Annotated in this window: 182 protein-coding genes, 1 tRNA gene and 2 riboswitches (1 of these 185 running past the window's edge); of the genes, 82 read left to right on the top strand and 101 right to left on the bottom strand. The window is 67.4% G+C overall.

Annotation, left to right across the window (positions count from 1 at the left end):
* The 5 genes from ACSFA0_RS20945 to ACSFA0_RS20925 form a co-directional block, all read left to right on the top strand.
* Positions 1-89, top strand: an 89-nt coding sequence (locus ACSFA0_RS20945) for an IS3 family transposase (RefSeq protein WP_435436046.1), incomplete at its 5' end; no start/stop codon positions are given.
* Between the two features lie 1,040 nt (positions 90-1,129).
* Positions 1,130-1,441: a helix-turn-helix transcriptional regulator gene (locus tag ACSFA0_RS20940; RefSeq protein ID WP_435452218.1), complete on the top strand. Its 312-nt coding sequence runs from the start codon at positions 1,130-1,132 to the stop codon at positions 1,439-1,441.
* 10 nt (positions 1,442-1,451) lie between these two features.
* A complete protein-coding gene (locus ACSFA0_RS20935) occupies positions 1,452-2,321 on the top strand; it encodes a phage antirepressor KilAC domain-containing protein (RefSeq protein WP_435452217.1) in 870 nt (289 codons plus the stop codon).
* Positions 2,321-3,115 (top strand): hypothetical protein, encoded by a 795-nt coding sequence (locus ACSFA0_RS20930; protein ID WP_435452216.1) that lies wholly within the window; start codon positions 2,321-2,323, stop codon positions 3,113-3,115. Before ACSFA0_RS20935 ends, ACSFA0_RS20930 begins: the two co-directional genes overlap by 1 nt.
* Before the next feature lie 2 nt (positions 3,116-3,117).
* Positions 3,118-3,816: a DUF6475 domain-containing protein gene (locus ACSFA0_RS20925; RefSeq protein WP_435452215.1), complete on the top strand. Its 699-nt coding sequence runs from the start codon at positions 3,118-3,120 to the stop codon at positions 3,814-3,816.
* Positions 3,817-4,470: 654 nt separating this feature from the next.
* Here ACSFA0_RS20925 and ACSFA0_RS20920 read toward each other — a convergent pair.
* Entirely contained in the window at positions 4,471-5,454 is a 984-nt protein-coding gene (locus ACSFA0_RS20920) for an IS5 family transposase (protein ID WP_435452214.1), read from the bottom strand.
* A 354-nt stretch (positions 5,455-5,808) separates the two neighbouring features.
* Here ACSFA0_RS20920 and ACSFA0_RS20915 point away from each other — a divergent pair, with 354 nt between their 5' ends.
* The gene (locus ACSFA0_RS20915) at positions 5,809-6,015 is read left to right on the top strand and encodes a hypothetical protein (protein WP_435452213.1); all 207 of its coding nucleotides are present in this window, start codon (positions 5,809-5,811) and stop codon (positions 6,013-6,015) included.
* A 16-nt stretch (positions 6,016-6,031) separates the two neighbouring features.
* Here ACSFA0_RS20915 and epsE read toward each other — a convergent pair whose 3' ends face one another.
* Both epsE and epsL read right to left on the bottom strand, forming a co-directional pair.
* Entirely contained in the window at positions 6,032-6,847 is an 816-nt protein-coding gene (gene epsE, locus ACSFA0_RS20910) for a polysaccharide export protein EpsE (RefSeq protein WP_435452212.1), read from the bottom strand.
* Between the two features lie 23 nt (positions 6,848-6,870).
* Positions 6,871-8,070: an XrtB/PEP-CTERM-associated polysaccharide biosynthesis outer membrane protein EpsL gene (epsL, locus tag ACSFA0_RS20905; RefSeq protein WP_435452211.1), complete on the bottom strand. Its 1,200-nt coding sequence runs from the start codon at positions 8,068-8,070 to the stop codon at positions 6,871-6,873.
* Between the two features lie 292 nt (positions 8,071-8,362).
* Here epsL and ACSFA0_RS20900 point away from each other — a divergent pair, with 292 nt between their 5' ends.
* Genes ACSFA0_RS20900 through ACSFA0_RS20875 form a run of 6 tightly spaced genes read left to right on the top strand, consistent with a single transcriptional unit; the run spans position 8,363 to position 14,900 of the window.
* The gene (locus ACSFA0_RS20900) at positions 8,363-9,037 is read left to right on the top strand and encodes a sugar transferase (RefSeq protein ID WP_435452210.1); all 675 of its coding nucleotides are present in this window, start codon (positions 8,363-8,365) and stop codon (positions 9,035-9,037) included.
* A gap of 37 nt (positions 9,038-9,074) precedes the next feature.
* A complete protein-coding gene (locus ACSFA0_RS20895) occupies positions 9,075-10,202 on the top strand; it encodes a glycosyltransferase family 4 protein (protein ID WP_435452209.1) in 1,128 nt (375 codons plus the stop codon).
* Entirely contained in the window at positions 10,202-11,551 is a 1,350-nt protein-coding gene (locus tag ACSFA0_RS20890) for a glycoside hydrolase family 16 protein (RefSeq protein WP_435452208.1), read from the top strand. The genes ACSFA0_RS20895 and ACSFA0_RS20890 overlap by 1 nt, the downstream gene beginning before the upstream one ends.
* Positions 11,548-12,855, top strand: coding sequence for a hypothetical protein (locus ACSFA0_RS20885; protein ID WP_435452207.1), 1,308 nt, complete (start codon positions 11,548-11,550; stop codon positions 12,853-12,855). Before ACSFA0_RS20890 ends, ACSFA0_RS20885 begins: the two co-directional genes overlap by 4 nt.
* A 13-nt stretch (positions 12,856-12,868) precedes the next feature.
* Positions 12,869-13,921, top strand: a complete 1,053-nt coding sequence (locus tag ACSFA0_RS20880) for a glycosyltransferase (RefSeq protein WP_435452206.1) — start codon at positions 12,869-12,871, stop codon at positions 13,919-13,921.
* A 46-nt stretch (positions 13,922-13,967) separates the two neighbouring features.
* A complete protein-coding gene (locus ACSFA0_RS20875; RefSeq protein WP_435452205.1) occupies positions 13,968-14,900 on the top strand; it encodes a hypothetical protein in 933 nt (310 codons plus the stop codon).
* A 64-nt stretch (positions 14,901-14,964) separates the two neighbouring features.
* On the opposite strand, the gene ACSFA0_RS20870 is transcribed toward ACSFA0_RS20875, so the two are convergent.
* The 7 genes from ACSFA0_RS20870 to ACSFA0_RS20840 all read right to left on the bottom strand — a co-directional run bounded on the left by ACSFA0_RS20870 (position 14,965) and on the right by ACSFA0_RS20840 (position 23,320).
* Complete coding sequence (locus ACSFA0_RS20870) at positions 14,965-16,194, bottom strand: lipopolysaccharide biosynthesis protein (RefSeq protein ID WP_435452204.1); 1,230 nt, start codon at positions 16,192-16,194, stop codon at positions 14,965-14,967.
* Between the two features lie 64 nt (positions 16,195-16,258).
* Positions 16,259-17,572 carry a Gfo/Idh/MocA family protein gene (locus tag ACSFA0_RS20865; RefSeq protein WP_435452203.1) on the bottom strand — a complete coding sequence of 438 codons (1,314 nt, stop codon included), beginning with the start codon at positions 17,570-17,572 and terminating at the stop codon, positions 16,259-16,261.
* Complete coding sequence (locus ACSFA0_RS20860; RefSeq protein WP_435452202.1) at positions 17,569-18,660, bottom strand: Gfo/Idh/MocA family protein; 1,092 nt, start codon at positions 18,658-18,660, stop codon at positions 17,569-17,571. Before ACSFA0_RS20860 ends, ACSFA0_RS20865 begins: the two co-directional genes overlap by 4 nt.
* Before the next feature lie 12 nt (positions 18,661-18,672).
* Positions 18,673-19,845 (bottom strand): glycosyltransferase family 4 protein, encoded by a 1,173-nt coding sequence (locus tag ACSFA0_RS20855; RefSeq protein WP_435452201.1) that lies wholly within the window; start codon positions 19,843-19,845, stop codon positions 18,673-18,675.
* Positions 19,846-19,940: 95 nt separating this feature from the next.
* A complete protein-coding gene (locus tag ACSFA0_RS20850) occupies positions 19,941-20,702 on the bottom strand; it encodes a CpsD/CapB family tyrosine-protein kinase (protein ID WP_435452200.1) in 762 nt (253 codons plus the stop codon).
* Positions 20,699-22,096, bottom strand: a complete 1,398-nt coding sequence (locus ACSFA0_RS20845; protein WP_435452199.1) for a GumC family protein — start codon at positions 22,094-22,096, stop codon at positions 20,699-20,701. The genes ACSFA0_RS20850 and ACSFA0_RS20845 overlap by 4 nt, the downstream gene beginning before the upstream one ends.
* Before the next feature lie 66 nt (positions 22,097-22,162).
* Positions 22,163-23,320 (bottom strand): glycosyltransferase family 2 protein, encoded by a 1,158-nt coding sequence (locus ACSFA0_RS20840; RefSeq protein ID WP_435452198.1) that lies wholly within the window; start codon positions 23,318-23,320, stop codon positions 22,163-22,165.
* 1,045 nt (positions 23,321-24,365) lie between these two features.
* Here ACSFA0_RS20840 and ACSFA0_RS20835 point away from each other — a divergent pair.
* Complete coding sequence (locus tag ACSFA0_RS20835; protein WP_435452197.1) at positions 24,366-24,578, top strand: hypothetical protein; 213 nt, start codon at positions 24,366-24,368, stop codon at positions 24,576-24,578.
* Between the two features lie 67 nt (positions 24,579-24,645).
* Here ACSFA0_RS20835 and ACSFA0_RS20830 read toward each other — a convergent pair whose 3' ends face one another.
* Together ACSFA0_RS20830 and ACSFA0_RS20825 are read right to left on the bottom strand one after the other, a co-directional pair.
* Positions 24,646-26,655, bottom strand: coding sequence for a hypothetical protein (locus ACSFA0_RS20830; protein ID WP_435452196.1), 2,010 nt, complete (start codon positions 26,653-26,655; stop codon positions 24,646-24,648).
* A 31-nt stretch (positions 26,656-26,686) separates the two neighbouring features.
* Positions 26,687-26,950 carry a hypothetical protein gene (locus tag ACSFA0_RS20825; RefSeq protein WP_435452195.1) on the bottom strand — a complete coding sequence of 88 codons (264 nt, stop codon included), beginning with the start codon at positions 26,948-26,950 and terminating at the stop codon, positions 26,687-26,689.
* A gap of 242 nt (positions 26,951-27,192) precedes the next feature.
* Here ACSFA0_RS20825 and ACSFA0_RS20820 point away from each other — a divergent pair, with 242 nt between their 5' ends.
* From ACSFA0_RS20820 to ACSFA0_RS20810, 3 genes are all read left to right on the top strand, one after another.
* Entirely contained in the window at positions 27,193-27,318 is a 126-nt protein-coding gene (locus ACSFA0_RS20820; protein ID WP_435452194.1) for a YHYH domain-containing protein, read from the top strand.
* 9 nt (positions 27,319-27,327) lie between these two features.
* Positions 27,328-27,534: a hypothetical protein gene (locus tag ACSFA0_RS20815; RefSeq protein WP_435452193.1), complete on the top strand. Its 207-nt coding sequence runs from the start codon at positions 27,328-27,330 to the stop codon at positions 27,532-27,534.
* Positions 27,535-27,805: 271 nt separating this feature from the next.
* Positions 27,806-28,228 (top strand): hypothetical protein, encoded by a 423-nt coding sequence (locus ACSFA0_RS20810; RefSeq protein WP_435452192.1) that lies wholly within the window; start codon positions 27,806-27,808, stop codon positions 28,226-28,228.
* Between the two features lie 70 nt (positions 28,229-28,298).
* Here the strand turns inward: ACSFA0_RS20810 and ACSFA0_RS20805 are convergent, their stop codons facing one another.
* Positions 28,299-29,198 carry a LysR family transcriptional regulator gene (locus ACSFA0_RS20805; RefSeq protein ID WP_435452191.1) on the bottom strand — a complete coding sequence of 300 codons (900 nt, stop codon included), beginning with the start codon at positions 29,196-29,198 and terminating at the stop codon, positions 28,299-28,301.
* 102 nt (positions 29,199-29,300) lie between these two features.
* On the opposite strand from ACSFA0_RS20805, the gene ACSFA0_RS20800 reads away from it, so the two are divergent.
* The 5 genes from ACSFA0_RS20800 (at position 29,301) to ACSFA0_RS20780 (ending at position 33,120) form a co-directional block, all read left to right on the top strand.
* Positions 29,301-30,173, top strand: a complete 873-nt coding sequence (locus tag ACSFA0_RS20800; RefSeq protein ID WP_435452190.1) for an aldo/keto reductase family oxidoreductase — start codon at positions 29,301-29,303, stop codon at positions 30,171-30,173.
* A gap of 108 nt (positions 30,174-30,281) precedes the next feature.
* Complete coding sequence (locus ACSFA0_RS20795; protein ID WP_435452189.1) at positions 30,282-30,917, top strand: TetR/AcrR family transcriptional regulator C-terminal domain-containing protein; 636 nt, start codon at positions 30,282-30,284, stop codon at positions 30,915-30,917.
* Positions 30,918-30,988: 71 nt separating this feature from the next.
* Positions 30,989-31,111: a hypothetical protein gene (locus ACSFA0_RS20790; protein WP_435452188.1), complete on the top strand. Its 123-nt coding sequence runs from the start codon at positions 30,989-30,991 to the stop codon at positions 31,109-31,111.
* A 153-nt stretch (positions 31,112-31,264) separates the two neighbouring features.
* Positions 31,265-31,435 (top strand): hypothetical protein, encoded by a 171-nt coding sequence (locus ACSFA0_RS20785; protein ID WP_435452187.1) that lies wholly within the window; start codon positions 31,265-31,267, stop codon positions 31,433-31,435.
* Between the two features lie 545 nt (positions 31,436-31,980).
* Entirely contained in the window at positions 31,981-33,120 is a 1,140-nt protein-coding gene (locus ACSFA0_RS20780) for a DSD1 family PLP-dependent enzyme (protein ID WP_435452186.1), read from the top strand.
* Between the two features lie 21 nt (positions 33,121-33,141).
* Here the strand turns inward: ACSFA0_RS20780 and lhpI are convergent, their stop codons facing one another.
* The 3 genes from lhpI to ACSFA0_RS20765 form a co-directional block, all read right to left on the bottom strand.
* Positions 33,142-34,095, bottom strand: a complete 954-nt coding sequence (gene lhpI / locus ACSFA0_RS20775) for a bifunctional Delta(1)-pyrroline-2-carboxylate/Delta(1)-piperideine-2-carboxylate reductase (RefSeq protein ID WP_435452185.1) — start codon at positions 34,093-34,095, stop codon at positions 33,142-33,144.
* Between the two features lie 155 nt (positions 34,096-34,250).
* Positions 34,251-37,718, bottom strand: coding sequence for a molybdopterin-dependent oxidoreductase (locus tag ACSFA0_RS20770; protein WP_435452184.1), 3,468 nt, complete (start codon positions 37,716-37,718; stop codon positions 34,251-34,253).
* 79 nt (positions 37,719-37,797) lie between these two features.
* Positions 37,798-39,285: a short-chain fatty acid transporter gene (locus tag ACSFA0_RS20765; RefSeq protein WP_435452183.1), complete on the bottom strand. Its 1,488-nt coding sequence runs from the start codon at positions 39,283-39,285 to the stop codon at positions 37,798-37,800.
* Positions 39,286-39,421: 136 nt separating this feature from the next.
* Between ACSFA0_RS20765 and ACSFA0_RS20760 the strand changes: the two genes are divergently transcribed.
* Entirely contained in the window at positions 39,422-40,375 is a 954-nt protein-coding gene (locus tag ACSFA0_RS20760; RefSeq protein WP_435452182.1) for a LysR family transcriptional regulator, read from the top strand.
* A gap of 12 nt (positions 40,376-40,387) precedes the next feature.
* Here the strand turns inward: ACSFA0_RS20760 and ACSFA0_RS20755 are convergent, their stop codons facing one another.
* From ACSFA0_RS20755 to ACSFA0_RS20725, 7 genes are all read right to left on the bottom strand, one after another.
* Positions 40,388-41,584 (bottom strand): YncE family protein, encoded by a 1,197-nt coding sequence (locus tag ACSFA0_RS20755; protein WP_435452181.1) that lies wholly within the window; start codon positions 41,582-41,584, stop codon positions 40,388-40,390.
* A 93-nt stretch (positions 41,585-41,677) separates the two neighbouring features.
* Positions 41,678-42,421, bottom strand: a complete 744-nt coding sequence (locus ACSFA0_RS20750; protein WP_435452180.1) for a lysophospholipid acyltransferase family protein — start codon at positions 42,419-42,421, stop codon at positions 41,678-41,680.
* A gap of 5 nt (positions 42,422-42,426) precedes the next feature.
* Positions 42,427-43,713, bottom strand: a complete 1,287-nt coding sequence (locus ACSFA0_RS20745) for a dihydroorotase (protein ID WP_435452179.1) — start codon at positions 43,711-43,713, stop codon at positions 42,427-42,429.
* A complete protein-coding gene (locus tag ACSFA0_RS20740) occupies positions 43,710-44,672 on the bottom strand; it encodes an aspartate carbamoyltransferase catalytic subunit (protein ID WP_262073561.1) in 963 nt (320 codons plus the stop codon). The genes ACSFA0_RS20745 and ACSFA0_RS20740 overlap by 4 nt, the downstream gene beginning before the upstream one ends.
* 1 nt (position 44,673) lies before the next feature.
* A complete protein-coding gene (pyrR, locus tag ACSFA0_RS20735) occupies positions 44,674-45,168 on the bottom strand; it encodes a bifunctional pyr operon transcriptional regulator/uracil phosphoribosyltransferase PyrR (RefSeq protein WP_435452178.1) in 495 nt (164 codons plus the stop codon).
* Positions 45,165-45,581, bottom strand: coding sequence for a Holliday junction resolvase RuvX (gene ruvX / locus ACSFA0_RS20730; RefSeq protein ID WP_435452177.1), 417 nt, complete (start codon positions 45,579-45,581; stop codon positions 45,165-45,167). Before ruvX ends, pyrR begins: the two co-directional genes overlap by 4 nt.
* Positions 45,582-45,592: 11 nt before the next feature.
* Positions 45,593-46,192, bottom strand: coding sequence for a YqgE/AlgH family protein (locus ACSFA0_RS20725; protein ID WP_435452176.1), 600 nt, complete (start codon positions 46,190-46,192; stop codon positions 45,593-45,595).
* Between ACSFA0_RS20725 and ACSFA0_RS20720 the strand changes: the two genes are divergently transcribed.
* Both ACSFA0_RS20720 and ACSFA0_RS20715 read left to right on the top strand, forming a co-directional pair.
* Positions 46,191-47,681: a cryptochrome/photolyase family protein gene (locus tag ACSFA0_RS20720; RefSeq protein WP_435452175.1), complete on the top strand. Its 1,491-nt coding sequence runs from the start codon at positions 46,191-46,193 to the stop codon at positions 47,679-47,681. The genes ACSFA0_RS20725 and ACSFA0_RS20720 overlap by 2 nt on opposite strands.
* 194 nt (positions 47,682-47,875) lie before the next feature.
* A complete protein-coding gene (locus ACSFA0_RS20715) occupies positions 47,876-48,961 on the top strand; it encodes a helix-turn-helix transcriptional regulator (RefSeq protein ID WP_435452174.1) in 1,086 nt (361 codons plus the stop codon).
* A 230-nt stretch (positions 48,962-49,191) separates the two neighbouring features.
* On the opposite strand, the gene ACSFA0_RS20710 is transcribed toward ACSFA0_RS20715, so the two are convergent.
* The 6 genes from ACSFA0_RS20710 to ACSFA0_RS20685 form a co-directional block, all read right to left on the bottom strand.
* A complete protein-coding gene (locus ACSFA0_RS20710) occupies positions 49,192-55,224 on the bottom strand; it encodes a hybrid sensor histidine kinase/response regulator (RefSeq protein WP_435452173.1) in 6,033 nt (2,010 codons plus the stop codon).
* A 26-nt stretch (positions 55,225-55,250) separates the two neighbouring features.
* Positions 55,251-57,599 carry a methyl-accepting chemotaxis protein gene (locus ACSFA0_RS20705; protein WP_435452172.1) on the bottom strand — a complete coding sequence of 783 codons (2,349 nt, stop codon included), beginning with the start codon at positions 57,597-57,599 and terminating at the stop codon, positions 55,251-55,253.
* A 39-nt stretch (positions 57,600-57,638) separates the two neighbouring features.
* On the bottom strand, positions 57,639-58,178 hold the full coding sequence (locus tag ACSFA0_RS20700) for a chemotaxis protein CheW (protein WP_435452171.1): 540 nt from the start codon (positions 58,176-58,178) through the stop codon (positions 57,639-57,641).
* Between the two features lie 16 nt (positions 58,179-58,194).
* On the bottom strand, positions 58,195-58,560 hold the full coding sequence (locus ACSFA0_RS20695; RefSeq protein WP_435452170.1) for a response regulator transcription factor: 366 nt from the start codon (positions 58,558-58,560) through the stop codon (positions 58,195-58,197).
* Positions 58,560-58,961: a response regulator gene (locus ACSFA0_RS20690; RefSeq protein ID WP_435452169.1), complete on the bottom strand. Its 402-nt coding sequence runs from the start codon at positions 58,959-58,961 to the stop codon at positions 58,560-58,562. The genes ACSFA0_RS20695 and ACSFA0_RS20690 overlap by 1 nt, the downstream gene beginning before the upstream one ends.
* Positions 58,962-59,045: 84 nt before the next feature.
* A complete protein-coding gene (locus tag ACSFA0_RS20685) occupies positions 59,046-59,216 on the bottom strand; it encodes a rubredoxin (RefSeq protein ID WP_262073550.1) in 171 nt (56 codons plus the stop codon).
* Between the two features lie 150 nt (positions 59,217-59,366).
* Between ACSFA0_RS20685 and thiD the strand changes: the two genes are divergently transcribed.
* From thiD to ACSFA0_RS20670, 3 genes are read left to right on the top strand one after another with little or no spacing between them, the layout of a single operon-like run.
* On the top strand, positions 59,367-60,290 hold the full coding sequence (thiD, locus tag ACSFA0_RS20680) for a bifunctional hydroxymethylpyrimidine kinase/phosphomethylpyrimidine kinase (RefSeq protein ID WP_435452168.1): 924 nt from the start codon (positions 59,367-59,369) through the stop codon (positions 60,288-60,290).
* 4 nt (positions 60,291-60,294) lie between these two features.
* Positions 60,295-61,578 carry a glutamate-1-semialdehyde 2,1-aminomutase gene (hemL, locus tag ACSFA0_RS20675; RefSeq protein ID WP_435452167.1) on the top strand — a complete coding sequence of 428 codons (1,284 nt, stop codon included), beginning with the start codon at positions 60,295-60,297 and terminating at the stop codon, positions 61,576-61,578.
* Between the two features lie 11 nt (positions 61,579-61,589).
* Entirely contained in the window at positions 61,590-62,051 is a 462-nt protein-coding gene (locus ACSFA0_RS20670) for a hypothetical protein (protein WP_435452166.1), read from the top strand.
* Positions 62,052-62,197: 146 nt separating this feature from the next.
* Here ACSFA0_RS20670 and purH read toward each other — a convergent pair whose 3' ends face one another.
* From purH to dusB, 3 genes are read right to left on the bottom strand one after another with little or no spacing between them, the layout of a single operon-like run.
* Complete coding sequence (gene purH, locus ACSFA0_RS20665) at positions 62,198-63,805, bottom strand: bifunctional phosphoribosylaminoimidazolecarboxamide formyltransferase/IMP cyclohydrolase (RefSeq protein WP_435452221.1); 1,608 nt, start codon at positions 63,803-63,805, stop codon at positions 62,198-62,200.
* 11 nt (positions 63,806-63,816) lie between these two features.
* Positions 63,817-64,053, bottom strand: a complete 237-nt coding sequence (locus ACSFA0_RS20660) for a Fis family transcriptional regulator (protein ID WP_435452165.1) — start codon at positions 64,051-64,053, stop codon at positions 63,817-63,819.
* Between the two features lie 15 nt (positions 64,054-64,068).
* Positions 64,069-65,139, bottom strand: a complete 1,071-nt coding sequence (dusB, locus tag ACSFA0_RS20655; RefSeq protein ID WP_435452164.1) for a tRNA dihydrouridine synthase DusB — start codon at positions 65,137-65,139, stop codon at positions 64,069-64,071.
* A gap of 174 nt (positions 65,140-65,313) precedes the next feature.
* On the opposite strand from dusB, the gene ACSFA0_RS20650 reads away from it, so the two are divergent.
* Entirely contained in the window at positions 65,314-65,784 is a 471-nt protein-coding gene (locus tag ACSFA0_RS20650) for a YqaA family protein (protein WP_286649253.1), read from the top strand.
* Positions 65,785-65,796: 12 nt separating this feature from the next.
* On the opposite strand, the gene ACSFA0_RS20645 is transcribed toward ACSFA0_RS20650, so the two are convergent.
* The 3 genes from ACSFA0_RS20645 to ACSFA0_RS20635 are packed head-to-tail and all read right to left on the bottom strand — an operon-like array spanning position 65,797 to position 68,510.
* On the bottom strand, positions 65,797-66,471 hold the full coding sequence (locus ACSFA0_RS20645; RefSeq protein ID WP_435452163.1) for a glutathione S-transferase: 675 nt from the start codon (positions 66,469-66,471) through the stop codon (positions 65,797-65,799).
* Positions 66,472-66,485: 14 nt separating this feature from the next.
* Positions 66,486-67,577 (bottom strand): redox-regulated ATPase YchF, encoded by a 1,092-nt coding sequence (ychF, locus tag ACSFA0_RS20640; RefSeq protein ID WP_435452162.1) that lies wholly within the window; start codon positions 67,575-67,577, stop codon positions 66,486-66,488.
* 51 nt (positions 67,578-67,628) lie between these two features.
* Positions 67,629-68,510 (bottom strand): MOSC domain-containing protein, encoded by an 882-nt coding sequence (locus ACSFA0_RS20635; protein ID WP_435452161.1) that lies wholly within the window; start codon positions 68,508-68,510, stop codon positions 67,629-67,631.
* Between the two features lie 76 nt (positions 68,511-68,586).
* Between ACSFA0_RS20635 and ACSFA0_RS20630 the strand changes: the two genes are divergently transcribed.
* The 4 genes from ACSFA0_RS20630 to ACSFA0_RS20615 all read left to right on the top strand — a co-directional run bounded on the left by ACSFA0_RS20630 (position 68,587) and on the right by ACSFA0_RS20615 (position 73,063).
* On the top strand, positions 68,587-69,714 hold the full coding sequence (locus ACSFA0_RS20630; RefSeq protein ID WP_435452160.1) for an FAD-dependent monooxygenase: 1,128 nt from the start codon (positions 68,587-68,589) through the stop codon (positions 69,712-69,714).
* Positions 69,715-69,716: 2 nt separating this feature from the next.
* Positions 69,717-70,424: a DsbC family protein gene (locus ACSFA0_RS20625; RefSeq protein WP_435452159.1), complete on the top strand. Its 708-nt coding sequence runs from the start codon at positions 69,717-69,719 to the stop codon at positions 70,422-70,424.
* Positions 70,424-72,214 carry a M61 family metallopeptidase gene (locus ACSFA0_RS20620; protein WP_435452158.1) on the top strand — a complete coding sequence of 597 codons (1,791 nt, stop codon included), beginning with the start codon at positions 70,424-70,426 and terminating at the stop codon, positions 72,212-72,214. The genes ACSFA0_RS20625 and ACSFA0_RS20620 overlap by 1 nt, the downstream gene beginning before the upstream one ends.
* Before the next feature lie 69 nt (positions 72,215-72,283).
* A complete protein-coding gene (locus tag ACSFA0_RS20615; protein WP_435452157.1) occupies positions 72,284-73,063 on the top strand; it encodes an enoyl-CoA hydratase in 780 nt (259 codons plus the stop codon).
* 32 nt (positions 73,064-73,095) lie between these two features.
* Here the strand turns inward: ACSFA0_RS20615 and ACSFA0_RS20610 are convergent, their stop codons facing one another.
* Both ACSFA0_RS20610 and ACSFA0_RS20605 read right to left on the bottom strand, forming a co-directional pair.
* Positions 73,096-74,268, bottom strand: coding sequence for a hypothetical protein (locus ACSFA0_RS20610; RefSeq protein WP_435452156.1), 1,173 nt, complete (start codon positions 74,266-74,268; stop codon positions 73,096-73,098).
* Entirely contained in the window at positions 74,265-74,891 is a 627-nt protein-coding gene (locus ACSFA0_RS20605) for a sigma-70 family RNA polymerase sigma factor (RefSeq protein WP_435452220.1), read from the bottom strand. The genes ACSFA0_RS20610 and ACSFA0_RS20605 overlap by 4 nt, the downstream gene beginning before the upstream one ends.
* A 202-nt stretch (positions 74,892-75,093) precedes the next feature.
* Between ACSFA0_RS20605 and ACSFA0_RS20600 the strand changes: the two genes are divergently transcribed.
* The 3 genes from ACSFA0_RS20600 (at position 75,094) to ACSFA0_RS20590 (ending at position 78,514) form a co-directional block, all read left to right on the top strand.
* Entirely contained in the window at positions 75,094-76,644 is a 1,551-nt protein-coding gene (locus ACSFA0_RS20600) for a vWA domain-containing protein (protein WP_435452155.1), read from the top strand.
* A gap of 36 nt (positions 76,645-76,680) precedes the next feature.
* Positions 76,681-76,757 (top strand) — tRNA-Met (locus ACSFA0_RS20595).
* A gap of 635 nt (positions 76,758-77,392) precedes the next feature.
* On the top strand, positions 77,393-78,514 hold the full coding sequence (locus ACSFA0_RS20590; RefSeq protein ID WP_435452154.1) for a hypothetical protein: 1,122 nt from the start codon (positions 77,393-77,395) through the stop codon (positions 78,512-78,514).
* A gap of 94 nt (positions 78,515-78,608) precedes the next feature.
* Here the strand turns inward: ACSFA0_RS20590 and ACSFA0_RS20585 are convergent, their stop codons facing one another.
* The 7 genes from ACSFA0_RS20585 to ruvB form a co-directional block, all read right to left on the bottom strand.
* Positions 78,609-79,856, bottom strand: a complete 1,248-nt coding sequence (locus ACSFA0_RS20585) for a glycosyltransferase (protein WP_435452153.1) — start codon at positions 79,854-79,856, stop codon at positions 78,609-78,611.
* Positions 79,853-80,728 (bottom strand): UDP-2,3-diacylglucosamine diphosphatase, encoded by an 876-nt coding sequence (locus ACSFA0_RS20580; RefSeq protein ID WP_435452152.1) that lies wholly within the window; start codon positions 80,726-80,728, stop codon positions 79,853-79,855. Before ACSFA0_RS20580 ends, ACSFA0_RS20585 begins: the two co-directional genes overlap by 4 nt.
* Positions 80,729-80,822: 94 nt before the next feature.
* Positions 80,823-81,599, bottom strand: coding sequence for a hypothetical protein (locus ACSFA0_RS20575; protein ID WP_435452151.1), 777 nt, complete (start codon positions 81,597-81,599; stop codon positions 80,823-80,825).
* An 18-nt stretch (positions 81,600-81,617) separates the two neighbouring features.
* Positions 81,618-81,806 (bottom strand): hypothetical protein, encoded by a 189-nt coding sequence (locus ACSFA0_RS20570; protein WP_435452150.1) that lies wholly within the window; start codon positions 81,804-81,806, stop codon positions 81,618-81,620.
* Between the two features lie 77 nt (positions 81,807-81,883).
* Complete coding sequence (gene dmeF / locus ACSFA0_RS20565) at positions 81,884-82,897, bottom strand: CDF family Co(II)/Ni(II) efflux transporter DmeF (RefSeq protein ID WP_435452149.1); 1,014 nt, start codon at positions 82,895-82,897, stop codon at positions 81,884-81,886.
* Between the two features lie 47 nt (positions 82,898-82,944).
* Complete coding sequence (locus ACSFA0_RS20560) at positions 82,945-84,564, bottom strand: rhomboid family intramembrane serine protease (protein WP_435452148.1); 1,620 nt, start codon at positions 84,562-84,564, stop codon at positions 82,945-82,947.
* Between the two features lie 117 nt (positions 84,565-84,681).
* Positions 84,682-85,737, bottom strand: coding sequence for a Holliday junction branch migration DNA helicase RuvB (gene ruvB, locus ACSFA0_RS20555; protein WP_435452147.1), 1,056 nt, complete (start codon positions 85,735-85,737; stop codon positions 84,682-84,684).
* Between the two features lie 118 nt (positions 85,738-85,855).
* Between ruvB and ACSFA0_RS20550 the strand changes: the two genes are divergently transcribed.
* From ACSFA0_RS20550 to ACSFA0_RS20525, 6 genes are read left to right on the top strand one after another with little or no spacing between them, the layout of a single operon-like run.
* Entirely contained in the window at positions 85,856-86,473 is a 618-nt protein-coding gene (locus ACSFA0_RS20550; RefSeq protein WP_435452146.1) for a CDP-alcohol phosphatidyltransferase family protein, read from the top strand.
* A 10-nt stretch (positions 86,474-86,483) separates the two neighbouring features.
* Positions 86,484-88,244, top strand: a complete 1,761-nt coding sequence (locus ACSFA0_RS20545) for a bifunctional alpha/beta hydrolase/class I SAM-dependent methyltransferase (protein ID WP_435452145.1) — start codon at positions 86,484-86,486, stop codon at positions 88,242-88,244.
* 1 nt (position 88,245) lies between these two features.
* Complete coding sequence (locus ACSFA0_RS20540) at positions 88,246-89,568, top strand: phosphatase PAP2/dual specificity phosphatase family protein (RefSeq protein WP_435452144.1); 1,323 nt, start codon at positions 88,246-88,248, stop codon at positions 89,566-89,568.
* Positions 89,565-90,008, top strand: a complete 444-nt coding sequence (locus ACSFA0_RS20535) for a hypothetical protein (protein WP_435452143.1) — start codon at positions 89,565-89,567, stop codon at positions 90,006-90,008. The genes ACSFA0_RS20540 and ACSFA0_RS20535 overlap by 4 nt, the downstream gene beginning before the upstream one ends.
* Before the next feature lie 37 nt (positions 90,009-90,045).
* Positions 90,046-90,720: a lysophospholipid acyltransferase family protein gene (locus ACSFA0_RS20530; RefSeq protein ID WP_435452142.1), complete on the top strand. Its 675-nt coding sequence runs from the start codon at positions 90,046-90,048 to the stop codon at positions 90,718-90,720.
* Positions 90,721-90,724: 4 nt separating this feature from the next.
* Positions 90,725-91,678 carry a phosphatidate cytidylyltransferase gene (locus tag ACSFA0_RS20525; protein ID WP_435452141.1) on the top strand — a complete coding sequence of 318 codons (954 nt, stop codon included), beginning with the start codon at positions 90,725-90,727 and terminating at the stop codon, positions 91,676-91,678.
* A 7-nt stretch (positions 91,679-91,685) separates the two neighbouring features.
* Here the strand turns inward: ACSFA0_RS20525 and ACSFA0_RS20520 are convergent, their stop codons facing one another.
* Together ACSFA0_RS20520 and ruvA are read right to left on the bottom strand one after the other, a co-directional pair.
* Positions 91,686-92,651, bottom strand: a complete 966-nt coding sequence (locus ACSFA0_RS20520; RefSeq protein WP_435452140.1) for a hypothetical protein — start codon at positions 92,649-92,651, stop codon at positions 91,686-91,688.
* Positions 92,652-92,677: 26 nt separating this feature from the next.
* Positions 92,678-93,250 carry a Holliday junction branch migration protein RuvA gene (gene ruvA, locus ACSFA0_RS20515; RefSeq protein ID WP_262073493.1) on the bottom strand — a complete coding sequence of 191 codons (573 nt, stop codon included), beginning with the start codon at positions 93,248-93,250 and terminating at the stop codon, positions 92,678-92,680.
* Positions 93,251-93,280: 30 nt separating this feature from the next.
* On the opposite strand from ruvA, the gene ACSFA0_RS20510 reads away from it, so the two are divergent.
* Positions 93,281-94,228, top strand: a complete 948-nt coding sequence (locus ACSFA0_RS20510; protein ID WP_435452139.1) for a PhoH family protein — start codon at positions 93,281-93,283, stop codon at positions 94,226-94,228.
* On the top strand, positions 94,228-94,686 hold the full coding sequence (gene ybeY, locus ACSFA0_RS20505) for an rRNA maturation RNase YbeY (RefSeq protein WP_435452138.1): 459 nt from the start codon (positions 94,228-94,230) through the stop codon (positions 94,684-94,686). Before ACSFA0_RS20510 ends, ybeY begins: the two co-directional genes overlap by 1 nt.
* Before the next feature lie 12 nt (positions 94,687-94,698).
* Here ybeY and dtd read toward each other — a convergent pair whose 3' ends face one another.
* Complete coding sequence (gene dtd / locus ACSFA0_RS20500; RefSeq protein ID WP_435452137.1) at positions 94,699-95,142, bottom strand: D-aminoacyl-tRNA deacylase; 444 nt, start codon at positions 95,140-95,142, stop codon at positions 94,699-94,701.
* Positions 95,139-96,071 carry a cation diffusion facilitator family transporter gene (locus tag ACSFA0_RS20495; RefSeq protein ID WP_435452136.1) on the bottom strand — a complete coding sequence of 311 codons (933 nt, stop codon included), beginning with the start codon at positions 96,069-96,071 and terminating at the stop codon, positions 95,139-95,141. Before ACSFA0_RS20495 ends, dtd begins: the two co-directional genes overlap by 4 nt.
* A gap of 125 nt (positions 96,072-96,196) precedes the next feature.
* Here ACSFA0_RS20495 and ACSFA0_RS20490 point away from each other — a divergent pair, with 125 nt between their 5' ends.
* Together ACSFA0_RS20490 and ACSFA0_RS20485 are read left to right on the top strand one after the other, a co-directional pair.
* Positions 96,197-96,673: a FecR family protein gene (locus tag ACSFA0_RS20490; protein ID WP_435452135.1), complete on the top strand. Its 477-nt coding sequence runs from the start codon at positions 96,197-96,199 to the stop codon at positions 96,671-96,673.
* The gene (locus ACSFA0_RS20485; protein WP_435452134.1) at positions 96,670-97,272 is read left to right on the top strand and encodes an OmpA family protein; all 603 of its coding nucleotides are present in this window, start codon (positions 96,670-96,672) and stop codon (positions 97,270-97,272) included. The genes ACSFA0_RS20490 and ACSFA0_RS20485 overlap by 4 nt, the downstream gene beginning before the upstream one ends.
* A 97-nt stretch (positions 97,273-97,369) precedes the next feature.
* On the opposite strand, the gene tyrS is transcribed toward ACSFA0_RS20485, so the two are convergent.
* Positions 97,370-98,602, bottom strand: a complete 1,233-nt coding sequence (gene tyrS / locus ACSFA0_RS20480; protein ID WP_435452133.1) for a tyrosine--tRNA ligase — start codon at positions 98,600-98,602, stop codon at positions 97,370-97,372.
* A gap of 159 nt (positions 98,603-98,761) precedes the next feature.
* On the opposite strand from tyrS, the gene ACSFA0_RS20475 reads away from it, so the two are divergent.
* Together ACSFA0_RS20475 and ACSFA0_RS20470 are read left to right on the top strand one after the other, a co-directional pair.
* Positions 98,762-100,117 carry a peptidoglycan DD-metalloendopeptidase family protein gene (locus ACSFA0_RS20475; RefSeq protein ID WP_435452132.1) on the top strand — a complete coding sequence of 452 codons (1,356 nt, stop codon included), beginning with the start codon at positions 98,762-98,764 and terminating at the stop codon, positions 100,115-100,117.
* Positions 100,118-100,163: 46 nt separating this feature from the next.
* Entirely contained in the window at positions 100,164-101,273 is a 1,110-nt protein-coding gene (locus ACSFA0_RS20470) for an anhydro-N-acetylmuramic acid kinase (protein WP_435452131.1), read from the top strand.
* A gap of 6 nt (positions 101,274-101,279) precedes the next feature.
* On the opposite strand, the gene mdtD is transcribed toward ACSFA0_RS20470, so the two are convergent.
* From mdtD to ACSFA0_RS20440, 6 genes are all read right to left on the bottom strand, one after another.
* Complete coding sequence (gene mdtD, locus ACSFA0_RS20465) at positions 101,280-102,713, bottom strand: multidrug transporter subunit MdtD (protein ID WP_435452130.1); 1,434 nt, start codon at positions 102,711-102,713, stop codon at positions 101,280-101,282.
* Between the two features lie 89 nt (positions 102,714-102,802).
* Entirely contained in the window at positions 102,803-103,174 is a 372-nt protein-coding gene (gene erpA, locus ACSFA0_RS20460) for an iron-sulfur cluster insertion protein ErpA (RefSeq protein ID WP_307688109.1), read from the bottom strand.
* Positions 103,175-103,386: 212 nt separating this feature from the next.
* Positions 103,387-103,779 (bottom strand): 30S ribosomal protein S9, encoded by a 393-nt coding sequence (rpsI, locus tag ACSFA0_RS20455; protein WP_435452129.1) that lies wholly within the window; start codon positions 103,777-103,779, stop codon positions 103,387-103,389.
* Positions 103,776-104,243, bottom strand: a complete 468-nt coding sequence (rplM, locus tag ACSFA0_RS20450; RefSeq protein ID WP_140843823.1) for a 50S ribosomal protein L13 — start codon at positions 104,241-104,243, stop codon at positions 103,776-103,778. The genes rpsI and rplM overlap by 4 nt, the downstream gene beginning before the upstream one ends.
* A gap of 239 nt (positions 104,244-104,482) precedes the next feature.
* Complete coding sequence (locus ACSFA0_RS20445) at positions 104,483-105,781, bottom strand: S1 family peptidase (protein WP_435452128.1); 1,299 nt, start codon at positions 105,779-105,781, stop codon at positions 104,483-104,485.
* Positions 105,778-106,374, bottom strand: a complete 597-nt coding sequence (locus ACSFA0_RS20440) for a hypothetical protein (protein ID WP_435452127.1) — start codon at positions 106,372-106,374, stop codon at positions 105,778-105,780. The genes ACSFA0_RS20445 and ACSFA0_RS20440 overlap by 4 nt, the downstream gene beginning before the upstream one ends.
* Before the next feature lie 128 nt (positions 106,375-106,502).
* On the opposite strand from ACSFA0_RS20440, the gene ACSFA0_RS20435 reads away from it, so the two are divergent.
* Positions 106,503-107,441: a 23S rRNA (adenine(2030)-N(6))-methyltransferase RlmJ gene (locus ACSFA0_RS20435; RefSeq protein WP_435452126.1), complete on the top strand. Its 939-nt coding sequence runs from the start codon at positions 106,503-106,505 to the stop codon at positions 107,439-107,441.
* A 3-nt stretch (positions 107,442-107,444) separates the two neighbouring features.
* Here ACSFA0_RS20435 and ACSFA0_RS20430 read toward each other — a convergent pair whose 3' ends face one another.
* Genes ACSFA0_RS20430 through ahcY form a run of 4 tightly spaced genes read right to left on the bottom strand, consistent with a single transcriptional unit; the run spans position 107,445 to position 111,212 of the window.
* Positions 107,445-108,155 carry a septal ring lytic transglycosylase RlpA family protein gene (locus tag ACSFA0_RS20430; RefSeq protein ID WP_435452125.1) on the bottom strand — a complete coding sequence of 237 codons (711 nt, stop codon included), beginning with the start codon at positions 108,153-108,155 and terminating at the stop codon, positions 107,445-107,447.
* Entirely contained in the window at positions 108,152-108,985 is an 834-nt protein-coding gene (metF, locus tag ACSFA0_RS20425) for a methylenetetrahydrofolate reductase [NAD(P)H] (protein ID WP_435452124.1), read from the bottom strand. The genes ACSFA0_RS20430 and metF overlap by 4 nt, the downstream gene beginning before the upstream one ends.
* Positions 108,963-109,763, bottom strand: coding sequence for a TlyA family RNA methyltransferase (locus tag ACSFA0_RS20420; protein ID WP_435452123.1), 801 nt, complete (start codon positions 109,761-109,763; stop codon positions 108,963-108,965). Before ACSFA0_RS20420 ends, metF begins: the two co-directional genes overlap by 23 nt.
* 9 nt (positions 109,764-109,772) lie before the next feature.
* Positions 109,773-111,212, bottom strand: coding sequence for an adenosylhomocysteinase (ahcY, locus tag ACSFA0_RS20415; RefSeq protein WP_435452122.1), 1,440 nt, complete (start codon positions 111,210-111,212; stop codon positions 109,773-109,775).
* Positions 111,213-111,287: 75 nt separating this feature from the next.
* A riboswitch (S-adenosyl-L-homocysteine riboswitch) is annotated at positions 111,288-111,354 on the bottom strand.
* Positions 111,355-111,503: 149 nt separating this feature from the next.
* Between ahcY and ACSFA0_RS20410 the strand changes: the two genes are divergently transcribed.
* The 5 genes from ACSFA0_RS20410 (at position 111,504) to ACSFA0_RS20390 (ending at position 119,221) form a co-directional block, all read left to right on the top strand.
* Entirely contained in the window at positions 111,504-112,907 is a 1,404-nt protein-coding gene (locus tag ACSFA0_RS20410; RefSeq protein WP_435452121.1) for a hypothetical protein, read from the top strand.
* Positions 112,908-113,029: 122 nt separating this feature from the next.
* A complete protein-coding gene (locus ACSFA0_RS20405; RefSeq protein WP_435452120.1) occupies positions 113,030-114,658 on the top strand; it encodes a peptide chain release factor 3 in 1,629 nt (542 codons plus the stop codon).
* 18 nt (positions 114,659-114,676) lie between these two features.
* Positions 114,677-116,434: an ArnT family glycosyltransferase gene (locus ACSFA0_RS20400; RefSeq protein ID WP_435452119.1), complete on the top strand. Its 1,758-nt coding sequence runs from the start codon at positions 114,677-114,679 to the stop codon at positions 116,432-116,434.
* Between the two features lie 16 nt (positions 116,435-116,450).
* Positions 116,451-117,656, top strand: a complete 1,206-nt coding sequence (locus ACSFA0_RS20395; protein ID WP_435452118.1) for an HAD-IIB family hydrolase — start codon at positions 116,451-116,453, stop codon at positions 117,654-117,656.
* Positions 117,657-117,778: 122 nt separating this feature from the next.
* Positions 117,779-119,221 carry an NAD-dependent succinate-semialdehyde dehydrogenase gene (locus ACSFA0_RS20390; protein ID WP_435452117.1) on the top strand — a complete coding sequence of 481 codons (1,443 nt, stop codon included), beginning with the start codon at positions 117,779-117,781 and terminating at the stop codon, positions 119,219-119,221.
* 55 nt (positions 119,222-119,276) lie between these two features.
* Here the strand turns inward: ACSFA0_RS20390 and ACSFA0_RS20385 are convergent, their stop codons facing one another.
* Positions 119,277-120,251, bottom strand: coding sequence for a tripartite tricarboxylate transporter substrate binding protein (locus ACSFA0_RS20385; RefSeq protein WP_435452116.1), 975 nt, complete (start codon positions 120,249-120,251; stop codon positions 119,277-119,279).
* Between the two features lie 83 nt (positions 120,252-120,334).
* Complete coding sequence (gene uvrA / locus ACSFA0_RS20380) at positions 120,335-126,100, bottom strand: excinuclease ABC subunit UvrA (protein WP_435452115.1); 5,766 nt, start codon at positions 126,098-126,100, stop codon at positions 120,335-120,337.
* A gap of 183 nt (positions 126,101-126,283) precedes the next feature.
* Between uvrA and ACSFA0_RS20375 the strand changes: the two genes are divergently transcribed.
* From ACSFA0_RS20375 to ACSFA0_RS20355, 5 genes are all read left to right on the top strand, one after another.
* Positions 126,284-127,396: an ABC transporter substrate-binding protein gene (locus ACSFA0_RS20375; RefSeq protein WP_435452114.1), complete on the top strand. Its 1,113-nt coding sequence runs from the start codon at positions 126,284-126,286 to the stop codon at positions 127,394-127,396.
* Between the two features lie 141 nt (positions 127,397-127,537).
* The gene (locus ACSFA0_RS20370) at positions 127,538-130,099 is read left to right on the top strand and encodes a type VI secretion system Vgr family protein (RefSeq protein ID WP_435452113.1); all 2,562 of its coding nucleotides are present in this window, start codon (positions 127,538-127,540) and stop codon (positions 130,097-130,099) included.
* A gap of 8 nt (positions 130,100-130,107) precedes the next feature.
* Positions 130,108-132,306, top strand: coding sequence for a glycoside hydrolase family 19 protein (locus ACSFA0_RS20365; protein ID WP_435452112.1), 2,199 nt, complete (start codon positions 130,108-130,110; stop codon positions 132,304-132,306).
* Entirely contained in the window at positions 132,299-132,922 is a 624-nt protein-coding gene (locus tag ACSFA0_RS20360; RefSeq protein WP_435452111.1) for a hypothetical protein, read from the top strand. Before ACSFA0_RS20365 ends, ACSFA0_RS20360 begins: the two co-directional genes overlap by 8 nt.
* Before the next feature lie 1,072 nt (positions 132,923-133,994).
* Positions 133,995-134,507: an FG-GAP repeat domain-containing protein gene (locus tag ACSFA0_RS20355; protein WP_435452110.1), complete on the top strand. Its 513-nt coding sequence runs from the start codon at positions 133,995-133,997 to the stop codon at positions 134,505-134,507.
* 46 nt (positions 134,508-134,553) lie between these two features.
* Here the strand turns inward: ACSFA0_RS20355 and ACSFA0_RS20350 are convergent, their stop codons facing one another.
* The 6 genes from ACSFA0_RS20350 to ACSFA0_RS20325 form a co-directional block, all read right to left on the bottom strand.
* Positions 134,554-134,703 carry a hypothetical protein gene (locus ACSFA0_RS20350; protein ID WP_435452109.1) on the bottom strand — a complete coding sequence of 50 codons (150 nt, stop codon included), beginning with the start codon at positions 134,701-134,703 and terminating at the stop codon, positions 134,554-134,556.
* 124 nt (positions 134,704-134,827) lie between these two features.
* Positions 134,828-136,522 carry an MFS transporter gene (locus tag ACSFA0_RS20345; RefSeq protein ID WP_435452108.1) on the bottom strand — a complete coding sequence of 565 codons (1,695 nt, stop codon included), beginning with the start codon at positions 136,520-136,522 and terminating at the stop codon, positions 134,828-134,830.
* A 151-nt stretch (positions 136,523-136,673) separates the two neighbouring features.
* On the bottom strand, positions 136,674-137,315 hold the full coding sequence (locus ACSFA0_RS20340; protein WP_435452107.1) for a 2-hydroxychromene-2-carboxylate isomerase: 642 nt from the start codon (positions 137,313-137,315) through the stop codon (positions 136,674-136,676).
* Entirely contained in the window at positions 137,312-137,587 is a 276-nt protein-coding gene (locus tag ACSFA0_RS20335; RefSeq protein ID WP_435452106.1) for a DUF1289 domain-containing protein, read from the bottom strand. Before ACSFA0_RS20335 ends, ACSFA0_RS20340 begins: the two co-directional genes overlap by 4 nt.
* 2 nt (positions 137,588-137,589) lie before the next feature.
* Positions 137,590-138,078: a YbaK/EbsC family protein gene (locus ACSFA0_RS20330; protein ID WP_435452105.1), complete on the bottom strand. Its 489-nt coding sequence runs from the start codon at positions 138,076-138,078 to the stop codon at positions 137,590-137,592.
* A gap of 48 nt (positions 138,079-138,126) precedes the next feature.
* On the bottom strand, positions 138,127-139,113 hold the full coding sequence (locus ACSFA0_RS20325; protein ID WP_435452104.1) for a LacI family DNA-binding transcriptional regulator: 987 nt from the start codon (positions 139,111-139,113) through the stop codon (positions 138,127-138,129).
* 262 nt (positions 139,114-139,375) lie between these two features.
* Between ACSFA0_RS20325 and ptsP the strand changes: the two genes are divergently transcribed.
* From ptsP to ACSFA0_RS20310, 3 genes are read left to right on the top strand one after another with little or no spacing between them, the layout of a single operon-like run.
* A complete protein-coding gene (gene ptsP, locus ACSFA0_RS20320; protein ID WP_435452103.1) occupies positions 139,376-141,931 on the top strand; it encodes a phosphoenolpyruvate--protein phosphotransferase in 2,556 nt (851 codons plus the stop codon).
* A gap of 15 nt (positions 141,932-141,946) precedes the next feature.
* Complete coding sequence (locus ACSFA0_RS20315; RefSeq protein WP_435452102.1) at positions 141,947-142,984, top strand: 1-phosphofructokinase family hexose kinase; 1,038 nt, start codon at positions 141,947-141,949, stop codon at positions 142,982-142,984.
* A gap of 24 nt (positions 142,985-143,008) precedes the next feature.
* Positions 143,009-144,820, top strand: a complete 1,812-nt coding sequence (locus ACSFA0_RS20310) for a PTS fructose-like transporter subunit IIB (RefSeq protein WP_435452101.1) — start codon at positions 143,009-143,011, stop codon at positions 144,818-144,820.
* On the opposite strand, the gene ACSFA0_RS20305 is transcribed toward ACSFA0_RS20310, so the two are convergent.
* Complete coding sequence (locus tag ACSFA0_RS20305; protein ID WP_435452100.1) at positions 144,821-145,747, bottom strand: hydroxymethylglutaryl-CoA lyase; 927 nt, start codon at positions 145,745-145,747, stop codon at positions 144,821-144,823.
* Positions 145,748-145,877: 130 nt separating this feature from the next.
* Positions 145,878-146,789 carry a transcriptional regulator CynR gene (gene cynR, locus ACSFA0_RS20300; RefSeq protein WP_435452099.1) on the bottom strand — a complete coding sequence of 304 codons (912 nt, stop codon included), beginning with the start codon at positions 146,787-146,789 and terminating at the stop codon, positions 145,878-145,880.
* A 147-nt stretch (positions 146,790-146,936) separates the two neighbouring features.
* Here cynR and ACSFA0_RS20295 point away from each other — a divergent pair, with 147 nt between their 5' ends.
* The 5 genes from ACSFA0_RS20295 (at position 146,937) to ACSFA0_RS20275 (ending at position 151,885) form a co-directional block, all read left to right on the top strand.
* Positions 146,937-148,085, top strand: coding sequence for a CaiB/BaiF CoA transferase family protein (locus ACSFA0_RS20295; protein ID WP_435452098.1), 1,149 nt, complete (start codon positions 146,937-146,939; stop codon positions 148,083-148,085).
* 34 nt (positions 148,086-148,119) lie between these two features.
* The gene (locus ACSFA0_RS20290; protein ID WP_435452097.1) at positions 148,120-149,028 is read left to right on the top strand and encodes a dioxygenase family protein; all 909 of its coding nucleotides are present in this window, start codon (positions 148,120-148,122) and stop codon (positions 149,026-149,028) included.
* Between the two features lie 14 nt (positions 149,029-149,042).
* Positions 149,043-149,849: a citryl-CoA lyase gene (locus ACSFA0_RS20285; protein WP_435452096.1), complete on the top strand. Its 807-nt coding sequence runs from the start codon at positions 149,043-149,045 to the stop codon at positions 149,847-149,849.
* Positions 149,846-150,808, top strand: a complete 963-nt coding sequence (locus ACSFA0_RS20280) for a Bug family tripartite tricarboxylate transporter substrate binding protein (RefSeq protein ID WP_435452095.1) — start codon at positions 149,846-149,848, stop codon at positions 150,806-150,808. The genes ACSFA0_RS20285 and ACSFA0_RS20280 overlap by 4 nt, the downstream gene beginning before the upstream one ends.
* Positions 150,809-150,919: 111 nt before the next feature.
* On the top strand, positions 150,920-151,885 hold the full coding sequence (locus tag ACSFA0_RS20275) for a Bug family tripartite tricarboxylate transporter substrate binding protein (RefSeq protein ID WP_435452094.1): 966 nt from the start codon (positions 150,920-150,922) through the stop codon (positions 151,883-151,885).
* Between the two features lie 39 nt (positions 151,886-151,924).
* Here the strand turns inward: ACSFA0_RS20275 and ACSFA0_RS20270 are convergent, their stop codons facing one another.
* Genes ACSFA0_RS20270 through ACSFA0_RS20250 form a run of 5 tightly spaced genes read right to left on the bottom strand, consistent with a single transcriptional unit; the run spans position 151,925 to position 156,544 of the window.
* Positions 151,925-153,094 carry an acyl-CoA dehydrogenase family protein gene (locus ACSFA0_RS20270; protein WP_435452093.1) on the bottom strand — a complete coding sequence of 390 codons (1,170 nt, stop codon included), beginning with the start codon at positions 153,092-153,094 and terminating at the stop codon, positions 151,925-151,927.
* A complete protein-coding gene (locus tag ACSFA0_RS20265; protein ID WP_435452092.1) occupies positions 153,091-154,329 on the bottom strand; it encodes a CaiB/BaiF CoA transferase family protein in 1,239 nt (412 codons plus the stop codon). The genes ACSFA0_RS20270 and ACSFA0_RS20265 overlap by 4 nt, the downstream gene beginning before the upstream one ends.
* Positions 154,326-155,339, bottom strand: a complete 1,014-nt coding sequence (locus ACSFA0_RS20260; protein ID WP_435452091.1) for a Bug family tripartite tricarboxylate transporter substrate binding protein — start codon at positions 155,337-155,339, stop codon at positions 154,326-154,328. Before ACSFA0_RS20260 ends, ACSFA0_RS20265 begins: the two co-directional genes overlap by 4 nt.
* 60 nt (positions 155,340-155,399) lie before the next feature.
* Entirely contained in the window at positions 155,400-155,798 is a 399-nt protein-coding gene (locus tag ACSFA0_RS20255) for a cupin domain-containing protein (RefSeq protein ID WP_435452090.1), read from the bottom strand.
* Positions 155,795-156,544 carry an IclR family transcriptional regulator gene (locus ACSFA0_RS20250; protein ID WP_435452089.1) on the bottom strand — a complete coding sequence of 250 codons (750 nt, stop codon included), beginning with the start codon at positions 156,542-156,544 and terminating at the stop codon, positions 155,795-155,797. The genes ACSFA0_RS20255 and ACSFA0_RS20250 overlap by 4 nt, the downstream gene beginning before the upstream one ends.
* A gap of 187 nt (positions 156,545-156,731) precedes the next feature.
* On the opposite strand from ACSFA0_RS20250, the gene ACSFA0_RS20245 reads away from it, so the two are divergent.
* Positions 156,732-157,382, top strand: a complete 651-nt coding sequence (locus tag ACSFA0_RS20245) for a hypothetical protein (protein ID WP_435452088.1) — start codon at positions 156,732-156,734, stop codon at positions 157,380-157,382.
* 135 nt (positions 157,383-157,517) lie between these two features.
* Here the strand turns inward: ACSFA0_RS20245 and ACSFA0_RS20240 are convergent, their stop codons facing one another.
* Genes ACSFA0_RS20240 through ACSFA0_RS20205 form a run of 8 tightly spaced genes read right to left on the bottom strand, consistent with a single transcriptional unit; the run spans position 157,518 to position 166,202 of the window.
* On the bottom strand, positions 157,518-159,512 hold the full coding sequence (locus tag ACSFA0_RS20240; protein ID WP_435452087.1) for an acetyl/propionyl/methylcrotonyl-CoA carboxylase subunit alpha: 1,995 nt from the start codon (positions 159,510-159,512) through the stop codon (positions 157,518-157,520).
* Entirely contained in the window at positions 159,505-160,179 is a 675-nt protein-coding gene (locus ACSFA0_RS20235) for a DUF4126 domain-containing protein (RefSeq protein WP_435452086.1), read from the bottom strand. The genes ACSFA0_RS20240 and ACSFA0_RS20235 overlap by 8 nt, the downstream gene beginning before the upstream one ends.
* Before the next feature lie 7 nt (positions 160,180-160,186).
* The gene (locus tag ACSFA0_RS20230; RefSeq protein WP_435452085.1) at positions 160,187-160,972 is read right to left on the bottom strand and encodes an enoyl-CoA hydratase/isomerase family protein; all 786 of its coding nucleotides are present in this window, start codon (positions 160,970-160,972) and stop codon (positions 160,187-160,189) included.
* 48 nt (positions 160,973-161,020) lie between these two features.
* Positions 161,021-161,410 carry a type II toxin-antitoxin system VapC family toxin gene (vapC, locus tag ACSFA0_RS20225; RefSeq protein WP_435452084.1) on the bottom strand — a complete coding sequence of 130 codons (390 nt, stop codon included), beginning with the start codon at positions 161,408-161,410 and terminating at the stop codon, positions 161,021-161,023.
* Positions 161,407-161,688, bottom strand: a complete 282-nt coding sequence (locus ACSFA0_RS20220) for a type II toxin-antitoxin system VapB family antitoxin (RefSeq protein WP_435452083.1) — start codon at positions 161,686-161,688, stop codon at positions 161,407-161,409. Before ACSFA0_RS20220 ends, vapC begins: the two co-directional genes overlap by 4 nt.
* Before the next feature lie 39 nt (positions 161,689-161,727).
* Positions 161,728-163,350 carry a carboxyl transferase domain-containing protein gene (locus ACSFA0_RS20215; protein WP_435452082.1) on the bottom strand — a complete coding sequence of 541 codons (1,623 nt, stop codon included), beginning with the start codon at positions 163,348-163,350 and terminating at the stop codon, positions 161,728-161,730.
* Positions 163,347-165,011: an AMP-binding protein gene (locus ACSFA0_RS20210; RefSeq protein ID WP_435452081.1), complete on the bottom strand. Its 1,665-nt coding sequence runs from the start codon at positions 165,009-165,011 to the stop codon at positions 163,347-163,349. Before ACSFA0_RS20210 ends, ACSFA0_RS20215 begins: the two co-directional genes overlap by 4 nt.
* A gap of 9 nt (positions 165,012-165,020) precedes the next feature.
* The gene (locus ACSFA0_RS20205) at positions 165,021-166,202 is read right to left on the bottom strand and encodes an isovaleryl-CoA dehydrogenase (protein WP_435452080.1); all 1,182 of its coding nucleotides are present in this window, start codon (positions 166,200-166,202) and stop codon (positions 165,021-165,023) included.
* Positions 166,203-166,333: 131 nt separating this feature from the next.
* Here ACSFA0_RS20205 and ACSFA0_RS20200 point away from each other — a divergent pair, with 131 nt between their 5' ends.
* Positions 166,334-167,359: an AraC family transcriptional regulator gene (locus ACSFA0_RS20200; RefSeq protein ID WP_435452079.1), complete on the top strand. Its 1,026-nt coding sequence runs from the start codon at positions 166,334-166,336 to the stop codon at positions 167,357-167,359.
* Between the two features lie 7 nt (positions 167,360-167,366).
* On the opposite strand, the gene ACSFA0_RS20195 is transcribed toward ACSFA0_RS20200, so the two are convergent.
* Positions 167,367-167,654, bottom strand: coding sequence for a hypothetical protein (locus ACSFA0_RS20195; protein WP_435452078.1), 288 nt, complete (start codon positions 167,652-167,654; stop codon positions 167,367-167,369).
* A gap of 130 nt (positions 167,655-167,784) precedes the next feature.
* Positions 167,785-168,630, bottom strand: a complete 846-nt coding sequence (locus tag ACSFA0_RS20190) for a PA4780 family RIO1-like protein kinase (protein WP_435452077.1) — start codon at positions 168,628-168,630, stop codon at positions 167,785-167,787.
* A gap of 111 nt (positions 168,631-168,741) precedes the next feature.
* Here ACSFA0_RS20190 and ACSFA0_RS20185 point away from each other — a divergent pair, with 111 nt between their 5' ends.
* Positions 168,742-169,413, top strand: coding sequence for a hypothetical protein (locus ACSFA0_RS20185; RefSeq protein ID WP_435452076.1), 672 nt, complete (start codon positions 168,742-168,744; stop codon positions 169,411-169,413).
* Between the two features lie 9 nt (positions 169,414-169,422).
* Here the strand turns inward: ACSFA0_RS20185 and ACSFA0_RS20180 are convergent, their stop codons facing one another.
* From ACSFA0_RS20180 to ACSFA0_RS20145, 8 genes are all read right to left on the bottom strand, one after another.
* A complete protein-coding gene (locus tag ACSFA0_RS20180) occupies positions 169,423-170,643 on the bottom strand; it encodes an MFS transporter (protein ID WP_435452075.1) in 1,221 nt (406 codons plus the stop codon).
* Between the two features lie 37 nt (positions 170,644-170,680).
* Positions 170,681-172,279 (bottom strand): MFS transporter, encoded by a 1,599-nt coding sequence (locus ACSFA0_RS20175; RefSeq protein ID WP_435452074.1) that lies wholly within the window; start codon positions 172,277-172,279, stop codon positions 170,681-170,683.
* Between the two features lie 89 nt (positions 172,280-172,368).
* Positions 172,369-173,043, bottom strand: a complete 675-nt coding sequence (locus ACSFA0_RS20170) for a glutathione S-transferase family protein (RefSeq protein WP_435452073.1) — start codon at positions 173,041-173,043, stop codon at positions 172,369-172,371.
* A 27-nt stretch (positions 173,044-173,070) separates the two neighbouring features.
* Entirely contained in the window at positions 173,071-174,066 is a 996-nt protein-coding gene (locus ACSFA0_RS20165) for a Bug family tripartite tricarboxylate transporter substrate binding protein (protein ID WP_435452072.1), read from the bottom strand.
* 41 nt (positions 174,067-174,107) lie between these two features.
* Positions 174,108-174,953, bottom strand: coding sequence for an SDR family NAD(P)-dependent oxidoreductase (locus tag ACSFA0_RS20160; RefSeq protein ID WP_435452071.1), 846 nt, complete (start codon positions 174,951-174,953; stop codon positions 174,108-174,110).
* Entirely contained in the window at positions 174,950-175,765 is an 816-nt protein-coding gene (locus ACSFA0_RS20155) for a DNA polymerase Y subunit UmuC family protein (protein ID WP_435452070.1), read from the bottom strand. The genes ACSFA0_RS20160 and ACSFA0_RS20155 overlap by 4 nt, the downstream gene beginning before the upstream one ends.
* Positions 175,766-175,775: 10 nt before the next feature.
* Complete coding sequence (locus ACSFA0_RS20150) at positions 175,776-176,585, bottom strand: citryl-CoA lyase (protein ID WP_435452069.1); 810 nt, start codon at positions 176,583-176,585, stop codon at positions 175,776-175,778.
* A complete protein-coding gene (locus ACSFA0_RS20145) occupies positions 176,582-178,108 on the bottom strand; it encodes a class I adenylate-forming enzyme family protein (RefSeq protein WP_435452068.1) in 1,527 nt (508 codons plus the stop codon). Before ACSFA0_RS20145 ends, ACSFA0_RS20150 begins: the two co-directional genes overlap by 4 nt.
* A gap of 170 nt (positions 178,109-178,278) precedes the next feature.
* Here ACSFA0_RS20145 and ACSFA0_RS20140 point away from each other — a divergent pair, with 170 nt between their 5' ends.
* On the top strand, positions 178,279-179,055 hold the full coding sequence (locus tag ACSFA0_RS20140) for an IclR family transcriptional regulator (RefSeq protein WP_435452067.1): 777 nt from the start codon (positions 178,279-178,281) through the stop codon (positions 179,053-179,055).
* Between the two features lie 238 nt (positions 179,056-179,293).
* Here ACSFA0_RS20140 and ACSFA0_RS20135 read toward each other — a convergent pair whose 3' ends face one another.
* The gene (locus tag ACSFA0_RS20135) at positions 179,294-179,932 is read right to left on the bottom strand and encodes a GntR family transcriptional regulator (RefSeq protein ID WP_435452066.1); all 639 of its coding nucleotides are present in this window, start codon (positions 179,930-179,932) and stop codon (positions 179,294-179,296) included.
* A gap of 190 nt (positions 179,933-180,122) precedes the next feature.
* On the opposite strand from ACSFA0_RS20135, the gene ACSFA0_RS20130 reads away from it, so the two are divergent.
* The 3 genes from ACSFA0_RS20130 to ACSFA0_RS20120 all read left to right on the top strand — a co-directional run bounded on the left by ACSFA0_RS20130 (position 180,123) and on the right by ACSFA0_RS20120 (position 183,588).
* Complete coding sequence (locus ACSFA0_RS20130; protein ID WP_435452065.1) at positions 180,123-181,580, top strand: aldehyde dehydrogenase; 1,458 nt, start codon at positions 180,123-180,125, stop codon at positions 181,578-181,580.
* A gap of 77 nt (positions 181,581-181,657) precedes the next feature.
* Positions 181,658-182,557 carry an NAD(P)-dependent oxidoreductase gene (locus tag ACSFA0_RS20125; protein ID WP_435452064.1) on the top strand — a complete coding sequence of 300 codons (900 nt, stop codon included), beginning with the start codon at positions 181,658-181,660 and terminating at the stop codon, positions 182,555-182,557.
* A 50-nt stretch (positions 182,558-182,607) separates the two neighbouring features.
* Complete coding sequence (locus ACSFA0_RS20120) at positions 182,608-183,588, top strand: tripartite tricarboxylate transporter substrate binding protein (protein WP_435452063.1); 981 nt, start codon at positions 182,608-182,610, stop codon at positions 183,586-183,588.
* Positions 183,589-183,606: 18 nt separating this feature from the next.
* Here ACSFA0_RS20120 and ACSFA0_RS20115 read toward each other — a convergent pair whose 3' ends face one another.
* Both ACSFA0_RS20115 and thiC read right to left on the bottom strand, forming a co-directional pair.
* Positions 183,607-184,302 carry an HAD family hydrolase gene (locus tag ACSFA0_RS20115; RefSeq protein ID WP_435452062.1) on the bottom strand — a complete coding sequence of 232 codons (696 nt, stop codon included), beginning with the start codon at positions 184,300-184,302 and terminating at the stop codon, positions 183,607-183,609.
* 31 nt (positions 184,303-184,333) lie between these two features.
* Positions 184,334-186,214, bottom strand: a complete 1,881-nt coding sequence (gene thiC / locus ACSFA0_RS20110; protein ID WP_435452061.1) for a phosphomethylpyrimidine synthase ThiC — start codon at positions 186,212-186,214, stop codon at positions 184,334-184,336.
* 75 nt (positions 186,215-186,289) lie between these two features.
* A riboswitch (TPP riboswitch) is annotated at positions 186,290-186,398 on the bottom strand.
* A 187-nt stretch (positions 186,399-186,585) separates the two neighbouring features.
* Here thiC and ACSFA0_RS20105 point away from each other — a divergent pair.
* The 5 genes from ACSFA0_RS20105 (at position 186,586) to eutC (ending at position 192,189) form a co-directional block, all read left to right on the top strand.
* Complete coding sequence (locus ACSFA0_RS20105; RefSeq protein WP_435452060.1) at positions 186,586-186,804, top strand: hypothetical protein; 219 nt, start codon at positions 186,586-186,588, stop codon at positions 186,802-186,804.
* A 20-nt stretch (positions 186,805-186,824) separates the two neighbouring features.
* Positions 186,825-189,038, top strand: a complete 2,214-nt coding sequence (locus ACSFA0_RS20100; RefSeq protein ID WP_435452059.1) for a phosphocholine-specific phospholipase C — start codon at positions 186,825-186,827, stop codon at positions 189,036-189,038.
* Positions 189,039-189,195: 157 nt separating this feature from the next.
* The gene (locus ACSFA0_RS20095; RefSeq protein WP_435452058.1) at positions 189,196-189,972 is read left to right on the top strand and encodes a DeoR/GlpR family DNA-binding transcription regulator; all 777 of its coding nucleotides are present in this window, start codon (positions 189,196-189,198) and stop codon (positions 189,970-189,972) included.
* 22 nt (positions 189,973-189,994) lie between these two features.
* Entirely contained in the window at positions 189,995-191,401 is a 1,407-nt protein-coding gene (locus ACSFA0_RS20090; RefSeq protein WP_435452057.1) for an ethanolamine ammonia-lyase subunit EutB, read from the top strand.
* Complete coding sequence (eutC, locus tag ACSFA0_RS20085; protein ID WP_435452056.1) at positions 191,398-192,189, top strand: ethanolamine ammonia-lyase subunit EutC; 792 nt, start codon at positions 191,398-191,400, stop codon at positions 192,187-192,189. The genes ACSFA0_RS20090 and eutC overlap by 4 nt, the downstream gene beginning before the upstream one ends.
* A 3-nt stretch (positions 192,190-192,192) precedes the next feature.
* Here eutC and ACSFA0_RS20080 read toward each other — a convergent pair whose 3' ends face one another.
* From ACSFA0_RS20080 to ACSFA0_RS20070, 3 genes are all read right to left on the bottom strand, one after another.
* Entirely contained in the window at positions 192,193-192,999 is an 807-nt protein-coding gene (locus ACSFA0_RS20080) for a DUF3047 domain-containing protein (RefSeq protein ID WP_435452055.1), read from the bottom strand.
* A gap of 126 nt (positions 193,000-193,125) precedes the next feature.
* Positions 193,126-193,554 carry a YchJ family protein gene (locus tag ACSFA0_RS20075; protein ID WP_435452054.1) on the bottom strand — a complete coding sequence of 143 codons (429 nt, stop codon included), beginning with the start codon at positions 193,552-193,554 and terminating at the stop codon, positions 193,126-193,128.
* Positions 193,555-193,614: 60 nt separating this feature from the next.
* On the bottom strand, positions 193,615-194,430 hold the full coding sequence (locus tag ACSFA0_RS20070; RefSeq protein WP_435452053.1) for an IclR family transcriptional regulator: 816 nt from the start codon (positions 194,428-194,430) through the stop codon (positions 193,615-193,617).
* Between the two features lie 101 nt (positions 194,431-194,531).
* Between ACSFA0_RS20070 and ACSFA0_RS20065 the strand changes: the two genes are divergently transcribed.
* Genes ACSFA0_RS20065 through ACSFA0_RS20050 form a run of 4 tightly spaced genes read left to right on the top strand, consistent with a single transcriptional unit; the run spans position 194,532 to position 198,692 of the window.
* The gene (locus tag ACSFA0_RS20065; RefSeq protein ID WP_435452052.1) at positions 194,532-195,524 is read left to right on the top strand and encodes a Bug family tripartite tricarboxylate transporter substrate binding protein; all 993 of its coding nucleotides are present in this window, start codon (positions 194,532-194,534) and stop codon (positions 195,522-195,524) included.
* Positions 195,525-195,558: 34 nt separating this feature from the next.
* Positions 195,559-197,067: a class I adenylate-forming enzyme family protein gene (locus ACSFA0_RS20060; RefSeq protein WP_435452051.1), complete on the top strand. Its 1,509-nt coding sequence runs from the start codon at positions 195,559-195,561 to the stop codon at positions 197,065-197,067.
* A gap of 30 nt (positions 197,068-197,097) precedes the next feature.
* Positions 197,098-197,883: a citryl-CoA lyase gene (locus tag ACSFA0_RS20055; RefSeq protein WP_435452050.1), complete on the top strand. Its 786-nt coding sequence runs from the start codon at positions 197,098-197,100 to the stop codon at positions 197,881-197,883.
* Positions 197,880-198,692 (top strand): SDR family NAD(P)-dependent oxidoreductase, encoded by an 813-nt coding sequence (locus ACSFA0_RS20050; RefSeq protein WP_435452049.1) that lies wholly within the window; start codon positions 197,880-197,882, stop codon positions 198,690-198,692. Before ACSFA0_RS20055 ends, ACSFA0_RS20050 begins: the two co-directional genes overlap by 4 nt.
* Positions 198,693-198,745: 53 nt before the next feature.
* On the opposite strand, the gene ACSFA0_RS20045 is transcribed toward ACSFA0_RS20050, so the two are convergent.
* From ACSFA0_RS20045 to ACSFA0_RS20035, 3 genes are all read right to left on the bottom strand, one after another.
* Positions 198,746-199,747 (bottom strand): Bug family tripartite tricarboxylate transporter substrate binding protein, encoded by a 1,002-nt coding sequence (locus tag ACSFA0_RS20045; protein ID WP_435452048.1) that lies wholly within the window; start codon positions 199,745-199,747, stop codon positions 198,746-198,748.
* Positions 199,748-200,015: 268 nt separating this feature from the next.
* Positions 200,016-201,146 (bottom strand): acyl-CoA dehydrogenase family protein, encoded by a 1,131-nt coding sequence (locus ACSFA0_RS20040; protein ID WP_435452047.1) that lies wholly within the window; start codon positions 201,144-201,146, stop codon positions 200,016-200,018.
* A gap of 38 nt (positions 201,147-201,184) precedes the next feature.
* Positions 201,185-202,376, bottom strand: partial view of a glutamate carboxypeptidase gene (locus ACSFA0_RS20035; RefSeq protein ID WP_435452046.1) — the 3' portion only. The gene runs 59 nt beyond the window's last position; 1,192 of the gene's 1,251 nt are visible here — the last part of the coding sequence; its start codon lies off the right edge, out of view; it ends in the stop codon at positions 201,185-201,187.

Raw genomic sequence — 202,376 nt, 5'->3', positions numbered from 1 at the left:
TCCGCTGGTACAACGAGAAGCGGATCAAGATCTCTCTCGGCTCCCTCAGCCCGATCGAATACCGGGTGAGCCTTGGACTTGCGGCATAAACCAGTCCAAGTTTTTATCCGCACCCCCTCGGCTAAGAACTCGGCGCAGATCGAGATCCGATTTGCATCAGGAACCTGTGGATGGCGCGCCAGCGAAGCCCGCCGGCCGCGCAGGCGTCTGTGCGTCCGCAGCAAAAGCAAAGGCCCGAAGGGGCCGAGGAGCCGGGATCGATATGCGCGATGGTCGACGTTTATTCGCTCGCAACGTCCATCGTCTCCGGTGCTTCCACTTCTAACGGCAAGAGCGGGGGTCACGGGCGCCCATTTCTGTGGAAACCCCGTTGGAAACCTCACCGTGGAAACCTCGCGTCAGGCCATCCACCGCAGTTCAACACTAAGGCGTGCGGGTCGCGGCTTGGAGAGTTTGATCATCACCAGGTTCGCGCAGGTATCGGTTGCCATTCCACTGCTACTGATCTGCGTTAGGCACGGCACGGCACATGAGCTCGCTCTGAAGATGCACTTTTTCTGACGACGATCTTAAGGACGTCTACTTTCCCTAGCAGTCCGAGTCTGTGTGAGGACTGAGCCATCCGGAAGAATGGTGACCTTCGTCGCTCCGAGTGGCAGAAACCGGACATCGGTCCAATCGCCAGGGTGAGGTGCGGGCTCGTAAAGGCCACGTCCTACACGCAGCACTCGCCCGGCTTTGATCAGCGTTCTGAGGCGGTCATCCACCGTCGTTTCAGACAATCGCAGCGCATCCAGTAGATCGACTCGAGACACCTGCAAACGCCTGCCACCTTTCCTATGTAGCAGACAAAGGGCATCCAGCACTGCAAGGCTTGTTGCGCCATGCGGCGCACGAATTTTGGCAGTGTTGCGCACCAGGAAATCTCAGAAATAGGAATGGGACGGGCGTGAGTAATAGTAGCGTCACTTCGTGTCATTTCAGCCCATCAAATCTCAGAAACGTACCCCCCGTAGGGTTTGGCCCCAGAGGCTTGATCCGGGACATTCACTCTGTGCGCACTATCACGCAATCGCACAGTAAGCAGCCGAAGGCCACGGCGGCGCACTTTGCCTCACAGGAATGACGAATGACCAAACACGCCCAACCCAAGGCCCCTAAGCGCCAAATCGTATTGCCCAGGGCGACAACGACGCTCAGCGCGGTTGCAATCCCGAGCTTTGACGATCTGCCGGACTCCGCACTGGTACGTCAATCGCAGCTGGTGCGCGATCCGAAGTATCCGACCCGCCCAACGCCGCTGCCTTTCAGCGCTGCAACTTTCTGGCGAATGGTGGGGAGCGGTGCTTTCCCTCGGCCCATGAAGCTGTCCTCTTCCATCACCTGTTGGCGAGTGAGCGACGTTCGCGCATGGATCAATTCGCGAACGGCGGCCGTTTAAGGGAGTGGCAATGCACACAGGCACCACCCAAAAAGAATGGCCCACCGTGGACAGTCCCGTGGTGGGCCACGCAGGCACGACGGGAAAAGTACTGAGCCCGGCAGACACCGAAAGCCAGCGCTTTGCGCCGGCATCGCGTGAAGCAGGCCAAGGCGAAATGTTGGCCGCACTCAATAGAAGGGTGCTTCGAGCGGATGTCAAGGCCACGCTTGTGATGAGCAGCCGCGAGATCGCGGATTTGGTCGAGAAGCGCCACGACAATGTCAAACGCACCATTGAGGATCTCGCTGGGCGCGGCTTGGTCCAACCTCAACTTGAGGATGGACAATTCTCCGATGTGATGGGCCGTGCTCGTACCGAATCGGTCTATCGGATCGGCAAGCGCGACAGCTACGTCATCGTCGCGCAGCTGTCGCCCGAGTTCACCGCGCGCCTCGTCGACCGCTGGCAGGAACTGGAGGTGGGCGCAGGCGCCGTTATCCCGCAAACCATGGCGCAGGCCCTGCGCCTCGCCGCAGAACAGGCCGAACAGATTGAGGCTCAGGCCGAGCAGCTCGCAGCCGCAGCACCCAAGGTTCAGTTCGTCGACGACTACGTGACGTCGACGGGCAACAAGGGATTTCGCGAGGTCTGCAAGGTGCTAAAGGCCAACGAGCGCGCATTCGGAAGTTGGCTCGAGAGCGCCGGCATCATGTACCGCCTGGCAGGCGAGCGCATGCCCTATGCCGATCACCTCAAAGCCGGCCGCTTAGTTGTGAAGGCCGGTACCGCTAAGGAAAGCGGCCATGCGTTCAACCAAGCCAGCTTCACGCCCAAGGGCGTGGCATGGATCGCGGGTAAGTGGGCGAAGCACCAGCTCTCCGGCGAGGAGACAGCGTAATGGCCGGCGATTGGATCAAGATGCGGGCAGGCCTTCAGACCCACCCAAAAGTTGTCCGCCTCACGTCTGCACTGAAAGCGGACAAATTGCGGGTGATTGGGGGATTGCATGCGGTCTGGTGTTTGTTCGACACGCACTCGGAAGACGGCGCGCTCGACGGATATACGTATGAAGTGATCGACGACGAGATCCGCTGGAAAGGCTTTTCCGCCGCCATGGATTCGGTCGGCTGGCTCTCCGCAATCGGCGACGGATCCTCCGCGCTGCCCGAGTTCGACGAGCACAACGGGCAGTCGGCAAAGCGGCGCGCCCAGGAGACGAAGCGCAAGCGCGACGAGCGCAAGGCTGCCGAAATAGCTGGAAAAGGCGACCGCAATCCGCCCGCATCGGATGCGGATAAACGTTTGGCTGAGGAGCGGTCCAGAGAAGAGAAGAGAAGAGAAGAACATTCCGTACCTATCGGTACGGGCGGCGCTGCCGCCAGCAAGCGCGACAGGACTCCCGCCGAACTAAGGAAATCCGAACTCTGGCGCGCGATTAAGGAGATGCTCGTCGAGTCCGGGGAGTCGAAAGACATGAAGGCGGCCGGCGCGATCGTCGCCAAGGCCATCGCTAAGTTCGACGAATCTACCGCCCTGGCCGCCGTCGAGGCCACGCTGCACAAGCGCCCGGCCGGCGTGATCGCCTATCTCGCGGCCGCTTGCCAGCAGGCAGTTGGCCAGCGCCTTAACAAACAGGAAACGTTGGAAGCCGGCAATCTGGCCGCTGCCGAGCGTTTCGCCATGGAGGATTGACTATGCAAGCATCGGACAAAAAGGAGTTCGCGCTGCTGATCGCAGCCGTCTACGCCTACCACCGGCAACCGTGCTCGGATGCCCTGATCGGCATGTACTGGCGTGGCTGCCAGCGGTGGGATTTCGGCCAGGTCCAGCAGTCGATTGACCGTCTCACGCACGACGCGGAGGCCGGCAGGTTCCCACCGAAGATCGGCGACCTGACCCGCGTGCTGGAGGGCACGCACACCGACCGCGCGCAGCTTGCGTGGGGCAAGGCGCTGCAGGCGATGCAGTCGGTCGGCGCGTATCAGGACGTGATCTTCGACGACCCGGCCACGCACGCGGCGATCGAGGACATTGGCGGATGGCCGAAGGTGTGCCGCACCGAAGCCAAGGAACTGAGCTACCTGCAGCGCCGCTTCTGTGAATCACACAAGGCCTACACCGGCCGCGGATCGTTCGTCTACGCGCGCATGCTTGGCGGTGATCGCTCGGGCGACGACACGTATGCGCAGAAGGGCCTGCCGCCGCCCAAGCCCGCGTTGGTCGGCGATCCGAAACTGTGCAAACTGGTCTACGAAGGCGGCAACGCCACGGGCAAGTCGAAGATCACCTTCGCGTCTTTCGGCGCGCTGCCCGCGGTGGCGCTGCCGCATCGCCAGGCCGGCAACGACGACGTGATCGACGCAAGGCCGCTCAACATCGAGGACGCACCATGAAGAGTACTTGATGCCGACACCAGGAAGATGGCCGCCGATCGCCGGACACCACCATCGTCAGTCGCGCTGCCGTATTGGTAGGGCGCTGATATCCGCAGCAACACGGTCGTGAGCCCTAAACGATTAGCAGCGATGCGCCGCGTCGACGCCACTAGGCCCGGCTCGCTTGCGGCACCTCCCGTACAACCCCGAGCACACCCCGGCGCGAGCGCCCGCGCACATCAGCGCCAGCTTGACCCGCTTGCATGTGAGATGTTCAGCAGCAGACTCCGGATTGACCAGGACTTCCGTGGTAACCGCCTTGGTAACCTCTCTTTCTGGTAACCAGCCGTGGACAACGCCGCGTGCCCGCTTTGGGCCTAGTCTCACGCGCCGCCCAAGCCGGGTGCCCCCTTACGCCTGTTCTGCAAGCAATTCGTCCACATTCAGACCTTAGCCGTGCGAGCTTTTGGCCTAGTGTTGACTACCCTGAGCCTGTCAACGCCCACTAATGAATGGGCGCTTCTAGGGATGGTCTGCATAACGCGTCAGCCATCGAGACTGATCTCGTAAGTTGACGGCGACGCTTCCAAGTGGCTCGATCAAGCAGGCGCGGCAGCGCTTCGCGAGCGTTTCGCCGCTCCGGCGAGCCCGATTTGCGCGTCGCAGACGCACTCATCCCCCAACCTGCATCAATCGCCCGCGCGCCATCCACAGGTTCGACAACGCGAACAGCGTGGCCATCTGTGCCGTGTTCTTCGCCAAGCCGCGATAGCGCACTTTCGTGAACCCGATTTGTTGCTTGATCACCCGGAAGGGATGCTCGACCTTGGCTCGGATGCCGGCCTTCATCTTCTCCACGCGTTCGGCCAGGGACTGCGGTTCGATGAACGGATTGAGAAGCCTGCGCTTGCCCGGGCGCATCGCCACATACCAGGTCGGCCCTGCGGCCTCCGCGCGCTTGTGCACGCCCTGGTAGCCAGAATCACCGAAGGCCGCGTGCTCCTTGCCGTGCAGCAGTGCCCCGGCGACGTTGATGTCACTCGCATTCGCCGCCGTTCCCACCACCGTGTGCACCAGCCCCGACGCGCTATCCACACCAATGTGGGCCTTCATGCCGAAGTACCACTGGTTGCCCTTCTTGGTCTGATGCATCTCGGGGTCGCGCTCACCTTGGGCGTTCTTGGTCGGACTGGGTGCCGCGATCAGCGTGGCGTTAACCGCCGTGCCGGTGCGCAGCAACAGACCCTTGGCTTGCAGGATGTCGTTGACCACGCGCAGCATGTCAACAGCTAGGTTGTGGGCCTCCAGCAGATGGCGAAACCGCAGGATCGTGCTCTCGTCGGGCAAGCGGCTCACGCCGTCACCCAGGCCCGCGAACTCCCCGTACAACGGCACATCGTGCAATGCTTCTTCCATGGCCGGGTCGCTCAACCCGAACCACTGCTGCAGATAGTGAATGCGCAGCATCGTTTCGATGGCAAGGGGCGGGCGTCCCGTCTTTGCTCGCGGACTGTGCGGCTCGACGATCTGTACCAGCGCACTCCAAGGCACCACCCGATCCATCTCGTCGAGGAACTCGCGCTTGCGCGTCTTCTTCATCGACAGGCTCAGGCCCAGCCCCAACTGATTCGGGGAAGATGCGCGTTTGGCAATCATGGCTTCAGATCATGCAAGGCATGGGCCAGGTTTGCAGACCATCCCTAGTTTGCGCTCACGGCCAGTGAGGCACGCGGGGCGCCTCGCGGCGGCATGCCCGCTATCAGCCGGCAATCAAGAGCCTGGCTAGCTCGACCGTTCTTATGGAATGCTGGGCCAACAGCTCGACGAGCTCCTCCCCCTCGACCACCTCCACGCTGAGCTTCTTGGCTTTCGCCTTGGCGTTCGCGTTAGATTTTTGATTCGTCAGCGCAGTTTGCGAGCAAGGCCCTAACGGCGCGCCCCGCGGGACGACCCGCGCGACAATATTCCGCTGCGCTCACCCCGGCGCGCGCAACCAAAGACGGAGACAAGATGACATTGTTTGAATTGGTCAGGCAGACGCTCGACAAGCTGCATGCGTCTTGCATTTTCGTTTACGGCAACGCCGCCACGGCCGACGCCGGAATCGCAGCGCGCCTGGCCTATCTAAGCCGAAGTTACGGCGACTTGCACAAGCAAGGCGGCCCGGCCATTCAATACGCGGACCCCGCGACCCGCTTCGCCTACGTATTCCGGTAGCCCCGCCAGCGCTCGACTAGAAGAGGCTTTCCCGAACGTAGATCACGTCGTTGGGTTGCAGCAGGTCGCCGAAGACCGGCCTCACCTCCTCGATGACGCCGCTCGCGTTCTTGCGATGCAGTCGCAGCCGGCTTTCGCTGCCCCGGGTCGTCGGACCGCCGCCGGTGGCCAGCGCCTGCATGACGGTCATCCCGCGTTCGATGCGGTAGGCGCCCGGCTTCTGCGCTTCTCCGTAGATGTAGAACATCGGCGCGCGCGGCACGAACAGGCTGTCGCCGGGCGCGACCTGGATGTTGTCGCTGCGTCGACCGTCGATGAAGAGCGAAGGAACATCGATCACCTTTCGGAACGGCTGGCCCTCGCGCGTGCCGGTGAGGATGACGACATCGTCTCCCGCCGCGGTGGCGCCTCCGGCCTTGGCGAGGATGTCGGTGATCCGGAGGCCCGAGGTCTCGAGAGGGAACTGTCCCGGCTTGCTCACTTGGCCCAGCACCGAGACCTGGCTGCCGCGCACCTGCACCAGGACGATGTTGACCTGCGGCTGCTTGACGAAGCCGCCCGTGAGCAGCGCGTCCGCGATCTTCTTTTCCGCCGCAGCGATGCTGAGTCCTCCCAGCTGGACCGACCCGATCAGCGGATAGCTGATGACGCCGGTCTCGGAGACCCGTGCCTCCACGTTTAGGTCGGGGTTCTGGAACACCTGAACGCGAATCGCGTCGCCTGCGCCGAGCAGCAGATCGGACGGTGATTGGGCCCACGCAGGCACGGCGCCCCACACGAAGGATGCAAGGATCGATGCGACGGTAAACCGGAAGATAAAGGAGAAGGTCATGGCGATGGCGGTGGGTCTGGCGTTCAAAACACGAGGCGGGCCGAGATGCTTGCGCCCGTGCTCTCGAATGCGAAGGCCGCGTAGTTGGACGTGTTCTTCATCCGCAGAAGCATGAGGGAAACGGTGGCCGAATTGAGCGCCTGCCACTCGACCCCGAAGGAGGCCAGCTGAAAGCTGTCGCTTCGCGCGGCTCCCGCGCCCGCCGCTAACGGCGACCCGCCGAAGCTGCGCTGGGCGTATTCGAAGGTGCCGAGGACACTGATGCGCGACGTGGCCTTCCAGCGCGGCTTGAGGATGACCCGGTCGGAGATCACGTAGTTGCTGATATCGCTCTGGTAGTTGATCAGTTCGCGGCGCAAGGCGGCGTTCAGGCTCGTCTTGCCGGTGATGTCCCACTGGACGCTGACGTCGGCCACGGGTCCGTCGAAGTCACGGCGGGAAAAGGCGTCCGGGTACTTGCGGCTCAGATGGCCCACGGTGCCGTACAGGGTGGTCTTCGCGGTGAGCACCCACGACGCCTGGAGCTCGTGCAGCTGGTCGTCGAAACGGCCGGTCCCGGCCGAGCCGAGATCCAGGCCGTTGTTGGACTCGCCATCGCCCTTCCTGAAGCGGTAGCTCACGGTCGAGCCGGACGGAAAGACATAACGCAAGCCGATGAAGACGCCTTGCGCTGACCGGTCGCCGTCGAGCACGCCCGGGACCTCGTTCGTGCGGCGAACCGAATCGAGCCCGGCCAGCATTCGAACGGCGGCGCCCAAGTCGGCTTCGCCTTCGACGCGCGTCGTCTTGTCCGTCCGCACGTTGCGGGTGGTGTAGGTGCGGTAGTCGGAGAAGCTGTTGAGCACCTGGTTGCGATCGGTGGTGATCGTTCCGCGGATGCGCGGGGTCAGGCTCCATTGCCACGCTGCGCCGTAGTTGAAGGCGTTGAAGCTCAAGTAGCCGAAGTTCTGGTAGTGGTAGTTGATGAGGCTCCCGCTCAACTGGAAGCGCTGGAGCGAGTATGTCTTGTCGAGCGACAGGGCCACCGACGTGACGCCGATCCGCTCGGAGAGCGTCGAGCTTCCGAGCGCGGTACGCGAATCGGCGCTGTCGGGCAGACGGAAAAGATTGCTGTCGAATTGCATGGCATAGCCGACAGACAGGTTGACGGTGTCGGCCGCATCAGCCCAGGCGGTGGTCATGCAGAGGCACGCCAAGGCCGGAATGAATACCAGAGGACGCATGCGGCTCGATGTAGTACTAAAGAATAAGGGCGCACATTAGCGCCACGCCCAGTGAAGCGTCAACCGGTGCGTGTCACTGTGAAACATTTGTAGCAAAAACGATACGAAGCGAGTTTTGTACAACTTATTGTTTCATTTCGCCCGCTGATGAAGGACAATTCTCACACGGCGCGGCTTGACCACGGTCAAGGCCACTTAACTCTGATGGCTTGAAGTTTGCTGTAAAACTTTCCACGTACTCAGACTTCCTTGCGTGTACCACGGTGTAGCTACCTGTTGAAAGGAAAGTGTTTTGGATGCCTCCAGTTTTGTTGCTGGTGTTGTGGACCGCCACCCTCCAGTTTCGCGCGCGGCACTGTTGGAGCATGCTTCGCTGAGGGTCAATCAACTCCTCGCCTTGCTGCTTCTGGCAGCGTTCAGTCCGACGCTTCTGGCCATCAGCGTGCTGCTCTGGCGAGCAAACGGAGCACCCCTCCTATTTGGCCATTACCGCGTCGGCAAGGACGGGAAGCTGTTCCAGTGCCTTAAATTCCGAACCATGCGGCGTGACGCCGACAAGATCTTGGCCGACCTGCTTCGCAGCGACGAAAGCTGTCGCGCAGAGTGGGCGCGGGATCAAAAGCTGGTCCACGATCCGAGAATCACGCGGATCGGACACTTCCTGCGAAAGACCAGCCTAGACGAGCTGCCGCAGTTGCTCAACGTGCTTCGTGGAGAGATGCGCCTGGTAGGCCCGAGACCCGTCACCGTGGTCGAGCTGAACCGTTACGGAAGCGTTCGCTGGCACTACGTCAGTGTGCCACCAGGCATCACTGGGCTCTGGCAGGTCAGCGGCCGCAACAACACGACCTATGCCGAGCGCGTCGCCTTAGACCGGCAATACGTGGAGTGCCGCTCCATGCTGGTCGACGCGAAGATTCTTCTAAAGACCATCCGTGTAGTGCTGCTCCGCGAAGGTGCCCGCTAGGGGTCGCGGAACTTAGTTGAACCCAGAGACTTACACGATGGAGGGCGACAGCCGGCACGTGGTGACACACGATCTGACGATTCTTCATGTCGTCGGACCGGTGACCGACGAGGTCTTCAGTTTTCTGGGCCCGGCCACTCGCAAGCTGGCGCGTTCGGGCCATCTCCAGTCGATCGTGGTGGTCGACATGCCGCAACTCCATCACAACGTCGAGCAACTGGACGAGGTCGCGCGGTTGATCCGGGTTCCCCGCTTCGCCAATCCGCTGAAGCAGTGGAACGCTCTCTTTTCGGCCTGTCGTGCCCAGATCCGAGGCGAGGCATTCGACGCGCTGCACGTGCACGGCCTGATCCCCTGCATCCTCGCGTCGGTCGCGCTGCGCTGGGCGTCGTTGCAGACGCCGATCCTCTACTCGCCGCACGGGTCGCGATCCATCGGCGCGTTGCGCCTGGCCGGACGACTGGCCATGCTGGCTGCGCACCCTGTCGTCCGACCTTTGAGGAGTTCGGCCATCGTCACCGTGCCCCGCGAGGCCCAGGCGCTCGACACCTCCTGGGGATCGACCGAACTGATCGAAAGCCCGGTAGACGACGTATTCTTCACGATCGCCCGTGCCGAAGCGCCGCGGCCGCTGATCGTGACCGGCGGCAGGCACAACAGCGCCCGCAGCGTCGAGGTCTTCTCGCAGCTCGCCGTCCTGCTGAGCGGGGAGGAGCTCGGGCTGGGCTTCCACTGGCTAGGGACCGTAAGCGAGGCGTCGCGCAAACGGCTCGCAGCCGCGGACGTCGACGTGCGGCCGATCGCGGACAGCCGGGGCTACGCCGATGCCCTGTCCCGGGGTTGGATGTACGTCGCGCCCTGGTCGACCCGGGGATTTCCTCTCTTCCTCGTGCAGGCGATGGCCGCCGGCCTGCCGTGCGTCGCGCTCGATTGCGAGCAGCACCGCGAAGTGATCAAGAACGGCGTCACCGGCTTTCTGTGTGCCTCGGAGCAAGAGATGGTGCGCTGGATTGCGGCCCTCGTCGACGATGCGGCACTGCGCAAGATGATCGGGACGGCGGCGCGGAACGTCGCGATCGCGCGCTTCGGCGAGGCGGAATTCGGCGAAAGGCTGCTGTCGGCATATCCGCTGCAGTCCATGCGAACCGGGCAGGACGTCTCGTGATGGCACAGGCATCGTTCACGCCGGCGCCACTTCGGCGCGCCTTCATGCTGGCGGGTGCCCTGCTGGCGCTCGCCTCTGCGGCCGCGACGCAGGAACGCGGGACGGGCCGGCGAATCGTGGCGATCGATGCCCCGGGCCGCAGCTACGCCGACTGGCGCGAGGAACAGCGGCCGCTGCCGCCGCGTGAAGCGAATGGCGCTTCTTCCAGCGCGCAAGGGTACGTCTGGGTTCAGACCCTCGACCCTGGCCAGCTCGAGCCGGGTGAATCGTACGTGCTGCGACTGCGGGCCGATCCGGGCTCTGCGCCGGGGTCGGTCTCGGTCATCTTCAGGTACCCCCAGGGCAACGAGAGCTTTCGGACATACCGCGCGGGCTGGGACGGCGAGACGTCCATGGCCGACGTCGAGCTGTCGTTCGTCGCGCCGGCGTTCAGTCGCATGGTTGAAGTGCAGCTCGCGAAACGCGGCCCTGAGGACCTCGACTTGCGCGCGATCGCCTTGCGCAAGCGGTCGACGCCGATCGTCCAAACCGAGCCCGTGCGCGGCAATGAAGCGTCCTTCGTGCCCAGGGGCTATCGGCTGGTGTTCAACGACGAGTTCGACGGCGCTGCGCTGAACCGATCGAAGTGGTTCACGCGCGGCATGAACGCCAACGAGTCGATCGACCACCTGAAGGATGAAGAGCAGCGCTACCGGGACAACCACAACCACGTCGTCTCTTCCGGCCGACTGCACCTGGTCGCGCGGCGCACCGGCGAAGGCGCTTACGAGTCCGGGATGATCCGATCGGACTGGACCGTGCGCTACGGCTACTTCGAAGCCCGCGTGAAGATGCCCGCGGGCCGCGGCGTCTTCCCGGCCTTCTGGCTGAGCCCGGACGTCGGCGCCGACGGCTCCCAGGGCTGGCCGCCGGAGCTCGACATCTTCGAATACGTGAACAACGGCGTGGAAGACACGAGCGACATGGTGCATACCGGCGTCATCGACCGGCCCGGCACGACCAGCCCGTTCGTCTACGCCGACCCGATGTTCAACCGGCAATGGTCGTACTGGAAGGCGCCCTTCGCCTTCGATCGGTCGTGGCACACCATCGGCGCGGAGTGGACCGAGGACTCGTTCTCGACCTTCGTCGACGGCAAGAAGATCGTCGAGCGGAGCTATCGCTGGCAGTTTGCCGACGGTCGCCTGGCGTCGAAGGCGCACGTCATCCTGAACCTGGCCATCGGCGGCGCGTGGGCCGGCCGGCACGGCATCGAGGACAGCAAGTTTCCGGCGAGCTTCGAGATCGACTGGGTGCGTGTCTACCAGTTGCCCCAGGCCACGATCGATCGCGCAGGGCCGCAGAAGTGAGCAACGCCGAAAACACATCGATCGCATCCAAGGCGCGTCGCGCGTTGTTGTACGCGCCGCTTGGCTTGTCGATCCTGCTGGCGAAGATCAGCCTGCCGCCGATCGCCGCCATCGGCCTGGGGCTCGGCTTGCCGCTAATCTTGCTCGGAACCGCGATCGCCATTCTGCTCGGAGCGTTCCGGCTGCACGTCAGACGGCTTTCGCTCTATTTGCTCCTGGTTATCTGGGCCTGCGGAATGCAGTTCTTCGGAAAAACGTTTTCCGTTCTCTCTTTGTGCTTTCTTCTGGCGATCCTCTTTCCCTACGTATTGGTGATCTCGGAAAAGCGGCGCCGCGTGGAGAAGACGACGGGCGTCCAAGAAGCATTCGCCCGAGTTGGCCTCGTGCTCGCCATCCTTGGAATAGTTCAATATGGGGCTCAATTCATATTGGGGCCAAAGGTTGCTTTCCCGATCGAGCATCTGGTTCCCAAGGGCTTTCTGATCGAATCTTTCAACTATCTGAATGCCATCGCCTACGGCTCGCCGATCTTCAAGAGCAACGGCGTATTTTTTCTAGAACCCTCTTTCTACAGTCAGTTCCTCGCCCTAGTGTTGCTGGTGGAACTTTCGGGAACGCTGCGCCTGACACGCATCATGATCGTGCTGACCGCGATGGCCTGCACTTTCTCCGGAACCGGCCTCCTCGTTCTCGGTGCCGGACTGGCGGCGCTCACGTTGATCCATCGACGATTCGCTCTCATCGGGATCGCGATATTGGCCGGCATTCTGATCCTGACGTTCGACGAAACGCTGGGTCTCACGCTTTTTCTCGAACGCAGTCGTGAGTTTTCTACTGTCGGGACGAGTGGGTTCGACCGATTCGTTTCATGGACATACATGCTGCAGGATCAATTCTGGAGCGACGACGCGAAGGTCTGGACGGGCAACGGAGCCGGCACCTTCGCGCAGCAAGCAGCGGTCGCACGTTACAGCGTGTGGGAATCCTCGTTTGCGAAGATGCTGTACGAGTATGGATTGCCCGGCCTCTTTCTTTACTTGTCCTTTCTCTTCTATTGCATCGTGTCGAGCACCGCATCGACCGCTGTCAAGGCAGGGCTCATGACTTGCATCTTCATGAATGGACCGTATTCGGAATTCAATGCGGGGATTTTCTTGACGCTGGCGTTGTGGTCGACGAGCGGGCATCCGGCGGTTGGAAAAGGCGAGACCGCACGCCCGTCGCACCCGAAGAAAAGCAAGAACGCCGACTCCGCGACGCTCGGTGTTGCTTGGTGGTCGAGTCGACGCTTGCCTCGTCACTGAATGCAGGATCAATATGGACAAGAAGAAAATGAGATGCGCTATCGTGCTTGGCGAGGGAAAATACGAAGACGAATTCGCGGGGTATTCCGGCGAGCCCGGACCACGGCTGGAATTCATCGAGATCGCAAAAGCGCTCGATGCCGACGTCATTTCCTACTGTTCGGCGGCAGCCTCGAGAGGAGCGCCATTTACCTCCCTTTTCGGGCGGTACAAGAAGGTCGGCTCGGCGATGAATGCGGCGATGCTCGCTGCGAATTACGACCGTCTCTACGTGACGGCGGAAGGGGTGGGCTTGCCGCTGGCGATCCTGCTGAAGGCTCGTCGATGGAAAGGCAAGATCGCGTGCGTGTTCCACAATATGTCCTGGCCTACCAAGAAACGCGTGATGGCGTGGCTCGGTCATGAAATGTTCTGTGCACTGATCACCGTCAATCGGCGTCAAGCCGAAATCCTGACCGCGGAATGTGGAATGCCGACTGCCAAAGTCATTCCGGTATTCAATTGGGTCGACGACAAATTCTTTTCACCACACCACGTGGCCAAATCTGTATCGATGCCATTCGTGATGGCTTGTGGCGCAGAGAATCGGGATTACGACACTTTGGCACGCGCCGCCGACCGGATCAAAGTCAATGTAGCGGTTTACGGGCATGGTTTTTTGGCAGAGAACAGAAAAGCCAAGAACTCATCGCCGAACCTGAACTATATGGCGCGTGTCTCCTATCCTGAGCTCCGCGATGCCTATTCGGCCTGCTCGATCGTCGTGGTCCCCTTGAACGACGTCGCTTATGCAGCCGGCGTGACAGGCATCGTGGAGGGCATGGCGGCCGGACGACCGATGATTGTCACCGCCTCGCGCGGAATCGAGGAATACATCGCCGCTTTCGACCCCGTCACGGTGGTGAGGCCAGGGGACGATCAAGGGATGGCGCTTGCAATCGATCGCTTGCAACACGACGAATCGATGCGGCAGCGTCTCGGTCAGCAAAATCGCTTGCTCGCCGAGGAAAAATGTTCCGTCGACAAATATGCAGCGATGGTCGCTGCTCGCATGGCTGCGATCTAGCCTTCGACTCGCACGCCGCACGAATCCCGGACCGAAAAGAGAATATATGGCTGCTTTTGGCCCATTGCGAAAGCTGCGGCGTTTCCTGCCGCTGACCTACAAGCAAATTCAACCCTCGCGGTCGGTCGACCTCGATCCCGCAGTCGAAATGCGGCCAGGCTATTTCCCGACCAATCCAAGCTTCGTGAAGGTCGCGCAAGGTCGACTTGCCTATGTCAGGGGGGTCAACTACATCGGGGGCTCGAGGGGAGCGGGTCCAAGCTTTACCGTGGGTGATTCGTATCACAGCATCGCCAGGTTCGTGTTGATGGAAAACGGGGCGACGGTCCGTACGTTCCTTCGGCTGGACGAAGCATTCGAAGGAGCGGAGGACATTCGTCTTTTTGCACATTCCGGCGAGCCGTGGTGCGTATATTCCCAGCCGGGGCCCGACGGTCGATGCACCATGGCGCTAGCGCGAATCGATCTTGAGTCGGAGACGGTCACTTCGGCGTTGCTCGCTTCCCCGTTCGGTTTCGATCAGGAAAAGAACTGGTCGCCGTTTTCACACGATGGCGCCATCCATCTTGTCTACAGCTTCAACCCTCTGATCATCCTGAAGGTCGATGAGACTGGCAGTCGTGTCGATTTCGTCGACCCCGAGGTGGCGAAGGTCGACACGGCCGCGTTCGAATTCCTCGATGGCGGATCGGGCGCCGGCGTATCCGTCGCGAACGAATACTTGTTCGCAGTGCATCGCCGCTCGGTGCGGCTCCCGGACATGCGAAGAATCTACGTTCACCGATTCGCGCGCCTTTCGGCTCGGTTGGACACGGTTCGTTGGGGTCCGTACTTCGTCATCGGAAAACCTGAAGTCCAGTTCGTCGCCGCGATCGAGATGAGCTCCAGCGGGGCTTGCGAAATGAGCTTTGGGCGCTCTGACCGGCACGCCTGCCTTGCAGAGCTGAGCGCCAAAACAGTGGCGCGATTGCTCCCCTAGTCGACGGTCGAGATCCGCCGACCCGTTCCACCGGACTGGGGCGAGATTCGATCGCCATCGGCGGCTAATTCTTGCGGCGGAGCACCCTCAGGGCCGTAACGCCGAGCATCAGGCCAATTGCCAGTTCGGCACAGGCGCGGGCAACGGCCGAGCCGAGCGCGCCGTACGTCGGAACCAGGACTATCTGTGCTCCCAATGTCACCAGCAGCGCGACAAAACTCGTGCGGATGAGCAGGGACGCCCGTCCGGCTTGAAGAATGATGAAGTTCGAGACGGAGAGCTGAAAGGCCATCAGGGTTGCCACGACGCAGAAGCATTGGGCCACAGGAATGGCGCCCCTGAATTCAGGCCCGAGAAAGCGTTCGATGATTGGACCGATCGCTAAACCCATGACGATCGATCCTGCAAACGTCGCTGCCGTGATGCATGACACGATCTTGATCGACAGCGACCAGTCCGGCGAAGTTCCTTGGACACGTCGGGCAACGACCGGGCTGAGCGCCGACGTCGCAGCCGGCACCAAGGCAGTCAGAACGATATTGACCTTTTCGGCCAAGCCATAAAACGCCGTTTGGTGCGGATTTGACAAAACGGATATCAAGATCGGCGTCGCTGTCGCATAGATTGCATAGGACGCGCGCTCGATAAAGTAAGGGAAGGCATCGCGAATTGCTTCGACCGCGCCTGCCCATCTCAAAGAAAGCTTCAAGTAATTGCGCCGGAGCAATATCCATCCGGCTAGGGTGGTGCTCGCACCGGCAGAGGTTTGCAGCACGGCGACCAGCCACATCTGATCCGACGACTGGATCAAGAACAGGACGAGAACCAGCTGTATAAACTGCGGCACCGCTTCCAGGAGCACTGCGACGACACCGCGTTGCAACCCCTGGAAATACCATCCGAACGTCATCCCATAGAAGAAAACCGCAATGGCTCCGGCTGCCACGGCGAGGGGCTGTCGACCTGCGAGTCCCAGCGCATACGTTCCCAGCAAAAAACAAGTAATTGCCAACGGAGCCAGCAACAACTTCGCGCTCAAGATGCTCGATACCGCTCTGCTCAGTTGTTCTGGCGTCTCGGCTCTCGCGGTGATATTAATGGCAAAGATGTAGAAGCCGAACTCCATCAGCAAAACAGCAGTCCAGACCGTCGAATTCCAAAGCACGTAATCGGCAAAACCGGATGGGCCGAGTGTCTTGGCCAGATAGGGTGCGACGAGGACGGGCGAAAGGAATCGCACGCCGTACTGCATCAGGTAGAGCAGCAGGTTTCGGCGAGCCAGATTGATGGGCATAGCTGGAATGTGAGCTCGAGCGATCCGCTTCGTTCTGGAGCAGGGCACACGCGCTCGTCGAAACTCACCGCTTGTGCAAGGTCGCGACCGTGCCGACCAGCAGGCGCTCGAACAGGCGCGGACGGTAGCTCGCTAGGTAGTCGCGCGGGCTGCGGCTCACGTCGTCCAGCGGGCCGATCGGCGCGAACGTGGTGGTGGGCACCTGCGCCATCCCCCCGGGGCCGGCGCCCTGGATCAGCAAGGTCAGTTCGTTGAGGTGGATGAGGAAGTCGGGCGGCATCGGCTGGGGGCGATCTTCCTGGATCGCACGGACCATCTCGGCAATGCCGAGCAGCTTGTCCTGGGCATAGATTTCCTTGCGGCGCAGCCAGCTCACGAATCGGTGCTTCAGCGAGCGCCCCACGCCCTTTTCGACCTCGACCGCATGGGACTTCCAGCGGCGCACCAGCGGCATCCTCCGTCCGCCGGCGCCAAAGAGCCGGCCGAGCAGGGGCTGGGTGCGCAGCGTGTAGGCCTTGCGCGCACTGAGGCTGACCCGCGAGAAGCGCTCCAGGTGGACGGGCGTCTGGTCGTGAAAAGCGTTGTCCGCCGAGATCTCGCCCTCCTCGCCGATGATGCGCATCCGATGGTCGCGCGGCGAGACCCACGTGCAGGTGATGCGCGCGGCGACGCCATTGGCGAAGTGAAGGCAGGCGACCGAAAAATCCGGCGTATCGGCGGGCGACAGCGGCGTGTCGGTCTTGTGCGCGACCAAGGCGTTCGAGAAGGCGGTCACCGAAAGCGCCGGCCCGAACATGGCGCAGATCCAGACCAGGTGGTAGCCGACGTGCTCCACGGTGCAACCTTCCTGGAACTCCTCGACGTAGGGGAATGGCGCCCCGGTGGGGCTCTGGACTTTCTCGAGCTGCATCAGGTGCGCCGGGTTGTCGTCGAGTTCGGCGTAGACCACCACGGGCTTGCCGATCGCGCCGTCGCGAACCGCCTTCCACAGGGTGCTCACCGCGTCGCAGTAGAGGTTGCACGGTGCACCGGTCAGGACCAGCCCCCGCTGCCGCGCCAGCGCGAAGAGCGCCTGGGTCTGGCCCAGGTCGGTGGTCGTCGGCTTCTCGGAGTACACATGCTTGCCGGCTTCCAGGGCGCGTCGGACGGTGTCGTAATGCGACCGGATGCTCGTGAGGTTGACGACGATCTCCACCTGCGGATCGGCGAGCAAGGCGTCGTAGCTCGGATACACCTCGAAGCCGTAGTGACGCGAGATCGTGCTCGACCGCGCCGTGTCGATGTCGAAGATGCCGCAGACCTCGAGCTCGGGATGTGCCCACTTCGTGCGCATGTAGATGTCGAACACGTACCCGCATCCGACGAACGCGATCTTCATGCGGAAGCACTCCTCGTATCTGGTGAATCATGGATGGCGGCGCGGATCAGGTCGATAGTCGACGCCACGGCGATGCTGTCGCTCCATGGCATGACGTCGCTCTCGATGGCGCCCCGTTCGATGCATGCGCGCACCTCGTCGGCCTCGTAGTGATAGCCATTGCCGGCGTATCGATGGTCGATGCGCGTGCCGTGCTGTCGGCTCGACCTTCCAATGCGCTGTGCCAGCTGGTGGACGAGCCCGTGCTGCCGAAATCGGTCGCGCCAGCCGAAGCCGGCCCGGTCCGCTCCACGCGGGAGTTCGTGCGCCACCTCTATGCCATGGGGCCGCACGATGGATCCGCGAAAACCGACCATCCCTTCGGTGCCCATCACGTGGAAGGCGTCGGGCGCCCAGGCGCGCACGCTCACGAAGAACGACCCGACGACGCCGCTTTCATAGCGCAACTGGAAGGCGGCGTCCTCATCGACGCCGGTGGCGCCGATGGTGCCCGTCGCCTGCACGAGCGTGGGTGGGCCGAACAGCCACTGGGCCATCGAGAGTGGATAGGCGCCAAGATGCGCCAGGGCGCCGCCCCCGAGGGCCGGGTCGAAGATGCCGCTGGCCCGATCGGGCACCTGCGAGATCCCGAAGTTGCCGGAGACCATTCGAACGGTGCCGACGCTCGACGTGGCCAATGCATCGCGCAGGGCCTGCGCTGCAGGCAGAAAGCGCGTCCACATCGCCTCCATCGCGAACACGCCGTGCGCGCGCGCCGCGTCGGCGATACGTCGGGCATCGGCTGCGTTCGAGGCGAACGGCTTTTCGATCAACACGGGATGACCGGCCTCGATGCACATCAGCGCATGGGCCGCGTGCTCGGACGGCGGCGTGGCGATGTAGATCGCATCCACGCCGCCCTGCCGGGCCGCTTCGGCGTACCCGCCGATGGCCCGCCCGATGCCCATGCCGGCGGCGAAGCGCTCAGCGTTCGCCTGCGAACGGGAGGCGATGAAGCTCGCCTGCGCATCGCGCGCCGCGGCGAGCCCAGTCACGAACTTGGCGGAGATGGCACCGGTGCCCAGGATGCCCCATCGAAAGCGGCTCATGTCGTGCACGAGTCAGGCGTGGGCCAGCATGGCGCGCGCATAGAGCTGATCCGTCTTCTCGGCGATCTGCTCCCATGTCGGAATCGACTTGCCGAGCGCCCGGACGTCGGATCCCATCCTGGAACGCAGGCCCGGGTCCTCGACCAGGCGGGTCAGGGCCACGGCGAGCGCATCGGGATCTTCCATCGGCACCAGGAAGCCGTGCTTCCCGTCTTCCACGAGTTCGGCGAAGAGCCCGATCCTCGAAGCGACGATGGGCCGGCCGATGGCCAGCGCCACCATCAACACGCCCGACGCATCGATCTCCCGGTACGGCATCGCCGTGATGTCCGAGGTCTCGAACATTTCCAGCACCTCGTCGTCATCGATGAATCGAAGGTCCCATCGGATCGAGTCCTCGACATCCAGCTGCCTCGCACGCGCGAAGAGCGGTTCGGTGTCCATCAGCGGCTTGCCGGCGATTCTCAGGCGGATCGCGGCGCGGGAGGGCATCGGGATTTTGGCCAGGGCCTCGATCAGGATGTCCGCGCCCTTGTAGTGCTTCAGATACCCGAAGAGCAGGACCGTGACCGGCTCGCCCACGGCCTTCGATGCAAGGGGCTTGATCGCGCCCGACATCTCCTTGCCGAGCAGGCCATGCTCGATGCGCACGACGTTCTTCGGGTCGACACCGTGCACGCCGAGCGCCGCACGCGCCTTCTCGGTGTGCACGATCAGACAGTCGAAGGACTTCATGATCTCGATCGAGCGCATGCCCTGGAGCCGGGACGAAGGGCTGTTGTTGAAGGGGGACGAATCGTGCACGGTCAACACCACCGGCGCGATGCGACGCAGCGCCGGGATGAAGAGCCGATCGATCACCGGCAGTGGCGTCCACTGGAAGTGGATGACGTCGGGCTTGTCCTTGCGTAGCCGCAGCCACAGCCCGACGAGCGAAACAATGTGCGACGCACCCTTCAGGGCCAGGAAGATCGATCGCGGCAGCGACTTCATGATCGCGGTCTGAAAGCCCGGATAGAAGACTTCCTCGACATAGGCGATGCCCTTGCCCGGTTCGCCTTCTTCGAGGAACTTGGTGTACAGCACCGCGTCGTGCCCGAGCGCACGCAGCCCTTCGACCAGCGCCCGGTCGTACGGCCAGGTGAAGCAGGACGGATCGATCACGGCGATCTTCTTGGTCGACATGCGAGGTCCGGGAATAGGCGGTTGAGAGATGAGGGTCGGCGTTGGATCGCGGGGGCGAGTCGGCGTCGACCGCGTCCGGCTCGATCGAACGCGCGTCAATGGATCGGTACCGCGAAGGTCGTGGTCCCGGCCTGCGCCAACGCATCGATGAGGCTCCGGAGTTCGGCCTTGGAGCCCTGCCCGATCCGCGATACCAGGAGCGCCATCCCCGTCTCGGCGGCGATCAGCTGGGCATCCGCTCCTGCCGACCAGGCCGGCGTATCCACCACGATGACATCCGCCCGCAGTGCCAGGCGCGAGACGACGGTCTTGAATCTCGTCGGCGACAGCATCTCCTGCCGGTCGGCGGCGGCCCCTGCCGGGATCAGCACGAGATCGTGGTCCATCAGGACCGGCATGCCTTCGTCGATGGCGATGCGTCCCGTGAGGGCCCGGGCAAGGCCGCCCTCGTTGCCCACGTTGAACAACGAATGCAGCCTTCCGTGCCGCATGTCGCCGTCGATGAGCACCGTGCGCGCGCCGACCTGCGCATAGGCGATGGCCAGGTTCGCGGCGAGCACGGTACGGCCCTCCCCTCGTTCCGCACCGACGACGGCGACCATCAGCGGCCCGGGCCGGTCCTTGTGCGCCAGGAACAGGCTGGTCCTGATCCGGTAGATCGCCGCGGCCATGGGGTGCCCCGGCTGCGTCGCGCACACGAGCTCCTGCGACAGGTCGCCGATTGGCCGGGGCTTCGCCGGGTGAAGGGGCGCGGGCGACTGGACCCGGCCGGTGGCCACGAGCAGCTCGTCGGTCGGCGCAGGCAGGTCGACGCCCGGCGGGCGGAACTGCGTGTCGGTTCGCAGTGGCTGGTTCATGTGGATTGCAGGCTCAGCGCCCGCGAGTTCGGCGGCGGTGCGCCGAAGCGGACGCGGGGCACGACCTGGAGGACCTGGACACCCATGGCCTCGAGATCGACGGGCCGGTAGATCCGGGGACGAAGCCGGTCGAGGCCGATCGACAGCAGGATTCCGACGAGCAGCCCGACCAGCGTGGCGAGCGGCAGCAGCACCGACGCACCGGGGCCGGCGCGATCTTCCGGCGGAAAGGCCTCGGTCAGCAGCTGCAGGTCCGCGCGCTGGCTGCCGGCCTCGAGGCCGGTCTCGGCGCTGCGCTGCAAGGCAGCCTCGTAGAGCTTGCGCTTCTGGAGGACGTCCTTGTCGAGCGACGACATCTCCACGCGCAGCGCGTTGAGCTCGATGACTTTCTGGCGCTGCTGCTCGCTGTCGCCGCGCAGGGCGGCCGCGCGGGACCTGGCGGCGGCGCTGTTGCTGTTGAGCGATGCGGCGACGTTGCGCGATTCGCGGGCCAGCGCCGAGCGCGCTTCCACCACCTGTTCGTTGGCCGTCTGCATGTCCGGGTGATTGACGCCCAGTCGCGCGGAAAGCTCGCGCACCCGAGCCTCCTTGCGCGCGAGATCGGCCGAAAGCGACTGCACCAGCGTGTTGTTGACCAGTTCGGTTGAAACGCTCGACCCGGCGCCTTGCCGCGCGCGCGACGAACTTTCGTAACTCAGATCTTGGTTGACGATCGCCTGCGAGCTCAAGGCCGCGAGGCGCGAGGTCTCGACGTCCATCCGGTCGTCGACGCTGGTGATCCCGTTCTGCCGCTGGAACGAGGCCAGCCGCTGCTCGGCTTCCTCGGTATCGCGCTTAAAAGCCAGTGCTTGGCCGCGGAAGTACTCGGCGTCCCGGCGGGCAGACGAGGTCCGCATGTCCTGGGCGTAGCGCATCATAGCCGCCGCGTAGGTGTTCGCGATCGCGGCTGCTTCGCGGTTGTCGCGGTGGGTCACGGTGATGTCGAGCACGTTGCTGGCCTGCCCGCCCGCGCGGACGTCGACCTCCTTCATCAGTCGGCGAGCGGCCCATGCGTCGAAGCCTGCCTCGTTGGGCTCGTGCGAGCGCAGCCAGAGCGCCTTGAGCCGGTCGGTCGATGCCGCAGGCAGTTGCTGGAGGACCTGACGCGCGATGCCTTCGCTGCGCGCGATGTTGGCGTAGGTGCCTAGGACGGCGGATTGCGCCATCGGCTCCTGCGTGGCGACGCCCGACACAGGGTTGATGCCTCGTGGGTCGACGATGACGGACGCCACCGCGCGGTAGTTGCCGGGCGCGACGAAGCGATAGGCCAGCGCCACGCCAAGCACGACGAGGACTGAAAGCACGAGCAGCCAGCGCCGGGCCTTCAGGATATAGAAAAGTTGACCGAATTCCATCGTGTGCTTGTCAAAAACGCGCGCGGCCCGTGGTCTGAGGTTCGCGAAGCAAAGGGCTCGACCGGTTCATTTGCGCAGCGACGCAGCCGGCGCCCAGGTCTGGAACCGTTCGCCTTGGAGCGACCGCCAGACGCCGATTCCGGTCCCGGCGAATGCGCTGAGGATGTCGTAGATCTGCGGAAACGGCCGAACGGGCCAGCGTGAACCGAACGCCCACACGACCACCGGACCAAGCGCGAGCAGCGCCGCGAGCAGCCACCAGCCGCCGATCGCGGCGCCCAACATGGCGAATATCAAGGCCGCCGCTAGCGAGAAGATCGAAAGCCAGCGCAGTAGTTTGTGCGAGACGTACTTGTAGACAGTGAGGGCATCCAGCCTTGCGATCCGGGGCCAGAGCAATCGATGCACGTTGAAGGCTTGGCATGCGATGCGAATCTTCCGCCGGAACTCCTCGGAAGAGACCGCCACGGTTTCCTCGAAGGCCTTCACGTCGAGCGCCTGCACCACGCGCGCGCCCTGGCACATCACCATCAGCGACAGGTAGAAGTCGTCGATGATGTGGTCGGGCGGCGGCCGATGAAGGCTTCGCCGCATGGCGAACAGGGACCCATCGGCACCGATCACGCCCCCGGTCGCAGACTCGAGTCGCTTGATGGCCTCCTCGATGCGCCAATAGAGCGAGCCCGACCGGGCCGTGACCGACGCATCCGCGTTCACGTACGTCAGGTTGCCGCAAACGCATCCCACGTCGGGATCGCCGAAATGCGCCTCGGCACGTTCGATGACGTCAGGCGCGAGCATCACATTGGCATCGGTGAAGATCAGGATGTCAGCTTGCGATTGGCGGACCAGCAAGTTCATGCCGTGCGTCTTGCCGTTCCGATTCTGCGATACGTGCAGGCTGATCTGCCCTGCGTACTGCTCGCAGATCGCCGCTGTCCGGTCGCTGGCGGCATCAACGTAGACCAGGATCTCGAGCGCGGGATGACGCTCGCGCAACGACAGGAGGTTCCGGATCTTGGCCTCGATGACGCGTTCCTCGTTGTAAGCACACGTGAAGACGGCGAAGGTCAGAGGCCGCGTCGAGGCAACGTCGACTACTCCCGCGCCGGGCCAGCCGACGCCGCGCCCAGCAAGCCATCGAAGCGACAGCGGAAAGGTCGTAAAAGGATGAAGCGCAAGCCACAGGAACGCGGCGGCTAGGCCAAGCATCAGTGCTGCCATTGCGGTACCAACGGGACCTCGGCCGTTTGCACTGTCAGTCTGCAATCGTGAGTCATCATGAAAATGGATGCGGAATCGATCATCGAGATTGAAGCGATGCGGTTTATCTTACCCAGCGCGACTCTAAATGTAAACTTTAGTTTCTTTTGCTTCACATGCCCACGCCGGCGGCTTAACCCGCGTCGTAGCTTACGCCGCCCCAGAGGACGACACTATCAAGCAGATTCCGTGCTCAACGTGTACATGTTGAGTTACATGCAACCCTGACCCGAAGAGGAAGTTGTTGAACTGTCGCAACGTTCGGGGCCGCGTCTGCCGTGGACTTATCGAGCATCGTAAACACTGTCGCTGAGGCTTCGGCTATGAGCGACGCCCGGCGAAGAGCGTGCAGCCCGGCAGCTTCGCCGTGCGTCGCTCGATGATCTTGCTCTGCTCATGCTTGCTCGATAGCGCCAGACAACGTGCGATCAAAGGGCGCTCCCGGCGACCTCACTCAGCCACCGTGCGGGGGAACAATCTGCTAGCCGGTGCAGCGAGAATCACTGCATGAGCGCGCGCTCCATGTTCGACCACGCAATGATGCCGCCCGCCGACTGGCCGGGTGCACTTCTGATTGGGCCGACGACGCCGTAATCTCGCATGCACGTTTTGCTGAGCCGACCACGTCGGCTCGTATGGCCTCACCAGGTGCTAATCATGCAACAGCTGGGGACACTGTACGTTTTGTCGGTACTTTTGTCGGTACTTTTAAATCGCTCGAGAAAGAATCCTAGCACTTACGAGTTCTGCAGCCAGATATTCGATTCCTGTCGAGGCACCATGAAAAAGTCCGGAAGCATCCTGCGATGTCCGGACTTTTGCATTTCTCCTTCTGAATAGCCGAGTGGCGAATTCGGCATAGGTTGGGCGAGCGCACAAGGCGGGGGTGCTCAGCGTTGAACACGCGGTACGACCGTTCAAACGCTCATGTGAACTACTGCGCAGGCGCCGCACAAATGAATACTTTGGTTAACCAAATGTCATCGGCGTAGCTAAACTTGATGACATGAGTTCGCCATCACCGCACGAGAAAGACTGGGATACCAACTTCGGCTGGTGGATCGACAAGCCTCAGAGAGAAGCCCGGCCCGCAACACGCTTTCGCACGCACGATGCGAACCCGCCAAGGCGCGACCGCGTTTGGGCCGAAGCGGCCCTGGTCGTCGGCCTGGTGCTCGCCCTGGTGCTGTCACTGATCTCCCTCGCAACGCGCTCCTAGGCGGACGGAGCGGCGACCGAGATCGGCCTCAACCGATGGGGCTGGATCACTCGACCCACCGCGTCGCTCAATTGATATTCGCCCCCGCCGCATGAAACGGCTTCCCCGGCAGTTCGTAGCCGCCGCCGTACTCGAAGGGCTCATCGTTCAACAGCTTGCACCCCTGCGGTGCCGGGCAGATGGTCCAGCCGCCCTTCGTACCGTAGGTCCACGCGATGATCGGTCCGTAGAGGTAGTTGCGCACGGTCTTGCCGCCATAGTCGGCCAGGGTCAGCACGTAGCTTTCGGTGCCGTGCGTGGCGCCGTCGTCGGTGGCGATGGGGTCGACGATGCGGCTGTCGGCCAGGGTCTTCACGATTCTTGCGCTGCCGTAGGCTGCGTCGAAACTCAGGAGCCGCACCTTGCGCTCGCCGCGTGAAGTCACCCAGTAGGAGCGGTCGTGCTTCAGGCCGAGCGGCCCGAACAACGCGGTGGTGTTGTTCCAGCCGCGCTCCTTCACATAGGTGATGTCGGTGGGGTTCTTGCCGACCTCGATCGCGAACTTCTCGACGATGTCGATGGGCTTGCCGACGGCCTTGCCGGCCTGGTCGAGGTAGCCGGTGCCGAGGTCGAACACGCGCAGCTTGCCTTCCTGCGTCGCGATGAAGGCGCGGTACGGCGCCGTGAGGCCCAGCTTGATGGCGGTGGGCCGCGTCGGCAGGTCAATCACTTTCACCACGGTCGGGACCTGCGCCGGTGCGACGCCGAAGGCGAAGGGCCACTGGTTCGGCGCGTCGCCGCGGTTGGCGATCATGGCGGCCCAGGCGGCCGGGTCCTGGCCCAGGTACTGGTCGCGGTAGTACTGGAACAGCGGGCGCAGGTCGATGAAGGCAGCGCGCTTCTCGTTCTTGCCGATCACCACCGCCATGCCGGTGCGCGCGACCGCGCGGCTGCGCTCGTCGCGGTCGTACCACCTGACGCGACTGTCGGCGTTGTCGATGCCGTTCGCCCAGAAGTCGCGCACGATCTCGTAGTCGTGGTGGCTCTTGCCCGTGCTCACGCTGATCTCGGTCGGTGCCTTCAGGGTGTCGGGCAGGTCGACGTAGCCGATCACCTTGGCGGCGATGTAGTTGCCCAGGCCGGGAAAGCCGTGGTACACGCGCCGGGCACTGCCCCAGTTGCGCTCCCAGGCGCCTTCCTTGGCGGGGTCGCACCACTGGCAGCCATCGGCCAGCGCCACCACCGCGACCTGGCCGCGCACCGCGGCCGTGTCCCAGACGGTGACGAGCGCGAATTCGCCGCTGTTGGTGACCGCGATGGCGGTCGGCACCTTGCCGTCGGCCAGCTTCACCTTCATGCGGTTGTGCGCCGTGTTGGAACCGACTCCCATCAGCCAGCCATTGGCGAAGACCGCGATCGAGTTGGTGCACCAGCCACTGCGGCCGTAGCACTTGCCCACCGCCACCGGCTTCTGGTCCATGGGCACGGTCTGGGCCGCGAACTCGATGTTCGCGTCGTTGGCACCGCCGTCCTTCGCGGGCCCGTTGTAGGTGGTCCACGAATGTTCGGGCTTCACGGCGACCACGTCGTGCGCGACGCCGAGCTGCTGCAGGCTCGCGACGCCGAAGTACGTCTTCCGGAAGAACGACGGCGCGGGCGACGTGTCGGGCACGTAGCCGACGTTGACGATCGACGAGCTGAAGTCGCCTGGCGCCTTCGACGGGGCACGGCCGATCTGCCAGGTGCCGCACCAACCGCCGGGCGCCACGCAGCTGCGGTTGCTCCAGCCGAGGCGGACCGAGATCGGGTCGTAGCTCTTGTCCGGCCGCTTGCCGTAGGTCACCGTCGCTGCCGGGGTGCCCAGCTCCGCGGCACTCGGCCCGTAGCGATAGGCGATGCCGGCATCGGTACCCATCGTCGCAGCCGTGGCGCGGTATCGGGCCGCATCGACACGGCCGTTCAGCAGCACGTCGCCGGGCATCGGGGCATCCACGGGACCGGTGCGCGCTGGAGACGCGGCCGCGGCCGACGTCGGGGCAAAGGCCGTGCCGACAGTGAGGCAGACCGCGAAGGAGGCGAGCGCTTTGATCATGGGCATGGCGCCGCAATTCTGCCCGGCGCCAATGCCCCTATCGCTTGTCGTCCTCCCCTTCGGCAACCTGTGACGCGTCGGTGCCCTGCCCGTCGCCGGACTCGCCGGCGCCCGGGTAGCCGCTGGCCTTGTGCTGCTCGCGGCCCATGCGGCTTCCCTCCGTGGGGTCGTCCTGCCCGATGGCGCGGTTCTGCTCGATGTTGCGACCGGAGGCGGCGCCGCGGTCGCCCGCGCGGGCCTCGTTCATGTCCTTGGTCGTGGTGGGTGCGGGCAGTGTGGTCTTGTTGGGGGTCGATGCCATGGTGTGTCCTTTGTCATCCCGTTGATAGGTTGACCTTGCACCGACCACAGGCGAGCGTCGAGCCGGAAGACACGGCGCTCGAACGTAGGCAGGGCGGCACTTTGGGCGCGCTCCGCAGCCCATCCTTTCAGACGAAAGCGCCAATATCAGGCACAAGTTGGCATCAACACGCGCATCCCCTTAGGAAACGTTTCAGTGACAGTCCCAGACTACCCGCACCCAATCCGGGTGAGGAGACTTCCATGAAGAAAACGATCCTGGCGCTTGCAGCCCTGGCCTTCAGCATCGGCGCCTTCGCGCATTCCGGCGGCACGGACAAGAACGGCTGTCATCACGATCGCAAGAACGGCACCTATCACTGCCATTGATGACACATCATGAATGCATCACTTGTCGCCTTGCTGCTCAGCGTATCCGGCACCGTCGGCGCTGCACCTGTTGAGACCTCGCTGCTCCCGCAACTCACCAGCTTGGCCGGTATCACCGCACCTTCCATCGAGGCCGCGAATCGCAAGGGAAGTCATCGCGTCGGCGGTTCCGGTCGAAGTGGCAAGGGTGGCCGTTACGCGGGCGGACGAAGCTGAGAAAAGTCCGAAAGCATCCTCCGATGTCCGGAATTTTGCATTTCTCCCTCTGGAGAGCCGCCATATTTCGTCTCTGACCCGACACGGGGAGGCTGTCGTGGGCTGACTCGTCTTTGCTTGATGGGAGCATCGCGCAAATGATCTTCGGCGCCCTCATCGAAAGGGATACGCTTCGCCAATAATGACCGCCTCGCCACCTGACTACTGCCTGTTCACTACGCAAGACGTTTGGTGGACTATTTGCATGCCGCGCCCAGACTGGGCCAGTTGGATGCAAGCTCTCGGAGCCATCGCTGCAATTTGCGCAGCGATCTACATCGCTCGTCGTGATCACCGAATCGCTGAACTGCGCATGATCGAGCACGAGAAGCGTATCCGCCAACTTGCCCTGCTCGCTTTGGAGAACATCGAGTTTGTTTGCGATGGGCCGCTTCCGTGGGCGGACGTAGCTGGTTCCAATTCGACTGCGGCCGGCATGATCGCACTGTTACTTCGCGACCTAGGCTCCCCACTAGCAAACGCACCGATCTGGACCATGCGAGACACTTCTCTCGCGAACGATACAGAAGCCGTCCGCTCGCAGCTAGTGAGAATTTCTTCTGCCGTTGAGACTGCCCCAAAGGGCGTCAAACCGCTGATGAAGTCCCTGGCTCAAAGTTGCAGAGACATCAAGCAGAAGTATCCGGCACCATGAAATGCTCACTTAACCCTCGGATGCCATTTCACGAATCCAACTCCATCGAAACTCCAATGCCTGTCGGCCCTCAGTGCCGCATCTCGCGCACGAAATCGACAAACGCCCGCAGCGGCGCCGGCAGGTTCTGTCGCCCTGAGAAATAAAGAAACGGCCCGGAGAAGCTGGGCCACCACGGTTCGAGCAGGGGTTCCAGTTCGCCGCGGTCGATGAACGGGCGCAGCCAATCCTCGAAGAGATAGACGATCCCGCTGCCGGCCAACGCGGCGTCAACGGCAAGGTCGGCGGTTGCGCCCAGGCCGACGATCAGCGGGCCCTTGGTGTCGACCTTGACCGATTCACCATCGCGCTCGAACTCCCACGCTGGCATGGCACCGCTCGAAAATCGTCCGCGCAGACAGTCGTGGCCGAGCAGCTCGCGCGGGTGCGCGAGGCGGCCGCGGCGATCGAGGTACGCGGGCGATGCGGCTGCGGCGAAGCGCTGCATGCGCGGGCCGATGGGCACGGCCACCATGTCCTGCTCGAGCCGTTCTTCGTAGCGAATGCCAGCGTCGGCGCCCTCGGCCAAGACGTCGACGAAGCGGTCTTCCGCGATCACCTCGAGGCAGATGTCCGGGTACTTCGCGAGGAAGGGCGGCACGATGCGCGGCAACACGAGCCGCGAGGCGCTCACCGGCACGTTGAGCCGCAGGCGGCCCGTAGGCCGGTCGCGAAAGCCGTTGACCACATCCAGCGCCGCGTGCACCTCGCCGAGCGCCGGCGCGAGCCGCTCCAGCAGGCGCGCCCCGGCATCCGTCGGCGCCACGCTGCGGGTGGTGCGGTGCAGCAGCCGAACACCCAGCCGGGTTTCGAGCCGGCGGACCGCATCGCTCAGGCGCGATGCACTGGTGCCGGCCACGCGCGCGGCATTGCGGAAGCCACCCTCGCGGGCGACGGCCAGGAAGGCGGTGAGGTCTGCCAAATCGTCCATGGACTGTCCTGATTTCTGCACAGCCTGTGCAGATTGCAATGGATTGTCGCGCAGCCCCTGCGCTCCTAGATTCGTGGCACACCACCTCTCGAAAGACACACCATGACCCGCACCGCATCCGCCGGCACCTACCGCCTGGGCACCCGCACCGTGAATCGCCTGGGCTACGGCGCCATGCAACTCGCCGGCCCCGGCGTGTTCGGCCCGCCGAAGGACACCGCCGCCGCGCTCGCCGTGCTGCGCGAAGCCGTCGCCCTCGGCGTCGACCACCTCGACACCAGCGACTTCTATGGACCGCACATCACCAACCAACTGATTCGCGAGGCATTGCATCCCTACCGCGACGACCCGGTCATCGTCACCAAGGTCGGCGCCACACGCGGCGACGACGCATCGTGGAAGCCCGCCTTCTCCGCGGCGGACCTGGAACGCGCGGTGCACGACAACCTGCGCAACCTCGGCCTTGACGTGCTCGAGGTCGTGAACCTGCGCGCGATGTTCGATGTGCACGGCCCGGCCGAAGGATCGATCGAAGCACCGCTGACCGCCCTGGCCGAACTGCAGCGCCGCGGCCTGATCCGGCACATCGGCCTGAGCAATGTCACGCCGACGCAGATCGAACAGGGCCGCAGCATCACGCCGATCGTCTGCGTGCAGAACCAGTACAACCTCGTGCATCGCGGCGACGACGCGCTGATCGCCCAATTGGCCGGCAGCGGCACGGCCTACGTGCCCTTCTTCCCGCTGGGTGGCTTCACGCCGCTGCAGTCGGGCGCGCTGAACGACGTGGCTGCGCGGCTGGGGGCGACGCCGATGCAGGTGGCGCTCGCCTGGCTGCTTCAACGGTCGCCGAACATCCTTCTCATTCCTGGTACGTCATCGGTCGTGCATCTCCGCGAGAACCTGGCGAGTGCGGCGCTCCAACTCAGCGATGAAGACCGGGCGGCCTTGAATGGCCTGTCAGAGCGTCGCTGAAGCGAACGCGGCTCGAAACCACCGAGCGGTGGGATTGACTTGACAGACTCGGCCCGCAATACTGAACACCATGGTATTGAATTGAAGAGCCGATGAAGAGACCACCCCATGCGAGTTAGAACGGAAGCCAAGCGAGATGCCATCCTGGAAGCCGCCTCGCAGGTCTTTCTCGAGTCCGGTTTCGAAGGTGCGTCGATGGCCGAAATCGCGGCCCGCGTGGGCGGCTCGAAGGCGACGCTGTACGGCTATTTCCCGTCGAAGGAGGAGCTGTTCGTCGAGGTCATCCACGACGCGGCCAAACGCCACGTCGAACGTATCTTCACGGCGCTGGAAAGCGACGGCGACGACCTGCCGCTGGCCCTGCAGCGTTTCGGCGAATGCACGCTGGCCGTGCTCTGCCAGGAATCGGCCATTCAGGCACGCCGCGCGATCATCGCGGAATCGGGCCGCAGCGACATCGGACGGCGCTTCTACGAAGGCGGACCGAAGAAGGGCACGATCGAGCTCGGCCGCTTCCTCGCGCTGCAGATGGACAAGGGCAAGCTGCGGCAAAGCGACCCGATCGTCGCGGCGCACCACCTGATGGCGCTGCTGGATTCGGAGACGATCACGCCGCGGCTCTTCGGCATCGAGAAGAAGCTGTCGAAGGCTCACATCCGCGAGGCCGTGGCGCGGGCGCTCGACACCTTCCTCGCCGGCTACCGGGCATCGGGCGCGCCACCTGGCGCCGCGCAACCGCGGTGAGGCGCCAACGTTCAGCGCGAATCGTCGTCGGCTGACACGGCAGGCCTCGGGCCGACCCGCAACATCGACGCATGACCCACTTCCTCGCCACCGTCCTCGCCGCCTTCGCAGCGGCGGCCATCTTCACGCTGTCGATTCCCACCGAGGCCGCCACGGTCGAGTGGGAACTGCCGTTCAGCACCAACGGCCGCTGACGAGACCGTCGAGCACCACGCCCACCGGAGCGCAGACGCTGCGCACCGGCAAAACTGTGGCGTGGGCGCACGACGATGCCAACTTTGCGTCTTCGCCTATTGCGAAGCAGCCGATGCCATGCAAGCGTGTCGGCATATTTTTTCGGAGTGACGATGGGCGTGCAACTGTATCTATCGGCCGGCTTGGCCGGCTTGGTCTGGCTGGTCTGGCTGGCCATCAATTACCAGGGGCGTGAATCGACCCGACTCGCACGCGAAGTCGACGAGCGACTGCGCAAGTCCGCTGAATTGCTCAGCACGATGCCGTCGACGCTTCGACGCTGAAATGGCCGTCGCGCCGGCCACCGTCCACGGCGTCATCAACGCCATCCGACGACCCCCTCGAGGTACTCGCTCGGCACCACCGGCGTTACCGGGCCGGCTCTGTTGACGCGCTCGAGCAAGCCGGTCAGGTCGCGCCTCGGCGCCGTCTGGCGGTAGCGCGGCGAAGGCCTTGTGCACTGGGCAGTACCGGGTTTGGAGTCCGTCGTTGAAGTGCGCTGCAAGCCAGGCATCTGCCTGGCGGGTCGACTGTAGGCAGGGGACCACGCCATCGGCCTGCCTTCTCCCGCAGGTCACACCAAGGACGAGCGCCTAGGCTGGAGCCTCACTCATTCAAGGCTCGGAGGCCATCATGAAAAGCATCATTCTCTGGCTGTGCGGCGTTCCTCTCGTCGCCATCATCGCCCTGAAGATCTTCGGCATCCTCTGAGCCGATCCGGTTGGGAAGATCCCTCCTCGCGGCGCCGCAAGGCGTCGTTCTACAGCGCCCTTCGGGGCGCTTTTTTTTTGGCCGCGACCCGTGCAGTGGAAGGCTCTAAAGTTCGGTGATGCCTTTCGACGCGCTCCATACCCTCGACACCCCCGCCGCCCTCATCGCGCTGCCGCGCATGCAACGCAACATCGCGCGCATGCAGCAGCAGGCCGACGCGCTGGGTGTGCGCTTCCGCCCGCATGTGAAGACCACCAAGTGCGCACCGGTGGCGGCCGCGCAGATCGCCGCCGGCGCGCGCGGCATCACCATCTCGACGCTGAAGGAAGCCGACCAGTTCTTCGCCGACGGCGTGACCGACATCCTCTATGCGGTCGGCATGGCCGCGCATCGTCTCGATCACGCCATGGCACTGCGCCGTCGCGGCTGCGACCTGAAGATCATCACCGACAGCCTCGACGGCGCGCGGGCCATCGCCGACTTCGGCCGTCGCCACGGCGAGGCCTTCGAGGTGCTGATCGAGATCGACACCGACGGCCACCGCTCGGGCATACGGCCCGAGGAAGACGCGCTCCTCGGCATCGGCCGCGTGCTGCACGACGGCGGCATGCGCCTGGGCGGCGTGCTGACCCATGCCGGGTCGAGCTACGAACTGAACACGCCCGCCGCGCTCGCCGCATTGGCCGAGCAGGAACGCGCCGGGTGCGTGCAGGCCGCCGAGCGCCTGCGCGCGGCCGGGCTGCCCTGCCCGGTGGTCAGCGTCGGCTCCACACCCACCGCGCTGGAGGCCACGCGCCTGGACGGCGTGACCGAATTGCGCGCCGGCGTGTACGTGTTCTTCGACCTGGTGATGCGCAACGTCGGCGTGTGCCGCACCGACGACATCGCGCTGAGCGTGCTCACCACCGTGATCGGCCACCAGGCCGAGAAGGGCTGGGCCATCGTCGACGCCGGCTGGATGGCGATGAGCCGCGACCGCGGCACAGCGCGCATGGGGCAGGACTTCGGCTACGGCCAGGTCTGCACGGTCGACGGCGCGGTACTACCGGGCTACCTGCTGTCGGGCGCGAACCAGGAACACGGCATCGTGTCGCGCGACGGTACGCCGGAGCCCGACGTCGCCACGCGCTTCCCGATCGGCACGCGCCTGCGCATCCTGCCGAACCACGCCTGCGCCACCGGCGCGCAGTTCCCCGAATACCACGCACTCGCCGAGGACGGCACGGTGCAGACCTGGGGCCGGTTTCACGGCTGGTGACGGTGCCGCACGACGCGGCGACTACGTCGTCGTCACCTCAACCTGTTCAAACACGAGCACGGCCGCGGCCAGGTCTTCCAGCGCCGTGCCCACCGACTTGAAGACGGTGCGGCCGTCGCCGTCGCGGCGACCCGGCACGCGCCCGCTGCACAGGTCGGCCAGCGTGCCGGCCACGTCGCCGGCCGCGAACACGCCACGCGACAGCGGGCCGAGCAGCTCGCCGCTCTTCTGCAGGGCCTCGGCGGTGTCGACCACCAGGCGCGCGCCGCCGCCGAAGCAGGCGTCGTCGGCCTCGCGCATCGCCGGCGTGAAGCTGCCGATCAGGTCGAGGTGGCTGTCGGCGCGCAGCCAGGCGCCGTGCACCACCGGTTCGGTGGCAAGCGTGGCGCAGCTGACGATGTCGGCCTCGGACGCGGCGGCGCGGAGGTCGCCCGCCGCCTCGGCCTCGATGCCGTCGGCGCGCAGCCGCTCGGCCAGCGCCTGCGCGCTGGCGGGGTGCCGGTCCCACACGGTCACGCGCTCGATCGGCCGCACGGCGAGGTAGGCCGCGGGCAGCAGGCTGCCGACGCGGCCGGCCCCCACCACCAGCAGGTGCCGCGCATCGGCGCGCGACAGGAAGGACGCGGCCAAGGCCGAGGCCGCCGCGGTGCGGCGCGAGGTGATCTCGTTGCCGTCGAGCTGCGCCAGCGGCACGCCGGTCTGCGCGTCGAACAGCAGGTAGGTCGAGTGCAGGCCCGGCAGCCCGCGCTGCGAGTTGCCCGGGAAGATGCCCACCGTCTTGATGCCCAGGTACGCGCCGGGCTGCCACGCCGGCATGATGAGCAGCGTGCCGGCCGCGTCGCCGGCCGCATCGGCCAGTGTGTGCGTGTGCCGCAGCGGCACCTCGCAGTCCGCCACGAACATGGCGCGCAGCGCGGGGATGAGGCGGTCGAATGGCAGGGCGTCGCGGGTGGTGGCGGCGTCGATGGTCTTCATGGTGTGCGTGTGTCTTTCGTCGTCGATGTGCTTAGAACATGTGAAGGAACCGTCGCGAGCGCCCCGAGGTTGCATCGAGGACCGGAGCCGCACTAGCGTGCGGTGAGGACCGCAGATGCGAGATCGGGGCGCGCAGCAGGTTCATTCGCATGTTCTCAGGCGTCGAGCACGATGTCTTCCAGGGGAACTGCCTGGCAGGTGAGGCAGGTGGCGGGGTCGTCGGGCTCGCAGCCGTGCAGGTGCCGCACGCGGCCGGCCAGCAGCCGCACCGCGCAGCTTTCGCACTGTCCGACGCGGCAGCCGCTGGGCATCACATGGCCCAGGGACTCGCCAAAGGTCAGGAGCGTACCGCTCGACGGCGACCAGCTCACCGGTGCGCCGCCCGAGCGCGCGAAGCGCACGGCGAAGCGCTGGTCGCCGTCGAGCGCGGGCGCCGCCGGCGAACGGAACACCTCGCTGAAGATGTCGAAGCGCGGCACGCCGCGGGCCACCAGCCCGGTGGTCAACGCCTCCATCATGGGCGCCGGCCCGCACAGGTAGAAGCGGGCGCGGCGCGCGATGAGCGCGTCGCTCACCACCGCGGCGTCGATGAGCGCCTGCGACGCGAAGTCGATGCCCGCGCGCTCGTGCGGCAGTGGCGCGCTGTAGTGGTCGACCACCCGCAGGCACGGCAGGCGGGCCGCATGCGCGGCGATGCGCTGGCGGAAGGCATGCGTCGCACTGTTCTGGTTGGCGCCGTAGAGCCAGATCTCCGGCGCCTGCGCGCCGTCGGGCAGCGACTCGAGCAGGCTGAGAAAGGGCGTGATGCCGATGCCGCCGGCCAGCAGCACCAAGGGCTGCGGCGACACGCGCGGTAGCACGAAGCCGCCCGAGGGCGCGCGCAGCGCCACGACATCGCCCACCCGCAGCGCGCGGTGCAGATGGCCCGACACCTGGCCCTCGTACGACGCGCCATCGGGCGCGCGGCCGCGCTGGTGGCGCACCGCGATGCGGTAGTGCGTGCGGTCGGGTTCGACCGCCGCGCCGGTGAGCGAGTAAGCCCGCGTCACCGCCGGTGCGCCCGGCTGCGGCTGCATCTGCAGCTCGATGTGCTGGCCCGGCCGGTAGTCCGGCAGCAGGCCGCCGTCGACCGCTTCGAAGGCGATGCCCAGCACGCCCTCGGCCTCGGCCTGCAGCGCGCTCACGCGGAACGGGCGCCAGCCGGCCCAGCGGCGCTGGCGCGCCTCGGTGGCCGGATCGCGTTCGATGTCGCACAGGAAGGACCGGTGCGGCACCGAGCCGCTGACCGGGTCGCTGGCATCGGCGGACACCAGCGCGTTGAAGTTGCTGCCCAGCACGCCGTCGACCGGCAGCCCTTCGCGGTCGAGTTCCGGGCAGGCCTGCCACCAGCCGAACTCGGCCACCACCACGTCGTCGGCCAGCGACGGTGTGAGCCGCGCGACGAAACGCGCTGCGCCGGTACGGGTGCGGATGCGCACCCAGTCGCCCTCGGCGATCTGCCGCGCTGCCGCCAACGCCGGGCTCAGTTCGACCACCGGGTCGGGCGCGCGCTTGCGCAGCGACACCAGGCTGCGGTGCTGGCTGTGGCAGTAGAGGCCGTTCTTGGCCGAGCTCAGCACCAGCGGGTAGCGGCCATCGCGCGTGCTCGCCGCGTCGCGCGGCGAATCCGCGGGTTCGACGAAGCGCGCGATCGGCGGCTGGCCGTGACGCAGCAGCCGCTCGGAGTACAGCTCGACGCGGCGGGTCTCGGTGTCGAAGCCGCGCGGCCGGCCCTGCGCATCGGGCAGCGCGTACTTGCGCTCGCGGGCATCGATGGTGCCGTCGACACCGGCCGGCTGCGCGCGCAGCTGGGCGACGCTGAGCCCGGCCGGCGCCAGCAGGTGGTTCCAGCCGGCCTCCAGGCTGCCGTCGAAGAAGTCGCCGCCCAGCCCCAAGCGCACCGCGAGGTCGAACACGATGTCGTTGTCGCTGCGCGATTCGCCGCGCGCCGACACCATCTGCTGGCGCAACTGCACGCGGGCCGCCGCCGCGTCGTCGATCTCGAAGCCGACGCGCAGGCCCTCGCGCTCCCAGGGCGTGTTGATGGGCAGCAGGATGTCGGCGTAGCGGGCGGCCGGCGTTTCGAAGAGGTCGCAGTGCACGTGGAATTCGAGCGCGCGCAGCGCGTCGTGCGCCATCGCGGTGTCGGCCTGCGACACCGGCAGGTTGGTGCCGAAGGCCACCATCGCGCGCACCTTGTAGGGCGTGCCTTCGAGGATGGCGCGGTAGGTGTCGCGCGCCGTCACCCAGCCGTGCGCGGGTGGGCCGAGCGGGCGTTCGGCCAAGCCGAGCGCCTTGGCGCGCTGCGCCTCGGGCAGCAGCGACAGCGGGTTGACGCTGCGCGTCGCCGGCGGGGTGCGCACCCGGTTGCCGCCCACGGTGTCGAAGCTGCCCGTCAGCGCATAGAGCGTGGCGACGGCGCGCTCGGACTGCGTGGCGTTGGTGTGCTGGCCGATGCCGGTCCATGCGTGGTAGGCCACGCGCCGGCCTTCGCCGAAGAGCGTAGCCGCGGCACGCAGCGGCGCCTCGGCCACGCCGGTGATGCGCGCCACCTCGGCCGGGCTGTAGGGGGCGCAGGCCTGCGCCAGCAATTCGAAGGCGGGGGCACATGGCAGCGACTGCGCACCGTGCGGTCCTTCAGCCCACGTCACGACCACTTCGCCGCGCAGGCGGAAGGACGCGGCACCCCGCGCATCGACCGGTGCGTCGGCACCGAAAGGGATCGGGCCACCGCGCGCGTCGTCCCACACCATGAAGCGGTCGGTGGCGGTGCCGGGCCACAGGTCGCGCTCGCGCAGGAAGAGGCCGTTGTCGCTGCGCACCAGCAGCGGCGCATTGGTCCATTCGCGCACGAAGGCGTGGTCGAAGCGGTTGTCGGCGATGAGCAGATGGATAAGGCCGAGCGCCAGCGCCGCGTCGGTGCCCGGCCGCACTTGCAGCCACACATCGGCCTGTCGTGCCAGCGCGGTCGGCCGCGGGTCGACCACCACCATCTTGCCGCCCCGCGCCCGGCCACGGCCGATGGCATGGGCCTGCGCCAGCCAGGTGTTGGCCGGGTTGTGGCCCCACAGCACGATGAGTTCGGCATTCGCGTAATCGGCCGGCGGCATGCCGCAGCCGAAGGTGAAGGCGTGCGCGAAGTCCTTGTGCCAGTTGCAGACCTCGGTGGCGTAGCAGATGTTGGGGCTGCCGAAGAGGCGAACGAAGCGCTCGATCCAGTCGATGCTGTCGCTCAGCGGCGTGCCGCTGGGCGTGGTCACGGCGAAGACCACCGACTCGGCACCGCTCTCGGCCTTGACGGCGGCCAGTCGCTGCGCGGTCTCGGCCAGCGCTTCGTCCCAACCGATGCGCACCCAGCCGGGGTCGGCATCGCCCTTGGGGCGGGTGCGGCGCATCGGGTATTGCAGGCGGTGCGGGCTCTCGACCAGTTCCGGGGCGGCGCGGCCCTTCATGCACATCGCCTGGCCGGTCGGGTGCGACGGGTCGGGCCGCACGGCGATCAGCCGGTCGTCGCGCACCTCGTTGAGCGTGCCGCAGCGCGAGCGGCACAGCGTGCAGTAACCCTGTTTTTGTTCGGTGACCATCGCGGTTGTCTCTCGTGTCACATGTGCGAGGCGCCGCCTCCGGCCGGTGCGTCCGACCGGCCGGTGCGGCCATCCGCCGTCAGGGGATCACCGGCGCGACATAGGTCAGCGTCTTGCCGAAGAGCCACAGCATGAACAGCACCAGCGGCGTGTGCACGATGAGCTGCAGGAAGGTGAAGCCCACGATGTCACGCGCCTTGAGCGACAGCACACCCAGCAGCGGCAGCATCCAGAAAGGGTTGATCAGGTTGGGCAGCGCCTCGGCCGCGTTGTAGACCTGCACGGCCCAGCCCAGGTGCACCTTCAGGTCGTTGGCGGCCTGCATGACATAGGGCGCTTCGATGATCCACTTGCCGCCGCCCGAGGGAATGAAGAAGCCGAGCAGCGCGGAGTACGCACCCATCACCACCGCGAATGTGTCGGTGGTGGAGATGGCGACGAAGCCATGCGCGATGCGGTCGGACAGCGTGATGCCGCCGGTGCCCTTGGCCGCGGTCAGCATCGCGGCGATGGCGCCGTACAGCGGGAACTGGATGATCACGCCCGAGGTCGCCGGCACCGCCTTGGTCACCGCATCGAGAAAGCTGCGCGGGCGCCAGTGCAGCAGCAAACCGATCATCAGGAACAGCAGGTTGTAGGTGTTGAGGCCCGAGATGGCGATCCACGGGCTCTTCGTCATGAACTCCTGCGCGAGCCAGCCGAAGCCCAGCGCGCACAGCAGCAGCGTGAGCAAGGGGCTGCGCTCGAACCACTCGCCGGGGCGGCGCGTGGCCGCATCGGCCTTGACGACCGGTGCTTCGGTCAGGTCGACGCCGAGGTCCTGCGCCGTCACCGAGCGCTCGGCACCCGGCGCGGACCACAGCGCCACCGCGATCGACACCACCATCAGCACCCCGGCCATCGCCATCGACTGCCACAGGAAGATGGTGTCGGTGAAGGGGATCACGCCGGTGATGTTCAGGATGCTCTTGGGCAGGCTGCTCGCGTTGGCCTGCAGCTGTGCGGCGGAAGAACTCAGGCCCAGCGCCCAGGTCGCGCCCATGCCCAGATAGGCGGCAGCGCCGGCGGCGCGGTAGTCCATGCGCAGCTCGGTCCGCCGGGCCAGTGCGCGCACATAGAGCGCACTGAAGATCAGGCTGATGCCCCAGTTGAAGAGCGACAGGATCATGCTGATTGTCGCCACGTAGGCGATGGCCTGGCGCGACGAGCCGGGGATGGCGGCGAACTTCTGGATCAGTCGCGCGGCCGGCGGCGACGTCGCCACGACATAGCCACCGATGGCCACCAGCGCCATCTGCATGGTGAAGACGATCAGGCTCCAGAAGCCGTCGCCGAAGGACTTGGCCACCACCTGCGGGCTGGAGCCGTTGACCAGCGCGGCCAAGGCCACCACCACGACGGCGAGCGCAGCGAACACGAAGGCATCGGGGAACCAGCGCTCGGCCCAGGCGGTGAAGCGCAGGCCGAGCCGCGTGAGCATGCCGTCCTCGCTGGGGCCGGGAACGAGACCGTCGCTCGGGGGTCGTGCCGCGACGGCGGCGGCGGATGGGGAAGATGTCGGTGGCATGGGGCTCTCCTGCGGCGAAAAACAAGAAGTGGCAATCGGGAGGCGCCCGGACGCGGCGGTCGGGCGGGGTCATGCTATCGAGCGTCATGCAGAATTCATAATCTCTATTTTTGATAATCTGATATAGAGCGCGCCTATGTCCATCACGCTCAAGCAGCTCCAGCATTTCGTGGCGGCCGCCCACACCGGCCAGGTCTCGCGCGCGGCGCTGCGCTGCTATGTGAGCCAGCCGTCGCTGACCACCTCGCTCAAGAACCTGGAGGCAACGCTGAAGGTGCCGCTCTTCACGCGGCACGCCGACGGCCTGCGGCTGACGGTGCAGGGCGAGGGCTTCCTGCGCCACGCCGAGCACATGCTCAGCACGCTCGACGCCGCGGTGGAAGAGACGCGCAACGCCGCGTCGTCGGTGACGGGCCATGTGCGCATCGCGATCACCGACACCGTCTCGGAATACCTGCTGCCCAAGGTGATCGCCACGATGCGGCGGCAGCTGCCGCTGATCGCCTTCGAGCCGGTCGAGCGCAACCGCATCGAGATCGAGCGCGGCCTGCGCAGCGGCGAGTTCGACCTGGCGGTAGTACTGGTGTCGAACCTCTCGACCGCGGCCGACATCCGGCGCGAGAACCTGCTGAAGTCGCCACGGCGGCTGTGGACCGCGCTGGACCATCCGCTGGTGCACAAGAAGTCGGTGTCGCTGCGCGAGATCGCCACCCTGCCCTACGTGCTGCTCGACATGGACGAGCACGTCGAGACGGTCGACCGCTACTGGAGCGCCCTGAAGCTCCAACCCAAGGTGGTGTTCCGCACCAAGTCGATCGAGGCGGTGCGCAGCCTGGTGGCGCAGAACGTGGGCGTGACGATCCTGTCCGACCTGGTGTTCCGCCCGTGGTCGCACGACGGCGGGCGCATCCGCCGCACGGTCACGTCGACCGCGGTGCCGTCGATGGACCTGGGCCTGGCCTACCGCCGCGGTGCCGTGCTGTCGGAGGCGACCACCGCCTTCGCCGATGCGCTGCGCCTGCTCGCCAAGACGCTCACGCGCGAGTCACAGCCGCGCGCGCTGGAAGAAGCGGGCGGCGAGCCGGCCTGACGGCTGCGGAGTTCAGTGCGTCACGCGCCCGCGCATGGCCGCCGGGTGCCCGGCGAGGCCGAAGGACTTGCCGGTGTCGACGATCGTGTCGCCCTCGACCCGCAGGATGCTCACGTCCTGGTCGATGAAGTTGCCCACGTAGAGGTACTTGCCGTCGGCGCTGAACACCGCGCCTTCAGGCAGGCCGCGCACCACGACCTCGTTGCTGCGCGTGACCTTCTTGCCATCGATCTTGAGCGCCACCACCGAGCCGTTGCGGTTGTGGAAGTACGCGCTCTTCGACGCATTGCTGCCGCGCAGGAGCACGGCCACCGCCAGCTTGCCGGTCGGGCTCACGGCCAGGCCTTCGGGGCCGTCGCCGACCACCACCTTGTCGATCACGCGTGGCGGCGTGGCTTCGAGGTCGATCACGCTCACCGTGTCGACCTGGCCGTCGGATGCGCCCGAATTGCCGTTGTCGGCCGTGAGCGCCAGCTTGCCGTCGGGCGTGACGTCGACGTTGTACGGCCACAGGCCAGCCGCGAGGTCGACCTTGTTGTACGTCACCTTCTCGCCATCGACGTCGAGCAGCGCGATCTTGTGGCTCGGGAACTTGGCCGCCAGCGCGCGGCGTCCGTCGGGCGTGAAGCGCACATGCGCGACCGACTCACCGATGACCACCGTGTCGATCAGCGTCACCTTCTGACCCGCGATGCGCAGCACGCTCACCGAGTTGTCGGCGCGGTTCGCCACCAGCGCCAGCGTGCCGGCCTTGTTGATCGACAGGCCCGAGGGCTGCCGGCCGATCGTCAGCGTGTCGATCAGCTTCGGGGGCGTGGCGGCGAGGTCGATGACGAAGACGCGGTTGTCGGGCACCTGCTTGCGCACGCCGTTCTCTTCCACCACGTTGAGCGAATTCGCGACCAGCGCCAGCCGCTCGTCGGCGGTGATGGCCAGGTTGGTTGGCGGGCCGGCGATGGTGTTGTCCAAGGCGAGCGTGCCGACCACCTTCGGCGCCAGCGGGTCGGTGCCGATGTCGATCACCTGCACGCTGTCGCGGCCGCGCGGCGCGAGCACCACGGCGCCGGCATCGGTCCACGACTGCTTCTCGTCGTTGGCGACCAGCATCAGCTGGCGCGACGCGCCGGGCGCAGGCATGCCGCTGCAGCCGGCGAGGAAGGTGGTGGCGGCGAGGGCCGCCAGGCCGAGGCGAAAGTGGGGGGTGCGCATGGGTGTTGTCTCCTGTTGTTGTGTCCGCGGTGTGGGCCGCGGGACGCATCGTAGCCGCGCCCTCGCAGCGGCGGCACAGGGTCGAACCAGCGCTCAGCGCATGAGGTCGCGCAGCGCGACCACGTCGGCGTGCAGCGACTGTGCCCAGGCCCGGCGGTCGCGGCCTTCAGGCGATTGCGACTCGCCGAAGCGCACCACCGCCAAGAGCGGCGGTGCCGTCAGCGTGCGCCACAGCGAACCGATCAGGCTGTCGTCGCCCACGTACAGCGGGGCGACACTGGTCTCGCCCGTGGCGGCGTCGGCGAAGCGCAGCGCGGCGGGAATCACGGGCGCGCAGGAGACGATGGCCGCCTGCAGCAGGTTGGCATGGAAGGGCAGCACGCCGCGGCCGTCGCTGGTGGTGCCTTCGGGGAACACCGCCACGATGTCGCCGTCGCGCAGGGCTTCGGCCATGTGATGCACCACGCGCAAGGCGTCACGCCGGCTCTCGCGTTCGATGAAGAGCGTGCCGGCGCCCACGGCCAGGGTGCCGACCACGGGCCAGTGGTGCACGCCGGCCTTGGAGACGAAGCGCACATGCCGCGCGGCATGAACGGCCACGATGTCGAGCCACGACAGGTGGTTGCACACCACCAGGGCCGGGCCTGCCGCGGGCGGTGTGCCCTGCACTTCCAGCCGCACGCCCATGACGGCGAGCATGCGCTCTGCCCAGCGCTGCACGCGCGCATCGCGCTCGGCCTGCGGCATGCCGTGGAAGTGCCGGCGGATGGTCCACCAGCCGCCGACCATGTGGGCGACGGCGCGCAGCAGCTTCCAGCAGGCGAGGAGCGAACGCATCTTCTTCAATCGGCGCCGACGGTCTCGTGCACCACGCGCCCGCCCACCAGCGTGAAGCGCGCGCGGCCCTGCATCGCGTAGCCGATGAAGGGCGTGTGCTTGCCCTGGCTGCGCAGCGCGTCGGCGTCGACCTGCCATTCGAGCGACGGATCGATCACGCACACGTCGGCGGCCGACCCGGCGGCCAGCGAACCGACGCCGGGCGCGCCGATCAGCTTCGCGGGTGCCGAGGTCACGGCCTGCAACGCCCGCACCAGGCCGGCACCGCTGCGCTCGCCCCATTGCAGCGCGAGCGGGAGCAGCAGCTCGAGGCCGGTAGCGCCCGGCTCGCTCTCCGCGAAGGGCAGCGTCTTGGCATCGGCGTCGACCGGCGTGTGGTCGGACACCAGCACGTCGATGGTGCCGTCGGCCAGCGCGGCCGACAGCGCGTCGCGGTCGCGCTGCTGGCGCAGCGGCGGGTTCAGGCGTGCGCGGCTGTCGAAGAAGCCGATGTCGGTGTCGGTCAGGTGCAGCGAGTTGATGCTGACGTCGCAGCTCACCGGCAGGCCGTCGGCCTTGGCGGCGCGCACCAGCGCGACGCCCGCCGCGCTCGACAGGCGGCACAGGTGCACGCGGGCGCCGGTGCTCTTCATCAGCTCGAAGATGGTGAAGAGCGCGATGGTCTCGGCCGCGACCGGCACGCCGGCCAGGCCCAGGCGCGTGGCGAGCGCGCCGCTGGCGGCCACGCCCTTGCCCAGGTCGCGGTCCTGCGGGCGCAGCCAGATCGTGTAGCCGAAGGTGGCGGCGTACGACAGCGCGCGCTGGAGCACCTGCGTGTTGGTCAGCGGCACGTCGGCCTGGCTGAAGCCGACGCAGCCCGCTTCGGTCAGCGCGACCATCTCGGTAAGCACCTCGCCGGCCAGGTTGCGCGTGACGGCGCCGAGCGGGAAGAGGCGCGCACGCTGCAGCTTCTCGGCGCGGAACTTGAGCATCTCGACCAGGCCTGGCTCGTCGAGCACCGGGTCGGTGTCGGGCGGACAGACCAGGCTGGTCACGCCGCCGGCCACCGCCGCGGCCATCTCGCTGTCGAGCATGCCTTCGTGCTCGTAGCCCGGCTCGCGCAGGCGCGCGGCCAGGTCGACCAGGCCGGGAGCGACGATGCAGCCCGCGGCGTCGAGCGTGCGCGCGGCTTGGAAGTCGCTCGGCGTGTTGCCGATGGCGAGGATCCTGCCGTCGGCGATGGCGACGTCGCCTTGCTGGTCGAGGCCGGACGCCGGGTCGACCACACGGCCGTTCGTGATGAGGATGTTCATGCTTCGTTGCCCGCCACGATGCTCATCACGGCCATGCGGACCGCGATGCCGAAGGTGACCTGCGGCAGGATCACGCTCTGCTTGCCGTCGACCACCGCCGAGTCGATCTCGACGCCGCGGTTGATCGGGCCCGGGTGCATCACGATGCAGTCGGGCTTGGCCAGCTGCAGCTTCTCGGGCGTGAGGCCGTAGGTCTTGAAGAACTCTTGAGACGACGGCAGCAGCGCGCCGCTCATGCGCTCGTTCTGCAGCCGCAGCATGATGACGACGTCGCAGTCCTTGATGCCTTCTTCGAGGGTGTGGCACACGCGCACGCCCATGCCGGCCATGTCGCCGGGCACCAGCGTCTTGGGGCCGACCACGCGCACCTCGGCACAGCCGAGCGTGGTGAGCGCATGGATGTCCGAGCGCGCCACGCGCGAATGCACCACGTCGCCGACGATCGCCACCGTGAGGTTCGCGAAGTCCTTCTTGTAGTGCCGGATGGTGAACATGTCGAGCAGCCCCTGCGTCGGGTGCGCATGGCGGCCGTCGCCGGCGTTCACCACATGCACATGCGGCGCCACATGCTGCGCGATCAGGTACGGCGCGCCCGACTCGCTGTGGCGCACGACGAAGATGTCGGCCGCCATGGCGGAGAGGTTGGCGATGGTGTCCAGCAGCGACTCGCCCTTGCTCGCCGACGAGCGCGCGATGTCGAGGTTGAGCACGTCGGCCGACAGCCGCTTGGCCGCGATCTCGAAGGTGGTGCGGGTGCGCGTCGAGTTCTCGAAGAACAGGTTGAACACGCTCTTGCCGCGCAGCAGCGGCACCTTCTTGACCTCGCGGTCGCTCACGCTGGTGAAGTTGGCGGCCGTGTCGAGGATGTGCGTGAGGATGCTTTTCGGCAGACCCTCGATCGACAGCAGGTGGATCAGCTCGCCGTGCTTGTTGAGTTGCGGATTGCGCTTGTAGAGCACCTCAGGCCTCCTTCACGTCGAAGCTGAAGGCGCCGCCCTCGCTGCGTGCGAGCGCGAGCGATTGCGTAGCGGGCAGCGTCAGTGTCGCGGCCGCGAAATCGGCCGCTACCGGCAGCTCGCGACCGCCGCGGTCGACCAGCACCGCCAGCCGCACGCACGCCGGCCGACCGAAGTCGAACAGCTCGTTGAGCACGGCGCGGATGGTGCGGCCGGTGTAGAGCACATCGTCGAGCAGCAGCACGTCGGCGCCGTTCACGTCGAAGGGCAGCGCGGTCTGCGCGCTCGACGACAGACCGCGGCGCGCGAAGTCGTCGCGGTGCATGGCCGACGAAATGATGCCCGGCGCGCCGGCCAGGCCCAGGTCTTTCTGCAGGCGCTCGACCAGCCAGGCGCCGCCGGAGGTGACTCCGACCAGGCGGGTGTCGGGCCGCATCAGCGCGGTCACGCCGCGCCGCAGGTCGCCGTACAGCGATTCGGCTTCAGGGATGGAACTCAAGGAAGGCTCCTCAGGAATTGCTCAAGGATGATGCAGGCCGATGCGGCGTCGGCGTCGCGGGCGCCAAACGACAGCGCCTCGGTCGTGCTGTAGCGCTCGTCGACCTCGTACACCGGCAGGTTGAAGCGGCCGCGCAACTGGCGTGCGAACTTCTGCGCGGCGCGGGTGTTGTCGTGGGCGGCGCCGTCGGGGTGGAAGGGCACGCCGATCACCAGCGCGTCGGGCTGCCACTCCTTGATGCGCACGGCCACCTGCACGAAGCGCGCGTCACCCTCGGCCTTGATGGTGGCTTGCGGCGACGCGGTGCCGAGCAGCCGGTTGCCGGTGGCGACGCCGGTGCGCTTCTGGCCGTAGTCGAAGGCCAGGAAGCTTTGGAAATGGGAAGGAACCGGGGCGGCAGCGCTGTCAGACATCGCGACAACGCTCACGCATGTCCGGCATCGGGCGACAGCTTCCACGCCTCCAGCCCCAGCAGCAGCAGCGCCTTGTCGTAGCGCTGCTCGACCGGCGTGTCGAAGATGACGGCCGGGTCGGCGCCGACGGTGAGCCAGCTGTTCTCGGCCAGTTCGCTTTCGAGCTGGCCTTCGCCCCAGGCCGAGTAGCCGAGCGACACCAGCACCTTGCGCGGGCCGGCGCCGGTGGCCATCGCTTCCAGCACGTCCTTCGAGGTGGTCATCTCGAGGCCGCCGGGGATCGTCATGGTCGAGGCGTAGACCGATTCCTCGGGCTTGTCGGCGTCGGCGAAGACCGGCTCGTGCAGCACGAAGCCGCGCTCGGTCTGCACCGGGCCGCCCTGGAACACCGGCGCATTGCCGAGCTCCGGGCGCGAGAGATGCAGCTCGATCTTCTCGAACAGCACCTTCAGGTTGATGTCGCTGGGCTTGTTGATGACGAGGCCGAGCGCGCCGCGCTCGCTGTGCTCGCAGAGGTAGACCACGCTGCGGTTGAAGGCCTGGTCTGCCAGCCCCGGCATCGCGATCAGGAAATGATGCGTGAGGTTCATCGGGGCAGAATCGGAAGACATGCCCCCGATTTTACTGGCCGTCGATAAAACCTACCCCAAGGGCCTGATGTGGTTCCGCCGGGACCTCCGCGTGGACGACAACGCGGCCCTGTGGCGAGCCCTGCGCACCTGCCGCGAGGTGGTCTGCGTGTTCGTCTTCGACAAGGCGATCCTCGACCCGCTGCCCGACACCGACCGGCGCGTGGAATTCATCCGCGAGTCGCTGGTCGCGCTCGACGCCGACCTTCGCGCGCTGGGCGGCGGGCTGATCGTGCGGCATGCCGTGGCCGAGGAGGAGATTCCCGAGCTGGCCCATGCGCTGGACGTGCAGGCCGTCTTCGCCAACCGCGATTACGAGCCCGCGGCCATCGAGCGCGACGCGACGGTCTTCGGCGCGCTGGCCAATGCCGGCATCACCTTCCACACCGCCAAGGACCAGGTGGTGTTTGAGCGCGACGAGGTGCTGACCAAGGTCGGCCAGCCCTACACGGTGTTCACGCCCTACAAGCGCGCCTGGCTGGCCAAGGTCGACGACTTCTTCCTCAAGCCCTACCCGTCGCGCGGCTACGCCGAGTCGCTGATCGCACCGCCCGCCCGCTACGACGCGCCGGTGCCCGCCCTGAAGGACCTCGGCTTCGAGACGACCAACCTCTCGACGCTGGAGATCCCGACCGGCGCGCAGGGCGGTGCGGCGCTGTTCGACGATTTCTTCGAGCGCATCGACCGCTACGACGCCGCGCGCAACTTCCCTGCGGTGCGCGGGCCGAGCTACCTGAGCGTGCACCTGCGCTTCGGCACGGTGTCGATCCGCCAGTTGGCGAGCGTGGCACACCAGTTGTCGCTGCAGGGGAATGCGGGTGCCGCGACCTGGCTGAGCGAGCTGATCTGGCGCGACTTCTACTTCCAGATCCTGGCGCACAACCCGCACCTGGCCGACGGCAAGAGCTTCCGGCCCGAGTACGACAAGATCATCTGGCACCACGGCAAGCATGCCGACCTGCTCTTCGACGCCTGGTGCCAGGGTCGCACCGGCTATCCGCTGATCGACGCCGCCATGCTGCAGATCAACCAGAGCGGCTACATGCACAACCGCCTGCGCATGGTGGTGGCGAGCTTCCTGTGCAAGGACCTGGGGCTGGACTGGCGCCGCGGCGAGGCCTACTTCGCGCAGCACCTCAACGACTTCGAGCTGTCGTCGAACAACGGCGGCTGGCAGTGGGCCAGCTCCAGCGGCTGCGACGCGCAGCCCTACTTCCGCATCTTCAACCCGGTGACGCAGAGCGAACGCTTCGACCCCGAGGGCAAGTTCATCCGGCGCTACCTGCCGCAGCTGGCCCCGCTGTCGAACAAGGTCATCCACGCGCCCTGGACCGCGTCACCGGTCGAGCTCGAAGCGGCCGGGCTGACGCTCGGCGAGCACTACCCCAAGCCGATCGTCGACCACGCCGAAGCGCGCGAGCGCACGCTGCAGCGCTACGGCGTGGTGCGCAAGGTGGCCGCGGGCCACTGACGGCTCCCGCTGGAAGTCGTCGTCATCACTTTGGATGATGCCGCCGCAGCGCACACCTGAGACGCTCCAAAGCCACTGCGCGATCCGGGACGCCGACGCCCATCTCCCCCGTTCGTGGGATTGACGGCAACGCGCCGGCGCGTAGGGTCCGTGCAGGGGAGTCGACCGAGCCAGGACAGCCTGCGGAGGTAGTCGTGTTCCAAGATCCCGTGCTCCATCGCACACTCGAAGCCACCCATCACCTGCGCGATGCCGTGCCTCCCTGGGCCGACGTGCTGGAGGGCGCCCGACAGTTGATCGGCGGCGACAGCGCCAGCTTCATCCTGTTCAGCCGCACCGGCGAACTGCTCGACTGCCAGCAGAGCGGCATCTCGGCGGCCGCCGAGCGGGACTACGTCGAGCACTACCACGCCCACGACATCGTCACGCCAGCGACGACGGGGGCCCCGGAGGGCACCTGGTTCGACACGACGGAACTGTTCAGCCCGCGCACGCTGTCCTCGCACCCCTACTACGTCGACTTCATGTGCCGGCACCGCATGCGACAGATGCTCACGCTGCTGGTGGAGCAGTCGCCGACACGCCATGGCGGCCTCACGGTGCAGCGTGCCGAGCCGCGCGAGACCGGCCGTCGGCAGCTCGCACAGGGCGCAAGCGCCGCGCTGGCCGCCGCCATCGGCGAAGCCGTGCACGCGCGCCGGGCCGCGACGGAGCATTGGTTCGCCGCCACCGAGTCGGCCTTCGACGGCTTCGAAGAGGCGCTCTGCCTGGTGAGCAGCAAGGGGGCCGTGCTGCGGCAGTCGCCGCGGGCCCAGGCGTGGTTCGCGCTGAACCAGGGCCTGCGTGTCCGCCATGGTCGGATGTGGCATGCCGCACCGGCCCTGCGCGAGGCGCTCTACGGCGCGCTGGCCAGCGCCGCCGAGCGCGAGCGCCGGCTCACCCTGACGCTGCCGGACGACGGCGAGGTGGCCGGCTGCCAGATCGACCTGGCACCCGCGGCGCGGATCGCGCGACTGGGCAACGAGCGCCTGCTGCTGCTGCGCGTGCGGCACGCGCCCGACTCGATCGAAGCGCGGCTGCGCACGCTCGGGCCGGCCTACGACCTCACGCCTGCCGAGCAGCGGGTGCTCGGCGCGCTGATCGCGGGCCAGTCGCCGTCGCAGCATGCGCAGGCGCACGGCGTGTCTATCCACACCGTGCGCAAGCAGATCGCGATGATCAAGGACAAGATGGGCTGCACCCGCCAAGTCGACCTGGTGCGCGCCGGCCTGCCGAATTGAACCCACCCCCGATGCGGCGCACTGCGTGTCGCCGCCACGTGCGCCGGCCGGAGTCCGGCGCCCTTCGGGGCCGTCCAAGTCTGCGCAGGCAGACTTGGAGCCGCGGCCCTCAGCCCCTCAAGGGGGCGCACCCGGCGGCCTGGCGGAGCCAGTTCCGCGGGCGCTCTGGACTTGGTCGCGCCGGTTTCATCGGCTGCTGAGTGCAGACCGGTATGAGCAGGCTCGGTCCGTCAGGTGGACGCGGGCGCTTCGACCTGCGCGTAGGTGCGCACCAGCCGCAGCAGTTCCTCTTCCGAGTAGGGCTTGCCCAGGTAGTGGTTCACGCCCAGTTGCGCCGCATGTTCGCGGTGCTTCTCGGCGATGCGCGAGGTGATCATGATGATCGGCAGATGCTTCAGCGCCTCGTCGGCGCGGATGTTGCGCGCCAGGTCGAAGCCGTCCATGCGCGGCATCTCGATGTCCGACAGCACCACCGCCGGCCGCTCGGTCTGCAGACGCTCCAAGGCCTGCAGGCCGTCGGCGGCGAGCGACACGCGGTAGCCCTCGCGCTGCAGCATGCGCTGCGTCACGCGGCGCACCGTGATCGAATCGTCGACCACCAGCACCAGCGGGGCTTCTTGCACCCCCACCGGCGCGGCGGCAGTCTGCGTCCCGTCCGGCCCCGCGGCGGCGGCGCTGCCCGCCTGCTGCATGGCCCGCGCCTGGTCGCCATGCACGGCCGCCAGCGCCACCGGGTTGTAGATGAGCGCCACCGCGCCAGAGGCGAGCACCGAGATGCCCGCCATGCCCGGCAGCCGCGACAGCTGCGGACCAAGGTTCTTGACCACGACTTCCTGGTTACCCAGCACTTCGTCCACGTGCAGCGCCACGCGCTGTGCCGCGCTGCGCACCACCACAATCGCGTGCGTCTTGCTGCCCGAGGCTTCGCTGCGGGCCGACGATTGAAGCAGCGCACCGGCCCAGTAGAAGGGCACCGGCTCGCCCGCGAAGAGGTACTGCTGACTGGCGTAGGCCACGTCGAGTTCGGCCGCGCTCACGCGCTGCACCAGCACGACCAGGTTGGACGGCACGCCGATCGACGTGTTGCCCGCGCGCAGCATCACGACGTGCGTCACCGCGGTGGTCAGCGGCAGCACCAGCTTGAAGGTGGTGCCCTGCCCCGGCGTGCTGTGCGTTTCGATGCGGCCGCCGAGCGCGGCCACATCGGCGCGCACCACGTCCATCCCGATGCCGCGGCCGGCCAGTTCCGACACCTGCTCGGCGGTCGAGAAGCCGGGCTTGAAGATCATCTCCGCCGCAGCGTCGGGCGACAGCACCTCGTCGTGGGTCGCCAGGCCCAGGGCGCGGGCGCGCTGCGCGATGCGGTCCAGGTTGAGACCACCGCCGTCGTCGCGGAAGCTGACGGAAACGTCATTGCCTTCCTGGTGCAGCTCGATGGCGATCAGGCCGCTGGGCTCCTTGCCGGCCTGCTCGCGCGCCGCGGCGCTCTCGATGCCGTGCGCCACGCTGTTGCGCAGCAGATGTTCGAACGACGGGGTCATGCGTTCCAGCACGCCGCGGTCCATCTCGATGGAGCCGCCGACGATGTCCAGGCGCACCTGCTTGCCGGTGTCCTTCGAGGCCTGGCGCACTACGCGGTAGAGGCGATCGGAAATGCCTTCGAACTCCACCATGCGCGTACGCAGCAGGCCGCGCTGCAGCTCGCGCGTCTGGCGCGCCTGGGCCGACAGGTCGTCTTCCGTGGCCTGCACCGTCTTCTGCAGCGTGCGCTGCACGGTGGCCACGTCGTTGACCGACTCGGCCATCATGCGAGTGAGTTCCTGCACGCGGGTGAAGCGGTCGAACTCGAGCGGGTCGAAGCCCTGCTGCGAGTCCTTGGCCTGCGCCAGGCGCGATTGCATCTGGCTTTCGGCCTGCACCTCGATGTCGCGCAGCTGCTGACGCAGGCGGTCGAGGTTGCCGGTCAGGTCGCCGAGCGAGCCGCGCAACTGGTTGAGCTCGGCCTCCAGCCGCGAGCGCGTGATGATCACCTCGCCGGCCTGGGCCACCAGGCGGTCGAGCAACTGCGTGCGGATGCGCACGGCCTGCTGCGAGGTGCCGCTGCGCAGCGGCATCAGCATCGACGGCAGCGGGATGGCCACCGAGCCGGTGCGCGCGACCGGCGCCTCAGCGGGCGATTCGTTGGCGGCGGTTGTCTCGGGGCCGGCAACGGGCGCCGCGGCGTCGGACACCGGCGCCACGAAGGGCTCGTCGGCCACCGGCGCCTCGGCGACGGCCAGGGCATCGGCCGCGCCGTCGCCGATGTCGCGCAGCCCATCGAAGGTGGTCTGAAGCGCGTCGAAGCGCGCGAGCAGCGCCTCCACGTCTGCGCGGTCGGCGCCATGGGCACCGATGGCCTCGATCTCGGACTCCATGCGGTGCGCGCGCTCGCCCAGGCGCATCGCGCCGGCCAGCCGGGCACTGCCCTTGAGCGTGTGCAGCGTGCGCAGCACCGAAGCCCGCGGCGCATCGCTCGCCGGGTCGGCTAGCCATGCGCGCAGCGCGCCGCCCAGCTTGGGCATCAGTTCGGCGGCCTCTTCCTCGAAGATCGGGAAAAGATCGACGTCGACCGAATCGGCCAGGTCGTAGGCGTCGTCGGAATCGTCGAGCGACACGTCGGCGCGTGCAGCGCCGGCGAAGCCCAGCGGCGCGGGGCCGCTGTCCGGCGCGTCGAGCGGCAACTGCGACGCAGCGACGTCGCGCAGGTCCTGCAGCGTCTCGTCGGAGGGTTCGCGCAGGAAGCCCGCGGCGAACTGGTGCAGCAGGTGGCGCACCTCGTCGGCCGCGGCCACCAGCACCCGCCCCTGCTCCGGCGTGCCGCGGCCCTGCCGGTGCAGGTGCTGGAGCGCGGTTTCGAACAGGCGTGCCATGCCCGACAGGCCCTGGAAGCCGACCGTGGCCGAGCTGCCGGCGAGCGAATGCGCCAGCGCGACGGTCGAGTCGCCGATGCGCACGTGCGGTTCGAGCGCCCATTCGCCGACGTCGATGGCGAGCTGACGCGACCATTCATCGGCTTCGTTGAGGTAGACGTTGTAGAGCGCGATGCCGATCCGCAGCGGGCCGATCGCCTTGACCGCGTCGTCGGCGCTGGGCGCGGCCAGTTCGAATTCGGGCTCGGGCTCGGGCTCGCGTTCCGGCGAGGCCGCCGGCGCTGGCGACGCGGCGACGGGCACCACCTCCGCCGTCGGCTCCTCCACCGCGTCGGGCACCCGCGTCGCTTCGGCCACCGGCGCAACGGCCGGTGCCACGACCTCGTCGAGGCGGTGTTCCGGCTCGGGTGGCGCGGCCAGCAGGCTAGCGAGCGCGTCGAGTTCTTCCTGCACGGCGTCGGGTTCGTCCGCGTCGGCGGGCGCCGGCTCGGGCGGCGCTGCGGGCGTCGAGAAGGACAGGTCGGGCAGCGGCGGCATCACCGCAGGCGCCGACGCGGTGCGTGGGGCGACCGGCGCTTCCAGCGGCGCAGCCTCGCTGATGTCGAAGTCCAGCGTCATCGTCGGCACGCGGAACTGATCGATGGATGCGTGTGCCGTCTCGAGAAAGTCGATGTCCTCGCCGCCCAGCGGCGGCGGCAATTCGGTCGCCGGGGTGTCGGCGCGCGGTTCGAAGTCGAGGAAATCGGTGGACGCGAAGTCGTCGTCCATCTCGCTGGTGCCACGCGCCACGGGTGCGTCGGCTGCGGGCAGCTCTGCCGCATCGATGGCCGGGAGCTCGGCCAGCAGGGCTTCCAAATCGGCGGGCATCGATGCCGGCTCGGGTGCAGGCGCCTCGACCACCGGCACCGGCGCCGGTGCGGGCGTCGGCTCCGCAGCGATGCGGCGGGCCGCGGCGGCCAGCGCATCGGGCGCGATGGCGGCCGGTGGCGGCAGCGGGTCACCGCTGCGCAAGGCCTCGGCCACGCGACTGAAGGCCGAAGGCTCCCAGTCGTGCGGCTGGCCGGCGGCAATCGCCTCGACCCAGGCGGAGAAGTCCTTCAGCGCGCGTTCGGTGGCGCTCAGCAGCTCGGGCGTGGCGGGGCGCTGGTCGGCCAGCCAGGTGTTCAGCACCTGCTCGAACGACCAGGCGGCGTCGCCGAAGGCCGTGAGGCCGACCATGCGCGAACTGCCCTTGAGCGTGTGGAAGGCGCGGCGCAGCACGGTGAGCTCGCCCACGTCGGTCGGGTCTTCCGCCAGCAGCGACACCGCGGCGTCGCCGTTCTCCAGCACCTCGCGGGCTTCGTCCAGGAAGATGTTCTGCAGGTCGTCTTCGTCGAGCTCGTTGACCTCGGTGTCGGGCAAGGCGGTCGGCCCGACGATCTTGGCGGTCCAGCTGTCCGCGGCGCGGCTGAATTCCTCGATCGGGGTGGGCGCCTTGCGCGTCGGCGCAGCGAGCGCGGCGAGCTTGGCGGCGATCTGCGCATCGACTTCCTCGACGCTGAGCACCGGCCCGACGGCAGGCGTCGCGGCAGCCGTGGCATCGAACGCAGCGGCATCCGCGGCGGCGGCCTCGGCGCTTCGGCCCATCAGCGGCTTGAGCTCGCCCACGTCGGCATCGAACACGAACAGGCGCTTGGCCAGCGCCGGCTGGTAGCCCAGCATGTCGATCAGGAAACCCAGCGCGCCCAGGTTGTTGCCGAGCGCGTCGAAGTCGCGGGCCTCGTCGGCGGGCGACGGGGTCTCCAGCAGGTGGTCGACGCTCTCGCGCATGCGCTGCACGGTCTGCGCGGCCTGGTCGAGGCCGAGCACCGAGAACACGCCGCGCATCTGCAGAAGCTGGCTCGGCACGGTGCGCAGGGCCGCGCGCTCGTTCGGGCGGCGGAAGAACTGGTCGAGCGATTTCTCGAGCTCGCCGAGGTGGGCGCGCAGCTCGTCGACCACGGTGCCCATGGACTGGCGGTCGCTGACCCGGCGGTACAGCTCCTCCATCCATGGCTCGAGGGGCTCGGCCTGACCGCCGTCGCGCACCCGGTCGATGCGACCGGCCAGTTGCACGGTGCGCGCGGTGAGCTGGCGGTCCTGCGGGTCCAGGTCTTCGAAGGCGGCCTCGAGGTAGAGCACCGCGGTCGCGACTTCGAGTCCGAGCTCGGTGCTCGGCGGCGTGCCCGAGCGCATCGACGCGTCGACCGCGTTGTTGAGCGCCTGCACCATCGGCAGGCTCGGTGGGTGCAGCTTCTGCAGCGATTCGCCCAGCTGGGCGAAGGTGTCGGCCACCTGGCGGGTGCGCGACACGTCGCCTGCCGACAGCGCGGACCACATCTCCTTGGCGGCCTCGATGCGCTTGCGTGCCTGGACCAGCACCAGCGGGTCGAAGCGCCCGAACTGCTCCACGCTGTAGTCGACGGTCGACTGGTCGTCGCCGATGCCCCAGGAAGCGCGCACCTGGCGCAGCGTGCCGACATCGTCGCGCGCGCCCGGTGCGGCCTGCGCGCAGAAGAACAGCAGGTCCTGCCCGAGCCGCTCGGACACCGTCGCGTCGCCGCGCGCGAGCGTGGCGTACTGCAGCAGAACGCGCGAGGACACGCGCTTGACGTAGACGTCGACCGGCAACAGCGCGGCGCCCAGCGCCTCGAAGAAGCCGGCGGCCAGCGTCCAGAAACTGACCACGCGCGGCACCGACGAGCCCCGGGCCAGGCCCAGGCAGAGTTCGTGCAGGCGCCGGGCGGCGCGGTCGTCGCCGCTCTTGACGATCTTGAGGACCTCGCGGTCGAGCTTGGAGCGCACCGCCGGGTCGTAGACCAGCGCGGCCTGCGTGGGCGAGGGCTTGATCTCGACCCAGCGCCAGCCGTGCGCCCAGAGATCGGCCGGATGCACGCGATCGCTGCTGGCCATCTCGAGCACGTCGCGGTACTGCGGGAACAGCCCGACCGACGAGACCTGCTTGCCGCCGAGCAGCGCATTCAGGTAGTCGGACACCGCGAAACCGGCGCGGTCGAGCTTCTGGACGGCCGCTTCGCTGCAGCCGGCCGGATGGTCGATGTAGCGCTGCACGGCGAACTCCATCGCCCCCACCACCAGCGCTGGCGCCTTGTGGCCGACCATCGTGAGCGCGCCCACGGTCTGGTGCAGTTGTTGGCGCGCCAGGCGCAGCGGACCGGTGTCGGGCTCGGCGGCGCCTTCGCGCGCGAAGCGGCGCAGCGCCTTGCCGGCACCGTCGAGCGTCTTCTGGACTTCGTCGATGACCCAGGCCAAGGGCCCGAGGTCCTGGGGGGCCGGCGACGGGCCGGGGTTCGAGGCGTTGGAAGGCACGGGCATCGGCAGCACGTTGGGCGCTCGGCGGGTCAGACGATCTTGAAGCGTGCGACCGACTGGCGCAGCTCTTCGGCCATGTGCGAGAGCTCCCGCACCTGCTGGGCCGTGGTGCGTGTGCCCTCCCCGGTCTGCTCGGTCACCGCGAAGATGTGCTGGATGTTGGCGGCCACCACGTTGGCGGAATCGGCCTCGCGGGAGGCGGACTGCGAAATCTGCTCGATCAGGTCGGCCAGGCGGCGCGACACGCGGTCGATCTCGGAGAGCGCGGTGCCGGCGTTGTCGGACAGCTTGGCCCCTTCGACCACGCCCTGCGTGGAGCGCTCCATGGCGCCCACGGCATCCTGCGTGTCGGTCTGAATCGCCTTCACCAGCGCCGAGATCTGGCGCGTCGCGTCGGCGGAGCGTTCGGCCAGTCGCTGCACTTCTTCGGCCACCACCGAGAAGCCGCGGCCGGCTTCACCGGCAGAGGCGGCCTGGATGGCGGCGTTCAGCGCCAGCACGTTGGTCTGTTCGGTGATGTCGGAAATCAGCTCGGTGATTTCGCCGATCTCCTGCGACGATTCACCCAGGCGCTTGATGCGCTTGGAGGTCTCCTGGATCTGGTCGCGGATGGCGTTCATGCCCCCGATGGCGTTCTGCACCGCCTGCAGGCCCGACGACGCGGCCTTGAGCGACTGGCGCGCCACCGTGGCCGATTCCTGCGCCTGCGAGGACACGCCGTTGATGCGCTCGGCCATGGTCAGCACCGACTGGCCGGTTTCGCGGATCTCGCGCAGCTGTTCGGTCGAAGCCGCCAGCAGTTCGGTCGAAGTGTTCTCCACCTGCGACGTGGTGTGCGCCACCCGGGTCGCCGTGTTCTGCACGTTGCCCACCAGCAGACGGAGCTCTTCCACCGTGTAGTTCACCGAGTCGGCAATGGCGCCGGTGATGTCTTCCGTCACGGTGGCTTCCTGGGTCAGGTCGCCTTCGGCCACCGTCTGCAGTTCGTTCATCAGGCGAAGAATGGCGGCCTGGTTGGCGCTGTTCACCCGGCTGGCTTCTTCGCTCAGACGCTCGGCCTCGATCCGCTCCTGCTCGGCGGCCAGGGCACGTTCGCGACCTTCGCGCACCTGCACGAAGCCGATGCCGCCGGCGAGCGCCAGCGCGGCCAGCGACAGCAGGAACAGCGTCGCGATGGTGCCGACGCCCAGGCCCGTGCGCTCGGACAGCTTGACCTGCAGTTCGCCCAGCGCCAGACGCAGCGGCTCGCTGTCGGCCAGGATGGTGGCCTGGCCTTCACGTGCAGTCACCAGGCCTTGCAGGTTGCCCAGGATGGCACCGGCCTGGGTACGCGTCTTTTCATAGGTCTTGAGGATGGCGTCGAGCTGTTGGCGGGCCTGCGCGTCGCGCGTGCCCGGCAGGCGCTGCTGGGTGTTGCCGTCGAGCAGGCCGCGCGCCACCTCCTGGAAGGTGTTCAGGTCCTTGCCCAGCAGGAACACGGCGTCGGGGCTCACGCCTTCGACGGTCAGGAATTCGTTGGCGGACTTGCCGATGCGCTGCGTCAGCATCACCAGCTGGCCCGCGGCCGCGATCTCGGGGATGGTCGCGTTCTGCTGCATCTTGATGGAGGCCACCGTCTCGGCCATCTCCAGCAGGTCGGACGACTGGCGGTTGATGTCGCGCAGCGCGGCGCCCACCTGCGTGAGGATCTGCTGCTGCGCGAGCACCGCCTTGGCGCTCTTGTCGGCACGCTCGACCAGCGGCGTGATCTTGGCGAGGTCGGCGTCGTACTGGCCGCCCACGCGCTCCAGGTTGAGCGCGTCGTCGCCGTTGGCCAGGCCCTGCACCCGGCGGGCCAGGTCGTCCGAGCTGTCGCGCACTTCGGCGAAGGCGGCCGCGTTGCCCACGAGGGCCTGCGACACCGACTTGGCCAGACGCTGCGACTGCATCAGCGACTGGCCGGTCGATGCCACCTGCTGCGCCAGTCGGTCGGCGCGCAGGATGGCGGAGCCCGCCACCAGCAGCAGCAGCAGCACGACCACCGCGAGCGCGATGGCGAAGATGCGCTGTTGCCGGGCGGGGCTGAACTTCGCCGGTGCGGGGCCGGCGCCGGCATCACCGCCGCCCGAAGCGGCGCTGGCGACGAACGGTGCGACGACAGGCGTCGTCGGTTCGTTCAGGGCCGGCGCAGTCGGTTCGTTCAGGGCCGGCGCGTCGAGGGCTGCACCGGTCGAGAAGGTTTCGTTCTCCGTACGCGGGAAGTGCACCGTTCGCTCCTCGGGAGGTTGCATGGTTTCGACGTTGTCCAGCGAGAGGGTGGAATCGCCATGCACGCGCATGTTCGGGTGGCCCTCGTTGGCGGGCAGGTACTTCTTCAACTTGTCGGCGATCGAACTCACGGTCGGTCCTTCACGTAGATGTCAACGCCCGGCCAGCCCTCAGGCGCCGATGCTCAGAAAACGGGGTTGCTGCGAGAGGAATTGCAGGTTGACTTCCTGCCACTGCTCCCCCGCCGCGTCGATGTAGGCATGTCCGAGCCAGGCCGGGGCATCGGCGGCCGGTGCACGGGAATCGGTGAAGGCCTCCACGCCGCGCAGGCCGACCAGACGGTCGATCAGCAGGGCGCAGTTCACTTCGAGAAGCTCGTTGAGCGCGACCAGCCGCGACTGGGCGCGAGCGCCATCGACGGCCGGCGCCGCAGCCGCCGGCGCCTGGCCGGTGGCGAAGGTCGACAGTTGCACCACGCCGTACAGGCCGCCGCGCAGGTTGGCCACGCCCAAGAACCAGGGCTCGGTGTAGGGCACGGGCTGCGGGGGCGTCCAGGGGAAGATCTCCCCGGCGTGGCCGAGGGGGAAAAGGTACTTCCCGTCACCGGCCTCCACGGCCAGCCACGAGGCGGACACGTCCGAGGTGCGCGCCGCTTGCAAACGAGAGGCGAGCCGGGACTGGAAAGCGCGGAGGGCGTCGCGGTTGGCCATGGGTGGCGGCAGCCGTTCAGGCGAGCGCGTTGATCTTGGCCATCAGCTCGGCCGCGTTGACCGGCTTGACGATGTAGTCGCGCGCGCCCTGGCGCATGCCCCAGACGCGGTCGGTCTCCTGGTTCTTGCTGGTGCACAGAATGATCGGCACGCTCGCGTACTGCGGGTTGCGGGCGATCGCGCGCGTCAACTGGAAGCCGTTCTGGCCCGGCATCACCACATCCATCAGGATCAGGTCGGGCTGCTCTTCCTCCAGTCGGCGCATGGCGTCGTCGGCGTTCTCCGCCGTCTTGACCGAGAAGCCGTTCTTCTGCAGCAGGTCGGTCAGGAACACCAGTTCGGTCTTCGAGTCGTCGACCACGAGTACTTTGTGGATAGCCATTACTGCACTTCTTTCTGCTGGACGATGCCGAACTGCTGCACGGCCTGCAGCAGCTGGTCTTTGGTGAAGGGCTTGGTCAGGTAGTCCTGGGAACCCACCATGCGGCCCCGCGCCTTGTCGAAGACACCGTCCTTGGAAGACAGCATCACGACCGGCACGTGGGAAAAGTCGACGTTGCGCTTGATGATGGCGCAGGTCTGATAGCCGTCGAGGCGCGGCATCAGGATGTCGCAGAAGATCAGGTGCGGGCGATGGTCGTTGACCTTGGACAATGCGTCGAAGCCGTCCTCGGCCAACAACACTTCGTGACCGCCCTGCTTGAGGAAGATTTCGGCACTGCGCCGAATGGTGTTGCTGTCGTCGATGACGAGCACCTTGTAACCAGACCCATTCGTGCTCATTGGCACACGCTCCTCGTAAGAGACAGACTTCCGTCGACCACCGCAGGTTCGGTCCCTGCGGCGGGTGTCACCCTATGCCATGCTTCAGATCTCGACCATCTCGAAGTCTTCCTTGCGCGCTCCGCACTCCGGACAAGTCCAGTTCATCGGAACGTCTGCCCAGGCCGTATTGGGCGCAATACCATCTTCAGGTACCCCCACCGCTTCGTCGTAGATCCACCCACAAATCAGGCACATCCAGGTTTTCGTATTCATCGCAGCTTAAAGTCCCTGTTCATAGAATGCAACGATTGTATCTAGACGTATCGTCCAATTGTGTGGCGACCGTCTCACATCTGCCACCATGGCACCGGCCTGGTACGGCGTTTGACAACTTACCTCTTACCCACGGAAGGCGCCTGCAGCATGGGTGATCTTAACGACCTGACCCCCGACGACATCGCCGCCGCGGAGGCTGAACTCAACCCGCCCTGCGTGCTGGTGTTCAACGCCAGCGACCCGAGCGGTGCCGGCGGATTGGCCGGCGACACGCTGGCCATGGCGTCAGTCGGCGCTCACATGCTGCCGGTCGTGACCGGTGCGTATGCGCGCGACACCGCCGAGATCTTCGACCACTTCGCCTTCGACGAGGAGGCCGTCGCCGAGCAGACGCGCGCCATCCTGGAAGACGTCCAGGTGCAGCTCATCAAGGTCGGCTTCGCCGGCTCGCCGGAGACCCTCAGCACCATCGCCGAGACCGCCACCGACTACCCCGACGTGCCGGTGGTGGCGTACATGCCCAACCTGTCGTGGTGGGACGAGAACCTGATCGAGCCCTACCTCGACGCCTTCCGCGAACTGGTGCTGCCGCAGACGACGGTGCTGGTGGGCAACCACAGCACGCTGTGGCGCTGGCTGCTGCCCGACTGGGCCGGCGACAAGCCGCCGACGGCGCGCGACATCGCCCGCGCCGCGGGCGAGCAGGGCACGCCCTACACGCTGGTCACCGGCATCGTGCTGCCCGACCAGTTCATCGACAACGTGCTCGCCTCGCCGCAGGCGGTGCTCGCCAGCGAGAAGTACGAGCGGCTCGAAGCCGTCTTCGCTGGCGCGGGCGACACGCTCTCGGCCGCGCTCGCCGCCCTGCTCGCCAGCGGCACCGACCTGGTCGCGGCCACCTCCGAAGCACTGAGCTACATGGACCGCTGCCTCGACGCGGGCTTCCGCCCGGGCATGGGCCACGTGCTGCCCGACCGACTGTTCTGGGCCCAGCCCGAGGACGACGACGAAGACGATGGCGCCGACGTGCCGCCCGACTTCGCCCTGCCACCCCACGACACCCGCCACTGATTTCATGACCATCGACAACAACCAACGCCTCTTCGAACGCGCCCGCGCCGTCATCCCCGGCGGCGTCAACTCGCCCGTGCGCGCCTTCAAGGCCGTGGGCGGCACGCCGCGCTTCATCACCCGCGCGCAGGGCGCCTATTTCTGGGATGCCAACGACCAACGCTACATCGACTACATCGGCTCCTGGGGACCGATGATCCTGGGCCACGGGCACCCGGCCGTGGTCGAGGCGGTGCAGAAGGCCGTGACCGAAGGCTTCTCGTACGGCGCGCCGACCGAGCGCGAAATCGAACTGGCCGAGGCCATCCTCGCGCTGGTGCCGTCGATGGAAATGGTGCGCCTGGTGAGCTCGGGCACCGAGGCCGCAATGAGCGCGCTGCGCCTGGCGCGCGGCGCCACCGGCCGTAAGTACATCATCAAGTTCGAAGGCTGCTACCACGGTCACGCCGACGCGCTGCTGGTCAAGGCCGGCTCCGGCCTGGCGACCTTCGGCCATCCGACCTCGGCCGGCGTGCCGCCCGAAGCGGTGCAGCACACGCTGGTGCTCGAGTACAACAACATCGCGCAGCTCGAGGAAGCCTTCGCACTCCACGGCCACGAGATGGCCTGCCTGATGATCGAAGCGATCGCCGGCAACATGAACTTCGTGCGCGCCACGCCCGCGTTCGCCAAGCGTTGCCGCGAGCTGTGCACGCAGCACGGCGCACTGCTGGTGTTCGACGAGGTGATGACGGGCTTTCGCGTCGGCCTGCACGGCGCGCAGGGCGTGCTGGGCATCACGCCCGACCTCACGGTGCTCGGCAAGGTCATCGGCGGCGGCATGCCGCTGGCGGCCTTCGGCGGGCCGCGCGCCATCATGGAACAGCTCGCACCCATCGGCGCGGTCTACCAGGCCGGCACGCTGTCGGGCAACCCGGTGGCCACCGCCTGCGGCCTGGCCACGCTCAAGGAGATCGCCAGGCCCGGTTTCTACGAAGCGCTGTCGGCCAAGACCCGCACGCTGGTCCAAGGGCTGAAGGCTGCCGCGGCGGCAGAAGGCGTGCCCTTCAGCGTCGACAGCGAAGGCGGCATGTTCGGCTTCTTCTTTTTCAACGAACTGCCACAGAACTACGCGACAGTCATGACCACGGACAACGCGACCTTCAACACGTTGTTCCATGGCCTGCTGGACCGCGGCGTCTACATCGCGCCGGCGCTGTACGAAGCGGGCTTCGTGAGCGCGGCGCACAGCGACGACGACATCGCCGCGACGATCGACGCGGCCCGGCAGATCTTCAAGACCCTGTAGACCCTGCCACCATGCGACTGCGCTCCTTGCTGGCAATCCTCACGCTCCTGCCGGGCGCAGCCGCAGCGCAGTCCGAACCCAGCCGGCTCTGGCTGAACCCGGGCTTCTATTCGTACCACTTCGACCGAAACAAGGGCCTGGAGGACGTGAACCCCGGTCTGGGGGTCGAGTGGACGCTGGATGCCACGTACTCGCTCACGGCCGGCATCTTCCGCAACAGCGACCGCGAGACCTCGCGCTACCTCGGCGTGTACGTGATGCCCGTCGCGCTCTACGGCGTGAAGCTCGGGGCCGTGGTCGGCGCCTTCGACGGTTACCCCAACTACCGCAATGGCGGCTGGTTCCCGGCGCTGATCCCGACGGCGGCCATCGAAGGCCGGAATTGGGGGCTGAACATCGCGTTCATCCCCAGCTACAAGGACCGCCTCTACGGCGCCGTGAGCTTTCAGCTCAAGTACCGCTTCGGTGGCTGAACCGGCAAGCGAAACAATGCCCGCTCAGAACGTGTGAAGGAACCGTCGCGAGCGCCCCGAGCTTGCGTCGAGGACCGGAGCCGCACTCGCGTGCGGTGAGGACCGCAGATGCGAGATCGGGGCGCGCAGTAGGTTCATTCACGCGTTCAGTGGCGGAAGTGGCGAACGCCTGAGAGCACCATCACCACGCCGCGCTCGTCCGCGGCGTCGATGACTTCCTGGTCACGCATCGAGCCGCCGGGCTGGATCACGCAGCTCGCGCCCGCATCCACCACGACGTCGAGTCCGTCGCGGAACGGGAAGAAGGCGTCGCTCGCGACCGCCGTGCCCTTGAGCGACAGGCCTGCGTGTTCGGCCTTGATGCTGGCGATGCGTGCGGAGTCGAGGCGGCTCATCTGGCCGGCGCCCACGCCCATGGTCATGCCGTCGGCGCAGAACACGATCGCGTTGCTCTTGACGTACTTCGCCACCTTCCACGCGAACAGCAGGTCGTCGAGCTGCTGCGGTGTCGGCTGCTTCTTGCTGACCACCTTGAGGTCGCTGGCGGTGAGCTCGTGGTTGTCGGCGGTCTGGATCAGCAGGCCGGAGCCCACGCGCTTGACGTCCATCATGTTGCGGCCGTTGTCCCAGTCGCTGGCGCCGCCCTGGGGCAAGGCAATCTCCAGCACGCGCACGTTCAGCTTCGCCTTGGTCGCCTGGAACACCTCGAGCGCCTCCGACGTGTAGCCCGGCGCCATCAGCACTTCGACGAACTGCTTCGCGATGGCCTGTGCGGTGTCCGCGTCGACTGGGCGGTTGAAGGCGATGATGCCGCCGAAGGCCGAGGTCGGGTCGGTCTTGAAGGCCTTCGAATAGGCCTCGGCCGCGTCCTTGCCGATCGCCACGCCGCACGGGTTGGCGTGCTTCACGATCACGCAGGCGGGCACGTCGAAGCTCTTCACGCATTCCCACGCGGCATCGGCGTCGGCGATGTTGTTGTAGCTGAGCTCCTTGCCCTGCAGCTGCTTGGCCGACACGAGCGAGCCGGGCGCCGGATACAGGTCGCGGTAGAACGCGGCCTGCTGGTGCGGGTTCTCGCCGTAGCGCAGGTCCTGGATCTTCACAAAGCGGCCGTTGCTCTGCGCCGGGAACAGCGTGCGCTTGGGCGCGGGCTGGCCGATGCTGGCGTCGAAGTCGATGGCCGAGAGGTAGTCGCTGATCGCGCCGTCGTAGTCGGCGATGCGGTTGAACGCGGCCACGCTGAAGGCGAACTTGGTCTTGTCGCTGAGCTTGCCGTCGGCCTTCAGTTCGGCGAGAGCCACCGCGTACTGCGACGCGTCGGTCAGCACGCCGACGTCCTTCCAGTTCTTGGCCGCGCTGCGCACCATGGCCGGGCCGCCGATGTCGATGTTCTCGATCGCGTCTTCGAGCGTGCAGCCGGGCTTGGCCACGGTGGCTTCGAAGGGGTAGAGGTTGACCACCAGCAGGTCGATGGTGTCGATGCCGTGTTCCTGAATCGCCGCCACATGCGCCGGCAGATCGCGCCGTGCCAGCAGGCCGCCGTGGATCTTCGGGTGCAGCGTCTTCACGCGGCCATCGAGCATCTCGGGGAAGCCGGTGTGGTCGGCCACCTCGGTGACGGGCAGACCGGCGTCGGCCAGCAGCTTGGCGGTGCCGCCGGTGGACAGCAGCTTGATGCCCAGCGCGTTCAGCGCCTGCGCGAATTCGAGGATGCCGGTCTTGTCGGAGACGGAAAGGAGTGCGGTCAGGGCCATGGGGTTCTTCGTCATTTCAGTAATTTGTGTTCGACCAGCTTCTTGCGCAGGGTGTTGCGGTTCAGGCCGAGCCATTGGGCGGCCTTCGACTGGTTGCCTTCGGCGCGCGCCATGACGACGTCGAGCAGCGGTTTTTCGACCACACGCACCAGCATGTCGTACATGCCGTCCGGTTCGGTGCCGTGCAGGTCGCGGAAATAGCCTTCCAGACTGTTGCGGACACAGTCCTCGATACTCTTCTTGCTCATGGCGCTCTCTTGTTGTCAGTGCGCGGCGGTAGCCGCTTTCTCGTCCTCGCCGCCGTTCCACCCGTCCTGCACGTCGGCAGGTTCGCGGTGCGCAGGGATGCGGTCCATCCCCTCGGCCAGCCCCTCGAAATAGTCGGACACCGCGCGCAGCTGTTCGGCGCAGTCCTCGATCGTGTTCATGCGTCCGCGGAAGTCTTCGCCCCCCGGCAGTGCACGCACGTACCAGCCGATGTGCTTGCGGGCGGTGCGCACGCCGCTGTAGTCGCCATAGAGCTCGTAATGCTCCTGCAGATGGTCGAGCAGCAGGCGCCGCACTTCCGCCACCAGCGGCGGTGCAAGGTGCGTGCCCGTCGCCAGGAAATGCGCGATCTCGCGGAAGATCCATGGCCGGCCCTGGGCGGCGCGGCCCACCATCACCGCGTCGGCCCCGGTGGCGGCGAGCACGTCGCGCGCCTTCTCGGGGCTGGTGATGTCGCCGTTGGCCACCACCGGCACGCGCACCGCGGCCTTCACGGCGGCGATGGTGTCGTATTCGGCAGCGCCCTTGTAGCCCTGCTCGCGCGTGCGGCCGTGCACAGTGAGCATCTGCACCCCGGCCGATTCGAAATCGCGCGCCAGCTTCACCGCATTGCGGTGGTCGGCGCTCCAGCCGGTGCGCATCTTGAGCGTCACCGGCACGCCGTGCGGTGCCGCGGCGGCGACCACGGCCTGCACGATCTCCAGCGCCAGCGGCTCGTCGCGCATCAGTGCCGAGCCCGCCCATTTGTTGCAGACCTTCTTGGCCGGGCAACCCATGTTGATGTCGATGATCTGCGCGCCGCGGTCGATGTTGTAGTGCGTGGCCTCGGCCATCATGGCCGCATCGGTGCCGGCGATCTGCACCGCGATGGGGCCAGGCTCACCGGCGTGGTCCGCGCGGCGCGAGGTCTTGAGCGTGTTCCACAGCTCCTTGCGCGAGGTCACCATCTCGCTGACCGCGTAACCCGCGCCGAGCGATCGGCAGAGCATGCGGAACGGCCGATCCGTCACGCCGGCCATGGGCGCGACGAACAGGCGGTTTTCCAGCGCGATGGGGCCGATCTGCATGGTGAGGGAAGAGGGGAAGCGAGCGCGTGGCTGCTGAAAAATGAGGCACGATTGTAGCCACCCTGCGTTTCATTCGCTGAAACGATCGGCCTAGGGCATTGCCCTCTTGCGCGATGCCACGCGGCGCCCCATCCGACGAGGCCGGCCGGCGCGCCTTCCTATACTCCGGCGCACATGCAAGCCTGGCTCGACTCCCTTCTGGCGCTTCTCGCACTGCCCCAATACGGGCTGTCGACCGTCTTCATCGCCGCATTCGTCTCCGCGACGCTCCTGCCCGTCGGCTCGGAACCGGTGCTGTTCGGCTTCCTCAAGCTCAGCCCCGACATGTTCTGGCCGGCCGTCGGTGTGGCCACGCTGGGGAACACGCTAGGGGGCGCCTTGGACTGGTGGCTGGGCTACGGCGCCCACAAGGTGGCCGACAAATACGCGCATTCGAAGCACCACGTGCGGGTGCTGGCCTGGCTCGAACGGCTCGGCCCCAAGGCCTGCCTGCTGAGTTGGCTGCCGGTGGTGGGCGACCCGCTGTGCGCCGTCGCCGGCTGGCTCAAGCTGCCCTTCTGGCCCTGCCTGGTCTACATGGCGATCGGGAAATTCGCGCGCTACGTCACGATGACGGTGGCGCTGCTCTACATCTGGCCGTCTTGATCGACGACCGCGTCAGCTGAGCAATCCGTACGGGCCGCCGCGCGCCAGCGCCTGCTGGTAGGCAGGCCTCGCATGAATGCGCGCGAGCCACGACATCAGCCGCGGACGGCTGTCATCCAGCCCGCCGCGTGCGCGCGCCGCCTCGACCGGAAAGCTCATCTGGATGTCCGCGCCGGTGAACTCGGCCCCGGCGAACCATTCGCTCTTGCCCAGTTCGCCCTCCATGAAGTCCAGGTGCGTACGGATGTTGGGTGTCACGAAGCCGGCCTTGGCCTTGCCGGCGATGCCCTTGGCGATCGGCCGGATGAAGAAGGGCATCTTCGCGCTCTCGATCTTGTCGAAGATCAGCTTGAGCAGCAGCGGCGGCATGGCCGAGCCTTCGGCGTAGTGCAGCCAGTAGCGGTAGCGAAGGGCGTCCGCGCTGCCGGCCGCCGGCGCAAAGCGGCCCTGGCCGTGGCGTTCGATCAGCGTTTCGACGATGGCGCCCGACTCCGCCAGCACCAGGCCCTCGTCAGTCGTCACCACCGGCGACTTGCCCAGCGGATGCACCCGGCGCAACTCGGGCGGCGCCAGCATCGTCTTCGGATCGCGCTGGTAGTGCACGATCTCGTAGGGCAGCCCGAGCTCTTCGAGCAGCCAGAGGACGCGCTGCGAGCGCGAGTTGTTGAGGTGGTGGACGGTGAGCATGGGCGATCGACTGGTCAGGAACTGAACAGGAAGTTCATCACGTCCCCATCCTTGACGACGTACTCCTTGCCTTCGGCGCGCATCTTGCCCGCGTCCTTGGCGCCCTGCTCGCCCTTGAAGGCGATGAAGTCGTCGAAGGCGATCGTCTGGGCGCGGATGTAGCCCTTCTCGAAATCACCATGGATCACGCCGGCCGCCTGGGGGCCGGTGTCGCCGATGTGGATGGTCCAGGCGCGCACTTCCTTCACACCGGCGGTGAAGTAGGTCTGCAGGCCCAGCAGCTTGTAGGCGGCGCGGATCAGGCGGTTCAGGCCCGGTTCGTCCTGGCCGATTTCGGCGAGGAACATCTTCTTGTCCTCGTCGTCCATCTCGGCGAGCTCGGCCTCGATCTTGGCGCAGATGGCGACAACGGGCGCGCCCTGCTTGGCCGCGTACTCGCGCAGGCGATCGAGGTAGGGGTTGTTCTCGAAGCCGTCCTCCGACACGTTGCCCACGAACATCGCCGGCTTGGCGGTGATCAGCGTGAACGACTTCACCAGCGGCTGCTCTTCCTTCGTGAACTCCAGCGCGCGCACCGGGATGTTCTCGTTGAGCGCGGTCTGGCAGCGCTCGAGCAGGCCGACCAGCTTCTGCGCGTCCTTGTCGCCCGAACGCGCGACCTTGGTGTGGCGGTGCAACGCCTTCTCGACCGTGGCCAGGTCGGCCAGGCAGAGCTCGGTCTGGATCACCTCGATGTCGGAGATCGGGTCGACCTTGCCGGCCACGTGGATCACGTTGTCGTCGTCGAAGCAGCGCACCACGTTCACCGTGGCGTCGGTCTCGCGGATGTGGGCGAGGAACTTGTTGCCCAGGCCTTCGCCGGTGCTGGCACCGGCCACCAGACCCGCGATGTCGACGAACTCGACGATGGCCGGAACGATGCGCTCGGGCTTGACGATCTCGCTGAGCTGGTCGAGCCGCGGGTCGGGCACCTCGACCACGCCGGTGTTCGGCTCGATCGTGCAGAACGGATAGTTTTCCGCCGCGATGCCGGCCTTGGTCAACGCGTTGAAAAGGGTGGATTTACCGACGTTGGGCAGGCCGACGATGCCGCATTGCAAACTCATGGAGGTCCTCTGGAATCAACCGGCGATTTTAGGGCCGGGGGTGTTTGACGCTTATTCGAAGCGGTAGTTGGCGCCGACCGGCTGGCCGACCTTGAGCAGATGTTCGATGCCGTCGACCACGGTGCAGTTCATGCCGAAGGTGATCGCGCCATCGACGCGCGTGTTGGCGCGGTAGCTGCGCAGCGTGTCGTTGACCTCGGGCGACGAGACCGCCGTCGCCGGGTCGATGTCGGGGATGGGGCACCGCGTGCAGGGCTTGGCCGGCTCGATGTGCGCGCCACCCTCGGCCGTGGCGATGTGCATCGTCTCGACGCGGTCCTCGTCCTGCGCCTCGATGCCCGCGAGCACGATGTTCGGGCGGAAGCGCTCGATGCCCACCGCCGCGTGCCCGGCGGCGACCAGCTTCTCGTTCAACTCGTCGAGCGACTTCTCGCTGGTCACCAGCAGCGGGAAGGCGTCGGCGAACTGGTTCTGCGCCTCGACGCCCTTCGTCCAGATCGGGTTCGACAGGCGCCTGTGCTCCGGGTCGAAGCGCACGAGGCGCAGGGTCTGCGGCTTGCCGGGCTCCGACAGGAAATCGCTGAACCATTGCGCCGCGATGTCGCCCATGTCGTAGGCCGCGACCTCGTCGCGCCAGATCGTCACGCGCACCGGCTGCTCGACGCGGTCGAAGGCGATGTGCAGCGCCAGCATGCCGGGTGCGCGCAGCACCATCTCCATCTGCTTCATCTGCGGCTGGATGAGCGCCATGCGCGGCAGCTCGCGCTGGCTGACGAACACGCCGTCGGCGCCGACCACCATCCAGGCGCGGTCGAATTCCAGGCCGGTCTCGGTCAGCAGCACCTCGGGCAACTCGACCCCGGCGCAGGACTTGATCGGGTAGACGAACAGGCGGGCGATGGTGGCGTGGAGATCAAAAACGGAATCGGTCACGGTCGGGTCCTCGGCGGCGAAGCCGCGATTGTCCTCGGTCCGCCGCCGGGCGGAAGGCGGCTCCTACAATGCCCCGATGGCCCTTCCCCCCGAGGTTTGCATTCGCGGCGCCGGCATCGTCGGCCGCACTTTGGCACTGCTGCTCGCTCGCGAGCGCATCCGTGTCGCCCTGGTCGCACCGGCGCCGGCCGCCGCGCTGGAAGACGTGCGCGCCTACGCGCTCAACGCCGCATCGCGTGCGCTGCTCCAGGGCCTGCGCGCCTGGCCCGACGCGGCCCACGCCACGCCGGTGCGCGAGATGCGCGTGAACGGCGACGAGGGCGGCCGGGTGTGCTTCAGCGCCGCCATCCAGAAGGTCGAGGCGCTGGCCTGGATCGTCGACGTCCCCGCGCTCGAGAAGCAATTGGCCGATGCCGTGCGCTTCCAGCCGCAGATCGAGGTCGTCGATGCACCCGTGCCGGCCGCGCTCACCGTGGTGTGCGAAGGCAAGGCGAGCGCCACCCGTGACGCGCTGGGCGTGAGCTACGCCGTGACGCGCTACCCGCAGCACGCCATCGCCGCCCGGCTCGACACCGAGCGCCCGCACGACGGCACGGCGCGCCAGTGGTTCAACGACAAGGGCGAGATCCTGGCGCTGCTGCCGCTCGGCGGCCCGGGCGGACGATCGGTCGCGCTGGTGTGGTCGGTCGACCAGTTCCGCGCACCGGCGCTGCTGGCGTCGAGCGCCGACGACTTCCAGGCCGCACTGCGTGAAGCCAGCCATGACGCACTGGGCGCCCTCACTCTGACCAGCGAACGTGCGGCCTGGCCGCTGCAACGAGCCATCGCCGACCGCTGGACCGGACACTTCCCCGACGGCAAGCGCTGGGCGTTGGCCGGCGACGCGGCACACACCGTGCATCCGCTGGCAGGACAGGGCCTGAACCTCGGCCTGGGCGACGCGTCGGTGCTGGCCGAGGTGATCAAATCCCGCGAGTACTGGCGCAGCGTGGGCGACCCGCGCCTTCTGCGCCGCTACGAACGCGCCCGCCGTACCGACGTGCTGTCGATGAGCCTGGCCACCGACGGCCTGCAGCAACTTTTCTCGCACGGCACCGACCCGCTGCCGGCACTGCGCAACTGGGGCATGCGCGGTTTCGATCGCACGCGCCTCGTCAAGAATTTCATTGCCCGCCAGGCCATGGGCCTGGATTCAACCCCATGACCATGAACACCCTTCGCCTCCTCCTCGCCGCACTGGCCCTGGGCAGCACGCTGGCGGCCACCGCCGGCGAAGCCGAGATCCGCAAGAACCTCGCCGCGCGCGTGCCGATGCTGGCCAACATCGACGAGGTGCGCAAGGCGCCGATGCCCGGCCTCTGGGAGGTGCGCCATGGCTTCGACATCTTCTACACCGACGAGCAGGGCAACTACCTGATTCAGGGCAACCTGATCGACGTGCAGGCACGCAAGAACCTCACCGAAGAGCGGGTCGAGAAGCTCAGCGCGGTCGACTTCGACAAGCTGCCCATGAAGGACGCCTTCAAGATCGTGCGCGGCAACGGCAAGCGCAAGCTGGCGGTGTTCGAAGACCCGAACTGCGGCTACTGCAAGCAGTTCGAGCGTGAACTCAAGACCATCGACAACGTGACGGTGCACCTCTTCCTGTACCCGGTGCTCGGCCCCGATTCGAATGCCAAGTCGCGCGACATCTGGTGCAGCAAGGACAAGGCGAAGGCCTGGACCGACTGGATGATCGCCGGTGTCAAGCCCGAGACCGGCACCTGCGATGCCGCGGCGCTGCAGCGCAACGTCGAGTTCGGCCGCAAGTACAACATCACGGGCACGCCGACGCTGATCTTCACCGACGGCACGCGCACCCCGGGCGCCATCCCCGCCGCGCAGATCGAGAAGCAACTGACCGCCGCCAACTGATGACGGGCACCGCAGCGATCCACTACCGCGTCGAATGCGCGGACCGGCATGCCCACCTCTTCGCCGTCACGCTGACCATCGAATCCCCCTCGGCTCTGCAGCGCGTGGCGCTGCCGGTGTGGATTCCCGGCAGCTACCTGGTGCGCGAGTTCGCGAAGAACCTGCAGAACCTGCAGGCCACTCAGGGCCGGCGCAAGGTGCCGGTGACGCAGCTCGACAAGCACAGCTGGCAGACCGGCAGCGCACCCGACAGACCGCTGGTGCTGCGCTACGAGGTCTGTGCGTACGACCATTCGGTGCGCACCGCCTGGCTCGACGCCGACCGCGGTTTCTTCAACGGCACCAGCCTGTGCCTGCAGGTCGACGGCCATGCCGACGCGCCGCACGCGCTGGAGATCGTCGCGCCCAAGCCGGTGGCCGGCGAAGCGCGCTGGCACTGCGCGACAGCGCTGCCGCCGGTGAAGGTCGATGCGCACGGCTTCGGCCACTACCTCGCCTCGGGCTACGACGAGCTGGCCGACAGCCCGGTCGAGATGGGCGCCTTCTGGAGCGCCGACTTCGAGGCCGGCGGCGTGCCACACCGCTTTGTGGTGGCGGGTGCGCCGCCCTCGTTCGACGGCGAGCGGCTGATCGCAGACACGCAGGCGATCTGCGAGACGCAGATGCGCTTCTGGCACGGGGACAAGGTCGGCAAGCGCGGTGGCGGCAAGCCGCCGCACGACCGCTATGTCTTCATGCTCAACGCGGTCGATGATGGCTACGGCGGGCTCGAGCACCGCCATTCGACCGCGCTGATCTGCACCCGCCACGACCTGCCGCAGCGCCACGCCAAGAAGCAGCCCGAGGGCTACACCACGCTGATGGGCCTGATCAGCCACGAGTACTTTCACACCTGGAACGTGAAGCGCCTGCGGCCGGCCGAGTTCGCGCGCTACGACTACACGCAGGAGAACTACACGCGCCTGCTGTGGTTCTTCGAGGGCTTCACCAGCTACTACGACGACCTGCTGCTGCGCCGCGCCGGCCGCATCGACGACGCCACCTACCTGCGGCTGGTCAACAAGACGATCAACCAGGTGCAGCAGGCACCGGGCCGGCTGGTGCAGTCGGTGGCCGAGGCCAGCTTCGACGCCTGGGTCAAGTACTACCGCCAGGACGAGCAGACGCCCAACCAGACCATCAGCTACTACACCAAGGGTGCGCTGGTGGCGATGTGCCTCGACCTCACGCTGCGGCGCGAAGGCAAGGGCTCGCTCGACGACGTGATGCGCCTCTTGTGGACGCAGAGCGGCGGCGGCCCGATCGACGAAGACGACATCGCCGCCGCGCTCGAAACGGTTGGCGGCCGCCCGTACGCCACCGAACTCGCGCACTGGGTGCATGCCGCCGAAGAGCTGCCGCTGTCGGACCTGCTGCGCGCCCATGGCGTCGCCGCGCTGGACGACCCGGCGCAGCGCGCGCAGGAACTCGGCCTGCGCGTGGCCGAAGCCAATGGCAGCGTGCAGGTGAAGATGGTGCTGCGCGGTGGTGCGGCCGAAAAGGCCGGCTTCTCGGCCAACGACGAATGGATCGGCATCGAGCTGCCCGCCGCCAAGGGCCGCCCGGTACAGGGCTGGCGCCTGTCGAAGCTCGACGACCTCGCGCTGTACCTGGGCGAGCACAAGAAGATCACGGCGCTGATCGCGCGCGACAAGCGGCTGCTGCGCCTGCCGCTGGCGCTGCCCAGCGGCGTGACCACCTGGCGCCTGTTCGCGCAGGACGCCGCCAAGCTGTCGACCTGGCTGGCCTAGCGGGCGATGGTCGGCGCTGGGTATAGTGGCTCGCATCCCCCGCATCCATCCACCTCTCACGGAGACACCATGAGCTACGAGAACATCGAAGTGCGCACCGAGGCCGGCAAGGTCGGCATCGTCACCCTCAACCGCCCGAAGGCCCTGAACGCGCTGAACGACGCGCTGATGACCGAGCTGGGCGAAGCGCTCAAGGCCTTCGACGCCGACCCCGCCATCGGCTGCATGATCGTTACCGGCAGCGAACGCGCCTTCGCCGCCGGCGCCGACATCGGCGCCATGGCCAAGTACAGCTTCGTCGACGTCTACAAGGGCGACTACATCACCCGCAACTGGGAAGCCATCCGCAGCATCCGCAAGCCGGTGATCGCCGCCGTGAGCGGCTTCGCGCTGGGCGGCGGCTGTGAGCTGGCAATGATGTGCGACTTCATCATCGCGGCCGACAACGCCAAGTTCGGCCAGCCCGAGATCAAGCTGGGCGTGATCCCCGGCGCCGGCGGCACGCAGCGCCTGCCGCGCGCCGTGGGCAAGAGCAAGGCGATGGACATGGCGCTCACCGGCCGGATGATGGACGCGACCGAAGCCGAACGCGCCGGGCTGGTGAGCCGCGTGGTGCCCTTCGAGAAGCTGGCCGACGAGGCCCTCGGCGCTGCGCTGGTCATCGCCGATTTCTCGCAAGTCGCGGTCATGGCGGCCAAGGAATCGGTCAACCGCGCCTTCGAGAGTGGCCTCTCGGACGGCGTGATGTTCGAGCGCCGCCTGTTCCACGCGCTGTTCGCGACCAACGATCAGAAGGAAGGCATGGACGCCTTCGTCGCCAAGCGCAAGGCCGCGTTCACGCACAGCTGACGCGTTGGCGCTGACCCAGCCGGCAGGCCCGGTCAGCGCACTTCTTCGAGCGCCTGACGCAGCGACGACAACGCGCCCGCACCGGGCTGGCCGGTGCCGGGCGGCAGGCCCTTCTCGCGCCAACGCACCTGGCCACCGGCCAGTTCGAGCACCCCCAGCACCTCGCCGTTGCGCTCCAGCGTGATGCGCCAGTCCACTGCACCGGCCAGCGGCTGTGTGCCCACGCCCGCCAGGGCCGCCGAACCCACCAGACCCCCCAGCTCACGCGCTTCGGCGCGCGGCAGCACGCGGCTGTCGGCACCGTTGCGGGCGATGCGCAGCTGGGTCCATTGCGCGAGCGCGTCGAAGGTCGGCTGGGCGGTCACGCTCGGTGCCGGGGCCGCCGCCGCTGGCGGCACTGGCGGTGGCGAGGCGATGCCGGCCGCGCGCGATGGCGCGGCCGATGCGACCGGTGGCGCGGTACGCTGCGCCGCGCCGGGCGGGGAAGCGTTCGCGGCCGGCGCCGCCGGCGCAGGCATCGGCGGCGGCCACTGCACGGGCGGCGGCAGCGGCGGCTCCGCCTTCATCTTGGCCGCCTCTTCACGCGCCAGCGCCTGCTGGGCGCGCTCGACCGCCTTGTCGGCGGCGAGCGTGGCCTCGCGGTCGGCAGCGGCCTGTCGCGCGAGACGCTCGCGCTCGCGGTCGCGCTCGTCCAGCGCCCGGTTGGCGGCCTCGGTGACGGCACGCGATTCGGCCAGCGTGGTGTCGAGCACGCTGGGCAGGGGCGGTGGTGATGGCGGTGCCTCGGCGGGTTGGGCCGCGGGCGCGACCACGGGCGCCGCGGGCGCGGCCTGGCGCTCTGCTTGAGGCGCGTCGAGCTGAGCGTCGGGCACCGGCTCGCGCTGCCACATCACCGTGATCAGCACGCCGACCAGCACCTTCGCGAAGGCGGCGTTCCACGGCCTGTGCGAGCCCGCACCGCCACCGATGCCGAGCAGGCGCTGCCACCACGGCCGCTCCGCGCCGACCGGGCCGGCGGGCAGCGACGGCGCGACCGCTTCGTGGGCCAGCACGCGGATGGACTGGCGCAGCGCCGCATCGGGCGCCAGCGCGTGGTCGGGCGCGTGGTCGAGCACCTGCTGCAGCAGCGGGTCGTGCAGCGCGCCATCGTCGGCACCACCCAAGTCCTCGTCCCAGTCGTCGTTCGGCATCTTGGGATCGCTCATGTGCCCTCCCCCAGCACCGCCAGATAGCGCTCCATGCAGCCGCGCAGTTTCTTGAGCCCGTAGCGCAGGCGGCTGCGGACAGTCTCGAAGCCGACGCCGAGCGCCGCGGCCATCGCCTCGACCGTGAAGCCGTCCTCGTGGTGCAGCAGGAAGGCGGCGCGCTGGTCGTCGGGCAGTTCGTTGAGGCAGGCCAGCAGGCGCTTGCCGGCCGAGCGCCAGAAGGCCTCGTCCTCGGCCGACGGGTGCGCCGCATCGACCGGCTGGCCCTGGCCATTGAGCAGCCGGCCGCTGACGCGCTGCACGGCGTCGAGCCCTTCGTCGTCAGCGTCGTGCACATGCACGACCATCTGCCGGCCACTCGCGCGCAGCCGGTCCATGGCCAGGTTGTGCGCGATGGTGAAGGCCCAGGTGCGCCAGGCCGCGCCCTGCGGCGAGAACGAATCGCGCGCCGTGATGATGCGCACCCAGGTCTCCTGGAACACCTCGTCGACCTCGGCCGACAGGCGCAGGCCCAGCAGGCGCCGCACGAAGCGGAACAGCGCGCCCTCGTGGCGTGCGTAGAGCACGTCGAAGGCGCCGGTGTCGCCGCCGGCATAGGCCAGCATCAGTTGGTCGTCGGGCATGGCATCGGGCATGGCGTCGGGGACTTCGGCGGGCGCGACAGCGTCGACAGGCACGGGGGAAAGCATGGGCAGATTCTCACCTCAGCTTGTACGGCGGCCGATCGGGATCGGGGTTAGCGACTTTCACTTTTCTTTTTCGGCGACGAACCCCGTGAGCGAATGCCGGCCGTATCAGCCTGCATCCATCACCACGGAGTCGTCGATGACGCAAGCCCCTGCCCCCGCCTCTTCACCCCGCGCATGCACCGTGCGCCGCCCCCGCGCACTGATCGCGGTCTTGTGCGCGCAGCTGCTGTTGAGCGCTTGCCACGCCACGGGCGTTGCGCCCACCGGCGCCGTGTGGCCCGAGCCGATGCCACAGCCGCCCGAGCCCGTCGCCCCTTCAGCGCAGTGGCCCACGAACGCGGTGACGCGCACCGTGCCGAACTTCCAGGCGCCGTCGGCCACGCATTGCGCGCGGCCGATCCAGACGCGCGAAGTGCTCGGCGACCGTGTCCCGCAAACCACGTCGGCGCCATCACCACGCGGACGTACCTTGCACCGTGGCGAGTCGCGCGCTCCGCTTGCCGACGACGTGCACGAAACCGAGAAGGCATCGACCAAGGCCAGGTCGCTCATGGTCGAGAAGGTGGCTCCCCTGCCGCCGGTGCCTGCCCCCATCGCGACGCCCCAGGCCTCACCACCCGCCACGCGCAACGCCGACCGGGTCGTCGCACCCAGCGCACCCGTGACCGCCGGCATGGTCGACGACAACGCCGACTTCGGCGAGTACCTGCGCTTTCGCGAACGCACGCAGGTCACCCACCGTGCCCGCGACGTGCGCGAGCGCTACCTGCTGCAGGTGCGCAACGCCCGCGGCACCGTCGTGCCCGACGCCGAAGTCGCCGTGACCGCCCCCAGCGGCGCCACCCTCTGGGCCCGCACCGACGCCGGCGGCCGCGCCTGGCTGCACCCCGACGCCGTCGACACCACACGCAGCGCGATCTACGAAGTGGCCGTACGCAAGGACGGCCGCGAGGCCAGCGCCTTCCTGCGCCGCGGTCAGAAGAGCGCCGTCGACGTGGTGCTGGCCGACAGCGCCGTCCCGACGCGGGCGCGGCTCGACCTCGTCTTCCTCATCGACGCCACCGGCTCCATGGCCGACGAGATCGGCCGCCTGAAGACCACGCTGCGCAGCATCGCCAACGAGGTCGCGCAACTGCCCAGCCGCCCCGACACCTGCTTCGGCCTGGTGGCGTACCGCGACAAGGGCGACGAGTTTCTGCTGCGCAGCCACGACTTCACCAACGACCTGGGCGCCTTCCAGGGCGTGCTGAACGCGCTGCAGGCCAACGGCGGCGGCGACTACCCCGAAGCGATGAATGAGGCCCTGCACGAGACGGTGCACCGCCTGAGCTGGCGCGGCAGCGGCGCCACCCGCATGGTCGTGCTGCTGGCCGACGCGCCGCCGCACCTGGACTACGGCGGCCCGCAGTACGACGACGACATGCTTGCCGCGCTGGGCAAGGGCATCAAGATCTTCAGCGTGGGGGCGAGCGGGCTCGACAAGCAGGGCGAGGTCGTGCAGCGGCAGATGGCGCAGTACACGGGTGGGCGCTTCGTCTTCCTCACCTACAAGGACGCCGATCGCCCCGCGAGCGGCCCCGGCCGCGAGACCGTGCACGACGTGAGCAACTACTCCGTGCAGACGCTGGACCGGCTCATCGTGCGGCTGGTGAGCGAGGAGTTGGCCCAGTTGCCGAAAGGCAGTTGACGGGCCTGCCACCGACCGGGCTATAATCTCGGGCTCGGCTCTTTAGCTCAGTCGGTTAGAGCGATGGAATCATAATCCACAGGTCCGCGGTTCGAATCCGTGAAGAGCCACCAGACAGGAACGCCCTGCAAGTCCATGACTTGCAGGGCGTTTTGCTTTTCTGTCCGAACTTCAGCCATCACGCGCGCGCGAGGCCACGATCGTGGCGCATAGGGCCCGATTTTGGGGAGAATGCCTTCCTAGTTGTTTGGTTCTCCTGCGCCACCAAGCGCTTGAAAACTAGGCTTCCGGATGGCCCTGACGACAACTCTGCGTCCGTGTATAAAAGCCTGGAACCGAAACTCTTAAGGTGCCAGTGATTGTCGAGCGAACCTATTGGAACGGGAGGCTGTCGGGTTATCAACTGGACGGATCCTCGGTTCCCCTAGATCGCAGGAACTCTGACTTTCAGCGTATCCGCCATTCCATTCATAGTGGCGCGTGCAAGGTAGTAGAGCCAGCACTCGGCGCGGTACACCGGAGACTGGATCGGAGCGGCCAACCATCGGGCTATGCGACCCGCTTCGGGTTCGTTCCAGACGATCAGCCCAGCCATCTGCTGAGGCTCATCCGCGACCAGATTGCAGACGGCAGTTGCAAGGTTGTAGAGCCTCCCAAAAGCGGAGCCGTCCCCCGATTTGAGAAGCTTGTTGCGTCGTTGGTCTTGGCGCAGCCGTGGCCGGGCCTCAACTCCGAATGTAGGGGGGAGTTGGCTTACCAAGCCAAGCCTGAAAGTCAAAAGCAACTCTACCGATTCACGCTACGAAATCTGCCCGACGAGCCGATTGACCGCATCAACGAACTGCTCAAAGCTCACAACGTCACCTTAGAGCCTCGATTCACCTATGCGCCACATAAGTTTGGCGTTCTAGAGATCGAGATACCTACCGAACGCTTGCGTAGTCTCTACTTCACCGAGCGCATCCACCTGCCAGCGGGTACCGCAGAACTGGTCGCCAGCCTCGCAGCGCAGAACCTCTGCGAAAGTCGGCGATCGCCACGCGATGGGCCGGACATCCGGTGGCTGATCCAATGTGCATACCTCTACACGTCGCACTTCGTCGTCGAGTTTTCAAATCGAGTCATTGATGCCTTTCGGCTTGAATATGGCAGGGTACCGGTTTCGTCAACGTTGGAAGGCTACTGGCGCGAGCCCACCGCTTTTTTCGGCCGTGAAGCTAACGGCACCGACCACTTCCTTGGCTTTGCCAGCCTAGCAAATCAGCAACACACACCTGTTCCAGCCGAGTGGTTTGCTGATTCGCTTAGCCGCTACGATGCAGACGCTCACTCTTCAACTTTCTTGCTCAGAACCGCGCTCAGGCGCGTGGCCGATCTCGTGGCGCTTGGGTTCCACGCCGAAGCGCTCGCACCTCTGAACGCGTTTCTTGAGGTGCTGGTATCGGAGAGCCTGATCTATGTCTCAGGAAGCGCCCACCATCTTGCGCAGCATGTTTCTCGGATGGGCCACGCGGCAAGGTTGAAGCTGTTTGCAGAGCTCGCTGAGGCCGACCTTCTGCCGATCTGGTACGGGGAGCCGTTTATGCGATCCCTTGATGCCGCGCGGAAGATCTACCAGCACCGCAACGCATACGTGCACAACTTGCTTCTCCCGGACGTGATTGGTCGCCCAACCCTACTTGATCAACGCGCCATGGAAGCCCTCTTTTTCTGCTTTATCGATTTCCATGAGCAACAGCGAGTGCTCCAACGTTTTCAGTCTATTGCGCAGGACACAGGCCTGATCCGCGCCTTCATCGTCGACAAGATAGAGGCGAGCTACAAGGCCGCACAGCTCAAAGGAGCTCCCGATGATCAAACCTTTTGGTGATATCCGATCCCCCAAGTTTCGTCCCGGAAGCGGCCCACTTCGCGGCCTTGATCCATATGAAGGCACAAAAGCGAGAACTCTCAAGCATCAAGGCCTAGAAGACTTTCGAGTGTGGTTCGATCGGTAGAACATCAAGCGCAACGGTCGGTGCTTCTGCCTGATTCAAAACATGCGCCAAGATCCCCGGCAACTCAAACACCGCCCGGTTGTGCATCCGCTCCGTCGCCGCCCGATACCGCGGCAAGTCCCGCACCACTTCCGCCGCCGCGTGATCCACCTTCGCAAAGCTCGGCAGCACCACGCCCACGCCGTTCTCCTGCACCCACTGCGCGTTGTAGCGCTCCTGCGGCAGCGTCCAGCGGTTGCGCACGACGATCACGGGCAGGTGCATCTGCACTGCTTCGCTCAGGCTGCCGGGGCCGGGCTTGCCGATGAAGAAGTCGGCCAGGTGCATGGTGCGCGCGACGTCGGGTGTGAAGCCCAGCACCAGTCGCGGTGCGCGGGCGGGCAAGGCGCGCAGTGCGTCGGCCAGGGCGGTGTTGTGGCCGCAGGCCAGGATGAGCTGCGTGTCGGGCAGGCGCTTGGCGATGCCGAGCATGGCCTTGGAGCCCTGCCCGCCGAACAGCACGATGCCGGTCGGCCGGTGCGGGTCGAGGCCCAGGCGGCGGCGTTCGGCGGCCCGGTCGGCCGGTGGCGGCGCATAGAAGTCGTCGCGCAGCAGCATGCCGGAGCTGGCGTGGATGTGCGTGTCGGGCAGGCCGGCGTCGCGCGCCTGCTGCACCGCGTGGGCCGAGCCGCAGACGACGTGCTGGTCGATGCCTTTTTCGATCCAGAAGCGCGGCGGGTGGTCGGCCAGGTCGGTCAGCACGGTGACGAAGGGCACGCCGGGCAGCGCGCTGGCCAGCGACTCGCGCAGGCCGCGGTTGAAGTTGGGGATCATCGAGACGACGAGGTCGGGCTCGGTGGCCAGCCAGTGCTGCAGCAGCAGGCGCACGGTGGGCGCGTGCCACCAGCGGATCATGGCCTGCAGCAGCTTCAGTTCCTGCGCGAGGCCGACGGTCCAGCCGCGGGCGATGCGCTTGTTGTAGTAGTCCTCGGGCTCCATGCCCGTCATGCGGCGAAAACGCTGCGCGGGGTCGAGCACTTCGCGCAGGTTGACGAGGCGCACTGTCCACGGCAAGCCGGCGCGCGCGATGGCGGCTTTCAGCGCGATGGCCGATGCGCGGTGGCCGCCGCCGGCGTCGAAGTAGACGAGGTCGACCGTGCGTTCGCGATTCGTTGGATGACCTCCGCCCTCCGGGCTTCGGTGCCGATCGCCTTCGGGCGGCCGGGCGGCGATCATGCCGGCACCGCGCGCTTGCGGTCGCCGCGTCGCACGCGCGTGGCCACGGGCATGTGCTCGGCCCAGCGCACGATCTCGAGCGTGCCGTCGGCGCGCTCGCCCAGCGCCGTGAGGCTCTCGACCCAGTCGCCGTCGTTGCAGTAGAGGATGCCGTCGATGTCGCGCATCTCGGCATGGTGGATGTGGCCGCACACCACGCCCTGCACGCCGCGCTTGCGCGCCTCGCGCGCCACGGCGGTTTCGAAGTCGCCGACGTAGCTCACGGCGCGCTTCACCTTGAGCTTGAGGTACTGCGACAGCGACCAGTACGGGAGGCCCATGCGGGCGCGCAGCGAGTTCAGGTGGCGGTTGAGCCGCAGCGTGAATTCGTAGAGCGAGTCGCCCACGTGGGCCAGCCACTTGGCGCACTGGATGACGCCGTCGAACAGGTCGCCGTGCATCACCCAGAGCTTGCGGCCGTCGGTGGTCTCGTGCACCCAGTCTTCGACCACCTCGATGCCGCCGAAGTCGTGGTTGACGTACTTGCGGGCGAACTCGTCGTGGTTGCCCGGCACGAAGATCACACGCGTGCCCTTGCGGGCCTTGCGCAGCAGCTTCTGGATCACGTCGTTGTGCGCCTGCGGCCAGTACCACTGCCGCCGCAGTTGCCAGCCGTCGATGATGTCGCCGACCAGGAAGAGCGTCTCGCACTCGGTGTGCTTCAAGAAGTCGAGCAGCGCCGTGGCCTGACAGCCGGGCGTGCCCAGGTGCAGGTCCGAGATCCACAGCGTGCGGTAGCGCAGCGGCGGACGCGTCACGGCATCGTCGGCCGTGTCGTGTGACAGGGCCGTGGTGTCGCGCCATGCGCGAAGAAAGGCGTCGTCGCGTTGCATGGGAACGCAGCGTCGCGGACGCGCGTGTCGGTGCCGTGGCGATGGCATGACGCTTCGGTGACGTGGCGCGCGCGCCACCCAGCCGGTGCGCCGGTCAGGCGACCGGTGCGGCCGGTTCGGGCTCTTCTTCCAGCCGCAGGTACTGGATGTTCAGCGTGATCGCCTCGGCATAACGCAGCACGAAGTAGTCGCCCTCGACGGGATAGAAGCGCTCTTCGCCAGCCGGGTCTCCCGGTGCGGCGTCGAGTGCCTTGTCGCCGCTGAGCGGGCGGCGGCCGACGCCCTGCAGCACCAGCCGGTCGAGCGAACCATCAGGCGTGAAATAGAAGTCTTCGAGAAAGCCCTGGTAGACCACGGGCTGCCCGGCGACATCGACGACGGCGGCCACCTTGATCAGGTCGGGCAGCTCGGCTCGCTCGAAGTCGGCACCGGTGAGCAGGTAGTACCAGGGCGCGTCGTGGAAGCGTGCCACCGGCGCCAGCCAGTGGCCCAGGCGGTCGAGCCGGCGCCAGGTGATCAGCGATCGCAGCAGCGTGGGCGCCACGACGCTTGCCGCCAGCAGCGTGCCGAAGTAGCGCGCCACCGGGCCTGCCAGCGCGCCGACGCTGGCCACCGCCGCGGTCTGCGTCGCCGGGCTGGACGAGAGCAGGCCCAGCAGCAGATCGAAGCGAAGGGTTTCACCCAGGAAAAGCCACGCCCCGAAAAGCCAGAGGCCGTGCAGCAGGCAGGCCCAGAGCACGGCTTCGGCGACGACCCGGCCGAAGGGCGCGTAGTCGAGCGCGGTGCGTTCGGCGCGCTTGAAGCGGCTGCGAAAGACGAAACCGGGGAGGACGAGCAGGAAGATGACAAGCGCCGGCAGCGCGACGTTCATCGCGGTCCGCGGGCGGCGTCAGGCCGCTTTGGGAACGACCACGGCGGTCAGGCGGCGCACCGTGGCGCCTTCGCGCAGCAGGATGGTCTGCTCGCTCGCGTCAGGCTGGCCCTGCCGGCTCGCCAGCGACACAACCTGGCGCAGCTGCATGCGCGCCTGGTTGTCGGCCAGGACTTTCTTCGCGAGGGGGCTTTGAAGCGCTTTCATGACGGTTCCGTTCGATGAGGGCGGCAATGCGCCGGATAGTGCCAGAAGCGAGGCCCGCTCACCACAAGCCACGGCCTTCATGCCCCGGAGATGGCACCGCCCGCGCCGAAAGCAAGTGTCGGCTCGTCGCCCGCACAGCGCTGGATCTCGACGGTCGAATGCACGATCTCCTCGTGCATCGAGAAGGTCGCCCGCACCGCCTCGGCGTCGAGCGTGGGCGAGTGGGTCACCACCGTCAGCGCGCATGAATAAGCGTTGCGGCCGACGCGCCAGACATGCAGGTCGGCCACGCGGGTGTGCGAATCGGCCAGGCCGTGTTCGACGCCTTCGCGGATCTCGTCGACCACCGGGTGGTCCATCTCGCGGTCGAGCAGCACGCGGCCGGTCTGCAGCAGGAGGCCCTTGGCCCACACCGCCACCAGCACGGCGCCGACGATGCCCATGGCCGGGTCGAGCCAGCGCCAGCCCATCAGCCAGCCGCCCACCAGCGCCGCGATGGCGAGCACCGAGGTGGCGGCGTCGGCGATGACGTGGAGGTAGGCGGACTTGAGGTTGAGGTCTTCGCCGTGCGCGTGGCCGTGGCTGTGACCGTGTTCATGACCATGGCCGTGCGCATGGCCATGGTCGTGCCCATGGTGCGCACCGCCCAGCAGCCGCGCGCAGACCAGGTTGACCAGCAGCCCGATGACGGCCACGACGATGGCCTCGCGGTAGTGGATGGGTTCCGGCGACCACAACCGCTCCAGCGAGCCGACCACCATCAGCGCCGCAATGCCCAGCAGGAAGAGCGCGCTGGCGAAGCCGGCGAGCACCTCGATCTTCCAGGTGCCGAAGGCAAAGCGCGGGTCCGCCGCGTAGCGCCGCACCGCCGCGTAGGCGAAGGCGCTCAGGCCGATGGCGAAGGCATGCGAGCTCATGTGCCAGCCGTCGGCCAGCAGCGCCATCGAGTTGAACCACCAGCCGGCGCCGATCTCCAGCACCATCGTTGCGGCGGTGATCCACATCACCAGGCGCGTGCTGCGCTCGGCGCCGTGGCTCTCGGTGTCGAAGCGGTGGTGGTGTTGCCAGGGGCGCAGATCGTGGGTGTGCATGCAGAAGTTTCTGTTGAAAAAAGGTCGGTTACGACGCCTCTCGTCAGTCAAAGAATCGATGACCCAGCAGGCTTCTCGGCCTTCGATCGGCTCAACCTCTGATTTTCAGCCGTTCGCTCGCCGATGAGAGTTCCTTCTTCAGCTCTGCGAGCCGTTTGTCGATCATCTCCGAATCGGCGGGGCTGTCGGCTTTTCGGACTTCGAGCTCCATCATTTCGATCAGAATCTCCGTGATCGCCCTGATGTGGTTCAGCGGCGTGCTCTGTGAATGAAGTGCCCCCGGGCGGGGGGGGCAACGACGTCAAACTTTCACGGACCGCACGATAGGCTGGCAGATGTCTTTCCCGGATGGCCTTGATCAGCAATGCATCACTCAGCGTACCGGCCTGATTGGCCGCCGCATCTTTCTGAAGCGCGACTTCTGCCGTCTGGAGCTGGGGCATCGCCCGTGCAAGTACGGCCTGCTCCTCGAATCTGCGCCGATGATCCACCCCCGGGTGCACAACGGCCAGCACCAGTGTGACGAGGCCTGCTCCCACGGCCACACCAGTCAGCATTTGTCGCCGTCGCGTCGACGACGAACTCCTCTGCTCATCGATGCGCTCCGCCAGCAGGCAAGCCATCGCAGCACCAGCAATCAAACCGCCCACATGCGCTGCGTTGTCGACTCCCTGCTTCGTGAATCCCTGGACCAGCGAATAGACAAGAAATATGCCTTGGCTGGTCAGGACATCTTTTCCGATCATTCCTGGTATGCGGTGCCGATGGCGATGCACCGTGACCAACAAAGCCCCGAGGATCCCGAAGACCGCGCCCGAAGCGCCAACAGCCACGGAATGCTGCGATGCGAAGTGCAAACTCAGTGCGTTGCCGATCAACGCGCTCCCGAGGTAAACAACCAGGAACTGGGCATTCCCGAAGAGGCGATTGAGCATCAACCCGGCCGTCCAAAGCCCAAGCATGTTCAGCGCCAGATGCACGATGCCTCCGTGGAGAAAGGCCGCAGCCAGAAGGCGCCAGTATTCGCTCTCCCGCGTGACGGCCCAAGTTGAGTTCGCACCCCAACGAAATAGGTCGCTTGCGGCAGGCGTCAGCGGATTGAGACCTTTCAACAGGGTGAGAAGCCAGACCCCAACATTGAGCGCAACGATCAGATAGAGCGCCCACGGATACGGCGTCAATGTCCGCAGCCGCGCCTGGAACGCAGCAGCTAAGGCCATATCCTCCATGCGCTTCTGGACGACGGCCTGTGCCCGCGTCCCGCCGTACGCTGCGAACGCTTTGAGGACGACGTCGGCTACCCGAGCATGGTCGCCCGTAGGCAGTGTCATCAAGGGAATTCGACGCACCGGCTTTCGGCCACTCAGCCATTGAGCCGTTCGCGACACCGATGGACTGTCCGGGACCAGATCGACGATCAATTGCGGATGTCCCTGAACAGACTCTTGACGGATCTCGGCGACATCGATCCAGGGCACCACATGACCGCGCAGAAGATAGCCTGTGATGCCTTGCGGACCCACACTGACCACCGGGAGGCGCGTCACAAGCTGCCGGCCAATCAACCAAACCACCCAGAGTCCAAAGAGAAGTCCGAACAGCCAGCCAATGCCCGTGTTGCTGCCCCATTGCTTCGCCAGCATCCAGCCCATGAATGCGTCCATCATGAGCAGAAACGCGATCAACCGGCCTATCACGCTGCGCCAAGACGCGCGAAACTCCATCAAACCCCGTTGGGCCCCTTCAACCATCCTGGCCTCCCAGCCGTCGTCGTTTTTGAGTTCTCAGACACCAAACATGTCGCCATCCCTCGTCGGCGGCGCCACGCCCAGGTGCCGGTAGGCCGCCAGCGTCGCGATGCGGCCGCGCGGCGTGCGCTGCAGGTAGCCCTGCTGAATCAGGTAGGGCTCGATCACGTCCTCGATCGTGTCGCGCTCTTCGCCGATGCTGGCGGCGATGTTGTCCAGCCCGACCGGGCCGCCATCGAAGCGGTGGATGACGGCCTCGAGCAGCTTGCGGTCCATCAGGTCGAAGCCCTGCGGGTCGACGTCGAGCATGGCGAGCGCCCGGTGCGCGATGTCTTCGGTGATGCGGCCGTCGCCCTTCACATCGGCGTAGTCGCGCACGCGGCGCAACAGGCGGTTGGCGATGCGCGGCGTGCCGCGCGAGCGGCGGGCGATTTCGAAGCCGCCGGCCGGGTCCATCGGCGCGTTGAGCAGGCCGGCGCTGCGGGTGACGATGCGGCCCAGCTCCTCGGCCGTGTAGAACTCCAGCCGCGAGACGATGCCGAAGCGGTCGCGCAGCGGATTGGTCAGCATGCCAGCGCGGGTGGTGGCACCGACCAGGGTGAAGGGTTGCAGGTCGAGCTTGATGCTGCGGGCCGCGGGGCCTTCGCCGATCATGATGTCGATCTGGTAGTCCTCCAGCGCGGGGTAGAGGATTTCCTCGACGACCGGGCTCAGCCGGTGGATCTCGTCGATGAAGAGCACGTCGTTCGGCTCGAGGTTGGTCAGCAGTGCGGCCAGGTCCTTGGGCTTCTCCAGCACCGGGCCGGAGGTCTGGCGCAGGTTCACGCCGAGTTCGGCCGCGATGATGTGGCTGAGCGTGGTCTTGCCCAGGCCGGGCGGACCGAACAGCAGCACGTGGTCGAGCGCCTCGCCGCGCTTGCGGGCGGCCCCGATGAAGATCTCCAGCTGCTCACGCACCTTGACCTGGCCGACGTAGTCGTCGAGCAGCTTGGGCCGCAGCGCCCGCTCGATGGCTTCTTCCTTGGGCGAAGCAGGCGCGGCGGACACCACGCGTGGCGGGGCGGGGGCGAAGTCGTCGGTCTGGATGGTCATAGGGGCTCGGCTGAAGGAACAGTTTAGTCGGCCGAACGGCCGCGTGACGCCTGTCCGCGGCTGGTGCGCGCAATCCCCTGGGGCAGAATGCAGTTCAAAAACAAGGGGAGTTGTCCGAGTGACCATCTACGAACTGAAGCCACGCTTCCAGGCGCTGCTCCGGCCGGTCGTGGTGCGGCTGAACGCGGCAGGCGTGACCGCCAACCAGGTAACGCTGGCGGCCTGCGTGATCTCAGTGGCGCTCGGGCTGTGGCTTTTCTTCGCCGCGCCGCGCGCCGGCTACTTCGCGCTGATCCCGCTCTGGATGTTTATGCGCATGGCCTTCAACGCCATCGACGGCATGCTGGCGCGCGAGCACGGCCAGCAGAGCGCCCTGGGCGCCTTCCTCAACGAACTGACCGACGTGCTCTCCGACGCGGCGCTGTACCTGCCCTTCGCGCTGGTCGCGCCCTTCCACCCTTTCTGGGTCGGCACGGTGATCGTGCTGGCCGGCCTCAGTGAATTCACCGGCGCGCTCGGCCCGACGGTCGGCGCCTCGCGCCGCTACGACGGCCCGCTGGGCAAGAGCGACCGCGCCTTCGTCTTCGGCGCGCTCGGGCTCTATGTGGCGCTGGGCTGGCCGCTGCCCGGCTGGGCCGGCTGGCTGATGCCGCTGCTCGCCGCGCTGGTCGCCTGGACCATCGTCAACCGCATCCGTCGCGCGCTGGCCGAAGCCGGCACGCGCCCCACTCTCTGAATCGACCCCCATGACCCAGCCTCGCGTTCCGCACGAGCACCACTTCACCACGCACGACGGCGTCTCGCTGTTCTACCGCCATTGGCCGGCTACCGGCGCCGCACGACGCGGTGCCATCCTGCTGTTCCACCGCGGCCACGAGCACGGCGCGCGAATGGCGCACCTGATCGACGAGCTCGACCTGCCCGACTTCGACTTCTTCGCCTGGGACGCCCGCGGCCACGGCCAGTCGCCGGGCCCGCGCGGGCACAGCCCGAGCTTCGCGACCTCGGTGCGCGACGTGCAGACCTTCGTCGACCACATCGGCAGCGCGCACGGCGTGCGGGAGCGGGACCAGTACGTCATCGCGCAGAGCGTGGGCGCGGTGCTGATCTCGACCTGGGCGCACGACTACGCGCCCAAGGTGCGCGGCCTGACGCTCGCGTCGCCCGCCTTCAAGGTCAAGCTCTACGTGCCCTTCGCGCGTGCCGGTCTCGGGCTGATGCACAAGCTGCGCGGGCTGTTCTTCGTCAACAGCTACGTCAAGCCGAAGTTCCTCACGCACGACCCGGAGCGCATCGCGAGTTACGAGCGCGACCCGCTCATCTCGCGGCCGATCGCGGTGAACATCCTGCTCGACCTGTACACCGCCGCCGACCGCGTGGTGGCCGATGCCAACGCGATCACGCTGCCCGTGCAGCTGTTGATTTCGGGCGCCGACTGGGTGGTGCACCACAAGCCGCAGCACACCTTCTTCGACAAGCTCGGCAGTGCGATCAAGACCAAGACGGTGCTGCCCGGCTTCTTCCACGACACGCTGGGCGAGCGCGAGCGCGCACCCGTGGTGGCGTCGATCCGCGAGTTCATCCTGCAACGCTTCGACGCGCCGACGCCGCCGGTCGACCTGCGCGAGGCGCACCTGCAAGGCGCGACGGCCGACGAGTCGCGTGCGCTTGCCGCGCCACTGTCACCCTGGTCGCCACGCGGCGCGTACTGGGCCGTCACGCGCGCCAGCCTGCGCTTTGGCGGGCTCTTGTCCCGCGGCGTCAAGCTGGGGCACGACACCGGCTTCGATTCGGGCAGCACGCTCGACTACGTCTACCGCAACGCGCCGGAGGGCAAGGGCGCGCTGGGCCGGTCGATCGACAAGACCTACCTCGAATCCATCGGCTGGCGCGGCATCCGCCAGCGCAAGGTCCATGTCGAGGAACTGATCCGCGAAGCGATGGAACGCCTGGCCGAGCAGCACCGCGAGGTGCGGGTGATGGACATCGCCGCCGGCCACGGCCGCTACGTGCTCGACGCGGTGCAGGCGAGCCCGGTGAAGGCCAGCTCGATCCTGCTGCGCGACTACAGCGATATCAACGTGCGCGACGGCACCAAGCTCATCGCCGAGAAGGAACTGCAGGACGTCGCGAAGTTCGTGCAGGCCGATGCCTTCGACCGCATCAGCCTCGCGACCGTGACACCGCGGCCCACGCTGGCCGTCGTGTCGGGCCTGTATGAACTCTTCCCCGACAACGAGATGGTGCGCCGCTCGCTCGCCGGCGTCGGCGACGCGGTGGAAGACCGTGGCTACCTGGTCTACACGGGCCAGCCGTGGCATCCGCAACTGGAGATGATCGCCCGCGCGCTGACCAGCCACCGCCAGGGCGAGGCCTGGGTGATGCGCCGCCGCACGCAGGCCGAGATGGACCAGCTGGTGGAGGAAGCCGGCTTCCGCAAGATCGCCCAGCGCGTGGACGAGTGGGGCATCTTCACCGTCTCCTTGGCCATCCGCACCGTGCAGTGAGATGAGTCCGCGGCAACGCCCCTGGAAGCGTGCGATCGCCTGGTTGGTGTTTCTGGGGCCGCTGTTCTATGCGACCTATGGCTTCGCGAACTGGTGGGCCGCGTCGCGCACCGTGGTGCCCACGCTGGCCTTCGTGTGGGAACGCGGCATTCCCTTCTGGCCCTGGACCATCTTTCCGTACTGGACCATCAACGTCTTCTACGCACTGTCGCTCTTCTTCGCGCGCGACAGGCATACGATGGACCGGCACGCGCTGCGGCTGGTCAGCGCCACCGTCATCGCGGTGAGCTGCTTCGTGCTGTGGCCGCTGCGCTTCAGCTTCGGGCAACCACCGGTCAGCGGCGCGCCGGCCTTCCTGTTCGATGCGCTGCGCGGCTTCGACCAGCCCTTCAACCAGGCGCCGTCGCTGCACATCGCGCTGGCCGTGATCCTGTGGGATTGGTACCGCCGATTCATCCGCCCGCTGTGGGCGCGGCTCGTGCTGCATGTGTGGGCCTTCGCCATCTGCGCATCGGTGCTCACGACCTGGCAGCACCACGTCATCGACATTCCGACGGGTGGGCTGCTCGGCCTCGTGTGCGTGTGGCTGTGGCCGCTGGAACGGGTGGCGTCGATCCGGCAGGGCTGGCGGGTCACGCGTGATCCGCAGCGCTGGAAGCTGGCCGGTGTCTACGGCGTCGGCGCGCTGCTTTTTCTCGGTGCCGCGCTGGCCATCGGCGGGTTCGGCCTGTGGCTCGGCTGGCCCGCTGCGTCGCTGGCCCTGGTCGCGCTGAACTACGCGGCGCTCGGCGCGCGCGGCTTCCAGATGGACGGGCATGGCCGCATGCGCTGGGCGGCGCGATGGCTCTTCGCGCCCTACCGGCTCGGTGCGGCGGTCAACGCCTGGGCCTGGACGCGGCGCCTGCCGGCGTCGGTCGAGGTGGCGCCAGGGCTGCGGCTCGGCCGCATCCCGACGCGGGACGAATGGCTCGCGGCCGGCCAGCCGCGGCTGGTGAGCCTGTGCGCCGAGCTGCAATTGCCGCGCGTTAACGGCGCGCGCTGCGTGCCGATGCTCGACCTCGTCGTGCCGCCGCCGCACCGGCTGCGTCGCGCGGCCCAGATCATCGATGCGCAACGCCGCGCCGGCCACCCCGTGTGGGTGTGCTGCGCGCTCGGCTTCTCGCGCAGCGCGGCCGCCACCATCGCCTGGCTGCGCTTGCACGGTAGCGTGACCAGCGTGATCGATGCCGAAGCGCAGGTGCGCCGCGCACGGCCGCAGATCGTGCTACGTGCCGCCTGGCAACAGGCACTCGACCACGCGACCCGGCACACTCGCACCCCATGACCGACCACGAACGCGCCCTCTGTACCGCCACGGCCCGGCTGCTGCAGGCCGCCGGCGTCATCGCGGCGTGGGGGCTCGGGCTGAGCCTCGTCGCCCTCGGCGTGCTGGCGCTGACCGGGCGCTCGCTCTCGATGCTGTCCTGCATGGGCTTCGGCGCGGTCGCGGTCATCGGCATCTTCGAGCGCTACATGGCGCTGCGGCTGCGGCTCGACGTCGGCCTGTTCGACGGCCTGGCCAGCGGCGCGATTCCCTCGCTCAGCACGCTCGACGTGGCCCTGCAGAAGCTGGGCCTGCGCCAGGCGTCGGAGGCCCCCGAGGCGCCGCGCGCGCTGGCCGACCGGGCGCAGGGCGCCCGTCAGCTGATGCAGCGCCACGGCATCGCCGTCGCCTGCCAGAGCGCAATGTTCCTGCTGGCACTGCTGACCCAGGACTTGCGCTGACCCCTCCCCCGTCATCACACGAAGAAGCGTCGTCACCATGAGTTCTCCCCCTCGCAACGGCCTGCGCCATGTGGCCGCCGTCGTCTCGGCCTGGTTGATCGTGCTGGCGGCAAAGCTCTTGACCGGCGTGCGCGCCATCTGGTCGGGTACCACGCCCAAGGCCGAGCAGACGCTCTACTTCGCCAACCACACGAGCCACGGCGACTTCGTTCTGCTGTGGGCCACGCTGCCGGCCGACCTGCGCGCCCTCACGCGGCCGGTGGCGGGGCAGGACTATTGGGAGGCCTCGTCGATGCGTCGTTTCATCGGCGCGGACGTGTTCAACGCGCTGATGATCCGCCGCGACGGTGGCACCGGCGCTGGCGCACCCAACCCGGTCGAGCAGATGACCGAGGCGCTGCTGTCGGGTGATTCGCTCATCATGTTCCCCGAAGGCACCCGCAACACCGGCGACGAGACGCTGCTGCCGCTCAAGAGCGGCCTCTTCCACCTGGCGCGCGCCTGCCCGCAGGTGCGGCTGGTGCCGGTGTGGATCGAGAACCTGAAACGCGTGCTGCCCAAGGGCGCCCTGGTGCCGATCCCGCTGGCCTGCACGGTGCGCTACGGCACGCCGCTGGTGCTGGCCGAGGGCGAAGACAAGAACGCCTTCATCGCGCGCGCCCGCGCCGCGATGCTCGAACTGCGCCCCGAATACGACAAGGCGGAAGACTGAAGCCATGAACATCTCCGCTTCGACCCACACCACGCTGATGCTTTTCGGCGGTGTCTTCGGCGTGCTCGTGCTCGCCTCGGCCATCGGCGCGCTGCTGAAGTGGCGCGTGGCGCACGGCCAGCCGCATTCGGTGATCGACAACCTCAACGCACGGGTCAACGCCTGGTGGGTGATGGTGGCGGTCATCGGCCTGTCCTTCGCCTTCGGCAAGGGCGGCGTGATCGTGCTGTTCTACCTGATCTCGTTCTACGCGCTGCGCGAGTTCATGAGCCTGGCCTACACCCGGCGCGGCGACCACGCCGCCATCGCGGTGGCCTTCTTCATCGCGCTGCCAGTGCAGTACCTGCTGATCTGGATCGACTGGTACGGTCTGTACGCGATCTTCATCCCGGTCTACGCCTTCCTGGTGCTGCCCATCCTGGCGGCCGTGGGCGGCGACACGCAGCGCTTTCTCGAGCGCACCTCGAAGATCCAGTGGGGACTGATGGTCTGCGTGTTCTGCATCAGCCACGTGCCGGCCCTGCTCACGTTGCAGATCCCCGGTTTCGAAGGCCGCAACCTGCTGCTGATTGCCTTCCTGGTGATCGTGGTTCAGGGCAGCGACGTGCTGCAGTACGTGTGGGGCAAGCTGCTGGGCAAGCGCAAGGTCGCGCCCGAACTGTCTCCGTCGAAGACGTGGGAAGGGCTGATCGGCGGCGTGGCCAGTGCCACGGCACTCGGCGCCGCTCTGTCCTGGGCGACGCCCTTCACGCCATGGCAAGCGGCTCTGATGGCACTGACCATCTGCCTGATGGGCTTCTTCGGCGGCCTCGTGATGTCGGCCATCAAGCGCGATCGCGGCGTGAAGGACTGGGGCCACATGATCGAAGGCCACGGCGGCATGCTCGACCGGCTCGATTCGGTGGTCTTCGCTGCGCCCGTGTTCTTTCACGTGCTGCGCTATTGGTGGGTGCCCTGAGCGCGGCTCAGTCGTCGCTCAGCGTTGTCCCTCGACAGGCCAGGTAGCACAGCGGCAGAACGACCGCGACGCAGCCGATGGCCACCCACAGGCTCAGGAAGGTGTAGAAATTGTGGCGCCCCGGGTCGCTCGCCAACGCGGCGAGCAGGTCCGCATCGCGAAGCCCGCCGAGTCCGCGTGCCGCGGCGAAGTCGTACGCCGCCGACCCGATATGGCTCAACGCCACCAGCACCGGCGCGATCAGAGCCAGCGGCAGCCAGGCGCCGCGCACCTTGCGCCATGACAGAACTTGCAAGAGGAAGAAAAGCGCCACGCCGATGACGATCAACCCGAGCACGAAGTCGTCGCGTGCGAATTGAAGCAGCCAGGGCCAAGTCACCTGAAGCGGCCACAAGGGCCATTCGGCACGTGACGCGAAGGCGATCACCGGCCGCGCAAAGGCGTCGAGGCCCAGCGCCAACAGCGCCCGCCCGGCGAGTGCCGAAGCGCAGGCGATGCCGGCGACGATCAGGCAGCCGGCACGCAGCCGCTGGCGCCCGGTCGTCGAGGGCGGCACCGGCGGCAGCGTCGTCTTGAGTTCGATTTGGCGCAACGGCTGGCCCGGTGCGCGCCAGATGGTGTGCGTGGTCGTGATGCTGCGCGGCTGCGGCTGACGAGCCGCGCGGTCCCCGGCCACCAGCCAATCGACGGCGGCCAGCGCCAGCGCGAAACTGCCCGTCGCCGTGAGCCATGCGCAAGCGCCCGGCATGTCGATGAAGCCTCCCGGGGTGAGCATGGCCGAGTGGCCGTACACCAGCGCAGCCGCGCCATGCGCCAGCATGATGGGCACGCTGCACAGCAGGGCCATTCGGACCAGCAGCGCATCGCCTTCAGGCGACTCCTGGCGCGGATCGAGCCGTTGCCAGAGCGACACCCAGCGCGGGGCTTCGCCGCGTGGATAGACAGTGCGCGCCGTCGCCGACATGCGCTGCATGCGGGCGTGCCACCGGCCCCGGCTCGTCACTTCGCCAGTGCCCGCAGCGCCAGCTTGATGCCGTCGCTCACGCTCGCGTCCTTCGGCAGGGCCTTCAGCGCCGCCGAGGCTTCCTTGTCGCTGTAGCCCAGCGCAATCAGTGCCTGCAGGATGTCGGCCTGCGCGTCGGTGGCGGCGTGCGCGGGCAGCGCGATGTCGGCGCCCAGCTTGCCCTTGAGTTCGAGCAGCAGGCGCTCGGCGGTCTTCTTGCCGATGCCGGGGATCTTCACCAGCCGGCCAGCGTCCTGCAGCGTGACGATCTGCGCCAGCTCACCCACGCTCAGGCCCGACAGCACGCCCAGCGCCATGCGCGGGCCGATGCCGGAAATCTTGATGAGCTGGCGGAAGGCCGCCCGTTCTTGATGGGTACCGAAGCCGTAGAGAATCTGCGCGTCTTCACGCACCACGAAGTGCGTCAGCAGCGACACGCGCTCGCCGGTGTGCGGCAGGTTGTAGAACGTGCTCATCGGCACGTCGACCTCGTAACCGACGCCGTTGCAGTCGACGACCACCTGCGGTGGATTGCGTTCAGCCAGCGTGCCGGTCAATTTGCCTATCATGGGTGTCCTTCAAGAGTCCGGAATTATCCTTTGATCGTTCGCCACACCTTCAAGCCCCTCAACAACGTGCGCCTCGGCCACCTGTGCGGCCCGCTCGACGAGCACCTGCGCCGCATCGAGGACACGCTGGGCGTGACGATCGCGCACCGCCACGAGCAGTTCAGGGTCGAAGGCCCGAAAGCCATCGCCGACCAGGCCATGGAAGTGCTGCAGGCGCTGTACGAGATCGCCGATCGGCCGATCGACCCGGCCGTCGTGCAGCTCACGCTGGCGAGCGATTCGGGCATGACCGCGGACGGCGAGGCCGGGCCGATGCTGGTCACGCGACGTGCCGACCTGCGCGCCCGCACCCCGACGCAGGCGGCCTACCTCGAGCACATCGCCAAGCACGACATCACCTTCGGCATCGGCCCGGCGGGCACGGGCAAGACCTACCTCGCGGTGGCCTGTGCGGTCGACGCGCTGGAGCGAAGCGCGGTGCAGCGCATTGTGCTGACCCGCCCGGCGGTCGAGGCGGGCGAGCGGCTCGGATTCCTGCCGGGCGACCTGAACCAGAAGATCGATCCCTACCTTCGCCCGCTGTACGACGCGCTGTACGACCTGATGGGCTACGACAAGGTGCAGAAGGCCTTCGAGCGCAACGCGCTGGAGATCGCGCCGCTGGCCTTCATGCGCGGGCGTACGCTCAACAACGCCTTCGTGATCCTCGACGAGGCGCAGAACACGACGCCCGAGCAGATGAAGATGTTCCTCACGCGCATCGGCTTCGGTGCCAAGGCCGTGGTGACCGGCGACGTGAGCCAGATCGACCTGCCCAAGTCGCAGCTGTCGGGCCTGATCGACGCGGAGCGCGTGCTCAAGCGCGTGAAGGGCATCGCCATCACGCGCTTCAGCAGTGCCGACGTGGTGCGGCACCCGCTGGTGGCGCGCATCGTCGACGCGTACGACGGGCAACGCAAGCGCAGCGGAGCCGATTGATGGCGCTGCCGGCCCTGACGCTGTCGCTGCAATTCGCGCGTTTCAAAGGCGTAGAGCTTCACCGCGCCGCGCTGCCGCGCCACCGCGTCACGCGCTGGATCCGGCATGCGCTGGACATCGACGGCGAGATCACCGTGCGCATCGTCGATGCGGAAGAAGGCCAGCAGCTCAACCGCGAGTTCCGCGGCAAGGACTACGCGACCAACGTGCTGACCTTCGACTATGCTCAGGCGCCGGTCGTGATGGCCGATCTGGTGCTCTGCGCGCCGGTGGTCGCACGCGAAGCCAAGGAAAACCGCAAGACGCTGGCCGACCACTACGCGCACCTGCTGGTGCATGGCACGCTGCACGCGCAGGGCTGGGACCACGAGACCAGCGAGGCCGACGCCGACGAGATGGAAGCCTACGAGATCGAGATCCTGGCCGAAATGGGCATCCGCAGCCCCTACGGCAAGTAGCTGCCGGCGGCCCTACGCTGCCATCTGCAGCGGGATCGTCACGGGGCCGTCGTTGACCAAATGCACTTGCATGTCGGCGGCGAAGACGCCGGTCGCCACCACGGGATGCGCAGCGCGCACCTGCGCCACGAACAGGTCATAGAGCCGCCGGCCCTCATCGGGCGCGGCGGCCTGCGTGAAGCTCGGCCGGTTGCCACCGCTCACGTCCGCGGCCAGGGTGAACTGGCTCACGACCAGCAACCCGCCACTGATGTCCTGCACGCTGCGGTTCATCTTGCCGGCGTCATCCGCAAAGATGCGCAGCTTGAGGATCTTGGCGAGCATCCGGCCAACCACGGCGTCGGTGTCGCCGCGCTCGGCGCACAGCAGCACCAGCAGCCCTGCGCCGATCGCGCCGACGGTTTTCCCAGCGATGTCGACGCGGGCTTCGCGCACGCGTTGCAGCACCGCCTTCATTCGTGCTCCCCCATGCCCACGGCGCGCGCTTCCATGTCGAGCGGCAGCAGCTGGATCGTGACGCGCAGACCCGGGACCGCGTCCATCAGCGCCTGCTCGAGCGCATCGCGCAACCCGGCGGCGCGCTGCAGCGACCAGTCGCCGGGCACATGCATGTGCAGATCGGCGAAGCGGCGGCGCCCCGCGCTGCGCGTGACGATGTCGTCGAAGCGCAGGTGCGCGCCGCCGGTTCGCTCGGAGAAGCGCGCAAGCGCGGCGTCGATGGCGGCGAGCGACGGCGCATCGAGGGCCTGGTCCATCAGGCCCTGGGACGAACGCCAGACCAGGTGCGCCCCCTCGCGCACGATGTTCAGCGCGACCCCGATGGCCAGCAGCGGATCGAGCCACAGCCAACCGGTGAAATGCACCGCCACGATGCCGACCACCACGGCTGCGGAGGTCCACACGTCGGTGACCAGGTGCCGGCCGTCGGCTTCGAGTGCGATGGATCGGTGCGCGCGCGCCGCACGGAACATCGCGACGGCCAGTCCCGCGTTCAGCATCGAGCTGAGGATCGACAGCGCCAGGCCCCAGCCGAGTTGTTCGATGGGCTGCGGCGACATCAGCCGCACGATGGCGGCCCAGCCGATGGCCAGCGCCGCACCGATGATCAGGATGCCTTCGAAGCCGGACGAGAAGTACTCCGCCTTGTGATGCCCGTACGGATGGTCGTCGTCGGCAGGGCGTGCGGCGATCGTCACCATGGCCAGCGCAAACATCGCACTGGCGAGGTTGACAAAGGATTCCATGGCATCGGAGATCAGGCCCATGGAATTGGTCACATAGCCGGCCGCGCCCTTGAGCACGATGGTCACGAGCGCCACAGCGACCGAGACACGCAGCAAGACCTTGGGGCTCCAGCGAAGGGATGAAGAAGGAGCAGCAGGCATGGCAGAGGAAAAAGCGGTACTAGACCGCACAAGGGAGCTGAATTATCGCGACCTGATCGACGACGCGATGCGGTGGCTTACCATGCCGGGCCTCGCCCCGTGGCGACACCGTTCAAGGAGTGACCATGAACCATCGGATCCCGACCCTGCTGTGCGTCCTCGCCTTCACCTTCGCCAGCGGCGCCGCGCTGGCACAGGCAGCCGCACCATCGCCCGAACTTCAGGCCGGCACCATCAAGTCGGTGCGCGGCGACGTGCAGTTGCTCAGCGCCTCCGGGGCCCAGCGGCCGGCGTCGTCCGGCGATGTGCTGATGCCCGTCGACCGCGTGCTCACCGGCGTGGACTCCGCCGCGGCCGTGGTGCTGCGTGATGGCACCACGATGGTGGTCGGGCCCTCGTCGCGGCTGGACGTGAAGGAATTCCACTTCGACGCCACCACGCAGGACGGTGGGTTGTTGGTGTCCCTGCTGCGCGGCTCGATGCGCATGATCACCGGGCTGATCGGCAAAAAGCAGCCTGATGCAGTCCGCGTGGAAACCCAGACAGCTACCATTGGCATCCGCGGCACCGACTTCATCGTGCAGGCCGACGCCCAACCGTGACCCTCCATCGACTCGCACTCTCTGTCTTCACCAGCTTCCTGATCGCGGCCTGCTCGTCTCCCGGCACCCGCGTCGTGCTTCTTCCGCAGGCCGACGGCCGCCCGTCGGCGGTGGTGGTCCGTGCCAACGGCGGAGAAGAGGTACTGGGCAAACCGTATCAACGCGCCACGGCCCTGCGCGGCAGCACGGGCGCCCCGGTGGTCGACCAGGCGGACCCGGCGCGCATCCAAGCCGAAAACCGCAGTCTGTTCGAGATGATGCCGCCGCCGCCGCAGCGCTACACGCTCTACTTCAACGCTGGCGAAGCGACGCTGACAACCGAATCGCAGACCACGATGAGCGAAGCCCTGGCCGCCGCCGCCGCGCGCAACGGGGGCGAGATCGTGGTGACCGGCCACACCGACACGAAAGGCACCCAGGAGCACAACGACGAACTGTCACGCCGGCGCGCTCAGGAGGTGCGACAAATGTTCGCCGACCGGGGCTTTCCCGCCCATCGCATCCAGGCGGTTGGCCGCGGCGAACGCAACCTGATCGTCCCGACAGCCGACGACATCGAAGAACCTCGCAACCGCCGGGTGACAATCGAGGTCCGCTGACGCTGTGCCAAAGCCGGCGACGCCGCCAACCGGTGTCGGCCACGTTGCCGATCAGCCTCGGTAGGGCGTGGTGGCGACCAGGGGTGGGCGGTTGCGTTCAGTCCAGCGAGACCCGCGCGAACTTGCGCTTGCCGACCTGCACCACATAGCTGCCGGCGGGCAGCTTGAGGCCCTTGTCGCTGACCACGGCAGAGTCGATGCGGACGCCGCCGCCATCGATCAGGCGGTTGCCCTCTGACGTGGACGCCGCCAAGCCAGCCTGCTTGAGCAACTGACCGATGCCCAGCGGAGCACCCGACAGCGTCACCTCTGGAATTTCGTCAGGCACGCCGCCCTTGCTGCGGTTCGCGAAGTCCTGTTCGGCGGCCTCGGCGGCTGCGGCGCTGTGGAAGCGCGCGGTGATTTCCTTGGCGAGCGCAACCTTCGCATCCTTGGGGTTGCGGCCAGCGGCGACCTCACCCTTCAGGGCCTCGATATCGGCCATCGAACGGAAACTCAGCAGCGTGTACCAGCGCCACATCAGGTCGTCGGAAATCGACAAGACCTTGGCGAACATGGTGTTCGGCTCCTCGGTGACGCCGATGTAGTTGCCCTTGCTCTTGGACATCTTCTCGACGCCGTCGAGGCCTTCCAGCAGCGGCATAGTGAGTATGCACTGCGGCTCTTGGCCATATTCCTGCTGAAGATGTCGGCCCACCAGCAAGTTGAATTTCTGGTCGGTGCCGCCGAGTTCCAAGTCGGACTTGAGCGCCACGGAGTCGTAGCCTTGCATCAGCGGGTACAGGAATTCGTGGACGGAGATCGACTGGCCGGCCTTGAAGCGCTTGGTGAAGTCGTCGCGCTCCATCATCCGCGCCACGGTGTACTTGGCGGCCAGCTGGATCATCCCACGCGCGCCCAGCGGATCGCTCCACTCGGAGTTGTAGCGAATCTCGGTACGCGCCGGGTCGAGCACGAGGCTGGCCTGGCGGTAGTAGGTCTGCGCGTTCGCCTCGATCTGCTCGCGGGTCAGCGGCGGCCGGGTGCTGTTGCGGCCCGACGGGTCGCCGATGGTGCTGGTGAAGTCGCCGATCAGGAAAATGACGGTGTGGCCCAGATCCTGGAGCTGGCGCATCTTGTTCAACACCACCGTATGACCGATGTGGATGTCCGGCGCCGTCGGATCCAACCCCAGCTTGATACGCAACGGCGTGCCGCTGAGTTCGGAACGCTGCAGTTTTCGCACCCACTCCTCCTGAGGGAGGAGTTCGTCAGCCCCCCGCAGGGAAATGTCGAGTGCCCGTCCTACATCATTGGAAAGACTTTGGCTTGTAACAAACTCGGACTTCATTGGGATTTATTGGCAGTTTTGCGTATGGCCGAAGCTATACTCAGCCCGACATCTTTCGAGCGTCGGATTCTAAGCGGCGCTTTCTTTCGCTCTGTCCTACAGCACGCCATTGCGAGCCTTTGCTGAGGACGCGCCGAACCGACACAGGGTTTTAAGACGTTGATCAACGCCATTCTCGCTGCCGAGGAGTTGCTGGCTTCCCGCGTGGCCCACACATTCCGCAGCTATCCGAAGCAGATCAGCACCGTGATCGGCGCAGCGCTGCTGTGCATGGGCGGAGGCGCCTTCGCCGTGGCATCGCTCGGCCCTGACGTGGCCGACCTGCCCGTCACGCAGGTGCTCGAAGCCGTCCAACCTCTGGCCTCTTCAGAACAGGTCGACGCGCTCGACACGCACGACTTCACGCTCTTCAGAACGGAACTCACGCGCTCGAGCGACACGATCGAAGCCCTGCTCAAGCGGCTGGGCATTGCCGACCCGGCAGCCGCGGCCTTCGTGCGCGGCAATGCCGAGGCTCGCGGCGCGCTGTTCAACCGCACCGGTCGTACCGTGACGGCCGAGGCCGCACGCGACAACACCTTGCAACGCCTGAGCGCTCGCTGGATTCCCGACGGCGACGGCGGCTTCAAGCGCCTGGTGATCGCCCGCAACGAGGCGGGCAATGGCTTCACCGTGCGCACCGAGGCCGACCGGCTCACAGCCGCGAGCCGGCTCGCCAGCGGCGTCGTCCGCAGTTCGCTGTTCGCCGCCACTGACGAGGCTCGCATCCCCGATGCGGTCGCCAGCCAACTGGCCGACATCTTTGCGGCTGACGTGGACTTCCGCGCGTTGCGCAAGGGTGACCGCTTCGCCGTCGTCTACGAAACCTTCGAAGCCGATGGCCAGTCGTTGCGCAGCGGCCGGGTGCTGTCGGCCGAGTTCGAGAGCAACGGCAAGACCTACCAGGCCATGTGGTTCCAGGAACCGGGCAAGAAGGGCGGCTATTACCGTCCGAACGGCGACAGCCTGCTGCGCGCCTTCCTGTCTTCGCCGGTCGAGTTTTCGCGTATTTCGAGCGGTTTCGCGATGCGGATCCACCCCATCCAGAACACCTGGCGCCAGCACAACGGCATCGATTTCGCCGCGCCGACGGGCACCGCCGTGCGCGCCGTGGGCGACGGCGTGGTCGAGTTTGCCGGTCGGCAGAACGGCTACGGCAACATCGTCATCCTGAAGCACCGCAACAACCAGGAAACCGTGTACGCGCACCTCAGCCGCATCGACGTGAAGGTCGGTCAGGCGGTGAACCAGAGCCAGTTCATCGGCGCGGTCGGTGCCACTGGCTGGGCCACCGGTCCGCACCTGCACTTCGAATTCCGCGTGAACGGCGAGTACGCCAATCCGGCCAACATCGCGCAGCAGGAAGGCGGCACACCGATCAGCGCATCGGTGCGCCCGGTCTTCGACCGTCAGGCGATGGCGACGCGCCGCGAGTTGGCCGCCGCCTTCTCGGTGGTCCAGGCCAGCGCCGACTGAAGTACAGCACCGGCGACCTGCCCGGTGCGACTTTCAACGAGCGAGCATGGCTGAACGCTTCATCGGCCTGATGTCGGGCACCTCGCTCGACGGGGTCGATGGCGTCATGGCGGATTTCGACGCGGGACGCATCGCGGTCCTGGCCCACGCCACCGCCCCTTTTCCCAGCGGTCTACGCGCCGAGCTCCTGGCACTCAACACGCCCGGCGAGAACGAGCTGCACCGCGCTGCACTGGCGGCCAACGGCCTCGTGCGCGTCTACGCCGATGTGGTTCGGCAGTTGCTGGACGACACCGGCTGCTCGGCCACTGAAATCACCGCGATCGGCGCGCATGGCCAGACCGTCCGGCACCAGCCCGGCGTGGTGGACGGCGTCGGCTACACCTTGCAGCTCAACAGCCCTGCCCTGCTGGCCGAGCTGTCTGGGATTGACGTCGTCGCGGACTTCCGCAGCCGCGACGTGGCCGCTGGCGGCCAGGGGGCGCCGTTGGTGCCCGCTTTTCACCGCGCAGTGTTCGGGCAGGCGCGGCAGACCCTGGCGATCCTGAACGTCGGAGGCATCTCGAACCTGAGCGTGCTGCCCGCCGATGGCGGCACCGTGCTCGGCTTCGACTGCGGCCCCGGCAACGCACTGATGGACCACTGGTGCCGCCTTCACACCGGCCAGCCCTTCGACGACGGCGGGCGGTGGGCCGCCAGCGGGCGTGTCGACCCGCTGCTGCTGGCGCGACTGCGCAACGAGCCCTTCTTCGCACAGCCGCCGCCCAAAAGCACCGGCCGCGACCTGTTTCATCCCGCCTGGCTCGATGCCATGTTGAGCGGCGCGTCACTCACACCCGTCGACGTGCAAGCCACGCTCACCGAACTCACCGCCTCCGCGTGCGCGCACGACGTGCTCCTGCACGCCAGCGATGCGGTCGCGCTGATCGTCTGCGGCGGCGGCGCGCTCAACGACCACCTCATGGCGCGCCTGGCGGCGCTCTTGCCCAAGCTGACGGTGTGCTCGTCCGCCGACCGTGGCCTCCCGCCACAACAGGTCGAGGCAGCCGCCTTCGCCTGGCTCGCACGTGCCACGGTCCGGCGCGAGCCCGGCAACCTGGCGAGCGTGACCGGCGCGGGCGGCGCCCGGGTGCTGGGTGCGATTTACCCCGCCTGAAGCCCTTCAGCCGTGGCCCGACACCTCGGGCTGTGCGGGCTGCACGGCACGCGCCTCGGGCGGCAAGTGCCAGAAGATCAGCGCAGAGGCGAGCGTGATCAGCCCCATCGTCGCGAATGTGGCCTGGAAGGCGTGCAGGGTGTCGACGGGTCCGGCGCTCCCGAAGATCCCCGTGTAGCCACCGAGGACCGAACTGGCGGCCGCCACGCCCAGGCTCATCGCCAGCATCTGCACCATCGACAACAGGCTGTTGCCACTGCTCGCCATGCTGCTGTCGAGGTCGCGCAGCGTGACGGTGTTCATCGCCGTGAACTGCAGCGAGTTCACCGCGCCGAAGCACAGCAGCTGCACGATGTGCAACGCCACCGGTTGTCCTGGTGACGTGAGCGCGAAGCTGGACATCGTCAGGCCCACCAGCGCGGTGTTGACCACCAGCACGCGGCGGTAACCGAAGTGCGTGATGAGCGGCGTGGTGAAGCGCTTCATGGCCATACCGGCCATCGCGATGGGCAGCATCATCAGGCCCGCGCGCAGGGGCGAGTAGCCCATCGACACCTGTAGCAGGAGCGGCACGAGGAACGGCATGCAGCCGCTGCCCAGGCGGGAGAACAGGTTGCCGAGCAGGCCGATGCTGAGGGTGGGCACCTTGAACAGCACCGGCGAGAACAAGGGATCGGGCTTGCGCGAAGCCTGCAGCCAGTAGGCGGTCAGGCTCGCGAAGCCGAACACCAGCAACACGAACACGCTCACCTGGCGCAGCCCCAGTTCGGCCACGCCGTCCAGCGCCAGCGAAATCGCCACCATGCCGAACGCCAGCATGGCATAGCCGGTGGCATCGAAGCGCCGCAACTGCGCACCCCGGAGGTCCGGCATGAAGCGCAGCGTGGCGATGCAGCCCATCAGGCCGACCGGTACGTTGACCAGGAAAATCCAGTGCCACGACGCGTACTGCACCAGCCAGCCGCCCAGCGTCGGCCCTAGAAGCGGCCCGATCAGCCCCGGGATGGCGACAAAGCTCATCGCCTGCAGGAACTCTGCGCGGGGCACCGTGCGCAACAGCGCCAGGCGCCCCACGGGCAGCAGCAGCGCGCCGCCGAGCCCCTGCACCACGCGGGCAGCCACGAGTTGGCCGAGGCCCTGCGACAGCGCACAGGCCACCGATCCGAGGACGAACAGCACGATCGCCGAGAAGAAGATGCGCCGCGTACCGAAGCGATCGGCGATCCAGCCGGACGCCGGAATCAACATGGCCATGGTCAGCGAATAGGCCACCACCACCGACTGCATCCGCAGCGGGCTTTCGCCCAGGCTGGCGGCCATGGCCGGCAACGCGGTGTTGATGATGGTCGCGTCGAGCGTCTGCATGAAGAAGCCGACGGCGACGAGCCAGAGAAGGCTCTTGCGGACAGGGTCGGCGGGCATGGCGGCCTCTGACGTCATAGCAAAAACGAGGAATGGAAATTCGACAGGCAGCAAAAAGCCGCCCGAAGGCGGCTTGGTGGGGATGCTAGATCAGCAACATTCAGGCATCAGGCCGAGAAGCTCGAGCCGCAGCCGCAGGTGCTGGTGGCGTTGGGGTTCTTGATCACGAACTGAGCACCCTGGAGGTCTTCCTTGTAGTCGATCTCGGCGCCGAGCAGGTATTGGTAGCTCATTGCATCGATCAGCAGCGACACGCCGTTCTTGGTCATGGTCGTGTCGTCTTCGTTGGTGATCTCGTCGAAGGTGAAGCCGTACTGGAAGCCGGAGCAGCCGCCCCCCTGCACGAACACCCGCAGCTTGAGCTCGGGATTACCCTCTTCGGCGATCAGGTCAGCCACCTTGGCGGCCGCGCTGTCGGTGAAGACGATCGGCTCGGGCATCTGGGTCGGGGTCTGGATGGTTTCGGCAACAGCGCTCATGGCTTACTCCTGTGGGGGTGGGCCGATTCGGGCGGCCAATGACTTCAATGCTACTTCAATAGCAAGAAAGCCGCCCCGAGGGGCGGCTTTCAGCACGTACGAAGTGCGGATATTCGCGTCGCGAGCCGCTGCAGGGCAAGGCGCAAACCGGAGCCGGACTCCCGTCCGGCGAGGATTTGCAACGCCGCCATGCAGTGGCGCAGCAGCGAAGATCAGCGCTTCGAGAACTGCTTGCGGCGGCGGGCAGAGTGCAGACCGACCTTCTTACGCTCGACTTCACGCGCGTCGCGCGTCACGAAGCCAGCCTGGCTCAACACCGGCTTGAGCGTCGCGTCGTAGTCGATCAGCGCACGGGTGATGCCATGGCGCGCTGCACCGGCTTGACCCGATTCACCGCCACCGTTGACGTTGATCATGATGTCGAAAGCTTCGACGTTGTTCGTCAAGAACAGCGGCTGCTTCGCGATCATGATGGACGTCTCACGGCCGAAATAGGCCTGGATGTCCTTGCCGTTGACCGTGATCTTGCCGGTGCCCTTCTTCATGAACACACGGGCGACGCTGGATTTGCGACGGCCGGTGCCGTTGTTCCATTCACCGATCATTTGGCGGCCTCACGTTGGGCGTTGGTGGACAAGCCTGCGATTTCCAGAACCTTGGGCTGCTGTGCGGTGTGCGGATGTTCCGCGCCGCCGTACACCTTGAGCTTCTTGATCATGGCGTAGCCAAGCGGGCCCTTGGGCAGCATGCCCTTGACGGCCTTTTCCAGGGCACGGCCCGGGAACTTGTTCTGCATGTCGCGGAAGTTGGTGGCACTGATGCCGCCCGGGTAACCCGAGTGACGGTAGTACACCTTGTCGATCGACTTGGCGCCGGTCACGCGGAGTTGCGATGCGTTGATGATGACGATGAAGTCACCGGTATCGACGTGAGGCGTGTAAATGGCCTTGTGTTTGCCGCGCAAACGGAGAGCAACTTCGCTGGCTACTCGTCCGAGGACCTTGTCGGTCGCGTCAATCACAAACCACTCGTGCGTCACGTCAGCGGGTTTTGCGCTGAACGTTTTCATGAGTATCTTTCGACTTGGTTTGCCCAACCGGAGTTGGTGTGGCTGTGCCCTTTTCCACGGTCGGTTTTCCTCTGATGGGAATCTCTTAGGTGGGGGATCGCGTGCCGGAACCGGCTCGCACACTCCGCCGCGGGGCTGCCAAAACGCTGCGAAGCCCGCGATTCTATGATGAAAGGCGGGCTTCGGGCAAATTTAGGGCTGGCGCTGCTCTGCGGGGCGCGAGCGGCGTGGCGTTCACGTCAGCGCAGCGTGCGAACGAATTCGAGCGTTTCTCGGACCGGCGTAGGGCCGAGGAGTGACTTCGATTCAAACTGCACCACACGGCCAAGCGCTGCGCTGTACAGAAAAGATCCCGAGAACTGCTTGCCCGCGCGACCCGGAATGGTGCCAAGGGAGGGGTAGATCCACCCCTCGAAAGACACCTGCATCACGCGCAATTCCTCCCCATCCACCCTCTTGGAACGCTCGCCGACGACCACGAAATCCAGCTCATGACGCCACCGGTCGCCCTGCGCCGGCTCATAGTCCGCGTGCCAGCGCATACCGGGCCGCATGTCCTTTCGCGCCCAACCGCCTGGTGGCGTCGAGGCGTCGTAGGCCCCGCCCGCTGGCGAGACGACCGAGACAACCCGGCCATCGAGTTTCTCGACGCGACCACCGCCGTTGAACACCATCTCATCACCGATGATGCGATCCAGCCGGTAGATCACCGGCGCACGATTGCCGGTGAGGTTGTCGATGCGGACGTACTCGAGTGCCTGCCCGGGCCGCAGAGGATCGGCGAGCTTTTCGGCAACGGCGGCCGATGGCTGCGGCGGTGCGACCGCCGCAGGCGTTACGGGCACGGACGACGACGGCGCCATCGCGCGCGCTTCCGACAAGACAGCGCGCGCACGGGCTGGAAGCTCAGCCACGAACTCCGCAGGGATTGCCGAGCCTGCTGCATTCGCATCGCCATGGGGAGCGTCCGCCACCAAAATGCCCAGCAGCCGGCCTTCGCTGTCGAACAACCCTCCACCGCTCGCACCTGCCGCTGTGGTCACGTTCGTTTGCAGGCGCCGCACCTCATCGCTGTCACCGCCACGCAGCCCCGAGAGCAAGCCGACGGAGAGCGTGTTCTCCACCCCGCGCGGATTGCCGACGGCGTACACCCGTTGACCCGGACGTGCGGAGCCGACCGGCGCCATCGGGACGGCCGGCGCTGAAAATCGAGCGACGCTGAGTTGGCAGAGATCACGCGCCGGATCGGGGAACTCGAGCGTCGCGCCATAGCTGACGTTGTCCTGCCGCACGACGACGCTGCTCGCCTTGGCGAGCAAGCGACAACTGGTGACCAGGCGACCCGGCGCCACCACCACGGCACTGCCCGTCTGCAGCGGACGCTCCTGCGCATCAAGCGTGCGCAACGACCAGACGCTGGGTGATACGCGCGCGAAGAGGACGTCGGGCTCCAGCGCGCTTGCGCTGCCTTGCACGCCCATCGCACCTAGCAGCAGTGCGATGCCACGGAAAAATCTCGGTCGGTATGCGCGCGTCATGGCTTGCTGGGCAACAAGCCACGAAGGTCATCCATCGAAACCCGTGTGGCTGCACCACTGCCGGAACTGGACGCCACGGGCGTTGCAGGGGATGCAGGGGATGCCGGGGTCGGGAGGGACGCGGGGGTGAGGGTGGCGGGTGAGGCAGAGGGTGTCGCAGCCAACTTGGTTTCACCGACCCGCACGCCCGCGAGCGGTTGATCGCCGATTTGCGCACCACGATCGAAGGTTCGCACCTCGCCGAAGACCAATTGCATCCAGCTTGGATAGTTGAAGCCCGCGCCCGTTCCAGAGTCGATGGCCGCACCGATCAGCCCACCGATCAACACGTTGCCGACCATGCCGGTATTGACCCGGGACGTCGCCTGCCCACTGGCCGGCGCATAGCCCGGCTGCCTGCATTCAATGTTCAGCGTGCCGCCCGATCGGCGCACCTGGACACTCGACCCCGACAGCGCGGTCGTTTCCGACTTGTCGTTGGCCACGCTGCATTCAGCACCCTCGACAGCCTTGCCATCCGCTGTGAGCGTGTCGATCGTCACCGTCTGGCTGGTTCCGTTCGTCACCGACGCGCAGCCCGCGAGAATCGACAATACGCAGACGCCAGCGCACAGGCCCCAAAATCGCCCCCTCGAGATTCGCATCTCCACTCCTCTTGTATTTGAATGTTACGGGCGTGGAGTCTAGCGATCGCCCCTCTTCTCTCCAGGCACTATTTCACATGTTCAGCTACCGCCACGCCTTCCATGCCGGCAACCACGCCGACGTGCTCAAGCACACGGTGCTGATTGCCACGCTCGAGCACCTGCTCGAGAAAGACGCGGCACTCACCGTGGTCGACACCCATGCCGGGGCCGGGCTGTACCGGCTCGACGGCGACTACGCCGACACCAGTGGCGAGGCCGCGCAGGGCGTGCTGCGACTGCTCAACCCGCCGGCCGCGCCCGTGGCCGCCCCGGGCACCAAGAAGGCCACGCCCCCTGGGACCGATGCGCCCCTGGCCGACGCCATCGCCCGTTACCTCGCCGTGATCGCCGACTTCAACCCGAAGGGCGGCGCGAAGGTCTATCCCGGCTCGCCTTTCATCGTGCAACACCTGCTGCGCGAGCACGACCGGCTCAAGCTCTTCGAGCTGCACCCGACCGATTCGCGCACGCTCGACGCCAACATCGCGCAGCTCGAGGCCGGCCGGCAGATCGCCGTCTTCGGCGAAGACGGCTTCGGCAGTGCCACCAAATTCCTGCCGCCGCCGTCACGCCGCGCCCTGGTGCTGTGCGACCCGAGCTACGAACTCAAGACCGACTACGGCCGCGTGCTCGACTTCGTCGGCGAAGCCCTCAAGCGCTTCGCCACCGGCACCTACGCCGTCTGGTACCCGATCATTCCGCGGCCCGAGGCACACGACCTGCCGCGCCGGCTCAAGACGATGGCGACCAAGGCGGGCAAGTCGTGGCTGCATGCGACGCTGACCGTCAAGTCGAGCAAGATCGTGACGGCGCCGACCGGCGAAACGCGCCGGCCCGGGCTGCCCGCCAGTGGGATGTTCCTGATCAACCCGCCCTACACGCTCAAGGCGCAGATGGCAGCCGCGCTGCCGCAGTTGGTGGAACGCCTGGGTCAGGACCGCAACGCCACCTTCTCGCTCGACGCCGGCGGCTGACGGCTACTTTTGCCGGCGGGCCGCGACCTGCCGCTTCGCCTTGGCGGCACGCGCTGGCGCCTTGGCCTGCCCGCGATCGGTGTCTGGCGACGGCTGCAATGCCGCCACGTCCGCCACCTCGCCGTTGCAGCGCATGCCCGGCTGGTCGACGACGTGCAAAGCCACCTGCTTGATGCCCGTGCTGACCATGTCCAGGGCCTCCGCGGCAGCCCGGCTCAGATCGATGACACGGCCGGCGGCAAACGGCCCGCGGTCGTTGACACGCACCAGCACCTCGCGCCCGTTGACCAGGCTGCGCACGCACAGCACGGTGTTGAAGGGCAGCGTACGGTGCGCCGCTGTCATGGAGGTCATGTCGAAGCGCTCGCCATTGGCGGTCTTTCGCATATGGAAGCCGATGCCGTACCACGACGCACCGCCGCGCTGGTAGATGGTGCGCGGCGCCTCGTCGCCGGGCACGCCGTCATCGGGGCCGAGCTCGTCCTCGCCCGTCGAGGCCAGGTCGTAGCGCACGGCAGGCACGGCCGAACGAGGACGCGCACCGGCCGGCACCGACAGATCGCGCGTCAGCGGCCGAAGGCCGGTGCCAGCCGGCGCGGCCGGCGACTTGGCCTCATCGGTCGAAGGTGGCGCGACGCAACCCACCAGCAGCCCGGCGAGCAAGGCGGCGAAGCCAGCTCGCCAAGACACACCGCTGGCGCGGCCGAGCGTCATGCGCGCTTGCCGAGCCGCTCCAGCAGGGCGAGCGTGGCAGCGGATTGGTTCATCGTATAGAAGTGCAGCGCCGGGGCGCCACCGTCGCGCAGTCGCTCGCACAGGCGCGTCACCACGTCGAGGCCGAAGGCCTTGATCGACGCGATGTCGTCGCCATAGCTCTGCAGCCGCAGCCGGACCCAGCGCGGAATCTCGGCACCGCAGGCGTCGGAAAAACGCATGAGCTGCGTGGAGCTGGTGATGGGCATCACGCCCGGCACGATCGGCGTCGAAATGCCCAGCCTGCTGCATTCATCGACGAAGCGGAAGTACGCATCCGCATTGAAAAAATACTGCGTGATGGCCGAATCGGCACCGGCGCGCACCTTCTCGGCGAAGGCTTTCAGGTCCGCCTCGGGCGAACGCGCCTGCGGATGCACTTCGGGGTAGCAGGCCACCTCGATGTGGAAATCACGGCCCGTCTCCTCGCGGATGAAGGCCACCAGGTCGCTCGCGTACTGGAACTCGCCACCCGCGCCGTAACCGCTGGGCAGGTCGCCACGCAGGGCCACCAGACGTTTGACGCCCATGGCCTTCAGTTCGCCGAGTTGGCCGCGCACGGTGGCCTTGGTGGCGCCGATGCACGAGAAGTGGCTGGCAGCATCGCCGCCCTCTTCCAGGATCTCGCGCACCGCGGCGAAGGTGCCGTCGTGGGTGGAACCGCCTGCGCCGTAGGTCACCGAGCAGAACTCGGGGCGCATCGCATAGAGCTGCTGGCGCACCGCACGCAGCTTCACCGCGCCTTCGGGCGTCTTGGTCGGAAAGAATTCAAAGCTCAGCGGAAGTTGCATCGGCAGCTCCTTCTGGGCCGTCGTCGCGGACGGCATGAATGAAGAACTCGCGGTTGCCGTCGCCCCCGGCGATCGGGCTGTCGAGCCACCGCACCACGCGCAGGCCGAGGGCAGCACAGGCGTCGCGCAGCCGCTGCTCGACGATCGGGTACATCGCCTCGTCGCGCACGATGCCACCCTTGCCGACCTGGCCGGGCTGCAACTCGAACTGCGGCTTGACCAGCATCAGCAGGTCGCCGCCGGTCGCGAGGAATGGCACCACTGCCGGCAGCACCAGCGTGAGCGAAATGAAGGACAGGTCACCGACGATCAGGTCGAACGCGGTGTCCTCGTCCTCAGGAAAATCGTCGGCCGTCAGCGCACGCGCATTGACCTTCTCGATGGCGGTCACCCGCTCGTCGGCCCGAATGCGGTCGTGCAACTGCCCGTGACCCACGTCGATGCCGACCACGTGCACGGCACCGTGCTGCAGCAGGCAATCGGTGAAGCCACCGGTCGACTGGCCGATGTCGAGACAGCGACGGCCCGACGGGTCGACGCCTGTCGCGGCCAGCGCGCCGTCGAGCTTCAGCCCGCCGCGCGACACGTAGCGCGACTCGGCCGCATCGACCAGCTCGAGCTCGGCCGACTCGGGAATGTCGTCGCGGTTCTTGCCTACGCTGCGCCATTCGGCACCGCTGCCGGCGTCGCGCCAGCGCAAGCCGCCGGTGATGAGACGGACGGCTTGCGAACGCGAGGCGGCGAGGCCTCGCTCTACCAACAATTGATCAGCACGCAAGGCGCGCAATCAGTAGCGGTACGTGTCCGCCTTGTACGGACCCGCTTTGTTCACGCCGATGTAGGCGGCCTGCGCGTCGGTTAGCTCGGTCAGCATCGCGCCGACCTTCTTCAGGTGGAGGCGCGCGACCTTCTCGTCGAGGTGCTTCGGCAGCACGTAGACCTTGCCGGCTTTGTACGCGTCGGGCTTGGTGAACAGCTCGATCTGCGCAATGGTCTGGTTCGCGAACGACGACGACATCACGAAGCTCGGGTGGCCCGTGCCGCAACCCAGGTTCACCAGGCGGCCCTTGGCCAGCAGGATGATCTTCTTGCCGTCCGGGAAGGTGATGTGGTCGACTTGCGGCTTGATCTCTTCCCATTCGTACTTCTCGATCGACGCGACGTCGATCTCGTTGTCGAAGTGGCCGATGTTGCAGACGATCGCCTGGTCCTTCATCTTCACCATCGTGTCGTGCGTGATGACGTCCTTGTTGCCGGTCGTCGTCACGAAGATGTCGGCCTTGTCGGCGGCGTAGTCCATCGTCACGACCTTGTAGCCTTCCATGGCGGCCTGCAGCGCATTGATCGGGTCGATTTCCGTGACCCACACCTGGGCGCTCAGTGCGCGCAGGGCCTGGGCCGAGCCCTTGCCCACGTCGCCGTAGCCGGCCACGACCGCGACCTTGCCGGCGATCATCACGTCAGTGGCGCGCTTGATGCCGTCGACCAGCGATTCGCGGCAACCGTACAGGTTGTCGAACTTGCTCTTGGTGACCGAGTCGTTCACGTTGATCGCGCGGAACTGCAGCGTGCCCTTGGCGGACATCTCGTTCAGGCGGTGCACGCCGGTGGTCGTTTCCTCGGTCACGCCGATGATCTCGGCGGCCTTGCGGGTGTACCAGGTCGAATCGACGGCCAGCTTGGCCTTGATCGCGGCGTAGAGAATGGTCTCTTCTTCGCTCGTCGGGTTGGCGAGCACGCCCAGGTCCTTCTCGGCGCGCTGGCCCAGATGCATCAGCAGCGTGGCGTCACCGCCGTCGTCCAGGATCATGTTCGGGCCTTCGCCCTTCGAGCCCTTGGGGCCGAAGTCGAAGATGCTGTGGGTGTAGTCCCAGTAGTCCTTCAGCGTCTCGCCCTTGATCGCGAAGACCGGCGTGCCCGCAGCGGCGATGGCGGCGGCGGCATGGTCCTGCGTGGAGAAAATGTTGCACGAGGCCCAGCGCACATTGGCACCCAGCGCCTGCAGGGTTTCGATCAGCACCGCGGTCTGGATCGTCATGTGGATCGAGCCGGTGATGCGTGCGCCCTTGAGTGGCTGGGCGGCCTTGAACTCCTCGCGAATGGCCATCAGGCCGGGCATTTCGGTTTCCGCGATGCGGATTTCCTTGCGGCCCCAGGCGGCAAGGGTGATGTCGGCGATCGCCTGGTCGGCGGAAGCAACGGGGGTGGGCTTGAGAACAGCGTTCATGAAAACTCCAAAGCAGGTTTGACGACTGCCGCTGCACTCGGGAGGTTCGACCGGAAAAGGGCTCACCGCGAGAACAGCGGATGAGCGTGGTTGCGATGTAGTCCGAGCCTCACGCCTGATGGCGCTGCAACGCTCCTCGGAGCCGCCATTCTAAGTGTTCGGCGCCCGGCCGTGCTCGCGCAGGGCTCACTTATCCTTTCATCCAGTAACATTTGCACGGGCGCCTCAGAGGGCACGGGCCGGGAGGCGATTCTCAAAACACAGCGCGAAAAGCGCGACAGGGAGTCGGTTATGCAAGGAATTTCGAGGGCGCTCTACAGCGCCTTGGTGGTGAGTGCGCTGCTGGGCGCTTGCGGTGGCGGTGGCGGTGGCGGTGGCGGTGGTGGTGATAGCGGCACCGCCAGTTCCCCGAGTGGCAGTGGCAGCACGTCGGCGCCCGCCGAGACACCGCTGACGGTCAAGGTGAGTGTGAACGGCACGCCAGCCACGCCGGATGCGTCCGGCATCTATGCGGTCAAGCCAGGTGACACGGTGATGGTCACCCCCAGTCAGGCAGCCAGCTGGACGTCGACCAACGGAACGGCGAGTGCGATCACGCTGCGCAACCCCAGCATCTCCGGCAGCCAATGGGCGTCGCAGCTGGTGAACACGTTGACCACGACGACGCTCTACACGGTAAACGCCAGCGCGGGCACCACGCTGAGCGCCAAGACCGTCTTCAGTGTGGCGGCGGCGGACGCGCGCAACGGCAGCTACAAGGTCTTCGCGACCAACGGCACCCGGCAAACGCTGACGCTCAACTTCGACATCAAGACCTATGAGATGAGCGACGGTAGTAATCCTGTCGCATCGGGCTCGATCAGTGAAGACAACAACGCTACAGGCACGTACGTGTTCGGCAGCAGCCGCATCACCACCAGCACCAACAACGCGCGCTTCAAGCTCGCGCAGGACACGGTCGTCGGCGCATTCCCGTTCGTCGTCACCCAGGTGGCCACGACGAGCTATGCGGTGCAACCTTTCGTGGCCTCGCGGGCCCTGGAAACGGATGCGGTGGCACTGGATGGTGTCTACAACCGTTTCGGAATCGATGTCGGATCTGCATCGGCCAGTTCGCAGATTTCGCAAGTTCAGATATCTGGCAACGGCTCAACCTTGATCCGTTGCGCCGACAACACGATCTACAGGATCGATGTCTGCCCTGGAGGGTCGCAGCAAGCCTGGACGATCACGGCCGGGAGTACGGCCGACACCTGGAAGATGACCGAAGTCGCTAATCCCACCAACTATTCGATCTTCTCGGTCGCGCGGCTGGGTGGTCAGAAGATCTTTCTGATTGCCGGCAAGCGGCTCGCCGATCCGATGACCTCTGTGTTCCGGCTGGGCGTAACCGAGACGAGCACCTGGCCGACAGGCACCGGCGTTGGCACCAGCACGCAGGGCTCATGGGGCACCGTCAGCGTTCAAGCCGGGCAATCGACGCGAAGCGCCGTCGCAGCGGACGGCACCACATCGACGGCGCAAAACACATTCGGCCCGATGAATGCACAGGGCCCGCTGGGCATGCGAGCGATCACCAATGGCGCGAACGCAGGAGACGTCTATTTCGCGATGCAGGGAGCCAAGCTCTTTGCCATCGTCGGCGCCAACAACCCATCTACCGCTGGTTACCTCCAGATCAACCTGATGGACTGACCGAGGCGAGTCCACTGGCGGCGCCCGCCGTCAGCACGCTCGCTAAAATCGCAGGCTTTGCGTAGCCGCCGCGCCGTGAGCGCCACGCGCTCACCGTTCTTCGCGCGCCCCGCGTTCACGCCATGACCTTCGAATCCGAAACCCGCCGCCGTCGCACCTTCGCGATCATTTCCCACCCGGACGCCGGCAAGACCACGCTCACCGAAAAGCTGCTGCTGTTCTCCGGCGCGATCCAGATCGCCGGCTCGGTGAAGGCGCGCAAGGCCTCGCGCCACGCCACCTCGGACTGGATGGAGATCGAAAAGCAGCGCGGCATCTCGGTGGCTTCGTCGGTCATGCAGATGCTGTACCGCGACCACGTGATCAACCTGCTCGACACGCCCGGCCACAAGGACTTCTCGGAAGACACCTACCGCGTGTTGACCGCCGTCGATTCGGCGCTGATGGTGATCGACGCCGCCAACGGCGTGGAAGCCCAGACGCGGCGGCTGATTGAGGTCTGCCGGCAGCGCGACACACCCATCATCACCTTCGTCAACAAGATGGACCGCGAGGTGCGCGAGCCGCTCGACATCCTCGACGAGGTGGAGCGCGAACTCGGCATGCCCTGCGTGCCGATGACCTGGCCGGTCGGCCAGGGCAAGAGCTTCCGCGGAATCATGAACCTGCGCACGCAGGCGATGACGGTGTTCGAGTCGGGCAAGGAGCGCCTGTCGGACGACTTCGAGACCATCCCGCTGAGCGATCGCGACACGCTGACCCAGCGCTTCGGCGCCGACTTCGAATCGGCCATGGACAGCATGGAGCTCGCCACCGGCGCGTCGCCCACCTGGGACCATGCGGCCTTCCTCGCCGGCAAGCAGACGCCGGTGTTCTTTGGCTCCGGCGTGAACAACTTCGGCGTGATGGAAGTGCTCGACGCCTTGGTCGATCTGGCGCCGCCACCGCAGTCGCGCATCAGCACGACGATGGTCAACCGCCAGCCGGTCGTGAAAGAGATCCAGCCTGCGGACAAGGACTTCGCCGGCGTGGTGTTCAAGGTGCAGGCCAACATGGACGCCAACCACCGCGACCGCATCGCCTTCGTGCGCATGGCTTCGGGCAAGTACACGCCGGGCATGAAGCTTAAGGTGCAGCGCACCTCGAAAGAACTGCGTCCGACCAGCGTCGTGACCTTCATGAGCCAGCGCCGCGAAGCGGTGGAAGAAGCCTACGCGGGCGACATCGTCGGCTTCACCACGCACGGCGGCGTGCAGCTGGGCGACACCATCACCGACGGCGCGAACCTGATGTTCACCGGCCTGCCCTTCTTCGCACCTGAACTCTTCATGACGGTGATCCTGAAGAACCCCCTGCGCACCAAGCAACTGCAGCAGGGGCTGGCGCAGCTGGGCGAAGAAGGCGCGATCCAGGTCTTCCGCCCCGAGGTCGGTGGCCCGATGCTGCTGGGCGCCGTCGGGCAATTGCAGTTCGAAGTCGTGCAGCACCGCCTGAAGGCCGAGTACGACGCCGACGTGCGGCTCGAGGGTTGCCAGTACACCGGCGCACGCTGGATCACGGCCAACACACCGGCCGAACTGCGCGAGTTCGTCAACGCCTATCCGGCACGCATGGCGCTCGACGCGGCCAACACGCTGGCCTATCTCTGCACCTCGCCCTATGACGTGCGGCTGGCGCAGGAACGTTTTCCCAAGATTCACTTCCATCCGTTGCGGGAGCATGCGGGGCTGGCGTTGCAATCGGCCGGCTAGCGCGCCGCGCGGAACACCATGGACAAGCTCGGGTTCCTGCTGGGCCAGTACGGCGTGCTCGCGCTGGTGGTGGCCGCCTGCTGGGGATGGGGCGAGACATCGCTGCGCCTGCTGAAGATCGACCGCGATCCGGCGCCGCGCCTCGGTGTGCCGCTGGCCATCGCGCTGGGCCTGGGCATCGGCATCTGCGTGCTGCAAGGCCTGGCGATCGCCGGGCAATTGACCGTGCGCTTCGTCGGCCTCCTGATCGCGGCAGGGTTGCTGCTCGGCGCATGGCAGGCATTCGCGCACCGATCCGTCGTTCGCCGGCCCGCCTGGATATCCGGCTGGCAAGCGATGCCGCCAGCTGATCGATGGGGCCTGATCGCCCTGGCGGTCGTACTGCTGTCGACCCTGACCGCGCCACTGCCTCCGCCCACCCATTGGGACGCGCTGATGTACCACCTGCCGCATGCGCAGCAGTGGGCCGCCAGCGGCCATCTGACGGTGAACGGATGGCTGCGCTACCCATGGTTTCCGTACAACTTCGATCTGCTCTATGCGGGCGCACTGCTTTTCGACAACGACGTGCTGCCCCATCTGCTGCATGCCTCGGCGGGGTGGCTGACAGCCTGGCTGATCTACCGCCTGGGTGTGCAGCACCTCGACCGCTTGACCGCGTGCGTGGCCGCTTCGCTGTGGGTGCTGTTGGCCAGGGACGAGTTCACCCGTGCCTATGTCGACATGGGCGTCGCACTGTTCGTGCTGGTCGCTGGCGCAAGCTTCCAAACCTGGCGGACCACCGACAACCGCCGGTGGCTCCTGCCCTGCGCCTTCGCCCTGGGCCTCGCGGTGGGCGCCAAGTACCAGGCGTTGACACTGTTGCCGCTGTTTGCCGTGGGGCTGATCTGGCGCGATCGGCGCCCGACGACGTGGCTGCTCGTCGCCGGCGCCCTGCTCGTCCCGTGCATCTACTGGTATGGCCGCAATGCCCTGCTGACGGGCGACCCGTTCAACCCCATGGGAGGACGGCTCTTCGGCTTCACCGACTGGAGCGCCTCCGATCACCACTGGCAGTTCGAAGACCTTCGACGCGCGCGTGGCTGGCCCGCCTGGCCCCTGTGGCCGGCGCTCGCGGTGCCTTTCATTCCGACCCTGCGCCGCAGCATGGCGGTGCGCCGCGCGTTGATCATGGGTGGCTACATGACGCTGACCTGGGCGGTCAGCGTGCCCTACCCACGCTACCTCCTGTCGGCCTATCCCGTGCTGGTGCTACTGTCGGCCGCCGGCACCGTGTACCTGCTCCGCGTTGTGTCCACAGCGATTCCCGCTCTGCGCCAGCGCGTGGTCGTGAAGGTGGCAGTGACACTGTTGCTGGTCTATCTGGCACTAACGGCCACGGCGGAAGTCGTCCGTTACTGGAAGCGGATCTCACCCACGCCCGAGGCGCGCGCAGCGTTGCTCGCGAAGCGCGTTCCCGGCTACCCGCTCTGGGAACACCTGAAGACGCACCCTGTGGGCCGTATCTACCAACTGGGCAGCGAGGACTCGCTCTACTACGCGCCACAACCGATATGGGGCGAGGTGTTCGGCCCCTGGCGCTACGCAGACTATGCGTCCCTGCCACCGGCCCAGCTTCACCGGAAGCTGACCCAGGAACATTTCGACGCGCTGGCCGTCCATGCGGAGCGGTTTCCGGGCGTGGCCTCGCAGGCGGATTTCGATCGCTATTTCGAGCGTGTCTGGACCGAGGGCGCCGTGAAGCTCTACAAGCTCAAGCCACCCGTCGCGCCATGATGCGCACGCCTCACCCATGCTGAAGACGCTCCTCAACCGCCCCTTTGTCCAGTTCGGCATGGTTGGCATTGCCGGCTTGCTGGTGGACCTCGCCGTGTTGCACTTGCTGGCGCCGTGGTTAGGCTGGTACCTGGCACGCGCCCTGTCTTTCCTCGCTGCGGCGACCTGCACCTGGGGGCTCAATCGCACGTTCACTTTCCGCCCTGCGCCAGGTGCGCACGCACGTCTGTCGATCGGGCGCGAATACATCACCTACATCACCTCGATGCTCGGCGGCGCGGCGATCAACTACACGGTTTACGTTTTGACCCTGCACTGGATGCCCGGGCCCGCAGCGCCGACCGTCGGCGTCGCATTGGGCAGTTGCGTCGGCCTGATCGCCAACTTCACCGCCGCACGAATGCTCCTCTCACGCCCCCCCACCAAAGAACGCATGCTGCCCCTGGCGCAATGGTCCGCCGCTTCGCGCACGCAGCTCGTCGGCGTCTTCACCGACATCGACGACACCCTCACCACCGACGGCGCCATCACGCCCGATGCCTTGCAGGCGCTGGCCGCATTGAAGGCCGCCGGTCTGCAGGTGGTTGCGATCACCGGCCGGCCGGTGGGCTGGAGCGAGCCGTTCGCCACGGCCTGGCCGCTGGACGCGATCGTGGCCGAGAACGGTGCCGTCGCGCTCGAGCGGCAGCCCGACGGCACGCTGCAAAAGCGCTACCAGCAGGACCTCGGCACGCGCACCGCGAACTACGCGCGCATGCAGCAGGTGCTCGCGCGCATAGAGCGCGAGATGCCCGGCGTGGTACGCGCCACCGATTCGGCCGGCCGCGAATGCGACATCGCCATCGACCACAGCGAGTTCACGCAGCTGAGCCAGGCGCAGATCGACGAGGTCGTGCAGCGCATGCGCGACGAAGGCATGCATGCCACCGTGAGCAGCATCCACATCAACGGGTGGTATGGCGACCACAACAAGTTGGTCGGCGCGCGCTGGATCGTGCGCGAGCTCTGGGAGCGCGACCTCGACGCCGAGACGGACCGCTGGGCCTACGTCGGCGACTCCACCAACGACCAGCTGATGTTCAAGACCTTCGCGCACAGCATCGGCGTGGCCAACGTGGCGCGATTCGTGCCGCAGCTGAAAGATCTGCCGCGCTACGTGACGCAGGGCGAGCGCGGCGCCGGCTTCGCAGAGGTGGCCACGGCCGTGCTGGCCGCACGCTGACGCGTTCGCGGCCGTTGGCGTAGCATGTCGGACTCGGCCCCGCGCCGATGCTGTGGCGGCGACTCCGCCGACACCCCGCCCCCGTTTCTTTCCATCCTCCGTTGTCCGACGAAAGACGCCTCATGACCACTTCCTACCCCGCCACCCAACTGCTCATCGCCAATGAATGGGTCGACGCCAAGAGCGGCAAGACGCTCGACGTTCGCAACCCCGCCACCGGCCAGGTGATCGGCCAGGTCGCCCATGCAGGCATCGCCGACCTCGACCGTGCGCTGGCCGCGGCGCAGAAGGGCTTCGAAGCCTGGCGCGACGTGCCGGCCAACGAGCGCGCCGCGATCATGCGTCGCGCCGCCGGCCTGATCCGTGAACGCGCCGACCAGATCGCGCCGCTGCTGACGCAAGAGCAAGGCAAGCCGCTGGCCGAAGCCCGTGTCGAGACTTTGGCCTCGGCCGACATCATCGAATGGTTCGCCGACGAAGGCCGTCGCGTGTACGGCCGCATCGTGCCCTCGCGCAACCTGGCCGCACAGCAACTGGTGATGAAGGAGCCGGTCGGCCCCGTCGCGGCCTTCACGCCGTGGAACTTCCCGATCAACCAGGTGGTGCGCAAGCTGGGCGCCGCGCTGGCCGCCGGCTGCTCGTTCCTGGTGAAGGCGCCGGAAGAAACGCCCGCATCGCCCGCTGCGCTGATCAAGGCCTTCGTCGACGCCGGCGTGCCGGCCGGCACCGTGGGCCTGGTCTTCGGCGACCCGGCCGAGATCTCGAACTACCTGATCCCGCACCCGGTGATCCGCAAGATCACCTTCACCGGCTCGACGCCCGTCGGCAAGCAGCTGGCCGCCCTGGCCGGCGCCCACATGAAGCGCGCGACGATGGAGCTCGGCGGCCACGCCCCGGTGATCGTGGCGGAAGACGCCGACGTCGCGCTGGCCGTGAAGGCCGCCGGTGCCGCCAAGTTCCGCAACGCCGGCCAGGTCTGCATCTCGCCGACCCGCTTCCTGGTGCACAACAGCCTGAAGGCCGAGTTCGCGCAACTGCTGGTGAAGCACGCACAGAGCCTGAAGCTCGGCGACGGCCTGGCCGAAGGCACGACCCTCGGCCCGCTCGCCAACGACCGCCGCCTGACGGCCATGGCCAAGGTGATCGAGAACGCACAAGCCACCGGCGCCAAGGTTGCGACCGGCGGCGAGCGCGTGGGCAGCAGCGGCAACTTCTTCGCGCCAACCGTGCTGACCGACGTGTCGCTCGATGCGGACATCTTCAACAACGAGCCTTTCGGCCCGGTTGCCGCCATCCGCGGCTTCGACACGCTGGACGAAGCCATCGCCGAATCCAACCGCCTGCCCTTCGGCCTGGCCGGCTATGCGTTCACCACCTCGATCAAGAACGCGCACCAGCTGGCGCGCCGCGTCGAAGTCGGCATGCTGTGGATCAACCAGCCCGCCACGCCCTCGCCGGAAATGCCTTTCGGCGGCGTGAAGGATTCGGGCTACGGTTCAGAAGGCGGCCCGGAGGCTGTCGAGGCATACCTGAACACCAAGGCGGTGTCGATCATGGCGGCCTGATCTCGCCGCACGCCCTCCAGGCATCGAAGCCGCTACCGCTTGGTAGCGGCTTTTTTCATTGCCCCTTCGCCAGCCCGAGCTTCTCGATGATCACCTTCTCGCGCGCCACCGTGTCCTGCGCGAACTGCGCGTATTGGGCGCTGCTCTTGTAGTCGGGCAGCATGTCGTACTTGCCCAGCGCGGCCACGTAGCTCGGCTCTTCCATCGCCTGCTTGAAGGCGTCGTGCAGCTTCTTGACCACCTCGGGCGGCGTGCCCTTGGGCGCGCCGATGCCGAAGGGCGAGTTCTGCACGATGTCGTAGCCCAGTTCCTTCAGCGTGGGCGCGTCGGGGAACTTGGCCAGGCGCTTCTCGCCCCAGGTGTTGAGCACGCGCAGCTTGCCGGCCTCGACCAGCGTGGCGAAGCCGGTGCTGTCGGCGCCGGCCATCAGCTGCCCGCTCTGCAGCGCGAGCATCAGATCAGCGCTGCCCTTGTACGGGATGTGCTGCAGCTGGATGCCGGCCTGCTGCGCGATGCGCTCGGTGGTGAGGTGCGGGCTGGTCAGCGTGCCTGTCGAGCCGTAACTCAGCTTGCCCGGGTTGGCCTTGGCGTAGTCGACGAAGTCTTTCCAGGTCTTGAAGGGGCTGTCGGCCGGCACCACGATGCCGAAGGCATAGCCGGTGACGTTGATGACGTAGCTGATGTCCTTGATCGGGTCCCAGTTGATCTTGGTGGTGTAGCCGAGCCGGAACACGCCAAGCGGGATCTGCGCCACCGTGTAGCCGTCGGCCGGCGCGCCCTGCAGCGCCTGCGCGGGCAGCGTGCCGCCGGCGCCGGGCTTGTTGTCGACGATGACCGGTTGGCCGAGGATCTTGCTGGCGTTGTCGGCCAGCTGGCGCATCGTGATGTCGGTGGGGCCGCCCGCCGGGAACGCGATCACGAGCTTGACCGGGCGGCTGGGAAAGGCTTGCGCCTGCACGGCGAAAGGCGCGGCCAAGGTGGCCGCAGCCAGCGCAACAGCGCCGAAAGAGACGAGGGAACGACGTTGCATGAAAGGCTTCCTGGAGAAAAATCCGAAGCCGTCCATTGGGCCGAAGGGGACTTCACCGCGCAATCGGTGAAGTCCCGCGTCGGTCACCTGCGCGTCAGCACTGGCCCCAGCGCCACGCCGGTGTGTGTGCCGAGTTTCACCACCTCCTCCGGCGGCGCCGCGGCGACGATGCGCCCACCGCCGTTACCGCCTTCCGGCCCCAGGTCGATCAGCCAGTCGGCCTCGGCGATGACGTCGAGGTCATGCTCGATCACCACCACGCTGTGCCCGCCGTTGACCAGCCGGTGCAGCACATGGATCAGCTTCTCGACGTCGGCCATGTGCAGGCCGACCGTCGGCTCGTCGAGCACGTACAGCGTGTGCGGCGCCTTCTGCCCGCGGCGCGTGATGTCGTCGCGTACCTTGCTCAGTTCGGTGACGAGCTTGATGCGCTGCGCTTCGCCGCCGCTGAGCGTCGGCGAGGGCTGGCCCAGCGTGAGGTAGCCAAGCCCCACGTCCTTCAGCAGCTGCAGCGGGTGGCTGATGTTCGGCATGGCGGCGAAGAAGTCGACCGCCTCGTCGACCTCCATCTGCAGCACGTCGCCGATGCTCTTGCCGCGCCAGGTGACGGCCAGCGTCTCCGGATTGAAGCGCGCGCCGTGGCAGACCTCGCACGGCACCTTCACGTCGGGCAGGAAGCTCATGCCGATGGTGCGGATGCCGGCGCCGTCGCAGGCCGGGCAGCGGCCTTCGCCTGTGTTGAAGCTGAAACGCGCCGGCGCATAGCCGCGGGCCTTGGCTTCCAGCGTGTCGGCGAAGAGCTTGCGGATGGTGTCCCAGAAACCGATGTAGGTCGCGGGGCAACTGCGCGGCGTCTTGCCGATGGGCGTCTGGTCGACTTCGAGCACGCGGTCGATGCTCTCGTAACCGTCGACCGACTTGCACCCCGACCATGCCGCGCGCTTCCCCGCCGCATCCTTGTCGCGTCCGGCCTTAGTCATGCGCTGGATGACGATCGCCTGCACGTTGGTCAGCAGCACGTCACGCGCCAGCGTCGACTTGCCCGAGCCGCTGACGCCGGTGATCGCGACTAGGCGATGCAGCGGCAGCGTGGTCGTCACGTCCTGCAGGTTGTGCAGGTCGGCGCCGTGAACCGTGAGCCAGTCGGGTGCGCCGGGCTCGGGCGGCGGCACCGCGCGACGCTCCTGCAACGGATGCTTGATCGCATCGCGCAGGTAGCGCCCCGTCTGCGAATCGCCCGCCGCCTCGATGTCGGCCACCGTGCCTTCGGCCACCAGTCGGCCGCCGCGCTTGCCCGCGCTGGGGCCGATGTCGATGATGTGATCGGCGCGGCGGATGGTGTCTTCGTCATGCTCCACCACCACCAGCGTGTTGCCCTTCTCGCCCAGCTTGTGCAGCGCGTTGAGCAGGATGCGGTTGTCGCGCGCATGCAGGCCGATGGTCGGCTCGTCGAGCACGTAGCACACGCCCTGCAGGTTGCTGCCGAGCTGGGCGGCCAGGCGGATGCGCTGCGCCTCGCCGCCCGACAGCGTCGGTGCGCCGCGGTCCAGTGTGAGGTAGCCGAGGCCGACCTCTTCGAGGAACTCGAGCCGGCTCTTGATCTCGGGCACCAGGTCGCGCGCGATCTCCGCCTCACGGCCGACGAGCGCGAGGCCCTCGAACCACTGCCGGATGTCCATCACGCTCATGCGCGCGATCTCGGTGATGCCGATGCCGCCCGCGCCGAACGGGCCCGCATGCGCGGCCGGATGCGTCGCCGGGCCGAAGCTCACCGCGCGTGCGGTCGCGTTCAGGCGGCGGCCCTCGCAGGTCGGACAGACCACGTCGCCAACATCTTCGGCCTCGGGTTCGGCGAAGGTCTGTTCGCGGCCCTTCTGGTCGTCAGCCAGCACCGAGTCGTCGTAGACCTTGCGCTGGTCCTTGGTCAGCTTCACGCCGGTGCCCACGCAGTCGGGGCACCATCCGTGCTTGCTGTTGTACGAGAAGAGGCGCGGGTCGAGTTCGGCGTAGCTGGTGCTGCAGACCGGGCAGGCGCGCAGCGTGGAGAACACCTGCGTGCGCCCGATGCCCGCAGTGGGCTCGCCGGCCTCCATGGCGGGCTTGAGCGCATCGATGTCGCTCAGCACATGCACCACGCCCTTGCCGAGTTCGAGTGCCTTGGTCAGCGCTTCGCGCAGCGCCGCCTCGTTCGACGGCGACACGTCGAGGCTCGCCACCGGCAGTTCGATGCTGTGTTCCTTGAAGCGGTCCAGCCGCGGAAACGGCGCGACCGGCAGGAAGCCGCCATCGACCCGCAGGTGCGTGTAGCCGCGCGGCCGCGCCCAGTCGGCCAGCTCGGTGTACACGCCCTTGCGGTTGCTCACCAGCGGCGCGAGCAGGCCGATGTGCTGGCCCTTGAAGTTCTTCAGCAGCTGCGCCGCGATGCTGTCGGGCGTCTGCGGCTGCACCGCCGCGCCATCGTGGATGCAATGCTGCGTGCCGAGCTTGACGTACAGCAGGCGCAGGAAGTGCCACACCTCGGTGGTCGTGCCCACCGTGCTCTTGCGGCCGCCGCGCGAAAGGCGCTGCTCGATGGCCACCGTCGGCGGAATGCCGTAGACCGCGTCGACCTCGGGCCGGCCCGCCGGCTGCACGATGCTGCGCGCATAGGCGTTGAGCGATTCGAGGTAGCGCCGCTGGCCTTCGTTGAACAGGATGTCGAAGGCCAGCGTCGACTTGCCCGAGCCGCTGACGCCGGTGACCACGCTGAACTTGCCGCGCGGGATGTTGACCGAGAGGTTCTTGAGGTTGTGCTCGCGCGCGTTGACGATCTGGATCGCCTCGCGGCCGAAGGCCGGCAGCGCACGCCGCGCCAGCTCGGCGCCGCTGCGCTCGCGCACCGCATGGCGCGACGGGCCGAGCGAGAGTTCGTAGTCGCGCAGCGCGTCGCCGGTGAGCGAGCCCTTCATCTCGCGCACATGCTCCGGCGTGCCGACCGCGACCACCTGGCCGCCGCCGTCGCCGCCTTCGGGGCCGAGGTCGATGAGCCAGTCGCTGGCGCGGATCACGTCGAGGTTGTGCTCGATGACGACCAGCGAATGGCCCGCGTCGAGCAGCTTGCGCAGCGCGCGCATCAGGCGCGAGATGTCGTCGAAGTGCAGGCCGGTGGTCGGCTCGTCGAACAGGAAGAGCGTGCCGCGGCGCGCCACCGACTGCTTGCTCGCCGTGCCGCTCTTCGCCGCCTCCGCCAGAAAGCCCGCGAGCTTGAGGCGCTGCGCCTCACCGCCCGACAGCGTCGGCACCGGCTGGCCCAGCTTCACGTAGTCGAGCCCGACGTCGACGATGGGCTGCAGCACGCGCAGCACGTCGCGGTCGTTCGCGAAGGTCGCGGCGGCCTCAGCCACCGTGAGGTCGAGCACGTCGGCCACGTTCAGGCTGCGGCCGCCGCGTTCGATCTTCACCTCGAGGATCTCGGGCCGATAGCGCTTGCCGTCGCAGTCGGGGCAGCGCAGGTACACGTCGGACAGGAACTGCATCTCGACGTGCTCGAAGCCCGAGCCGCCACAGGTCGGGCAGCGCCCGTCGCCGCTGTTGAAGCTGAACTTGCTGGCGGTGTAGCCGCGCTGGCGCGACAAGCCGGCCGTCGCGAAGATCTCGCGCACGGCATCCCACGCGCCGACATAGCTCGCGGGGTTGGAGCGCGCGGTCTTACCGATCGGCGATTGGTCGACGAAAACGACATCGCTCAGATGGTCGGCGCCCAGCAGGCGGTCGTGCTCGCCGGGCGATTCGGTCGCCTTGCCGAAGTGGCGCATCAGTGCCGGAGCCAGCACGTCTTGCACCAGCGTCGACTTGCCCGAGCCGCTGACGCCGGTGACGACCACCAGGCGCTGCAGCGGAAAGTCGACGGTGATGTTCTGAAGGTTGTGCTCGCGTGCGCCTTCGAGGATGAGACGCGGCGTGCTGTCGGTCACCGCGCGCTTGAAGCCCATGCCGATCTGTTTGCGGCCGCCGAGGTAGTCGCCGGTCAACGTGTGGGCGTTGCGCAGTTCGTCGGTGGTGCCGTCGAACACGATCTGCCCGCCGCGGATGCCGGGGCCCGGGCCCATGTCGATCACGCGGTCGGCCGCCAGCATCACGGCCGGGTCATGCTCGACCACGACCAGCGTGTTGCCCGCGTCGCGCAGTCGCAGCATGGCTTCGGTGATGCGGTTCATGTCGCGCGGGTGCAGGCCGATGCTGGGCTCGTCGAGCACGAACAGCGTGTTGACCAGCGAGGTGCCGAGCGCCGTCGTGAGGTTGATGCGCTGCACCTCACCGCCGCTCAGCGTGCGGCTCTGGCGGTCGAGCGTGAGATAGCCGATGCCGACGTCGTGCAGGTAGCGCAGCCGCGTGGTGATCTCTTCGAACAGCAGCTTCAGCGCCTGGGCGTCGCCTTCGTTGGCGGTGGCGCCGTTGCCGCGGTGCTCGATGCCATCGAAGAACTTCCGCAGCCGCTCGATCGGCAGCAGCATCAGGTCGTGCAAGCACAGGCCGGGCAGCGCCTCGAGCTGCGCACGCGACCACTTCGTGCCGACCGGCAGAAAGCGCTTGGCCGGCGCGAGCACGGCGTCGGCGTCTTCCTTGCTGCCGATGCGCCATAGCAGGCTGTCGAGCTTCAGGCGCGCGCCGGCGCAGGTCGGGCATGGCGTGTAGCTGCGGTACTTCGACAGCAGCACGCGGATGTGCATCTTGTAGGCCTTGCTCTCCAGGTAGCCGAAGAAGCGCTTGATTCCGTACCACTGCTTGTTCCACTGGCCCTTGTAGTTGGGTGAGCCGTCGAGCACCCAATCTTTCTGCGCCTGCGTGAGCTTGGCCCACGGCGTGTCGCGCGGGATGCCGGCGTCTTCGGCATGGCGCATGAGGTCGTCCTGCGCCTCTTTCCATGCGGGCGTCTGGATGGTCTTGATCGCGCCCGCGCGCAGCGTGAGCTTGTCGTTCGGAATGACCAGGCCGAAGTCGACGCCGATCACGCGCCCGAAGCCGCGGCACATGTCGCAGGCGCCGACCGCCGAGTTGAAGGAGAACATCGAAGGGATCGGGTCGCCGTAGCGGATGTCGCTCTCGGGGCAGTGCAGGCCGGTCGAGAACTTCCAGATGGTCGGCTCCACATCCTCTTCCGCCGGCACCGCGTAGACCGTGAGCCGGCCCACGCCGCGCTTCAGACCGGTCTCGATCGCCTCCAGCACACGGGCGCGCTCGGCACCGGCCAGGCGGAAGCGGTCGGCCACCACGTCGAGCACCTTGCGCGGGCCGGTCGGTGTCGCGACCTCGCGCTCGGCCTGCACGCGGGTGAAGCCGCTGGCCGACAGCCATTGCGTCACCTCTTCAGGGGTGGTCGACGCGGGCAGCTCGACCGGGAAGGTCACGACGATGCGCGGGTCGCCGGCCGCGGCGGCGCGCTCGACCATCGTCGCGTAGATGGTGTCGGCCGAATCGTGGCGTACCGGGAGCGCCGTGTCGCGATCGAACAGCTGCGCGGCGCGCGCATACAGCAGCTTCAGGTGGTCGTTCAGCTCGGTCATCGTGCCGACCGTGGAGCGCGAGGAGCGCACCGGGTTGGTCTGGTCGATGGCGATGGCGGGCGGCACGCCTTCCACCTTGTCGACCGCCGGCTTGTCCATGCGGTCGAGGAACTGGCGCGCGTAGGCGGAGAAGGTCTCGACGTAGCGCCGCTGCCCCTCGGCGTACAGCGTGTCGAACACGAGGCTCGATTTGCCCGACCCGCTGGGGCCGGTGACCACGGTCATCTCGCCGGTGCGGATGTCGAGGTCGAGGTTCTGAAGGTTGTGCTGGCGTGCGCCGCGAATCCGAATGGAGCCCTGTGTCATGCGTGCCTTGGGGGTGGGGCAGACATTCTAGGAAGCGACCGAGCAGCTTTCCGGCCCATCCGTGACATGGCGCACACGACCCAAGGGTTTTCCCGGGGCCCCAATAATAGACATTTGGTAACAAATGCAACCGTCGCGGCACAAGTCGCTCGCACGGCCACCCCAGCCCTTTTTGGAACTCACATGAAGCAACTTCGTCTGCTCTGCGTGGCCGGCCTGCTGGCCCTGGGCGCCAGCGCCGCATCGGCCCAGATCCTGATCGGTCAGACGGCCGGCATCACCGGCCCGGTCGCGGCCAGCATGAACGAGACGATCCAGGGCGCGCAGCTGGTGATCGACAGCGTGAACGGCCAGGGCGGCGTGAACGGCGAGCAGATCGAGCTCGTCCGGCTGGACGACGCCTTCGATGTCAAGCGCGCCGGCGAGAACGCCCGCGTGCTGATCGAGGACCGCAAGGTCGTCGCCCTCTTCATGAGCCGTGGCACGCCGCACACCCAGGCGATCCTGCCGTGGCTCGACAAGCACGGCGTGGCGCTGATCGGCCCGTCCACGGGTGCGATGGTGCTGCACAAGCCGGTGCAGAAGCATGTCTTCAACATCCGCTCGACCTACCAGCGCGAGTCCGAAAAGGCGGTGCAGCACCTGCACACCGTGGGCATCGACCGCATCGCCGTGGTGCATGCCGCCGACTCCTTCGGCAAGGACGGTTTGGAAGGCGCCAACAACGGCTTCGCCAAGGCAAAGATTCAACCGGTGGCGGTGATCCCGGCCGACCGCGACAAACCCGACTACGCGAGCATCCTGCCTGCCCTGGCCAAGGCCAACGCGCAGGCCGTGCTCTGGATCGGTTCCGCCGACGCGGTGGCCGAAGGGGTGAAGGGCCTGCGCGCGGCCGGCTCGGCAGCGCAGGTGGTCACGCTGTCGAACAACGCATCGGGCGGCTTCATCAAGCAGTTGGGCAAGGCCAGCGGCGGCGTGATCGTGACACAGGTGTTCCCGTCGGAACGGGCCATCAGCCAGCCCATGGTGAAAGAAGCGCTGGCGCTCGCCAAGGCCAAGGGCCAGGCCGAACTTTCGCCGCAGATGCTCGAAGGCTTCGCGTCCGCCAAGGTGCTGGTGGAAGCCCTGCGCCGCGCCGGCCCGAAGCCCACGCGAGCCAAGGTGGTGGCGGCACTCGACGGGCTGCGCAACTACGACCTGGGCGGCGGGCTGGACATCAACTACTCGCCCACCGACCACTCCGGCATCGACTTCGCGGATCTGTCGATCATCAGCGACGGGAAGTTCAAACGCTGAGTGCGCACGTCTGCTGAATACCGCACGATCACGCAGCCCGCGCAACGCGAGAAGCGTACTTTCAGCGTCTTTGAAACGTTGGAGCGACGCCCATAATCCCTCCCAGAGCCCTCGCATGAAGGGCCGTCAGGGAGTTGTTCGATGTCCGTCTTGTTCGGCGGCGCGCCTTCGCGCACGCTCCGCGTTTCCTCGCCCGCCATCCCGGTGGTCCTCGGTCATCCGGCGCTGGAGCCCGTGCGCCTGAGTGGCGCAGAAGGCGTCAACGCGTTGTTCACCTACGAACTGCTGCTCAAGACCCCGGACGCGCTGAACCTGGGTGCCTCCGGTGCCGCCGACTTCGACCTCGATGCGTTCATCGGACGCGAGCTCAGCTGCGTCATCGAGCTCGATGGTGCCGGGTCGTTCCTGCCCGGCGCGGTAGGCGCCAGCACCGACCGCATCGGAGCGGGCACGCGCGAGATCAACGCCCTCATCACCGAAGCCTGCCTCTGGGGTGAGGAAGGCCGCCACGTCCAGTACAAGCTCACCCTGCGCCCCTGGCTGCATCTGGCGACGTTGTCGACCGACTGCAGGATCTTCCAGAACCAGAGCGTGGTTCAGATCCTCGATTCCCTGCTGGCCGACTACGCCTTCCCCGTCGACAAGCGCCTCATCGAGACCTACCCGACGCGCGACTACCAGACCCAGTTCAACGAAAGCGACTTCGACTTCTTCAGTCGCCTGTGCCAGGAATGGGGCATCAGCTACTTCTTCGAGCACAGCCAGGGCAAGCACCGCCTGGTGCTGGTGGACGCCATGGGTGCGTACCAGCCCAACCCGAGCAAGGCCTACCAATTGGTGGAGTACCACGCCCCGGGTTGGAAGACCGATGCCGAGTACCTCCACAGCTTCGTGCCGGCCCACCGCCTGACCAGCGGGCAGTACAGCACCCGCGACTACGACTACACCCGCCCGAGGGCGGACCTGAGCCAGAGCCGACGCGATCCGCGGCCCACCGGTCAGGCGGACCAGGAGGTTTACCAGTGGCATGCGGACGCAGGAGGCAGCCACTACGCCCAGCCCAGAGCCGGAACGGAAGCCAACGACCCGCAGGCAGAAGGCAGTGCCCTCGCCCTCTTGCGCATGCAAGCCCTACGCACCGCAGGCTCAAGAGCCCAGGCCAGCGGCAACCTGCGCGGCATGGTCCCTGGCTGCAGCTTCCGGCTGGCCGGGCACCCTCGGCAAGCGGCCAACACCGACTACCTGATCCTGCAGACCCACCTGCTCATCGAGGACGTGGCCCAAGACAGCCAGATCCAGGACGCAGCCCCCGGCAGGCGCCAGCACTGGAAGGTCGAAGTGGACCTCACCACCCATCCGGTGACCGAACCCCTGCGCCCCGAACCCACCCAGCCCAAGCCCCACACCCACGGCCCGCAGGTGGCCCTGGTGGTCGGCCCCGAGGGCGAGAACCTCTGGACCGACGAGCTCGGCCGTATCAAGGTGCAGTTCCCCTGGGACCGGCTGGGGCAGAAGAACCAGCACAGCACCTGCTGGCTGCGCGTGACCAGCCCGTGGGCGGGCAACCAGTTGGGGGGCATGCATCTCCCGCGCATCGGCCAGGAGGTGATCGTGGACTTCATCGGCGGGGACCCGGACCTGCCGATCTGCACGGGGCGGGTGCACAACCAGCTGAACCTGCCGCCGTGGGAACTGCCGAGCCAGAGCGCACTCTCGGGCTTCAGCAGCAGGGAGCTCACGAAGGAAGGCGGCAACAGCGCGGCTGGCAGAAGCAACCACCTGGTCCTGGACGACACCGAGGGAAAGATCCAGGCGCAGCTCAAGAGCGATCACCAGCACAGTCAGCTGAGCCTGGGCGTCATCACGCGCATCGAGGACAACGCGGGCAGGAAAGACCCCAGAGGCGAGGGCTTCGAGCTCAGGACGGACGGGCACGGGGCGATCCGGGCCCAGGACGGGCTGCTGATCACCACCGAAGGGCGAGCCAGCGCGGCCATGCATGTGAAGGACATGGGGGAGACCGCCACCCGCCTGAACACCGCTTGGGACCAGCATCAACAGCTCGCCGAGGCCGCGCAAGTCCACAAGGCGCAGGACGCGGGCGACGACCAGGACACCGTCCAGAAGGCGCTCGAAGCGCAGAACAAAGCCATCGTGGGCGAAGACGGCAGCGGCGACTTCCCCGAGCTGGCCGCGCCGCATCTGGTGCTCGCCAGCCCGGCCGGCATCGAAGCCAGCACGCCGGCCGGCATCCATCTGCACAGCCAGCAGCACACGGCCCTCACGAGCCAGGGGCACCTGTCGATGAGCGCCGCCAAGCGCTGGCTCGCGAGCGCGGCCGAGGGCGTGCGTGCGTTCACGCACAGGCACGGCATCAAGCTCATTGCGAGCGAAGACCCCATCGAGGTGCAGGCCCACCAGGGCGAGACGGTGCTGGTCGCGCACAAGGACGTGCGCATCACGAGCATCGACGGCGAGATCCACGTCACCGCCAGGAAGAAGGTGGTGGTGATCGGCGGCGGCAGCTACAGCGAGTGGGGACCTGAGGGCATCACGCATGGCACGGCGGGCACGTGGATGGAGCATGCGGCGATGCATGCACAGGTGGGGCCGATGAGCCGGCCAGTGCCCGACATCACCTTCCCGCGCAGCGAACTCAGCCTGCAGTCCCATCAAGACGCGGCCTATCCAGTCTCCCTCTGAACGACATCATGATCATCAGTCCGCCCTTCCTACCCGATCGCTCCACGCTTACCGAAGAAGCTTGGCTCGACGCCGCGATGGTTCAACCGCTCTCGCAGCTGACCAGCACGCGCGCTCCCGAAGGCTCCTTCCCCCTGAGCCTGAAGCTCGCCTGGCACAACGGCCTGCACATTCAAGCGCCGCAGGCCGGGGGCAACTACCTGCCCGTGCGCGCCATTGCCGACGGCGAAGTCGTCTTCGTGCATGCACCCACGCCGCCCAACACCGACGTCACGCACGCCCTCAACTACAACCCCTTCAACACCGGCGCGCCCAGTCCCGCGTGGACCAGCGACGGCTTCGTCGTCATCCGGCACACGACCGAGATCGGCGCGACCGGTATGACTCCGACCGAAGTCACCTACTTCAGCGCGTACATGCATCTGAGCCACCTCGCGAACTGCCTAAAACGCAATGCCCCATGGAAGGCCGGCGATGCCATCTACCGCAAGGACGAACTGGGGGCGCCCGGGCAGATCTATGGCCACGGCGGACAGATCCACTTCGAGATCTGCTGCGACGAGGCCAATCTGCGCCAGTTCGTCGCACGCGAGCCCACGTGGGTTGACCCGTTGGCCCCGACGGCTCCCACCGCCGACGGGCGCACTGACAGCGTCTTCGGCAGCATGTACGTCTACCTGCCGGCCGGGACGCCCACCAGCGCCACGCCGCCGAAGCATCACATTCGCGCGGCCAGCGGTGCGAGCGGTGCAGCGCTGCAACAGCCTCAATGGGTGCAGATCACCTATGACATGGGCAGCGCTACCCTGAGCAGCTACGCCATATCAGGCGAGCCGATCGGCGCACGTTGCAACGTGCCGGACTTTGAGTACGACCTGTACGCCAAAGCGACCGAACGCCACAACAGCCTGGACCCAGCCACCCAGGCGCTCAGCAGTCCCAGCGGGTGGTACGAGTTGCTGCGCTTCGGGCGCAACCTGGGCCCCGATCCCTTGCCGGCCCACGCGGCCCATTGGCGTGAAATACCCACCACCACAGGCACCGTCTGGGCAGACCTGAATGCTCCGGGAACCTTCAAGTTCAGCGACGCCGACTTCCCGGCGTTCAGGGGCTGGAACTGCTTTGACGACGACCTCAGCCCGACCGATCAGCGCTGCGATTCATTGCACCTGAAGACGCTGATCCGCAATCCGGAGCCGACCGACGACCGGCGCATGGAGCGCGCGCAGCTCGCGCTCCGGCTCGGTGAGCCCGAGGTGCGCGCCAAACTGCGACGGGCGATTTGCCGGTTTCCGAGTGAATGGGATCAAAGTACCGTCGTCCAGCGCTACAGCTGGCTGCTAACCGAAGACTTCAAGCCCGGAGACGACGATGCAACAGGAGCGCAGAAGTGGGAGCGTTTCGTGAAGCACGCTCAGGCAATCAGTTTCGCGAACCTGCCTGCAGAATTTCTCAGGGCGGACTGGCGGTTTCATCCGAGGGAGTTTGTGGGAGTGATGAGGACTTGCGGGTGGTTGAGCAAAAAAGAGTTCGCACGCGTCTATCCAGATACATATCAAAGACGCGTCGGAACTAGAACAGAAGCTGCGCCAAATGCGCTCAGCGATATGTTTAGAGATCGCTATCGCATCTTCGTAAATATCGTCGCTCGAAAATACTTGATATCTCAACGTGCTGAACGCGCCGCCCAGTTCTTTGGCCAGGGCGCCGAAGAGTCAAGAACGCTTACGGCGATGAATGAGATCCGCAGCGAAACAAGTTGCAATCAACTGTACGGCGGCCGGATGGGAAACGATGCTCCCGGCGACGGTTATCTCTATCGGGGGCGGGGAATGAAACAGCTAACTGGCAAATACAATTACTCAGAGTACTGGATATACCGTGGGTGGTTGGATAGATCCTCGTTCACAGCGTCATGGTGGAGCCATCGCCAAAACACCCGGCCACCTCAAATATCAAACCCTGACAGATTGATCTCAGACTACTACTCCACCATTGATGCCGGCGGATGGTATTGGATCGCATCCCCACACCGTGGAAGGCCGCATCTGCTGAGCTCAATAAATCGCCTCATTCCCCTTGGCGCAGCGCCGACATCACTGTCGGTAGATTCAGTCACACGCGGTATCAACGGCGGATCCACAGCACTGGAGAACAGAGTGTTCCACACGACACGAACCTACGAAATTCTTGGCGACAATGTCTAAAAAACTTCCATTGTTCGCATTGCTGGCATTTTTTAACTGGGGAGCATGGGGATTCGGTTTAGCCACAGCAGCCGGCCAGAAAAAACCAGGCGCAAACGAGAAAAATTATATCTCCCTAGATTTACCCCCAAGAGTTTACAAAGATCTTAATTTCAGCACAGCCACACAAAACCCCACCACCCAAACCAAAAAACCCAAAGAAACTCAAATTGAGTTTTCTCTTTCAAAGATCAAACCCATAGGAGGCACAACATTTGATGCTGGCTGGCTATGCCTTAACTCCCTCGAAAATTGCGCAAAATTTTCTGGCACACAAAATTATTGGATCGACGAGGCATCAGATGAGATAAGAATTGGAAGTCAAACGGAGAGCATTCAAAAAAGACGAATCGGGAAATGGATGGCCATAGAGGCGTTTCCGCTTTGCGGCTGGACTTCGAGATCGACCGGATTCAACCCCGCAGGCGGGCAATGCTATTCGGTCGTACTTTCTGGCGAGGAGAAGACGATAAGTTTTAATATTCTTTTGGGCCAAAACAAGGGATGTAGAAATATTGAACTATGCTGGAAATCACAGCTTATTCAGCTCCGTCAAATGCTTGGCAGCATTAACTAAGCAACCCCGACCCAAGCAATATCGACACTTTTTAATGTGCTCAGAATTATTTGCATTGCCGACACAGGACTTGCAGGACTGGCTGCTGCCAACGCAATTTTCTCGCGAACGCTTTAAATCTCAAACCCCATTGGGCGATTAACCTCGGGCAACAATCAAACCTCAAACGCCCTACCTCATCGCAGCATTGACCATTTGGATTCCGTCAAGACAGCAAAGCATTCTCCGAATCAGACCTCGCCGAGCAGGCGGCCTCCTTCTTTCGATTGATGAAGCCGTCTTCGCCACTTTCAATTTCGAGAAGCGCGGCGATTTACCGTAAAAATCATACCCAAGATATACCCAGCAGACGCCTTGCCACACTTTTTTGCAAGCACCCTGCAGTCGGCGCAAAAGTAAAGCTTCAGGCTCCGCCATAGGTATGAAAATTAAATTATATTGAATCTATTTTGCATTAGTCTCCTCAATCAATTCAAGCCAGGCGAAAGTCCGAACCGAAACCACCTGCTACGGTTATCAGCCCGAAAGCCGATCTGCCGAGTACTATGGTGTGCTACTTCGCACGTACTACGGCACAGAACTTCAAAGAGAAATTGGCTCCTTCGTGCAGCACAACAAAAATAGCTCCATACCGCTGGTTTTTGACAAGAAGATCAATACCGACCTAGACAATCCAGAATTAGGAAATTTCGAGATACGCAGACTCGAAATCCTAGACGGAAAAATACGGGAACATATCTTCTATTTCAAAATGGCGCGGTAGTCAAAAAAGGGACGTATCTTGAGTATAGAAATCGAAGAACAGGAGCGTCATCAATTTTCTTCGAGATCGGCGAGAAAAACGCTTGTGTAGAAGTATGCGCCTCTGGCAGGTGCAGATTTCAGCCTGAGCCAAATAGGTAATTTGACGGCTGAGCGTGGAACTGCTTTACCAAATTGGGAGCGCGAAAAAGTGACCGTAAAGATTCGACCCACGGGCGCGGCAATCCTCGCGATTGCCGCGACGCTTTCTGGCTCTGCAGGAGCAGTCTCAGCATGTACTCGCAGAACAGCGACAAACGCAACGGCTCAGTTGCAAACTGCTGCCGAATACCTTGCACTGAAAGCGGGCCTTGCCGTTGGTACGCGTGGGGCCACGAGCGCTGAGATCAAAAAGGTGACTTGCTTCGAAAAATGGGGTGAGCACGTCGTATTGGCGCCGGTAGTCATTCGGTATGCCGGCCTCGCAAATCATTTCTGTCGTCTGATGGTGCAGAAGAATCAGGCCGCCACCTTTGTCACCGCTCCAATCGCAACCAGTGCTGACAACTGCAAGGACATCGAGCGTGTCGTGTATGCAGATCTCAACAACGACGGTTACCCTGACGTGCTGCTCAGCACCGTGGTTCCATCCAACCGTTATGCCGCCAACGTCGTGCTGCCCCAGATCTATATCTCAACCAAACAGGGCGAGTATTGCTACGCAGGCTTGGCAAGCGGGGCGCTGGATGTGAACTGGGACGGTAAGCCGGGGTCAGCCGCCTCGATCCTGATTGCCGAAGCGACGCGTCTCGGCCTTGACTTGATGCAGTGCACGTCCCGCTGAGCCGCGCGCGGGCGAGGGAACACCAAGCACGCAGCGAGCTCAAAGCTCACTTCGGCGCGCTGGCCGCCGGTGCTGGTTCGTGCAAAGCGTCCCCGCCATGCTTCTCCCCCGACATGTCGACCTTGTCTCCCGCCATGTTGATGAAGTAGAGCGATGCTGCGGCGAAGAGGATGAAGCCGACGACGATTTTCCACATGGGTTGAGTCTCCTTTTGAGGTCATGCGATGTTCAGGAAAAAGGCTTCATGCGGCCCATCGGCTGGCATGAAGCCTCTGTGCTGAACAGCCTCGCCGCGCGCTCGCGGTCGAGGCGGGTGCCGATCAGTCGTTGGCGTAGATGTCGACGTCCTTGGTCTCGCGGATGAAGATCGTGCCGATCACGAGCGTCATGCCCGCGATGATGATCGGGTACCAGAGGCCGTTGTACATGTTGCCGGTGCTGGCCACGATGGCGAACGCGGTGGTGGGCAGCAGGCCGCCGAACCAGCCGTTGCCGATGTGGTACGGCAGGCTCATCGAGGTGTAGCGGATGCGGGTCGGGAACATCTCGACCAGCATGGCGGCAATGGGGCCGTAGACCATGGTCACGAGCAGCACCAGCCAGAACAACAGCGCCACGGTGAGCAGCTTGTTCATCTTGGCCGGGTCGGCCTTCGCCGGGTAACCCGCGACCTTCAGCTCGTCGCCGACTTCCTTCTTGAAGGCGGCAATCGACTTGGCCGAGGCTTCGTCGAACTTCAGGTTGACGACGTTGCCGGTCGGCACGGCAACGCTCTTGGCGCCGATCTTCACCACGGCGGGCGAGCCTGCCGGGCCGGCCACGTTCTCGTAGCTCACCGAGTTCTGCACCAGGTAGCGCTTGGCGATGTCGCAGGAGCTGCGGAAGTCGATCTCGCGGGCCACCGGGTTGCCCTGGAACGAGCAGGTCGCCGGGTCGGCCGTCACCGTCACCGCAGCGCTGACTTGCGCACGCGCCAGGTCAGGGTTGGCCGCTTCGGTCAGCATCTTGAAGACCGGGAAGTAGGTCACGATGGCCAACAGGCAGCCGGCCATGATGATCGGCTTGCGACCGATCTTGTCGGACAGCGAGCCGAAGACCACGAAGAAGGGTGTGCCCAGCAGCAGCGAGGCGGCGATCATCAGGTTGGCCGTGGTGCCGTCGACCTTCAGCTGCTGCGTCAGGAAGAACAGCGCGTAGAACTGCCCCGTGTACCAGACCACGGCCTGGCCGGCGGTCAGACCGACCAGCGCCAGGATCACGATCTTCAGGTTCTTCCACTCGCCGAAGGATTCGGACAGCGGCGCCTTCGAGGTCTTGCCCTCGGCCTTCATCTTCTGGAAGGCCGGCGACTCGGACAGCGACAGGCGGATCCACACGGAGATGCCGAGCAGTGCGATCGACACCAGGAACGGAATGCGCCAGCCCCACTCGCCGAACGCCTGTTCGCCGAGCCAGGTGCGCACGCCCAGGATGACCAGCAGGCTCAGGAACAAGCCGAGCGTGGCGGTGGTCTGGATCCACGACGTGTAGGCGCCGCGCTTGCCGTGCGGCGAATGCTCGGCCACGTAGGTAGCGGCACCGCCGTACTCGCCGCCGAGCGCCAGGCCCTGCAGCATGCGCAGCGCGATCAGGATGACCGGGGCCGCGACGCCGATGGTGGCGTAGCTGGGGAGCAGGCCGACGATGAAGGTCGACAGGCCCATGATCAGGATGGTGACCAGGAAGGTGTACTTGCGGCCGATCATGTCGCCGAGCCGGCCGAACACGATGGCGCCGAAAGGCCGCACCAGGAAGCCCGCCGCGAAGGCCAGCAGCGCGAAGATGAAGGCCGCGCCCGCATCCAGACCGCTGAAGAACTGGCGCGCGATGATCGCCGCCAGCGAGCCGTAGAGGTAGAAGTCGTACCACTCGAACACGGTGCCCAGCGAGGACGCGAAGATGACCTTCTTCTCCTCGGCGGACATCGGCCGGGGGGCCGGATGCGGCACGCCCTTCGAATCTAGTGTGGTTGCCATGTCTGTCGTCTCCAGTTGATGTAATGCAGCCCGGTTTTCGGACCGTGAGGCATTCTTGGAGGAGCGACTGACCGGAGCCTTTCGCCAAACTGAACCGTTGCTGACGGTTTAAGGTGAAACCCGCGCCCAGGGTTTCAGGATGCAGTAAACGTCAAGGAATGTTGCGCGACAGCGCCGGACGCTGGTCGGCGCCGGCCCATGCCGGGCCGTCGAACCACGGGTCCTGGCGCACCGCGGCACGCAGCATGGCGAGGCCGTCGAAGCCCCAGAACAGGCGGCCGTCGAGCCCATACGCCGGCACGCCGAAGGCGCCGCGCGCGATCGCCTCGTCGGTGTTGGCGCGCAACGCCGCCTTTGCGGCGTCGCTGCCGCCATCGCGCACCGGTGTCAGTTGTGCTGCCAGGGCCGTCAGCCGGCTCGCATCCCCGGCCTCGGCACCGCCGCGCCACACGTCGCGGAAGATCGTCTCGGCCACATGGCGATTGATGGCGCCGTCGTGCGTGGTCGACAGCGCCAGGCGCAGATGCGGCAAGGGGTTGTAGGGATGCGTGGCCGGCATCTCGATCGGGATGCCGTGCGCATGGCCTAGCCACAGCACATGGCGGTAGGTCCAGGCCCGCTTGCTGGCCACCTCGGCGGGGCCTTTTTGCCCGTGGTGCTTGAGCATCGCCCCCAGCAGGACCGGCTTGTAGGTCACGCTGTAGCTCAGGCCTTCCAGCGCTTCGGGCAGATGCTCGAAGGCCAGGTAGGCATAGGGCGAGATGAAGTCGAGGTAGAAGTCGATGTGCTTCATGGCGTGATGCCTCCAGTGGACCGCAGGCGATCGGCCTGCGCCGACGCGCGCACTTCGATGGCGCGCCACACGCTGCGCTTGCCGGCCGCGTCGGCGCGGCTCCAGCCCGAAATCTCGGGGATGGTGCGCAGGCAGCCGATGCAGAACACGCGCTCGGCGTCCATGCGGCAGACCGACACGCAGGGTGAGGGCACGTTGTCGCCGGTGGTGGCGGCGACCTCGGCCGCGCGCTGCGCAAGTGCAGCCGCGTCCGTGACCTGGATCGGGTTCATCGTCACACCACGTCCGCCACCGGCGCACCGGTCAGGCGTTCGAGGTCGTGCGGCGACAGCTTCACCACCGCATGCGGATGGCCGGCCGCGGCCCAGATCTCGTCGAAGCGAAACAGCTCGCGGTCGATCAGCGCGACCGGCGGCGTGGTGTGCGCGAAGGGCGACACGCCGCCGATCGAGAAGCCTGTCTTCGACTTGACGAACTCGGCGTCGGCCCGGCCCGTCTTGCCGACGATCGCCTCGACCTTCTTCTCGTCGACCCGCTTGTCGCCCGAGGTGACGACCAGCACCGCGATGTCGTCGCTCTTGCGACGGAACACGATGCTCTTGGCGATCTGCCCGACCGCGATGCCCAGCGCATCGGCCGCCTGCTGCGCGGTGCGCGCGGCGTCGTCGAGCATCTGCGGCGCATGCGCGTGGCCGGCGTCCTGCAGCAGCCGCGCGACGCGCTGGACGCCTTCGGGAAGTGAATGGAGTTCAGAACCGCACATGAGCATCGACCTGGCCCTGCGGGCCTGCATTGGAAGGAAGCGCCGATCTTATGAGCGTCCGGCGCTGGAGCCGCGTACCACCAGCGAACCCTCCAGCACGACCTGGCGCAGCGGGCGCTCCGGGTCCTGCATGCGCTGCAGCAGCAATTCGGCGGCGGTGCGGCCGATGTCGTAGGTGGGCTGGGCCACCGTGGTCACGTCCAGCGCGGGCAGCGCGGTCCAGTCGTTGTTGTCGAAGCCGGCCAGGCCGATGTCGTGCGGCGTGCGCAGGCCGGCCGCCTGGATCGCCTGCAGGGCGCCCAGTAGCAGCACACCGTTGGTGACCAGCAGCGCGTCGGGGCGATCGGCACCCGACAGCACGCCGGCCGCGGCCTGCACGCCCGCCGCGTGCGTGGGCTCGACCCACACGGGCTGCGGCGCCAGACCTGCGGCCACCAGCGCCTGCACATAGCCCGCGTGGCGCTGCTGGCCGGTGGTGCTGTGGGCGCCCGCCAGCAGCGCGATGCGGCGGTAACCCGACTGCAGCAGATGCTCGGTGGCACGGCGTGCAGCGGCTTGGTTGTCCAACACCACGCGGTCCGCGCGGGAGTTCTCGAGCGCGCGGTCGACCAGCACCAGCGGGAACGACCAAGCGTCGGGGCGCAGCTGCTGCAGGCCCTGCAGGGTGGGCGAGAGGATCACACCGCTGGCCTGCTCGTCGGCCATCAGCTCGAGGTAGGACTGCTCCTTGGCCGGGTTCTCGTCGCTGTTGCACAGGATGAGGCGCAGGCCATGGCGATAGGCCACGTCTTCGACCGCGCGACCGACGTCGGTGAAGAAGGGACTGCGGATGTCCGACACGATCAGCCCGACCAGCGACGCCCGGCGCTGGCGCAGTCGGCGCGCCGCCAGGTTGGGGCGGTAGGACAGGTCGGCGATCGCCTGCTCCACCCGGGTGCGCAGTGGCGCGCGGACCGCCTCGGGGGTGCTGAGCACGCGCGACACGGTGGTGGTCGATACGCCGGCGCGCTGCGCCACGTCCTTGATGCTGGCCAATGGAAAGCTCCTGGAAAAACCTGCGTGCAATGGTAACGATTCCAGAAATGTCGTCGAGCACCGCTGGAGTCGGTACTGTTGTCGTGGGTCAAGCGATGCCTTCCTTCCGCAAAGGACGAACTCCATTGCGTGACCGGCCGCTGATTTATAAGGGTTTTCCCTGAATATCAAGCATCGACGCCTGATTCAGGGTTGTGGGACGCGCAGCGCCCATTTCATAATCGAGTCTGGAATCGATACCAAATTTGCAGGAGACAGGACCATGTCCACCATTCCGGTCGAGGTACGTCTGGGTGCGGCCCCGCACAACCGAGAGGACGCCGTCCGCGCCGCCGGCGCGCTGCTGGCACAGGCCGGTCACATCCAGCCCGCCTACGTCGACAGCATGTTGCAGCGCGAAAAAGCGGCCAACACCTTCCTCGGCGAAGGCCTGGCCATTCCCCACGGCATGGTCGAAGACAAGCACCTGGTGCTGCGCACCGGCCTGGCCGTGCTGCAGGTGCCTGCCGGCGTGCGCTGGAGCGACGATGCCAAGCAGGCGCGGCTGGTGGTGGCGATCGCCGCCGCCTCCGACGGCCACCTGCAGGTGCTGCGCCGCCTGACCCGCGTGATGCGCGACGGCGCGCTCATGCAGCGCCTGGCCACCACCACCAATGCCCAGGACATCATCGGCGCCCTGCTCGCCGATGGCCCGGCCGAGGCCGATGGTGCCGCCGCGCTGGAAGACTTTCCGCTGGGCCGCGAGCTGTCGCTCAACTACCCGAGCGGCCTGCATGCCCGTCCGGCGGGGGAATGGGCCCGCGTGGCCGGCCGCTTCCAGGCCCGTGTGCACGTGCGCTGCGGCGACACCGTGGCCGACGCCAAGAGCATTGCCGCCCTGTTGAGCCTGGGCGCCGCCCGCGGCGCGCAGTTGCGGCTGTCGGCCCAGGGCAGCGACGCCGCGGCCGCGCTGTCCACGCTGTCGGCGACCATCGCGCGGCTGGGCGACGAGGAAAGCCGCCAGGCCGAACTGTCCGCGGCACGCCAGGCGCAGGCCCAGGGCCTGGGCCGCGCGTTGGGCGACTGGCAACCCGCCGCACGCCACACCGTCACCGGCATCGCCGCCAGCCCCGGGCTGGTGGTGGGTACGCTGGTGCACGTCGGCGACACGGCGCTCGAGGTGGAAGACCGCTTCACCTCCGTCGCGGCCGAAGCCGCCGCGCTGGACCACGCCCTGACCGCGGCGCTGGCCCGACTGCACGCGCTCGCCGACGAGGCCCGCGCCGGCGGACGCCAGGAACAGGCTGCCATCTTCACCGCGCACCAGGGCCTGCTGCAGGACGCCGAATTGCTGCAGGCCGTCAGCCGCAGCGTCGTGCAGCAGCACGGCGCCGCCTGGGCATGGCGCCACGCCATGGCCGAGCGCGTGACCGCCCAGCGCGCCCTGGCCGACGCCACCCTGGCCGCCCGCGCGGCCGACCTGCAGGACGTGGGCGAGCGCGTGCTGCGCCACCTGCTGGGCCGCGACCAGGACCAAGGCGCCGGCCAGTCTGCGTGGCCGGACGACGCCATCCTGCTGGCCGACGACATTTCTCCATCGATGGCCGCGCAGATCGACCCGGCCCGCGTGCGCGGCTTCTGCACGGCGCGCGGCGGCCCAACCGCCCATACCGCGATCCTGGCGCGCGCGCTGGGCCTGCCGGCCGTGGTCGCCGCCGGGCCGGCCGTGCTGCCGCCCGGCGCCGAGGGCCAAGGTGCAGGCACGCCCAGCCTGGCCGGCACCGTCGCCATCCTCGACGGCTACCGCGGTCGCCTGTACGTGGCGCCCAGCGAGATCGCGCTGGTGGAGGCCCGCACGCACATCGCCCGACTGGCCCACGTGCAGGAAGAAGAAGCCCGTTCGCGCCAGTTGCCGGCCACGACCACCGATGGCCACACCGTGGAGATCGCGGCCAACGTGAACCGCGCCGACCAGGCCGTCAAGGCGCTGGAGGCCGGGGCCGAAGGGGTGGGCCTGATGCGCACCGAGTTCCTCTTCCTCGAACGCGACACCGTGCCCGATGAGGAAGACCAGTACCAGGCCTACCGCGCCATGGTCGAGGCGCTGAAAGGCCTGCCGCTGGTGGTGCGCACGCTGGACATCGGCGGCGACAAGAAGGTGCCGCACCTGGAGCTGCCCGTCGAGGAGAACCCCTTCCTCGGCGTGCGCGGCGCACGGCTCGCCTTGCGCCGTGACGACCTGCTCGTGCCGCAGCTGCGCGCGCTGTACCGCGCCGCCAAGCACGGCCCGCTGCAAGTCATGTTCCCGATGATCAGCACGGTGGAAGAGGTGCGCACCCTGCGCGCCCGCATGGAAGCCGTTCGCGCCGAACTCGACGCACCCGCCGTGCCGGTGGGCATCATGATCGAGGTGCCCTCGGCCGCGCTGATGGCCGACCGGTTGGCCGCGCACGTGGACTTCTTTTCCATCGGCACCAACGACCTGACCCAGTACACGCTGGCCGTCGACCGCCAGCACCCCGAGCTGGCCGGCATGGCCGAGAGCCTGCACCCTGCCGTGCTGCGTCTGGTCGAGCGCACCGTGGCCGGTGCACGCCAACACGGCCGCTGGGTCGGCGTGTGCGGCGGGCTGGCGGGCGAACCGCTGGGCGCCGCCCTGCTGGTCGGCCTGGGCGTGGACGAACTGAGCATGAGCACCAGCGACATCAGCACCGTGAAGGCGCTGTTGCGTCGGCATTCGCTGGCCGAGCTGCAAGACCTGGCGCGGCGCGCGCTGGACGTGGACACCGCCGACGAAGTGCGCGCCCTGGGCGCCGCGCTGCGCCCGACGGAGGCCTGAGACAGGAACACCGCCATGCCCCACCCCATCGACACCCTGACCGCCGACACCGCCCCCGCACCGGGTCGCGCGGCCCCGCGCATCTTCACCATCACGCTCAACCCGGCCATCGACCACACCGTGCGCGTCGCCGCACTCACCCCCGGCGACGTGCATCGCGCCGAGGGCCAGCAGGTCGAAGCCGGCGGCAAGGGCGTGGGCGTGGCCGCTGTGCTGGCCGCGCTGGGCCAGCCCGTGACGGCCTGCGGCTGGCTCGGCGCCGACAACGACGCCGTGTTTCGCGACGCCTTTGCCGCGCGCGGCATCGACGACGGCATGCTGCGCCTGCCGGGCAGCACGCGCACCAACATCAAGATCGCCGACGCCGCGCGCGGCGACACGACCGACATCAACCTGCCCGGCCTGGCGCTGTCGCCCGAGGAACTGGTGGGCGCCGAAGCCGACCTGTTGGCCGCGCTCGCACGGCGCGTGCAGCCCGGCGACTGGTGCGAGCTGGCGGGCAGCCTGCCGCCCGGCGCCGATGGGGCGGTGTGGGAACGCATCGCGCGCGCCCTGGCCGCACGCGGCGCGCACATCGCCATCGACACCGGCGGTGCCGTGCTGTTGGAGTTGCTGCGTCACCTGGCCGACCCGGCCCGCGGCACTGTGGTCCCCGTGGCCTTCGTCAAGCCGAACCGGGCCGAGCTGGAAGAGCTGGCGGGCCATGCGCTGCCGACGCTGGACGACGTGGCCGCTGCGGCGCAAACGCTGTGTCGCGACCACGGCGTGCGCCAGCTGGCGGTGTCGCTGGGCGGCGAAGGCGCCGTGATCGCCACGCGCGACGGCTGCTGGCAGGCCGCTGCACCGCAGGTACCGGTGGCCACCACGGTGGGCGCGGGCGATGCGCTGGTGGCGGGCACGCTGGCCGCCCTGGCACGAGGCCTGGCCATGCCCGGCGCCGCCACGTTCGGCATGGCCTGCGCGGCGGCGCGCATCCAGCGCATCGCCCCCGGCCTGCCGCCGCGAAGCGAGGTGGACGCCCTCGCGGCCGCCATCGTCGCCGTGCCGTTGTAACCCCCCGATTCAGGAGAGACATTCATGGCCCAACTCATCGCCATCGCCGCGAGCCAGGCTGGCCCGGCGCACAGCTTCATGGTGGCCGAGGCGCTGCGCGCTGCAGCCGCCACGCTCGGTCACCGCATCGCGCTCAGTGTGCACAGCAGCCTGGGCACGCAGGGCGGCTTCAGCGACACCGAACTCGCACGCGCCAGCGCCGTCATCGTGGCCGCCGACATGCGCATCGACCGCCAGGAGCTGCTGGGCACGGTCGCCGCGCCCGTGCACGAAGCGTCGCCGGCCGCCGTGCTGGCCGACGCCACGCGGGTGGTGCGCGAGGCGCTTGCACTGGCGGGCGTGACCGTCGAGGCCGCACCGCGCGCACCGGCCGCGGTGGGTGCTGCCGGTGCCGCGACGGCGGGTGCGCCGGTGGCACCGCTGCGCATCGTCGCCATCACCTCCTGCCCCACGGGCGTGGCCCATACCTTCATGGCCGCCGAGGCGCTGGAGCAAGGCGCCAAGGCCCTGGGCTACCGGATCAAGGTCGAGACGCAGGGGTCGGTGGGCGCGCAGAACACGCTGACGCCCGAGGACATCGCCAACGCCGACCTGGTCGTGATCGCGGCCGACACCCAGGTCAACCGCGACCGCTTCGCGGGCAAGCGCCTGTACGCCACCGGCACCAAGGCGGCCATCCACGATGCGGCGGCGGTATTCGCCCAGGCACAGGCACAGGCCGCGGTGTGGGGCGCGGGCGAGGAGGCCGCCGCCGCGTCGGCCGGCGCATCGACCGCATCGAACGCCGGGTCGCCGCAGCGCGAATCCGTCAGCGCCTACAAGCATCTGATGACGGGTGTGTCCTTCATGCTGCCTTTCGTGGTGGCGGGTGGCCTGCTGATTGCGCTGGCCTTCGCGCTGGGCGGCATCTACGTGTACGACGACGCGCACAAGGGCACGCTGGGCTGGGTGCTGTTCCAGGTTGGCGCCAAGGCGGGCTTCGCGCTCATGCTGCCTGCGCTGGGGGGCTACATCGCCTATTCCATCGCCGACCGGCCTGGCATCGCGCCCGGCATGATCGGGGGCATGCTGGCCGGCACCGTGGGGGCCGGCTTCCTCGGCGCGATCGCGGCGGGCTTCATCGCGGGCTACAGCGTGAAGCTGCTCAACCGCTGGATCCGGCTCCCGCGCGGGCTGGAGGGCTTGAAGCCCGTGCTGCTGCTGCCGTTGCTGGGGGCCGCCATCGTGGGCGTGCTCATGATGATGGTCATCGGCACGCCGATGGCCGCCGTGATGAGCGCGCTGACCGACTGGCTCAAGGGCCTGCAGACGGGCAGCGCCGTGCTGCTCGGCGTGGTGCTGGGCGGCATGATGGCGGTGGACATGGGCGGACCGGTGAACAAGGCCGCCTACGTGTTCTCCACCACCCTGATCGCCAGCGGCGTCGCCAACCCCATGGCCGCCGCGATGGCCGCGGGCATGACGCCGCCGCTGGGCATCGCCCTGGCCTGCTGGCTGTTCAAGAACCGCTTCACGGCCGAAGAGCGCGAAGCGTCGAAGGCCGCGGCCGTGCTGGGCCTGGCGTTCATCACCGAAGGCGCGATTCCCTTCGTGGCGCGCGATCCGCTGCGCGTCATTCCCGCCTGCGTGCTCGGCTCGGCCGTGGCCGGCGGCCTGTCGATGGCCTGGAACATCGGCCTGCAGGCGCCGCACGGCGGCGTGTTCGTGCTGGCCATTCCCAACGCCGTCAACCATGTGCTGCTGTACGCCGGCGCCATCGCGGCCGGGGCGGTGGTCACCGGCCTGGCGCTGGGCCTCTTCAAGAAGCGCGTGCCTGCCGCGGCGGCAGCGGTGTGATCAGGCGGCCGGCGCGCGCTTGGCCAGCAGGGCTCTCGCGACGCGCGAGTCGGTCTTGCGGCCCAGCGCGTCGCTGATGTAGACGCCGGCGTCGATCAGCCGGTCGAGGTCGATGCCGGTTTCGATGTCCATGCCGTGCAGCAGGTAGACCACGTCCTCGGTCGCGACGTTGCCGGTGGCGCCCTTGGCATACGGGCAGCCGCCCAGGCCGGCGGAGGAGGACTGGAAGTTCCACACGCCGAGTTCGAGCGCAGCGAGGGTGTTGACCAGCGCCTGCCCATAGGTGTCGTGGAAATGGCCCGAGATGTCGTCGACGCCGAAGTGCGCCAGCGTGGCCTCCATCGCCGCCTGCACCTTGCGCGGCGTGCCCACGCCGATGGTGTCGGCCACATCGACGCGCTGCACGCCGATGCCCTTCATGAGTTGCGCGAGGTAGCCCACCTTGGCGGGCGCGATCTCGCCCTCGTAGGGGCAGCCGACCGTGCACGACATGGCGCCGCGCACGCGGATGCCCTGCTCGCGCGCCGCAGCCACCACCGGCGCGAAGCGCTCGATGCTCTCGGCGATGGAGCAGTTGATGTTCTTCTGGCTGAAGGCCTCGCTGGCGGCGCCGAACACGACGACCTCGTCGGGCCACTCGTTGCGGGGCGCCGAGAGTGCAGCTTCCAGGCCCTTCATGTTGGGCGTGAGCACCGAATAGGTCACGCGCGGATTGCGGCGGATGCCGTGCATCACCTCGGCGTTGTCGGCCATCTGCGGCACCCACTTGGGGCTGACGAAGCTGGTCACCTCGATGGCCGTGAGGCCGGCGTCCTGCAGGCGGTGCACCAGCTCGATCTTCACCGCGGCCGGCACGGGTTGCTTTTCGTTCTGCAGGCCGTCACGCGGGCCGACGTCGACGATCTCGACCTTGGAGGGGAATTTCATGGTTGTCTCTTGCTTCGCTGTGGGAAGGAATGCCGCCCCAATTGTCGGCCCGCGCGCAAGAACCTGCGCGCCACGCGGTCGGCCCCACGGTGGCAATCCCTGCCAGCAGGGTTGCAAATGCCGACAGCCCTCAAGCCTTGGTGTCTTTGCGTTCCAGCAGGCTCGTGCGGAACGCTACCTTGCGCACGATGGCCGAGAACGCGCGCGTCGCCGGTGACTCGTGCGCGGGCGGCGACCACAGCATGCCCGGCGTGCGCACCGGTGTCGGGCTCTCCAGCCGCACGATGGCCAGCCCGGCATTCGGCTGCACCGCGTTGGCCGCGACGATGGCGGCGAGCCGCGTCTTGGCGACCAGGCCCATGATCGGCGCCAGCGCGTTGATCTCGGCCACCACCTGCGGTTCGGCCCCGCAGGAGCGGAAGCATTCGTCGAGCATCTGGCGCGTGGCGAAGCTCGCGGGCAGCAGCACCATCGGCAGGCGGTGCAGCTCCACCATACGCACGCGCTTGCGGCGCGCCAGCGGATGGCCCTGCGCCACCACCAGCACCATCTCCTCGTTGTAGAGCGGCTCGAACTGCAGCGCCCCCGGCGCTGTAGGCCGATAGGCGATGCCAAGGTCCAGCGTGCCCTGCTGCAGCCGCTGCGCGATGAGGTCGGCCGCGAGTTCCTCCACCAGCACCCGCACGCCGGCATAGCGTTGGTGGAACGACGCGATGCAGTCGGGGATGAAGCCAAGGTTGAAGGTCGGCGTCGAGCCGATGCGCAACTCGCCCGACACCGCCTTCGGGTCTTCGCGCAGCGCGCCCAGGCCACGGTCGATTTCCTGCAGCGCCCGCGTGGCGTGGTGGAGGAAGGCCTCGCCCGATTCGGTCAGCGCCACGCGCTTCCCGCTGCGGTCGAAGAGCTGCGTGCCCAGTTCCTCTTCCAGCTGCTTGATCTGGTGCGACAGGGTCGACTGCGTGACATGCAGCCGCTCGGCCGCGCGCGTGAAGTTGAGCGAGCCTGCCAGGGTGCTGAAGTAACGCAGGTGGCGCAGTTCCATGGGTGTCTCCGGATGTCGTGGCTTCGAAGGCCACGATCGATGCGGTCGATGGTATCCATGAAAAACCATCATTGTTAAAAATTGCCCCGCCTGCCTAGAGTTCGCACCCAGCCCCTCGACGGGCGAACGAACACAGGAGACAACGCGTTGCAAAAAGTCCTCAGCGGCATCAAGGTGCTGGAGCAAGGCACGTTCATCACCGGCCCGGCCGCCGGCATGTTCCTCGCCGACCTGGGTGCGGAGGTGATCAAGGTCGAACAGCCCGGCAGCGGCGACCCGTTCCGCGCCTTCCGCGGCGGCCTCTACAGCCCGCACTTTCAGACCTACAACCGCAACAAGCGCAGCATCACGCTCAACCCGAAGCTGCCCGACGACGCGGCGGTCTTCGACGAGCTGGTGAAGGAATCGGATGTGTACATCCAGAACTTCCGCCCCGGTGCGGCCGAGCGGCTGGGCGCCGGGGCGGCCCGCCTGCGCGAGCTCAACCCGCGCCTGGTGTACTGCGCCATCAGCGGCTTCGGCCAGACCGGCCCGGCCGCCGGCCGACCCGCCTACGACACCGTGGCCCAGGCGGCCAGCGCCTTCCTCAAGCTGCTGGTGAACCCGGCCAACCCGCGCGTGGTGGGGCCGGCGGTGGCCGACGCGATGACCGGCTTCTACGCGGCCTACGGCGTGATGGGCGCGCTGATCGAGCGCGGCCGCACGGGCGTGGGCCGCACGGTGGAGGTGTCGATGCTCGAGGCGATGTGCCACTTCAACCTCGACGCGTTCACGCACTACTTCTCCGAGAACGAAATCATGGGGCCGTTCAGCCGGCCCAGCGTGTCGCAGTCGTACGTGCTCGAGTGCGCCGACGGGCTGTGGATCGCGCTGCACATGTCGTCGCCCGAGAAGTTCTGGCAGGGGCTGGCGAACGCCATCGAGCGGCCCGATCTGTTCCAGGACCCGCGCTTCGCCAACCGCGAAGGCCGCATCGCGCACCAGACCGAAATGATCACCCTGCTGGACGGCCTGTTCCGTGCGCGCACCCGCGCCGACTGGTGCGCCCGGCTCGAAGCCGAAGACGTGCCGCACGCGCCGATGTACGACACGCGCGAAGCGATGGAAGACCCGCAGGCGCGGCACCTCCAGCTGGAGGTGAGTGCACCGCATCCGGAGGGCGGCGAGTGGCGGACCATCCGCTCGCCCGTGAGCTTCGATGGCGAACGCCCGCTCGACGTCACGGCACCGCCGACACTCGGCGCCGACAACGATGCCATCGTCGAGCCGCTGCGACGGCGGTTGCACGAAACCTGAGACGCATCCCCAGAAGAAATCGGAGACAAACCCCATGACCCCCTCGAACGAGAACGAACTGACCCAGGCCGCGCTGCAGCGGCTCGACGGCGCCACCGACCCGCGCTTCGCGCAGGTCATGACCTCGCTCATCACGCACCTGCACGCCTTCATCCGCGAGGTCGACCTCCAGCCCGACGAATGGATGCGCGGCATCGAATTCCTCACCGCCACCGGCAAGGCCTGCGACGACAAGCGCCAGGAGTTCATCCTGCTGTCGGACACGCTCGGCGCCTCGATGATGGTCGTGATGCTCGACCAGCTGCGCGCGGCACGCGACGCAAAGCACGCAGGTGCCACCGGCGACCTGCCGGTGACGCCGACCACCGAAGCGACGGTGCAAGGCCCCTACTACTGGGCCGGCGCGCCGGAGATGCCCTGCGGGTCGGACATCGCCCAGGGCACGCCCGGCGAGCCGACCTTCTACAGCGGCCGCGTCACCGACACGCGCGGCCAGCCGATCGCTGGCGCGCTGCTCGACGTCTGGTCGGGCGACGGCGAAGGCGTGTACGACATGCAGGTCGACGGCGCCGGCATGGCCGCGCGCGCACGCATCCGCACCGACGCCGAAGGCCGCTACTGGTTCTGGTCGATCCGGCCGTCGTACTACCCGGTACCGGTCGACGGCCCGGTCGGCCGCATGCTCGACGGCATGGGCCGCCACCCCAACCGGCCGGGCCACATCCACATGATGGTTTCGGCCCCTGCGCACGTGCCGGTGACCACGCACCTCTTCGTCGCAGGCAGCCCGTACATCGACTCCGACGCGGTGTTCGGCGTGCGGCCCAGCCTGATCGTCGACTTCGAGTCGCACCCCGCGGGCACCGCACCCGATGGCCGCGCGCTGGACACGCCCTACTGGTCGGCGCACTACGACTTCCACCTGCAACCCACGGCCGCCTAAGCGCGCACGTCACCATGAAAATCGGCAAATCCACCGTCCCACGCACCGCCATCTGCACGTCGGACGAGCACACCATCGTCGTGCGCGGCGAAGACCTCTGCAATGACCTGATCGGGCACGTCAGCTTCGCGGACTACTTCTTTCTGCTGCTCACCGGCAAGCGCCCCGATGCGACGTGCAGCGCCGTGCTCAACGCCACGCTGGTCGCTATCGCCGAGCATGGCCTGGTGCCGAGCGTGCAGGCCAGCCGCATGACCTACGCCGCCGCGCCCGACGCGCTGCAGGGCGCGGTGGCCGCGGGCATCCTGGGCTGCGGCTCGGTGATCCTGGGCGCCTCGGAAACCGCCGGCCGGCTGTTCACCGAGGTCGCGGCCCGTGTCGATGCGGGCGAGGCGCTCGACGAGGTCGCGGCCGACGTCATCCGCACGCTGAAGGCCGAGCGCCGCTCGATCCCCGGCTACGGCCATCCGCTGCACAAGAGCAACGACCCGCGCGTCGACCGCCTGATCGCCGTCGCCACCGAAGCCGGTGCCGACCTGCGCTTCGTGCGCATCGCGCAGGCGATCGAGCGCGTGATCCCCGGCATCGTCGGCAAGGAACTGCGGCTGAACGTCTCGGCCGCCATTCCGGCTGTGCTGCTGGGCGTGGGCTTCCCGGTGGCGTCGCTGCGCGGCGTGCCGATCCTCGCGCGCACCGCAGGCCTGATCGCGCACCTGGCCGAAGAGGCCGAGACGCCGAGCGGCTTCGCGCTGTCGTACCAGGCCACGCGCGAGCTGCAGTACGAGGGCGACGTGCCCGCCGGCTTCGGAGCATCGACATGACGCGGCGCCTCACACGCCGTGTGCTGATCGCGAGCACGCTGCTGGCCGCCGGTGCGGCCATCGCACAGGCGCCCTCGTCACGCCCCATCAAGCTGGTCGTGCCCTTCGGCGCGGGCACGACGACCGACATCGTCGGGCGCACGCTGGCCGACGCGCTGGGCCGGCAACTCGGCCAGGCCGTGATCGTCGAGAACAAGCCCGGCGCGGGCGGCGCCATCGGCAGCGAGCAGGTCGCCAAGTCGGGCACCGATGGCCAGACGCTGCTGCTGGGCACCGTGGGCACGCACGCCATCAACCCGTCGCTCTACAAGCGCCTGGCCTACCAGCCGCTGCGCGACTTCGCGCCGCTGGGCTTCATCGGCGCCACGCCGACGCTGCTGGTGGTGCCGACCGCCTCGCCGTGGAAGAGCGTGGCCGACCTCCGGCAGGCGGCCGACGGCGCGGTCAACTTCGCGTCGGCAGGTAACGGCACCTCGGGCCACCTGGCCGGCGAATTGCTCAACGTGCGGCTCGGCAAGAAGTTCGTGCACGTGCCCTACCGCGATGGGGCGCAGGCCATGACCGAACTGGTCGCGGGCAACGTGCAGTTCATGTTCTATCACCCGGCTGCCGTGCTGCCGCAGGTGCGCGCGGGCCGGTTGCGTGCGCTGGGCGTGTCCAGCGCCAAGCGCAGCGCCGCCGCGCCCGACGTGCCCACGCTGATCGAACAGGGCGTGCCCGACTTCGACCTCGTCGCCTGGTTCATGTTGTATGCGCCAGCCACCCTGCCGGCCGACCAGCGCGACCGCCTGCGCGAGGCGACGCGCCAGGTGCTGGCGCAGCCCGAGGTGCGCGAGAAGCTGTCGCAACAGGGCATCGAGCCCAGCGACCTGACCGGCGCCGCGCTCGACGCCTTCGCGCGCAACGAGATCGCGAAGTGGGGCGAAGCCGTCCAGCGCTCCGGCGCACAGATCGACTGAGGAGATACGACCACCACCCATGGACCCGATGACCTTCGGCGCGGCCACGTGCCCGGCGAAGCGACACGATTTTCAAACAAGCGGGCACACGCCCGTCATAAGGAGACAGACATGCGTTCGAGAATTCAATGGTTGGCAGCCCTTTGCCTGGGCATGGCGTGCAGCCTGGCCGCCGCGCAGCCCGCGCCCTGGCCGAACAAGCCCATCCGCATCGTGGTCGGCTTCGCGCCGGGCACGCCACCAGACATCTTCGCGCGGCTGTACGGCGACTACGCGTCGAAGCAGCTCGGCGTGCCGGTGGTGATCGACAACAAGCCGGGCACCGCCGGCAACCTGGCGGCCGACACCGTGGCCAAGGCACCCGCCGACGGCTACACCTACCTCTACAACCTCTCGACCGGGTTCACCATCAACCCGTACATCTACAGCAAGCTGCCCTACGACCCGCAGAAGGACTTCGTGCCGGTGGCGACCACCATGCGGCAGGGCCTGGTGCTCATCGCACCAGCCAATTCGCCGATGAAGTCGGTGAAGGAACTGGTCGCCGCCGCGAAGGCCAAGCCGGGCACCATCTCGCACGCCTCGTACGGCGCGGGTAGCCCGTCGCACCTGATCGTCGAGTGGCTCAAGGACGAGACGAAGACCGAAATGCTGCACGTGCCCTACCGCGGCAGCCCGGTGGCCGACCTGATCGGCGGCCAGGTCGACACGCTGATGGAACCCATCGCCACCGGCTACCCGCAGATCACCGGCGGGCGCGTGCGGGCCTTGGCCTATTCCGGCGAGACGCGCCACCCCGCCATGCCCGACGTGCCCACGCTGTCGGAAGTGGTGCCCGGCCTGACCATGATGTCGTGGCACGGCCTGTGGGCGGCGTCGGCGACGCCCGCACCGATCGTCACGCGCTTCAACGCGCTGATGGTCCAGGCCAGCAAGGACCCCGACCTGGCCAAGCGCATCCGCGACCTCAACAGCGAACCGCTGGGCCTGACGCAGGCCGAAATGGTGGCGATGGTGAGCCGCGACGCCGACATCTACAGCCGCATCGTCAAGGCGAAGAACATCCGCGTGGATTGAATGCGTCGTCCATGACGTCGGCGTCTCGTGGCGGGCGCATCAATACGACTTGGGCAGCCCGAGCGCCTTCTCCGCAATGAAGTTCAGGATCATCTGTGGGCTGACGGGCGCGATGCGCGGGATATAGCTCTCGCGCAGCAACCGCTCCACGTGGTATTCCTTCGCATAGCCCATGCCGCCCAGCGTGAGCACGGCGTTCTGGCAGGCGTCGTGTGCGGCCTCCGCCGCCAGGTACTTCGCAGCGTTGGCTTCGATGCCGCAGGGCTCGCCCGCGTCGTACAGCGTGGCGGCCTTGAACACCATCAGGTCGGCCGCCTCCAGGTTGGCCCACGCGCGTGCCAGCGGATGCGCCACACCCTGGTTCTGCCCGATGGGCCGACCGAACACCACGCGCTCCTGGGCGTACTGTGCGGCGATGCGCAACGCGGCGCGGCCGATGCCGATGGCTTCGGCCGCGATCAGGATGCGCTCGGGGTTCAGTCCGTGCAGGATGTATTCGAAGCCCCGCCCCTCCTCGCCGATGCGGTCGTCTTCGGGCACGTCGAGCCCGTCGATGAACAGCATGTTGGAGTCGACCGCCGCGCGGCCGAGCTTGTGGATCTCGCGCACCTCGACCTTGCGGCGGTCCAGCGGCGTGTAGAACAGCGTCAGGCCCTGCGTGGGCTTGTCCACCTGGTCCAGCGGCGTGGTGCGCGTGAGGATCAACATGCGGTCGGCCACCTGCGCGGTCGAGATCCAGATCTTGCGGCCGTGCAGCAGGTAGCCGCCGCCGGGCTGACGCACCGCCTGCGTCTTCAGGCGGGTGGTGTCCAGGCCTGCATCGGGCTCCGTCACGGCGAAGCAGGCCTTCTCGGTGCCCGCAATCAGCGGCGGGAGGAAGCGCTGACGCTGGTCTTCTGTGCCGAACACCACCACCGGGTTGAGCCCGAAGATGTTCATGTGCACCGCCGACGCGCCCGACATGCCGGCGCCCGACGCGCTGATGGCGCGCATCATCAACGCGGCTTCGGTGATGCCGAGGCCGGCACCGCCCTGCGCCTCGGGCATCGCGATGCCGAGCCAGCCGCTTTCGGCGACAGCGCGGTGAAATTCGTGCGGAAAGACGGCACGGTCGTCGTGGTCGCGCCAGTAGTCGGCGGGAAAGTCTTCGCACAGCCGTTCGATGGCCGCGACCAGCGAGCGCTGGTCTTCGTTCAGGGAGAAATTCATTCGCTGTCTTTCACTGCGTCGGGCTGCAGCGTGACGCCGCGCGCCAGCATGTTGTCGATGGCTGCGTCGTCGTAGCCGGCTTCGCGCAGCAACTCCACGCTCTGTTCGCCGATGCGCGGCGTCGGGCGGCGGATGGCCGTGGGCGTGGCGCTGTAGCGCCCGACCGGCGCGAGGGTGCGGATGCGGCCTTCGGTGGGGTGGTCGAACTCGGGAAAGAGATCGACCGCGCGCAGGTGCGGGTCGTCGAGCAGGCTTTCGGTGGTGTGCAGGCGCGCCACGGGAATGTCGGCGCCGGCCAGCGCGGCGAACCATGCGTCGCTGCTGCGCGTGGCCATCACGTCGGCCACGAACGCGTAGACCGCGCCGATGTTCGCGGCGCGCGCGGTGTGGGTGCCGAACATCGGCGAGGCGCGCAGCTCGGGGCGGCCGATGACGTCGAAGAAGGCCTGCCAGTGCTTGTCGTTGTAGATGAGCACGCTCAGATAGCCATCCGACGTGGCGTAGGGCTTGCGGTGCGGCGCGAGCAGGCGCGCGTAGCCGGTGGGACCCAGTGGCGGCTCGAAGCTGTGGCCGCCGAGATGATCGCCCATGACGAACTGCGACAGTGCTTCGAACATGGGCACCTCCACGGCCTGGCCCTGGCCCGTGCGCTGCGCATGCAGCACGGCGGCGAGCAGCGCGATGGCGGCCTGCAGGCCCACGGTGCGGTCGGCCAGCGTGACGGGGGCGTAGCGCGGCGCGCCGCCGCTTTGCTGCGCGAACAGCGAGGCGATGCCGGCGGCGCCCTGGATCAAGTCGTCGTACGCCGGCTTGCCGGCGTAGGGGCCTTCTTCGCCGTAGCCGAAGGCGCCGAGGTAGACGATCTTCGGGTTGACCGCGGCCACCGCGTCATAGCCCAGACCCAGGCGTGCCATCGCCTGCGGCCGTGTGTTGTAGATGAGCGCATCGCACCCGGCGGCCAGCCGCAGGCAGGCCTCGCGGCCCTCGGGCTGCTTGAGGTCGAGCACCACGGAACGCTTGTTGCGGTTGAGGTGCATCGCCATCGCGCCCATGCCGGCATGGCGCATCGGGCCGACCGCGCGCAAGTTGTCTCCGGCCGGCGGCTCGACCTTCACGATGTCGGCACCGAGGTCGCCGAGGGTCTGTGTGGCGTACGGCCCCATGACCACGGCCGTGAGGTCGAGGATGCGGATGCCCTGCAGCGGGCCACCGGTGGACGTGTCTTGCGAACTCATTCAGGTTGAATGCCCGCGGCCTGGATCAGCTTCTTCCATTTGGCCAACTCGGACACGGTGAATGCACCCAGCGCCTCCGGCGTGCTGCCGAACGCATCGAAGCCCAGCTTGCTCACGCGCTCGCGAAAGACCGTGCCGTTCGCCATCTCCGCGAGTGCATTGTTGAGCTTCAGCACGATGTCGCGCGGCGTGCCGGCCGGCGCGAACACCCCGTTCCAGGACGTGATGTCGAAGCCTTTCAGCTCGGGCGTATCGGCCAGTGGCGGCAGCTCGGGGAACAGCTTGGTCCGCTCCTGCGTCGTCACCGCGATTGCACGCATCTTTCCGGCCTTCACCGTGGCCAGACCGGCCGCCAGGTCGACCACCATCATCGACACCTGGCCGCCGATCAGGTCGGCAATGGCCGGCGGCGTGCTCTTGTAGGGCACGTGCAGCATCGGGATGCCGCTCATGCGCGACAGCGTGGCGCCGCTCACGATGCCGGTGCTGTTGCCGCTCGCGTAGGTCAGCTTGCCCGGATTCGCACGTCCCCAGGCTAACAACTCGGCGACGCTCTTGACGGGCAGGTCGTTGTTCACCACCAGCATGAACGGCAGGTTGCCCATGCGACTGACAGGCGCGAAGTCCTTCACCGGATCGTAGGGCAGCGACTTCATCAGGCTCGGGTTGGCCGAATGCGTGGTGTTGGTCGTCATGAACAGCGTGTACCCGTCGGGCGGCGCCTTGGCCACCAGCTCGGCCGCGATCACGCCGCTGGCGCCGGCCCGGTTGTCCACGATCACGGAGCCCTTGAGCACCTCGCCGAGCATCTGCGCGGTGATGCGCGCGACCGCGTCGGTGCCGCTCCCGGCCGCGAAGGGCACCACGAGCTTGATCGGCTGCTTGGGGTAGCCCTCCTGCGCAAAGGCCCATGGCGCGGCACCCGCGATGCCTGCGGCCGCGCCGATGGAAAGGAAGCGGCGGCGGTTCGCCACCACGGCCGCGTTCCCGCTCACATTCGTCGTCTTCATGCTTGTTTGTCTCCGGGGTTGTTGTCGTTGCAAAGCCGCGCCTTGTTCCGGCGCTTCGGGTCAGGGCCGGATCACGCGTTCCGGCAGTTCCTCGTACGGTGGGCTGTAGATCACCAGCACGCGCACCGGCTCGTCGCTCACCACCGTGAAGGTGTGCATGGCGTCGGCGGGGAAGAAGCAGCTGTCGCCCGGGCCCAGTTCCTGTCGCTGGCCGCCGACCTCGGCCACCGCGCGGCCTTCGAGCATGTAGCAGACCTGCTCGATGCCGGGGTGTGCATGCGGCAGGGCGCCCTTGCCCTTCTGGATGTGCCCGACCAGCACCTCGAGCTGCTTCGCGCCCACTGTCTCGGGGCCGATCAGCCGCTTGTTCAGCGTGCCGGTGTGGTTGGCCGGGTGGTAGCCGGTGATCTCATCCTCACGGACGAAATAGCGGGGGGCGGTCGCGGCAGTCGGGGTCATCGGGGGCTTTCTGTTTTGGGTTCGATGGCGAGGCAGGCGGAGCGCAGCATCGCGGCAATTTCTTCGATGCGCGGCTCCATGCGATAGCGTGGGCCGGCGACGGAAATGGCATAGGCCTCGCCGCCGATGCGCAACGGCCAGGCCAGACCGATCAGGTCCGGGATACTCTCCCCGAGGTTGCCGTACCAGCCACGCGCGGCGGCCCTTTGCAGTTCGGCCTCGATGGCCTCGGCCGTGGTGAGCGTGGCCTCGGTCAGCGGCGCGAGCGTCATGCCGTCGAGCAGCTTGCGGCGTGCCTCGGCGCCGAGCGTGGACAGCAAGGCGCGGCCCAAGGAATTCGCGTAGGCCGGGCGCGTCTCGCCTGATTCGGCCGAGTACCTGATGGCCTGGGGCGCGCTCAGCACCGCCAGGTAGACGACCTGGCCCGCGTCGCGGAACTTGCCGAACACCACCGTTTCGCGCGCCGCGTCGCGCAGCTCTTCGAGCGTGGCCTTGACCCGGTCGAGCACCGGATCGTGGGCAGCGATGACTTGCGCCATCGCGAGCAGCCGGCCGGTCGGGTAGTAGCCCTGGCGGCGGCCGGTCTCGTACATGTAGCCCTGCTCTTCGAGCGTGCGAATCAAACCCAGGCAACTCGACACCGGCATCTCGAGCAGACGCGCCATCTCGGACAGCGCCAACGGCTGCTTCTCGCGAGCGAAAAGCTCCACGATCTCGATCACACGAAATGCCGTTTTCACGATCATGAATTTATTTTCTTGTATGTGAATTAAATGAGCGACGGGGTTTCCCCTCGTCTCGACATCTTTCCCGGTGAGCCGTCCTGAAGTTGCGGCAGGTCCACCCCGACATCTACAGCCGCATCCCTCATGTGACTAAGGGCGGCTGCTAGGATGAAAAAGCCTGTCATCCATCCTTGTCTTGCGAGAGTCCGTGCGCCCACCTGCCCGCTTCCCTGTCCTCTGGACGATCGCCGCCATCGCGGTGGGGGTCGCGGGTGCACTGCTGTACACGCGCGGGCTGCCGTGGGGGTCGACGGAAGAACAGGTGCGCATGCTCGACCCCGCGCAGGTCGTCGTGCTGCGTACCCCGGGTGGGTTCCTCGAAGTCTCGACGCTGGTGAAGACCGAGGAATTCCGCTGGCGCTCGTCGTACACCTGCCTCGGGCAAGACTGCGGGGTGCTCGTCGGCGAGCGCATCGGCCAGATCCGCGTGCCGGTGCACTACACCTACCGCCTGCCGCTCGCCGACACCTGGACGCTGACGCTCGACGGCGACGCGTACGTGCTCAGCGTGCCGGCCCCCAAGCCGCTGCTGCCGCCAGGCATCGACACGCAGAAGGCGCAGATCACCAGTGAACGCGGCGGCCTGCTCGCACCGGGTGCCGCCGCCAATCAAGAAAACCTGCTGAAGAACCTCGGCCCCGAGCTGGCCCAGCGCGCGCAGCGCATCGAGTACCTGCAGCAGCAGATGCCCGCCGCCGAGAAGACCGTCAAGGAATTCGCCGAGAAGTGGATGAAGGAACAGCGCACCGAGCCCACCCGGCCGGTGCGCGTCGAGTTCCGAATGGGCGAGAGCGATTAAAGCGAATTCCCGCCCAGAACGTGTGAAGGAACCGTCGCGAGCGCCCCAAGCTTGCGCCGAGGACCGGAGCCGCACTCGCGTGCGGTGAGGACCGCAGATGCGAGATTGGGGCGCGCAGCAGGTTCATTCGCACGTTCAGGCCGCGATGCGCAGCAGCTCTGCGCCTTCAGTGACCTGGTCGCCCGGCGCGTAGAGCAACTCTTCGACCGTGCCATCGGCCGGCGCGGCGATGGTGTGTTCCATCTTCATCGCCTCCATCACGGCCAGCGGCTGGCCCTTGGCGACCTTGTCGCCGGCCTTGACCGCGAAGGACACGACCTTGCCCGGCATCGGTGCTGTCAGCCGCCCACCTTCCGCCTGGCTGTCGCCGGCGTGCGCGAGGCGGTCGATGGCGGTGATGCGCGTGGCGCCCTTGTCGGCGAAGACATGCGCGGCCCCCTGGCGCTCGTACACGTCGAGCGTGTGGCGCGCGCCGTTGAAGGCCAGTTCGATCTGCCCGTTCGGCAGGCGTCCGATGACGAGCGGGCCACTCACGTCGCCCACACCCAGCGTCAGCGCCCCGTCGTGCAGGTAGCGCAGCGTGGCGGTTTGCGTCTCGCCGCGGAACTCGAAGGCGAAGATGCGCGCCGTGGTGCCGAGCGAACGCCAGCCGTCGCGGCGGCTGAACGGGTCGGGCGTGCCGGTCGCGCGCTCGTCGAGCAGCGTGCGGGCGATCGACGCGGCCGCGGCCAGCGGCAGGCCGAGCGGCTCGCGGTCGAACAGCACGGCGCGCTCGCGCTCGATCAGCGCGGTGTCGAGGTTGGCCTGAGCGAACGATTCGGTGGCGAGGATGCCGCGCAGGAACTGCACGTTGGTCTGCACGCCGACGATGTGCGTCTGCGCCAGCGCCGCATCGAGCCGCGCCAGCGCCTCGTCGCGCGTCGCACCGTGGACGATCAGCTTGGCGATCATCGAATCGTAGAAGGGCGAGATCTCGCCGCCCTCGCGCACGCCGTCGTCGATGCGCACACGGCTGCGTTGGAACGCGGTTGCTTGCGGCTTGCGGTAGACCTGCAGCGTGCCGGTGGCCGGCAGGAAGTTGTTGTCGGGGTTCTCGGCGCAGATGCGCGCCTCGATGGCGTGGCCGTGGATCTTCAGTTCGCTTTGCTTCAGAGGCAGCGGTTCGCCCGAGGCCACGCGCAGTTGCCACTCGACCAGGTCGAGGCCGGTGATGGCTTCGGTCACCGGGTGCTCCACCTGCAAGCGGGTGTTCATCTCCATGAAAAAGAAGTTCATCGCGCCACCGTCGCGCTGCTCGACGATGAATTCCACCGTGCCCGCACCCACGTACTTCACCGCCTTGGCTGCGGCCACCGCAGCCGCGCCCATCTGCTGGCGCATCGCCTCGGTCATGCCGGGCGCGGGCGCTTCTTCCAGCACCTTCTGGTGCCGCCGCTGCACCGAGCAGTCGCGCTCGAAGAGGTAGACGCAGTCACCGTGCGTGTCGCCGAACACCTGGATCTCGATATGGCGTGGGCGCTGCACGTACTTCTCGATCAGCACCGCGTCGTCGCCGAAGCTGTTGATGGCTTCACGCTGGCAGGACGCGAGCGCCGCCGCGAAATCTGCCGACTTCTCGACCGCGCGCATGCCCTTACCGCCGCCGCCCGCGCTCGCCTTGATGAGCACCGGGTAGCCGATGCGGTCGGCCTCGCGCTGCAGCAGCGCCGGGTCCTGGTCGTGGCCGTGGTAGCCCGGCACCAGCGGCACGCCGGCCTTCTCCATCAGTTGCTTCGACTCGGCCTTCAGGCCCATGGCCTTGATGGCCGAGGGCGGCGGGCCGATGAAGACCAGGCCCGCGTCGGCACAGGCCTGCGCGAACTCTTCGTTCTCGCTCAGGAAGCCGTAGCCGGGGTGGATCGCTTCGGCGCCGGTGGCCTTGGCGGCCTCGAGGATCTTTTCCCAGCGCAGATAGCTGTCCTTGGGCGCGCTGCCGCCGATGTGCACGGACTCGTCGCAGGCACGGACATGGTTGGCGTGGGCGTCGGCATCGGAATACACCGCGACGGTGCGGATGGCCATGCGGCGCGCGGTGGCAGCCACGCGGCAAGCGATCTCGCCACGGTTGGCAATGAGGATCTTCTTAAACATTCGGTGGGTCTCCGGGAGCGTTGTTGGTCTTGAATGAGAAGGCGGATTGCACGCCCGGGTCGGGCTTGCCGCTGAAGATGCGCGTGACGCGGCTCACGAGCCCGCGCAGGAAGCGCCAGCTCTTGCGGATGAGCCACACGCTGAGGATCAGCACCAGCACGAAGAGCACGACGAACACCAGCGGATTCGCCACCGCGAGCCAGAGCCCGGCCGGCACCAGGCTGTCTTCGACCAGCGACGCACCAACGTTGCTGAAGGGTTCGGGCGAGGTGTTGATGGCCGCACGCGTGGTCGCCTTGGCCGCATGCGCCGTGGCCGCGAAGCCGCCGCCCAGCAATGCCGCGACCAGCGCCATCACCGCATGGTCACCACCGAACACGCCGGCCGCGAGCGCGGCGCCGGCCGGGATGCGGATGACGGTGTGCACCATGTCCCAGAGCGAGTCGAGCCCGGGGATCTTGTCGGCGAAGAACTCGATGAACACCATGAAGCCGCTCACCGCCAGCACCACCGGGTTGGCCAGCAGATGCAGGCCGCTGGGCAGGGGCACCCAGCCGAAGTAGCCAGCCAAGCCGGTCAGCAGCACGACGAGGTACAGCCGGATGCCGCTGGCCCAGCCGAGCGCCGCCGCCAGCGCGAGCAGTTGGGGCATGTCGAGTTCGGGCATGGTCAGATCAGTTCATCCACGATGGCTTGCGCTTCTGCAGAAAAGCCTGCACGCCCTCGCGGCCTTCGTCGCTGGCGCGGATGTCGGCGATGCCATCGACGGTCTTGGCGATCAGTGCGTCGTCGATCTCACGGCCGGTGACGTCGGCCAGCAAGGTCTTGCACGCGCGCACGGCAGCGGGGCTGGCGCCGGTCAGTGCCTTGAGCAGGTCATCGACCTTGGCGTCGATGACGTCTGCCGCCACCACCTCGTGCACGAAACCGATGCGGTGCGCTTCGGCCGCGGTGAAGCGTTCGGCCGTCAGGAAGTAGCGCTGCGACGCGCGTGCGCCCATCGCGCGGATCACGTACGGGCTGATGGTCGCGGGGATCAGGCCGATCTTCACCTCGCTCAGGCAGTACCAGGCCGTATCGACGCTCACCGCCATGTCGCAGGCCGCGACCAGACCCATGCCCCCGGCGTACACGTCGCCCTGCACGCGCGCGATGGTCGGCTTGGGGCACTCGGCAATGGTGCGCAGCATGTCGGCCAACTTGCCCGCGTCGGCGAGGTTCTCGTCGCGCGTGTAGTCGGCCATGCGGCGCATCCAGTTGAGGTTGGCGCCGGCGCAGAAGGCGGGGCCATTGGCGCCGAGCACGATGGCTTTGACCTGTGCGGAGTTGCCAGCCTCGAAAAAGGCCTGCGTCAGCTCGGCGATGACGATGTCATCGAATGCGTTGCGCGTGTCGGGCTGGTCGAGCCAGATGCGAGCGACAGCGCCTTCGATGGTGAGCTTGAGTTTGGTGAAGGTCATGTCGGGTTCTCCAAATGGTTGCGTTCGGGGTGCGTGCACGTCATGGCGTCACAGCGCACTCGTCAGGCCATCGATGCCATCGAAGTCACGGTCCGCATGCAGCAGCGCGCAGCCGTGCTCCAGGCACCAGGCGGCCACCATCAGGTCGATGGCGCTACGGATGGTGACGCCTTGGCGGCGCTGACGGCGGTACAGGTCGGCCGCGCGCAAGGCCACGGCCTCGCCGCCGGCGGTGGCCAGTGGCAGCGCCGCGAGGGCCGCCCGGGCCTGGCGCCAGTCGCGGTCGCGCACGAAGCCGCGCAGCACTTCCATGAGTACGAGGTCGAGCAGCACGATGTCCTCGGCACCCTCCTGAAGCAGCGCGCGCAACTGTGCAACGGCGGGCGTTTGCTGCCCGCGGAAATGCTGGATCCAAACGCTCGAGTCGGCCGTGATCATCGAGTGCGGCGCGCAGACCGGGGCTTCTTCGTGGCGCTTGCGACGTACTGCGCTGGGGGCTCCTGCACGGCGAGCGTATCCGCGGACGCCGTGGTCCAGTCCACGCTGTCGTCCCCCGCCCACTGAAGTTGGCCACCCAACGCGAGCAACCGCTGATAGGCCTTGCGCCGCGCCAAAAGGCGCAAGCCCTCTTCCACCGCCTCCTTCTTGGTGCTGAACCCACCTGCCTCCATGGCTGCCGCCATGAGCTTGTCGTCGATCACGATGTTCGTTCGCATGGGCACCTCGATGTGTATGAAACATACAAATCATACACATCACATACGAAACACGCCAAACTTCGGCTCCGGGATGGGCGCGTTGCGCGCGGCCGCCAGCCCCAGCGCCAGCACACGCCGCGTGTCGGCCGGATCGATGATCCCGTCGTCCCACAGCCGCGCGGTCGCGTAGTACGGGTGGCCCTGGTCTTCGTACTGCTGGCGCAGCGGCGCCTTGAAGGCCTCTTCCTCTTCCTTGCTCCAGTTGCCGCCTTTGAGCTCGATGCCGTCGCGCTTGACCGTGGCCAGCACGCTCGCGGCCTGCTCGCCGCCCATCACGCTGATGCGCGCGTTGGGCCACATCCAGAGGAAGCGTGGGCTGAACGCGCGGCCGCACATGCCGTAGTTGCCGGCGCCGAAGCTGCCGCCGATGATGATGGTGAACTTCGGCACGTTGGCCGTGGCCACCGCGGTCACCATCTTGGCGCCGTGGCGCGCGATGCCCTCGTTCTCGTACTTGCGGCCCACCATGAAGCCGGTGATGTTCTGCAGGAAGACCAGCGGGATCTTGCGCTGGCAGCACAGTTCGATGAAGTGCGCGCCCTTCTGCGCCGATTCGCTGAACAGGATGCCGTTGTTGGCGACGATGCCGACCGGCATGCCCTCGATCTCCGCGAAGCCGCAGACCAGCGTGGCGCCGAAGCGCTGCTTGAACTCGTGGAACTCGCTGCCGTCGACGATGCGCGCGATGATCTCGCGCACGTCGAAGGGCTTGCGCGTGTCGGTCGGGATCACGCCGTAGATCTCATCCGCAGGATAGGCGGGGGCGCAAACCACAGAAGGACCGGGCGCTTGCGCCCGGTTATCGCCTAGGTTCCCGATGGCGGAGCGCGCCAGCGACAGCGCATGCAGGTCGTTCTGCGCCAGGTGATCGACCACGCCCGACAGGCGCGTGTGCACATCGCCGCCGCCCAGGTCTTCGGCCGTGACGACCTCGCCGGTTGCGGCCTTCACGAGCGGCGGGCCGCCGAGAAAGATGGTGCCCTGGTTCTTCACGATGATCGATTCGTCGCTCATCGCCGGCACATACGCGCCGCCGGCCGTGCACGAGCCCATGACCACGGCGATCTGCGCGATGCCCTGGGCGCTCATCTGCGCCTGGTTGTAGAAGATGCGGCCGAAGTGGTCGCGGTCCGGGAAGACCTCGTCCTGGTTCGGCAGGTTGGCGCCGCCGGAGTCGACCAGGTAGATGCAGGGCAAGCGGTTCTGCTCGGCGATCTCCTGCGCGCGCAGGTGCTTCTTCACGGTGAGCGGGTAGTAGGTGCCGCCCTTCACCGTCGCATCGTTGCAGACGATCATGCAGTCGACGCCACTCACGCGGCCGATGCCGGCGATCAGCCCCGCACCGGGCGCCGACTCCGCGCCCTTGGCGTCGAGGTACATGCCGTAGGCCGCGAGCGGCGCGATTTCGAGGAACGGCGTGCCAGGGTCGAGCAGTTCGGCGACGCGGTCGCGCGGCAGCAGCTTGCCGCGCGCGACGTGCTTGGCGCGCGCGGCCTCGCCACCGCCGGCCTCGACCTTGGCGAACTGCGCGTGCAGGTCGTCGACCAGGGCGCGCATCGCGGCGGCGTTGGCCTGAAAGTCCGCGGAGCGCGCGTTCAGTTTTGTCTCTAGTTTGCTCATGCTGTCTTGACCTCTTCCAGCCCGAGCTGGGTTTTCATCGCGTCGCGAATCTTGAATTTCTGGATCTTGCCGGTCACCGTCATCGGGAACTCAGTGACGAACTGGATGTACTTGGGCACCTTGTAGTGCGCGATCTGGCCCTTGCAGAAATCGCGAATCTCTTCTTGCGTCGCTGTCTGGCCCGGCTTGACGATGACCCAGGCGCACAGCTCCTCGCCGTACTTCTTGTCGGGCAGGCCGACCACCTGCACGTCCTGCACCTTGGGGTGGCGGTAGAGAAATTCCTCGATCTCGCGCGGGTAGATGTTCTCGCCGCCGCGGATCACCAGGTCCTTGATGCGGCCGACGATGTTGACGTAGCCCTCGTCGTCCATGGTGGCGAGGTCACCGGTGTGCATCCAGTGCTCGGCATCGATGGCCTCGCGCGTCCGGGGCTCGTCGTCCCAGTAGCCGTGCATCACCGAGTAGCCGCGGGTGCACAGCTCGCCCGACTGGCCGCGCGGCACGGTCGCGCCGGTTTCGGGGTCGACGATCTTCACCTCCAGGTGCGGCTGCACCTTGCCGACCGTGGCCACGCGCTTGTCGAGCGGCGTGTCGGCCGCGCTCTGGCAGCTGACGGGGCTGGTCTCGGTCATGCCATAGGCGATGGTGATCTCGCGCAGGTGCATGCGGTCGACCACGCGCTTCATCACCTCGATCGGGCAGGCGGTGCCGGCCATGATGCCGGTGCGCAGCGTCGACAGATCGAACTCGGCGAAGCGCGGATGATCGAGCTCGGCGATGAACATGGTCGGCACGCCGTGCAGCGCCGTGCACTTCTCCGCCTGCACCGTCTCGAGCACGCTCAGTGCATCGAAGCCGTCGTTCGGGAACACGATGGTGCTGCCATGCGTGAGGCAGGCCAGCACGCCCAGCACCATGCCGAAGCAGTGGTACATGGGCACCGGGATGCAGAGCCGGTCGGCCGGCGAGAGGCGCATGCACTCGCCCACGAAGAAGCCGTTGTTCAGGATGTTGCGGTGCGTCAGCGTTGCGCCCTTGGGGAAGCCCGTCGTGCCGCTGGTGAACTGAATGTTGATGGGGTCGGTCGCGCTTAGCGTGGCACCGACTTCTGCGACGCGCGCGTCTTGCGGGTCACCACTCGCAAGCAAGTCCGAGAAGCGCTGCATGCCGGCCTGGTCGGCATCGCCAGCCTTGTCGATCCACACCGTGCGCTGCAGCAGCGGCAGCCGCGTCGGCCCCAGCTCGCGCAGCATGCCGAGGTAGTCACTCGTCTTGAACTGCGCCATGGTCACGAGGAGCTTGCAGCCGACCTTGTTCAGCGCGTACTCGACCTCCGACGTGCGGTAGGCCGGGTTGATGTTGACCAGCACCAGCCCGACCTTCGCGGTCGCGATCTGCATCAGGATCCAGGGCACGTTGTTGTGCGACCAGATGCCGACACGGCCACCGGGCTGCAGGCCGCTCTTCAGCAGCGCGCTGGCGAGCCGGTTGGCGGCGGTCTGCAGTTCGCGGTAGGTGAAGCGTTGGCCTTCATGGCGGCTCACCAGCGCCTCGTGCTCGGGCTGCTGGCCCACCATGTCGTCGAAGAAGGCGCCGAGCGTCTGCTCGATCAGCGGGATGTCGGTAGCGCCCTGGGCGTAGCTGAGGTTCGCTGCCATGGCACGACCTCAGGCGGTTTCGTTGAACAGCTCGCGGCCGATCAGCATGCGGCGGATCTCGCTGGTGCCGGCACCGATCTCGTACAGCTTGGCGTCGCGCCACAGCCGCTCGACCGGGAAATCCTTGGTGTAGCCCACACCGCCCAGCGCCTGGATCGCCTCGCCCGCCATCCAGGTCGCCTTCTCGGCCGAGTAGAGGATGGCGCCGGCGGCGTCCTTGCGGAAGGTGCGCGCGTGGTCGTTGCGGTCGCAGGCCTTGCCGACCGCGTAGACGTAGGCGCGCGTGGCCTGCCACGTCGAGTACATGTCGGCGATCTTGCCCTGCATGAGCTGGAACTCGCCGATGCTCTGGCCGAACTGCTTGCGCTCGTGCACGAAGGGCAGGACCGCGTCCATGCACGCGGCCATGATGCCGAGCGGGCCGCCCGAGAGCACCGCACGCTCGTAGTCGAGCCCGCTCATCAGCACCTTGGTGCCCATGCCTTCGCCGCCCAGCACGTTCTCCTCGGGCACTTCGCAGTTGTCGAAGAAGAGCGGGTAGGTGTTGCTGCCGCGCATGCCCAGCTTGTCGAGCTTGGTGCCGGCGCTGAAGCCCGCGAAGCCCTTCTCGACGATGAAGGCCGTCATGCCGCGCGCGCCCATCTCGGGGTCGGTCTTGGCGTAGATCACCAGCGTGTCGGCGTCACCGCCGTTGGTGATCCACATCTTGCCGCCGTTGAGCACGTAGCGGTCGCCCTTCTTCTCGGCGCGCAGCTTCATGCTGACGACGTCGGAGCCGGCATTGGGCTCGCTCATCGCCAAGGCGCCGACGTGCTCGCCGCTCACCAGCTTGGGCAGGTACTTCTTCTTCTGGGCTTCGCTGCCGTTGCGGTGGATCTGATTCACGCACAGGTTGGAATGCGCGCCGTACGACAGGCCCACCGACGCCGACGCACGAGACACCTCTTCCATCGCGACGATGTGCGCGAGGTAGCCGAGCTCGGTGCCGCCGTACTCTTCCTTCACCGTCATGCCGTGCAGGCCGAGGTCACCCAGCTTCTTCCAGAGGTCGTGCGGGAACAGGTTCTCGCTGTCGATGGCGGCGGCGCGCGGCGTGATCTCGTGGTGCGCGAAATCGTCGATCGCCTCGCGCAGGGAATCGACGGTGTCGCCGAGGTCGAAGTTCAAACCGGGAAGGCTCGGGGCGGGCATGCTTGTCTCCTCTTGGGGGAATGCGCGCTGCGCAAAGCGGCCACGCGCGCAAAAGCCGCAGCTTACGCCCGCCCTCGGCGCATTTGCCGCCACAATGGTTGCAAATTGCGCCAGCCGGAGAGCCATTCGCCATGACTGCCCCCGCCTTCCTCAAGCCCGGCCGCGCCGCCACGCCGATGGCGTTCGTGCGAGCGATTCTTCAGGGCTACGCACGCTATGGCATGGACCCGTCGAAGGCGCTGCGTGCGGCACAGATCGCGCCGCGTGACGTCGGCAAAGCGAACGCGCACGTGACCGCGCTGCAGTTCGAAGCACTCAACGCGCATGCCATGCAGGAACTCGACGACGAGGCGCTCGGCTGGTTCACACGCCGCCTGCCCTGGGGCAGCTACGGCATGCTGTGCCGCGCATCGCTCACCGCACCCGACCTGGGTGTGGCCATCAAGCGCTGGTGCCGCCACCACCGCCTGCTGACCGACGACATCGTGCTCCACCTGCACGTGGCGGGCGGTGTGGCGACGGTGTCGATTGCCGAGCAACGCGAGCTGGGCGCCTTCCGCGAGTTCTGCCTGGTGTCGAGCCTGCGCTTTCTGCACGGCTACGCCTGCTGGGCGATCGACTCGCGCATCTCGCTACGCAGCGCGCACTTCCCTTTCGCGCCGCCACCGCACCGCGATGCCTACCCGCTGATGTTCACCGGCACATTGCACTTCGATGCAGCGAAAGCGAGCTACAGCTTCGACGAGCGCTACCTGCACCTGCCGCTGCAACGCGACGAGCCGGCGCTGCGCACGATGCTCAAGCGCGCACTGCCGCTGACGGTGCTCCAGTACCGGCGCGACCGGCTGCTGGGCGAACGGGTGCGCGAGCTGCTGCGCCTGCGGCCGGCAGAGGCCGCTACAGCCGATGCCATCGCTGCGCTGCTCCACATGTCGAGCCGCACGCTGCATCGGCAACTGCAGGAAGAAGGCGTGTCGCTGCAGGCGTTGAAGGACGAGGTGCGGCAGGCGCAGGCCGCCGACCTGCTGCGACGCACGAGCCGTCCGATCAAGCAGGTCGCGCTGGCCGTTGGCTTTCGCAACGAGAAGAGCTTTTCACGCGCGTTCCGCGACTGGACCGGCACGACCCCCGGCGAGTTTCGGCGCGAAGGTCGCTGAACGCTGATCAGTGGCGGTACGGGTTGTTCGGCCGGCGGTCATAGCGGTTGGGCACACCGTCGCGGTCGCTGTCCCGCATGCCCCGACGATGGTCGCGCCGGTCGTAGCGGCGATGGTCGTAGCGGTGGTCATAGCGATGGTCGTAGCCCGGCCGCACCACATGGCGCGGCGGCGGCGGCGGGACCACCACCACGCGCGGCCGGTAGTCCGGACGGTGGTCATAGTGCTGGGCCTGGGCCGGCGCGCTCAGGGCGGCCAGTGCCAGAAGTGCGGCGGTGCCGAGGGCAAGGGACATCTTCTTCATCATGGCGACTCCTTCGAGGCGTTGTGTTCAGGAGCCTCGATGTTGAAGGCCTGATGTGAACGCCACGTAAGGCGACAGCGAAGTCTGATGAACAGGTGCAACGCGCCTGCACGACGGCGAATCAACCGCCGGCCATGCGCACACGGCGCGCCGACTCTTCGGCCCGCGCATCGTCCACCTCGCGCAGCACGTCGCCCACGTCCACCGGCCCCGTCGCGCGAACGAACTGCCCAGTCAGCACCGTGGCGGTGTCGAGTTCGCCGCGTTCGTAGAGGTTCCACATCTCTTCGCCGTAGCGGCTGTGCAGCAGCTCCGGCGCGAACTGGCCGAAGAAGACCTTGAGGTTCTCCACGTCGCGCAGCAGCATGCGCTTGGCGTGGTTGTTGCCCGCGGCGTCGACCGCCTGCGGCAGGTCGATGATCACCGGGCCGTCGGCTGCGAGCAGCACATTGAATTCGGAGAGGTCGCCGTGCACGACGCCCGCGCACAGCATGCGGATCACCTCCTGGAGCAGCGTCGCATGATGACGAAGCGCGTCCTCCGGACTGAAGATCACGTCGTTGAGCCGCGGCGCCGCATCGCCCTCGGCGTCGGTCACCAGCTCCATCAGCAGCACGCCGTCGCAGAAGTTGTAGGGCACCGGCACGCGCACGCCGGCCGCGGCCAGGCGGTAAAGCGCATCGACCTCGGCACTCTGCCAGGCGGCCTCGGTGGCCTGGCGGCCGAACTTGGTGCCCTTGGCCATGGCGCGCTGCAGGCGCGTGTTCTTGACCTTGCGGTTCTCGGTGTAGTCGACGGCCTGGCGAAAGCTGCGGTTGGTCGCTTCCTTGTAGATCTTGGCGCAGCGCGTGTCGTCGCCACAGCGCACCACGTAGACCATTGCCTCCTTGCCGCTCATGAGCTGGCGCACCACGGTGTCGATCAGGCCTTCGTCGACGAGCGACTGCAAACGGGGAGGAGCTTTCATCGACGCATTTTGCGCCGTGGCCGGGTCACCCCTCATTGCCATGCCCCTTGGCCGCGCGTACCGTCCAGCCGGTTCCGCCCCGTCCCCCCTTACCTGCCCAGGAGCATCGCCATGATCCGTCGTTCATCCTTCGTCGCCCTCGCCGCCAGCGCGGCCACCCTGCTGGCCGCCTGCGGCGCCATGGGCCCGTCGACGCCGCAAGCTGGCATGAGCTTCTTCGTGACCAGCACCAACCCCGGCAAGGGCGCGGACTTCGGCGGCCTGGCGGGCGCGGACCGTTACTGCCAGACACTGGCCGCGAGCGCCGGTGCCGGCAGCCGCACCTGGCGCGCCTACCTGAGCGCAAGTGCGACACCGGGCAGCCCGTCGGTCGACGCGCGCGACCGCATCGGCAGCGGGCCGTGGCGCAACGTGAAGGGCGACGTGATCGCCACCAGCGTGGCCAACCTGCACAGCGACGCGAACAACCTGACCAAGCAGACCGCCTTGACCGAACGCGGCAGCACCATCAGCGGCCGCGGCGACCCGGTCAACCTGCACGACATGCTCACCGGCTCGTCGCCCGACGGCCGCGCCGTGAACGACGGCAAGGACAACACCTGCGGCAACTGGACCAAGAGCGGCGACGGTTCCGCACTGGTCGGCCACCACGACCGCATCGGCCTGCGCGACGATGCACCGTCGAAGTCGTGGAACTCGTCGCATCCGTCGCAGGGCTGCAGCCTGGACGCGCTCAAGAAGACGGGCGGTGGCGGCTTGCTGTACTGCTTCGCGCAGAACTGATCGACGCGTTCAGGCGACGGCGTCGGGCAGCCGCTGCAGGCTACCGACCTGCGACCGCACGATCAGCAGCGCCTGCAGCACGAAGCCCGCGAGCGCCAGCCACAGGCAGGCCGCCTCGCCCCAGCGCGCGCCGACCAGCCCGCCCAGCGCGGCGCCCACCGGCCGAGCACCCGCGTTCACCGTGAGGAACAACGCACCCACGCGGCCGAGCATCGCCGAGGGCGTGAGGCTCTGGCGCAGCGTGGTCGACGTGATGGTCCACACGATCGGCCCTGCGCCGAAGAGAAAGAACGACAGCCCCGCGACCCCCGCGCTCGTAACGAACAATGTCGCGACCATGGTCGCAGCCGCGACCACCGACACCAACGGCCCCAGCTGGATCGCGCGCCCGAAAGGCATGGCGCGCACGAGCCGCGGCGCCAGCAATGCGCCCACCACCATGCCTGCGCCGAACGCGCCCAGCGTCACGCCGACCCCGCCCGCGCCCAGGCCGAGCACGCGAATCGCATAGGGCACGTACGCCGCCTGCAGCACGAACCACGCGATGTTCCAGGCCACGGCAGTCAGCAGCATGGGCCGCAGCATCGGGTTGTGCCAGACGAAGACCGCGCCGTCCTGCACCTCGCGCAAGGGATGGCGCGGCGCGCGCGGTGCCATCGGCGGCTCGACCAGGCGCCACAACAGGGCGATGGCTGCGATCGAGAGCACCGTCGCCAGCACGAAGGCGGCCGACGCGCCGGCCCACGCCACCAGCGCACCACCGATCGCCGGCCCGCCGGCGTAGGCCGCGCTGCGGGCGAGCTCCAGCCGCCCGTTGGCCTGCGCCAACGCGGCGCGCGGCACCAGCGCAGGCACGAGTGCCGGCGCCGCGACGCTGAAGGCGACCGTGCCCACCGCGCCGATGAAGCCCAGCACCGCGAGCCCGCCGATCGACAGCCAGCCCGTGGCCACCGCCGCGAGCAACCCCAGCAGCGACGCGGCGCGCAGCAGCTCCGCGCTCACCATGAGCCGCCGACGCGGCAAGCGGTCGGCCATCCAGCCCAGCGGCAGCGACAGCAGCAGGAAAGGCAGCGTCTGCAGCGCCGCGAGCAACCCGATCTCGCCAGGCCCCGCGCCGAGCAGCAGCACGGCGACGAGCGGCACGGCCGCCAGGCTCAGTTGCTCGGCCGATTGCGCGGCCAGGTTGGCGACGGTGAGGGTGGCGAAGGAGCGAGGGAGCGAGGCGTGCATCGGGGCCGGTGGTCAGTAAAACCCCGATCGTCAGAGATCAGGTGTTGCGGCGCTGGCCGTTTTCGGACATGCCACTGCCGATCCACAGCCACGCGCTCACCGCACTCAGCAGCGCCAGCAGCGCGCTGATCCCCATCACCCACCGGAAGCCCGCGACGAAGGCCTGCTGCACCGCTGTCTTCACGGCCTGTGCACGGGCCGCATCGATGCCCGCGGGTGCTTCGGCCGCCGCGAGGCGACTGCGCTGCTCGACCAGATGCGCGACAAGTTCAGGTGGCGCCTGCATCGCGCGCAGGCTCGCCGCCAGGCTGGCGTCGAAGGCGGCCGCCATCACGAGCCCGAACACGGCCACCGCCAGCACCGCCGCCGTGCGCGACACCGCGTTGTTCACGCCCGAGGCAATGCCCGCCAGGTCGGGCCCGACCGCGTTCATCACGGTGGTGGTGAGCGGCGCGACGGTGATGGTCATGCCGATGCCCAGCACCACGACGGCGGGGAAGAAGGCCGTCCAGTAGTTCGCGTCGATGCCCGGCAGTGCGAACAGCGCGAAGCCGACACCCGCGATCGTCGGCCCGACGACCAGCGGCAGGCGCGGGCCGAAGCGGTCGACCAACTGCCCGGCCTTGGCGGAGAACAGGAACATGATGACGATGAAGGGCAGCAGCGCCGCGCCCGCCACCGTGGCGGAGTAGCCCTGCACCTGAATCAGGTTGAGCGGGAAGAAGTACAGCCCGCCGCCGAGCGCTGCGTAGAGCAGCAGCGTCAGCACGTTGGCACCGCCGAAGTTGCGGCGCGCGAACAGGGTCAGCGGCAGCATCGGCGCCCGGGCGCGCGACTCGACCCCCACGAAGGCCACGCTGGCCGCCACGCCGATGAGCAGCGCCGCGATCACCGCGGGCGCATGCCACTGCTGCACGGGTGCCTCGATGAAGGCGTAGACGATGCCGCCCAGGCCGACCGTCGCGAGCACCGCGCCCCACACGTCGAGCCCGCCCGCCGACGGGCTGCGGCTTTCGGGCACGCGGCGCCACACCACCCACAGCACCACGGCCGCCATCGGCACGTTGATGAGGAAGGCCCAGGTCCACGAGTAGTGGTCCACCAGCCAGCCGCCGATCACCGGGCCGATGGCCGCGGTGATGCCGCTGGCGCCCGACCAGGTGCCGATCGCCTTGCCGCGTTCGCCTTCCGGGAAGGACGCGCTGATGAGCGCGAGGCTCCCCGGCACCAGCAAGGCCGCGCCGATGCCTTGCACCGCGCGCGCGGCGATCAGTTGCTGCACCGTGGACGACGCGGCGCACGCGGCCGATGCGAGCGCGAACAGCGCGACGCCAATGGCGAAGATGCGGCGCCGGCCGAAGTGGTCGCCCAGCGACCCACCGACCAGCAGCAACGCCGCGAGGAAGAGCGCATAGGACTCCACCACCCACTGCGCCTGAAAGGCATCGGCGTGCAGGTCGCGCTGGATGGCCGGCAACGCGACATTGACCACCGTGCCGTCGATGAAGGCCATGCTCGAGCCGAGGATGGCGGCCAGCAGGATGCCGCGCTTGGCCGCGTCGGAACAGGGGGCGGCGACATCGTGGCCGCTGCGAATGACGGCGTCGTCGCAGGGCGGTTTTCCGATCTGGGTCATGGGGCTCCTGGGTGCGCCGCACGAAGACAGAGCGAGGGCGCCCGCGCACTGTGGTGCGAAGCGCCACGGGCGTCAATCGCCCGTCGGGGTCAGACCTGGCCGGTCGATGGCTCCGGCGACACGCCCTGCGCGATCGCCGCAGCGGCCTGCGCGGCCATGGCGCGGCCGAAAGCCTCGCGCTGCTGCAGGCGCCCCCAATAGGCCGCCACGTTCGGCGGAAAACGCGCGACCAGGTCGAGATGGCTCGCGAGGAGCAAGGCGTAGCCGACCGAGACATCGGCCGCGGTGAAACGGCCTGCACACAGCCAGTCGTTGCCGGCCAATGCGGCGTCGATGCCGCGCAGGCGCGCGACGAACCACTTGGCATAGTCGTCCGCCGCTTGCGGCAGGCGGCGCTCGGCGGGCTCGAAGCGGCCGTAGCGCAGCACGATGGTCTGCGGAAAGGTCAGCGTCGCCTCGCCGTGGTGCAGCCAGTTGAGCCACATGCCGTAGGCCGGCTCGTCGCCCCGCACGGCCAGGCCCGTCGTTCCTGCAGGGTCGCAGCGTTCGGCGAGGTACTGGCACATGGCGGCGGACTCGGTCATGCGCGTCGGGCCATCGACCAGCAGCGGCACGGTGCCGAGCGGGTTGAGATCGAGGTAGGCACGCGCCAGCACCCGCGGTGGAAAAGGCAGCATGCGCAGTTCGTACGCCGCGCCCAGCTCCTCAAGCATCCACAGCGGTCGAAAGGAGCGGGCGCTGACGCAGTGGTGAAGAACGATCATGCGGGGGACTCTAGCGCCCCGTCGCGACTAGTCGGCAGTGATCTTCCCGAACTCCGCGACCTTCTTCCACTTGGCCACGTCCGCCGTGATGAGCGCGGCGAAGGCCTCGGGCGTGTCCTCGACGACCAGTGCACCGGTGGCGGCGTAGCGCTCCTTCACCGCGGACGTACGCAGCGCGCGAAGGGTGGCGGCATGCAGCGTCTTGAGCACTTCGGGCGGCAGGCCGGCCGGCGCGAGCACGCCGTTCCAGAAGCCTTCGTTGAAGCTCTTGAGCCCGGTCTCGACGAAGGTCGGCACGTTGGGCAATTCACCGGCGCGCTGTGGCGCGGCCACCGCCATGGGGATGAGCGTGCCGGCCTTGATGTGCGGGTACGAAGACGCCAGCGTGTCGAAGATCATGTCGACCTGCCCGCCCATCACGTCGTTGAGCGCCGGGCCGGTGCCGCGGTACGGCACGTGCACGATGCGCAGGCCGCTCAGCGACTTGTAGTACTCCATCGCCATGTGGGTGGCACCGCCGTTGCCAGAGGACGCGTACGAATACTTGCCCGGCGCCGCCTTGGCCAGCTTGTAAAAATCGGCGTAGTTCTTGGCCGGAAAGTTCGCCGTGACGCTCAGCACGCCAGGCACGGTGACGATGCGGGTGATCGGCGTGAAGCTCTTCACCGCGTCGAAGCTCAGGTTCTTGTAGACGGCCGAGTTGGTGCCGTTGGTGCTCGATGTGCCGAGCAGGAGGGTGTAGCCGTCAGGCTTGGCCGCGGCCACGAAGCCCGCGCCGATGGTGCCGCCCGCGCCGCCCCTGTTCTCGACCACCACCGGCTGGCCCAGTTCCTTGCCGAGCGCCTCGGCCAGGATGCGGCCGGTGATGTCCGACGTGCCGCCCGGTGGGAACGGAACGATCAGCTTGACGGGCTTGTCGGGGAAGGCGCCTTGTGCCAAGGCGCTCCCGGCGATCCCGAACAGGGCGGCGGCAAATGCGGCGGTCGTGGCGACGGTAAAGGCCAGGGGTTGGCGTCGGTTCATGGTGATGTCTCCTTCTGGTTGTCGATGAATGCGGGCGGCGTTCAGCGACCGGCGCAGCTCTTGCCGCCGTCGATCGGCATGCACACGCCGGTGATGTAGTTGGCCTCGTCCGATGCGAGAAACAACGAGGCATAGGCCACGTCCCAGGCATCGCCCATGCGGCCCATCGGGCTCGCGGCGTTGCGCGTGCGGATCATCTCGTCGGTGCTGGCGAAGCGATCGGCGATCTGCGTGTGGATGAGCGGCGTGTTCATCACGCCGGGCAGCACCGCGTTGGCCCGGATGCCCTGCGCCGCGTACTGCACGGCCAGCGCGCGCGTCAGATGGTTGAGCCCGGCCTTGGCCGCGTAATACGGCATGTACGGATAGCTGTTGACCTGCATCGACGCGAGCGACGAGATGTTGACGATGGCGCCGCGCTGCCGCGCGAGCATCAGCGGGATCACGTGCTTGCAAGTGAGGAACACGCCGGTGAGGTTGGTGTCGATCACCTGGCGCCAGTCGTCTTCGCTCATATCGACCACGCTGCCCATGCGGGTGATGCCGACGTTGTTGTGCAGGATGTCGACCGTGCCGAAGCGTGCCTGCACCTGCGCGACCACCGACGCCACCTGTTCGGACACCGTGACGTCGGCGACGTAGGCCTCGCAGTCGAAACCTTCGGCGCGGATCACGTCGCGCGTGGCCTCGGCGGCGGCGCGATCGATGTCGACCGCCGCCACGCGCGCCCCTTCGCGCGCATAGACGACGGCCGCTGCCTTGCCGTTGCCCCAGCCGGGGCCGGACGAACCGGCGCCGAAGACCAGCGCGATCTTGCCGGCCACGCGCTGGCGGCCGGCGGGCGGGTGGTCGGACGCGTGGATGCTGTTGATGCCTTCATCCGTCATGGCTTGAAGCTGCACATGCGCGCAGCGAAATCCTGGGCGCTCATGCCCTCGCGGGCGCCCAGTGCCGCGGCACGCCGGTTCACGTGGCTGAGCACGCCGGTGGCGTAGGCCGAATGCGCGTCGCCGATGCGCGCGCTCATCGCCGCCACCGTGACACCGGCGATGCCACGCGCGTCCAGGGCCGGCAGGCGCGACAGGCCGGCCTCGTCGATGCCGACGCCCGCATCGTTGTAGAGCGCGGCGAAGACCTCGACCTTGATCGCGGTCTCGGGGCGCCCACCGAGCAGCCCGCCGTGCGAGCCGGTGAAGACCACGGCGCCGATGTCGTCGGACGTGACGAGCGAGACGGAATCGACCAGCACCAAGGGCCGCTCGTCACCCGCCTGCGTCAACACGTCGCGCGACTCCGCGGGCAGCGGACCGGGGTCGACGGGCGACAGCGCCGCGGCACGCAGGCACTGCGCCGCTTCGCGCGCCGACATGCCGGGCCGCACGCCGAGCCGCGCGGCCACCGCGTTCGAATGCGACACCACGCCGCGCGCCGCGCTGTCGACACCGTCACCGATGCGCGCCGAGCGGTGGTCGATGACGGCGCAGGGCGCACCGAATCGGTCGCAGTAGGCGAGCCCGCCGATGCCCGCGTTGTCGAGGCCGATGCCGGCGTCGTTGAGCAGCACGCCGACGATGCCGCCGGCCAGCGCCATGTGCGCCGCGATCACGCCGCCGTGCGAGGCTGCGATGGCGACGGCGCCGCGCGCCTCGGGGCCGAACTTCGTGACCGAGTCGAGGACGAGGATGTCTGGCAGGGACATGGCGCGCTGTTCAGCCTTCCGGCTGCGCCTTGTGGTGGCCGCCGCCCTCGCCCCGGTAGGCCACGGCGTGGTCGATCAGGTCCCAGATGAAGCGGCCGGTGGGCACGCGCTGCTCCTCGGCGATGTGCGCCACCAGGCCCGCGGCGCGCGAGATCACGGCGAAGCCGCGCATCAGCGTCGGCGGAATCGCGAGCTCGCCCAGCAGCGTGCCGACGGCGCCTGTCGCGTTGATGGTGATGTGCTTGCCGTAGGCCGCGTCGACCTCGGCCGACAGCGCGGCGATGGCCTGCAGGTACTTGCCGTCGAATTCGGGATGGGCACGGCCGATGGCCAGCAGCTTGGCGGCGCGCGGGTCGTCCGGCTTGTGCAGATGCTGCCCGAAGCCGGGGATCGATTTGCGCTCGGCGCGATGGCGCTGCGCCACCGCACGTGCGGCGGCCTCGATGCCTTCGGGCGCGTCGATGATCTGCTGGAGCAGCACGGCGCAGTTCTCCACCGTGCCGATGAACTGGCTGCCTACCGCCAGCAGGCCGGCCGCCACACCGCTCTGGATGTTCTCCGGCGAGCTCATGTAGACGAGACGGGTGGCGATGGCGCTGGGCGTGAGGCCGTGTTCCATGATCGCGATCAGCGCCGCGTCGATCACCTTCAGGTCGTGCGCGCTCGCCTCGCGGCCGGTGATCTGCGAGAACATCACTTCGGTGAAGGTCTTCTTCCCGAGGATGTCGTCGACCAGGCTCTCGTTGCGGTAATGGATCGACGTGAGCGAGTGCGTGCACAGCTCGGTGTAGGGCGTGGAATCGGGCTCGAGCGTCTTCATGCGGCGGTCTCCTGCTTGAGCCGGGCGTTCACCTCGGCCTTGATCGTCACCTTGTGCACCTTGCCTGCCACGCTGCGCGGCAGGTCGTCGTAGAAGTGGATCGCCTTGGGCGTCTTCACCGACCCGAGCTCGGGCTTGGCGAAGGCGATGAGCTCCTGCGCGGTCACGGTGGCACCGCGCTTGAGCTGCACGGCCGCATGCACCGCCTCGCCCCACTTGTCGTCCTCCACACCGAACACGGCCGACTCGTGCACCGCCGGATGCTGGTCGAGCACGCTTTCGACATCGATCGGATAGACGTTGAAGCCGCCGGTGATCACCACCTCGCGCAGGCGGTCCTTCAGGTAGAGGTAGCCGCGCGCGTCGACGTAGCCGCGGTCGCCGGTGTGCAGCCAGCCGTCGACGATGGTCTCGGCGCTCTTCTCGGGCATCTTCCAGTAGCCGGCCATCACGAGGTCGCCGCGCACGACGATCTCGCCCACTTCGCCGATGGGCAGCAAGGCGCCCTGCGGGTCCATGATCGCCATGTCGGTGAGCAGGCCCTGGCGGCCGACCGAGCGCCAGTTGCTTTCGTCCGCGAAGTCCTCCGCGCGCATCATGCTCACCACCTGCGGTGCCTCGGTCTGGCCGTAGGTCGTCTCCAGCACCGGGCCGAAGAAGGCGCGCATGCGGCCGATCTTCTCGGGCGGCATCGGTGCACCGCCGTAGATCAGGTGCTTGAGCGCCGGGAAGTGCTCGCTCGCGGTGCCGGCCTCGGCCACCAGCATGTAGAGCAGCGTCGGCGGCATGAAGGTGGTGGTAATACCCTGCGTGCGAAAGCACTGCAGCAGCGTGGCCGGCTTGGCATCGGCCGGCAACACGTGGCAGCCGCCGACCGCGAGGATGGGCAACAGGTAGGTCGAGGTGCCGTGTGTCACCGGCGCGGCGACAAGGTAGCGGTCGTCCGCGTCGAAGCCGAAGGCGTGCACCTGGTTCACGATGGTCGTCACCCACGCGCGGTACGGCTGCATCACGCCCTTGGGCACGCCGGTGGAACCGCCGGTGAACTTGATCGCCTGCACCTCGTCGCGTGAGCGGCCATGGGGCATGGGCGTTTCGCTGCGGTGCCCGTCCAGCAGGTCCTGGAAGCGCGGCTGGCCGGTGGCCGCATCGCCGAACGCGATCACGGCACCGACCGACGCCAAGTTCAGCGCGCCCAGGTGCGCCGGCTCGGCGACGACGATCGACGGCTCGGTGAAGGCGACGATGCGGTCGAGCTCGCTGGCCGGGTTGCGCCAATTGAGCGGCACCCAGACCTTGCCCGCGGCCAGCACGGCCAACAGCGCGATCACGTGCTCGAGCGTGTTGCCGGCGCAGATGCCGACGCGCGAACCCGGCAGAGGGTCGAGCGCCTGCAACGCGCTCGCCGCAGCGTCGACGCGCAGGCGCAGCTCGGCATAGCTGATGGCCGTCGCGCCGCTGAGCAAGGCGATGCGATCGGGGGACAGGCGCGCACTTCTGTAGAAAAAGTCGATGGGGAACATGGCAGTCTTCTCAACAAGAGGGCTGGATCGAAGTCCGCGATACGGACTTCATTTCCTGCCACGGGGGCAGGTGGGTTGATCACCAGCCGCTAAAGTATGTTCATGTCGCTCTCCGCATCCAACCTCCAAAGTCCGCCATCCGGATTGTCTGAACGATTTACGGGAAAACCATGAGCACCGTCCAAAGTCTGGACCGCGCGATCGAACTGCTGCGCCTCATCTCCGCGAACTACCGCGAAGGCGAGCGACTGTCGGATCTCGTGAAGGCCAGCGACCTCGCGCAACCCACCGTTCATCGGTTGCTCAAGCAACTGGTCGAAGGCGGCCTGGTGATGCAGGACGCCGACCGGCGCTACCGCCTCGGCCATTTCGCTTACGAGCTCGGGCTCGCCGCCGCCTCGCATTTCGGCCTGCGCCAGCAGTGCGCGCCGTATCTCGAGCGCATTTCGCAGGAAACCGGCGACACGGCCTTCCTGGTGGTGCGCAGCGGCAACGACTCGTTCTGCCTGGACCGCCAGTCGGGTTCGTTTCCGATCCAGGTGCTCACCGTGGAAGTCGGCAAGCGCCGGCCGCTGGGCATCGGCGGCGGCGGGCTCGCCTTGCTGAGCTTCATGCCCGAAGCCGAGTTGCCGGCCGTGTTGACGCGCATCGCGCCGCACCTCAAGCCCTACGGCGGGCTCACGCGCGGGATCCTGCAAAAGCTCGTGGCGCAGGCGCGGCAACGCGGCTATGCGTCGATCACCGACTACGCGGTGGCTGGCGTGACGAGCGTGGGCGTTCCCATCCGCGACCGCACCGGCCAGGTGCTGGGCGCCATCAGCGTAAGCGCCATCGCGTCGCGCATGGCGGAGCGCGAGGCGATGGTGGTGCGCACCCTGCAGCGCGAGGTGGCGGCCTTGCAGGCCGCCATGCAGGCCGTCGCGCCAGGGCGCCTGTCGTCGACCTGAGCCGTCGGCCAGGCCCGCATTCGTCGAGCAGCGGGGACGCCCATGCGAAGCCGTCTCTGCGCTGCATTTCTAAGAATCGACGGGCTTGATTCAGGCCGTGCGCACCGGCGGCAACCAGCGCCGCTACCCGCGTGCGATCCTGCGGCGTGCGGCCTTCATCAAGATCGCACAGCGCGTGGGAATCCCGCGGACCGGGATCGCCCACGCGCTGCGTGCTGCGCCGCACACCCGATCCGGCTCAGCGCTTGAGGAATTTCTCCACGTAGATCGCGCGCGCCTTGTCCATGTGCGTCTCGGAAAGTTCGCCCAGCCGCGCGCGATCTCCGGCCTTCAACGCGGCCACCATGGCTGCGTGCTCCGCACAGGCCTGCGTCAACGCCGAGGCATCCGCGATGCCATAGGCTCGCGCGGGGAAGCTGAGCCAGTCGTGCAGACGGATGGATTCCGCGAGGTAGGGGTTGTCGCAGAGCCCGTACAACACGCGATGAAACGCCATGTTGGTCTGGTGAATGGCGATGAGATCACCGGAGACCACGGCCGCCGCATGCACGTCCATCGCGGTCTCCAGCGCCTGCATGCGCTGCGGCGCCACCGGCATCGCCATGATGTCCACCGCGGCCCGGTGCAGCACCGATCGCACGTGGTAGAGCGCGTTGAGGCTCTCTTCGTCGAAGCGCCGAATCTGCGCGCCGATGTGCGGCGGCTTGACGACCACGCCCAGCCGCTGCAGTTCGACCAGCGCGGCTCGGACCACGTGCCGCTTGGCGGCGTAGTCCTCCATGAGATGGTCTTCGATCAGGCGGCTCTTCGGCAGGATCCGGCTTCGGATGATGTCCTTCTCGATGGCCTCGATCACGGCGGCAACCGATGAGGGCATGGCGGCCTCCGGGAACGCGCCCGCGCTGTCTGCGGCTGACCTTCTATCGCTCATTTCTTTGTCTCTTCGGCGGCATGGTTCTTCGGTCGGAACGCCTCGCGTCGCATGCGCGTTATCAATAGTTTTATCGCCAATATTGGCGACAACGTGCTCGTTGTTTTCGGCCGGCACCGTCCATAGACTGCCCGCAATGAACAAGCAAGTCGAACCCATGGAGACGTCGAACGCTCCCCAAGAACTGATCAGCATCGACCCGGCGAACGGCACCGAGGTCGGTCGCGTCGCCGTGACGTCGCCAGCGGAACTCGATGCCGCCGTCGCACGGTCGTGGCACGCGTTTCATACCTCCGGCTGGAAGTCGCTGCTGCCGCACAAGCGCGCCCTGGTGCTGCAGGCGATCGCCGACGGACTGAGCGCGGAGAAGGAATTCCTGGCGAAGCTGCAGATGCGCGACAACGGCAAGCCGCTCGCCGAGTGCAGGGGAATGGTCGACTCCGCCATCGGTACCTTTCGATATTACGCAGGGGTGTGCGAGGTGCTGGAAACCGACGTCACGCCGCCGCGTGGCGACTATGTGTCGTTCACCGTGCTCGAGCCCTTCGGTGTCGTCGCGGCGATCACGCCCTGGAACTCGCCGATTATGAATGACGCGACCAAGGTCGCCCCCGCGCTCGCGGCCGGGAACGCGGTGCTGCTGAAGCCGTCGGAAGACTCGCCGCTGCTCGCGCCAGAACTCGCCCGCATCGCGCTGGCCGCTGGTCTGCCGAAGGACCTGCTGCAGGTGGTGCAGGGCCGCGGTGCCGAGCTCGGCGCAGCGCTGGTCGCGCATCCGGGCGTGCGAATGATCTCGTTCACCGGCGGCACGGTGTCGGGCCGGGCCATCGCACGCGTGGCAGGCGACCGCCTCGTGCCGGCGGCACTCGAACTCGGCGGCAAGTCGCCGCACGTGGTGTTCGCCGACGCCGACCGCGCGCATGCGGTGGCAGCCGTCGTCGCCGGCATCTTCGGCTCGGCGGGGCAATCCTGCGTCGCGGGCTCGCGCCTGTTCATCGAAGAGAGCATCTACGACGAGGTGCTCACGCAGGTCGTCGAGCGAACGCGCGAACTGCGCGTCGCGTTGCCCGATGCGCCGGGCGTCGAAGTCGGTCCGCTCGCCTCCTTCCATCACCGCGCACGGGTGGCCGCCTTCGTCGACCGCGCCCGCGCCGAAGGCGGACGTGTGCTCTGTGGTGGCGCCGCGCCGCAGGGCGCAGCCTACGCACAGGGTGCCTTCTACCTCCCGACAGTCATCGACGGGCTCGGCCCTCAGGCGGCGTCCTGCCAGGAAGAGGCCTTCGGGCCGGTGCTGGTGGCGCTGCCCTTCCGCGACGAAGCCGACCTGATCGAGCAGGCCAACGGCACGGCCTTCGGGTTGGCTTGCGGCATCTGGACGGAGAGCTTCAAGCGCGCCTGGCGTATCGGCCGCGCACTCGAAGCGGGTTCGGTCTGGATCAACACCTACAAGCAGTCTGTGACCAGCACGCCCTTCGGTGGCTTCAAGAACAGCGGCATCGGCCGCGAGAAGGGCATCGACGGACTTCGGCTCTATGCGCAGGTCAAGAGCATGTATTTCGGTTTGCACGAGAAGCCGCTGGCTGTCGCGAAATAGGCCGGACACCAAAACCAATCCGATTCGGCGAGCGCGCATCAGGCGCCTGCCTTCAACTTTTCAAGATGGAGTACCGCATGAGCGACGAGAAGAAAGTGGCTGTCTACGGCCTGGGGAATATGGGCTATCCGATCGCGGCGCGTATCGCACAGCGGTTCCCCGTCGTGGTGTCCGACCTGGACGCGGCGCAGGTGGCGCGCGCCGAGAAGGCGTTCGGCGCCCGGGCGGTGCGCGGGGCGGACGACCTGGGCGACGTCGACGTGGTGGTGCTGTCGCTGCCCAGCCCCGCCATCTCGCAGATCGTGCTCACGCAGATCGGGCCATCGCTGCGCAAAGGCACCGTGGTGCTGGAGACCAGCACGGTCAATCCGGCGGACATCCATGCCGCGCAGCAACTGCTCGAACGTTTCGGCATCGAACTGGTCGACGCCTCGGTGATGGCCGGCGTGAGCCAGATGGAAGCGGGTACCGCATCGCTGGCGCTGGGTGGTTCGACCGAGGCGATCGCCGCCGCGCAACCGGTGCTCGACGCCATCGCCACCAGGCAGGTTTACTTCGGCGCAAGCGGCGCGGGCGCCGCGGCAAAGGTGATCAACAACGCTGTCGCGCATGCCGTCATGGTCGTGGTGGCCGAAGCCGGGTCGCTGGCAACGGCTGCCGGCGTCAGCTGCGAGAAGCTCATCGCGCTGCTGTCGGACAAGCAGATGGGGCTGCACCGCCCGCTCACGCACCGCTACGCGGAGCGCATCGTCAACGGCAACTACGCCGGCGGTATGCCGCTGGACGCAGCGCGCAAGGATTCGGTACTGGCTCTTCAGCTCGCCCAGTCGCTCGGCGTGCCGCTGTTCGCGATCCAGGGTTCGCACACCGTCTACGAAATGGCCGCGACCGCCGGCTACGGCCGGGACGACTATGCCGCCGTGGCCAAGCTCTGGGCCGACTGGGGCAAGCCGACCGTGCCGGCCTCTGCGACCTGACTGATTTCCCATTGATTTCACGGCACCCAAAAACAACCCCGGAGACCTCCATGTTCAAGACCGTCCCTTCATTTGCTCGCCGCAGCCTGGCCCTTTTCGCCGCCGCTATCGGACTCGCCGGCACCCCGGCGTGGGCCTGGCCCGACAAGCCCATCGAACTCGTCGTCGGCTTCGCGGCCGGCGGCGGCACCGACATCACCGCACGCACCCTGGCCATGCACCTCGGCAAGCAGCTCAACACGTCGGTGGTGGTCACGAACAAGGCTGGCGCCTCAGGCGAACTGGGCCTGGCCTACGTTGCCAAGGCTCCGGCCGACGGCTATGTCATCGGCATGACGAACATGCCAGGCCTGGTCACGCTGCCGATCGAACGCAAGACGCAGTTCAAGGGCACCGACTTCACCTACCTCGCGAACCTCGTGAAAGACCCCAGCGCCTTCAGCGTGGTCGCCGGCAACAAGTACCGCACGCTCGCAGATCTGATCGCCGACGCCAAGGCGAAGCCCGGCGAGATCAGCTACGGCTCGACCGGTGTCGGCACCGACGACCATCTGGCGCTGGTGCTGTTCGAGCGCCTGACCGGCACGCGGCTGAACCACGTCCCCTTCAATGGCGCCGGCCCGCTGCGCAACGCACTCTTTGGCGGTCATATCGTTGTCGGCGGCATGAATCTGGGCGAGGTGATGCCCTTCAAAAGCAAGGTGCAAGTGCTGGCGGAAGCCGGAGCAGCGCGCTCGCGCCTGGCACCCGATGTGCCGAGCTTCGTCGAACAGGGTGTGAACCTCGTGTTCAGCTCCGAGCGAGGGATCGTTGCGCCGCGCGATCTGCCGCCCGAGGTCGAACGCCGCCTGGTCGAGGCCCTGCGCACCATCGCCGCCGACCCGGAATTCCAGAAGCAGATGGTGAGCCAGTTCACGGAGATGGACTACCTCGAGGGCGCTGCGTGGAAGGCCCGGCTGGACAAGGCGACCGACGAATTTGCGAGGCTCTGGAAGACTGCGCCCTGGGGCGACGCGCAACGCGCACCCTGACGGAGCGCGCTCCGGAATTCAGGCTGCGATGGGGCGCCAGGCCGCCAGCACGGCCGGCAGCGCGGCCATGTCGGTGAAGACCTCCACCACACCGGCTGCCCGCAGCGCATCCGCGCCGCTGTGGCCCAGACCACCGGGGCTGTAGCCGAACACGGTGGCGCCCGCGGCGACGCCGGCGGTCGCACCCGTCACCGTGTCCTCGACCACGGCGCAGCGCATCGGGTCGACGTCCAGCGCCGCGGCGGCGGCGAGGTACACGTCCGGGTAGGGCTTGGAGCGCGGCGTCTCGTGGCCGCTGAAGATGCGGCCGTCGAAGGCATCGAAGAGCCCCACCTTCTGCAACTGCAGCTCGACCTTCCTGCGATCGGCCCCCGACGCGCACGCGATGTGCCCGCCGAGTGCGGCATGCAGCGCGCGCACGGCCGCAGCCGCGCCGGGGATCTCGACCAGGTCGCGGTCGAGCGCCACGTTGCGGCGCGCCCAGAAGCTGTGCAGCCACTCGTCGGTGACCGGCGTGCCGGTCTGCGCTTCGATCAATGCGCGTTCGTCTTTCACCGCCTTGCCCACGAAGATGCGCATGCATTCCTCGGGCGTGAGCACCCAGCCGCGCTCTTCGAGCATGTCGCGCAGCACGCGGTGGGTGATGGGTTCGGAGTCGACCAGCACGCCGTCGCAGTCGAACAGCACGGCATCGAAAGGAATGGAAGGGGTCATGGGGCGATCGTAGCAACCGCCCCGCGCACGCCTACGAGCGCTCGGTCCGGATCGGGATGTACATCTCGCCCCCACCCGCCTTGAACTCCGCCGACTTGGCGTGCATGCCGTCGAACACCGCTGCGCCTTCGTCGAGCCCGCGCTGCGCGGCGTACTCGCGCACCTCCTGCGTGATCTTCATCGAGCAGAACTTGGGGCCGCACATGGAGCAGAAGTGCGCGGTCTTGCTGGCGTCCTTGGGCAGCGTCTCGTCGTGGAAATTGCGCGCGGTGTCGGGGTCGAGGCCGAGGTTGAACTGGTCCTGCCAGCGGAACTCGAAGCGCGCCTTGCTGAGCGCGTCGTCGCGCGAGCGCGCGCCCGGGTGGCCCTTGGCGATGTCGGCCGCGTGCGCGGCGATTTTGTACGCGATGATTCCCTGCTTCACGTCGTCGCGGTCGGGCAAGCCAAGGTGTTCCTTCGGCGTGACGTAGCACAGCATCGCGGTGCCGGCCCATCCGATCATGGCCGCGCCGATCGCGCTGGCGATGTGGTCGTAGCCCGGCGCGATGTCGATGGTCAGCGGGCCGAGCGTGTAGAACGGCGCCTCGTGGCAGTGCTTGATCTGCTCGTCCATGTTGGCCTGGATCATGTGCATCGGCACGTGGCCCGGCCCTTCGATCATGGTCTGCACGTCGTGCTTCCACGCCACCTGGGTGAGCTCGCCCAGCGTGCGCAGCTCGGCGAACTGGGCCTCGTCGTTGGCATCGGCACCGCTGCCCGGGCGCAGGCCGTCGCCGAGCGAGAAGCTCACGTCGTAGGCCTTCATGATGTCGCAGATGTCTTCGAAGTGCGTGTACAGAAAGCTCTCCTGGTGGTGCGCGATGCACCACTTGGCCATGATCGATCCGCCGCGCGACACGATGCCGGTCATGCGGTTCGCGGTGAGGTGGATGAAGGGCAGGCGCAGCCCCGCGTGGATGGTGAAGTAGTCGACGCCCTGCTCCGCCTGCTCGATCAGCGTGTCGCGGTAGATGGCCCAGGTCAGGTCTTCGGCCACGCCGCCGACCTTCTCCAGCGCCTGGTAGATCGGCACCGTGCCGATGGGCACCGGCGAGTTGCGCACGATCCAGTCGCGCGTGGTGTGGATGTTCTTGCCGGTGCTCAGGTCCATCACGTTGTCGGCGCCCCAGCGGATCGCCCACACCAGCTTCTCCACCTCTTCCTCGATGCTGGAGGTGACGGCCGAGTTGCCGATGTTGGCGTTGATCTTCACCTTGAAGTTGCGGCCGATCGCCATCGGCTCGACTTCGGGGTGGTTGATGTTGGCCGGGATGATGGCGCGGCCGCGCGCGACCTCGTCGCGCACGAACTCGGGCGTGATGATGGGCGGGATGCGCGCACCCATCGGGTTGCCCATGACGCGCTTCGCGCGCTCCTCGTCGGCCAGGTACTCGGCCATCCATTCGCGCTTGCCGTTCTCGCGCAGCGCCACATATTCCATCTCGGGCGTGACGATGCCGCGGCGCGCGTAGTGCATCTGCGTGACGTTGGCACCACTCTTCGCACGGCGCGGCGCGCGCTGCAATGCGGCCGCATCGGCCCGCAGCTGCGCGATGCGTGCGTTCTCTTCGCCCTTCACGCCGTCGTCGAGCGCGGCCAGCTGACGACCGTCGTAGCGTTCGGTGTCGCCGCGCTCGGCGACCCACGCGCCACGCACGTCGGGCAGCCCGAGGCGGACGTCGATCGCGACCGCCGCATCGGTGTACGGCCCCGAGGTGTCGTAGAGCGACACGCACTCGCCGTTGGTCAGCGCCACGTCGCGCACGGGCACGCGCAGGTCGGGCCGGCTGCCGACGATGGCGGACTTGGTCGAGGCGGGAAAGGGTTCGCGCGTGAGCGTGAGCAGCGAGGCGAAGGTGTCGATGGCATTCATGGGGCACTCCTGTGGTGATGAGGGTGCTCCGCAATCGCTCGACGGACCCACGGCCCGGTGGATGGGCCTGTGAGTCAGGGGAACTGCAGCTCTTCTTCCGCCGGTACTAACCGGTTCAAGTTCGCGGGTTCGGCGATTCAGTCGCCATCTCAGCACGTCAACACGTGCGCCCCGGAGCGACGTGGATTCTAGGCGTCGAGCCCTCTGCGCCGCAAGCGCGCATGTCGGCGTGCGGGTGTCAAAGGGCTGTCACGCATCACGAAGAAGATCGTGGCAGAACTGGTATTTGTGGCATTTGTTGCAATTTGCTTCTCTTTGCCGCCACTGCCGATCGCCGCGTCTGCCCCCCCCTCCCACCCTGGAAGCCATCGATGAACACCGCACCCTTCCCTTCGCGCGCACCGCGCCGGCTTGCCGCCGGCATCGCGCTGGCCCTGCTGACCGCCGCCCTCGCCGCCTGCGGCGGGGGCAGCGACAGCACCCCGCCGGCCAGCACGCCGACACCCACGGCCCCGGCCGCACCCACCGCACCCACCGCACCTACGGCACCGGACACCACCGTCAAGCCCGAGATGCGCTGCGCACCCTGACTCTTTCGAGAACACACACCATGACGACATCCCGCCGCAACTTCCTGCGCAACACCGCCACAACCGGCATCGCCGCCGCCACGCTGGCGGCCTTCCCGCCCGCCATTCGACGCGCGCTCGCCATTCCGGCCAACAACGCGACCGGCACCATCATGGACGTCGAGCACGTCGTGATCCTGATGCAGGAGAACCGTTCGTTCGACCACTACTTCGGCACCCTGAAGGGCGTGCGAGGCTTCGGAGACCGGTTCACCATTCCGTTGCCCAACGGCCGCACGGTGTGGGAGCAGGAATACCTGGCTGGCCAGATCGTCCCGCCGTATTACCTCGACAGTTCCAAAGGCAATGCGTTGCGCGTCAAGGGAACACCGCACGACTGGAACGACGGCCAGAATGCCTGGGACGGCGGTCGCATGAGCCAATGGCCCACACACAAGAAAACATCGAAAGCGCCCTTCACCCAGTCGATGGGCTACTACAAGGAAGCTGAGCTGCCGTTCCAGTTCGCGCTGACCAACGCATTCACGGTATGCGACGCCTACCACTGCGCCATGCACACCGGCACCAACTCCAACCGGACGTTCCTGTGGACCGGAACCAACGGCCCGACCGGCGCCAATGTGGCGATGGTGACCAACGAATGGGACGACATCGGCCCCTCGACCAGCGGCTACGACTGGACCACCTACCCCGAGCGCCTCGAGAAGGCCGGCGTGAGTTGGATCGTCTATCAGAACATGCCGTCGAATTACACCGACAACTCGCTGTGTGGCTTCAAGCAGTACCGGCGCGCCAACGAAGCGTCCGGCAAGCCCGTGAGTCACGACGGCAATGTCGTTTCACCCGCCTATGACCCAGCGACCGACAACGTCGGCAACCCGCTCTACAAGGGCATCGCCAACACCATGCCAGACGGCGGCTTCCTCGGAACCTTCAAACAGGACGTCCTGAACGGAAAGCTGCCGAATGTCAGCTGGATCGTCGCACCCTCGACCTACTCGGAACACCCAAGCCCATCGAGCCCCGTGCAAGGCGCCTGGTACATCCAGGAAGTTCTGGACGCACTCACCGCCGTGCCGGAGGTTTGGAGCAAGACGGTACTGATCGTCAACTTCGACGAGAACGACGGTTTCTTCGACCATGTTCCCTCGCCCGCCGCGCCTTCGAGAGACGCCAGTGGCAAACCGGCGGGCAAGACCACGTTGAGCGATGCCGACATGTCTTTCGAGTACTTCGACCACCCTGCGCCTCCCGGCACGGTCGACCAGGACACGCCGGACGGTCGCGTGTACGGTCCGGGTGTGCGGGTGCCGATGTACGTCATCTCGCCTTGGAGCCGCGGCGGCTGGGTGAATTCGCAGGCGTTCGACCACACCTCCGTGCTGCGCTTTCTGGAGGCACGTTTCGGTGTCAAAGAGACAAACATCAGCCCGTTTCGCCGCGCGATATGCGGCGACCTCACGAGCGCGTTCAATTTCGCAACGCCCAACTCCGAAGTACTGCCCACGCTCGCCGGCAGGAAGTCCAAGACCGATGCTGACACGTTGCGCGCGGCCCAGGACGCATTGACACAAGTGGCGCTACCCGGCACGGCAGTGCTACCGACGCAGGCGACCGGGACCCGACCTTCTCGCGCATTGCCTTACGAGTTGCATGTGAGCGCCCGCGCCGATTCCATCGGCGGCAAGGTGCAGTTGCTCTTCTCGAACACCGGCAAGGCCGGCGCCGTGTTCCATGTGTACGACCAGAAGCATCTCGACCGTCTGCCGCGCCGCTATGCGGTCGAGGCGGGCAAGCTGCTCGATGACAGCTGGACCCCGGTGGCCGGCGACGAAGAGGGCTACGACCTCTGGGTGCTCGGGCCGAACGGCTTCCACCGCCATTTCAAGGGCAACCTTGGCAAGCTGCGCGCAGGCGGCGCGCCGGTGCCAGAGGTGCGTGTCTGCTACGACATCACCAACGGCAACGTGTACCTCGACATGAAGAACACCGGCACCAACGCCGTCAAGTTCACGATCCGCGCCAAGGCGTACCGCGAAGACGGCCCATGGACCGCAACGGTCGCCGGTGGCGCCACGGCCGAGCAGCACTGGGAGCTGGCCGACAGCGGCCGCTGGTACGACTTCGCGGTCACCTGCGACGCCGATCCGGCGTACTACCGGCGCTTCGCCGGCCGCGTCGAGACCGGCCAGCATTCGGTCAGCGACCCGGCGATGGGCGTGACGGCGCTCTGAGCCACGGCCGCCCCCTCCGACGGCCCGCCAGCGCGCGGGCCGTCGTCGTTCCCGGTCCCATGGCGTGGGCCGGGACTTTCACGATGGCGTGAATGATGCTTGTGGCTATTCTTGCAGTCACACGCCACGCACCGACGCACGCCGCAGCTTCCCTTCCATGCTTCAAGAAGAACGATTCCTCCGCATCCGCAGCCTGCTGGCGACCTTCTCGCGCGTGAGCGTCGAGCGCATCGTGCAAGACCTCGCCGTCTCGCGCGAAACCGTGCGGCGCGACCTGCTCGAGCTCGAAGGCAGTGGCGAGCTGCGCCGCGTGCACGGCGGTGCGGTCGCCACCGGCCCCGAGCCCGAACCACCGCTGGCCGTGCGGCTGGTGGCGCGCCAGAAAGAGAAGCGCGCCATCGCCAAGGCCGCGGTCGGCTTGCTGCGGCCGGGGCAGACGCTGTTCCTTGACGCGGGCAGCACCACGTCGACGCTGGCCGAGGAGATCGCCACGCTCAGCGGCATGACGGTCATCACCAACTCGCTCACCATCGCGCTCAAGCTGGCCGGCGCCGACGAGGGCCGCAGCGCGCGCAACGTGGTGCGCCTGCTGGGCGGCGAGATCGACGTGAAGACGCAGGCCACGCACGGCGAGGCCACGCTGGAAGACATCCGCCGCTTCCGCGTCGACGTGGCGCTGATGTCGCCGGTCGCGCTGCACGCCAGGCACGGCGCCATGAGCTTCGAGCACCATGAAGCCGCGGTGGCCCGCGCCATGGCCGAGCAGGCGCAGCAGGTCGTGATCCTGGCCGACCACAGCAAGATCGGCCTCGCGAGCCGCGTGACTTACGCGCGCACCGCCGACATCGACATCGTCGTCACCGACGCCAAGGCGCGCGAGATCGCGGGCCTGGCCGCGCTGCGCAAGGCCTGCGCGCGCATCGTCATCGCCTGACGCACCACGAGGCCGACCCACCATGCCCTACCGCCATACCGCCGGCGACACCACCTGGCACTTCGCCGACCTGCGCACCCTGATGGCCAAGGCCACGCCCGCGCGCTCGGGCGACGTGCTGGCCGGCATCGCGGCCGAGACGGCGGTGGAACGCATGGCCGCGCGCATGGCGCTGGCCGACGTGCCGCTGCAGCGTTTTCTCGACGAGGCGCTGGTGCCCTATGAAGACGACGAAGTCACGCGCCTCATCGTCGACACGCACGCCGCCGCCGCCTTCGCGCCCATCGCGCACCTGACGGTCGGCGATTTCCGCGACTGGCTGCTGTCCGATGCGGCCGACAGCACGATGCTGGCGCAGGTGGCACCCGGCATAACCCCCGAGATGGCGGCGGCCGTGAGCAAGCTGATGCGCAACCAGGACCTGATCCTCGTCGCGCGCAAGTGCCGCGTGGTCACGCGCTTTCGCAACACCCTCGGCCTGCCGGGCCACCTGGCGGTGCGGCTGCAGCCCAACCACCCGACCGACGACCTGCGCGGCATCGCGGCGTCGATGGTCGACGGCCTGCTCTACGGCGCCGGCGACGCGGTGATCGGCATCAACCCGGCCACCGACAGCGTGCCGGCGCTGACGCGGCTGGTGCACATGCTCGACGAGGTGATCGTCAAGCTCGGCATCCCGACGCAGTCCTGCGTGCTCACGCACGTGACCAACACGGTGCAGATGATCGAGCAGGGCGCGCCGGTCGACCTGGTGTTCCAGTCGGTCGCCGGCACCGAGCGCGCCAACACCAGCTTCGGCGTGAGCCTGGCCGTGCTGAAGGAAGCGCACGAGGCGGCCTTGTCGCTGAAGCGCGGCCCGCTGGGCGACAACGTCATGTACTTCGAGACCGGCCAGGGCAGCGCGCTGTCGGCCGGCGCGCACCACGGCGTCGACCAGCAGACCTGCGAGGCACGGGCCTATGCCGTGGCCCGCGCCTTCCGGCCGCTGCTGGTGAACACAGTCGTCGGCTTCATCGGGCCGGAGTACCTGTACGACGGCAAGCAGATCATCCGCGCCGGTCTGGAGGACCATTTCTGCGGCAAGCTGATGGGCCTGCCGCTGGGCTGCGACGTCTGCTACACCAACCATGCCGAGGCCGACTCCGACGACATGGACACGCTCATGACGCTGCTGGGCACGGCCGGCCTCACCTTCATCATGGGTGTGCCGGGGGCCGACGACATCATGCTCAACTACCAGAGCACCTCCTTCCACGACGCGCTCTACCTGCGCGAGGTGCTGGGCCTCAATCGCGCGCCCGAGTTCGAAGCCTGGCTGCAGCAGATGCAGCTGAGCGATGCGCAAGGCCGCGTGCACAGCGTGACGCCGCAGCACCCGGCGCTGCAGCAGCTCCGGCAACTGCGTCTCGGCGACGGGAGCAACGCATGAGCACGCCCGACCCCTGGGACGACCTGCGTGCCTACACCGCCGCCCGCCTCGCGCTCGGCCGCGCCGGGTCGAGCATGCCGACCGCGGAGCTGCTGCGCTTCGGCTTCGCGCATGCGCAGGCGCGCGACGCGGTGCACATTCAACTCGACACGCAGGCGCTGGCCGACGCGCTGGCCGCCGACGGCCTACCGACGCTGCAGGTGCACAGCGCCGCGCCCGACCGCGCGAGCTACCTGCTGCGCCCCGACCTCGGTCGCCGGCTCGACGACGCCAGTGCGCAGCGGTTGCGCGACGCGGCCGGCCCGAGCCCCACGGCGGGTTGCGAGCTGCTGCTGGTCATCGGCGACGGGCTCTCGTCGCTGGCCGTCGAGCGCAATGCGCAGGCGATGGTGACGGCCATCCGCGCCGGCCTGCCCGCGGGCTGGTCGCTCGGCCCGGTCGTGATCGCGCAGCAGGCGCGCGTGGCGCTGGCCGACGAGGCGGGTGCGCTGCTCGGTGCCCGCCTGGTCGCGATGCTGATCGGCGAGCGCCCGGGCCTGAGCTCGCCCGACAGCCTGGGCCTCTACCTCACCTGGAAGCCGGTGGTCGGCCGCCACGACGCCGAGCGCAACTGCATCTCGAACATCCGCCCCGAGGGCCTCGCGCCCGCCGCCGCCGCCGGCCGCTTCTGGTGGTTGGCGCAGGAGGCCAAGCGCCTGCAGCTCACCGGCGTGCAGCTCAAGGATGGCAGCGACGCCGTGGTGATCGCGGCAGCGCCTTCGACAGCCTCGCCCGCCCTGCCGGACTGAGCCTCAGGGCGCGTGCGTCGCCTGTAACTGCGGCGCAGCGGCCGCGCCCTGAAGCTCGAGGTCGCCGAAGAAGGACAGCCCGTGGCCTCGGGTGTTGTCCGCATCGGCCGAGACCGCCACGCCGACGATGTCGGGTTGCAGGCCGCCCGATTCGTCGCCGAAAGCGCGCCGGTAGTCGGCCAGCAGGTTGCGCCGCTCGCTGCGCCAGCCGGCGGCACCGGTTTCCAGCACCAGCATGCGGATGCGCCGCGTGAAGGCGTTCGGCAGCAGCGTGTTCTTGGCTTCCTTCTCGTCCCACACGTAGCAGAGCGTCTCGCTCGGCACGTCTTCGCCGGTGGCCGAACGCGCCAGTGCCAGCCGGGTGCGTTCGCCAAAGGGCAGCCGGTCGGTCGGCAGCGCGAAGAAGACGCAGAGCTTGGCCGCGCCGTCGTCACCGCTGCGGCTGCGCAGGTCGGCGCCTTCGACGAAGCGCTCGACGCGCCAGCGCCAGGCCAGCGAGGCGGCGCCATCGAGCGCCACGCGGACCGGGTGTACCAGGTTGCCGTAGGAATCGTCGGCCTCGACCTTCAGCACCGACTGGCCGTCCTGCCGGACCACGCCGAAAGAGGTCGGCTTCTTGTGCGGCAGGGTGGTGAAGTGCCAGGGCTCCGGTACGGGTCCTGCGCTGGTCAGTCGCGTCAGCCAGGCCGTCGGCGCAGCCTGTGCATGCGCAGAGCCGGCGACGGACCACGCCATGAGCCCGGCCAGCAGCCAAACGAGGCGCGGCCCTGCGGTGGATCGAAACGAATTCGCCGGGTGTGCGGTGGGCATGGCGAGTGTGCCGTGTGAACGGCTTGCTGAGAGGGAACGTCCAGTGTGCCGCGGCCTGGCCGCCGGACACATACGCCCAAAGGAACTGCCATGTCTCTCCCTTCGAGACAATGGCGCGCCGTCGTCCTACCCCGCCTCGCCGTCGACGTAGTACCAGCGCTGCAACTCGCCATCGGGCTCGCGCACGAAATTGCTGCGCTCGTGCAGGCGGCTCGCGGTGCCGGCGGCATCGCGCTGGCGGGCGACGAACTCGACCCGCGCATGGTCGGCGTCGAGCACCGAGCGCGAGCGCACGTCCAGGCCCAGCCACTTGGTGCCGGGCGCGAAGGACAGCTCGGCCGGCCGGGTCGACGGATGCCAGGTCGCGAGCAGGTAATCGGCCTGCTCGCGCACGAAGGCGGTGTACCGGGAACGCATCAGCGACTCGGCATCGGGGGCCGGCGTGCCCGCGAAGTCCTCGAGGAATCGCCCGCAGCACAGCGTGTATTGCAGCGGCCGGGCGCGCTGGTCGGTGCGCCCGCAGGGGCAGGGGCCGGAGAGTGGTTTATTGCTCATCGAGGCTCCATTGGAACATCTGCGGCGGCGCAGCCATCCAAAAGCATGCGTGGCCGCCTGTCATCCGCCATCCGGAAGCAGTTCGGCCAGGCTCTCACGGATGGTCCGCGCGATGAGTTGCTGGCGCTCACGCGGCATGCGCGGCAGGGTCGACGCCACGCTGATGGCGGCCACCGGCTCGCCCGCTGCATTGCGCACCGCCATGCCCGCCGCGAGCACGCCGCGGGTCGCATGGTTGCCGATGACCGACCAGCCGCGCTCCCGCGTGGCGCGCACCAGGATCTGCATGCGCTCGGGCGTCATGCCGCCATAGGCATGCAGCCGGGGTGCGTTGGCCGCGATGATGGCAGCGACCTGCGCGTCGGGCAGCGCGGCCAGCAGCGCCAGCCCGGCGGCCCCGACGCCCAGCGGTTGCTGCGTGCCGACCTGGATCACCAGCACCTGCACCGGGTGCGTGCCGACCTGCCGGGCGATGCAGTGCGACAGTGCCCCCTCACGCACCACCGCGAAGGCGGCATCGCCGCAGGCCGCACTGATGCGGGCCAGCACCGGCTGCAGACGCACTGCCATGTTGGGCAAGGCGTCGGCTGGGGCCAGGGCCGCCACGCGGGGGCCCGGCACATAGCGGAAGCGGCCCTGTGGCGCGACATAGCCCGTCTCCACCAGCGTCGCCAGCAGTCGGTAGACGGTGGCGCGTTCGAGCGCAGCCGCGCGGCACAGGTCGACCACGCGCACGCCGTCGCGGCCGCCCGCCAGCACCGCATCGAGCAGTCGCAGGCCGCGGCGCAGCGTGCGGCTACCGGCTTCGTCGTCCGCAGCGACAGATCGCAAAACGTCCGCTGAACGGACGTTTCGATTGGAGGTGCGCGCGGTCATGGCGAAGAATTTGGGCGTCGACGAGGTCATCGCCAGTGTGCCGCAGGCCCACCGCGTAGCGGCCCCGGGACATTCTCGATACCCAACAAGGAGACATCGCCATGCGCCTCGAAGGCCCCTTCTCACGCCGGCATCTGCTGGCCCTCGCCGCCGGCATCGCCTGCGCCACCGCCCTGCCGCTGCACGCCCAGACCGACGCCTGGCCGGCCCGCCCCATCAAGCTGGTGGTCGGCTATGCGGCCGGTGGCGCCACCGACGTGATCGCGCGGCTGGTGGCCGTGAAGCTGGGCGAGCGGCTCGGCCAGCCCGTGGTGGTGGACAACCGCGCCGGCGCCAACAGCAACGTGGGCGCCGAGGTGGTGGCGAAGTCGCCGCCCGACGGCTACACGCTGTATGTCTTCACGATCGCCAACACCATCAACGCGTCGCTGTACGCCAAGCTGGGCTACGACCCGCAGAAGGACTTCGAGCCGATCGGCCTGATGGCCAAGATCCCGAACATCCTGGTGGTCAACAACAACCTGCCGATCAAGAGCATCGCCGACTACCAGCGCTTCGCCAAGGAATCGAAGGACGGCATCACCTTCGCGTCCTCGGGCAGCGGCTCGTCGATCCATCTGTCGGGCGAGATGTTCAAGATGCAGGCCAAGCTGAACATGCTGCACGTGCCCTACCGCGGCAGTGCCCCGGCCGTGACCGACCTCCTGGGCGGCCAAGTGCAGTCGATGTTCGACAACACGCCCTCGGCACTGCCGCATGTGCAGGGTGGGCGGTTGCGCGCGATCGCCATCACGAGCGCCAAGCGCTCGCCGCTGCTGCCCGACGTACCGACCCTGGCGGAGTCGGGCTTCCCCGGCTTCGACGTGCAGTCGTGGTTCGGCCTGGCGGCGCCCGCCGGCACGCCCAAGCCGGTCATCGACCGGCTCAACGCCGAGCTGAACAAGGTGCTGGCCGAACCCGAGCTGCGCCAGCGCTTCCAGGACCTGGCGGCCTCGACCGAGCCTGGCACGCCGGAGCAGATGCGCAGCTTCGCCACCGCCGAGATCCAGCGCTGGCGCGAGGTCGTGAAGACCTCGGGCGCCAAGGCCGAATAAGGCCGCACCTTCATCACCAGGAGTCCCCTCGCCTATGTACCCGATCGACTTCTTCTGGCGCGCCGCCGAGCGCTGGCCCGAGCGCATCGCCATCGACGCCCCCGACGGCACGACGCGCTACGACACGCTCGCCGCACGCGTCGCCGCGCTGGCAGCGGCCTTCGTCGCCATCGACCCCGCGCCGCAGAGCCGCGTTGGCATCTGCGCCAAGAACAGCGCCGAGCACATCACGGCGCTGCTCGCGGTGCTGGCCTGCGGCAAGGTGTGGGTGCCGCTCAATCCCAAGAGCACGCGGCCCGAGATCCGGCGTATCGTCGACGCGACCGCGCCGTCCATCCTGCTGCTCGACGGCGACTGCGCCGGGCTGCTCGACGGCGCACCGGGCGAGCGCATCCACACCCACGGCCCGGCCGGCGATGGCGCACACACGGTGGCTGGCCTGGTGGCGCGCCATGCCGGCGCGTCGCGGCCGGCGTTCACGCTGCCCGACAGCGCCACGCAGGCCATCAAGTTCACCGGCGGCACCACCGGGGTGCCCAAGGGCGTGATGCAGCCCTACCGCGCCTGGATGGCGAACATCGCCAATCAGATCCATGCGTGGCGCTTCGACGCGCACGAGCGCTACATCGTCGCGGCGCCGATCACGCACGGCACGTCGACCTACATCGTGCCCATCCTCGCGCAGGGCGGCTGCCACGTGGTACTGGCCGAGGCCGGCGCCGAGGCGGTGCGCACGGCCTTCCGCGAACGCGGCGGCACCGTGTGCTTCATGCCGCCGACGCTGGTCTACATGCTGATGGCGCTGCCGGGCGCGAGCCGCGACGACTTTCCCCAACTGCGCCGGCTGATCTACGGCGGCGCGCCGATGCCGCCGGAAAAGATCCGCGAGGTGCGCGCCTTCTTCGGCCCGGTGCTGGGCACGACCTACGGCCAGACCGAGGCGCCGCAGATCCTCACCGTGATGCGCCCCGAGGACTTCGAGGACGAGCGCAACTGGGCCGCGGTCGGCCGCACCGCCTGGTTCAGCGACGTGGCCGTCATGGCGCCCGACGGCCGCCTGCTGCCGACCGGCGAGGTGGGCGAAGTGGTGGCGCGCGGCGACCTCCTCATGACCGGCTACTGGCGCCTGCCCGAGAAAACGGCCGAAACGCTGGTCGACGGCTGGCTGCACACCGGCGACCGCGGCCTGATCGACGCGCGCGGCTACCTCTACCTCAAGGACCGGCTCAAGGACATGGTGATCACCGGCGGCTTCAACGTCTACCCGGTCGATGTCGAGAACGCGCTGGGCCAGCACCCGGCGGTGCACGAATGCGCGGTGTTCGGCGTTCCCGACGACAAGTGGGGCGAGACGGTGCAGGCCGCCGTGCAGCTTCGCCCTGGCCAGCAGGCCACCGAGGCCGAGCTGATCGCCTTCGTCCGCGAGCGGCTCGGCCCGGTGCAGACGCCCAAGCGCGTGCACTTCCACGACAGCCTGCCGCGCTCGCCCGTCGGCAAGGTGCTCAAGACCGCGGTGCGCGAGCAAGCCCTGGCCACCGCCTGACAACCTCTTTCACGAACACGGAGACATTTCATGGCATCGACAACGAACCCGCCCGTCACCCGCCTGTGCACGCACACGCTCACCAGCCTGCACTACCGCGATGCCGACCTGGTCGAGGATCTGATGGGCAAGCGCACCTTCACCGAAGTGATGCTGATGCAGATCCTCGGCCGCACGCCGCGCCCGGTCGACCTGCGCATCACGGACGTGGTGCTGATCGTGCTGATGGAGCACGGCCTCACACCCAGCGCCATCGCGACGCGGCTCATCTACATGAGCGCGCCGGAGAACCTGCAGGGCGCCGTGTCGGCCGGCCTGCTGGCGGTGGGCAGTTCGTTCGTGGGCACGATGGAGAACTGCTCGCGCCTGCTCGACCGCATCACCGCCGCGGCCGACCCGGCCGCCGAGGCGCTGGCGATCGCGCGCGAGCACAAGGCGACGAAGAGCGCCATGCCCGGCTTCGGCCACCACCTGCACAAGCCGGTCGATCCGCGCGCCTACAAGCTCCTCGAACTGGGCCGCGCCGAGACCGAACTGGCGGGCGACAAGATCCGCGCGCTGGAGACGCTGTCGAAAGCCGTCGACGAGGTCGCAGGCCGGCCCATCACCATCAACGCCACCGGCGCCGTGGCCGCACTGCTGGGCGAGATCGGCGTGCCGACGAACGTGATGCGCGGCTTCGCCGTGATCTCGCGCGCGGCCGGGCTGGTGGCCCACATCGTCGAGGAGCAACAAAGTCCGTCGGGCCGCTTCATCTGGGACACGGTGGAGCACGCCATCCCGTACGTGGGCGAAGGCGGGAAGGACAAGGCATGACGCCGGCGCTGCCGCTCGACCTCGGCGGTCGGGTCGTGTTCGTCGCCGGCGGCGGCTCGGCCGGCCCGGGCTGGAGCATCGGCCGCGCGTCCTGCGTCACCTACGCACGCCAGGGCGCACGCGTGTGCGTGGCCGACCGCGACGCCGCCTCGGCCGAGGAAACCACCGCGCTGATCCGCGCCGAGGGCGGCGAAGCCGCGACCTTCGTCGGCGACGTGGCGCAAGCGGCGGATGTCGAACGGCTCTTCGTCGAGGCCCGCGCGCGCTTCGGCGGCATCGACGTGCTGCACCACAACGTCGGCATCGGCCAGACCGGCGGGCCGATGGAGACCAGCGCCGACGACTTCGACCGTATCCACGCCGTGAACGTGCGCAGCCTGCTGCTGTGTTCGCAGCAGGTGCTGCCGGGCATGGTGGAGCGCGGCCGCGGCGCGCTGATCGCCATCTCGTCGGTGGCCGGCATGCGCTACATCGGTTACCCGCACCTGGCCTACAGCGTGACCAAGGCAGCGGTGACGCAGTTCACCCGCATGGTGGCGCAGCAGTACGCGCCGCATGGGATCCGCGCCAATACCGTGGTGCCGGGCCTCATCGATACGCCGCGCATCGCGACGACGGTGGCGAAGATGTTCTCGGACACCGGCCTCGACGATGCGCGTGCCGCCCGCGCGCGCCAAGTGCCGATGGGCCGCATGGGCACGGCCTGGGACGTGGCGCATGCCTGTGCCTTCCTGGCCTCCGACGCGGCGGCCTACGTGACGGGCACCGAACTCGTCGTCGACGGCGGCATCACCGGCAAGTACGTCTAGCGAAGCAGCGCCGCCTTGCGAGTGGTCGGCGTCGGCCGATCACGGCCATCGCCTTACCAGCGCTCGCGAGCCACGCGCAAACGCTCGGCCTCATCCCGCTCCCATTGGCGGTAGGCCGTCGGCGTTTCGCCGCCGGGGACGGCGCCGGTACGGCGCACGTCGGCACGCACGCGGTCGATGGCCAGCGTCTGCGCCATCGCTTCCTGCAATCGCTCTGCCACCTCTGGCGACGTCCGAGGCGGCGCCAGCAGCGAGTAATGGTCATAGACGGCGAAGCGCCGCAGCGCCGGCTCGACGGACTCGAGCAACGGCACGGTGTAGTCCCGCGTCAGCCCGTCGATCTGCAGGCCGTCCGTGGCGGTCGCCGTCAGGCCGAGCCCGCGCCACCGACCGGACTGGATCGGCCTGCGTGCCACGTTCAAGGGCGCAAACATCAGGTCGGCTCGGCCCTCATCGATGGCGTGCGTATCGGGCGTCAGTCCGTCGGTGCGCAGCGCAACCAGCCAGGTGCGTGTCAGGCTCTTGAACAGTTCGCCCGCATGACCATCGGTCGAACCCCTGTTGCCGGTGGCGATCGTCAGCCGCCCGGGCCGCGTGCGCAGGGATCGCAGCAACTGCGCTGCCGAGCGAATGCCCAGCGCCTCGGCGCGCTGTGTGTTCATCACGAGCACCATGGGATCTCGCGCGACAAAGGTCACCGGCGCCAGACTGTCCAGGAGCAGGTTCTCCGCGTCCGGGGCCAGCTCGCCGCGGCGCGGCAGTCGTATGGTCGCGAGCAGCAAGGTGTTGCCGTCGGGCGGCCCTTCCGCGAATGCGGCGATCTCGTGCATGACCTCGCCACGGCGGTGTTCCACCTGCACCGGACGGCTCAGCACCTGCCCGAGCGGCCCGGCCACCAGCCGGGCCAGGTGGCCGGTGCGCCCTCCTTCGGGGAACGGAACGACCAGTCGCAGCGGGGCACCCTCCTGAGACCAGGCAGCGCGGGGGAGGACGACTGCGGCGGCGGCGCTTCGCAACAACAGACGGCGCCGGACGGCACTGAAGCCGTCATTCATGATGGCCGCCCTCACGGCTGGAGACGGGGACGAGCCAGCGGACGGCGGCAGCCAGCCCCCTGCCACACGGCGGGTGTAATCGATCGGTCATCTGCATCCCTGAATGATTCTTCTGTTCCGGCCCTGCCCGACCTCTTCTTCGGGTCGGTGCAAAGCCGGGCCGCCGCGGCCTCATCGCCTCGTGGCGTCACGATCGTACCCACTGCCACGCAACCCGGCGCAGTCTGCGCAACGGCACCGGGGCGCCGCCTGGCAGGCTCTCAGCCTCTCACGCCAACGCGCGCTGGATCAGCAGTTTCTGGATGTCCGAGGTGCCTTCGTAGATCTGGCACACGCGCACGTCCCGGTAGATGCGTTCCAACGGGAAATCGTTGACGTAGCCGTAGCCGCCGAGCGTCTGGATGGCGGCGCTGCAGACCTTCTCGGCCATCTCGCTGGCAAAGAGCTTGGCCATCGCGGCTTCCTTGAGGCAGGGCCGGCCGGCGTCGCGCAGGGCGGCGGCGTGCCAGATCAGCTGGCGTGCGGCTTCGAGCTGCGTCGCGCATTCGGCGAGGCGAAAGCCCACCGCCTGCTGGTCGAAGATCGAGCCACCGAAAGCCTGACGCTCCTTGGCGTAAGCCAGCGCCACGTCGAAGGCGCTGCGCGCCATGCCCACGCTCTGCGCGGCGATGCCGATGCGGCCGCCTTCGAGCGCGCCGAGCGCGATCTTGTAGCCCTCGCCTTCGGCCCCGATCAGGTTCTCGGCCGGGATGCGGCAGCCGTCGAAATTGATCTGCGCGGTGTCGCTGCTGTGCTGGCCCAGCTTGTCTTCGAGACGTGCGACGTGGTAACCCGGCGCATCGGTCGGCACCAGGAAGGCGCTCATGCCGCGCTTGCCGGCGCCCTTGTCGGTGACGGCGATGACGATGGCCACGTGGCCGTTCTTGCCGCTCGTGATGAACTGCTTGACGCCGTCGATCACGTAGGCGTCGCCGTCCTTGCGGGCGGTGGTGCGCAGGCTCGACGCGTCGCTGCCGGCCTGCGGCTCGGTCAGGCAGAAGGCGCCGAGCATCTGGCCCTGGGCCAGCGGCCAGAGCCACTGCTTCTTCTGCGCGGCATTGCCGTAGCGCATGAGGATCGCGTTGACGGGACAGTTGGTCACGCTGATGGCGGTGCTGGTGCCGCCATCGCCGGCCGCGATCTCTTCGAGCACCAGTGCGAGCGTGAGGTAGTCGAGCCCGGCGCCGCCGTCTTCCTCGGGCACGCAGATGCCGTAGGCACCGAGTTCGGCCAGGCCCTGGTGGGCGGCCTTGGGGAAGGCGTGCTCGCGGTCCCACGCGGGCGCGTGGGGCCACAGCTCCTTTTGTGCGAAGTCACGCACCGCGTCGCGGATGGCTTCCTGATCGGGGGTCAGCAGCATGGGGTGTCTCTTTCTTTTTGTCGAAGCGGGGTCGCCAGCTACTTGCCTGCGCCCAGGTCCATGATGAGCCGCGCCGCCATGTAGAGCCGCCGCGGGATCGCGTCGACCAGCACGTACTCGGCCTTGTCGCTGTGGTAGCCGAAGCCCGGCAGGCCGAGGCTCTCGATGACGGGTTTGCCCGAGAGCGATGCGTAGGCCGCGTCGGTGCCGCCGCCCGTGCGCTCGATCACCGTGGCGGCGCCACCCGCCTCTTTGTAGAAGCCGAGGGCCTTGTCGACCAGCGCCTTGCCGCCCTCGCCCGCATTGAAGGCCGGCCGGCCGCGCGTGACGATGATCGACACCTCGGCGCCCGGCACCTTCTTCTGTTGCGCGCGCTCTTCGAGCGTCTTCATCGCCGCCTCGAAATCCTCGTTGCGGGCGTAGCGCACGTCGGCGTTGACGGTGGCGCTGTCCGGGATGATGTTGCTGACCGCGCCGCCCTTGACGATGGTCCAGTTGAAGCGCAGGCCCTTCGCCTTGTCGTCCAGGTCCATGGTGCGCAGCACCAGGTCGGCCGCCTCGACGACGGCGTTGACGCCGAGTTCCGGCGCAGCCCCCGCGTGCGAGGCCTTGCCCTTGACGTTGGCCAGGACGTAGGCGATGCCCGACGTGCCGAGCGTGAAGCTCTCGTTGTCCGCGGCGGTGGGCTCGAAAGACAGCACGTAGTCGTGCGCCCTGGCCTCGTCCTGAATCAGGTCGCGCGAGCCGAACGAGCCCTTTTCCTCGTCGGTGTTGAACATCACGGTCAGCGTGCCGTAATCGCGCACGCCGTAGTCCTTGAGCAGCTTCAGCGTATGGAGGATGACGGCGATGCCGCCCTTGTCGTCGGCAATGCCCGGGCCGTAGGCCTTGTTGCCCTCGACACGAAACGGTGCCTTGGCCAGCGTGCCCTTGGGATAGACCGTATCCATGTGCGCCATCAGCAGCAGGTTCTTGCCGCCCCGGCCCTTGATCTTGCCGACGATGTTGTCGCCCACGGCCAGGGCCGCGGGTTTGCGGCGTTCGACGGAGAAGCCCAGCGCCTTGAGCTCGCGTTCGAGATAGCTGCCCGCGGCGGCCATGCCATCGGCGTCCCCGGTTCCGGTCTCGATGTTGACCAGCGCTTCCAGGGTCCGAATCACGGCTGGCCGTTCCGCCGTGGCGGCGTCGAACAGAACGTTGTCGCGCCGCTGTGCCCAGGCCGCCGGCGCC

Source organism: Variovorax restrictus (assembly GCF_051216715.1).
Classification (GTDB): domain Bacteria; phylum Pseudomonadota; class Gammaproteobacteria; order Burkholderiales; family Burkholderiaceae_C; genus Variovorax.
This window is presented reverse-complemented; position numbering and strand designations above follow the sequence as displayed.

What these genes read in the sequence shown, in the direction of transcription:
- metF (WP_435452124.1), bottom strand. Translation starts at nt 108,985, where the DNA reads ATGCAACTTCCGCTGAGCTTTGAATTCTTTCCGACCAAGACGCCCGAA.
- tyrS (WP_435452133.1), bottom strand. Translation starts at nt 98,602, where the DNA reads ATGAAGTCCGAGTTTGTTACAAGCCAAAGTCTTTCCAATGATGTAGGA.
- erpA (WP_307688109.1), bottom strand. Translation starts at nt 103,174, where the DNA reads ATGAGCGCTGTTGCCGAAACCATCCAGACCCCGACCCAGATGCCCGAG.
- ACSFA0_RS20125 (WP_435452064.1), top strand. Translation starts at nt 181,658, where the DNA reads ATGAGCGACGAGAAGAAAGTGGCTGTCTACGGCCTGGGGAATATGGGC.
- ACSFA0_RS20345 (WP_435452108.1), bottom strand. Translation starts at nt 136,522, where the DNA reads ATGGCAACCACACTAGATTCGAAGGGCGTGCCGCATCCGGCCCCCCGG.
- ACSFA0_RS20445 (WP_435452128.1), bottom strand. Translation starts at nt 105,781, where the DNA reads ATGACGCGCGCATACCGACCGAGATTTTTCCGTGGCATCGCACTGCTG.
- ACSFA0_RS20220 (WP_435452083.1), bottom strand. Translation starts at nt 161,688, where the DNA reads ATGCGAACGAACATCGTGATCGACGACAAGCTCATGGCGGCAGCCATG.
- ACSFA0_RS20865 (WP_435452203.1), bottom strand. Translation starts at nt 17,572, where the DNA reads ATGAAGATCGCGTTCGTCGGATGCGGGTACGTGTTCGACATCTACATG.
- ychF (WP_435452162.1), bottom strand. Translation starts at nt 67,577, where the DNA reads ATGAGTTTGCAATGCGGCATCGTCGGCCTGCCCAACGTCGGTAAATCC.
- ACSFA0_RS20145 (WP_435452068.1), bottom strand. Translation starts at nt 178,108, where the DNA reads ATGTTCCCCATCGACTTTTTCTACAGAAGTGCGCGCCTGTCCCCCGAT.
- ruvB (WP_435452147.1), bottom strand. Translation starts at nt 85,737, where the DNA reads ATGACCATCCAGACCGACGACTTCGCCCCCGCCCCGCCACGCGTGGTG.
- ACSFA0_RS20790 (WP_435452188.1), top strand. Translation starts at nt 30,989, where the DNA reads ATGACCCACTTCCTCGCCACCGTCCTCGCCGCCTTCGCAGCGGCGGCC.
- ACSFA0_RS20530 (WP_435452142.1), top strand. Translation starts at nt 90,046, where the DNA reads ATGAGTTCTCCCCCTCGCAACGGCCTGCGCCATGTGGCCGCCGTCGTC.
- ACSFA0_RS20360 (WP_435452111.1), top strand. Translation starts at nt 132,299, where the DNA reads ATGTCTAAAAAACTTCCATTGTTCGCATTGCTGGCATTTTTTAACTGG.
- ACSFA0_RS20690 (WP_435452169.1), bottom strand. Translation starts at nt 58,961, where the DNA reads ATGAGCACGAATGGGTCTGGTTACAAGGTGCTCGTCATCGACGACAGC.
- hemL (WP_435452167.1), top strand. Translation starts at nt 60,295, where the DNA reads ATGACCATCGACAACAACCAACGCCTCTTCGAACGCGCCCGCGCCGTC.
- dmeF (WP_435452149.1), bottom strand. Translation starts at nt 82,897, where the DNA reads ATGCACACCCACGATCTGCGCCCCTGGCAACACCACCACCGCTTCGAC.
- ahcY (WP_435452122.1), bottom strand. Translation starts at nt 111,212, where the DNA reads ATGAACGCTGTTCTCAAGCCCACCCCCGTTGCTTCCGCCGACCAGGCG.
- ACSFA0_RS20180 (WP_435452075.1), bottom strand. Translation starts at nt 170,643, where the DNA reads ATGCACGCCTCGCTCCCTCGCTCCTTCGCCACCCTCACCGTCGCCAAC.
- ACSFA0_RS20695 (WP_435452170.1), bottom strand. Translation starts at nt 58,560, where the DNA reads ATGGCTATCCACAAAGTACTCGTGGTCGACGACTCGAAGACCGAACTG.
- ACSFA0_RS20305 (WP_435452100.1), bottom strand. Translation starts at nt 145,747, where the DNA reads ATGAAATTCCCCTCCAAGGTCGAGATCGTCGACGTCGGCCCGCGTGAC.
- ACSFA0_RS20060 (WP_435452051.1), top strand. Translation starts at nt 195,559, where the DNA reads ATGTACCCGATCGACTTCTTCTGGCGCGCCGCCGAGCGCTGGCCCGAG.
- ACSFA0_RS20630 (WP_435452160.1), top strand. Translation starts at nt 68,587, where the DNA reads ATGGCCCTTCCCCCCGAGGTTTGCATTCGCGGCGCCGGCATCGTCGGC.
- ACSFA0_RS20105 (WP_435452060.1), top strand. Translation starts at nt 186,586, where the DNA reads ATGAACACCGCACCCTTCCCTTCGCGCGCACCGCGCCGGCTTGCCGCC.
- ACSFA0_RS20375 (WP_435452114.1), top strand. Translation starts at nt 126,284, where the DNA reads ATGAAGCAACTTCGTCTGCTCTGCGTGGCCGGCCTGCTGGCCCTGGGC.
- ACSFA0_RS20645 (WP_435452163.1), bottom strand. Translation starts at nt 66,471, where the DNA reads ATGCTCACCGTCCACCACCTCAACAACTCGCGCTCGCAGCGCGTCCTC.
- ACSFA0_RS20575 (WP_435452151.1), bottom strand. Translation starts at nt 81,599, where the DNA reads ATGAACGTCGCGCTGCCGGCGCTTGTCATCTTCCTGCTCGTCCTCCCC.
- ACSFA0_RS20310 (WP_435452101.1), top strand. Translation starts at nt 143,009, where the DNA reads ATGGCCCAACTCATCGCCATCGCCGCGAGCCAGGCTGGCCCGGCGCAC.
- ACSFA0_RS20745 (WP_435452179.1), bottom strand. Translation starts at nt 43,713, where the DNA reads ATGAACATCCTCATCACGAACGGCCGTGTGGTCGACCCGGCGTCCGGC.
- uvrA (WP_435452115.1), bottom strand. Translation starts at nt 126,100, where the DNA reads ATGACACAGGGCTCCATTCGGATTCGCGGCGCACGCCAGCACAACCTT.
- ACSFA0_RS20800 (WP_435452190.1), top strand. Translation starts at nt 29,301, where the DNA reads ATGACCCGCACCGCATCCGCCGGCACCTACCGCCTGGGCACCCGCACC.
- ACSFA0_RS20780 (WP_435452186.1), top strand. Translation starts at nt 31,981, where the DNA reads ATGCCTTTCGACGCGCTCCATACCCTCGACACCCCCGCCGCCCTCATC.
- ACSFA0_RS20895 (WP_435452209.1), top strand. Translation starts at nt 9,075, where the DNA reads ATGGAGGGCGACAGCCGGCACGTGGTGACACACGATCTGACGATTCTT.
- ACSFA0_RS20535 (WP_435452143.1), top strand. Translation starts at nt 89,565, where the DNA reads ATGACCGACCACGAACGCGCCCTCTGTACCGCCACGGCCCGGCTGCTG.
- ACSFA0_RS20070 (WP_435452053.1), bottom strand. Translation starts at nt 194,430, where the DNA reads ATGACCGCGCGCACCTCCAATCGAAACGTCCGTTCAGCGGACGTTTTG.
- ACSFA0_RS20830 (WP_435452196.1), bottom strand. Translation starts at nt 26,655, where the DNA reads ATGCCCATGATCAAAGCGCTCGCCTCCTTCGCGGTCTGCCTCACTGTC.
- ACSFA0_RS20430 (WP_435452125.1), bottom strand. Translation starts at nt 108,155, where the DNA reads ATGACGCTCGGCCGCGCCAGCGGTGTGTCTTGGCGAGCTGGCTTCGCC.
- ACSFA0_RS20135 (WP_435452066.1), bottom strand. Translation starts at nt 179,932, where the DNA reads ATGCCCTCATCGGTTGCCGCCGTGATCGAGGCCATCGAGAAGGACATC.
- ACSFA0_RS20860 (WP_435452202.1), bottom strand. Translation starts at nt 18,660, where the DNA reads ATGAGCCGCTTTCGATGGGGCATCCTGGGCACCGGTGCCATCTCCGCC.
- ACSFA0_RS20935 (WP_435452217.1), top strand. Translation starts at nt 1,452, where the DNA reads ATGCACACAGGCACCACCCAAAAAGAATGGCCCACCGTGGACAGTCCC.
- ACSFA0_RS20720 (WP_435452175.1), top strand. Translation starts at nt 46,191, where the DNA reads ATGCCCCCGATTTTACTGGCCGTCGATAAAACCTACCCCAAGGGCCTG.
- ruvX (WP_435452177.1), bottom strand. Translation starts at nt 45,581, where the DNA reads ATGTCTGACAGCGCTGCCGCCCCGGTTCCTTCCCATTTCCAAAGCTTC.
- ACSFA0_RS20875 (WP_435452205.1), top strand. Translation starts at nt 13,968, where the DNA reads ATGGCTGCTTTTGGCCCATTGCGAAAGCTGCGGCGTTTCCTGCCGCTG.
- ACSFA0_RS20330 (WP_435452105.1), bottom strand. Translation starts at nt 138,078, where the DNA reads ATGTGCGGTTCTGAACTCCATTCACTTCCCGAAGGCGTCCAGCGCGTC.
- ACSFA0_RS20840 (WP_435452198.1), bottom strand. Translation starts at nt 23,320, where the DNA reads ATGGCAGCACTGATGCTTGGCCTAGCCGCCGCGTTCCTGTGGCTTGCG.
- ACSFA0_RS20040 (WP_435452047.1), bottom strand. Translation starts at nt 201,146, where the DNA reads ATGCTGCTGACCCCCGATCAGGAAGCCATCCGCGACGCGGTGCGTGAC.
- thiC (WP_435452061.1), bottom strand. Translation starts at nt 186,214, where the DNA reads ATGAATGCCATCGACACCTTCGCCTCGCTGCTCACGCTCACGCGCGAA.
- ACSFA0_RS20270 (WP_435452093.1), bottom strand. Translation starts at nt 153,094, where the DNA reads ATGAATTTCTCCCTGAACGAAGACCAGCGCTCGCTGGTCGCGGCCATC.
- ACSFA0_RS20370 (WP_435452113.1), top strand. Translation starts at nt 127,538, where the DNA reads ATGTCCGTCTTGTTCGGCGGCGCGCCTTCGCGCACGCTCCGCGTTTCC.
- mdtD (WP_435452130.1), bottom strand. Translation starts at nt 102,713, where the DNA reads ATGACGTCAGAGGCCGCCATGCCCGCCGACCCTGTCCGCAAGAGCCTT.
- ACSFA0_RS20140 (WP_435452067.1), top strand. Translation starts at nt 178,279, where the DNA reads ATGAGCACCGTCCAAAGTCTGGACCGCGCGATCGAACTGCTGCGCCTC.
- ACSFA0_RS20815 (WP_435452193.1), top strand. Translation starts at nt 27,328, where the DNA reads ATGAATGCATCACTTGTCGCCTTGCTGCTCAGCGTATCCGGCACCGTC.
- vapC (WP_435452084.1), bottom strand. Translation starts at nt 161,410, where the DNA reads ATGATCACGGCCGACTCGAGCGTTTGGATCCAGCATTTCCGCGGGCAG.
- ACSFA0_RS20805 (WP_435452191.1), bottom strand. Translation starts at nt 29,198, where the DNA reads ATGGACGATTTGGCAGACCTCACCGCCTTCCTGGCCGTCGCCCGCGAG.
- ACSFA0_RS20545 (WP_435452145.1), top strand. Translation starts at nt 86,484, where the DNA reads ATGACCCAGCCTCGCGTTCCGCACGAGCACCACTTCACCACGCACGAC.
- ACSFA0_RS20080 (WP_435452055.1), bottom strand. Translation starts at nt 192,999, where the DNA reads ATGCCCACCGCACACCCGGCGAATTCGTTTCGATCCACCGCAGGGCCG.
- ACSFA0_RS20260 (WP_435452091.1), bottom strand. Translation starts at nt 155,339, where the DNA reads ATGAAGACGACGAATGTGAGCGGGAACGCGGCCGTGGTGGCGAACCGC.
- ACSFA0_RS20165 (WP_435452072.1), bottom strand. Translation starts at nt 174,066, where the DNA reads ATGAACCGACGCCAACCCCTGGCCTTTACCGTCGCCACGACCGCCGCA.
- ACSFA0_RS20880 (WP_435452206.1), top strand. Translation starts at nt 12,869, where the DNA reads ATGGACAAGAAGAAAATGAGATGCGCTATCGTGCTTGGCGAGGGAAAA.
- ACSFA0_RS20795 (WP_435452189.1), top strand. Translation starts at nt 30,282, where the DNA reads ATGCGAGTTAGAACGGAAGCCAAGCGAGATGCCATCCTGGAAGCCGCC.
- ACSFA0_RS20670 (WP_435452166.1), top strand. Translation starts at nt 61,590, where the DNA reads ATGCGACTGCGCTCCTTGCTGGCAATCCTCACGCTCCTGCCGGGCGCA.
- ACSFA0_RS20410 (WP_435452121.1), top strand. Translation starts at nt 111,504, where the DNA reads ATGCAAGGAATTTCGAGGGCGCTCTACAGCGCCTTGGTGGTGAGTGCG.
- ACSFA0_RS20050 (WP_435452049.1), top strand. Translation starts at nt 197,880, where the DNA reads ATGACGCCGGCGCTGCCGCTCGACCTCGGCGGTCGGGTCGTGTTCGTC.
- ACSFA0_RS20150 (WP_435452069.1), bottom strand. Translation starts at nt 176,585, where the DNA reads ATGAAGACGCTCGAGCCCGATTCCACGCCCTACACCGAGCTGTGCACG.
- ACSFA0_RS20660 (WP_435452165.1), bottom strand. Translation starts at nt 64,053, where the DNA reads ATGAGCAAGAAGAGTATCGAGGACTGTGTCCGCAACAGTCTGGAAGGC.
- ACSFA0_RS20385 (WP_435452116.1), bottom strand. Translation starts at nt 120,251, where the DNA reads ATGCAACGTCGTTCCCTCGTCTCTTTCGGCGCTGTTGCGCTGGCTGCG.
- ACSFA0_RS20525 (WP_435452141.1), top strand. Translation starts at nt 90,725, where the DNA reads ATGAACATCTCCGCTTCGACCCACACCACGCTGATGCTTTTCGGCGGT.
- ACSFA0_RS20095 (WP_435452058.1), top strand. Translation starts at nt 189,196, where the DNA reads ATGCTTCAAGAAGAACGATTCCTCCGCATCCGCAGCCTGCTGGCGACC.
- ACSFA0_RS20265 (WP_435452092.1), bottom strand. Translation starts at nt 154,329, where the DNA reads ATGAGTTCGCAAGACACGTCCACCGGTGGCCCGCTGCAGGGCATCCGC.
- ptsP (WP_435452103.1), top strand. Translation starts at nt 139,376, where the DNA reads ATGTCCACCATTCCGGTCGAGGTACGTCTGGGTGCGGCCCCGCACAAC.
- ACSFA0_RS20185 (WP_435452076.1), top strand. Translation starts at nt 168,742, where the DNA reads ATGATCCGTCGTTCATCCTTCGTCGCCCTCGCCGCCAGCGCGGCCACC.
- ACSFA0_RS20810 (WP_435452192.1), top strand. Translation starts at nt 27,806, where the DNA reads ATGCAAGCTCTCGGAGCCATCGCTGCAATTTGCGCAGCGATCTACATC.
- ACSFA0_RS20560 (WP_435452148.1), bottom strand. Translation starts at nt 84,564, where the DNA reads ATGATGGACGCATTCATGGGCTGGATGCTGGCGAAGCAATGGGGCAGC.
- rpsI (WP_435452129.1), bottom strand. Translation starts at nt 103,779, where the DNA reads ATGATCGGTGAATGGAACAACGGCACCGGCCGTCGCAAATCCAGCGTC.
- rplM (WP_140843823.1), bottom strand. Translation starts at nt 104,243, where the DNA reads ATGAAAACGTTCAGCGCAAAACCCGCTGACGTGACGCACGAGTGGTTT.
- eutC (WP_435452056.1), top strand. Translation starts at nt 191,398, where the DNA reads ATGAGCACGCCCGACCCCTGGGACGACCTGCGTGCCTACACCGCCGCC.
- ACSFA0_RS20495 (WP_435452136.1), bottom strand. Translation starts at nt 96,071, where the DNA reads ATGCCTGCTGCTCCTTCTTCATCCCTTCGCTGGAGCCCCAAGGTCTTG.
- ACSFA0_RS20490 (WP_435452135.1), top strand. Translation starts at nt 96,197, where the DNA reads ATGAACCATCGGATCCCGACCCTGCTGTGCGTCCTCGCCTTCACCTTC.
- ACSFA0_RS20625 (WP_435452159.1), top strand. Translation starts at nt 69,717, where the DNA reads ATGAACACCCTTCGCCTCCTCCTCGCCGCACTGGCCCTGGGCAGCACG.
- ACSFA0_RS20155 (WP_435452070.1), bottom strand. Translation starts at nt 175,765, where the DNA reads ATGTCCCTGCCAGACATCCTCGTCCTCGACTCGGTCACGAAGTTCGGC.
- ACSFA0_RS20190 (WP_435452077.1), bottom strand. Translation starts at nt 168,630, where the DNA reads ATGAAAGCTCCTCCCCGTTTGCAGTCGCTCGTCGACGAAGGCCTGATC.
- ACSFA0_RS20400 (WP_435452119.1), top strand. Translation starts at nt 114,677, where the DNA reads ATGGACAAGCTCGGGTTCCTGCTGGGCCAGTACGGCGTGCTCGCGCTG.
- ACSFA0_RS20835 (WP_435452197.1), top strand. Translation starts at nt 24,366, where the DNA reads ATGAGTTCGCCATCACCGCACGAGAAAGACTGGGATACCAACTTCGGC.
- ACSFA0_RS20940 (WP_435452218.1), top strand. Translation starts at nt 1,130, where the DNA reads ATGACCAAACACGCCCAACCCAAGGCCCCTAAGCGCCAAATCGTATTG.
- ACSFA0_RS20760 (WP_435452182.1), top strand. Translation starts at nt 39,422, where the DNA reads ATGTCCATCACGCTCAAGCAGCTCCAGCATTTCGTGGCGGCCGCCCAC.
- thiD (WP_435452168.1), top strand. Translation starts at nt 59,367, where the DNA reads ATGGGTGATCTTAACGACCTGACCCCCGACGACATCGCCGCCGCGGAG.
- dusB (WP_435452164.1), bottom strand. Translation starts at nt 65,139, where the DNA reads ATGCAGATCGGCCCCATCGCGCTGGAAAACCGCCTGTTCGTCGCGCCC.
- epsE (WP_435452212.1), bottom strand. Translation starts at nt 6,847, where the DNA reads ATGACCTTCTCCTTTATCTTCCGGTTTACCGTCGCATCGATCCTTGCA.
- ACSFA0_RS20855 (WP_435452201.1), bottom strand. Translation starts at nt 19,845, where the DNA reads ATGTCGACCAAGAAGATCGCCGTGATCGATCCGTCCTGCTTCACCTGG.
- ACSFA0_RS20230 (WP_435452085.1), bottom strand. Translation starts at nt 160,972, where the DNA reads ATGACCTTCACCAAACTCAAGCTCACCATCGAAGGCGCTGTCGCTCGC.
- ACSFA0_RS20765 (WP_435452183.1), bottom strand. Translation starts at nt 39,285, where the DNA reads ATGCCACCGACATCTTCCCCATCCGCCGCCGCCGTCGCGGCACGACCC.
- ACSFA0_RS20615 (WP_435452157.1), top strand. Translation starts at nt 72,284, where the DNA reads ATGAGCTACGAGAACATCGAAGTGCGCACCGAGGCCGGCAAGGTCGGC.
- ACSFA0_RS20200 (WP_435452079.1), top strand. Translation starts at nt 166,334, where the DNA reads ATGACTGCCCCCGCCTTCCTCAAGCCCGGCCGCGCCGCCACGCCGATG.
- ACSFA0_RS20350 (WP_435452109.1), bottom strand. Translation starts at nt 134,703, where the DNA reads ATGTGGAAAATCGTCGTCGGCTTCATCCTCTTCGCCGCAGCATCGCTC.
- ACSFA0_RS20540 (WP_435452144.1), top strand. Translation starts at nt 88,246, where the DNA reads ATGAGTCCGCGGCAACGCCCCTGGAAGCGTGCGATCGCCTGGTTGGTG.
- purH (WP_435452221.1), bottom strand. Translation starts at nt 63,805, where the DNA reads ATGGCCCTGACCGCACTCCTTTCCGTCTCCGACAAGACCGGCATCCTC.
- ACSFA0_RS20285 (WP_435452096.1), top strand. Translation starts at nt 149,043, where the DNA reads ATGAAAATCGGCAAATCCACCGTCCCACGCACCGCCATCTGCACGTCG.
- ACSFA0_RS20870 (WP_435452204.1), bottom strand. Translation starts at nt 16,194, where the DNA reads ATGCCCATCAATCTGGCTCGCCGAAACCTGCTGCTCTACCTGATGCAG.
- ACSFA0_RS20725 (WP_435452176.1), bottom strand. Translation starts at nt 46,192, where the DNA reads ATGTCTTCCGATTCTGCCCCGATGAACCTCACGCATCATTTCCTGATC.
- ACSFA0_RS20315 (WP_435452102.1), top strand. Translation starts at nt 141,947, where the DNA reads ATGCCCCACCCCATCGACACCCTGACCGCCGACACCGCCCCCGCACCG.
- ACSFA0_RS20075 (WP_435452054.1), bottom strand. Translation starts at nt 193,554, where the DNA reads ATGAGCAATAAACCACTCTCCGGCCCCTGCCCCTGCGGGCGCACCGAC.
- ACSFA0_RS20770 (WP_435452184.1), bottom strand. Translation starts at nt 37,718, where the DNA reads ATGGTCACCGAACAAAAACAGGGTTACTGCACGCTGTGCCGCTCGCGC.
- ACSFA0_RS20685 (WP_262073550.1), bottom strand. Translation starts at nt 59,216, where the DNA reads ATGAATACGAAAACCTGGATGTGCCTGATTTGTGGGTGGATCTACGAC.
- ACSFA0_RS20850 (WP_435452200.1), bottom strand. Translation starts at nt 20,702, where the DNA reads ATGAACCAGCCACTGCGAACCGACACGCAGTTCCGCCCGCCGGGCGTC.
- ACSFA0_RS20340 (WP_435452107.1), bottom strand. Translation starts at nt 137,315, where the DNA reads ATGAAGCACATCGACTTCTACCTCGACTTCATCTCGCCCTATGCCTAC.
- ACSFA0_RS20065 (WP_435452052.1), top strand. Translation starts at nt 194,532, where the DNA reads ATGCGCCTCGAAGGCCCCTTCTCACGCCGGCATCTGCTGGCCCTCGCC.
- ACSFA0_RS20755 (WP_435452181.1), bottom strand. Translation starts at nt 41,584, where the DNA reads ATGCGCACCCCCCACTTTCGCCTCGGCCTGGCGGCCCTCGCCGCCACC.
- ACSFA0_RS20435 (WP_435452126.1), top strand. Translation starts at nt 106,503, where the DNA reads ATGTTCAGCTACCGCCACGCCTTCCATGCCGGCAACCACGCCGACGTG.
- ACSFA0_RS20290 (WP_435452097.1), top strand. Translation starts at nt 148,120, where the DNA reads ATGACCCCCTCGAACGAGAACGAACTGACCCAGGCCGCGCTGCAGCGG.
- ACSFA0_RS20700 (WP_435452171.1), bottom strand. Translation starts at nt 58,178, where the DNA reads ATGGCCAACCGCGACGCCCTCCGCGCTTTCCAGTCCCGGCTCGCCTCT.
- cynR (WP_435452099.1), bottom strand. Translation starts at nt 146,789, where the DNA reads ATGGAACTGCGCCACCTGCGTTACTTCAGCACCCTGGCAGGCTCGCTC.
- ACSFA0_RS20710 (WP_435452173.1), bottom strand. Translation starts at nt 55,224, where the DNA reads ATGCCCGTGCCTTCCAACGCCTCGAACCCCGGCCCGTCGCCGGCCCCC.
- ACSFA0_RS20890 (WP_435452208.1), top strand. Translation starts at nt 10,202, where the DNA reads ATGGCACAGGCATCGTTCACGCCGGCGCCACTTCGGCGCGCCTTCATG.
- ACSFA0_RS20585 (WP_435452153.1), bottom strand. Translation starts at nt 79,856, where the DNA reads ATGATCGCCGCCCGGCCGCCCGAAGGCGATCGGCACCGAAGCCCGGAG.
- ruvA (WP_262073493.1), bottom strand. Translation starts at nt 93,250, where the DNA reads ATGATAGGCAAATTGACCGGCACGCTGGCTGAACGCAATCCACCGCAG.
- ACSFA0_RS20055 (WP_435452050.1), top strand. Translation starts at nt 197,098, where the DNA reads ATGGCATCGACAACGAACCCGCCCGTCACCCGCCTGTGCACGCACACG.
- ACSFA0_RS20210 (WP_435452081.1), bottom strand. Translation starts at nt 165,011, where the DNA reads ATGGCAGCGAACCTCAGCTACGCCCAGGGCGCTACCGACATCCCGCTG.
- ACSFA0_RS20045 (WP_435452048.1), bottom strand. Translation starts at nt 199,747, where the DNA reads ATGAATGACGGCTTCAGTGCCGTCCGGCGCCGTCTGTTGTTGCGAAGC.
- ACSFA0_RS20825 (WP_435452195.1), bottom strand. Translation starts at nt 26,950, where the DNA reads ATGGCATCGACCCCCAACAAGACCACACTGCCCGCACCCACCACGACC.
- ACSFA0_RS20570 (WP_435452150.1), bottom strand. Translation starts at nt 81,806, where the DNA reads ATGAAAGCGCTTCAAAGCCCCCTCGCGAAGAAAGTCCTGGCCGACAAC.
- ACSFA0_RS20650 (WP_286649253.1), top strand. Translation starts at nt 65,314, where the DNA reads ATGCAAGCCTGGCTCGACTCCCTTCTGGCGCTTCTCGCACTGCCCCAA.
- ACSFA0_RS20280 (WP_435452095.1), top strand. Translation starts at nt 149,846, where the DNA reads ATGACGCGGCGCCTCACACGCCGTGTGCTGATCGCGAGCACGCTGCTG.
- ACSFA0_RS20845 (WP_435452199.1), bottom strand. Translation starts at nt 22,096, where the DNA reads ATGGAATTCGGTCAACTTTTCTATATCCTGAAGGCCCGGCGCTGGCTG.
- ACSFA0_RS20100 (WP_435452059.1), top strand. Translation starts at nt 186,825, where the DNA reads ATGACGACATCCCGCCGCAACTTCCTGCGCAACACCGCCACAACCGGC.
- ACSFA0_RS20335 (WP_435452106.1), bottom strand. Translation starts at nt 137,587, where the DNA reads ATGAACCCGATCCAGGTCACGGACGCGGCTGCACTTGCGCAGCGCGCG.
- ACSFA0_RS20620 (WP_435452158.1), top strand. Translation starts at nt 70,424, where the DNA reads ATGACGGGCACCGCAGCGATCCACTACCGCGTCGAATGCGCGGACCGG.
- ACSFA0_RS20580 (WP_435452152.1), bottom strand. Translation starts at nt 80,728, where the DNA reads ATGCAACGCGACGACGCCTTTCTTCGCGCATGGCGCGACACCACGGCC.
- dtd (WP_435452137.1), bottom strand. Translation starts at nt 95,142, where the DNA reads ATGAAGGCGGTGCTGCAACGCGTGCGCGAAGCCCGCGTCGACATCGCT.
- ACSFA0_RS20610 (WP_435452156.1), bottom strand. Translation starts at nt 74,268, where the DNA reads ATGAGCGATCCCAAGATGCCGAACGACGACTGGGACGAGGACTTGGGT.
- ACSFA0_RS20275 (WP_435452094.1), top strand. Translation starts at nt 150,920, where the DNA reads ATGCGTTCGAGAATTCAATGGTTGGCAGCCCTTTGCCTGGGCATGGCG.
- ACSFA0_RS20930 (WP_435452216.1), top strand. Translation starts at nt 2,321, where the DNA reads ATGGCCGGCGATTGGATCAAGATGCGGGCAGGCCTTCAGACCCACCCA.
- ACSFA0_RS20115 (WP_435452062.1), bottom strand. Translation starts at nt 184,302, where the DNA reads ATGACCCCTTCCATTCCTTTCGATGCCGTGCTGTTCGACTGCGACGGC.
- ACSFA0_RS20195 (WP_435452078.1), bottom strand. Translation starts at nt 167,654, where the DNA reads ATGTCCCTTGCCCTCGGCACCGCCGCACTTCTGGCACTGGCCGCCCTG.
- ACSFA0_RS20395 (WP_435452118.1), top strand. Translation starts at nt 116,451, where the DNA reads ATGCTGAAGACGCTCCTCAACCGCCCCTTTGTCCAGTTCGGCATGGTT.
- ybeY (WP_435452138.1), top strand. Translation starts at nt 94,228, where the DNA reads ATGGCGCTGCCGGCCCTGACGCTGTCGCTGCAATTCGCGCGTTTCAAA.
- ACSFA0_RS20240 (WP_435452087.1), bottom strand. Translation starts at nt 159,512, where the DNA reads ATGTTTAAGAAGATCCTCATTGCCAACCGTGGCGAGATCGCTTGCCGC.
- ACSFA0_RS20160 (WP_435452071.1), bottom strand. Translation starts at nt 174,953, where the DNA reads ATGACGGATGAAGGCATCAACAGCATCCACGCGTCCGACCACCCGCCC.
- ACSFA0_RS20405 (WP_435452120.1), top strand. Translation starts at nt 113,030, where the DNA reads ATGACCTTCGAATCCGAAACCCGCCGCCGTCGCACCTTCGCGATCATT.
- ACSFA0_RS20090 (WP_435452057.1), top strand. Translation starts at nt 189,995, where the DNA reads ATGCCCTACCGCCATACCGCCGGCGACACCACCTGGCACTTCGCCGAC.
- ACSFA0_RS20820 (WP_435452194.1), top strand. Translation starts at nt 27,193, where the DNA reads ATGAAGAAAACGATCCTGGCGCTTGCAGCCCTGGCCTTCAGCATCGGC.
- ACSFA0_RS20365 (WP_435452112.1), top strand. Translation starts at nt 130,108, where the DNA reads ATGATCATCAGTCCGCCCTTCCTACCCGATCGCTCCACGCTTACCGAA.
- ACSFA0_RS20920 (WP_435452214.1), bottom strand. Translation starts at nt 5,454, where the DNA reads ATGATTGCCAAACGCGCATCTTCCCCGAATCAGTTGGGGCTGGGCCTG.
- lhpI (WP_435452185.1), bottom strand. Translation starts at nt 34,095, where the DNA reads ATGAAGACCATCGACGCCGCCACCACCCGCGACGCCCTGCCATTCGAC.
- ACSFA0_RS20205 (WP_435452080.1), bottom strand. Translation starts at nt 166,202, where the DNA reads ATGCCCGCCCCGAGCCTTCCCGGTTTGAACTTCGACCTCGGCGACACC.
- ACSFA0_RS20605 (WP_435452220.1), bottom strand. Translation starts at nt 74,891, where the DNA reads ATGCCCGACGACCAACTGATGCTGGCCTATGCCGGCGGCGACACCGGC.
- ACSFA0_RS20175 (WP_435452074.1), bottom strand. Translation starts at nt 172,279, where the DNA reads ATGACCCAGATCGGAAAACCGCCCTGCGACGACGCCGTCATTCGCAGC.
- ACSFA0_RS20120 (WP_435452063.1), top strand. Translation starts at nt 182,608, where the DNA reads ATGTTCAAGACCGTCCCTTCATTTGCTCGCCGCAGCCTGGCCCTTTTC.
- ACSFA0_RS20215 (WP_435452082.1), bottom strand. Translation starts at nt 163,350, where the DNA reads ATGAGCAAACTAGAGACAAAACTGAACGCGCGCTCCGCGGACTTTCAG.
- ACSFA0_RS20130 (WP_435452065.1), top strand. Translation starts at nt 180,123, where the DNA reads ATGAACAAGCAAGTCGAACCCATGGAGACGTCGAACGCTCCCCAAGAA.
- ACSFA0_RS20255 (WP_435452090.1), bottom strand. Translation starts at nt 155,798, where the DNA reads ATGACCCCGACTGCCGCGACCGCCCCCCGCTATTTCGTCCGTGAGGAT.
- ACSFA0_RS20600 (WP_435452155.1), top strand. Translation starts at nt 75,094, where the DNA reads ATGACGCAAGCCCCTGCCCCCGCCTCTTCACCCCGCGCATGCACCGTG.
- ACSFA0_RS20470 (WP_435452131.1), top strand. Translation starts at nt 100,164, where the DNA reads ATGGCTGAACGCTTCATCGGCCTGATGTCGGGCACCTCGCTCGACGGG.
- ACSFA0_RS20390 (WP_435452117.1), top strand. Translation starts at nt 117,779, where the DNA reads ATGACCACTTCCTACCCCGCCACCCAACTGCTCATCGCCAATGAATGG.
- epsL (WP_435452211.1), bottom strand. Translation starts at nt 8,070, where the DNA reads ATGCGTCCTCTGGTATTCATTCCGGCCTTGGCGTGCCTCTGCATGACC.
- ACSFA0_RS20250 (WP_435452089.1), bottom strand. Translation starts at nt 156,544, where the DNA reads ATGATCGTGAAAACGGCATTTCGTGTGATCGAGATCGTGGAGCTTTTC.
- ACSFA0_RS20785 (WP_435452187.1), top strand. Translation starts at nt 31,265, where the DNA reads ATGGGCGTGCAACTGTATCTATCGGCCGGCTTGGCCGGCTTGGTCTGG.
- ACSFA0_RS20170 (WP_435452073.1), bottom strand. Translation starts at nt 173,043, where the DNA reads ATGATCGTTCTTCACCACTGCGTCAGCGCCCGCTCCTTTCGACCGCTG.
- ACSFA0_RS20235 (WP_435452086.1), bottom strand. Translation starts at nt 160,179, where the DNA reads ATGCCCGAACTCGACATGCCCCAACTGCTCGCGCTGGCGGCGGCGCTC.
- ACSFA0_RS20915 (WP_435452213.1), top strand. Translation starts at nt 5,809, where the DNA reads ATGACATTGTTTGAATTGGTCAGGCAGACGCTCGACAAGCTGCATGCG.
- ACSFA0_RS20750 (WP_435452180.1), bottom strand. Translation starts at nt 42,421, where the DNA reads ATGCGTTCGCTCCTCGCCTGCTGGAAGCTGCTGCGCGCCGTCGCCCAC.
- ACSFA0_RS20925 (WP_435452215.1), top strand. Translation starts at nt 3,118, where the DNA reads ATGCAAGCATCGGACAAAAAGGAGTTCGCGCTGCTGATCGCAGCCGTC.
- ACSFA0_RS20520 (WP_435452140.1), bottom strand. Translation starts at nt 92,651, where the DNA reads ATGCAGCGCATGTCGGCGACGGCGCGCACTGTCTATCCACGCGGCGAA.